Consider the following 195583-nt stretch of genomic DNA (forward strand, 5'->3'; position numbering starts at 1 on the left):
AACCGACGGGGCCGCCGCAGGGTCGGTGCCCGCGCCCAGGGTGACGGAGTCACCGCCGGCTCCGACGGTCACGCTGATCATCTGGGCCTTGTGCGCCTTGTTGCCCTCGTGGCCGACCCCCAGGACCCAGACCTCGTACGAGCCGGGGGTCGCTCCGCCGGGGACGCTCACCGTGAAGTCCATGCCCATGTTGTTCGCGGTGCCATCGAGATCACCCGCGGAGCCATCGTCCCAGGCCGAGTTCCGGTTGCCGGCGTCCCAGGAGGTATTGTCGAAGCTGAGGGTGTAGCCATCCGGCGCGTTCGCATACACGTTTGAGGTGGCGATGAGGGTCGCGTCCCAGGTCTCACCTCCGCTCACGTCCCAGACGCTGTTCCAGCCGGCGATCGCCGGGCTGTTCGCGGTGCCGACGCCGATGGTCCACCCGCTGGGCAGGGCCGCCAGCACGCCGACGACCCCGTTGCCCGCGATGTTGGTGAAGCGGTAGTCGATCTCGAAGGTCCCGCCGGGGGTGGTGGAGCCCGAGGTGCCAGCGGCGCCATCGACGGCGGTGGTGATCACGGCGTCCGCGTCCACGTTCACGTGGCAGCCACCCTGGCTGCAGGTGGCGTACTTGGCGGGCCACGCGTGTGCAGTCCGAGGGGCCACGAGGGCGGCGAGCGCGAGGAGTCCGGCGAAGGCGAGAGAACGAGAGGGAGCGTGACTTCTCATGGGAGGATCCCCTGGAGCATGGAGCGCGAGAACGGCGGCTCGGGGACCCGCTTCGGAGAGATCGATCCTCAATGCGGCCCGGAAGGTCGCTCGCTCATCCCCATGAGCGAGACATCCGGACTCGACGGACGAGGATCCGTCGTCGGCAAGGCCCCCAAGACAAAGTCTTGTATGTGTTCGGTCGAGCGACCCGCCGACCCCTCGGCGGATCACTGCTTAGTCTAGTCGAACGAACGAGCCTGGCCACCCGAAAATCGAAGAAAATTCCAGGCTTGGCGCAATTCTTACGCACCCGGCCAAGCCCCCGGATCGAGGCGTCAATCGGTGTCAATCACGGTGCGGGGACGGAAGGCCGGCGAGGGATCGGGAGGATCCAGGGATGGCTGCGGCCGTCGTTGAAGCGCAGCCACCCGCCGCCGGGCGAGACCTCCACGCCGTAGAGGTTGTGGAGGATGTCCCCGACCGGTTCGCTCAGCTTCTTCACCTCGAGGCTGCGCCCGTCCACCAGGAGGAAGTGGGCCCGGAAGGTGCGAGGGGGGTCTTCGGGCAGGAGGATCAGCAGGAAGCGGTCGTCCGGGAGCGCCCGGATGAGGGCGTTGGTGTTTACCGGAACGCTCCCCAGATGATGGTCGGTGCCGGTCGAGAGGTCCGCCAGGTGGACCTCCAGGGGCCGCCAGATGGGGAGCTGGCCGCGCAGGAAGAGGGCGCGGTCCCGGGAGGCGCCGAGGTAGGCCGTGATCGGCTGCCCCTGCGGCCGGCTGGCGCAGAGGGTCTGCCCCTTCTCCAGGTCGAGGACGAGGAGGGCCGCTCCGGCGCCGCTCCCGCCGCCCTTCAGGCTCGCCGCGACCCGCGGGGCCTCGCGGAAGGCGGCGGGGTAGTGCTGCGCCTCGAGGTCCGCGGGCGGCGCGAGGAGCCTCGGGCTCCCGGGCTTCCAGGCGAGGAAGGGGTGCGGCAGCGTGCTCACGCCGAAGCCCCGGCGAGGCACCCCCACCCGGTGGCCGCTGGCCATCCGGAAGACGTCGTGGCTGGCGTGGCCCAGGCCGCCGAGCTGCGCCGCGTCCCGCTCCCGGAGGGTGTAGGACCAGTCCAGGCCGTCGTCGGGCACGGCCTTCCACTCCGGCGGCCGCGCGACGAAGAAGCGCCGCTGCTCGGGATCGGCGTCCTGCTTCCGGCAGTGGAAGCGCACCCCGTCCTCGAAGCCCGTGCGCTCGAGGCCGCCGCAGAAGAGGCCGGGCGGGGAGAGGGGCAGCGGCTCGCCGCCGTCGACGTTGATCACCATGATCTCCGAGGGGGCGCCCACCTCCCGGAGGGCCAGCCACTCGTCCGCCACGAAGGCGAGCTCGGAGTAGTTGCGCGCCGGCAGGGCCCGGGGCCTCGTCCCCTCGGTGGCCAGCGGGGCGGCGAGCAGATCGAGGCCGTGCTCGACGAGCTTCACGTCCTCGCACGCTCGCGCGAGCGGGGTCCGCACCACCTTCGCCTTGCCCCGGGGCTTGCGGGCCAGGGCCGGGCCCGCGACGAGGAGCGCGGCGGCGAGCAGCGAGAGCCCGAGCGCAGCCCTCACCGCGCTGCTCCTGCCTCGACGAGGCGGCGCCAGACCGCGAGGGAGGGCCAGTCCTCCTCCGGGTCTCGCTCGGCCGGGAAGGCGCCGTAGCGCTCCTCGGCCATCCGGAGGGCGTCGGTGGGATCGGCGCCGCGCGCGAGGAGAAGGGCGGCGATCCGCTCGAAGGCCCGCAGGTCGTCGTCGAGGAGGTCGCAGTCCGAGATGCGGAAGATCACCAGGGTCAGCGGGGTCACCGGCTGCATCACCCCCGGCGGGCAGTCGGGAGGGTCCTCCCCCCGGTGGTCGGGATCGGCGCCGGCCTCGAGCAGGCGTTCGACCTCCGCCGCGTCGAAGAAGGTGACGGCCTTCAGGAGGGCCTCGCCGAGGGCTGCGGGATCCATCGCGCCTCCCAGCCTACCAGCAGGCGGGCGGAGTGGTAGCGTGCGGTCCGATGCGCCGCCGTCGCCTCCTCCTCGCCCTGCTGCTCCTGCTGCCCCTCGCCGATCTGATCGCGACGCTGCTCTACCTGCGCCACGTCGAGGCGGCGCAGGCCGCGGGGGCGCCGCCGGCGAGGGCCGACGCGGCGGTGGTCTTCTTCGGGGACTCGATCGACGAACACACCCTGAACGAGGACACCCGGCAGCGGGTCGACCACGCCGCCTCCCTCTACCGGGAGGGTCGGGTGGGGGAGGTGATCTGCGTCGGGGGAAACCTCCCCTGGCTGGACTTCGCCGGCTCCGAGTTGATGAAGGCGCGGCTGATCGAGCAGGGCGTGCCCGCCGAGAGGATCAGCCTGGAGCACGACTCCCGCGACACCCTCGGGAACCTGGAGGCCGCCGCCGCCCAGCTCCACGCCCGCGGCCGCCGCAGCGCCATCCTGGTGAGCACCCGCCTCCACCTCTACCGCATCGCCCGGTGGAACGAGCTCGAGGGGCTGCGCTTCTTCGCCTCGGCCTCGGATCCCGCCGACGCCGGGCTCCTCGAGCGCTGGTGGCCGGTCCACCACGAGTGGGCCGCCTTCACCTTGCGCACCCTCTTCAGCGAGGAGGGCTACCAGCGGGTCACGGAGCTGGCCCGGAGGCTCGATCTCTGATCAGCACCGAGAGCCCGAAGTAGTTCACGGTGAAGTGGGCGAGCACCGGCGGCAGGAGGCTGCCCGACTGCTGGTAGAGCACGCCGAAGAGCACGCCCATCACCGCGGCGTAGTAGGGCCAGAAGCGCATGCTGCGGTCGGGGCCGACGTGCACCAGGCCGAAGAGGAAGGCCTGGAACCACAGGCCGGTGATGGGCAGGAGCGCGCCGCGGAAGAGCAGCTCCTCGGCGAAGCCGCTGCTCGCCGCCGCCACCACCACCCAGGGGTGGCTCACCGGCCCGAGGAGCTCGGCCATCCGCTGGTGGAAGGACTGGGCCCACTCGAAGCGCCGCCGGGCCAGCTCGCCGAGGCCGTGGGCCACCAGCCCCAGGGCGATGCCGGCGCCCCAGGAGAGCGGCCCCTCGGGCAGCAGCTTCGCACCGCCCGGGAGGTGGAAGAGGGAGGGCACGTCGAAGAGCCAGCCCAGCAGGAGGGCCAACCCGATCATCAGGCCGTAGAAGACGATGATCAGGCGGGCCGTCAGCCTCGGGGGCAAGGGCTGCCCCGCCTCCACCCCGTGCTCGTGCTCGTCCACGTCCACGTGCTCGGCCTCTCCCTGGCTCTCTCCTTCACCCCCCTCGACCCGCTCGCCCCCCTCAGCCTCAGCATCCGCCTCAGCCTCAGCGGCCTTTCCCTCTTCCTCCCGAGGGTCAGTGGCGTCGGAACCACTCACTCGAGCGCTCCTCTGAAGCGTGCCGCCTTCAGCTCAAGCTCGGCCAGCTCCCGCTCCATCGAGGCGCCCGCGACGATCCCACCGCCGCTGGGGTACTCGACCTCCCAGCGCCCGTCCCCGGCCCGGGTGAGCGTCGCCGTCCGGATCGGCAGGGTGAGCGAGAGCGCCCCGGCCGGCCCCACCCGACCGAAGGCCCCGCAGTAGTAGCCCCGGGGCGCGACCTCCAGCGCCTCGATGGCGCGCATCGCCGCGATCTTCGGCGCGCCGGTCACCGAGCCCCCGGGCAGCAGGGCCTGCAGGAGCTCGAGGGTCGAGTGGTCGGGGGAGAGCAGGCCCTCCACGTGGGTGACGAGGTGCTGCACCGGACCGCTGACCAGCCGCTCGAAGAGCTGGCGCGGCCGCACGCTGCCCGGCCGGCAGACCCGGCCCAGATCGTTGCGGACCAGATCGACGATCATGATGTGCTCGGCCCGCTCCTTCGGGTCGCGGCGCAGGCGCTCGAAGCGGCGGCGGCGCTCGGCGTCGCTCCCCTCGTTGGCGCAGGTCCCCTTGATCGGCGCCGAGACCGCCACGCCGGTGGCCGGCTCGTACTCGACGAGCAGCTCGGGGCTGGCCGAGGCGATGACCCGATCCCCCGCGTCGAGGTAGCCGGCCCGGAGGGGCAGCTCGCCCGCGCCCACCAGCCGCTCGAAGAAGGCCAGGGGGTCGCCCTCCCAGCGGGCGCGGTGGGCGGTGGTGAGGTTGAGCTGGTAGTAGCGGCCGGCGGCCAGCGCCTCCTGGATCCGCGCGAAGCGCTCGGCGTAGGCGGCCTCGTCGAGATCGCGCCGGGCCGCCCCCTCGCTCTGCCCGGCGGGCACCGGCGGCGCCCCGCCGAGGAGGGAGAGGAGGGCCTCGCGGGCCTCTGGCTCGCCCCGGGGGCGGGGCGCGGCCTCACCCGGCCGCAGCTCCAGCCAGGCCCGGTAGCGGTGGGCCAGCAGGCGGGGGACCGACTCGCCCGGCGGCGCCTCTCCCCCGCCCGGCACGAGGGCGCGCCCGGCCTCGTAGGAGAGGGCCAGGCACCAGAGGTCCCCGGAGGAGCGATCCGCCAGGATCCCCTCGAGGGCCGGCAGCACGGCCTCGCCGGCCTCCACCCGCAGGGTCTCGGCGGGATCGCAGGAGAGGAGGGTGATCGGCCCTTCCTGGAGCAGCAGCGCGCCGGGGCGGCCCGCCAGCGCGCGCAGCGCTCCCCGGGGGCTCGGCTCCAGGGTGGAGCCTCCTTCGGACTGGGCGGGCGCGCTCACGGGCCGCGCATCATACACCTTCACCTCCGAGGTGACCTCCGGGGCGGTCCGGGCTAGGTTGCCGGGCGAATTTGACGGCTCTCGCGGTCCCGGAACGTCCCGGGGCGGCGCAGATCCGAAGGAGATCCCCGTGCTCGTCACCCGCATCGTCGCCCTGCTCTCCCTCGCCCTCCTCCTCACGGCCTGCCCCGATCCGAAGCGCAGCGCCGCCGGCCTCGAGAAGAAGGAGCCCCCCGCCGCCCGCGGCGCGCACTCGCCGGCGCTGCCCACCGCCGGTGAGGACCCTGCGAGCGTCGTCGCCAAGATCGGCGAGCGGAAGGTCACCCTCGGCGAGGTCGACGAGCTGGCGATGGCCGAGCTGGTCGGCGCCGAGCGCGAGTTCCAGCGCAAGAAGTTCGAGATCCGGGTGTCCGTGCTGGAGGAGCTGCTGGTGAAGGAGCTCCTCGACGCCGAGGCCAAGAAGCGCGGGCTGAAGGACATGGAGGCCCTCGTCGAGGCCGCCGTCGAGAAGGGGACGCCCCTGCCCGGCGACGAGGAGGTCGCCGCCTTCTGGGAGAAGGCCAAGAGCGACCCCCGGATGGGCGCCGCGAGCTTCGAGGACGTGAAGCCCCAGATCGTCGGCTTCCTCCACCAGCAGAAGAAGCAGGAGGCCTTCGGCAAGCTCGTCGAGTCGCTCCGCGACGGGGCCGACGTGCAGATGATGCTCCTGCCCCCGCGGATCCAGGTCGAGGCCAAGGGTCCTCAGACCGGGAAGGACGACGCGCCGATCACCATCGTCGAGTGGTCCGACTTCGAGTGCCCCTACTGCAGCCGCGCCGAGCCGGTCGTGCAGCAGGTGCGCACGATCTACGGCGAGAAGGTGCGCGTGCTCTTCCGCCACTTCCCGCTGCCCTTCCACGCCAACGCCGGCAAGGCGGCCGAGGCGGCGGCCTGCGCCGACGACCAGGGCAAGTTCTGGAAGATGCACGAGGTGCTCTTCGCCAACCAGAAGGCCCTCCAGGTGGAGCAGCTGAAGATCCACGCCCGCACCATCGAGGGGATGGACGCCGAGAAGTTCGACGCCTGCCTCGACAGTGGCGAGAAGGCGAAGCTGGTCGAAGAGGATCTGGCGGCCGGCAAGGCCGTGGGCGTGACCGGCACCCCGGCCTTCTTCGTCAACGGCATCGAGCTCTCCGGCGCCCAGCCGCTGGAGAAGTTCAAGGAAGTCATCGATCGCGAGCTGGCCGCGCTCGAGACCAAGTAGCCCTCGCGCCTCAACCAACGAACCCGAAGAGAGATCGCCCGAAATGCGCCTGACCCGCAGCTTCGTCCCCACCCTGAAGGAGGCACCCAGCGACGCCGTGGTGCCCAGCCACATCCTCCTGGTGCGCGCCGGCTTCATCCGCCAGCTCGCCGCCGGCATCTACTCGATGCTGCCGCTCGGCTGGCGGGTGATGCGCAAGATCGAGAAGATCGTGCGCGAGGAGATGGACGGCATCGGCGCGCAGGAGTTCCACCTGCCGGCGATCCACCCCCGGGAGATCTGGGACGACTCCGGCCGCTGGGACGTGATGGGGCCGAACATGTTCCGGCTGCAGGATCGCGGCGGCCGTGACCTCTGCCTCGGCATGACCCACGAGGAGGTCTTCACCGAGATCGCCCGCAAGGAGCTGCGCTCGTACCGGGACCTGCCGCAGGTCTGGTACCAGATCCAGACCAAGTTCCGGGACGAGCCGCGGCCCAAGGCCGGCCTCTTGCGGGTGCGCGAGTTCACCATGAAGGACGCCTACTCCTTCGACGTGGAGGCCGCCGGCCTCGACGTGGCCTACGACGCCCAGCGCGACGCCTACAAGCGGATCTTCGAGCGCTGCGGCCTGACCTACCACATGGTGCAGGCCTACTCCGGCGCCATGGGCGGCCGGGAGTCGGCCGAGTTCATGGTCGAGACCGACGCCGGTGAGGATCTGGTCGCCGCCTGCGATGCCTGCGACTACGCCGCCAACACCGAGAAGGCCGTGGGGCACCTGCCCGAGCCGGGGGATCCCGACGCCTGCCCCGAGCCGGAGAAGTTCGCGACCCCGGGTCTCGAGACCATCGACCAGCTGGCCGAGGCCTTCCCCGAGGTGGCCCCGCCCGACCGGCAGATCAAGACCCTGATCTACCGGGTCGAGGACGACCTGCGGATCTTCCTCCTGAGGGGCGATCACGAGCTCAACGAGGCCAAGCTCGCCGGCGCCACCGGCACCGAGGTCTTCCGGCCCGCCACCCGCGAGGAGATCGTCGAGGCCCTCGGCGCCGAGCCGGGCTCCCTCGGCGGGGTGAAGTTCGACAAGCTGCCCATCACCGCCGACACCTGCCTGAAGGGCCGCCGGGACATGGTCACCGGCGCCAACGAGACCGGCTTCCACCTCAAGCACGTGGACGTGGCCCGGGACATCCCGGTGAAGGCCTTCGCCGACCTGCGCACGGTGACCGCCGGCGAGGGCTGCCCCCAGTGCGAGGAGGGCAAGCTGCGGATCTTCAAGGCCCTGGAGATCGGCCACATCTTCAAGCTCGGCACCCGCTACAGCGAGTCGATGGGCGCCACCATCCTCGACCACGATGGCAAGGAGCTGCCCATCGTCATGGGCTCCTACGGCATCGGCGTCGGGCGGATCCTGGCCTCGGCGGTGGAGCTCCACCACGACGAGGACGGCATCCGCTGGCCGGCGGCGATCGCCCCGGCGCAGGTGCACATCGCGCCCCTGCAGATGAAGGACGACGCGGTGAGGGAGAAGGGCGAGGAGCTCTACCAGGCCTTCACCGCCGCGGGCCTCGAGGCCATCCTCGACGACCGGGAGGAGCGGGCCGGCGTGAAGTTCAAGGACGCCGACCTCCTCGGCGTGCCCTGGCGGATCGCCATCGGCAAGCGGGGCCTGGACGAGGGCGTGGTCGAGCTGAAGGCCCGCGCCGGCAGCGAGGTCGAGAAGGTCGACGCCTCCCCCGAGGCGCTGGTGGCCCTCCTGAAGGAGCGGCTCGCCTCGTGAGGCCCGAGGAGCGGACGATCGTCGCCCTCGACTTCGATCGGGGCGAGCCCGCGGTGGCCCTGGCCGGGAAGCTGGCGGGCAAGGTCGGCGGGGTGAAGGTGGGCCTCGAGCTCTACCTCTCCGAGGGCCAGCAGATCGTCCGCGAGCTCGGGGCCGCCGGGCACCGCATCTTCCTGGACCTCAAGCTGCACGACATCCCCAACACCGTGGCGGGCGCCGCCCGGGTCGCCGGCTCCCTCGGGGTCTGGCTGCTCACCGTGCACGCCTCGGGCGGCGAGGCCATGGTCCGCGCCGCCGTCGAGGCCGCGGCCGAGGGGGCCGCCGCGGTGGGCGAGGAGCCGCCGAGGATCATGGCGGTCACCGTGCTGACCTCCCTCTCGGACGACGACCTCGGCGCCCTGGGAGTGGAGGGCGGCGCCACCGAGACCGCCCTGCGCTGGGCGCGCCTCGCCCGGGGCGCGGGCGCCGCGGGCGTCATCTGCTCGCCGCGGGAGGCCGCCGCCATGCGGGAGGCGCTCGGGGCGGACGCGCTGATCGTCACCCCGGGCGTCCGGCCGCCGGGCAGCGCCGTCGGCGATCAGGCCCGGGTGGCCACCCCCGCCGAGGCCGTGGCCGCCGGGGCCGACCACCTCGTCGTGGGCCGGCCGATCCGCGCCGCCGAGGATCCGGTGGCGGCGGCCGAGGCCATCGCCGCGAGTCTCTGATAAAAAGAACCCCTCGACCCTCGAACCCTCGCCTGGGGGAGAACACCATGAAGAGAGCCCTGTTCGCCCTGCTCGTCCTCTCGCTCACCGCCGCCTGTCCCGGCGAGAAGAAGCCGGAGGCCGGTGACCTCGAGCCCCTCGCCTTCGACCCCTCGGCGACGCCGCCCCCGCCGCCGGCGCCGCCCAAGCCCGCGCCGGCGCCCGTCGTGGCCGCCGCCCCGGCGGCCGAGGTGAACACCTGCTGCGTCTTCTCCGACGGGAACCGCATGAAGGGGCTCACCGCCGAGGAGTGCAAGGAGAGCGCCGGCACCTTCGATCCGAAGTGTGACGCGAAGCTCGCCGAGCCCCCCGCCGCGGAGGCCGCCCCCGGTGAGGCGGGTGCCAGCGAGGAGCCCTGCTGCACCTTCCCCAATGGGATGATGCGCCGGGGCGTGCCGCAGGAGGCCTGCGACGCCGCGAAGGGCGTCTACAGCCTCGACTGCGACGACGATCAGGACAGCGAGTAGGGGCCGCTAGTCCACGATCGCGCCCAGCCAGTCCGGCTCGCCGGGCGCGGCCTCTTCTTCGGCGACGGCCGGGGCCGTCGCCGGGGCGGGCCGCAGCAGCGCCCGGGCGTAGGCCGAGTCGGGGTAGTCGCGCAGCAGCCGGTTGCGCGCCCCCGCGTCACCGCCCGCCCGTGCCCAGCGGTAGAGCACGAGGTCGGGGGCGTGGGGCTGGAGGAGGGTGGTCACGGCCTTGCCGAGGGTTGCGGGCGCCCGCCGCGGTGAGAGGGTGGAGCGCCAGCGCTCGATGGGGCCCGCCGGCTCCACCAGCCGAAGATCCACCGCCAGCACCTTGCCGAGGCGCTCGACCCGCAGGTCGAGGATGAGCCGGCCCCTCACCGCTGGCAGGCTCGCGCGCACGCAGCCCAGGTCGGCCCGGCAGGGCGCACCCAGGGGCTCGAGCTGATCACCGTCGATGAGCCGGAAGTGGCGCAGCCCGGCGATGGACTCTCGCAGCTCGCGCTCGAGCTGGGTCAGCTCGGCCGCGCTCACGCCCTCGCCGCCGTGGATGGGCAGCAGGACCAGCGGGGTGGGCTCGGGCGTGGCGAGGGCCGGCGCGGCGAGGAGGGAGGGGAGCGCGAGGAGGACGAGGAGGGATCGCATGGTCGCTCCTCCTAGAACTCGTAGGCGAGGCCGAGGGCGAGGCCCAGCCCGCCGAACTGCGCCCCGCGGGCCTGGTAGGAGAGCTGGGGCTGGAGCTCGACCGAGGTGCCCAGGGGGATCTCGGCCCGGTAGGCGAGGCGCACCGCCGAGAGCCCGTTGAGGGGCCAGCTGGTGACCTCCACCTGCGCGGCCATCGGCACCTGCGGCACCGTGGCCCAGTGCAGCTCGAGCCCGGTCTGGGTTCCGACCCGGGCGACGTGGCCGGCCCAGAGCCGCAGGTGGGTGCCGGGGTCGCGGCCGATGCGCAGCTCGCCCCGCGCGCCGCCGGTGAAGCGCTCGGCGTTGGCGCCGAGGACGAGGCGCCCGGTCAGCCCGAAGTACTCGTGGAGGGCGAAGGCCACCTCGCCGAAGCCGTAGTCGAAGCCGGCGTCGAGCCCGACCAGGGGGCCGCTGTCGAGGCCGCCCTGGACCCCCTTGGCCCGCAGCCGGACGCCGCCCACCCGGATGCTGTCGAGGGCGCCGACGAAGCGGTAGGTGAAGTCGAGCTGGATCTGGAAGTAGTTGTCCGGCAGCGGGTCGGCCGTGGGGACGGCCCGCCGGCCGAAGTCCACGTACTCGACCATCGCGTTGGCCCGGGAGCGGTTGCCCTGGAGGGCCTCGAGGCGACGCTCGTGGAGGCGCTCGTCCTGGCTCTGGCGGACCCGCACCCGGAAGGGCGCCTCGGCGCTGGCGAACTGCGGCCCCGCGTAGGGCCCCGACTCTCCCGCCAGGTAGTACTCGACGCCGGGCACCTTCACCGCCTCGGCCGGGATCCGGGCCAGGAAGTCACCCGCGGGCACCCGCCCGAAGGGCAGGGTCTGGTACTCCGCCTCACCGATCCGGCGCCAGTGGAGGCGCAGCTCGGTGACCGCGGCGGCGTCGGTGGCGCCGAGCTCGATCTCGATCGCCTGCTCGGGCTCCTGGTGGTGGGGCGGGACGTGGATCAGCCGCGCCGCGGGCGCCTCCTCGGCGCGGGCGAGCCCGGGCAGCGCCCCGAGGGCGAGGCCGGCGGCGAGGAGCAGGATGGTCTTCTTCGCTTGCATGAGCTTCATCGTCGTCTCCTTCACCAGTTGAAGACGGTGGACACGCCGGCCGAGAGGCCGCCGTGGTTGATGTTGCGCAGGCCGTAGCCCACCTGCCCGCCGAGCTCGAACCAGGGGGTGAACTCGTAGCGAGCCTCGTAGATCAGCCGCACCCCGATGTCGCTCTCGACCACCGGGTGGGTGGTCACCTCGACCCGGCCGCTCATCGGCATCCGGGGCACGGTGTCCCAGGAGAGCTGCAGCAGGTAGGTCTCGCCGAGGCCGCCGATGGAGAGCGCGCCCAGCTGGAGGTTCGTGCCCTCCTCCCGGCCGAGGCGAAGGCGGAACTGTCCGCCGCCCGCCATGCCGCCCCGGTCGATGCCGACCAGGCCGCGGGCGATCATGCCGACGTAGGGGGAGAAGTGGAACTCGAGCTCGGTGTAGCCGAAGTTGAAGCCGACGACCTCGGTGACGTCCTCGAAGTCGGTGGTGGGGTCGCCGTCGGCGGCCTCGATGGCCTGGGTGTCGCCGCCGCGGCCGTGGTAGCCGCCGTAGCCGGCGCGGATGGAGTGGAAGACCAGCGCGCCCTCCCCGCTGCCGGCCCGGGCGCGGATCCGGTAGAGGAAGTCGGCGGTGAAGTGCGAGTACCGGTCGGCGTTCTCGAAGCGGTAGAAGTCGACGTACTCGTAGGCGAGGCGCACCGAGGAGCGGCCCGAGCGGTCGGGCGCGATGGGCGCCTTGTGTACCGCCAGCCGGGTCGAGCCGCGCTCGCCCACCGCCGTGTCGACCTCGTCCCCCTCGAGCTGCAGGGAGACCTGCCAGTCCATCGAGGGCGTCCTGACCTCGCTGGCCGGGATCTCGGCGACGTAGGTCGAGGCGCCGATCGGGTGCATCCGGGCGAGCTTCAGCTCCTCCTCCCCGGTGGCGCGGTAGTGGAGGAGGGCGCCGCTGACCTTCTCCGGGCGATCCACCGTCAGGCTCACCGGGACCGGCTCCCCCTCGGTGGCGACGGGCGCGGCCCGGGCGAGGGTCTCACCGGCCGGCGCCTCGATGCGGTGGCGGACCTCCGAGAGCTGCCCGCGGAGCACCTTCAGGGACTCGAGCTCGCGCTGCGCGGGTCCGGCCAGATCCGAGTCGGGGTGCTCGCGCAGGAAGGCCTGCCAGGCCAGCTCGCGCCGCGTCAGATCGCCCTCGGCGGCAGCGGCGAAGGCGCGGCGGAAGGCCTGGCCGTCCGGTCCGAGGCTGGGCCGCTCCGGGGGCGGGGGCGGGCACTCCAGGCGAGGAGGCGCCTCGGTGACCGGGGCGCCGAGGGGCACGGCCGGCGTGGCGACCGCCACGAGCGGGAGCGCCTCGGCCGGGGCCGGCGCGGGCGCGGGGGGGCGGGGGCCGAGGGTGACCCGATCGCCCAGGGAGAGGAGGGTGGCCACGCTGGGCTCGACCTCGAGGCGGGCGAGCTGCTCCCCCGCCTCGGCGATGGTGCCGCTCGCGACGAAGAAGCGATCCTCGAGGGTGTCGCCGGTCTTCGGATCGGGGACGCGCAGGACGCGGAAGAGGGAGACCTCCCGACCCGGGACCCCACCGCGCCGCCGGCCGAGATCGACGTAGACCTCCGGACCCTCGATGCGGAGGATCTGCCCCTCCGCCACCGCGCCCTCGGCGTCCGCGGCGCCCGGCAGCGCCAGCAGTGAGAGGACGAGCAGGGCTCCCGCCCAACGACCACCCGCCCTCGAACACACCCCTACCGTCTTCCCGACCATGGGATCTCCTCCACCCTTGCTGGTTCACAGCCCGTCGCGTCACCCCGCGGTGACGCCGGCTCCAGCCAATGCAGTGGTCAGGCCAATCCCTCCGGTGGGTGGATCGGGCCGCCAGAGGCCGAATCCGGGCTTCTGGGTCGGTTCGGGGTGCCACCCGGCGCACGCACCCGGGTAGGGCGCGTGGCGGTCGGCGGCCCCCGGGGGGGGGCGCTCTAGAAGAGCGCCGAGGAGGACAGACAGGCCATCATGACCAGGGCGTAGACGTTGATCCGGCCGAAGGCCCGGCCGGCGTCGCCGCGCTGGAGGGGGGCGCTGCCCAGCAGGCGCAGGGAGCGCAGGGCGAGCCAGACCGAGGCCACGATCAGCACCACCTGCAGCACGGGGGCCAGCGGTGAGAAGGCGGCCACGGCCACCGCCACGCCGGCCACGGCCGTGGAGAGGCTCCACAGGGCCGTCAGGCGCGCCAGGCGCTCGCGGCCCAGCTTCGTGCTGAGGGAGGGGAGCCCGGCGTCGGTGTACTGCTCACCGAACATCAGCAGCAGCAGCCAGAAGTGGGGCACCTGCCAGAGGAAGAAGAACACCGCCACCAGGCCGATGTAGGGGTCGAGCAGGCTGCCACCGGCGGCGACGAAGCCGATGAGGGGTGGCAGGGCGCCGATCACGGCGCCGGGGATGACGGCGAAGGCGGTGACGCGCTTGAGGGGCGTGTAGACCGCGTTGTAGCAGAGCAGCGCCGCCACCCCGAGGAGGGCGGCGAGGTTGCCGTGTTGCGGGATGGAGGCCAGCAGGGCCAGGCCGCCGAGGGAGAGCAGGACCGCGAGGTAGAGCGCCCCGGCGCGGCTGATGCGCCCGCCGGGGATGGGGCGCTGCGCCGTGCGCTTCATGCGCGCGTCGACCCGGGCGTCCTGCACGTGGTTGAGGGCGGAGGCGCCCGCCGAGAGCACGAAGGTCCCCAGCAGCGCCCAGAGGAGGCTCTCCCCCCAGGCGGCGGCCGGCCCCAGCAGGAAGCCGGTGACCGTCGTCAGCGTCACCATGATCGTGATGCGGACCTTGGTGAGCTCGGCCAGGAGCGCCAGGGCCCTCCTCACCGGGCCGGGCCGGGTCGCGCTCTGCTCCGACCGGCTCACGGCTTCGACTCCGCGGCCACCAGCTCCATGGCGCGCTCCAGCGGGAGGGTCTTCTGCACCGGCGCCACCTGGTCCAGCGACAGCTCCTTGATGAGGGCCGCCCAGGCCTCCGACGTGTCCTCGGGCTTCTGCGGCGCGAAGCCCTGCACGTACTTGGCCAGGGCGATCTTCTGCCAGGAGCTCAGGTTGGGGTAGGCGGCCATGGGGGTCCCGGGGACGCCGGCATGCAGGGTGCGAAACACGTCCACCTCGGCCGGGCTGCGCTTCCAGCCCTCGGCCTGGGTGAAGTTGCGCGCCACGCCGGGCATGCCGCTGCCGTCGCCGGCGGGCCCGTGGCAGGAGACGCAGAAGGTCTTGTAGAGCGGCTCGGCCTTGGCCAGCAGGGCGGCCTCGCTGCGCCAGTCCTCCGCGTCGGCGACGGGCGGCACGACGTCCTCGAGCTGCACCGGGCGGTTCTGCTCGGCCTTTCGCTCCAGGATCCAGTCCTCGTAGGCCTGCTCGGAGACCACCCGCAGGCGGCTGATCATCTTCGAGTGATCCTTGCCGCAGAACTCCGCGCAGAAGATGTGCGACTCCCCCTCCTCCTCGGGCAGGAACCACATCCAGCTCTTCTTGCCGGGCACCACGTCCTCCTTCACCCGGAACTCGGGGAGGAAGAAGCTGTGCAGGACGTCACCGGCGGGGGCCTGCAGCTTCAGCTTCACGGCGCGTCCCACCGGCACCACCAGCTCGGTGGTGTCCACCTTCTCCTCGGCGTAGTGGAAGCTCCAGACCCAGCGCTGCCCGGTCACCTCCACGATGAGCGGGTTCTCCGGCTCCGCGCGCATGAGGGCGAAGCCGTCATAGGCGACGAAGAACATCCAGCCGACGATGATGGTGGGCACGACCGACCAGGTGATCTCCAGCCAGAGGTGGCCGTCGTTCTGCGAGGTGACCGTGCTCCTGGAGCGCCGGAAGCGCACCACGAAGAAGACCATGACGGCGGTGATGGCCAGCAGCAGCAGCAGCGAGGTGCCGCCGATGAGGAGCATGGCCCGGTCGACGGCGCGGGCGATTTCCGAGGTCTCAGAAGAGAACATGGCTCACCTGAAGGAGTAGTCGACGAAGATGAGGCCGAGGGAGATCCCCAGGAACCCCAGGGCGGCCACGATCATGAACACGTAGAGGGGCCGCTCGTAGCGCACGTGCATGAAGTAGAGGGTCACCAGCCCGGCCTTGACGGAGGCGATGATGACCGCCGCCAGGACGGTGATGTTTCCGAGGGCCAGGTAGGAGACCCCCACCGTGGCGGCCGTGAGGAAGAGGAGGGCGCCCCAGACCTTCACGTAGAGGTCGTTGCTGACCACCGCGCCGTGTTCTTGGCTGTCCACAGTCACTCCGAGCTCAGTGGATGAGATAGAAGAGGGGGAAGAGGTAGATCCACACCAGGTCCACCAGGTGCCAGTACAACCCCGCGTTCACGAGGAAGTCCGGGCGCGCGGCCGAGGTGGTGCCGCGCTGCACGCGGCGCATGGCCAGGAGGAGCACCCCCGCGCCGATGACCACGTGCAGGGCGTGCAGGCCGGTCATGGCGAAGTAGAGCCCGAAGTAGATCTGCTCGCCCACGGGCTTCAGGAGCATGGTCTCCGAGGACGGGTAGATGTCGTGGCCGATCTTGGCGCTCCACTCGAAGGCCTTGATGACGCAGAAGACGCCCGCCATCGCCAGGGTGGCCAGGAGGGCCTGCACCGCGCGCTTCTTGTCGCCGCGCTCCAGCGCGCCGATGCCGAGGGCCACCGCCAGGCTGCTGGTGAGCAGGACGATGGTGTTGACGGTCCCCATCACGCGGTTGAGCTCGGCGCCGGCGTGGGCGAACTCCACGGGGTAGGTCTCGCGGTAGACCGCGTAGACGATGAAGAGCGCCCCGAAGAGCAGGACCTCGGTGAAGAGGAAGAGCCACATGCCGATCCGGTTGGCGGCCGGATCGTAGTGGGCGTGGACGGCGGCTTCCGAGCTCATGCCGAGACCTCCACCGGGTATTCGTAGGCGCCGCGGCTCAGGTCCGGGGCGCCGTGGAAGTTGAGGACCGGGGGCGGCGTGGCGGTGCGCCACTCGAGGGTGGCGCCACCCCAGGGGTCGTCGGCGGCCCGCGTCTCGCGGCGCAGTGACCACACCAGGTTGCCGAAGGCGAGCAGGAGCGAGCCCGCCATGACCCAGGAGCCCACGGTGGAGAGCTGGTGGAGGCTCGCGAACTCCTCGACGTAGAAGGCGTAGCGCCGCGGCATGCCGAGGCCGCCCGCGATGAAGAGGGGGATGTAGGTGAGGTTGAAGCCGATGAAGAAGAGCACCGCGGCCACGGTGGCCGTGCGCGCGTTGTACATGCGGCCGAAGATCTTCGGCCACCAGTAGTGCAGGCCCGCGATGAAGATGACGCCGGTGCCGCCGAACATCGTGTAGTGGAAGTGCGCCACGACGTAGGAGGTGTCGTGCAGGTGCACGTCCAGGGAGAGGCTGGCCACGGTGAGGCCGGTGAGGCCGCCGATGGCGAAGAGGAAGATGAACATCAGGGCCCAGAGCATGGGCGGCGCCAGCTGCACCGAGCCGCGGTACATGGTGGCGAGCCAGTTGAAGACCTTGATGGCGCTGGGGACCGCCACCAGGAAGGTCAGGGCGCTGAAGACGATGCGCGCCACGTCGGCCATGCCTGCCGTGAACATGTGGTGCGCCCACACCAGGGAGCCGATGCCGGCGATGGCCATCGACGAGAAGACGATGAACTTGTAGCCGAAGATGGTCTTGCGGCTGAAGGTGGGGATGATCTCCGAGACCACGCCCATGGCCGGCAGGATCATGATGTAGACGGCCGGGTGGGAGTAGATCCAGAAGAGGTGCTGGTAGAGCACGGGATCGCCGCCGCGGGCCGGATCGAAGATGGGGATGCCCAGGTAGCGCTCCATGAGCACCATGATGAGGGTGATGCCCACGACCGGCGTGGCCAGGATCTGCACCCAGCCCGTGGCGTAGAGGCTCCAGGTGAAGAGGGGCATCTGGAACCAGCCCATCTCCTTGGCGCGGAGCCGGTGCACGGTGGTCACGAAGTTCAGGCCCGTGAGGATGGAGCTCCACCCCAGGACGAAGGCCGCCAGCATGGGGACGACGACGTTGGCGTCGGTGTTGACCGAGTAGGGGACGTAGAAGGTCCAGCCGGTGTCAACGCCGCCGCCGAGGACGGCGACGAGCGCCAGGATGCCGCCCGCGACGTAGAAGTACCAGGAAGCCAGGTTCAGCCGCGGGAAGGAGACGTCCTCGGCGCCGATGAGGATCGGCAGGAAGAAGTTGCCGAAGACCGCCGGGATGCCGGGGATGATGAAGAGGAAGATCATCACCACGCCGTGGAGGGTCAGGAGCCGGTTGTAGATCTCGCCCGGATCCTCGAGGCCCAGCAGCGCTCCCACCGGCGCCAGCACGCCGGCCTCGGGATCGAAGAGGTGCAGCCGGAAGGTGAGCGCCAGCAGGACGGCGAAGGTGAAGAAGAACATCATCCCCGCGAGGTAGAGCAGGGCGATGCGCTTGTGGTCGGTGGTGGTGAGCCAGGACCAGAGGCCGCGCTCGGCGTTGAGGTAGCTGGTGTCGGTGGTGGCGTCGGCGGACATCACTTCAGTCTCCATTCGCCAGGGGCGGGTGGGGCGCGGGGACGGCGAGCCGCGGGCCCGGGCGCGCGTCGCCGTCCTCGCGGCGCTCGCCGTCTCGGCGCTTGCGGGTGACCAGGTAGATGCCGAAGCCGAAGGCGAAGAGCATCGTCACCGCGAGGATGATGCGGTTGGTGCGCAGCACGTAGGCGCGACCGACCGGGTCGTAGGCGAAGCACAGCTGCTGGATCTTGCGCATGAGGGGCCGCGGCCGGCCCACGGCGGCGTCCTCCACCGCCATGCGGACGTCCAGGGGGTTGAACTGCTGGCCGTGGAGGTACCGGCAGATCTTGCCCTCGGGGGAGAGGAAGACCACCACCCCGGGGTGGTTGAAGCCCTGGCCGTCCTCGGTGCGCGTGTAGTTGAAGCCCACCGCCTGGGTGATGCGGTCGATGGACGCCTGATCGCCAGTGAGGAAGCGCCACTCCTCCGGCTCGGGCGCGGTCTTCTTCATGCGGCGGAGGGTGGCGTCGCGCTTGAGGCGCGCCAGCTCCGGCGTGTCACCGGGGTCGAAGCTCACGGTGACGAGGCGGTAGGCCTCACCCACGTCGAGGCCGGCGTTGTCGGCGGCCTTCGAGAGGTCCTGCAGGAGGGGCGAGCAGATGCCGGTGCAGCGGTAGAAGACCAGCGAGAGGGCCACCGGGCGATCCATGAGCTCGCCCAGGCGCACGGGCTGCCCCTCCTCGTCGACGAGCACGACGTCGGCGATGTCGGCGACCTCGCCCAGGCGCTCGTCGACGCCCACGGCCGGCGCGGCCAGGGCCGGCGCGGCCTGCGAGGCGAGGAGGATGAAGAGGGGCAGTGCGGAGCGCATGGTCGGCCTCTAGAGGTGGATGTAGCGCCTCGACGCCTCGAGGAGCGGGTCGCCCACGGGCATCGGGGGGTGCTTCTTCAGGAAGCGCGCGATCTGGTGCAGGACGAGGCCGCCCAGGAGGAGGACCGGCCCCAGCATCAGCAGCGGGCGCAGCGCGCCGCTCACCAGGAGGGCGTCGGGGACGTTGGCGTCCATCTGCGGCGCGATGAGCCAGTAGAGGTCGACGGCCTGCCCCACCAGCAGCATGAGCGACACGGGCACCAGGACCCGCGGGTTGGTCTTGGAGGGCCGCGGCAGCAGGAGCAGGAAGGGGAGCACGAAGCGCAGGAGGGCGAGCACCACCGAGAGGACGAGCCACCCGCCGGTCGTGCGCTGCTCGTAGTAGAAGGTCTCCTCCGAGAGGTTCCCGTACCAGATGAGCATGAACTGGCTGAAGGCGATGTAGGCCCAGAAGCAGACGAAGGCGAAGAGGAGCACGCCCAGGCTGTAGAGCTGATCGTCGCGGATCCACCCCTCGCCGAGGCGGCCGGAGCGCTTCATCCAGACGACGGCGAGGGTGATGGCCGCCAGGGACGAGCTGAACATCCCGGCGAAGACGTAGACGCCGAACATGGTCGAGAACCACTTCGGCGAGAGGCTCATCAGCCAGTCGATGCCGGCGAAGGTGATGGTGACCCCGAAGAGCGCCACCAGGGCCGAGGACCAGCGCCGCAGGCGCAGGGTGGCCTCGGCGCCCACTTTGCCCTGGTCCTGGGCCAGGGAGGTACCCACGAAGAGCCGCTCGAAGAAGAGCCAGAGGGCGAAGAAGAGCACCGCCCGGATCACGAAGAAGGGCAGGTTGAGGTAGGGCGACTTCTCGTGCAGCAGGTGGTCGCTCGCCATCAGCTCGGCGTCGGCCCAGGGGAAGAGGTGGAAGCGGTCGTGCAGCAGGGCGAAGGCCAGCACCGGCACGAAGAGGAGCGCCACCAGCCAGAGCGGCGAGGAGAGCATCTCGGGGACGCGCCGGAGGACCACGGACCAGCGAGCGTGGGTGAGGTGCTGCAGGCCCACGAAGAGCAGGCTGCCCACGACGATGCTCCACACCAGGGCGTAGCCCCAGAGGTAGCCGTAGCCCACGGCCACCAGGCCGCCGTCGGCCAGCAGCGCCAGCAGGGTCAAGGTCAGGCCCACGCCCGCCAGCGCGATGCCGCCGCGCCCGAGGCCCGGGCTGCCCTTGGCGGCCGGCAGGGGTTCGTTCTTCGTCGCCTTCATCAGGGCAGATCCTCGGGCTGGGGGGTCTCGGAACGCTGGAGGGCGTGCAGGAACTGGATCACCTGCCACCGCTCCTGCTCGTCGAGCTTGCTGGCGTAGGAGGGCATGTTCCCCTTGCCCCGCGTGAGGATGTGGAAGAGGGCCCCGTCGGCGTAGCCGCGGGCCTTGTCGGTGTGCAGCGAGGGCGGCGCCGGGAAGCGCTCGGGCCCGATGACGCTGCCGTCGCCGTGTCCGCGGTCGCCGTGGCAGACCTTGCAGTAGATGCCGTAGATCTTCTGGCCCTCGCGCATGTCCTCGACGCTGACGGGAAGGGGGCTCACCAGCAGCTCTCCGGCTTGCGCCGCCCCCTGCTCGTCGGCGGGGAGGTGCAGGAGGGAGTAGGGCCGCGGCTGCTCCCGCGCCACGGTGCCGGGGACGGGGTCCCGGGCCACCAGCTGGCCCACGCCGGCCGCGTCGAAGCGCCGGCCGTAGGTCATCTGGGCCTTGCCCTTGGGCTGGGCGGCCATGCCGTTGAAGAACTCGACGAAGGGCAGCGCCACCAGGCCCACCGGGATCACGAAGGCCAGGATCACCGGCACCAGCAGCGCCGCCTTGAAGAGGTTGGGCGACCAGCGGGGCTCGAGGCCCGCCAGGAGATCGTAGAAACGCTTCATAGCAGTGGCTCGTCGTCCTGACGCTCCACCAGCGGGCGGACGTCCTCGCAGCCGCTGCGCTCCAGCAGCTCGCGGGCCCGGGCCTCGTCGTAGCTCGGGTCGTCGGCGTGGAGCACCACGGCGAAGCGATCCGAGGAGACCAGGCGCGCCACGTCGCTGTCGTGCAGCGGCGAGTGCCAGCGCCCGAGGCGGCCCATCCAGAAGAGAGACCCCACGGCGGCGAGGGCCGAGAAGAGGACGAAGACCTCGAACATGATGGGCACCAGGGCCGGCCAGGGGATGAAGGGCTTGCCGCCGATGTTGGTGGGGTACTGGTAGGAGCCCACGCCCACCTGCAGGGCGATCGCGCAGAGGAAGCCGATGCCGCCGAAGGTGAGGGCGACCCTGGACAGCTTCGAGGGGCGCAGGGCCATCGCGCCGTCGAGGCCGTGCACCGGGTAGGGCGTGTGGCAGTCCCAGCGGCTGTAGCCCGCGTCGCGCACGGCGGCGGCGGCGCTCATCAGATCGTTCACGTCGTCGAAGAGGCCGACGGTGCCCACGACGCGCTCGCTGCTCTCTGTGTTCGGGGTGGTCATCTCGCGTCTCCTAGTGCTGCGGCTGCGAGCCCGGCAGCAGGGCCTTCATCTCGGTGCTGGCCACGGTGGGGAGCAGCCGGCAGAAGATGAGCATCAGCGTGAGGAAGATGCCGAAGCTGCCGACCATCAGGCCGGCGTCCACCAGGGTGGGCTTGAACATGCCCCAGCTGCTGGGCAGGTAGTCGCGGTGCAGGCTGGTGATGACGATGACGAAGCGCTCGAACCACATGCCCACGTTCACCAGCAGCACGATGGGGTACATCAGCCACACGTTGCGGCGGACCTTCTTGATCCACAGGAACTGCGGCACGACCACGTTGCAGATGACCATGGTCCAGTAGGCCCAGGCGTAGGGCCCCAGGGCGCGGTTGAGGAAGACGTAGCGCTCGGCGGCCACGCCCGAGTACCAGGCCGTGAAGAACTCCATCGCGTAGGCGTAGCCGACCATCAGCGAGGTCACGATGACGATCTTGTTCATCAGCTCCACGGCGTCCGTGGTGATGATGTGCTCCAGGTGGAAGAAGCGCCGCAGGAGGATGATCAGCGTGGCCACCATCGCGAAGCCGCTGAGGATGGCGCCGGCGACGAAGTAGGGCGGGAAGATCGTCGTATGCCAGCCCGGGATCACCGAGACGGCGAAGTCGAAGGAGACGACCGAGTGCACCGAGAGCACCAACGGCGTCGCCAGACCGGCCAGCAGCAGGTAGGCCTTCTCGTAGTGCTGCCAGGCGCGGTGGGAGCCGGTCCAGCCCAGGCTCAGCAGGCCGTAGACGAGCTTGCGCAGGGGGTGCTTGGCGCGGTCGCGGGCCGTGGCCAGGTCGGGGATCAGGCCGACGTACCAGAAGAGGGCCGAGACCAGGCCGTAGGTGCCGACGGCGAAGACGTCCCACTCCAGGGGCGAGGTGAAGTTCTGGTAGATGCTCTGGCCGTTCGGGTAGGGGATCAGCCAGAACATGGCCAGCCAGGGCCGCCCGGTGTGGAGGAGCGGGAACTGCAGCGCGCAGAAGACCGCGAAGAGGGTCATGGCCTCGGCGAAGCGTGCGATGCCCGTCCGCCAGCGCTGCCGCAGGAGGTAGAGGATGGCGGAGATGAGGGTGCCGGCGTGGCCGATGCCCACCCAGAAGACGAAGTTGATGATGCCGAAGCCCCAGCCCACCGGCTGGTTGTTGCCCCAGGTGCCGATGCCGAAGAGCACCGTCCACACCAGCGACACCGCGTAGATGCCGGCCATGGCGCCGGTGATGGAGATCGCCACCCACCACCGCCGGGTGGGGAAGGACTCCATCGGGCGGAAGATGTCGTCGTCCAGCTGGCGCAGGGAGAGCTCCCCCTGCACGAGGGGGACGGGCTCCAGGGCGGCGCGCGCGCGGGACGCGGGCGCTCCGCCATCGCTCGCGGGGCTCACTGCCGGGGAGAGGGTTTCGGCGACCAGTGACATGCTCTAGTGCTCTTCGCCGCCCTCGTCGCCCGGCACGCTGGGACTCGGGTTCCGCAGCTGGGCGAGGTAGGTGACGTTGGGGTTGACGTTGAGCTCCTCGAGGACGTGGTAGCCCCGCGGGCCGGACTTCTTCTGGGCCACCTCGCTCCCGGCGTCGTTGACGTCGCCGAAGTGGATGGCCTGCGCCGGGCAGGCCACCTGGCAGGCGGTCTGCACGTCGCCGTCCTGCAGGGGCCGGCCCTCGTTCTTGGCGGTGTACTTGGCACCCTGGATGCGCTGGACGCAGAAGGTGCACTTCTCCATCACGCCCACGCCGCGAACCGTGACCTGCGGGTTGTGCACCAGCTCCAGCAGGGGCGTGCTGGTGCGCTTCTCCTGGTAGCGGCGGTAGTTGAAGCGCCGCACCTTGTAGGGGCAGTTGTTGGAGCAGTACCGGGTGCCCACGCAGCGGTTGTAGGCCATCTCGTTGAGCCCCTCGGGGCTGTGGGTGGTGGCCTTCACCGGGCAGACGTTCTCGCAGGGGGCGTCGTCGCAGTGCTGGCAGAGCATCGGCTGCTGGTGCACGGTGACGTCGTCCGGGTCCTCGCCGACCTCCTCGTAGCGGTCCACGCGGATCCAGTGCATGTCGCGGCCCACCGAGCAGTCATCGCGGCCCACCACGGCGATGTTGTTCTCGGACTGGCAGGCCGCCATGCAGGCGTTGCAGCCCACGCAGGCGTTGAGGTCGATGCTCATGCCCCACTTGTTGCCCTGCGCGTAGTCCTTGGGCGGGTACTGGCGCACGGCCTCGGGGACGTGCCGGGCGTGATCGACGAAGCGCGGGTCCGTGCGGAACTGCTCCACGGTGCCGTCGATGGCGATGGGACGGTGGTGGAGATCGAAGGTCTCCTGGGTGCGGACGGGGCGCTCGCCCTCGCCGGTGCGCTTCAGCTGCAGGGCGCCGGCCCAGGAGGGCGCGAAGCCACGGAGGGAGGCCAGGAGGGGGGCCACGTTCGTGCCGCCAGCCTCCCGGGCCACCCCGCCGCCGCTCTGGCCGTGGCCCAGCGTCAGGGCCACCACGCCGTCGGCGTTGCCTGGCTGGACCAGCACCGGCAGGCGCACCGTGTGGTCTCCGAGCTTCAGCTCGACCTCGTCGCCCTCGGCGAGCTCGAGGCGCCGCGCCGTCGCGACGCCCACCGCGGCGACGCCGCCCCACACCACCTTGCTCACGGGGTCGGGCAGCTCCTGCAGCCAGGCGTTGTTCGCGCCCCGGCCGTCGTAGAGGCCGGAGTGGGGGAGGATGACCGCCTCCAGACCCGAGGACGCGGTGCTCGCGACCGTCGCCGGGAGGTCCCCGCTGCGCGGCGGCAGCGGCTGCAGGCCGGGCGCGAAGCGGCCGCCCAGCTTGAGGGTGTCGAACCATTGCGCCTGGCTCTCCGGGGTGGGGTCTCCCCCGTTGAAGCGGTGCGCCAGGTAGACGTGCCAGTCCTCGAAGCCCTTGACGGGGTGCCCCTCCGGCGCCACGGCCTGGGTCCAGCGCAGCAGGCTCTCGGCCTCCTGGCGGCTCTCGAAGAGCGGCGCGATGACCGGCTGGCAGAGGCTCTCTCCCGCCTGGCCCCAGCGGCGGTCGTTCCAGCTCTCCAGGTTGTGGCAGCTGGGCAGCCGCACGCTCGCCGCCATCGCGGTGGCCGTGGGGAGCGCCGCGTGGACCACGCTGCGCTTGCCGTCGATCTTCAGCCCGTCCTCGACGGGGTTGGTGCCCAGCACCAGGACCAGGTCCGCCTCGGCCGCCGCCGCCTCGATGGCCTCGGGCGGGGTCACCGGCAGGGTCGCGGGCTCCGGATCCCAGCGCAGCAGAGAGGTGTGCGCGCCGATCCGCTCGTTGAGCCGCGCCACCTGGGCGTGGACGGCCTCGGGGAAGCGGGGGCCCGCCACCACCAGGGCCTGACCGGGGTGGGCCAGGAGGTCGGCGTGCAGGGCCTCGAGCAGGCGGGGGTCGAGGCCGTGGGTCCCGGCGAGGCGTCGCAGGGCGTCGCCCCCGCCCTCGAGGGCCGCGAGCAGCGCCGGCACCGCCGAGGGGCGCAGGCGCAGGCGGTGATCCGCCTTGGACCCGGTGAGGGTCATCGTGGACTCGACCACGTAGAGGCGGCTGGGATCGCTGGCCGGCGCATTGGCGTCGTCCACGCGCTTGCCGGCCGCGAAGCCGCGGATGTTCGCCAGGACCGCCCCGTCGTGCGCCAGGAAGTCCGAGTCGAGGCTCAGGATGACCTTGGCCCGGGCCAGATCCGGCACCACCTCGCCGTCGCTGCCGTAGAGCTTCGCCCAGGCGCTACGTCGAGGGGCGTCGTGCACGAGCTCGTGCACCAGGTGCTGGAGGCCCGGCACGAGCTCCCGCAGGGTGCCGATGAGGGCGCGCTCCGAGGGGCCCAGCTGGGAGCGGGTGAGGAGCAAGACCTTGCGCGCCTCGCGCAGGGCGCGGGCCACGTGGGCGTCGGCCTCCTCCCAGCTCACCTCGCCGCCCTCGAGGGCCGGCTTCTGCAGGCGATCGGGATCGTAGAGGCCGAGGATCATCGCCTGCATGGCCGCGGTGGAGGCGCCCCGGGCGACGGGGTGCTCCGGGTTGCCGTCGATCTTCACCGGGCGCCCGTCCACCGTCTTCACGAGGATGCCGTAGGGCAGGGGCCCGTCGGTCCAGGTGGAGGCGTAGTGCAGGGCCTGACCCGGCTTCTGGAACTCGGGGGCGCTCACCCGGCTGACGATGGTGCGGCGGGGCTTGCGGTCGCAGCCGGTCGCGCCCAGGGCCAGGGCGGCCGAGGCGCCCATGAGCTGCAGGAAGCCGCGCCGGCTCACCTCCGCCGGGGGCGCGAGGCGCTCCGCGTGCGTCTGCAGGACGGGCAGCTCCGGGCGCGGCGTTCGGGGGTCCGGGTGGTTGCGGTCGCTCATGGCGCTACCTGTGGCAGGTGGTGCAGGTGGTGGGCGCGCGCGTTCCGCTCGCCGGCTGGGGGACGGTGTCGGCGGTGGGGGCCGCCGCGGGCGCCTCGGCCTCGGGCGCCTGGCTGTGGCAGTCGATGCAGAAGGCCATCTTCAGGGCGTGCTCCCGGCGCAGGTGGGTCATCTGCTCGACCGGGCCGTGGCACTCCTGGCAGCGGAGGCCGGAGTTCACGTGGCGCGAGTGCTCGAAGTAGACGAAGTCGGCCACGTCGTTGACCTTGGTCCAGAGCACCGGCTCGCCGCGCTCCCAGTGCTGGAGCAGCGTCGCCAGGCCCGGCTTGAGGTCACCGGCGGGCGTCTTGGTCTGCACCTTGCTGTGGCAGTTCATGCAGGTGGAGAGCGCGGGCACGGTGGCGTGCGCTCCCTTGGACGCGTTCGAGTGGCAGTACTGGCAGTCGATGGCCAGGGTGCCGGCGTGCAGCTCGTGGCTGAAGGGGATCGGCTGGGAGGGCGTGTAGCCGCTCTCGACCCGCGAGGGCCAAAGGGAGAACACCCCCAGGGCCAGGCCCAGGACGACCGAGCCAACCACGGTCGCCAGTGCGAGGTAGACCCTCTGATCGAAGCGCTTGCTGAACACGGCGGCTCCCTGCATCCCGCTGCTCCGAAAATGGAGCACCCTGGAGCGCTCCAGAGCAGCCGCCGTGCCAAGATCGCTACTTTTGGAAAATGATTCTCATTCCAGGCTGTTGCGCGATCTCGCCGATCCCGCCCCTCCGGGCGAACGCGAAATCTGGCGTTCGGTGTCGCGCGATTTCGTGATCCTGGTCGCCAGGTGGCGATATTTCGTGGTAGTTGGAGGCGATGGAGACCAAGCGAACCCTCGACTACCGGACGGACCTGGAGCGCGCCATGCGCCTGGCCGCCCGGCCGGAGCGCATCGAGGCCTTGCTCAGCGACGCCCTCGACGCCCTCGCCAGCGTCATCCCCTATGACCTGGCGACCGTCATGGAGTTCAGCGGGGTGGACGAGCTCAAGCCGCGCATGTACCGCGGGCCGCTGGCGCGGCCGGAGATCGCCGAGCTGCGGCTGAACCTGGAGAACGCCCCCGCCGTCAAGGAGCTCCTGCACCAGCGCAAGGCGCGGGCCTTCACCGAGGCGGACCACCGGGAGAGCGGCGACATCTACGACGACCTCCTGGCCCTGCCCCACGGCCACTCCTGCATGGTGGTGCCGCTCTACGCCGACGAGGAGGACCTGGGGATCCTCACCCTGGACCGCGTCCAGTGCGAGACCTACAGCGACGAGATCGTCCGGCTGGGCACGGTCTACGGGCACCTCATCGGCCTGGCCCTCAACTACGCGGAGCAGTCCTCGGTGCTGCTGCGGCTGCGCGCGCAGCTCCAGGAGCAGAACGCGCTGCTGCTCTCGGCGGACCCCGGGCGCAGCCGGGCCACCGACCTCGTCGAGGCCTGCGCCAGCCCGGGCATGCGCGAGGTGGTGCGCCTGGCCCGGCAGGTCGCGCTTAGCGACGCGCCGGTGCTCATCACCGGCGAGACGGGGACCGGCAAGGAGGTGCTGGCCAGCGCCATCCACGGCTGGAGCCGCCGCCACGACCGCCCCATGACGACCGTGAACTGCGCCGCGCTGCCGCCGAGCCTCATCGAGACCGAGCTCTTCGGCCACACCAAGGGCGCCTTCAGCGGCGCGGTGAGGGATCGGCTGGGCCGCTTCCAGGTGGCGAACGGCGGCACGCTGATGCTCGACGAGATCGGCGAGCTGCCCCTCGAGATGCAGGCCAAGCTGCTGCGCGTGCTGCAGGAGGGCGCCTTCCAGCCGGTGGGCAGCGACGACGAGGTGAGGGTGGACGTGCGCATCATCGCCGCCACCCACGTGAACCTGCAGGAGGCGGTGTCCGAGGGGCGCTTCCGCGAGGACCTCTATTACCGCCTCTGCGTCTTCCCGCTGGTGGTGCCGCCCCTGCGACAGCGCGTGGACGACCTGCCGGTGCTGGTGGAGGCCTGCCTGGACAAGCTGCAGCAGCAGACGGGCCGGGGTCCCTGGACGGTGTCGGGCCCGGACCTGACGCGCCTCCGGGCCCATGCCTGGCCGGGCAACGTGAGGGAGCTCTACAACGTGCTCGAGCGCGCCACCATCGTCTCGGGGCAGGCCGGGCCCCTGCACATCGGTGCCCTGCAGCCCGGCGCCGCCGAGGTGCCCACCCCGGCCGCCGCCCCCGGCGAGGAGCCCTTCCCGAGCCTCGCCGACATGGAGCGCGTGCACTTCGAGGCGGCCCTGCGCCGCGCCGGCGGCAAGCTCTACGGCAAGGGGGGCGCCGCGGAGCTCCTCGGCCTCAACCCCAGCACCGCCAAGAGCCGCATGCTCAAGCTCGGCCTGGGCGGAGCGCGCTCGTTCAAGAAGAGCCTGGAGGGCTGAGGGCGCACCCCGCGCCCGCGGACCACCCTCACGGCGGCGGGTGCCTTCAGAAGAGGTGGGTGCGCCAGCCGGCCTCGAAGAGGGCCGGCAGCTGGGGCGACATCAGGGTGTGCGGGGGGACCTCCAGGCGGGCGAGGTCCGGCGGGAAGACGAAGAGGGTGGGCAGGGTCTCCGTGGTGAGGAAGCGGCCCTCGCGGGGCAGCCGGATCCGCGCCGGATCGAGCTTCGCCTCCCGGCTCGCCGCGACGAAGCCCCACTCGCCGAAGCTCGGCACGTTCACCCGGTAGGGCAAGGTCGAGAGGCCGGCGGCGCGCAGCCCCGCCTCGATGCACCAGTAGGCCTTCCGGGCGAAGTAGGGCGAGCCGGCCTGGGTGACGGCGACCCCGCCCGGCGCCAGGCGCGCGGCGACCTGCCGGTAGAACTGCACCGAGTAGAGGCGGGCCAGCTCCGGGGTCGAGGGGTCGGGGAGGTCCACCAGGATCGCGTCGAAGCGACGCTCGCCCGCCTCCCGCAGGAAGAGGAGCGCGTCGGTGTTGACGATCTCGACCCGCTCGTCGGCGAGCACCCCCTCGTTCGCCTTCAGCAGGAGGGGGTGGCGGCGAGCGAGGTCGGTGACCATCGGATCGAGGTCGACCAGGGTGACCGCCTCGACCGCCTCGTGGCGCAGCACCTCGCGCAGGGCCAGCCCGTCGCCGCCGCCGAGGATGAGCACCCGCCGCGGGGCCTCGAGGAGCCCGAGGGGGACGTGCACCAGGGGCTCGTGGTAGCGCGCCTCGTCGCCGGTGAAGAACTGCAGGTGCCCGTTGAGGTAGAGCGAGGCCTCGCCGCTCTCGTGGGTCGTGAGGGCCAGCGCCTGGTAGGGGCTGCGCTCGGCGTAGACCAGCTCCTCGGGCCGGTAGAGGCGCTCGTCGATGAGGCTGGTGAGGGTCGTGGCGGCGCCGAGCCCGATCACCACCAGCGCGAAGGCCGCGCCCACCGCGGCGACGAGGCGGCGCGGCAGCCCGGCCTCGCGGCGGTAGGCCAGGAGGATCAGGATCGCGCCGAGGAGGTTGAAGAGGGAGGCGAAGAGGGCGGTGCGGGCGAGGCCGAGCTTCGGGTAGAGGAGGAAGGGGTAGAGGACGCTCGCCAGCAGGGCGCCGCCGTAGTCGATGGCCAGGACGCTGGAGAGCACGAGGCGGAGCTCGCCGTAGCGCCGCAAGGCCCGGGTCAGCAGCGGCACCTCGAGGCCGACCCCGCCGCCGACCACCAGGATGCAGGCGTAGAGCATCAGGCGGGCGAGGTGGGTGGCCCCGGCGAAGACGCCGAAGAGGGCCAGCACCGAGTAGCCTCCGACCAGGGCGACGATCACCTCGACGGCGATCAGCGAGCCGAGGATCCGGCTGCGGACGAAGCGGGAGGCCCAGGAGCCCACGCCCATCGAGGCCAGGAAGACCCCGAGGGTCAGCGACCACTCGGTGACCGAGTCGCCCAGGAGGAAGGAGGCGGTCGTACCCAGGAGCAGCTCGTAGAGGATGCCGCTGGTCGCGGCGACCCCCACAGCGGCCAGGAGGGCGCCGGCCTCCCGGCGCTCGACCCGCCCGAAGGGGGCGGGCGCCTCACTTGCCAAAGGAGTAGCCACCGCTGCTGTAGCCGCCGCGGTGGTAGCCACCGATGCCGCCGCACTCGTCCATGATCGTGAAGGCCACGATGACCGCCACGATGATCAGGTAGATCATCGCCTTCACCGGGGGGGTGACGCCGAGCTGATCGAGGACGTCCTCCCCGTCGTCGTCGGAGTCCCAGTCGTCGCCGTCCTCCTGGAGGTAGCAGCCGGCCTCCAGCTCGGCCCGGGTCATGCCGAAGAGCTGGACGATCCGGCCCTTGGAGACCGGGGCCACGTCGAAGATCTCGAGCTCGCGCTCGGTCCACTCCATGGCGACCTCGCGGGCGTCGAGCCAGCGCACGGTCTGACCCACCGCGGCCTTCCAGGTGAGCTCGCCTTCGATGCGCTGGATCGAGGCGGCGCCGAAGTCACGACAGAGGTGCTTCTTGCCGCCGAGCTCGAAGGTGCCGGTGCACTCGAGGGGATCGACCGGCTCGGTGAGGCGCCGCGGCGTGTAGAAGGAGAAGCGGCCGTCGTCGTACTGGATCCAGAAGGAGCGGCCGTCCTCGGCCTGCAGCAGCCACTCGTCCCAGTGGAAGCCGTCCTCCTCGAAGCGGATCTGCCCCAGGATGCGCCACTTCGTTCCGTCGTCGTCGGTGGCGATCTGACCCACCTGCAGCGGAGCGATCAGCGGGTCGCGCTGCACCACCCCGAGGAAGGCGTAGTCGGGGCTGGTCAGATCCAGCTGGGCGCCGCAGAACTGACAGACGCAGATCTTGGCCCGGGGGTTGTGAACCTCGAGCGGCGCACCACAGTTGGTGCAGGTGATGCTCCTGGCGGCCATCGAGCCTACGCGGCGTCCCTCAGGAGAGGATGGTCGCCGCGATGATGATCGAGATGCCCAGCGTCATCGCCGCCATCACCATGCCCACGGCGGTGTTGTGGTCCTCCTCCAGCTCCTTGCGGACCGAGAAGGGGGTCGTCCACTCGAAGACCTTCTGGCCGAGGACGGCGAGCAGGATGCCCAGGACGCCATAGACCACGGTGCCGATCACGCCGCGGAGCAGGCCGTCGAAGGTGCCGGGCTCGGGAGTCTGCGCGAAGGTGGGGGCCGCGACGAGCATGGAGACCACACCCACGAAGAGGGCGCGGTGAAGGGTGGAACGCATTTCGATCCTCCTGTTCGAGATCAGACCGTCAGGTCCTGGGCCTCGAGGGCCCGGCCGACGAAGAGCACCGTCATCCGGGCGGTGGCCATCACGATGGCCTGCTGGCCGTCCAGCACCCCATCGACGTAGTCGAAGTGTTCTCCCACCGAGAGGTAGGAGGTGATCTGGCCCTGGCCGCCGATCAGGGAGGCCTCGCCGAGCTCGCTGACGAAGACCGGGCGACCCTCCACCGAGACCGTGGCGCCGAGGCCCACGCTGCCGAGGTCCAGGCCCAGCTCGCCGGGCGGGCCGAGCTGCACCCGCTCCGAGAAGAAGGTCAGCTCACCTTCGTCGTCCTGCAGCCAGCCGAGGCTGCCGTCCTCGAAGAAGAGGCTCCACTCGTCCCAGGTGCCGTCCTCGTAGTCGTAGCGGACCCTCCCCAGGGCGGTGAAGGGGCGGCCCAGCAGCTGGCCGGTCCGACCCACCTCCAGGCGGGAGGGGAGCTCGGCCAGGGGGGCGACCTTTCCGGCCAGGGAGAGCTCGCCCTGGTAGACGAGGCTGTAGGCGTTGCAGTATTCGCAGACCACGACCTGCACTGCGCCGCTGGTCTCCAATTGCGCTCCGCACTGGGGGCAGGTCGTCGTCATCGGTAGCGAAGGCATAGGCGAAAGAACCACCATGAAGCAAGGCAAGCGGATCCTCCTCGCCCTGGCGCTCTCCCTGGTCTTCCTCCCCGGCTGTCCGCGGAAGCCGAGCGGCGATCCGCCGCCCCCCCGCTGCGGCGAGTGCGGCCCCTACCAGGTCTGCGGTCCCGCGGGCACCTGCATCCCGGCGGGCAACCCGGCGGCGGACTGCGCCGAGTACGAGCGCTGGGATCCCGCCGGCGAGTACTGCATCTACGATCTGCCCGCGGCCTGCACCGCCGGGGCGATGTATCTCCCCGGGGCGCAGGCCTTCCGCCTGGCCGAGTGGGGCCTCGAGGGCATGGGCGTCACCGGCCAGCGCCTCGGCGCGGTGGACCTCGATGACGACGGCCGCGCCGAGCTGGTCGTCCGCAAGATCGGGGATCACGAGGCGGCCCAGGCCTCGAACCCCGACGTCGAGCTGGTCTGGGTGCTGCACAACACCGGCGACGCCTCGGGGGTCTCCTTCGTCGACGTCACCGAGGCCACGGGCCTCTTCCGGCGCCGGGACGGGGACGCCACCCGCACCCGGCCCGCCGAGATCGTGATCTTCGCCGACGTGAACGGCGACGGTCACCTCGACGCCTACACCGCTGGCGGCGCCCCCAACGGCGGCGCGGAGACCGCCGAGCTGATGCTGGGCGACGGCGCCCTGGGCTTCACCCTCGGCGCCGAGGCCAACCCCGCCCGCCACGCCGGCGACGAGGGCAACCCGGTGGGGGCGACCTTCCTCGACGCCTCCCTCGACGGGCGCGTCGATCTCTTCGTGGGGACCCCCGAGCAGGATCGCTTCTACCTGGGGCTGGGCACCGACGAGCTCCCCGACACCACCGATCGGCAGGGGCTGCTCACCCTGCCCTGGATGGACGCCGCCACGGTGAACGCGGGGCTGGCCCACACCAACTCCTGGAGCACCCTGGCCTGCGATCTCGACGGCGACGGCTACAGCGAGCTGCTCTCCTCCTCCTACGGCCGGGCGCCCAACCACCTCTGGCTGAACCAGCCCGGGGAGGAGGGCAGCATCACCTTCGCCAACCACTCGGTTGCTTCCGGCTACGCCTTCGACGAGGACCTGGACTGGACCGACAACCAGAGCGCCCGCTGCCACTGTCAGCTCCACCCCTCGGACGAGGACTGCGCCGGGGTCCCCCGTCCGACCTTGATCAACTGCCGGACCGACGCCGACGCCTTCCGCTGGAACCACCCCACCGACCGCGAGCCCTTCCGCCTCGGCGGCAACTCGGGCACGACCGTCTGCGCCGACCTCAACGGTGACGGCCGGATGGATCTCTTCACCACCGAGATCGTCCACTGGGACGTCGGCGGCAGCTCCGACCGCAGCGAGATCCTGGTGAACTCCGGCGAGGCGCCGCTGCGCTTCGTGCGGCCGGGGCGGGGACCGACCGGTCTCTTCCGGCAGCACTCCGAGCCCGACTTCAACGAGGGCGACATGACCGCCGCCGCCTTCGACTTCGACAACGACGGGCGGATCGACCTCTACGTCGGCGACTCGGACTACCCGGGCACCCACGGGCTGCTCTACCAGCAGTACGCCTCCGGGGTCTTCGACGAGGTGCCGGTGGGCGAGGGGATCGATCAGCTGCGCAGCCATGGCATGGCGGTCGCGGACTTCGATCGCGACGGCGACCTCGACATCGTGGTGGGCCACTCCAGCGCCCGCTGCTACGGGGAGTGCTACTCCACCTTCGAGATCCGGGCCTTCGAGAACGTCATCGGCCAGGACGGCAACTGGCTGCAGATCGAGCTGCGCGATCCAACCCTGCCCAACACCCGGGCCATCGGCGCGCGCCTCGAGCTGCGCACGGCGAGCGGCGCCCAGGTCCGGCAGATCGACGGCGGTCACGGGCAGGGCGGCATCCAGCACGACCTGGTCCAGCACTTCGGCCTGGGCGTCGACTGCGAGGCCCGGCTGACGATTCACTGGCCCGAGGCGGGCAGCGAGCCACAGGTGGTCCACCTGCCGGCGGGCCACCGCTTCCGGATCACCCGGGGCGAGGGTGTCGAGCTCCTCGACTAGAAAGGAAGAGCGATGGGCGGGGGTAAGATCATCGGGATGGCCGTCTTCTTCACGCTGGCGGTCGCCGGGCTCGCCGGAGCCGCGCTGGCCATCATGTCCTTCATGGACGTGGGCGGCTCGGCGGGCGACGACAAGCGGCCGGTGTTGCGGATGGCGGGTGACAACCTGCGGCCCGGCAGCGACGGCCTCAACCTGCTGCGGGTCCTCGGCGGCGCCGACTGCAGCGCCAAGGAGGAGGAGGTCGAGCGCTGGGTCTTCCGCGTCCGGCCCGACGAGAAGCCCGCGAGCGCCGGGGGCGCCTGCGAGGCCGCGCCGGGCGACCTCGTGGTCTGGGTGAAGGACCGGAAGGTCGCCGCCTTCGAGCCGGTGCACGGCGAGAGCGAGGTCGTGAAGGACGAGGCGGGCTTCCAGCAGTACCAGCGCCGCTACGCCCGGGCGCCGGTCGAGGAGCCGGGGCTCCTCGAGCAGACCGTGCAGGTCGTCGGCGAGTAGGCGCCGCGGCCTGCCCCGCGGCCGCGCAGGGTCAGTCCTCGCCCTCGATCCCCACCAGGCCCATCTCCTTGAGGCGGACCTGGAGGGTCGAGCGGGCCATGCCCAGGACCTTCGCGGTCTTGCGGCGGTTGCCGCCCATGGCCTCGAGGACGACCCGGATGGCCTCGCGCTCGATCTCGGCGAGGGTCTTGTTCGTCACCGAGATGGCGTCCGGGGCGAGGGTGGGCGAGGAGGCGGCGGCGAAGGTGATGTCCCCGGGCTCGATGTCCACCCCCTCGCGCAGGAGCAGGGCGCGCTCGAGGGTGTTCTTCAGCTCGCGCACGTTGCCCGGCCAGGGGTGGCCATGCAGGAGGGCGAGGGCCCCGGCCGAGAGCTCGGGGGCCGGCGCGACGGGCGCGGCCTTGAGCAGGAAGTAGCGGGCGAGGAGCTCGATGTCCTCCGGACGCTGCCGCAGGGGAGGAAGGGTGAGGGGCACCACGAAGAGGCGATAGAAGAGGTCCTCGCGGAAGCGGCCGGCCTCGACCTCCTGCTGGAGGTTGCGGTTGGTCGCCGCGACGATGCGGACGTCCACCTCGATGGGCTTGCTGGAGCCCACCCGCCGGATCTCCTTCAGCTCCAGCGCCCGGAGCAGCTTCGCCTGGAGATCGAGGGGGAGCTCGCCGACCTCGTCGAGGAAGAGGGTGCCGCCGATGGCCTCCTCGAAGGCGCCGCGGCGGTGGTGGTGGGCGCCGGTGAAGGAGCCCTTCTCGTGGCCGAAGAGCTCGCTCTCGATCAGCTCCTTGGAGATCGCCGCGCAGTTCACCGGGATGTAGGGCCCCTCGCCGCGGGGGCTGGCCAGGTGCACGGCGCGGGCGATCAGCTCCTTGCCCGAGCCCGACTCCCCGAAGATGGTCACCGTGGCCTCGGAGGCAGCCACCCGCTCGACCTGATCGAGGACCTGCTCGAGGGCGGGGTGGCGGGTGAGGATGCCCCAGCGGCCCGCGAGGGCGCGGTCCTCGGGGCGCTCCAGGAAGAGCTCGGTCTCGCCGATGCGGACCACCGCCCCCGGCTCGAGGCCGATCCGCTCCACCGGCAGGCCGCCGACGGTGGTCCCGTTGGTCGAGTCGAGGTCCTCGAGCCACCAGCCCCCCTCCCGGCAGAGGAGGCGGGCGTGGAAGGCCGAGGCGAAGGGATCCGGGAGGACGAGGTCGTTGCCCTCGTCGCTGCCGAGGGTCAGCGGTCCCTCCCCCAGGGGGCGGCTGCCGCTCTCGTCCCCCCGGCGCCAGCGCAGCACGAGCTCGCCCGCCTGGCTGCGCGGCAGCGGGTCGGGGAGGGCCCGGGTCTTCCCGGAGCCGGCGCGGCGGCGGGTCTCGCCGGGGCTGGTGGCCTCGCCGAGGCGGAAGACCACGGTCCAGTCGGAGGCCAGCCCGATCACCGCACCGTCGGTGAGGGGCGCGCTCTCCTGGACGGTCCGGGCGTCGAGGCGGGTGCCCTCGGGGGTGAGGTTGTGGAGGCTCCAGCCCTCGTCACCGAAGCGAAGCTCGGCCTGCTGACGGGGCGCCGCCTCCCGGGGCAGGACCAGGTGGCAGTCGGAGCCCGAGCCCAGGAGGAGGCGGTCGCGATCGATGGGGAGGCGAAGGAGGGGGGTCTTGCCCCGGTGGATGAAGAGCTCGGCCATCTGGTCCTCGGTGGGGTTGGCAGGTTGTACGTCAGGCCCCGGTGGGCCGCGAACTGCCGTGGGACCCCAGCAGGGGGCGTGCCAGGCCCGTTTCCGGGCCGATTTCTCGCCAAAGGTCCGAGATCAGGTCCGGGTCTCCCCGGGCTGTGGTCCGAATTCCGGACCACTGACCTGAAAGCGGTCAGGTTCTTGGAGCGTCGGTCCCCGGCTCAGTTGCGCTTGCAGGTGTGGTGGGCCTGCGGGTTCGCGAGGAAGTCGGTGCTGTTGAGGTCGCTGCAGTGGGTCCGCAGGGCGGTCTTCAGGTCGGTGACCTGCTGCCAGTCGAGGCTCATCGGATCGAAGACGATCTCGATCTCGGCGCCGGTGCCGTTCACGATCTCGTCCATCCGCGCCTCGTAGAGGCCCCCGGCGCGGCCCTGGTTCCAGACCGTCTCGAAGTTCAGGACGTAGGCCTCGAGCAGCTCGGGGAAGCTGCGCACGTCGAAGAAGAGCATGTTCTCCATCGTGTTGTGCTCGGCGTTGTCCGAGAGGTTGTAGGAGCCGGTCACCAGGGTCTTGCCGTCGATCACCAGGTACTTGTGGTGCATCTGGATGGCGTAGCTGTAGTGCCAGCGGTAGGCGTAGGTCTTGAAGCGGGTGTCGATGCCCTCGGTGTGGATCTGGTAGCCGAAGAGGAAGCCGCTATCGAGGCAGTTGGCGGTCTGGGTCTCGGTGGTGGCGGCCGCCAGGCAGTCGTCGAGCTCGCGCACCTGGGTGTCGTGGTAGCTCTCCGAGATGTACTCCTGGTTGTCGAGCATCACCCGGATCTCGACGCCGGGATCGGCCCGGCGCTTGGCGATCAGGGCCTCGGAGACCGGCCGCGAGCGCAGGTGCCCGGAGGCGACGAGGATCTGGCGCTCGGCGCCCTCGATCAGCGCGACCAGGCGATCGGCGATCTCGTTCTCGCCCCGGTTCACGCTGAAGGTCGGACCGTTGCTGGCCGAGTCGTAGACCCGGAAGTTGGCGGAGGTGAAGGCGGCGTCCACCGCGGGGATGTCGACCTCGGCGATCGCCGCCGCGTCCACGTTCGAGGTGTACTCGGTCTCGAGCGCCGCGTTCCACACCACCTCCCGGGAGTTGTTCCAGAGGTGGTCGAACTCGGCCTGCAGACGCAGGGCCAGCTCGGCGTTGCCCTCCAGGAAGAGGGTGTTCTCGTCGTACTTGGTGCCCGCCGAGTAGGACCAGTTGGCGCTGCCGGAGATCAGGCGAGCGGTGGCGGCCTTCGCGGGGTCGTAGCGGGGGCCGTCGAGGATGGCGAACTTGTGGTGCATGATCTTGTTGATCCAGCGCACGTCGATGCCCGCGTCCTCCAGGCGGGCCGAGCGGGTGCCGGCCGGATCCTTGCGGTCCTCGGAGGCCCCCTCGTAGAGGAGCCGGATCGAGACGCCCCGGTGGCTCGCGTCCTCCAGGGCCTGCACGACGGTTCCGTCGGAGAGGCTGTACATCGCTAGGTCGAGGGTCTCCTGTGCGGCCTCGATCGCCTCGGTCACCCGGGCGAGGTGCGAGCTCTGCCAGGGCTGGGGGGAGAAGATCACCTCGGCCCGGCCGGGGAGGGAGACCAGGCAGGGGGCGCCGGCCTCGACGCCGCGCGCGACGATGAGGTCGAGGGTCGCCGGGCCGACGTAGGGGACGGCGTCGAGCTCGGCCAGATCGTCGAAGAGATCGTCGTCCTCGGTGCCGGGCAGGCCGTCCGGGCCGTCGCGGTGCGCCAGGAGGTTCTTGCGGGCGCGGCTGCGGACGCCGAGCCCGGCCAGGACCTCGTCGGTGGTGCCGGCGTCGTTGACGAAGGAGAGCGCCCGGGCCGTCTCGCAGCCGCCGACCCCGTCGGCCTTGCCGTAGACCGGGTGGTCGGCGGAGAGCCCGGCGGTGTCGGCGCCCTCACCGCAGGCGGAGCAGAGGAGGGCGAGGGTGAGGAGGCAGGCGCCGGGGGTGCGGAGCATCGCGGATCTCCCGTTTCGAGTCTTCGAAGCTCCCAAATCCTACCCCATCCTCTCGTGGCCTCACTCCCAGAAGGCGACCAGGCCGGTCATCACGCCGAGGCTCATGGGCTCCCCGCCGACCGGTGCGGCGATCGCGGTCTCCAGGATCAGCTCGAGCGTCTCCCCGAGCACGAGGTTGGCGCCCAGCCGCAGCGCGCCGGGCGTGCCGTAGGCCAGGAAGAGCTGGTGATCGCCGGGGAGGGTGTAGTAGCCGCCGGCGACCAGCTCGAGCTCGGCCCCGAGCTGGCGCGCGCCGGTCTGCCCGTCGACGACCCCGAAGATGGGCACCCCCCAGCGCAGGAAGCCGCCCCAGGCGGCCATGTCCGGCTCGGCGTCGAGGGTGAGCTCGAGGCGCGGGACGAAGGCGGGCGCGTCGAGGAGCGCGCCGCCGGTCCGCACCTCCAGGAAGAGGTCGAGGTCGAGGTGGTCGGTGTCGACGGGGGTGCCGAAGAGGGCGAAGTAGAGCCCGCTCTCCCCGGCGGCCAGGTGGTGATCGGCGCCGGTGTGGATGCCGAGGTAGACCGAGAGGCCCTCGACGAGACCGACGCCCAGGACCAGCTCCCCGCCGATCCACCGCTCGTCGGCCGGCGCGCCCAGGCCCTCGACGAAGCCGTAGAGCTCCAGATCGGTGAGGCCCTGGGAGTAGGTCTCGAAGGTGTCCACCGCGCGGGCCGGCGCGGGGAGGAACCACAGGAGGAGCAGCGCGAGGGCGAGCGCCCCTCGGCGGGGAGAGAGGAGAGGGAGCGTGGCGAGCATCGCTGGATCCTAATCCCAAGGCCGCGCTTCCCGAACCCTCGAAGCGACGGCGCACGAGCCCGTGCCCGCGGGCGTGCCCGGCGGTAGGGTGAGCCCATGAGCCTGCTCCCCACCGAGGTCACCGAGCTCCTCCCCGGCCTGCTCGCGGACGGCCCCCTCCTCTTCCTCACCGGCGCCGGGATCTCCGCCGAGAGCGGCATCCCCACCTTCCGGGGCAAGGAGGGCTACTGGACCGTGGGCTCGCAGAACTACCGGCCGGAGGAGCTGGCCACCCGCCGGGCCTTCGGCCAGATGCGGGAGGAGGTCTGGGCCTGGTACCTCTACCGCCGCAGCGTCTGCCGCGCCGCCGAGCCCAACGCCGCCCACCACGCGCTGGTGGAGCTCGAGCAGGTCCTGGGCGACGGCTTCCTCCTGGTCACCCAGAACGTGGACGGCCTCCACCTTCGCGCGGGCAACACCCTCGAGCGCACCTACCAGATCCACGGCAACATCGACTTCCACCGCTGCTGGCGCGAGTGCTCGCCGCCGGTGCTCCTCCCCGAGGCCCTCGGCGAGACCTGGGAGAGGGGCCAGTCCGTGGACGTGGCCACCGACGCCCTGCTGGTGTGCGAGGCCTGCGGCGGGCCGAGCCGGCCCCACGTGCTCTGGTTCGACGAGTGCTACGACGAGGAGAACTTCCGCTTCAACTCCTCGCTGATGGCGATCCGCGAGGCCAGCGGCCTCGTGATCGTGGGGACCTCGGGGGCCACCAACCTGCCCACGCAGCTGGCGGCGAACGCCTACGAGCGGGGGATCCCGGTGATCGCGATCGGGCCCGACGAGACCCCCTTCACGCGGATCGCGGAGGAGGGTCCCGGGGCCTTCCTGCGGGGGACGGCCACCGAGTGGGTGCCCGTCCTCGCCGACGCGCTGATCGAGGCCTCTACTTGAGGATCTTGATCAGGGTCACGTCGAAGACGAGCATGCCGGCCGGCGCCCCGGGCTTGCCCTGGTAGGCGAGCTCCTGGGGGATCCAGAGGCGGCGGGTCTCACCCTCGACCATCAGCTGCACGCCCTCGGTCCAGCCGGCGATGACGCCGTTGAGGGGGAAGGTGGCCGGGCGGCCGCGGGTCACGGACGAGTCGAACATCTTCCCGTCGGTGGTCCAGCCCGAGTAGTCCACCTGCACCACGCTCTCGGCGGTGGGGTGCACGGTGCCGGTGCCCGCGCTGATCACCTTCGAGGCGAGGCCCGAGTCGGTCTTCTGGGCGTCAGCCGGCGCGGCGGCGACGTCGGCGGGGGTCTTCGGGGTGATGATGGCGATCAGCTCCACGTCGAAGACCAGCATGCCGGCCGGCGGCCCCGGGCGGCCCTGGTAGGCCAGCTCCTGGGGGATCCAGAAGCGGCGCTTCTCGCCCTCGACCATCAGCTGCACGCCCTCGGTCCAGCCGGCGATGACCCGGTTGAGGGGGAAGCTGGTGGGCTGCCCGCGCTTCACCGAGGAGTCGAACATCTTTCCGTCGGTCTGCCAGCCGGTGTAGTGCACCTTCACGATGTCGGTGGCGGTGGGGTGCTCCTTGCCCGTCCCGGCGGTGAGGACCTTCGAGGCCAGGCCCGACTGCGTCTTCTCGGCGTCGGCCGGCGGGGCGGCCACGTCCGGGGGCGCCGGGAGGTCGCCGATGGGCGGCGCGGGCCGGGCGGCCGGCGGTGCCTCGGGCTTCTCGGCGGTGGGTTTCTCGGCAGCGGGAGCTTCAGCGGCGGCCTCGGCGGCCTTCTCGCCTCCCTGCTCCTCCCCCGAGACGGTGCTCTGCCCGGAGGGGCAGGCGCAGAGGAGGAAGGAGAGGCTTGCGGCGAGGGCGACGGGGACGTTGAGTCGGTTCATGGCGGGGGAGGGTGCCCCGGCCGTCCTCCTTTGGCAATGCCTGGTGCTCCCGCCTTCCTAAGGGCCGGGAAGCGTTCTAGGGTGCGCCGCCATGAGCTTCCAGGAGCGCCTCATCTTCCTCATCGGCTCCCCCCGCTCGGGGACCACCCTCCTGCAGCGGATGCTCGGATCCCACAGCCGGATCCACACCCTGCCCGAGCCCCACCTGATGACCCCGCTGGCGCACCTGGGCTACTACGCCACGGTCGACAAGGCGCCCTACGACCACATCAACGCCGCCGAGGCGAACCGGGAGCTGGTCACCCACCTCCCCCGCCAGGAAGAGGACTACCTCGACGCCTGCCGGGCCTACGCCGACACGATCTACGAGCGCCTCCTCGAGCCCACCGGCAAGGAGCGCTTCCTCGACAAGACCCCGGCCTACGGGCTCATCCTGGACTTCCTCCAGAAGGTCTACCCCGACGCCGGCTACGTGGTGCTCACCCGCCACCCGGTGGCCATCCTCCACTCCTTCGCCCACTCCTTCTTCGACGGCGACTATCGCAAGGCCTGGGAGTTCAACCCCATCCCGGCGCGCTACGTGCCGGCCATGGCCCGCTTCCTCCGCGAGAAGCCGGTCTCGATGGTTCACCTGCGCTACGAGGATCTGGTCGCGGAGCCGGAGGTGGGCCTCGGCCGGATCTGCGAGCACCTCGGCCTGCCCATGGAGGCGGCGGCGGTCGAGTACGGCAGCCACAGCCACGTGAAGGGCTCCTTCGGCGACCCCATCACCGTGAACGCCCACCAGCGCCCGGTGAAGGACAAGGCCCAGAGGTGGGCCAGCGATCTGGCCGCCGACGCCGAGGCGCGCGAGTTCGTGCAGCAGGTGATGGAGACCCTCGACCCGGCGGATCTGGAGCTCTGGGGCTATCCCAAGGACGAGCTCTTCGCCCCCCTCGCCGACGCGGGCGCGGCCCCGACGAAGCTCTCGCCCTTCAACGGCTACCGCCTGCGCCGCAAGCTGATGCTGGGCCTGAAGACCCCGGTGCAGCAGGACAGCCTCGGCCTCGGCCGGGCCGTGCGCCGGGTGCGCTACTACTGCGACGTGCTCCTGCGCGAGTGAGCGCGGCCGCCGGTCAGGGCAGGCAGGCCGTGCGCTTCGGGTCGGCCCGGCTCATCGGCCACCCGGCCGTGACCTGCGAGTCCACGATCACCGAGGAGAGGAAGCGCCCGTGGGGGACGACGAGGCTGCGGGTCTCCGGCTCGAGGAGCATCCCCGGCCGCTCGATCTCGGGGCTCCGGGGGAAGGAGTCGAGGCCGCCGAGGATCCCGGTCCAGCGCTGCAGCGCGGTGCCGGTGGCCAGGTTGACGAGCTCGAGGTTCGAGGCGGCGGGCTTGCGCAGCACCCACTGGGTGCCGTTCTGGGCCAGGACGATGTCGAGGATCGAGACGTCCCCGTAGTCGTTCCCCTGGGCGGCGTGGGGCGGGTAGAGCTCGACCGACATCAGGTCGATCCCCACCCCGGTGGAGGCCCCGGCGTAGACCCGCTCCCCGTCGTGCACCGGCCCGCCGGTGAGCGTCGGTCCGGTCAGGCGGTTGGCGACCCAGGCCGGGAGGAGGGCGCCGTCCACCGGATCCCAGGTGCCCCACTCGACGGCGTCGAGCCCGGCGGTGGGGTCGGCGTCGATGGAGGGGTAGAGGAAGCCCCCCGGGAAGGCCGCGATCGCCCCCCAGCGCGCCGGGGCGGGGGCGTCCAGGTTGGCCGCGCAGTTGCAGCCGGCGCAGGCGCCGTAGATCGCGTTGCCCAGCTGATCGGCGGCGTAGATCGCCGTGACGCTCCCGGTGCCGCTGGCGTCGCGGGCGGTGAAGCCGGCGGTGCCCGCGGACGCCATGGGGATCGCCACCCCGCCGGTCGCGCAGGCACCGGCGCCGGTGTAGTCCTCCCCGATCGCCTCGAGGGAGGTCAGGTAGGTGCCCAGGTTCTGGTTCACGCGCTCGACCACGGCGTAGGCGAAGTCGCCGTCCGCCGAGATCACCGGGAGGCTCCGGTAGCCCGACTGGAAGCCCGTCACGACGCCCGGCCGGTTGGAGCTCCAGTTGGTGGCGCCCAGCGGCGTCTGGGTGAGGATGGCGCCGTCGCTGGTCAGCAGGTGGAGCTCGGTGGTGCCGTCGCTGGTGTGCTGGATCACCGGGCCGGCCAGGACGGTGGTGTCGGCGTTCAGGGGGATGGTCCGGCCGCTCTGCACCTCACCGCTCAGGCGGTTCACCACGTGGAGGGTGGCGCTCCCGGGGCCGTCGTTGGAGACCACGTAGAGGTTGGCGTCGGTGCCCAGGGCCGGGGAGAGGAGGGGGTTGCCCAGGTCGACCGTCCAGCGCAGGCGGGTGGCCTCGAGATCGAGGACCTGGCGGGCGGTGTTGCCCCAGACGTCCTTCGCCTCGACCGTGAAGGGCAGGAGGCCCTCGTAGAGATCGAAGCCGTGGCCGGTGAGATCGAGGCTGACCTTCCAGAGGGGCAGCGCCGCGGGGCTGACCGAGATCGCCACCGCCGCGGTGTTGGGCAGCGAGGCGATCGGTGAGCCCTCGAGGCCGGTCTCGGCCTCGGCGACCTCGACGCTGCAGTCGACCCTGGCGTCGCGCAGGATCGTCCCCTGGCCGTCCACGGCATCACCCGTGCAGCCGTGGTCGGTGAGGACGGGGGGCTGGGCGTCGATGTTGAAGCGGCCCGAGGTCTCCGCGCTGTTGCCCGCCACGTCGGTGGCGGTGACGTAGACGACCTGCTCCCCCCGGGCCTCGGGCGAGGGGAAGTCGGCGGCCTTGAGCAGGAGGGTGCCCTGGCAGGTGTGGGTGCTCCCGGCGGGGATGCACTCCATCGCGGGGGCGAAGGCCGTCAGGCCCGCCTTCCGGGGCAGCTCGACCGAGAGCCCGCCCTCCGGGAGGTTCTGCTCCTCGACCGTGACCTCGATCTGCAGGGGGCCGTGGCCGTCGACCTCGGTGGGCCAGGTCTCGCTGCTCGCGTCGAGCTCGCCGGTGCCGGACTGGTAGAGGCGCAGGGTGACCCGCGGCCCGATGGTGTCCCGGATCACCTGCACCGAGTCGAGGGCGCTGCCCCCGCCGTGGTCGGTGGCCCGGACGGTGATCGTGACCGGCGCGATGCTGTCGAGGCCGGCGAGGGGGAGCTCACAGCCCCAGATCTGCCCCCGCTGGGTGAAGGCGGCGTCGACGGTCGGCAGCTCATTCGCCTGGCAGGTCACCGAGGCGATCTCGAAGCCCGCGGGGGTGACCTCGGCGCTCACCGGGATCCGGTCCGTGAAGCCCTCTCCCGCCAGGGGGGAGACGATCTTCACCCGGAGCCCCGGGTCCACGCAGCTGCCGGCCTCGCAGACCTGGCCGCCGCTGCAGGGAGGGTTGCAGTCCTGACCGCCGTCCCCCGCCGGCAGGGTGGAGACGCAGAGCTCGAGGGTGACGTCGCAGGAGTAGGCCTCGCCGTAGTGGGTCGCCAGGTCGCTGCAGTCGGCGTCCTCCCGGCAGCTCACCCGCAGCTCGTCGGCGGTGGGGGACGAGGGGCAGCCCGCCACCAGGGCGAGGGCCAGGACCGGGACCGGGATGAAGCGCAACGACCGCATGACCAACCTCTCCTCGCAGGACGACGGGCGCGCCGGGCCTGGGTGAATCCCCTCCGGATCACCCTGGGGGGCGTCGCCTGGATCGAGGCTAGTGCCCCGGAAGCGCGGTCGTCAAACCTTGCCCCCGACGAACTCCTCGGGGCTGCGGTTGTAGAAGCGCACCGCGCGGGGATCGATCCCCAGGACCGCCTCGGCGCCCTCCCGGGGCACCACCGCGAACTCGACGGCGTGGGGGAGGGGGTGCTCGATGATGGCCAGCTCTCCGGCCTCGATCTTCGCGCGCAGCTCGGCATCGACGAGGATCCGCTTCACCTTGCCCTTGCGGCTCTGGAAGAAGAAGGCGTCGGTGCCGGAGGTCTCCAGGCCCAGGGCGCCCGCCACCCGGCGGACGTCCTCGGCCAGCTGGCGCTCCCGCTGGGCCCGCTTGCGGTTCTCGGCCTTCTCCCGCTGCAGCTCGGCCTGCCGGGCGCGCTCGGCCTTCTTGGCCTCGGCGGCGGCGAGCTCCTCCGGGGTCAGCTGGAGGCTCTCGACGGCCTCGCCCCCCTCCGGCCGCCCCCGCCGGCCCTTGCCCCGGCGGTCGGGCCGGCCTCCCCCCTTGCGGGCGGCCTGGCGGCGAGCCTCCTTGGCGGCGGCCTCCTCGGCCTTCTTGGCGTCCTCCTCGCTGACCAGGCCAGCCTGGAGGAGCTGATCTCGGAGGTTTCCCAGACCCATGCATCGTTCTCCAAAGTGTCGGTCCAAGGTATGACAACGGCCTCATCGGAGGCCAGGAGAAACGGCCCCGACAGCCCACAGGAGAGAGCGACCATGCAGGACCCCATCACGATTCTCCAGCAGCACTACGCCACCCTCGCCGACAAGGTGGACCACGCCCGCAAGAAGCTGGGCCGGCCCCTGACGCTGGCCGAGAAGACCCTCGCCGCCCACCTCGACGACGCCGAGTCCCAGAGCTGGGAGCGCAAGAAGGCCACCGCCATCCTGCGCCCCGATCGTGTCGCCATGCAGGACGCCACCGCCCAGATGGCCCTGCTCCAGCTGGCGGCGACCGGCCGCAAGGAGGCCGCGGTGCCCTCGACGGTGCACTGTGACCACCTGATCCTCGCGCACAAGGGCGCCGAGCACGACCTCAACCACGCCAACGACATCAACGGCGAGGTCTACGCCTTCCTCAAGAGCGCCGCCGAGAAGTTCGGACTGGGCTTCTGGAAGCCGGGCGCCGGCATCATCCACCAGGTGGTGCTCGAGAACTACGCCTTCCCCGGCGGCATGATGATCGGCACCGACTCCCACACCCCCAACGCCGGTGGCCTCGGCATGCTGGCCGTGGGCGTCGGCGGCGCGGACGCCATGGAGGTCATGGCGGGGATGCCCTGGACCGTGAAGATGCCCGGCCTCATCGGCGTGAAGCTCACCGGTGAGCTCTCGGGCTGGTCCTCTCCCAAGGACGTCATCCTCAAGGTGCTCGACATCCTCACCGTGAAGGGCGGCACCGGCCACATCGTCGAGTACTTCGGCCCGGGCGCCCGCACCCTCTCGTGCACCGGCAAGGCCACCATCTGCAACATGGGCGCCGAGCACGGCGCGACGACCTCGACCTTCCCCTACGACCAGAAGATGGCGGCCTACCTCGCCTCCACCGGCCGTGAGGCCTGGGCCAAGCTCGCCGACGAGCAGGCGGCGCACCTGCAGGCCGATCCCGAGGTCGAGGAGAACCCCGAGAAGTTCTTCGACCGGGTCATCGAGATCGATCTCTCCACCCTCTCGCCGCACCTGGTCGGCCCCCACACCCCCGACCTGGCCCACCCCATCGATCGGATGGGTGAGGACGCGAAGAAGGAGGGCTGGCCCCTCGAGGTGAAGGCCGCGCTGATCGGCTCCTGCACCAACTCCTCCTACGAGGACATCACCCGCGCCGCTCACATCGCCCGCCAGGCCACCGCCGCCGGCAAGAAGGCCGTGATGCCCTTCTTCGTCTCACCGGGCTCCGACGGCGTGATGGCCACCATCAAGCGCGACGGCCTGATGGACGACCTCGAGGCCATCGGCGCCATCGTGCTCGCCAACGCCTGCGGCCCCTGCATCGGCCAGTGGCAGCGCGAGGGTCAGGAGCCGGGCGTACCGAACTCCATCGTCACCTCCTTCAACCGGAACTTCCGCAAGCGGGCCGACGGCAACCCCGACACCCTGGCCTTCATCGGCTCGCCCGAGCTGGTCACCGCCATCGCCCTCTCCGGCCGCCTGGACTTCGATCCGGCGAAGATGGACCTCGACGGCGTGAAGCTCGAGGCCCCGCAGGGCAAGGAGCTCCCCGAGGGCGGCCTCGAGATGGACGCGAGCGGCTACATCGCCCCGCCGGCCGACGGCTCCTCCGTCGAGCTCGACGTGAAGCCCACCTCCGATCGCCTGGCCCTCCTCGAGCCCTTCGCGCCCTGGGACGGCGAGGACTTCGTGGGCCTCACCCTGCTGCTCAAGGCCAAGGGCAAGTGCACGACCGACCACATCTCGCCCGCCGGCAAGTGGCTGCGCTTCCGCGGTCACCTCGACAACATCTCCGACAACATGTTCAACGGCGCCTTCTCCGCCTTCGGCGGGGAGTCCGGCCAGGTGAAGGACCTCATCGACGGTGAGGCGAAGGGCATCTCCGAGGTCGCCCGCCACTACAAGGCCGAGGGGCGCTCCTGGATGGTCGTCGGCGACGAGAACTACGGTGAGGGCAGCTCCCGCGAGCACGCCGCCATGTGCCCCCGGCACCTCGGCGCCAAGGCCGTGCTCGTGCGCAGCTTCGCCCGCATCCACGAGACCAACCTCAAGAAGCAGGGCGTGCTGCCGCTGACCTTCGTGGACCCGGCCGACTACGACAAGTTCCAGGAGGAGGACAGCATCTCCATCACGGGCTTGAAGGAGCTGGCCCCGGGCTCCCTCGTGAAGGTCACCCTGAAGCACGCCGACGGCAGCGAGGAGAGCTTCGAGGCGAAGCACTCGATGACCGCGATCGAGCTGGAGTGGTTCGGAGCCGGCTCGGTGCTCAACTGGCTGCGCAACCAGGCGTCCTGAGGGGCCTGACATGGGTGGGGGTGTGAACGGCGCCTTCGGGCGGGCCGAACTGCACGCGCTCTACGATCGCCTGGGCATCCCGGGCGTCGTGGACGCGCATTGCCACTTCATGCCCCAGCCCCTCCAGGAGAAGGTCTGGGAGTGGTTCGACGAGCAGGCGCCGGTGCCCTGGCCGATCACCTACCGGGGTGACGAGCAGCAGCGCCGGCGCTGGCTCGAGGAGCTGGGCGTCGTCCGCTACACCTCCCTGAACTACGCCCACAAGCCGGGGATGGCCGCCCAGCTCAACGCCTTCACCCTGGGCCTCCTCGACCGTGACCCCAAGGTCCTCGGCACCGGCACCTTCTACCCGGAGCCCAGCGCCGCCGAGGACGTCGCAGGGATGCTGCAGGACCCCCGGGTGAAGGGCTTCAAGCTCCACCTGCAGGTGAGCGGCTTCCACCCCGACGATCCGCTCCTGCATCCCTGCTACGAGCAGATCCAGGACGCCGGCAAGGTGCTGATCCTCCACGCCGGCTCGGCGCCCATGGCCGGCCGCCACACCAACACCGAGGCCGTGGGCGCGATGCTCGAGCGCTTCCCGCGCCTGAAGGTGATCATCGCCCACCTCGGCGCCCACGAGACCGAGCACTACCTCGAGCTCGCCTCGAAGCGGGTGGGGACCTACCTCGACACGGCGATGGTCTTCGTCGACTTCGGCGCCGTGCCGCCGATCTCCAGCGAGGCCAAGGCCAGGCTCGCGCGCCTGCAGGACCGCATCCTCTTCGGCAGCGACTACCCCTCGATCCCCTACCCCTACGAGCACCAGGTCGAGGGGCTCGTGCGCCTGCGGATGGGCGACGGCTGGATGAAGGCGGTGCTGCGGGAGAACGCCATGCGCCTCTTCGGCGGGCAGGGATGATCCTCCAGGTCGTCTGCGCCCCGGGGCTGGAGAAGGTCGTCGAGGCCGAGCTGCGAGCGCTGGGGCACCGGCCGAAGGCCGTGGGGCCGGGGCTGCTCTCCATCGAGGGCTCGCCCCTCGACGCGGCCCGGGCCTGCCTGATGCTGCGCAGCGCGACCACCCTGCGGGCGCTCCTGGTCCAGGCGGAGGTCCGGGGGCAGGGTGATCTCCGCAACGCCCTGGGCAGCGGCGAGCTGCCCCGCTGGCTGCCCCCGGGCAGCTCGATCTCCCTCAAGGTGGATCTGAAGCGCTCCTGGCTGCGCCACTCCGGCGTGTTGAAGGAGGCGCTGGTGGCGGCGCTGCCAGACCGGCCCCTCGACCCCGCGGGCCTCGGCCTGCTCGTGCGCCTCGAAGGGAGGAGCCTGACGGCGAGCCTGGACCTGGCCGGCGAGCCCCTCCACCGGCGGGGCTGGCGCCGGGAGGGCGGCCGGGCGCCCCTGCGGGAGACCCTGGCCTGCGGGCTGCTGGGCCTCGCGGGCTGGAAGCCCGAGGAGGCGCTCTACGATCCGATGTGCGGCTCCGGCACGATCCCCATCGAGGCGGCGCGCTGGTCCCTCGGGCTGGCCCCCGGCGCGGAGCGCGACTTCGCCCTGGAGCGGCTGGCGGTCTTCGAGCCCTTCGCCAGCGAGTACGACGCCCTGACCACGATCACCGCGCCGCCGAGGAAGGTGGCCCCGATCCTGGCCAGCGACGCTCACCGGGGCGCGGTCGGCTCGACCACCCGCAACGCCACGCGGGCCGGGGTCGCCGGGGTGGTCGAGGTGAGCCACGCGGCGCTCCCCGAGGTCGCGCGCCCCGACTGCGCGCCGGGCCTGGTGATCTGCAACGCTCCCTACGGCCGCCGGATCGGTGAGGATCGGGGCGAGGTGCGCGCGGCCCACGCCGCCCTCGGCGCGGCCCTGCGCGGCCCGCTGGAGGGCTGGCGCCTGGCCCTGCTCACCCGCGACGAGGGCCTGGCGAAGGCCACCGGGCTGACCCTGAAGAAGGCCGCTGATCTCGAGAACGGCGGCCTGCGGGTGGGGGTCTACCTCACGCGCTGAAGGGGTCAGCGGTCGTTCATGCCCTTGCCGGCGAGGATCGCCGGGGCCCACTTCTCGATGCGGGCGCTGCGGGTCTTCGACTGCTTGGCGTCCGAGAAGTGCAGGAGGTAGGCGCGGCGCCTCCCCGGGGTGAGGGCCTCGAAGGCGGCCTTCAGCTTGCGGTCCCTCTTCAGGCGGGCCGTGAGCTCCTCGGGGTAGGGGAGCTCCTCCCGCACGAACTCGACCTTCCTCCCCGCCTTCTCCAGCTCGATGGCCTCCTTCAGGTAGCGCCTCAGGGCGGCCTTCATCTTCCGGATCTGGGCCACGCTCTCGAACTCGATCTTCCGCATCGAGCGGGAGGCGTGTCCGGGGGCGATCAGGATGCCCTCGGGGTCGGAGAGCAGGACGCCCTTGAAGAAGCCTAGGGCGGCGCCGCTCTTGAGGCTCCAGACCCACGCCACGTTGGCGTCGCCGTGGGTGTAGCAGGGGCCCCGCCACTTGTAGTCCTCGACGAGGGCGGTCGAGCGCAGGACGGCGCGCAGCTCGGTGAGCTCGGCCTTCCAGCGCCGCTCCTTCGCGTAGAACGCCTCGATCTTCTCGTCCCTCTCGCTCATGGGGGACGAGTCTGCGCCTCGCGGGGCGGCCGTCAACGAACCGATCGAGCCCGCTCGGCCCCTCGATGGGGGAGGAGGAACTGGACCCCGGATCGGTGATATCCATGGGGGATGGGAAATCGAGGGACCACTTGGATCGCCGGGTTCGTCTGTCTTCTCTTCGTCGCCGCCTGTCCGGCCGAGAAGCTCGCCCCTCGCAAGGTGGGCAGCGCCGTCGGCCGCCTGAGCGTCCGGAACGCCGCGGTGATGACCTCGCTCATCAGCGGCAACGACGAGTGCGGCTTCAAGAGCCCCGGCGTCTTGAACAACTTCACCGTCGAGGGTGACATCGGCAGCGAGGGCTCGGTCACCTACACGGTCGGCAGCTGCCAGCTGAACCTCGGCACCCTCCACGAGCTGAAGTCGGACTGCAACGGCGACTCCACCAGCGCCGGCGGGACGGTGACGATCTCGGGCACCATGACCATCCGGGGCATCCTCACCGGCAACGTCGAGACGCCGGTCGTGCCCTCGAGCGCCGACGCCACGTCGATCCACCTCGAGGCTCGCTTCACGAACTTCGACGTGCAGGTCTCCTACTCGCCCAACAGCCTGCGGCAGATCTCGGGGGCGCTCTCCTGGGACGCCGAGCCCCACCTGGCGATCTCCGCCACCACCGGGCTCTGCTCCATCGCGACCTCGGACATCTCGCTGAACAACCTGAGCTACAGCGACGCCATCGTCCACGTGACCGCCGAGAAGCGCGACTTCGACGTGCACGTGCCCACCTCGGCCTTCTCGGCCCAGGTCGGACGCTGGGGCCCGCGGGAGAACTGGATCAGCGGCCAGATCACCGTGGCGGGCGGCAAGGTCGTCTCGCTGCCCAACGACAGCGACGACTCCCCGGTGCTCGACGTGGACTACGAGCGGGGCTACCACCTCGACTCCTTCGCCTGCGCCGAGGACCTGCAGGTCCCCATCTCCTACCAGTGCAAGTCCCTGGCGCCCGCCCTGGCCCACGGCCTCTCCCGGCTGACCGTGCCCACCCTGGCCAACCTCACCAAGCTCGTCGACGCCGACACCACCTGCGGCTTCTCCAGCGCCGGCGTGAAGAACGGCGTGCAGATCACGGGCAACCTGGGAGAGACCGGAGGCTCGGCGACCTGGCGGGTGCAGAACTGCCTGATCGACTTCCCCCAGCCGGTGATCGTCAGCGAGGACTGCAACGGCGCCCAGCGGATCGCCCAGGGGCGGGTGACCATCAACGCCACCAAGACCTTCACCGGCTTCCGCACCGGCGATCCCGAGAACCCCATCGCGCCGACCGCCTGGAACCCGGCGGTGATCACCCTCCAGGCGAGCTTCGACCAGCACGACATGCAGGACACCGGCAGCGGCAACACCCTCACGGTGCACTCCGGAACCCTCTCGGGCATCGTCCGCCCGCGGGTGGCGATCGACACGACCACCGGGATCTGCTCGAAGGTCGGCGGCTCGGGTTCCTTCGAGAACCTGACCTGGCAGAACGCCGACGTCACGATGCGGACCAGCAGCGGCACCTTCCGGATCGCGGTCACCGGCACCGACCTCGACGCTCAGGCCGGGCCCGGCGACAGCACCGAGAACAGCCTCACCGGCCAGGCCACCATCGACGGCCAGACCTACACCATCCCGGTGCCCGGTGAGGCACCCGACCTCGATCCCTCCTACGACGCCCAGGCCTTCGAGGACTCGTGGGCCTCCTGTGATCCCGAGCTGGCGGTGCCTCGCTCCTCCGACGAGTGCTCCCTCAACCGCGTCCTCGGCGCCAACGCCGCCCGGCTGATGACCAAGGTCATCGGCAACCTCGGCTCCCTGGTGAACGACAACACCGTCTGCGGCTTCGAGAGCGATCCCGTGCGCCTCGGCCCGATCGACATGCAGGGCGACCCCGACCTCGGCGAGATGGGCTACGTGAAGTGGACCGCGCCGAACTGCCTGGTCGCCGACGGCCCGGTCACCCTCAAGGAGGCCGACTGCCAGAACGTCGAGACCTACTACAGCGGCAGCGCCCGGGTCTGGGCCTTCCGCACCGTGCGGGGAGAGCGCGAGCAGCTCGCCGGCCTGATCGAGTCGGTGATCATGCGCGAGCGGAACGCCATCGACATGGAGATCGCCGACTCGGAGCTCACCGGCTTCTCGATCTGGGACGAGCTGAACGGCGAGCCCACGCTCCCGGTCAAGCTCATCATCGACTCGGGGAACATCTCGGGCATCGTCCACCCGATCCTTGGCGAGTCGGCCACCGAGGCGGGGGTCTACGACTACGTCTCACCGGTCTCCCAGTACGAGGGCGTGACGGCGACCAACCTCGCGGCGACCATGGAGGTCGGGGCGGCGACCTTCTACCTGGACATCGAGACGGCCACCATCGACGCCATGAACGGCGTCTGGCTCGGCGACGGCAACCGGATCGCGGGGACGATGACCATCAACGGGGAGGACATCACCATCGGTCCCGACCGGCTGGTGCCCAGCTTCGATCAGGCGGCGTTCAACGCCTCCTACAGCTGCGATCCGACGCTCCGTGCGCCGATCCCCCACCAGTGATCGGCCCGCCGGGGGCTACTCGTCCCGGCGGAGGTAGGTGCCCATCATGTCGACCAGCTCCGTGAAGTGGAGGGGCTTGGGGAGGTAGTCGGTGGCGCCCGACTCCTCGGCGACGACGTGGAGGGCCTCGGCCTCGAGGGCCGAGATGAAGATCACCAGGATGTCGGTGAGCTCGGCGTCGCCGCGGATGGCGCGGCAGATCTCGGTGCCGTCCATCTCGGGCATCAGGATGTCCATCAGCACCAGGGGCGGGTGGAGCTCGCGGATGAGGGCGAAGGCCTCCTCGCCGTCCGAGGCGGTGTGCACCTCGTAGCCATGCTTCTCGAGGGCCTGCTTGACCAGATCGAGCACCACGGGGTCGTCGTCGGCGACCAGGATCGGCTGGAGGTGCTTGCTCTTGCGATCGAGGCGCCCCTCGAGGGCGTGGACGATGGCCTCGTTGAGCTCGGCCCGCATCAGGGGCGAGGGGTCGATGAAGCGAAGCCCGGCGCTGCGGGCCTTCTTGCTCGCCCAGGCGACCTCGGCGGTCACCCGGGTCCACGACTCGGCCTCGGGGGAGGTCTTCAGGTCGACCACCACGCTCTGCCCGGTCTGGAGGGGCAGGGGGGTGGCGACGAAGATCCCCGTCTCCGAGACGTTGCGGGTCTCGGTCTCCTCCTCGGCCTCCGGATCCACGAAGCGGACGGGCAGCGCCAGGTGGGCGCGCACCGAGTGGCGCGCGGGCTGGTAGCTGCCCCGGGGGGCCCCCAGGCCCAGGAAGCGGCGCAGCTTGGTGAGCTCCCGCTCGTCGATGCGCACCCAGACTCCGTCCGGGAAGCGGCGGCTGCCGCGGCGGTGCCCGGAGACCAGGGCCCGGAAGACGACCGGCACGGCCACCTGATCCAGCGAGACGGTCACCGGGACCCGCTCGCCCAGGGGCGGCCGCTCGTCGGTCTGGATGAAGAGGCGGTCGTGGTAGCCGGCCACCAGGTCGTGCCAGAAGCGGTAGCGATCGCCGTACGAGAGACGCAGAGCCATGGAATTCCTCTTGCCGTCGCGTGAGTGCGTGACGTGGCCGGGCGTCCGGCCCCCCCTTTTTGCCCCCCAAGGGGGCCACAACTCCCGGCCTGAAGGCAAGGCCTAGGTAGCGACCTCCCGCAAGCCCGAGAGCCGGGCGATTCGGGCCAGGTAGGCCTCGTCCAGCGGCGCCGCCGGGCCCAGGCGGCGGTCGAGGAAGTGCTCGAGGACCGCCCCGTCGGTGCCGTCGGCCGCCATGGCGGCCGCCCAGAGGAGGAAGGAGAGGCGCTCACCCGCCCGGCGCATCTCCAGGGTGGCGAGGGCGTCGGGCGCCTCGAGGGTCTGGCGCAGGTGGGCCTCGGCGGCCTCCAGCGCCGCGAGGATCCGGCCGTGGCCCGAGGCCAGCTGCCGCAGGTGGGAGAGGAAGCCCTCGTGCACCTCGAGCCGGCGGCAGTCCCGCAGCACCTGGTTCAGCAGCACGTTGTGGGTGCCCTCCCAGTTCTCGTAGACCACGTTGTCGCGCAGCAGCCGCGGCAGCACCGAGAAGCTCTCGATGGCCCCGTTGCCTCCGAGGACCTCCACCCCCGAGAGCACCACCTCGTGGCCGGACTGGGCGCCCCGCATCTTGTTGAGGTTCACGGCCATCCGGTGGAAGTCGGCCAGCGCCGCGTCCCCCTCACCTCGCTCCAGCCGATCGGCCAGGTGCAGGAGGTAGAAGGTGCCCGAGACCATGGCGTCGGCCTCGACCCGCATGTCCGCCAGGGTCTCCTGCACCATCGGGTAGCGGCCGATGGCGGCGCCGAAGGCCCGGCGGTGCTCGGCGTAGCCCCGCGCCACCCAGTGGCTGCGGCGAGCGATCGCCGCGGTGCCCACGGCGTTCCAGAGCCGGGAGGTGTTGATGACGTGGGTCATCATGTTCTTGAAGCCGTCCTCGAGCGGGCCCAGGGGCCAGGCGCGCAGGCCCAGGAGGTCCAGCTCGGCGCTGGCCATGCTCCGGGTGCCGAGCTTGTCCTTCAGCCGCCGGATCGCGAAGTGGTTGAGGCTGCCGTCGGGGAGCCGCCGCGGGGCGAGGAAGAGGGAGAGCCCCCTCGTCCCGGCCGGGGCGCCCTCGGGGCGCGCGGTGAGGAGGATCAGGTCGGCGGTGACGTTCGAGCAGAACCACTTCTCGCCGGTCAGCTCCCAGGGCTCCCCTCTGGCGCCCGGGCGGGCCACCACCTCGTTGGCGCCGACGTCGGAGCCGCCCTGCACCTCGGTGAGGAACTGGGCCCCGTGGGCCAGCTCGTCGTAGTCGGTGGAGAGGAGGCGAGGCAGGTAGCGCGCCTTCAGCTCCTCCGAGCCCACCGCGCGCAGGGCCTTCACCAGCCCGGCGGTGCAGGCGGCGGGGCAGTTGTGGCCCGCCTCGCCGTTGAGCCCCGAGAGGTAGCCCAGAGTCTGCGAGCGCAGCACGCCGCCGTCCTCGCCGAGGGCGGCGATCACCCCCGAGCCATAGATGGCGCGCCCCGCGGCGTGGTAGCTCGGGTGGTGCTCCACCGCCTCGAGGCGCTCGCCGAAGGGCCCCCAGCGCTCGAGCCTCGGGTGGTTGCCCACCCGGTCGTTCAGGCGCACCAGGGGATCGATCTCGGTGGCCGAGATCGCGCCGAACTCGGAGAGCTCGGCCTCCCAGGCCTCGAGGGTCTCCTGGCCGGCCCAGGCAGCGACCACCCGCCGCAGGTGCGCGTCGGCCTCCCAGAAGTTCGTCGGCTGGTGGGCGTCGAAGGCCTCGAGGTCGGCCCGTCCGGCGGTGGTGTCGTAGGCGCTCATGACGCGAGCAGCGCCTGGTGGGCGTCCTTGAGCTGGGCCAGGGCCTCGCGGGCGCGGGGCTCGGCGGCCTCGAAGCGCTCGCCCTCCTCGAGGGGCACGACCACCTCGTAGTAGCTCTTGAGCTTGGGCTCGGTGCCCGAGGGCCGCAGGATCACGCGGCGGCCGCCCTCCAGGCGGTGGATGAGGACGTTCCCCGGCGGGATGCGCCCGTGTCCCTCGCGCAGATCGATGGTCTCCACCACGGCGAAGGGGCCGATGGTGGTGGGAGGGCTCTCCCGGAACTGCTTCATCAGCCCATCGATCTTCTCCTGCCCCTCCCGCCCGGGGAGCACCAGGCTCTTCTGCAGGGTGAGGTGCAGGCCGAACTCGGCGTAGATCTCGGTGAGGGCATCCCAGATGGTCTTGCCCTGCGCCCGGAGGCCGTCGACCAGGTCGCAGAAGACGACCGCGGCGCTCACGCCGTCCTTGTCCCTCACGAGCTCGCCGACGGTGTAGCCGAGGGCCTCCTCGTAGCCCATCACGAAGCGGGAGCCGGCCTCGGCGCTGTGGTCCATCGCCGCGTTGGCGATCCACTTGAAGCCGGTGAGGGTCTCCAGGAAGGCCACGCCCCGGGCGACGGCCATCTTCTCCAGCAGCTGCGAGGACACCAGCGAGCAGGAGATGGAGAGGTTCTCTGCGGTCTTCTCGCGGCCCATGAGGTAGTCGGCCAGGAGCACGCCCACCTGATCCCCGGTGAGCATCCGCCAGCCCGCATCGGTGGGCAGCGCGATGGCGAGGCGGTCGGCGTCCGGGTCGTTGGCGACCGCGACCTGCGCGCCCACCTCGTCGGCCAGGGCCAGCACCGCGTCCATCGCCCCCTCCTCCTCGGGGTTGGGGAAGCGCACGGTGGGGAAGTCGCCGTCCGGCTCCCGCTGGGAGGCGACGGTGTGGACCCGCTCGTAGCCGGCGCGGGCGAGGGCCTCCTCCGTCTCCCGGGCGCCGACCCCGTGCAGGGGGGTGTAGGCGATGGTGAGGTCGGAGTGCTCGCCCGCCTCCGCCTTGCGCAGGTTGGCCACCCCCTTCAGGTAGGTCTCGATCAGGTCGCTGCCCAGCTCGATCAGCCTCCCTTCCGCGCGGGTCGCCTCGAGATCGCCGAGGGGCAGCTCGTCCGAACGGCCCACCCGGGCGATCTGCGCGGCGATGCCCTCGTCGTCCGGCGGGACGATCTGGGCGCCGTTGGGCGCGTAGACCTTGTAGCCGTTGTACTCGGGGGGGTTGTGGCTGGCGGTGACCATCACGCCGGCGGCGGCGCCGTGGTGGAGGACGCCGAAGGCGGTGACCGGCGTGGGCAGCACGTCGCCGCCCAGGAAGACCTTGAAGCCCTCGCCCAGGAAGATCCGGGCGGCGTCCTCGCTGAAGATCCGCGAGTTCTTCCGGCCGTCGTAGCCGATCACCACGCCCCGCTCCTTCGCGCCCTCGACGGTGGCGGCGTAGTGGCGGGCGACGCCGGCGCTGACCTTCCGCACCAGCACCCGGTTCATCCGCAGGGGGCCGGCGCCGAGCACGCCCCGGATGCCGGCGGTGCCGAACTCCAGGACGCCATCGAAGCGCTCGACGAGCTGCGCTCCGGCGGCCTCTTCGGCCAGCAGCGCCTCGAGCTCGGCGCGGGTCACGGGATCGGGATCTTCGGCCAGCCAGGCCTCGGCGGCCTTCTTCGCGTCGGTGGGGTTCATGGCCGGGCAGCCTACCCAACCATCCCCCGCCTACGCTACTCGTGGGCTCGAAAACGAGGTAGACGATCCTATCCCTGGAGGGGGTCGATCCCGTGTCCCAAGCCGATCTCAAGCCGCTCGTCGAGCTCGCCCACGCGTTTCGCAGGGAGCAGTCCCTGGAGGAGATGCTCCAGGCCACCGTCGACACGGTGGCCCGGGTCCTCGAGACGCCGCGGGCCTCCATCCGCCTGCTCGACGCCGACGGCCGCCGGCTGCTCGCGATGTGCAGGGCCGGTGAGCCCCTCCACTCGAACCCCAGCACGGCCTTCCAGATCGGTGAGGGGATGATGGGCTGGATCGCCCAGCACCAGCAGCCGATCCTCGTGGACGACGCCGAGGCCGACGAGCGCTTCGTCTCGCGGCCGGGCAAGCAGAGCCACGCCGGTGCCTTCGTGGGGGTGCCCCTCATCTCCGAGGGCAACTGCATGGGCGTCATCAGCGCCGTCGAGCCCGAGGTGGGAAGCCTCGGTGAGTCCGACCTCGAGATCCTCGAGCTGATCGCCGGCATCTGCGAGCCTCACATCCACATCGCTCGCCTCAAGCGCCTGACCCAGGTGGACGCCCTCACCGGCGCCTTGAACCGCCGGGGCCTCGATCTGGCCATGCCCCAGACCTACTCGCCGAGCGTCGATGAGCGCGAGGGCAAGGTGGTCTCGGTGATGATGGCGGACATCGATCACTTCAAGCGGGTGAACGACACCTACGGCCACGCCGTCGGCGATCTGGTCCTCCACAAGGTCACCCTGGTCCTGGGCGAGACCCTGCGCTTCAACGACTCGGTGATCCGCTACGGCGGCGAGGAGTTCCTCCTGGTCCTGCCCGGGATGCGCCTCGGGGAGGCCGCCATGGTGGCCGAGCGAGCCCGCGCGGCGGTCGAGGAGACCGTGTTCGAGGTCGAGGGGAGGCCCGAGCCCATCCAGGTGACGATCTCCATCGGAGCGGCCCAGCGCCGGGAGGGCGAGCAGCGCGACTCGCTGATCGAGCGGGCCGACGCCGCCCTCTACGAGGCCAAGGAGGCGGGCCGCAACCGGGTGGTCACCTCCGACGAGTAGCGCCCCGGCTCCGAGGAGTTAGAATCGTCGGGCCTTGAGTAACTTCTTCGAGGACGACTGGAAGCCTCTGCGCGGCGCAGGGGCACCGAAGGTGGCGACCGGGTCGGATGACGAGCGCACGCGCTTGCTGGCGTGCCTCGACGGGGAGACCCCGGTTCGGATGTTGCCGGCCATCAGCGGGCTGGCCCGGGAGCGGGTGCTCATCCTCCTGGGCGAGCTCCTCAAGGAGGGCAGGCTGGTGGAGGCGCCCACCACTGCGCCCCGGAGCGAGGAGGAGCCGGAGGACGACGAGGGGACCTTCGACGAGGAAGACCTGGAGGAGGCCGAGGAGGACGAGGAGGACGAGGCCCCGCGGACCAACCTGCGGCTGCTCTACGAGGCCGAGCTGCGGGAGCTCGACGTCGACGGCCGGGTGGCGGTGGCCCGGATCGCGGAGGGTGAGCTGCTCCTGGCGTGCACCCTCGATCCGCACCCCCGGGTCGTCGCGGCGATCCTCGAGAACGAGCGGGTCGGGTTGCCCCACGCCCGCTCCCTGGCCCGCCACCACCGCACCGCCACCGGCCTGGGGATCCTGTGCCGGGTGGTCGGCTTCGCCCGGGACGCGGAGGTCCAGCGGCGCCTGCTGCGCAACCCCCAGCTCACCGAGGGGCTCTTCGGCCGCCTGATGAGGGGCAAGCAGCTCCTCGAGTGCCACAAGCTGGTGACCAGCCGGGACATCACCGACCGCGCGCGCTCGGCGGCCAAGCGCCTCCTGCGGGCCCGCTTCCCGAGGGCCGACTCCGACGAGAAGCTCGCGCTCATCATCAAGACCGACGCCCGCTGTCTGGCGCACCTCCAGGGCCTCTCCCTGGACGGCCGCACCCTCGCCAAGCTCTGTGGGCGCACCACCAGCTCGGCGCTCTACATCCAGAACTTCGCCCGCTGGTCCTCGACCCCGCCTCCCTTGCTGATCCACCTCTCCCGGCAGAAGGTGGTCGAGCGCCAGCGGCGGCTCTTCACCCTCCTGGCCCAGCACCCCAACGCCCCGAGTCAGCTCAAGAAGAAGGGGTTTGGAGAGATCCCATGAGCGACCGACCCGACCTGCTGGCCAAGGCCCTGCGCTGGATCTCCGATCAGCGCCTCCAGGGAGACACCCGCCCGGCCTACCAGCTCATCGACGAGGCGAGCCGGCACTTCGACCTGACGCCCTTCGAGGAGCAGGGCCTGCTCTCGATGCTAGCCGGGGGGAGCTCTGCTCCCCCCGGACCCCCCAGCTCGAGCGGGGACGACTAGGACCGCTGCCCTCCGCCGGCTGGGCGCCGCCTGCGGGCGCTTCTGCCCCTTCCCTAGGGCTGGCTGCGGATGATCTCCAGCTCCCAGGACTCGAGGGAGCCGGTGTCGCGGGCGGCGCCGTCGGAGGCGGTGAGGGTCCAGGGGCCGTCCACCGCCATGCCGGCGAAGTCGCCGACCGTGTAGGTCTGCAGCAGATCGTCGGCGCCGCCGCCGGTGCGGTCGTGGAGCACGACCTCCTTGCCGCCGTGGGAGAGGGTCACCTTCAGGTCGCCCTGGTAGGGGTGCGTGATCATGACCAGCGCCGAGACGCTCTGCACCGTACCGGTGTCGCTCACGGTGATGGTGTCGCTCACGCCGGTGGCGTCGTTGTCGGGGATGGCCACGGCCGGATCCGAGGAGAAGGAGAGGGTGTCGGTCACCGGCGGGGTCGAGCACTGGGTGGTGCTCGCGCAGGCGGCGTCGTCGCAGTCGGTCTGGCCGTTGCCGTCGTTGTCCTCGCCGTCGCCGCAGATCTCCACCGGCGGGGCGATGTCGGGCAGGCCGCTGACGTAGGCGGTGGCGTAGCCCTCGATGTACTCCATCGAGATCCAGCCGTAGCCGGCGCCGAACTCGTTCTCGATGCCGAAGGAGTTGGTGCCCCAGCTGTTCTTGAAGAGGAAGAAGCCCTTGTCGAGCTCGGGGTTGCCATCGGCGTCGGTGACCAGCTCACCTGCGCCGTCGCGCTTCGGCACCGTGAGGTCGTCGTCCCAGCCCAGCAGCAGGATGCCATGGCCGGCGGGCTTCTCCCGGGAGACCTCGATGTCCTTCGCGTTGGGGGTGGTGACGTAGCCGGCCTTCCAGTAGTCGCGGTTCGAGGGCAGGGAGCCCGCGCCGTGGTTCCAGGCCTGGTAGAAGAACTCGACGCCGACGACGACGGCCTCGTTCTTGCCCGTCATGTGGGCCTTGATGCTGTTGGTGTTCAGCCAGCGGCCACGGGGCAGGTTGTAGAGCTGCTCGGCGGTGGCGGAGGCCGGCGGCTCGCCGTTGGTGTAGCACTTGGTCGGCATCGAGTCGCCGGTGCACTCCGGGTCGTTCGAGCTGCCCCACTGGCTGCTCTCGTAGGGCCAGAAGCCCTCGGCGGGGATGCCGAAGCGGTTGATGGCCTCGAGGTTGGAGCGGGCGTTGCTGCCGGCGGTGTTCGGGAAGGAGCCCACCTGGGTCTTCACCGACCACTGGAGGTACTGCTCGGAGAAGTCGGTCTCCTCGGCGGGCTGCCCGGCGGCGATGTAGAGGTGCTCCATCAGGGCGGTGGTGGCGAAGATGGTGCAGGTGCCGCGGCGGCCCTGGCTCTTCACCGCCGACTGCTTGTCGGCCAGGTCGAACTTCTTCGGGTAGACCGCGTCCGCCTTGTTGTCGTCGGGCAGGCTCGCGTTGGGCGGGGCGCCGTCGAAGATCGCGGCGAGATCCGAGAGCTCGGACTCGGACTCCTCGGGCGGGACGAAGCCCTCCGGGTCGTTCGGGCCGCAGGCGGCGAGGGTCAGGGCGAAGAAGAGGGCGAGGGAGCCAGTCGTGAAGGCACGCATGGGGCCTCCCTATCACACCGAAACCAGGGCGCGAAGCAGCTGGATCGGCGTCTCCTTGCGGCCCACGGCGGTGTGGGCGTAGCGTGACGGGTGATGAGCAAGAAGGAAGGATCGGGCTCGGGGGAGGGCGGCGAGCAGGCCGCCGCGAAGACGACGACGGCCGGCAAGAAGGCGTCCACCTCGAGGAAGACCAGCCGGAAGGCGTCGAAGAAGGCGACGGAGCCGGCCGCCGGGGAGGCCGAGGGCTCGGAGACGGTCGTGGACGAGGCCGCCGTCGAGGCGACCCAAGAAGCCGCGCCGATCGAGCCCCCCGTGATGGAGCCGGAGCCCGCGTCCCGGCCAGCACCGGAGCCAGAACCGGAGCCCGAGCCCGAGCCGGAGGAGGCCCGGGAGCCGGCGCCCGCTCCCGCGCCCCTGCCGCCCCTGGCGGGGCCCGCCGACACCGGTGAGATCATCGAGATCGAAGGTGTCCGGGGCATCCTGGCCGCGATGGGCGGCTGGCTCTGGGATCCCCGGCGCCGCCCCTGGACCATCGCCGTGGGCGCCGCCCTCGCCCTGATCATCGGCCTGCAGTTCGGCGGCGAGGAGGCCGAGCCGGCCGGTGAGCCGGCCGCCGCCGAGGCCGCCGTGCCGGTGGGTGAGCAGAGCCTGGCCGAGGAGGCCCGGCTGCAGGTGGCCGCGGGCGACCCCCTCGGCGCGGCCCGCCGGCTCGAGCCCGAGGTCACCCGCACCGACCGCAAGGGCGGAGACGCCCACCTCCACGCCGCCCTGGCCCACGCCTACGCGCAGGCGGGCTGGGGCGCCGACGCCGTGCCGCACTTCGAGTGGACCGCCCGCAAGGATCCCACGACGCTGCGGGACGAGGATCTGCGGGATCTGGTGCGCCTCCTGGGGCTCCCCGGGGCCACCCCCGAGGGCGTCCAGGCCACCCTGATCAGCGCAGGCCGGCGCAGCGTGCCCTTCCTCGAGGCGGCCTGGGAGGACCGGGACGCCCCGGTGCTCGTGCGCCGCCGCGCCGGCGAGGTGCTGCAGCGCCTGGGCGAGGACATCTCCCTGGTCGAGACCTACCGGCGGCTGCTGGAGCGGGGGGCCTGCCCCGCCCGCAAGGAAGCGGTGGCGCGCCTGGCCGCCGCGACCGACGACAAGGCGGTGGACCTGCTGGAGCAGGTCGCCGAGAGCGGCCGCTGCGGCGCCGCCGAGGCCCGCCGGGCGCTGGGCGAGTAGGCCCGGCCCCCGGGCGGCGCCTACTCCTCGGGGATCTTCGGCGGCCGGACGGGACCGAGCCGGTGCTCGCGCAGCACCTGATCGCCGGGGCCGGTCCAGGTGTCGCCGTCCCGCAGGGGCTCGGGCTCCGAGAAGCGCTCCCGGGCCGGGGCGTAGCGGGCGATGATCTCCTGCACCCGGTCCAGCGGGAGCTCCGGGGCGAGGTGACCGTCGATGCCCTCCATCGTCTCCGCCATGCAGAGCGCGTTGAGGATCGCCTCCTCGGTGGCCTCGATGGTGGCGGCGTAGAGCGGATCCATCCGGGGATCGAGGAGCGCCCGCACCCGGTACTCCATCTTCCTGGTCTGGCGGGGGACGGTGTTGGCCGTGGAGAAGCCGATCACGATCTCCCCCGAGCCGTGCGCGGCGTAGGAGCCCACCCGCCCGATGCCGAGGGCCGCCCGCTTGCAGAGGCGGGCGATCTGATGCGGCAGGAGGGGGGCGTTGGTGGCGACCACCGTGATGATCGAGCCGTAGATCGTGCGGCGCTTCTCCTGCTTGACGTAGTCCGGCGCCAGGAGGGCGCCCACCGGGACGCCGTCCATCCGCAGGTCGACCATCCGGCCGAAGTTCGACATGACCAGCACGCCGACCTTGTAGCCGCCGTCCTCTCGGGGGAGGCGGCGCGAGCTGGTGCCGATCCCCCCCTTGAAGTCCGAGCAGACCATGCCGGTGCCGCCGCCGACGTTGCCCTCGGCGACCGGGCCGTCGGTCGCCGTCTGGATGGCCTCGTAGACGTTCGCCGAGCGGACGTGGCGGCCGGCGATGTCGTTGAGGAAGGAGTCGTCGCACTCGCCCACCACCGGGATGAGCACGTCGTGCTCCTTCCCGATGCCCGGGTAGTGCTCGACCATGTACTTCACGGTGCCCTCGCTGACCGCGCCCACCGAGAGGGTGTTGGTCAGGAGGATCGGGGTCTCGATGAGGCCCCACTCCATCACCTGGGTGAGCCCCGAGATCTCCCCGGCGCCGTTGAGGACGAAGCCCCCGCCGACGACCCGCTCGTAGAAGATGTTCCCGGCGTTCGGCAGGATGGCGGTCACGCCCGTGCGCACCGGCCCCTTGCCCGCCTTGTGGGCCCCGTGGCCCCGGATGATGGTGGAGTGGCCGACGCGCACCCCGGCCACGTCGGTGATGGCGTTGCACTTGCCCGGCTGGTAGCGGCCCGGCGCGATCCCGATCTCACGTGCGCGCTTCCTCATGCGCTGGTCTCCTGACCGGGGCTCGGCTCCTGGCCGGCGCTCCGCTCTCGCTCCAGGTTGCGGAAGCGGCGCATCGCCGGCGCGAGGATCTCGCCCACGAGAGAGCGGTAGCTCATCCCGGCTCCCTCGGCGATGAGGCAGAGGTCCGACCAGCCGGGGGTCAGGCCGGGCAGGGGGTTGCACTCGATGAAGGAGACCCTCCCCTCCGAGTCGAGGCGCAGGTCGATCCGGGCCACGTCCCGGCAGCCGAGGGCGACGAAGGCGTTCCGGGCGGCCTTCTCCAGCTCCTTCAAGAGCGGTGGATCGACCTTGGCGGGCACCTCGTAGCGGATCTTGTCCTTGATATCGAGCTTGTCGTCGAAGGTGTAGATGGGGTGCGGGTCGTCCTTCGAGAGGAAGACGATCTCCATCGGGGGCAGCACCTTGGGCCGGCGGTCGCCGAGCAGCCCCACGGTGAACTCGCGGCCGGTGAGGAACTCCTCGACCAGGGCCGGCTGCCGGTAGCGGCCGATCATCGCGGTCGCCGCCGCACGCAGCTCGGCCTCGCTGGTGGCCACGCTGCGCTCCGCCACGCCCTTCGAGCTGCCCTCGGCCACCGGCTTGACCATGACCGGGTAGGTCACCCACTTGGGCAGGCGCTCCTTGCCGGTGTGGAGCACGACGAAGCGAGGCGTGTGGACCCCGGCCTGGTGCACCACCCGCTTGGCCAGCCCCTTGTCCAGGGCCAGGGAGAGGGTGGCCGGATCGCTGCCGGTGTAGGGCACGTCGATCAGCTCCAGCAACGCGGGCACCTGTGATTCGCGGCTGCGCCCACGGATGCCCTCGGCGATGTTGAAGACCACGTCGACCCCGCTGGCCGGGAGGATGGCCGCCAGCTCGGGCGTGGCCTCCAGCTCGACCACCTCGTGGCCGTAGCTCTCGATCGCCTCCCGCACCGCGGCGATGGTCGTCGGCGCGTCGTACTCGGCCTCCTCGTCGTTGAGGCCGCCCACCTCGGGCTTGATCCGCTTGAGGTTGTAGGTGAGGCCGACCAGCGCCTTCTTCCGGCGGGTCCGCTTCATCTGCTTGATCCCCCAGCGCTCGGCCGCGCTGCCGATCACGGCGCCGAGCACCGACTCCATCGTCTCGAGGCCGGCGAGCGCCGCCGACTGGTAGATCCCCGCGCCGGGCTCCAGGGAGGGCAGGGCGTTGATCTCGATGAAGTAGGGCTCGCCCTCGGGCGTGACCCGGAAGTCGATCCGGCCCAGGTCCCGGATCCCCAGCGCCCGGTAGATGGTGCGCGAGAGCTCGGCGAGCCGCTCGGCGAGGTCGAGGTCGAGCTCGGCGGGGACCTGCACCGAGACGGCGTCGGAGAGGGTCTGCTTCAGGTCGTACTCGTAGATGAGGTACTTGCGGCCGGCGGTGACCTTCGGATCGAAGGTGTACTCCCCCGCCGCGAGCACGCCTCCGGTCTCCGGGGAGGCCTTGGCCAGGAAGGGGACCACCACGTCGCGCCCCTCGATGTACTCCTCGACCAGCACGCCCGTGGGGTAGCGCTTCAGCCAGTCCTTCAGCTTCGCCTGCAGCTCGGCGCGGCTCTCCACCACCGAGTCCTGCGAGATGCCCTTGGAGCTGCCCTCGTAGTTCGGCTTCACGATCACCGGGTAGCGCAGCTGGGGCACCGGCTGCCCCGCCCGCTCGATGAGCACGCCGCGAGGCGAGGGGACGCCGTGCTCCTCGAGGAGCACCTTCGTCAGCTGCTTGTCGAGCGTGACCGCGCAGACGTAGGCGTCCGAGCCCGTGTAGGGGAAGCCGAGCTCCTCGAAGAGGCCAGGGTAGAAGGCCTCCCGGAAGCGGCCGCGGTGGCCCTCCGCGGTGTTGAAGACCAGGTCCGGGCGCAGCGCCTCGAGGCGGGCCACGGTCCGGGAGGCGGGGCCCGAGACCTCGACCGGCTCGACCGTGTGCCCGAGCGCGACGAGGGCCCTGGTGATCGCCTCGACGGTCTTGGGGGTGTCGAACTCCGCCTCTTCCTCGGTGGAGTTCAGCTGCAGGTTGTGAGTGAACGCGATCTTCATGGGCGGGACGATGCCGCCGCCGCTGCGGAAAGAAAAGGAGGAATCGGCTGGCGCCGGTCGCCGGGCTTCTCTGTCTAGGCGAGGGGCTCGCCGTTGATGGAGACGTAGGCCGGCAGGGGCAGGCCCTTCTGGATGCAGTAGGCCTTGAGGATGTTCCGCAGGAGGAAGGCCACCGTCACCGGGCCCACCCCCCCGGGGACGGGGGTGACCGCCGCCAGCCGCTCGTGGACCGCCCGGTCCACGTCCCCGCAGAGGGAGCCGTCGTCGTCGCGGGCGATGCCGGCGTCCACGACGATGAGGTCGTCCCGGCCCACCGCGTCCACCAGCGCTCCGTCCACCAGGCGCTTCACCCCGGTGGCGGAGACGAGGACGTCGGCCCCGGCCACCTCGGCGTGCAGGTCCCGGGTGTGGATGTCGCACATCGTCACCGTCGCCCCCTCGTTCTGGAGCATGACCGAGAGGGGGCGCCCCACGATGTGGGACTGCCCGAGGACCACCACCTTCTTGCCTCGCAGGCCGGAGACGCCCTCTCGCTTGGGGAGGACCGTGTCGAGCATGTGGACGATCCCCCAGGGGGTGCAGGGGTGGAGGTAGGGGACGGAGCTGCGGACGGTGAGGCGGCCCACGTTCAGGGGGTGGAAGCCGTCCACGTCCTTCGCCGGATCCACCGCCTCGATGATCGCCTCGACGCTGATGTGCTCGGGGACCGGCAGCTGGATCAGCATCCCGTGGAAGTCCGGCGAGGCGTTGAAGCCCTGGATGAGGCCGATCAGGCTCTCCTGGGAGACCTTCGCGTCGAGATCGGCCGAGACCGTCTCGATCCCGGCGGCCCGGCAGGCCTTGAGCTTGGAGGCGACGTAGACCGACGAGGCCTCGTTCTCGCCGACCTGGATGACCGCGAAGCGCGGCTTCTCGTCCAGGGTCGCGATGTGCTCCTTCACCTGGCGGCGGATGTTCCTGGCGATGGCGAGTCCGTCGATCGTCTTCATGGCTTCCTGATGGGTCCGAGCTCGGGCTCGAGCTGGGCCTCGATGCGCACGCCCTCGGCGGGGTTCTGCACGGTGCGGCGCCAGGGGAGGTAGCCCTTCAGGCGCAGGGTGATCTCGGCCTGCCTGCCCTTCGCCTGCAGGGGCTGGGAGAGGGGGGTCTTGCCGATGAGCTTGCCGTCGACCCGCACCTCGGCGCCCGAGGGGAAGGAGTTCGCCAGGATCACCCCGGGGGTGACGATGCCGGCGCCCTGCGCCAGGTCGGCGGCGACCCCCTTGGCGATCTCCTTCTCCTTGCCCTTCAGGCCGGCGCTCTGCACCAGCCCCTGGCCGGCCCAGATCATCCCGACGATCGTGAGCAGGGCCAGGGCGCCCTGGAGCAGGCGGCCGAGGCCCGTGGCGGCGGGCTCGAAGACCCGGTCGCCCACCTCCCGCAGGGAGCGGCGCCGGCCCCCCAGGGGGCTGTCGGTGTCGACCCTCGCCCGCTTCTCGCGCTTCGGCTTCTTCGCCTTCTTCGGCTTGGGCTTGGGCTTGGGCTTGGGTGCCGGAGCCTCGCGGCGCGGCTCGGGAGGGGGCGGCGCGCCCTTCGGGACGGGCTCGAAGTGGGTGTCCTCCTCCTCGTACTCGTCCTCCCACTCGTCCTCGTCCTCGGGCTCCGGCTCGGGCTCGGGGAGGGGGCGGGCCTTCGGCTGGGAGACCGGCGCCAGGGGCGGGGGCTCGACGAGCTCGTCCTCGTCCTCGGCGTCCGGGGCCTCCTCGAGCATCGAGGGGGGCCGCACCCCGGGGTCGGTGTAGCGGCTCTTCGCCGGAGCGTTGGGGGGCTGGAAGCTGGGGCGGGAGGGCTGGGAGGTCTCGGGCGTGGGGCCGGTGGAGAGGGCGGCGCGCCGGCGCAGCGACTCCGAGCGCTCGGGCTGGGCGGCGGCGTCCGAGCTGCGCTGGCCCGGGCGCAGGGCGCGGGTCGCCTGCAGCACCCGCTCCGGCGCACCGGTGCCCAGCTCGCTCGAGGGGGTCATCCCCATGAAGCCGGAGAGCTCGTCGAGGACCTCCGAGGAGAAGTCGGCCTGGTCGCGCTGCTCGAGCAGCTTGCTCCAGGTGGCCAGCCGGTCGGGGAAGGTCGCCTTCATGAAGGCGCCGATCTCCACCGCACCCACCATCTGGCCGTTCTGGTGCAGCCAGCGCTCGAGGGCCTGGTGGAAGGCGTGGCAGCTCTCGTAGCGATCCTCGACCCGCTTGGCCATCGCCTTCGCCAGCAGCTCGTCCAGGCTCTCGGGGATGTCGTCCCGGATGCTCGACGCGGGCGGGTGGGCCTTCTTGATGATGGCGTCCATCACCAGGAAGTCGGTGGGCTGATCGTAGAGGCGCTTCCCGGTCAGGGTCTCCCAGAGGACGATCCCCAGGGAGAAGAGATCCGAGCGGCCGTCGATCTTCCGGGCCAGCACCTGCTCGGGGGACATGTAGGGGTACTTGCCCTTGATGACGCCGGTGCGGGTCTCGGTCAGCGAGTTGGCGGCCTTGGCGATCCCGAAGTCCACGACCTTCACCTGCCCCTCGTAGGAGACCAGCAGGTTCTGGGGGGAGATGTCGCGGTGGACCACCCCGAGGGGGGTGCCGTCCGGGGCGGTCTTGTGGTGGGCGTAGTGGAGGGCGGCGGCGGCCTCGGAGATCATCTTCACGGCCATGGGCACCGGTACGCCCGCGGCCTCCTCGGCCCGGCGGGTGATCATCCGCAGGTTCTCGCCGTGGATGAACTCCATGGCGATGTAGTAGGTGTCGCCGGTCCGCCCCAGGTCGTAGATCTGGACGATGTTCGGGTGACCCAGCTGGGCAGCCAGCCGGGCCTCGTCCAGGAACATCTTGATGAACTCCTCCCGGTCGGCGAGGCCCGGGAGGATGCGCTTGACCGCCACCAGCTTCTCGAAGCCGCCGGCCGCGCGCTGCTGCGCCAGCCAGATCTCGGCCATCCCGCCCCGGGCGAGGCATTTGACGAGCTGGTAGCGGCCGACATGAACCGACATGAAGGGCAGTCTCCCGCTTCGAGCCTACCACCGGGACCCGCTCCTGCCAGAATTCGCCAGATCGGATCGGGGGTGCTATACAGCGCCTCCCGCGCCGGTCGCCGTAGGAACCGGGCGGGCCGCTTTTCGGCTCTGTCCCTGGAGTCCTGGCGCAGCATCCCTCCTCGGACGAAGACCCCAGCATGCACGACTCGACCTTCTCCCTGGTCCCCGCCGGCCTCGGCGCCGCCCTCCAGAAGCGCGGCTTCACCTCTCTGACCCCCATCCAGGAGGCCGTCCTCGCCCCCGAGCTCGAGGGCCGGGACGTCCGGATGTCCTCCCAAACCGGCTCGGGCAAGACCGTGGCCCTGGGCTTCCTGGTCGCCGACCTCCTCGCCGGGCACCGGCCCCGCTCGGCGGGCAAGCGCTCGAAGAAGAAGGAGCCGGCCCGGCCGGTGGTGCTGATGATCGCCCCGACCCGGGAGCTGGCGATGCAGCTCTCCGACGAGCTCGGCTGGCTCTTCGCCTCGCTGAAGGTCGAGGTGGGGGTGGTCACCGGCGGCCGCCCGATCCCCGGAGATCTGCGCCTCCTCGAGCGCGATCCGGCGGTGCTGGTGGGGACGCCCGGCCGGCTCGTGGACCACCTGCAGCGCGGCCGCCTCGATCTGTCGGAGGTGGCCTGCGTGGCCATCGACGAGGCGGACGAGCTCCTCGACATGGGCTTCGCCGAGGAGCTCGACGCCCTGATGGAGTCGGTCCCCGAGGAGCGGCGCACCCACCTGATCTCGGCGACCTTCCCCCCCACGGTGAAGCGCCTCGCCGACCGCTACCAGCGCGACGCCGCCCGGATCGAGGGCACGCCCGCGGGCGCGGCGAACACCGACATCTCGCACCGGGCCTTCGTCCTGCGGCCGGCCCAGCGCCTCGACGCCCTGGTGAACCTCCTGCTCCTCGCCCCGGAGGAGAAGACCCTGATCTTCGTGCGCACCCGGGCCGACGCCGCCCGGGTCTCCGCGGAGCTGGCCGAGCTGGGCTTCCATGCCCGGGGCCTCTCGGGCGACCTGGGGCAGCGCGAGCGCACCGCCACCCTGGAGGGCTTCCGGGGCCGGGCGGTCTCCACCCTCGTGGCCACCGACGTCGCGGCGCGCGGGCTGGACGTGCCCGACGTGGCCCGGGTCGTCCACCACGACCTGCCGGAGAACGCCGACGTGCTCACCCACCGCAGCGGTCGTACCGGCCGGGCAGGCAAGCAGGGGGTCTCCCTGGCCTTCGTGGCCCCGAGCTCGCGCCGCAAGCTCGACCGCCTCTACCACGAGGCGGGGATCGCCTTCGAGTACGCCGACGTCCCCGGCGTCGAGGCGGTGAAGGAGGCGGCTCACGCCCGCCTGCGCGCCTCCCTGGGCGGCACCGAGGCCGAGGCCGCCACCGTGGCCCTCGCCGCCGAGCTCCTCGAGGGCGCCGAGCCCATCGCGCTGGTGGCGAGCCTGCTCGAGCGAATGGGGCCGGACGGGCCCTGCCACCCCCGCGCGATCCAGCAGGAGGAGTGGCGCCGTCCCGAGCGGAAGGGGCGGCACGAGCGGCAGGAGCGGCCGGAGCGCAAGCGGGGCCCCGGCCCGGGCCGGGCGGACAAGCACGAGGCCGACTACGTCCCCTTCCAGGTCTCCCTGGGCCGCCAGGGGGGCGCGGACGTCGCCCGCCTCCTGGCCATCGTCTGCCGCCGGGGGAAGGTCACCCGGGACGAGATCGGGGCCATCAAGCTCGGTCCCCGCTCCTCCCGGGTCGAGGTGATCGCCCACGCCGCCGCCGAGTTCGAGAAGGCGGCCGGCAAGATCGACCAGCGTGATCCCCGGGTGAAGATCCGCCGCTGGAAGGCCTGAGGGGCGGGCGGGGCCGTTACCGGCCCGTGACGGTAGATCCCCGGCGGATCCGGCACGTTGAAGGCAACGAGACCTTCAAGGAGCCCGCCGATGCGCCGATCCGCCCTCGCCCCCCTCGCCCTGACCCTCCTGACCCTCCTGCCCGCGGCCGCCCGGGCCGGTGAGGCCTCCGAGGAGGCGGCCGCCCGCCTCCTGAAGGACCGGATGGCCAACGAGCGCCCCCGGGACGCGGCCCTCCTCGCCGGAGTCGACGGCCGCGACGTGGTGGTGGTCGCCGGCAGCATGGATCGGGTTCAGCAGGTGCTGCGCCGCTCGAGCATCCCGCACACGGTCATCGCCCCGGCGCGGGTGCACGCCTTCGACTTCAACAACGATCAGATCGTGATGGTGAACTGCCCCGGCGAGATCGGGCCGAAGGGCCGGGAGAAGCTGGAGAAGTTCGTGCGGGCCGGCGGCACCCTCTACACCACCGACTGGTCGCTGCGAAACGTGGTGCAGAAGACCTTCCCCGGCACCATCCGCTGGAACGGCCGCGAGACCGACGATCACGTGGTCCCGGTCGAGGTGATGGAGAACGGCGACGAGCTGATGAACGGCATGCTCCTGCGCAAGGACGGCCAGCCCCAGTGGTGGCTGGAGGGGGGGAGCTACCCGGTGAAGATCCTCGATCCCGAGAAGGTGGAGGTGCTGGCGAGCTCCCGGCGGATGCAGCAGCGCTACGGCTCGGCGCCGGTGGTGGTGCGCTTTCGCTGGCACGACGGCCAGGTGATCCACGTGGTGAGCCACTTCTACCGCCAGCTCTCGACGCAGGGGCCCATGGTCGCCGCCGCCAGCGCGGTGGACGGCTACGGGGGCCTCACCGCGGCCCAGAAGAAGGCCTTCAAGGCGAGCGCCGGCGGCCGGGTGAAGGCCGGCGACGTGGAGTCCAGCTATGCCTTCCAGCAGATGACCACCAACCTGGTGGTCACCAAGCAGAAGCAGAACGAGGACCTCGACCGGCTCTACGACATGACCCCGAGGGCCGAGGTCGAGCTCGAGGGCCGCAAGGTGAAGAAGGGTGATCGGGTCCGCATCCTCTCCCGGAAGGGGGGGACGGTCCGCGTCCGCGACGACCGGGGCAACGAGGCCGAGCTGCCCGCGGCGGCCCTGGAGATGCGCTGAACCCATGCGGGCGCCTTGCGCTCTCACGGATCATGACGACCCTGTCGCCCATGACCCTTCCCAAGTGCGGCCTCTACAAGACCACCGCCGAGATCGAGGGCGTGCCCGCCGGTCGGCTGGTCTACTTCCACAACCACGGTGACCCCGGCCCGGGCATCTACCTGCCCGAGGGCTGGGAGTTCAACCGGGCGCGCTTCCAGCAGCAGGGGCGCACGCTCGCCGAGGACGAGCAGGCCGAAGACCTCGAGGCGGTGCTGCCCGAGGGGCTCTACCGGGTGCTCGAGACCTTCACCTGCTGCGAGAACGACTGCCGCACCTTCGAGGCCGGCCTGCTGGTTCAGGTCGGCTACAACGGCGAGGCCCAGCCCATCCTCTTCGTCCCCGAGTGGACCGAGCGGGGCCTGGCCTTCCCGATGCAGGGGCAGCCCCTGGATCCCGGGCGCCTCGCGAAGCTCGAGGAGCTGAAGGTCGCGCACCGCCACGTCCACGGCAGCGACGACACGCACTAGGTCCGGCGGAGCTGCTCGGCGACGAGCTGGAAGATCTCCCGCCCCGCCTTCTTGCCCTTCTCCTCCGAGGAGGGCCTTCGGGCGGTGCGCTGCAGCTGCCGCAGGCGCTGGACGTCGATGGCCGGGAAGGTCTCCACCAGCTCGGTGAGCGCGGCGTCGCCCTCGGCGCCCTCGGCCAGCAGCCGCTCGCGCCAGCGCTCGATGGCCTTCAGCTCCGCGCGCTCCCCCGGCGCCGGCCTCGAGAGCGCGGTGTAGGCCTCCTGGATGGCCTCGTGATCCGCCTCCCGCAGGAGGGCGGCGATCAGCTTCAGCTGGCGCTTGCGGGCGCCGCGCTGATGCAGGCGCCGCCCCTCGTCCACCTCTTCCCGCAGGTGGGCGTCCAGCGGGATGCGCTCGAGCGAGGCCACCGGGAGCTCCACCAGCTGGCGGGCCAGCTCGGCGACGGCCTCCAGATCCCGCTTGCGCTGGGAGCGGCTCGGCCCCCGCTCCTCCTCCGGGCGGTCCTGCTCATCCATCGGCCGGGGCCCCCAGGGAGGGCTGGCGGGCGTAGAAGACCGCCAGGAAGGTGAACGAGACCGCGCAGAGGATGTGCCAGAAGGCGTGCCCCTGGATCAGGTGATCGGTGGGGTTGCACCAGACCCGGGAGAGATCCAGGGCCGAGAGGGTCGCGGCCGCCCCCAGGAAGAGGCAGGCCCAGAGGAAGAGCCCCAGGTTCGTCGCGGTCGTGGTCCGCAGCCGGATCCAGATCTCCTGCCCGACCACGAAGAGGATGAGGCCGAGGACCAGCAGCTGGATCGGGAATCGGACGGCCACCCCCAGGGGCACCAGCGCCGAGAAGAGGAGGGAGCCGCCCAGGTAGAGCCAGCGGGCTCGACCGGGCGTGATCGCGTCCGTCCGGCGCAGGTTCAGCACCAGGGGCAGGAAGATGAAGAGGAACATCCCCACGAAGTCGAAGAACTGGAAGAAGAAGGTGTAGGAGCCGTGGAAGGCGAAGGAGGAGAGCCCCAGGAAGATCAGCATCGGCCCGAACCAGCGCATCAGCGGCTCGGGGTGCCTGCGGAAGAGGAAGATCATCCAGATCCCCACCGCCACCATCGGCAGGTTCGACCAGGTGTCCGCCGGGTTCACGATCCAGGCGCAGAGCTCCTCCTCGCACCAGTCGATGTTCGGGCGGGCCCAGTCGGCCCAGGGGCAGCCCTCCGGCAGAGCCGGGACGTCGTTCAGCGCAGCCATCGGAAGCACTCTCTAGCACAGGGACCCCCGAACCCAAGCCAGAAGCGGCCAAGGTCAATGGTCGGGGTCTGACCCCATCGCCGAAGCGGCCGAAGGCGGCGACCCGGGAACCCCCGGCAGAAGCGAGCGAAGGCGGCGCGAAGCCGGCGAAGCTCAGCGGTCCTGTGCAGGCCTGGAGCAAGTTGAGGGGTTTGGGGGGAGTGGAACTTCCCCCAAATAAAATGAGGCGGACCTACCGCGCTTGCAGGTCCGCCTCGGCGTCGACCCCACGCTTTCACGTGGGGGGAGTGATCGACGCTCTACTTCGCGTTTTCGGTTGCCGTCTCGTCCTTGGCCTCGGGCACCTCGGTCTTCATGGTCGCGCGGGCCAGGGCGTGGATGGTGCTGCCGAGCACCGCGCCCACCACCACGAAGACACCGGCGGTGGAGAGCAGGCCGGCGACCATGCCGAAGATGGTGATGCCGCGGGCCATCAGGCTGGCGTCCACCGGGTGGCCGAGCAGGCCCGCCGCGAGGGCCGCGCCGGCGAAGCCACCGTAGACGAGGGAGGGGAGCAGGCCGACGATCAGGAAGACGATGAGTCCGAGGATGCCGCCGCCGAAGGCGAAGGTCTTCTCACCCTGGTTGTCGGGATGGGTCTTGTTCTGGGTCGTCATGGCTACCTCCTTGGGTCGTTCCGAGAGAGCGTTCTTGCCTCCCTTCCATTCCAAGTATGGTGCCAGGTTCGAATCCCAGTGATTTCAAGCACTTGGGAAATGGGGTCTGTCGGGAAAAACAGACCGCTAGCGATGGATGACCAGAAACGCCAGTCATTCCATGGGTTTGAGTGCCCTGTCCGCTTCTCCCTACAGGGGGGTGGGGGAAGGGCGCGTTTCCGACGGGATCAGGCCTCGTCGGCGCCGATGTCCGGCCCGGCGCCCCGGGGCCGGCTCTGGCCGTCGAGGTCGTCGGAGGGGATCACCCCCAGCGGCGTGGTGGCGGCGCCGGCGTCGAGGCAGGGGTTGGCGAGGCCGGTCTCGAGGTGGAAGTCGGCCGTGGCGGCGTCGACGAAGGGGCAGGGGCCGGCGAGGTTGCCGGTCCAGGGGGTCCCCGAGTCGTTGCAGGCCGAGAGGTCCGTCGGATCGTTCTGGTCGAGATCGGCGATGTTCGCCGAGTTGCGGCAGCGCAGGAGGGCCGCGCCGTCGGAGGCCAGGGCGTTGGAGAAGAGCAGGCTCCCGCGGGAGGCCACGTTGGTCAGGACGATCCCGTAGTCCCCGCCGTCGAAGATCGTGTTGGCCACGTTCACCGGGACCTGGGTGACCAGCCCGCCGGCGGAGGTGGAGCTGGCGATGACCGTGCTGCTCTCGAGGGTCGCGGTGCCGCCGCGGATCTCGAGGGCGCTGTTGGTGGTCGCCTGGTGGTGGACCACCGAGTTGCGCAGGTAGAGGTCTCCGCCGGTGACCAGGATGGTGTCCGAGGTGTTGGTGGAGCCCGCCCCTCCGATGAGCCCGAGGTAGGTGCGCTCGATGACGGCCGTGCCCGTGGCGAGCTCGAGGGCCCGGCCCCCGGAGATGCCCTTGTTGGTGATCACGCTCGAGTCACGCAGGGTGAGGGTGCTGCCGCCGATCCAGAGGCCGTCGGCGTGCTGGCCGCCGTTGGTGAGGATGCTGACCCGGTCGAGGGTCAGGTTGCCGCCGGACTGCGCCACGAAGACGTAGGAGGAGAAGGGCTGGGCGTCGATGCCCGCGGCGCAGTCCTCGAAGGTGGCCACGCAGCCGGAGCAGAGGAAGAGGCGGGCGGTGTTGGTGCAGGGGAGGGTGTGGCGGGCGTGGATCTGGCTCCACTTCACGGCCAGGCCGGAGGGCAGGGTCACGCCCCAGGTGCTGTTGTTACAGGCCGGCGCCGTCTGCACGAAGGTCACCTCGGTGAGCTCCGCGGTGCGGACGAAGGTCACCGGATCGTAGCCGCCCTCGAGGTCGACCCCGGCCGGCCAGGCCCGCTCCTGGGGCGTGGTGTCGGTGAAGGCGCCGGTGGTGAGCAGGAGGGTCCGGCCGTCACCCTGGGCGCCGCCGCCGGTGATGAGCTCGAGGCCGCGGGCGAGGGTCTCGCAGGGCTGCTCCACCGTGCCGCAGCCTCCGTCATCGGAGGCGGTGGCGGCGCTGCTGACCACCACCGCGTCGTTCTCGGAGGGCCCGGCGAAGAGGGTGACGGTCTGGGGGTCCGACTCGAGGACCCCGTCCGAGGCCACCACCTCGTAGACGGCCGAGGTGGGATCGCCGGCGTCCACCAGATCGCGGTAGGAGGGCGCGAGGATCACGGGCCGCAGCCCGACCTGGGAGTCGGGGAAGAGGGGAGCGCCGCTGGTGCGGGTCCAGGTCACGAGGATCGGATCACCTTCGGGATCCACGCTGCCCGAGGCGTCGAGGGGGAAGGCCTTGCCCGCGCCGGCGACGAAGCTCGGGCCGTTGAGCGAGAGCAGGGGAGCCTGGTTGGCGTAGACCCGGACCCGGGCCGGGGCGCTCTCGGCGCCCTCGGGGTCGGTGACGACGAGCTCGACCTCGAAGTTGCCGCTGCCCACCACCTGCAGGGTGGCGGTCATCTGATCGGTGGCCCCGTCGAAGGAGGCGGTGCCGTGGGAGGGCACGCTGGCGATGCGCCAGCTCCAGCCGGCGATCGCGTCCCCGTCGGGGTCGCTGGAGGGCGAGCCCGTGAGCTGGAAGCGGAAGGGGTCGACGGCGGAGGCGGTCGCGGAGCCCCGCGCCACGGGGGCCTGGTTCTCGGCCAGGACCAGGGTCTCCACCGGCGCGGAGAGGGCCTGGCCGTCGCCGACGACCAGCTCGAGGAGGTAGTCGCCCTTCACCGAGGAGCGGAAGGTGGGCAGGCGGGTGTCGGCGTCGGTGAGGAGGCTGGAGAGCACGGCGCCGGTGGGGCCCGAGACGACCGTCCACTGCCAGCTGGCGATGGCGTCCCCGTCCGGGTCGATGGCGTTGCCCCGCAGGCGCAGGGGGGTGCCGTTGGGCGTGACCCAGCTCGTGCCGGCGTCAGCCACCGGCGGGCGGTTGAAGCGCACATCGACCAGCACCAGGTCCGGGGGGCTCTCGGAGAACTCGTCGAAGGCGCGCACCTCGAAGACCAGGGTGGTGTTCTCCTCGGGGCTGGCGAAGGTCACCTCGCGGGCGGTGGGCTCGGAGAGGGTGACGCCCGGACCCTGGGTCTGCCGCCAGTAGTAGGTGAGCTCGTCCTGGTCGGCGTCGGTGCCGGTGGCGGAGAGCGTCACCGTCTCACCGCCGTTCACCGACTGATCCTCGCCGGCGCTCACCAGGGGCCGGTTGTTCTCCATCGCCTTCTTGTCGAAGCTCGGGCAGCCGGAGAGCAGGAGGGAGAGGCCGAGGAGGCCGGCGAGGGGGAGCGAGGGCGACCTTTTCATGGGCGCAGCCTACCTGCTCGACCTGCTCTCGGGGAGGGTCGCGGGCGAACCAAAGACGAAGGGCGCGACCGGCCTCGCCGATCGCGCCCTCGTCCTTCAGGGGTCCCTCGAGGGGGCCGTGCTAGGCCGCCTTCAGGGCCTCCTTCAGCTCGGTGATCATGCCCTGGAGCATCCCCTTCGCGTCGCCGAACATCATCATGGCGTTCGGGGCCTCGAAGAGCGGGTTCTTGATCTGAGCGAAGCCCGGCGAGAGCGACCGCTTGATGACGAAGACGGTCTTGGCCTCGTGCACCGTCAGGATGGGCATCCCGGCGATGGGGCTGTTGGGGTCGGTGAGGGCCACCGGGTTCACGACGTCGTTGGCGCCGGCGACGATGACGACGTCCGTGTTCTTGAACTCGGGGTTGATCTCGTCCATCTCGACCAGCTCGTCGTAGGGCACGTCGGCCTCGGCGAGCAGGACGTTCATGTGACCGGGCATCCGGCCTGCCACCGGGTGGATGGCGTAGGTGACCTTGCAGCCGCGGCTCTTGAGCAGCTCACCGAGCTCCTTGCAGGCGTGCTGAGCCTGAGCGACGGCCAGGCCGTAGCCGGGCACGAAGATCACGGACTCGGCGGCCTCGAGGATCATCGCGGCGGACTCGGGGTCGGCGGAGCGCACGTTCTTGTAGTCACGGGCGTCCTTCTTGTCGGCCTCGCTCGCGGTGGCACCGAAGCCGGCGAAGAGCACGTTCGCCAGCGAGCGGTTCATCGCCACGCACATGATCTTGGTGAGGATCAGGCCCGAGGCGCCGACCAGCGCACCGGCGACGATGAGCAGGCTGTTGTTCAGCACGAAGCCCGTCGCGCAGGCCGCCAGGCCCGAGTAGGAGTTCATCAGCGAGATGACCACCGGCATGTCGGCGCCGCCGATCGGGATGACCGCCATGACGCCCAGGATCGAGGCGGCCACGGCCACGCCGATGAAGACCCAGAGGGTGGTCGTCGGATCCGAGACGCCGAAGGCGGCCCAGGCGCCGATGCCGATGCTGCCGAAGAGGAGCAGCAGGTTGATGAAGTTCCGACCCGGCAGGAGGATCGGCGCGTCGAACTTCCCGCGCAGCTTGAGGTACGCCACGATCGAGCCGGTCAGCGTCAGCATGCCGATGAGGATCGACAGGATGACCGTGAAGGCCGAGCTGCCGCCCACGCCCGGGACGTCCGCGAGGGTGAGCCCTGCGGCGGACTCGTTCTCCAGGAGCTCCCGGAAGACGTAGGAGCCGCCCACGAGCGCCGAGGCGACGCCGCCGGAGCCGTTGAAGAGGGCGACCATCTCCGGCATCTCGGTCATCTGCACCCGGATGGCAGCGATGCCGCCGATGAGGATGCCGACGATCGCGCCACCGGCGACCCAGGTCCAGCCGATCCCGACCTGACCCTCGAGGGTCAGGGTGTGGTTGGCCTCGAAGAGGGCCGCGACGATGGCGATCGCCATGCCGACGCCCGAGAGGGTGTTACCGCCGCGGGCCGAGCGCACCTTGCCGAGGCGCTTGAGGCCCAGGATGAAGAAGGCGGCCGAGATGAGGTAAGCCCCGTAGATGACGAGGCTCTGGGTGTCCATTTGAGAATTCATTGGTGGCCTCCTACTTCTTCTTTCCGAACATGCCGAGCATACGGTCCGTGACCATGTAGCCGCCGATGACGTTGATCATGGCGGTGCCGATGGCCAGCGCACCAAGGATGTTGGCGACCATCTCGTGACCGGTCGTGGCCGACATGAGCGCGCCCACGATGGTGATGCCCGAGATGGCGTTCGAGCCCGACATCAGCGGCGTGTGCAGCGTCGGCGGGACCTTGGAGATGAGCTCGAGACCGAGGAAGGACGCGAGCACGAGAACATAGATGCTGATCAGTAGTGCGCCGGTCATGCTGCGCTCCGGTTGATGGCGTCGTTGACGCGTTCGTTGCGGATCTTGCCTTCGTGAGTGGTGACGGCTCCGTCGACGATCTCGTCCTCGAAGTTGAACGAGAAGTTCCCCTCCTTGTCGTGCATGTGGAGGAGGAGCTCGAGGACGTTCCGGGCGAAGAGCACGGAGGCGTCCGCGGGCTGGGTCGCGGGGAGGTTCGAGTGCCCGATGATGAGCACGCCCTCCTTCACGACCTCCTTGTCGAGCTCGGAGAGCTCGCAGTTGCCGCCGGCGATGACGGCGAGGTCGACGATCACCGAGCCGGTCCGCATGCTCTTGACCATGTCGGCCGAGACCAGCTTCGGGGCCGGGCGGCCCGGCACCAGCGCGGTGGTGATCACCACGTTGGCCTGCGCGATGTGCTGGGCGACGATCTCCCGCTGCTTCGCGAGGAACTCGGGGGTGACCTCCTTGGCGTAGCCACCGCTCTCCTCGCCCTTCTGCAGGTCGGGCAGGGGGATGAACTTGCCGCCGAGGGACTTCACCTGCTCCTCGACCTCGGCGCGGATGTCCGAGACCTCGACGATGGCGCCGAGGCGCTTGGCCGTCGCGATGGCCTGGAGGCCGGCGACGCCGGCGCCCATGATCACCACGCGGGCCGGCTTGATGGTGCCGGCGGCGGTCATGAGGAGGGGGAAGTAGCGGTCCAGCTTGGTGGCGGCCATCAGCACGGCCTTGTAGCCGGCGATGGAGGCCTGCGAGGACAGGACGTCCATCGACTGGGCCAGCGTGGTCCGGGGGATCATCTCCATCGGGATGGAGCTGATCTTCTTCTCGGCCAGCTTCTTGATCAGGTCGTGGTTGCCCCAGGGGTTGAGCAGACCGATGAGGAGGGCGCCCTCCTTCATCTTGCCCACGTCCTCGAGGCTGGGCTCGCGGATGCAGGTGACCATGTCGGCATCCCACTGGGGAGCGCCCACGGTCGCGCCCGCGGCCTCGAACTCCTTGTCGGCGATGTGCGCGCCCTCGCCAGCGCCGCTCTCGACGTGAATCTCGAGCTTCAGCTTGGCGATGAGCTTCTTGACGGTTTCTGGAACGATAGCGACTCGGGTCTCTCCATCGAGTCGCTCCTTGGGAACGAAGAGCTTCATCCGTACGTCTCCGGGTTGCTGGATGGGGGGCTAGGCGTAGTAACGGAACACGAGCTCGGCGACCATCGCGGGCTTCTCACCGCCCTCGATCTCCATGGCACCCTGGTAGATGACCTGGAAGCCGCCCTTGATCTCCTCGACGTCGCCGACGGTCAGCCCGAGGCGGACCTTGCTGCCGGTGGGCACCGGGGAGGGGAAGCGGACCTTGTTGAGTCCATAGTTGATGGTCATCTTCGCGCCCTGCACGTCGATGACCTGATGGTAGAGATACGGCACCAGCGAGAGGGTGAGGTACCCGTGGGCGATCGTGCCGCCGAACTGGGTCTCCTTCGCCGCACGCTCGGCGTCGATGTGGATCCACTGGTGGTCGAGGGTGGCGTCGGCGAAGGCGGTGACCCGCGCCTGATCCACCTCGATCCATTCAGAGTTTCCGAGGGAGCGGCCCTTCAGGGCCAGGAGCTCGTTCAGGTCCTTGACGACCTCTGCGGACATCGAGTGGCCTCCTGTTGATCGGGGTGGCGCAAGGGAACGCGAATCCCCCGGTCTGTCAAGGCCGCTCGACGCCCGCGATCACCTCCTGAACGGCGGGAGGAAGAGCGAAGGCAGCGGCATGCACGGCGGCGGAATAGTAGGCACATCCCGACAGGGCGTCAGCCCGGTTAACGTCAACCTCGGCCGGGTCGTCCCCGGGGGTGGCGATGACCAGATTCCACAGTCCTCCCGGGTAGATGGCCGACCAGCACTGGTAGGCCCGGACCCGCTCGAAGACCTCGCCCAGACCTCGCAGGGCGAGCTGGAGGGCCCGCGGCAGGAAGAACCAGGAGCCCGCCTGAACGGCGACCGCGCCGCCGGGCTGGAGGAGACCCGCGAGGCCCTCGTAGAAGGCCCGGGTGAAGAGGGCCTCGCCCGGGCCCACCGGGTCGGTGCTGTCCACCACGATCAGGTCGTAGCGCTCCCCCGTGTCCTGGACGAACCTCGCCCCGTCCACCACCTGGAGGTGGAAGCGGGGATCGTCCTCCAGGGGGCCCTCCCCGACCGGCCGGCGCCAGATCGAGGGAAGGAGCTCCCGGGCCGCCCTCGGCACCTCGGGGTCGAGCTCGACCAGGTCGACCCGCACGACGTCGGGGTGGCGCAGGGCCTCCCGGGCCGCGCCCCCGTCGCCGCCGCCGATGACGAGCACCTTTCGCTCGCCGTCGCGGCTGCCCTTCCGGCAGAGCCCCGGGTGCACGATGAGCTCGTGGTAGGCCGCCTCGTCGGCCTCGGCCACCTGGACGGCGTGGTCGAGCACCATCAGGCGCCCGAGCCGGGCGGTCTGCAGCACCCGGAGGTGCTGGTAGGGGGTCTGGAGGTCCCGCAGGACCCCCTGCACCTCTACCGACCAGAGGAGGCCGTCACCCCAGCTGTCCGTGTACCAGCGCCCGTCGGGAGATAGGCCATCCCGGCGAACCTGGATGGGTGCAGTCAAGTGGCGGCCTCGGCCCGCGGCAGGAGCGCGTTCTCGTGCTGGGTGCTCTGGTTGGTCTTCATCCGCAGAGGGATCGTCCCCCTCACCTCCTCGCGGTACTCGAAGTGCGAGGCGCCGAAGCGCTCCTGGAGGATCTCCGCCAGGAGAGAGAGGGCCGTGGTGTCGTTGCAGGTGAAGAGGTCCACCGCGGCGAAGCCGTGCTCGGGCCAGGTGTGGACGGCCAGGTGGCTCTCGGCGATCACCACGACGCCGCTGACGCCGTAGGGCGAGAAGTTGTGGAAGACCTCCTCCACCACGGTGCACTCGAGCTCCACGGCCGTCTGTTTCAAGAGCTCCTGGAGGGTCGCGCCATCGTTGAGGATGGCGGGGTCACAGCCATAGAGATCCAGGAGCGCATGGCGGCCGAGGGTCTGCATCCTTTGGGGCCTCCCAGGTGTTGAGGGGCGGCTCGGAGTCGAACCACCCGGCGACGATCTGTGGATGAGCCCGACACTCCTATCAATAAGGAAGGCCGGAAGGCGGGCTTTTAAGGAAACGAGGCCCGGGGTGTCAAGAGAAGGTGGAAAATCGCGGGCTTCGGCGGCGCCGGAGAGGTGCAGTCGACCTCGCTTCGAGCTATTTTCGAGGGGCACCATGAGCCAGCACCCGCCACCGCCCCCCGCCGAGGCCGAAGGGGACACCTCCCCCCGTGCGCTCGCGGGCAGGCCCGTGCACGAGCTGCTGGAGCGGGCGACCCGCACCGGGGTCGGCCGGGCGCTGGGGCGGCGCTTCCTCGCGGCCCTGCGGGGCTCGGAGGATCCGGACGCGCAGGTCGGCGCGGTGCTGCTGCTCTTCCACCTGGCCCGCCGGGGCGACTCGGTCGCCCAGATCGAGTTCATGCTCCTGCGACCCTCCCTCGAGGAGACGATCCCCTACAAGCCACCCGACTTCCTCGGCCGGGACGTCGAGCTCAACCGGCTCTGGGACGACGTGCAGGAGGCCATGACCCGGGCCGATCCCCGGGATCGGGTCCCGGTCTTCCCCTTCAAGGTCGGGCCCTCCCCCGAGGTGGCCCTCTTCGAGGGGCTGCCCGAGCTGCGGAGCCTGGTGACCTCCACCCTGGGTCAGGATCTGCGCCAGCAGGCGGTGAGGCTGGGGGCGATGCTCGACCTCGAGAGCGCCGAGGACATCGAGCGCCTCGAGAGCTTCCTGCGCTCGGTCGGGGCCTGGGCCGCGCTCGAGCCGGAGGCCCGCGGCCTCGCCTGCCTCGGTCACCTCTACCTGGCCGTCCACCTCCGCCGCCACACCATGTTCTCCACCCTCAACGAGCGCCGCAGCGACGCTCTCCGGATCGGCCTCTCGGCCCTCGGGGCCAGCCTCGACTCCCTCCAGATCGCGGCGGCCTTCCTCGCGGCGGAGGGGGATCACGTCGAGGGCCACCAGAAGGTCCTCGAGCTGATCATCGACTACCTGGGCTGGTGTCACCGTCAGGGGCTCGACCCCCTGGCCCCCGAGGCCATCGAGGCCTACGCCGGGGAGGGCCGCCTGCCCGAGATGGTGCTCGCGGGTGGAAGGAGACGCCGCCGATGAGACATCCTCGCTCCCTGCTCCTGATCGTCCTGCTCGCCCTGACCCTCCTCCTCCCGGCGGCCGCCCGGGCCGACGACATCGACGTCGAGCTCGACGGGGTCGTCGGCAAGAAGAAGACGCCGGTCCTGACCCTGCGGGTGAACCGGAAGGTGAAGAGCCTGCAGCTGGAGCTCACCTCCGAGCAGGGCGGGCGGGCCAGCCTCCAGCGCCGGATCGTGCCCGCCGGGGGCAAGCTGCGAATCCCCCTGCAGGCGACCCGCGGCCTGCACCGCTGGAGCGGCACGCTCTCGGTCGCCTTCGCCGACGGTGGGGACGGCGAGATGCCGCTCTCCTTCACCACCTCCAACGCCGGCCCGCTGGAGCTGAAGGCCCGCGGCGAGCGGGAGAAGCTCCTGGCGGGCGAGCTCGAGTTCGGCGTCGATCGCCTGCCGGTGAAGGCCCGCGTCAGCGTGAGCGGGCTGGGGGGCACGGTGCTGGCCGAGCAGGAGCAGTCCTTCGGTGAGGGAGACGACGCGAGCGCGCTGAAGATCGTCTGGACCGTCCCCGAGGGCGCCGGAGAGATCGTCAAGATCGAGCTGAAGGTCGAGGACGAGGTCGGCTACCACAACGGCATCGCTTACTTCCCCTGGCAGGTGGTCATCCCCCACGAGGAGGTGATCTTCGCCTCCGGCAAGTCCGAGATCACCGCCGAAGAGGCGCCCAAGCTCGAGGCGGTGCTGGAGCAGATCCGGGAGATGGCCCGCAAGTACGGGTCCACCGGGGACGCCACCCTCTGGATCGCCGGCCACACCGACACCGTCGCGGCGCCGGACTTCAACCAGAAGCTCTCGGAGGCCCGGGCCCTGGCGATCGGCCGCTACTTCACCCGGAAGGGGATCACGCTGCCGATCCGCTACCGGGGCTTCGGCGAGAGCGCCCTGGCCGTCGCCACCCCCGACGAGACCGACGAGGCGGCGAACCGCCGCGCCGAGTACGTCATCGCCGCCGAGGATCCCTACGTGGGCCGGGCGGTGAGCGGGAGCTGGAAGAAGCTGCGCTGATCCCAGCGTGGGTTCAGGTCAGGTCGGAACCGTTCTAGAAGGGCGGGCCATGAGGAACCTGCTCGTGGCCCGCGTCCTTCCCTCCCTCCTCACGCTCCTGGCGCTCTGCGCCTGGCTCGCCCCGGCGGCCGCCCAGGAGGCCGCCCCGGCCGCGGCCCCGGAGGGTCCCTGCGCGACCCCCTACGCGGCGGTCGACGTGCTGCTCTCCTTCCAGCAGCCGGACAACCTGCGGCCCAAGAAGGCGGCAGCCTGCCTCGATCTCTCCGAGGAGCCCGACGCCTCGGTGGGGCCCGAGCGGGCCCGGCAGATCAAGGACATCCTCGACGCCCGCGGCCTCTGGGTGAAGATGGAGAGCCTGCCCAAGGACCCCGACCACGAGGACGAGGCCGGGAATCGCCGCTACGTCCTCTTCCCGAGCAAGCAGCCCGAGCTCTGGCTGGAGAAGGTGGGCGACCAGTGGCTCTGGAGCGCCTCGTCGGTCAGCCGCGCCCCCGCGCTCTACGCGGACACCTTCGCCGTCGATCTCCAGACCCTCTCCCGGCGCCTGCCGGAGTGGATGCAGGGCTCGGTCCTCGGCCTGGAGATCTGGAAGATCCTGGGCCTGCTGATCCTGATCCTCCTGGCCCTCTTCGTGCGGGTGCTGGTGGTGCTGGTGGTCACCTCCCAGCTGCGCCGGTGGATGGGCAAGCTCGGCGTGACCTGGGGGGAGGAGCTGCTCAACAAGGTCTCCAAGCCCCTGGGGGTCCTGGCGGCGGCCGCTACGGCGGCGCTGCTCCTGCCCGCGCTGCGCCTGCCGGTGAAGACCGCGGCCATGGCCGTGCTGGTGGTGAAGGTGCTGGCGGCCTTCAGCCTGGTCTGGGCGGCCTACCGCCTCATCGACCTCTTCGTCGGCTGGCTGGAGTCGAAGGCGGCGGCCACCGAGACCAAGATGGACGACCAGTTGGTGCCCCTGGTGGCCACGGCGCTGAAGGTCTTCACCGTGGCCCTCGGGGTGGTCTTCGTCCTGCAGAACCTCGACGTGGACGTGGGCAGCCTCCTGGCCGGCCTCGGCATCGGCGGCCTGGCCTTCGCCCTGGCGGCGCAGGACACCGTGAAGAACCTCTTCGGCGCCCTCACGATCTTCCTCGACCGCCCCTTCCACATCGGCGACTGGGTGGCGACCGCGGGCACCGAGGGCGTGGTCGAGTCGGTGGGCTTCCGTTCGGTGCGGATCCGCACCTTCTACAACTCGCTGATCTCGGTGCCGAACGCCCGGGTCGCCGACTCGACCGTCGACAACTACGGCGCCCGGCAGTACCGGCGAGTGAAGGCCACCCTCGGCCTGACCTACGACACCAGCCCCGACCAGATGCAGGCCTTCGTCGAGGGCATCCGCGCCATCCTCAAGGCCAACCCGGCCACCCGGAAGGACGTCTACGAGATCCACTTCCGGGACTTCGGCCAGAGCTCCCTGGAGGTGATGCTCTACTTCTTCCTGAAGGTCCCGGGCTGGAGCGAGGAGCTCAAGGCCCGCCACGACATCTTCCTGGAGATCCTGCGCCTGGCGAAGGAGCTGAACGTCGACTTCGCCTTCCCGACCCAGACCCTCCACGTGGAGAGCGTGGCGGAGGCCGGCAAGACCTTCGAACGGGAGACCCCCGAGGGCCTCGCCGAGGTCATCGCCGCCTTCGGGCCGGAGGGGTCGAAGTCGCGGCCCGAGGGGAGGATGATCACCGAGGGGTACTACGCCGAGAAGCCGTAGGCCTCCTGCGAAGCCGGCCGTACACGTACACGTACACGTGAACGTACACGGCCTTTCCTCGGTCAACGGGCGCGCCGACGGATGCCCGGGAGAACCCGTGTACGGGTACGTGTACGTGTACGTGTACGGAGGAGAGGCGGCGAACCCTTGACACCCCCCAGGGCACTCTTACCCTTCGATCGAACGCAGCGACCGAAACCGGAAACCCCGTGAGATCGGGGCATCGAATCGGCTGAAGCGGAAGTAGCCGCGGGCCCTTGCCCGCAACCAGGAGACGTGTGCCCGGGCGCCCCCCGGGCCTCGAGGAACCGGGCCGTCCGGCCCGCAACAGGAGACGTGTGCCCGGCCTGCGGCCGGGGACCGAGGAGACCAAGGAGGTACCGACATGTTGGTGCGATGGAACGATCAGATGTGGAGCGACGTGGGCCGCGCCCTCGGTGACTTCGACGAGATGCGCCGGCGGATGGCCGACTTCTTCGAGGGCCGCGACTTCTCCGGCCCGGATCTCGGGACGGCCCCGATCTCGGGCGCCTGGCCCCGGGTCCGCCTGGAGGACGATGGCGAGCAGTTCCGCCTCGAGGCCGTCGTGCCCGGCCTGGGGGAGAAGGACATCTCCCTGACCCTCAACCGGAACGTCCTGACGGTGACCGGCGAGCGCCAGCTCACCCTGCCCGAGGGCTACGGCCTGCAGCGGAGGGAGCGCGGCTCGGTGAGGTTCAGCCGCAGCATCGCCCTGCCGGGGCCGGTGGATCCGGACAAGGTCGACGCCAAGGTCCGGGACGGCCTGCTGACGGTGACGCTGCCGCGCGCCGAGGAGGCCAAGCCCAAGCAGATCACGGTGGAGAGCGCCTGAGGGCCGCGGCCACCGAAGGCAAACGAGAACACGAGAAGAAAGTGAGGCAAGTCATGACTCTGACCGAGCTCGAGAAGCGCGAGGACGAGAGCCTGTCCCGCTCCCCGGTGACGAGGGAGCCCACCCGCCCGACCGTCCGCCCCCTGGTGGACGTGTTCGAGAACGACGAGGAGATCCTCCTGGTGGCGGATCTGCCCGGCGTGCCGGCCGGCAACCTGAAGGTGCGGCTGGAGGACGGTGAGCTGACCCTCGAGGGCCGCTGGCACGACACCGAGGACCGCAAGACCCTGGCCACCGAGTACGTCCCGGTGGACTACCGCCGCACCTTCGTGGTGCCCGACGGCATCGACCCCGAGTCGGTGAAGGCCCGGGCGAAGGACGGCGTGGTCACCATCCACCTGCCCAAGGCCGAGGCCTTCCGCCCGCGGGAGATCCCGGTCCACGCGGGCTAGCAACGACTCTCCCCCCCTCCTCTCGCCCTCCCCCGGGCGAGAGGGGACCTCCCCCCAAGCAAGACGGCCCGTCACGCTCTCGCGTGGCGGGCCGTCGTTTCTTGCTTCGGAGCGACCCGGAGGCGGCGCGTAGCCGGCGCAGGGTCGCGGAGCTTCGTGCCCCTGGCCCGAGCTGGGGGGCTCGGGGGGAGCGGACGCTCCCCCCGCTACATGCAGATCCCGTTGTTGGGATCGCCGACGTTCGTGCAGGTCAGGCCGGTCGGGCAGGTCGGGGTCGCCAGCGGGCAGACGATGGCGCAGTAGGTCGGATCCGCCCCGGTGGCGGTCGTGATCACGCACTGCGAGGTCATGCTCTCGACCGTGGGGCAGTCGGTGGCCTCGGTGGCGGGCGTGCAGCCGGGCATGCAGATGCCGGGCTGGCCGGAACCGAAGCTCAGGCAGTCCAGGCCGGCCTGGCAGTTGCCCGCGGTGCCGCCGCACTCGGCGAAGGCGCCCTGGTCACCGGTGGCCGGGGTGTCGCAGACGCCGAGGTTGTAGCCGGGCTGCAGCTCGATGGCGTTGCCGTTCGAGTCGAGCACGCCCAGGCAGCGCTGATCGCCGGTGCAGGTGGTCTCGCAGGCGTTGGGCACGCAGGTCTGGAAGCAGGTGGCCGGGGTGGCCTGGTCGAAGGAGGCGCAGACGCCGGCGTTGTCGGCGCCGCAGAAGCCCTGGGTCTGGTTGCCGCACTCCGCGCCGATGTTCTGGCCGGTGGCCACCAGGGCGCAGACGTCGGTGCAGTCGGCGGGGCAGCCGGTGATGGTCTCGCCCGGATCGCAGGTGCCGTTGCCGCAGGTGATGGGGCAGTCGGCGGCGCAGTTGGTGTTGGTCTCGCCGGCGTCGCAGACGCCGTTGCCGCAGGTGGTGTTGCAGTCGGCGGCGCAGTTCGCCGGGGTCTCGCCCGCGTCACAGGTGCCGTTGTTGTTGCAGACGACCGGGCAGTCGGCGGCGCAGCTGGTGGAGGTCTCACCGGCGTCGCAGGTGCCGTTGTTGTTGCAGGTGACCGGGCAGTCGTTCGGGCAGTTGTCCGAGTTCTCGCCGGCGTTGCAGGTGCCGTTGTTGTTGCAGACCGGGCAGTCCGCCGAGCAGGTGGCCGAGGTCTCACCCGCGTCGCAGGTGCCGTTGCCGCAGCTCTCGGCGCAGTCGGCCGAGCAGGAGCTGGCGTCCTCGCCGGCCTCGCAGGTGCCGTTGCCGCAGACGGCGTCGTCGTCGTCCTTGCCACCGCAGGCCGTGAGGGAGAGAGCGAGCAGGAAGATGGGGAGCAGGCGGAACATCGACTTCATGGGGGTCTCCTCCTTTGGGAGGTCGCAATGGGGAGTGATTTTCAGGCCTCAAGTAGCGAACCTGGAGGGGTAGGGGAAGGCCCCGCGGCCCCTCCATGTCCCCCGTCGCCGCATAGTAAGGTGTGCGGCGTGAGACGCCTTCGCCCGCTCCAGCATTCACTCCGGTCTCTCTCCCTGCTCCTCCTCGCCGCGCTGCCCCTCGGGGTGGCCTGCCCGGCGCCGGTCGACGAACCGGACGGCGGCACCCCGGACGGGGGGGATCCGGCGGCCTGTCTCACCCTCTTCCGCTTCGACGACGGCCGGCCCCACCAGCAGGTGAACCTCGCGGGGACCCTCAACGGCTGGTCGGAGACGGCCGATCGCCTGGCGCCCGACCCGGCCTCCGGCGCCACGGCCTGGGTGCTGGAGAAGGAGCTCTCGGCGGGCGACTGGGCCTACCACTTCCTGGTCGACGGCCGGCCCACCCTCGATCCCCTCCACCTCGAGCGCACCTGGCAGACCGGCGATCTGCGCTCCCTCCGCCGTACCACCGACTGCTCGGAGCCCACCCTCGAGGTCGAGCGCTTCGGCATCGAGGCCGGGCCGGGCGGCGGTCACCTGCGCGCCACGATCCGCTTCACCCCCGGCATCCAGGGGGACGCCCTCGATCCCGCGACCGCCGTGGCCCGCCTCGACGGAGCGGCCCTCCCCGCCTCGGTCCTGGACGAGGCGGCCGGGCTCTTCGAGATCGACGTCCAGAACCTGCCGGCGGGCAAGCACCGCCTCTCGGTGGAGGCCGGCGACCTGGCCGGACGGGCGGCCCCGGCCCGCCTGCTCTCGGCCTGGGCCGAGGCCCGCCCCTTCACCTGGGAGGGGGCGACCCTCTACTTCCCGATGACCGATCGCTTCCGCAACGGCGATCCGGCCAACGACGCGCCGGCGGGGGTCGAGGCCATCTCCGACTACCGCGGCGGGGACTGGGCGGGCATCCAGGCCGCCCTGGAGGAGGGCTACTTCGACGACCTCGGCGTCACCGCGCTGTGGCTCTCGCCCCTGCAGGCGAACCCCGCGGGCGGCTTCTGGGGCACCGACGGGCACCAGCACACCGGCTACCACGGCTACTGGCCCTCGGCGGCGCGGGAGACGCAGGCGCGCTTCGGCACCCTGGCCGAGCTGCAGGCCCTGGTCGAGGCGGCCCACGCCCGCGGCATCCGGGTGCTCGCGGATCTGGTCTTCAACCACGTCCACGCCGAGCACGCCTACGCCGCGCAGGGCGGGTGGCTCAACGGCGACGGCTCCTGCGTCTGCGGCGGGCCGGGCTGCGACTGGAACACCTTCCCGAAGGTCTGCTGGTTCACCGACTACCTGCCGGACCTCGACTGGCGGGTGGACGCCGTCTCCGACGCGATGGTGGCCGACGCCCTCTGGTGGCTGGACGCCGCGGACCTGGACGGCTTCCGGGTCGACGCGGTGAAGCACTTCGAGAAGAGCGCGACCTCGAACCTGCGGGCGGCCCTGGCGGCCCGGGAGGCGGCCGGGAGCGCGCCGGTCTTCCTGGTGGGCGAGACCTTCGTCGGCGAGGGGCAGCACGGCCCGGTGGCCGAGTACGTGGGTGGTGGGCAGCTCGACGGGCAGTTCGATTTCCCCCTCTACTGGACCGCGGTGCGGGTCTTCGCCCGGGGTGAGGGCAGCTTCCTCGACCTCGAGGCCGCGATGGCCGCCGGCGAGGCGACCTGGCCCGAGGGCGCGGTGATGTCCCCCTTCCTGGGCAACCACGACATCCCCCGCTTCCTCTCCCACGCCGCCGGAGACATCGCCGACCTCTACGGCAACGGCTCCAAGGAGCAGGGCTGGAGCGCGCCTCCCCAGGCGCCGGACGCGGACCTCCCCTACGAGCGCGCCCGGCTGGCCTTCGCCTGGCTGCTGACCGGCCCGGGGCTGCCGCTGATCTACTACGGCGACGAGATCGGCCTGCCCGGCGCCGGGGATCCGGACAACCGCCGGATGATGCCCACCGACCCCGGGCCCCGCGGCGGGCAGCTCCTCGGCTCCGTGCAGCAGCTCGGGCAGCTGCGCCGCGAGACGCCGGCCCTGCGCCTCGGCGAGCGCCGCACCCTCTGGATCGACGGCGACTTCTGGGTGCAGGTGCGCGACGCCGGCGGCTCGAGCGTGGCGATCGTGGCCCTCAACCGCGGTGCCACGACCCGCACCGAGACCGTGACCCTCGACGGCGCGCTCGCCGGCATCCCCCGCCTGACCTTCCAGGCGCGGATCGGCGGCGGCGAGGTGGTGGCCACGAACGGTCAGCTGACGATCAGCGTGCCGCCGATGGGCCACGAGGTGCTGACGCCCTGAGGCCCCTTTCAGGGCGCGGGGGAGGCGCCGAGCTCGGCGATGAGCTCGCGGGCGCGCTCCGGCGTGTAGCGGCCCTCGGCGGAGAGCCGGCGGGCGACGATCTCGAGGAGCTCGGCGGGGGCCCGGGCCTCGAGGGCCACCGAGCGGGAGTGGAGGGCCATGTGGCCCCGCTGGATGCCGTCGGTGGCCAGCGCCCGCAGGGCGGCGAGGTTGCTCGCCAGCCCCACCGCGGCGGCCAGCCCGGCGAGGTCGGCGGCCGATCCCACGTCGGCCAGGCGGAGGGCGGCGCGGACCCCGGGGTGCGCCCGGGCGGCGCCGCCAACGACGCCCACGGCCAGGGGCAGGTGCGCCTCCCCCACCAGGGTGCCGTCGGAGAGCACCCGCCAGGTGGAGAGGGGGCGGTAGGTGCCCGAGCGGGCGGCCCAGGCGTGCGCGGCGGCCTCGGCCTGGCGCCAGTCCTGACCGGTGGCGAGGAGCACGGCGTCGAGCCCGTTCATGAAGCCCTTGTTGTGGGTGACGGCGCGGTAGGGATCCACCTCGGCGAAGCGGGAGGCCTCGGCGATCCGGGCGGCGACCTCCGCTCCGTCGGTCCAGCGGGCGTCGGTCAGGGCCTCGGGGGGGATCCGGCAGGTGACCCGCACCCGGCGCTGGTCGGCGTAGTTGGAGAGGATCCGCAGGCCGATCCGCCCGCCGGTGAGCTCGGCGATCGCGGGCGCGATCCCCTCGGCGATCGTGTTGAGCAGGTTCGCGCCCATGGCGTCCAGGCAGTCGACCATCACGTGGACCACCAGGGAGCCGCGCCGCTCCAGCTCGTGGGGCGGCAGCACGCGGGCCTCGACGGCGCGGGCCCCGCCTCCCCGGGCGACCATCCGGGGGATCAGCGTGTTCGCGGTGGCGACCAGCTCGGCCTCGGCGGCGCGGATCCGTCCGGCGGCGGCCTCGGGATCGTCGAGCTCGGTGACGTGGATCTGGCTCGCCATCAGCGCGGCGGTGGTCTCCACCTGGAAGCCGCCGCCGGCGCGAACCCGCAGGGCCGCGCCGGAGGCCGCGGCCACCACGCTGGGCTCCTCGACGACCATCGGGGCCACCCGCTCCTCGCCGTCGACGACGAGGTTCAGGCAGACGCCGAGCGGCAGCCCGTGGATGCCGATCACGTTCTCGCTCATCGCCTCGGCGACGCCGTGATCGAAGCCACCGGCGCAGGAGGCGCCCGAGAGGGTCTCGAGCTCGTCCTCGCTCAGCCAGCCGGCGTCGGCGAGGGCGGCCAGGCGCGCCTCCCGGTCGAGGCGGTAGAAGCCGGGGATGCGGCCCCGGGGGTGTCGGCGATCCATCTTCATGCGCTCTCCTCCACGCGGGTGGCCGTGCTCAGGGTGTCCAGGATCCAGGCCCGCAGGTCGTCCCCGCCGGGCGTGTGGGGGACGGCGTTGGCGGCGTCCCGCACCAGGCCGGTGAGCCGGGTGACCGCGCTGTCCACGCCGAGGCGGGCGACCGCGTTGGGCCGCCCGAGGGCGGCGTCGCGCCCGCCGAGCTTGCCGCTGCCGGCGGTGCTGCCGAGCAGATCCTGCAGGTCGTCGGCGACCTGGTAGGCCTCGCCGAGCAGCACCCCGATGCCCTCCCAGTCCCGCCGGCGCCCGCCGGCCGCGAGGGCGCCGCCCACCAGGGCGGCCTCGAAGAGGGCCCCGGTCTTCAGGCGGTGGTAGGTGCCCAGGTCGGCCTGCGGCTCGGACTCCCAGGCCTGACCGCTGGTGATGCCGTTGGGCGCGCCGACGCAGCCGGCCAGCAGGCGGACGATCCCCGGCAGGCGGCGGGGGTGGCGGGCCGAGGCCGCGGCGACCACCTCGAAGGCCTGCACGATCAGGGCATCCGCGACCAGGATGGCCAGGGGCTCGTCGAAGGCCCGGTGCACCGTGGCGCGGCCGCGGCGCAGGGGGGCGTCGTCGAAGGCCGGGAGGTCGTCCTGGACCAGCGAGGCGCAGTGCAGCAGCTCCACGGCCGCGGCGACGGCGTCCGCCAGCTCCGGATCGTCGTCCCCGCTGGCCTCGGCGGCCAGCAGGGCGAGGCGGGGCCGCAGGCGCTTGCCTCCCGGGAACATCGCGTACTGGATGGCCTGGGCGAGCCGCGGGGGACAGGGATGCTGGATGGCCTTGCTGACGGCGCGCTTCAGGGCGGTCTCGATCCGGAGGGTCTTGTCCATGGGGTGATTGTCTATGCTTCGTTTAATGTTTGTCAAGCTATAAACAAAGACTATACAATGTCCTCATGACGCGAAGCTCGAGACGGCTCCCGGCCCTGGTCGTCGGGGGAGGCATCGGCGGCCTCACCGCCGCCATCGCCCTGGCGAGGGAGGGGCACGCCGTGCAGCTCCTCGAGCGGGCAGCGGTGGTCGGCGGCAAGGCCCGCCGCCTCGAGGTGGGCGGCCGCGCGATCGACGCCGGGCCCACCGTCCTCACCATGGCCTGGGTCTTCGAGGAGCTCTTCGCCTCGGTGGGCGCCAGCCTCCGGGAGCGGATCGTCCTGAACCCCGCCGGCGTCCTGGCCCGCCACGCCTGGGCCGACGGCAGCCGCCTGGACCTCCACCACGAGCTCGAGGAGAGCGCGGCGGCCATCGCCGACTTCGCCGGGGCGAAGGAGGCCGAGGGCTACCGCCGCTTCATGGAGCGGGCCCGCACCATCTACCAGGCGGTGGACGAGATCTTCCTGCGCTCGCAGCGCCCCTCGATCCTCGGCAACTTCTTCCAGCTGGGCTTGATGGGGCTGCCCTTCCTGGCGCGGATCGACGCGATGCGGACGATGGCCGCCGCCCTGGAGACCCACTTCCAGGATCCGCGCCTGCGTCAGCTCTTCGGCCGCTACGCCACCTACAGCGGCGGCTCTCCCTACCAGACCCCGGCCACCTTCAACCTCATCGCCCACGTCGAGCAGGACGGGGTGTGGGTGCCTCGAGGTGGCATCTCGGCGCTGGCCCGGGCGCTGGCCGGGCTCGCCGGCGAGCTGGGGGTGGAGGTGCGCACCGGCGCCGAGGTGGTCGAGGTCCTCGTCGAGGGCGGCGAGGCCACCGGGGTGCTGCTCGCGAGCGGCGAGCGGCTGGACGCCTCCCTGATCGTGCTCAACGCCGACGCGGGCGCGCTGGCGGCCGGCCACCTCGGGGCGGCGGTGCAGGAGGTCGTACCCGCTCCGAGGGAGCGCTCCTACTCGGCCCTCACCCTGGTGGGCGTGGGCCGCCTCGAGGGCTTCCCCCTCGACTTCCACAACGTCTTCTTCTCCGGGGACTACGCCGCCGAGTTCGAGGCGCTGCGCGCGGGCCGCCTGCCGGCGCTCCCCACCACCTATCTGTGTGCTCAGGACCGGGCGCCGGGGCAGCCGCCCCGGGCGGCGGGCGCCGCGGAGCGCTTCCTGATGATCATCAACGCCCCCGCGCTCGGCGCGGGCGAGAACCCCTCCCCCGGGGAGGAGGAGCTGGAACGATGCGAGAGAGCAGCCTTCGAGCTGATGGAGAGTTGTGGACTCCGGGTGCCGCGGCAGGGCCTGGAACACCAGAGGGTGGGGCCGGCGGACTTCGCGCGCCTCTTCCCGGGCAGCCGGGGAGCCCTCTACGGGGCGGCGCCGCACGGGATGATGGCGGGGATGCGCCGGCCGGCGGCGCGGACGCGGCTGCCGGGGCTCTACCTCTGCGGGGGGAGCGCTCACCCGGGGGCGGGGGTGCCGATGGCGGCGCTCTCGGGGCTGCGCGCCGCGGAGGCCGCCACCCGGGACCGGCCTTCGACCTCGCCCCCGATCCGGGTGGCTACCTCTGGTGGTACCTCGACATCGTCTCGGACGACGGACGCCACGCCCTGACGGCCATCCTCTTCGTCGGCAACGTCTTCTCGCCCTGGTACGCGGCGGCGCGCCGCGCCGCGCCCGGGGGGCAGGCCGATCCCCGCGCCCACGCCGCGGTGAACCTCTGCCTCTATGGCCCCTACCGGCACCGCTGGGCCTACACCGAGGTCGGCGCCCGCCACCTCGAGCAGAGCCCGGAGCACCTGCGGATCCACCAGAGCCAGCTCTACTGGGAGGAGGGCCGCCTGGTGCTGGAGGTCGACGAGACCCAGGCGCCGCTGGGCGGACGCCTGAAGGGGCGGATCGTCCTCGACCCCGGGGCCCGCTTCTCGGAGCCAGAGGATCTGGCCGGCACCGGCCGCCACCTCTGGTGGCCGCTGGCCCCCTTCTCCCGGGCCGAGGTGGCGCTCGAGTCGCCCGGGCTCTCCTTCTCCGGCGCGGCCTACCACGACGCCAACATGGGCTCGGAGCCCATCGAGGACGGGCTGCGGCGCTGGTGGTGGATGCGGGCTCCCCTCTCGGAGGGCGCGGCGGTGCTCTACGACGCCATCGATCCGGCCGGAGAGGAGCGTCCCCTGGGCCTCTTCCTCGGGAGGGACGGCAGCCGCGAGCCGATCTCGGCCGCGGTCCCCGGCCGGCTGCGCCCGACCCGCTGGCTGATGCCGCGCCCGCTGCGCAGCGGCCACGGCCGCCCGCCCCGCCTCCTGAAGGCCTACGAGGACACCCCCTTCTACGCCCGCTCCCTGGTCGAGCTGGAGCTGCGGGGGGAGCGCACCCGCGGCGTCTACGAGGTGGTCGATCTCGATCGCTTCGCCAGCCGCTGGGTGCAGGCCCTGCTGCCCTACCGCATGAAGAGGATCCCATGAGCATCCTCGGCTTCCTGCTCTGGTTCTGGGCGATGATGGTGGCCGGCGCCGCCGGCACCGCCCTCTGGCGCTCGGTCCGCCTGGCGCGGCCGGGCAGGGCGCACTCGATCCCGCCCGCGCGGGTGCGGATCGTCCGGCCCGCCACGGGCGCGGCCGGCTGGCTCGCCGAGGGGCTGCGAAGCGGCACCCTCGAGGGGCGCGACGTGCGCTGGGTGTTGACCACCGCCAGCGCCCAGGATCCGGCCACCCGGATCGCCGAGGCGACGGTGCACCGCTTCCGCGAGGAGGGCCGCAGCAGCGACCTGCTCGTCGGGAGGATCCCCGGGCCCAACCGGAAGGTGGCCCAGCTGGCGATCGCCGAGAGCGATCACGGCCGGGGCGACGCGATGGTCGTCGCGGACGCCGACGTCGACCTCGATCGGGTGGACCTCGACGCGCTGCTCGCCGAGCTCGGCCGCCCCGGGGTGGGCGCGGTCTGGTCGCCGGTGGCCGAGGACAGCGAGGCCACCCTCGGGGATCGGGCCTCGGCGGCGGTCCTCTCCGGCTCCCTCCATGCCTTCCCCCTCCTCTGCGGCATCGACCAGCGCGGCCTGGTGGGCAAGCTCTTCGCCGTGCGCGCCGAGGCCCTCGAGGCCGCCGGCGGCTTCGCGGCGCTCGTGCAGTACCTCGGCGAGGACATGGAGCTCGCCCGCCGCCTCGACGAGGCGGGCTGGACGATCCGCGCCCTGCCCCAGGGCGCCCGCAGCCTCGCCCGCGATCGCAGCCTCCCGGAGGTGATCGCCCGCCACGCCCGCTGGGCGACGGTGATCCGCTCCCAGCGCCCGGCGCGGCTCCTGGCCTACCCCCTGCTCTTCGGCGCCACGACGCCCCTGCTCCTCGGCGCGGCCGCGCTCTCCCTGGCGCTGCCCCTGCCGGCGGCGCTGATCGCGGCCCTCACCCTGCTCACCCGCCTCTCGGTGGCGGCGGTCGCCCGCCGGCGAGCCGGCCTCTCGATCGGGCCGCGGCCGCTGCTCGAGGCCGTCGGCCTGGCGGAGCTGGTGCTCTGGGCGGCCTTCCTCCGGGCCCTGCAGGGGCCGGAGGTGACCTGGGCGGGGCGGCGGCTGCGCGTCGCCGCCGGCGGCATCCTCCAGGAGCGCTCCTAGAGCGGCGTCATCCAGGCGAGCATCCGCTCGGCGAGGGCGCCCAGGCGGTCGGGCCGCCGCTCCAGGGTGCGCCGGGTCTCCGGCGCCGGGGCCGGGCCCCCGTCCAGGTAGCGCTCGAGGGCCCCGAGGAGGGCCTCGACCTCTTCCTCCTGCCTTCGCCGGCCGGCGTCGACCTCCCGCTCGGGCGCGAGGGGCTCGCCCACCGCCAGCTGGATCTCCGGGTGCTCGGCCTCGCCGAAGACGTAGCGCAGGCCCACCGGCACGACCTGGCATCCCTTCGCCAGCCGGGCGATCGCCGCGGCGCCGGGCTGGAAGCCCAGGGGGCGCGCCGACTCGGGGCGCTCGCGCCCCTGGGGGAAGACCCAGACCAGCCGGCCGGGGCCGTCCAGCAGACCGGCGGCGTAGCGGATGGCCCGGGCGCCGTCCCGGGGGTCGTCGAGATCGACCCCGAAGGCCCCCACCTTCGCGAAGAAGGGCCGCTCCCGCAGGTTCTTCGCGTCCATCAGGGCGTGGCCGTCGGCGTGCAGGATCCGATCGACCAGCTGCAGGATCACCAGCGCGTCCCACCAGGCGCTGTGGTTGGAGACCACCACCACCGGCCCCTCGGCCAGGGCGGCCTCCAGCCGGGGCAGGCCGTGGATCTCCAGGGCGCCGAAGGTCCGGCGCAGGCGACCCTCGATCTGTCGGCCGAACCAGGCCCGGAAGAGGCGGCGCTTGCGGGCCGGGATCACGGGGTGCAGGCCTGGAGGAGGGGCCGGGCCACCTCGAGGGGCGCCCCCTGGAGGGGGCGGGCGCGCGAGAGGTAGGCGGGGAGGGAGCGCAGGAGCAGCCAGGCCTTGCGGGGGCGCGAGACCACCGCCCGGCCCGAGACGCTGTCGAAGCCCCGCCGGCGGATCTCCCGTCCGATGTCCGAGTAGATCAGGCGGGCCGCCCGGATGGCGACCCGGCCGTCGCGGGGCAGGTGGGGGATGCCCTGGTCGGCGCTACGGTAGAGGCGCTCGGCCTCCTCGAGGAGGGCCTCGACCACCTTGCCCACGCCGGGAGAGAAGCGCGGCTCGGCCCGCAGGGCGTCGGGGTCGACGCCCTCGGCGCGCAGCCAGGCCTCCGGCAGGTAGATCCGGCCCCGGCGGGCGTCCTCGCCCACGTCGCGGGCGATGTTGGTCAGCTGCATGGCCACGCCCAGGTCGCAGGCGCGGGCGAGGACCTCCGGCGCGCGGCGCCCCATCAGCAGGGTCATCATCACGCCCACGGTCCCCGCGACCCGCACCCCGTAGGCGCGCACCTCGTCGAGGGTCTCGTAGCGCCGTCCCTCCGCGTCCCAGACGAAGCCCTCGATGAGGGCGTCGAGGGCGGGGCGGGGGAGGCGGTGCTCGCCGACCACCCAGGCCAGCGCCCGCTCGGTCGGGCTGTCACCGGGCGCGCCGGCGTAGGCGCGGTCGAGCATCCCCTCGAGGATGCGGACGCCCTCGGCGGGGGAGGGGCCGTCGTCCACCAGATCGTCGGCGATCCGGCAGAAGGTGTAGAGGGCCGTGACGGGATCCTGCAGGCGGGCGGGCAGCGCCCGGGAGGCCGCGTGGAAGGTCTTCGAGCCCGCCGCGAGGGTCTGCCGGCAGACCTGGAGGTCCGCGGGCGAGAGGCGCAGCGCCAGGGCGGTCGACTCAGAGGTCATCGGGATCGGGCACCACCGAGTCCAGGACCCGCGCCGAGGAGAGCACGCCGGGCAGGCCCGCGCCGGGGTGGGTGCCGGCGCCGACGAGGTAGAGCCCCTCGACCTCCTCGCTCTTGTTGTGGGGCCGGAAGTAGGCGCTCTGGGTGAGCACCGGCTCGAGGCCGAAGGCCGCGCCCTTGTAGGAGGCCAGCCGCTCCTGGAAGCCCAGGGGGGTGAGGAGGCGGGAGCTGACCACCGCGTCCTTCAGGCCGGGCAGCATCGCCTTCTCCAGGTAGGCCTCCACCGCCTGGCGGTAGGGCTCGGCCTGCTCCATCCAGTCCACGCCGCTGTCGAGGTGGGGCACCGGCGAGAGCACGTAGAAGGCGTCGTGGCCCTCGGGGGCCAGCGAGGGATCGGTGGCGGTGGGCCGGTGCAGGTAGAGGCTGAAGTCGTCGGCCAGCACCTTGTTCTCGAAGATGTCGTCGAGGAGGCCGCGGTAGCGGGGCCCCAGGAGGATGGTGTGGTGGGCGACGTCCTCGTACTTGCGCTTGGTGCCGAAGTACCAGACGAAGAGGCTCATGCTGTAGCGGGCCTTCTCGATCTTGCGATCCGTCCAGCGCTTGCGGTGCTCGGGGGCGACGAGGTTGCGGTAGGTCCAGGCCGAGTCGGCGTTGGAGACCACGATGTCCGCCGCGATGGACTCGCCGCTGGCCAGGGTGACGCCGGTGGTCTTGCCCTCGACCACGTCGATGCTGCCCACCTCCGAGTTGCAGCGCACCTCGCCGCCGAGGCGCTCGATGAGCTCGACCAGGCCCTCGACCAGGGCACCGGTGCCGCCGATGGGGAAGCTGACCCCCCACTTGCGCTCCAGGAAGGCGATCAGGGCGTAGATCGAGGTCGTGTTGAAGGGGTTCCCGCCCACCAGGAGGGTGTGGAAGGAGAGCACCTGCCGCAGCCGCTCGTCCTTCACGTACTGCGCGACCAGGCTGTAGACGGTGCGGTAGCTCTTCAGGCGCATCATCTTGGGGACGATCTTCGCCATCGAGGTCCAGTCCCCGAACTCGACGTGGGCCAGCTCCTCGAAGCCGACCTCGAAGATCTTGCGGCTCATCTCGAGGAAGCGCTCGTAGCCCTGCACGTCGGCGGGGTTCAGCTCCCCGATCTGCCGCCGCATCTCCTCGGCGTCTCCCGAGTAGTCGAAGATCAGGCCGTCGTCGAAGCGGATCCGGTAGTAAGGGGTGACCGGGCGCAGATCGATGTGATCCTCGAAGCGCTCGCCCGCCAGCTCCCAGAGCTCCTCGAGGAGCTGGGGCGCCGTCACCACCGTCGGACCGGCGTCGAAGGTGAAGCCGTCCTGGCGGTGGACGTAGGCCCGCCCGCCGGGGGCGTCGAGGCGCTCCAGGACCGTCACGCGGTAGCCCCGCGCGCCGAGCCGCACCGCGGCCGCCAGGCCGCCGAACCCGCTCCCGATGACCACCGCGTGGGGCTGGCTGCGGAGCGCCACCCCGGGTCCCGTCGTCTGTGTCGTCTCGAGCATGAGGGGAGTATAGGGATTGTCGAACCATTTGACAAACCCTGAACAAAGGTTTTTGATCCAGGTCAGAAGATGAGCGGACGCTATCGCATCAACTCGGTCTCCGAGATGACCGGGGTCGCCCCGGCGACCCTGCGCGCCTGGGAGCGGCGCTACGGGGTGCCCCGCCCCGAACGCACCGACGCCGCCTACCGCATCTACTCCGAGGACGACGTGGCGCTCGTGCGGCGCCTGCAGCGCCTGGTGGACGAGGAGGGGCTGGCTCCCTCCCAGGCCGCCGCGCAGGTCCTCTCCGAGGCGGACGCGCCGGAGGCGTCGCCCGTCACCGGGCCCGACCCCTGGCAGATCGCCCGGGGCGCCCTGGTGGACGCCGCCGCCCAGCTGAACGGGCCCCTCCTGCGGGAGCGGCTCGCCCGCGCGCTGGTGATGGGGAGCGGCGCCGAGGTCGCCAACCGGATCCTCGCCCCGGCCCTGCGCGAGCTGGGCGAGCGCTGGCACCGCGGCGAGCTCTCGATCGCCGCCGAGCACCTGGGGAGCGAGGCCATCGGCAACGCCCTGCGGGAGCTGCTGCGGCTGGCCCAGCCCGGCGGCCGGGCGCCCCTTGCCCTGCTGGCCTGCTTCGAGCACGAGGATCACGTCCTGCCCCTCTACGTGGTCGGCCTGGAGCTCGCCCGCTGGGGCCGGCGGGTCGAGGTCCTCGGCGCCCGCCTCCCTGCCGGCGAGCTTCGGGAGGCCGTCCACCGCCTCGATCCGGAGCTGGTCGCCCTCACCCTCACCCGGCCCCCACCCGAGGGGCGGCTCGAGGCGATCCTGGCCGCCACCGCCGGGGCCGTCGGCGCTCGCCCCTGGCTCGTGGGCGGCCGCGCCACCACCACCCTGCGCGAGGTGCTGGAGGAGGCCGGCGCGATCGTGGTCCCCGACCTCGCCTCCCTGGAGTCGGTGCGCGCGCGCCTGACCAAGCTCGAGGAGATCGAACGATGAAGTGGCCCTCTCTCCCGGCGATCCTCGCCGCCCTCGCCCTCGGGGTCGGCGCCGCCCCATCCTTCCCGGCGGCGGCGGAGGCCTCGGGCGCCTACCTCGGCACGCAGCGGGTCCGGGGCATCCTGAAGCTGCCGGTCCTCGGCGAGGTCGACACCGAGGTGACCTTCACCGTGCTGGCGACGATCCAGTCCGGGGAGGAGGGCCTGAGCATCGAGCAGCGCCCCTGCAGCGTCGAGTTCAGCAACGTGCTGGGGATCGGCACCGCCATGGAGGAGGCCGGGGTGCGGCGGCTCCCGGTGGAGAAGATCGCCTTCGGGCCGGCCGAGGGAGACTGGCGCGCCGCCGAGCCCTGGCTCGTGGGCTGGGGCGCCGAGGACGTGGACGCCGACGGCAAGCCCGGCGCCACCGTCCAGGTGAAGGCACCGCTCTGCGGCGGCGAGGTCCACGTCTCCAGCCAGACCGTCTCCATCGCCCGCGGCCAGTGGACCGGCGAGACCTTCCGGGGCCGGGTGAAGGTGGTGGTCGCCCAGAAGATCCTGGGCGCCTCCAACGCCTGCCTCTCGATGACCGCCACCGACAAGCGCCAGAAGATGAGCGGGGAGTTCGAGTACCGGCCGGTGCCCGCGGGCACCCGCTGCGAGGATCTCGGGGCCCTCGCGCTGCTTGCGGGCGACGCCGAGAGGCCGTAGAGGGTTCGTTCAAGGTATGCCTCGAGACTCCCAGAACCCCCGCCACCGCATCCAGGCCGTCGTCGAGGCCACCGGGGTGCCCGCCCCGACCCTGCGGGCCTGGGAGAAGCGCTACGGCTTCCCGATCCCCCGCCGCAGCGCGGGCGGCTACCGGCTCTACACCGAGCAGGATCTGGAGGCGGTGCGCCGGATGAACGCCCTGACCTCCGAGGGCATCCCGGCCGCGGAGGCCGCCCGCCTGGTGCGGGAGAGGATGCTGGCGGAGGCCGAGCCGGAGTCCGGCGAGGAGCGGTCGGGCTTCGATCAAGCCCGGGACCGGATCCTCTCCGCGGTGCAGGTCTACGACAGCCTGGCCCTCGAGGAGGCGCTGGCCCTGGCCCTGGGGCTGGGCCGGGCGGCCGTGATCTACCGGCGGGTGCTCGAGCCGGCCCTGATCGAGGTGGGCGAGCGCTGGCACGCCGGCACCTTCTCGGTGGCTCAGGAGCACCTCTGCACCCAGGTCGTCGAGAAGCACCTGCGCCTGCTCTCCACCCTGGTCCAGCCCCCGCCGCCGGCGCCGGTGGTGCTGCTGGCCTGCATCGAGGAGGAGCAGCACCAGCTCGGCCTCTACGGGGTCAGCCTCGAGCTCGCCGCCCTCGGCGCCCGCGCGGTGATCCTCGGCGCGGCCACCCCGCCGGACGCCCTCGGCCACGCGGTGGCCGCCCTGGAGCCCGCCGCGGTCGGCCTCTCCGCCGCGGCCCGGCCCCCGAAGGCGGCTGCCCTGATGCGCGCCTACGGCCGGGCCTGCGGCGCCGTCCCCTGGATCCTCGGTGGCCTCGCCGCCTCCGAGCTCTCCAGCGCCGTGCAGGGCGCCGGCGGCCTCGTCGCTCCGGGCGACCGGCACGTCTCCGACGATCTGCGCGATCTACTCACCCGGGCCCGCTCCCCCCGCGAGAAACCGTCAAGAGGAGGACCGGCATGAGCCCGTCGATCTACGACTTCGAGGTGAAGACCAACAAGGGCGAGACCCAGACCCTCGAGCCCTACCGCGGCAAGGTGCTGCTCATCGTGAACACCGCCAGCAAGTGCGGCTTCACCCCCCAGTACGAGGGCCTCGAGGCCCTCCACGCAGAGCTCTCCGGCAGGGGCCTGGAGATCCTCGCCTTCCCCTGCAACCAGTTCGGCGGGCAGGAGCCGGGCAGCGACGAGGAGATCGCCAGCTTCTGCGAGCTGCGCTTCCACACGACCTTCCCCCTCTTCTCCAAGATCGACGTCAACGGCGACGACGCCCACCCCCTCTACGAGCACCTCAAGGCGGAGGCCCCCGGCCTGCTGGGCACCAGGGCCATCAAGTGGAACTTCACCAAGTTCCTGGTCGATCGCGAGGGCAGGGTGGTGAGCCGCTTCGCCCCCAAGGACACCCCGGAGTCCCTGCGCGGGGAGATCGAGGCGCTCCTCTAGCGCGTGAGGGAGGGGTACTCGCGCAGCCACCCCTGCCGGTGGACCGCCCACAGGCCCAGGCAGATCGCCTCGGCCGCGTCGTGGCGCAGGGAGGTCGGCCGCTTCGCGCCGGACCACTCGATGATCGCCCGGGCCAGGGTGTCCGCGTGCTTCTTGGCGTCGGGCCCGCTGCGCTGGTGCCGAGAGAGGAGCAGCTCGCGGCGCCAGGCCTCGGCGTGACACTGGATCAAGACCAGCCCCCGGCGCTGGACCTCGCCCTCCCAGGGCAGCGCGATCCCCCCTCCGCCCTCGAGGGCGACGACGCTTAGGGGGGCGGCCTCCTCGAGGATGCTGCGGGCGGCCTTCCGCAGCCGGGCGAGGGTTCCGAAGTTGCGGGAGCGGTACCAGAGCAGCCGCCCGTCCCGGCCGAAGACGGCCAGGCCCGTGCGCAGGCCGAGGTCCACGGCCAGCAGTCGTTCGGTCGGATCGGGCATTGCCCGGAGGATAGCCGACCTGAATCGGGTCCAGACGGCTGGCCCGGGGCGTCCGGAATCCCGACGATCGGGAAGGTAACGCCTCGTTACTCCTCGGGGGGTGGCGCCGCCCCCCAAGACGCTGAAAACACGGAATGAATCCGCATCAGCCGACCGTCGATCCGGCGCTGCCCGCCGGGGCACCTCCGTTGCACTGCAGGAGTCGAACGAGCTGCACCTCACCTCGACCCACCCCCAGCGCCCCCCTCGGAGATGCCATGCGCCCCAAGACGATTCTCTGGATCCTGTTGCCGCTCTTCCTCGCCGCCTGTGGGGAGGGCGAGTTCATCGTCGACGGGACCGGGGCCCAGGCCGAGAGGGCCGTCATCGGGGGCAGGGTTCGCCTCGGCATGAACCCCGCGCTGCAGCCCGACACGGACCTGCACGACTGGCCGGCGGCGGCTAGCCCCTCCTCCCTCTACATGGCGCGCATCTGGGACATGGGGCTGACCTGGGCGCACCTTGAGCCGAGCCCCCCGGTGAACGGCGTCCGCACCTACGACTGGTCGCGGCTGGACCGGCGCATGGAGCAGATCGTGGACGCGGACATGCGCCCGATGATGGTGCTCTACGGGACGCCGCCCTGGGCCTCACCCGGCTGCACCCCCAACTACACGGGCGCCTGCACGACCTATCCGCAGGATCCCGAGGACTGGTCCGCCTTCGTCGGCGCCGTCGCGGCGCGCTACGTGGACCTGCGGACCTCGAGGGGAGAGGCGCCCGTCTACGAGGTGTGGAACGAGCCCAACCTGGGCCAGACCGCCTCCATCCCCTACTGGACGGGGAGCCCCGAGCAGCTCCTGGACATCAACCGGCGCGCGTGGGCGGCGATCAAGCAGGTGGCGCCCGGCGAGACGGGGACGGTGGTGTGCTGCGGATGGAACCGCCTGGCCGCCAACAACGCCGCGAGTCAGGTGGACGCCTGGCTCGCCGCCGGCGGGGGCGACCACGTCGACGCGATCTCGTACCACCCCTATCCGAGGAACTGGGACCCCTCGACCGCCGCCGACATCACGCGACGGTTCCGCAGGGCGATGGCGCGAAACGGAGTCGTCAAGCCGCTCTGGGCCACGGAGGTCGGCTTCATCAACGGCCTCCACGGCAACGGACGTCGGCTGACTCACCGTCAGCAGGCCGCGCTCGTCTCGGAGACCATCCTGGCGCTGCGGCGCGAGGCGGTGCCGGTCGTGCTCTGGTACCTGTGGAACGAGAGCCACGTGGGGCACGCCGACAGCGACTTCGTCGGCTTGCATCGGGTCGTGGCCGAGGCCCTCGCCGCGGCGGGAAGCGCACCCGACCTCCCGCCCGCGAGCCCCCACGACGCGGCCACCCCGCCCGCGCCCGCGCCCGCGCCGGAGCCCCCGCCCGCGCCGGAGCCTTCACCCTCGTCCTCGCCCGGGCCCGTCTGCGATCCGGGGAAGCGGAAGGTCACCGACTCCTCGACGTCGGCCAGCTCCGGGATCAGCCGCGTCTGCAGCACCTCGAAGACCATGGCGAGGGGCAGGGCGTCGACCAGGGCGTCGGGCACGGTCGGCTGGCCCATCCGGGCGACCCCGTGCTCGAGGCGCCAGGCCTCCTCCAGCAGGTAGCCCCGCCCGTTGGTGTTCGCGACGGTCTTCGCGGTGTCGGTGAGCGCCCGTCTCCAGAGGGGGCGGCGCAGCTCCAGGGGCTCTCCGGAGTCCCGGAGCAGCGCGAGCAGGTGGAGCGCCCAGCGGGGATCCTCCCGCTCGAGGCTGCCCTCGATCTCGGTGACGATCGCCCCGGCGCCGCCCATCAGGGCCACCGTCCGGCGCGCCTCCTCGCGCCGCTCGAGGGGGTAGAGGGTCTCGACCCGCTCGTCGAACCAGCCGAGCCGGTTCGTGTAGAGCGCCCGCACCGACCAGTCGAGCTGTCCGTAGAGCTCGGTGAGGTAGCCGCTCCTCGCCAGGTGAGCCGGGAGGCGGATGGTGCGCACCAGCTCGTCCAGGCTCTGGCCCGCGTTCGCCCCCCGCACCACCGAGTCGCGGATCCACTGGATGCCGTCCCGGTAGTCGCGCAGGGTCCTCGCGATCTCCTCGGCGCCGGCGACGATCACCGGGCCGAGGTGGCCCTCTGGGAGGCCATGAACGCCCTCCACGGCAGGGTGCGCGTGGAGCACCTCGTCGAGCTCCATCGACTGCGGGAGGCCGCCCTCGATCGACTCGGCGCCGGGACGACCGACGAGCGGCGCCTCGACTCCCTCTGCTTCCTGGCCCAGGAGTACGCCCGCCGGAAGCTGCCCGACGAGACCCTGGCCGTGGTGGAGGAGCTCCTGGCCCTGACCCCCACCGAGCCCTGGACCCGCTGGCGGATCGACGCCATCCGCTCCCGCTCGGCCATCCGTCTCCTCCAGGGGCGCGTCGCCGAGGCGCGCGAGGACGGCGAGCTGGCGCTCGGCGCGCTCGAGACCCTGGACGACCGGCTGCGGCTGGCCCGGGTGCTCACCAGCATCGCCGGGATCGACTCCCGGACCGGGGACCCCATCGGCGCCGAGCGAAAGATCCGGCACGCCATGGCGCTCTTCGAGCTCGAGGGGGAGGACGGAAGTGACGAGTACACCAGCGCCGTCCGGGATCTGGCCGTGGCGCTCCTGCGCCAGCAGCGGCTCGACGAGGCCGAGGTCCTCTACCAGGAGGCCTTCGTCCTCCTCGATGGACTGGGGAACCCGGACGCCTTCGTCGCGCGGCTGAACCTCGCCCTCATCGAGGTGGATCGCGGACGCTACGCCGAGGGCGCCGAGGAGGCCTGGGCGTGCGTCGAGGCCTTCCGGGCCCAGGGGCGCCCTCCCTTCGCCGGCCTCGCGCTCGCGGTCATCCTCCCTCACGCGGCCACCGGCGAGCCCGAGGCCTTCAAGGCCCTCTGCGCCGAGGCTGGACGGATCTACCGCGACACCCAGTGGTGGGATCTCCACGCCGCCGACCTCCTGACGCTCGCGGCGAGCCTCGCCAGCGACCCGGAGGCCGTGGCCTGCGCCGAGCACCTGGCCGAGGAGATCCGGGCGGGCATCCGACGCGCCTGAGGCTCCGGATCGCACGCGGGGCAGCCACCCGACCTTCGATCCGCTAAGGTGAGGGGATCATGCAGCGCGTGCTCTCGACCCTCGCCCTGGCCGTCCTCCCGCTCCTGCTGACGGCCTGCCCCCCGAAGGACCACGTCCGCCTCTACCACACCGAGCCGATCGCGCCCTCGCTCTCCATCGAGCAGGTCGAGAGCCTCTCGGTGCTGGGCTCGACCCGCATCGACGACGGCGTGAACTTCTCGGTCTTCTCGGGCAACGCCACCCGGATGGACCTCCTCCTCTTCGACGACCCCGAGGCGACGGTGCCCACCCGGCAGTTCGAGATGGTCCGCCACGGCGACGCCTGGAACCTCTTCGTCGAGGGGATCGGCCTCGGGCAGCACTACGGCTTCCTCGCCTGGGGGCCGAACTGGGAGGTCCACCCCGACTGGGAGCTCGGCCGCATCGAGGGCTTCGTCGCCGACGTGGACAGCCTGGGCAACCGCTTCGATCCCAACAAGCTCCTCTTCGACCCCTACACTCGCGCCTTCCACCGGGATCACGACTGGAGCAAGGGCAGCACCGCCAGCGGCCCCGCGCGCACCCAGTCGACGGTCGCCGCCGCCTCCAAGTCGGTGATCGTCGAGAGCGAGTACGTCTGGAGCGAGAACGAGACCACCTGGCGCGAGTCCCGCAGGGACCGGGCGATGCCCGGGCACCGCTGGGAGGACATGATCCTCTACGAGGTGCACGCGAAGGGCTTCACGGCCGACCCCGCCTCGGGGGTCGATCACCCGGGCACCTACCGGGGCTTCGGCGAGAAGGCCGACTACCTGGCCGACCTCGGCATCACCGCCGTCGAGCTGATGCCGGTGATGGAGAAGCCCCTCGACGGAGGCTACTGGGGCTACAACACCCTCGGCTTCTTCGCGCCGGAGCTCTCCTACGCCTCCGACAAGCGGCCGGGGAAGGTGATGGACGAGTTCAAGTGGATGGTCGACGAGCTGCACCAGCGCGGCATCGAGGTCATCCTCGACGTGGTCTACAACCACACCGGCGAGGGCGGGCTCTGGCGGGAGAAGCTCGAGCTCGCCGACGCCCACGAGCTCGACGCCAGCACGGCCGCCGAGCTGGCCAACCTCGATCCCAAGGAGGTCGCGGGCCTCTACAGCTACCGGGGCCTCGACAACGCCTCCTACTACGCGCTCTCGGATCAGGACGCGGGCTTCTACAACAACAACACCGGGGTCGGTAACACGACCCGCTGCAACTACCGGCCGATGGAGCAGCTGATCCTCGACAGCTTGCGCTTCTGGGTCGAGGAGATGCACGTCGACGGCTTCCGCTTCGACCTGGCGGTGATCCTGGGCGAGAAGGATCGCGACTACACCCGCTGGGACACGGTCGAGAACACGATGCTGATGAAGATCCTCCAGGATCCCGTCATCGTGGAGAACAACGTCCGGATCATCTCCGAGCCCTGGGCGATCTCGGGCTTCTACCTGGGCCAGTTCCCGAAGGCGCCGAGCGGCGACCAGGCCTGGTACGAGTGGAACGGCCACTTCCGGGACGTCTGGCGCAGCTTCGTGAACAACGACGGCTGGGCGATGAACTCCCGGGAGGGCGCGGTCGACTTCGGCGGCACCATGACCGGCTCCTACGATCTCTTCGGCGACGACGGGCGGGGACCGCACCACTCGATCAACTTCGTGACGGTCCACGACGGCTTCACCCTCTACGACCTCTTCACCTACGACAACAAGCAGAACGGCTGCAGCCCGCTGAACCCCGACTGCTGCGACGCCCGCCTCTCGGCCTGGTGCGATCCGGCGAGCGGCGAGGACAACAACCGCTCTCGCGACTGGGGCTCGAACAACGAGCCCTTCAAGCGCCAGCAGATGCGCAACCTCTTCGCGGCGATGCTGCTCGCCCAGGGGACGCCCTTGATCCTCGGCGGCGACGAGTGGATGCGCACCCAGCTCGGCAACAACAACGCCTACTACACCCGGGCCGACAACCCGAACTCCTGGTACCAGTGGGGCACCTACCAGGCGCAGAACGAGCGGCGGCGGATGCACGACTTCGTCCGTCAGCTCATCGCCCTGCGCAAGGAGCACGCCTGGGCCTTCGCCCGCAGCGACTACGCCGCGCCCCCCACCTGGCTGGACGCCGGCGGCGGCACGAACCCCAACTGGGGCGGCCGCCACATCGCCCTGCGCTACAACCACCCCGCCGGCGGGCCCGGCCTGCTGGTGCTGGTGAACATGGAGCTCGGGCCGGTCGACTTCCAGCTGCCCGCGGGCAACTGGACGCGCCTGGTGGACACCCAGCTCTGGTTCGACGACCAGCCCTACTTCGAGCAGAGCGGGGCCGATCCGACCCGCTCGGCGAACGCGTTCCCGGAGCCGGTCGGCACCGCCACCTACGGGGTGCAGAGCCGCTCGATCGTGGTGCTGGTCTCTTCCTGACCCTTCGGACTAGGCTGGCCGCGCGATGCTCCCCAGACGCCTCTCGATCCTCCTTGTGCTCGCTCTCCTGGCGCCCGCGGCGGCGTCCGCGGAGGTCTCGCGGCCCCGGGCCGAGGTGGCCGGCTACTTCCGGATCATGACCCGCCCCGACCTCCAGGGCGGCGACGGCCGGCTGGGCTTCTGGAACCTCTACGGCCGGCTAATGAACGAGGGGCCCTGGGCCTCGCTCGAGCTGCGGGTGGATCTGCTCCAGGCGCAGGACGCGCGGGACCCCTGGGTGAGCGTCCACTACAAGATCGAGGGCGGCTCGGTGATGAACGCCGACGCCGGGCAGGGGGCCCTGGCCGCCTTCCGGATGAGCCAGCTCTACGCGCGGGCCGGCAACGTGCTGGGGCAGGGCGTCGAGTGGCAGCTGGGCACCCTCGACACCTGGATGGGCGATCTGGCCCTCTACGATCAGAAGCCGGCCCAGCTCTTCTTCGACACCCTGGGCCTCTCGGCCACCCTCAAGCGACGGCGCTTCGATCTCACCGTGGGCCTGGGTGACGCGGGCTTCGCGATCCGCGGCCGCGACTACAGCCCGGTGCTCACCGCCGGCCTGCTGGCCCGCCTGCGCCTCGGCGGCCACCTCGAGCTGGGCGGCGGCGGCCAGACCTTCTACGAGCCCGAGGTCGCCGGCAACCGCAACTCGCCCCACACCACGGCGAACCTCACCTACGAGAACTTCATCCGGCGGGAGGTGGTCTCCAGCTACCTCCAGCAGAACCCGGGCAGCGAGGATCTCTTCTACGACGACAACGTCGCCAGCAGCACCTACGCCAGCTCCTACAAGGTGGTGGGCTACCTGGGCTTCGGCGGCTTCGGGCCGCTCACCTGGAACAACCTCTTCGCCAACCTCTCCCGCCTGCACCCCGAGGTCTCCACCACCGAGACCGTCGTGGGCCGGGACTACACCCTCTACGTCAGCAGCCTCACCGACCAGCGCTTCCAGCTCACCATCGGCAACGAGGCGCAGCTGAAGATCCTGCCCGAGCGCCTCGACGCCATCTGGGCCCTGCTCTACGGGCGCCAGTGGAACGACGACAACGAGATCGCGGCCGGCGAGGACAACCGCACCTTCCTCTCCAGCGTGCTGCGCCTCCAGCTCTACCTGACGCCCTCGCTCCACCTCCTCCTCGAGAGCTCCCTGGCCCGCGAGCGGAGCCTGAACGGCAACCTCTGGCGGCAGGCCCACGACTCGATCTTCCAGAGCAGCGTGGGGCAGGCCGACGCCCGGGGGCTGGAGTTCGGCGACACCGACACCCGCGACACCTGGCAGGTGAAGTTCGGCCCCGTCCTGAACCCCAGGGGCTACGGCATCTTCTCCCGGCCCTCCCTGCGGCTCCTCTTCGGGCTGCAGCGCTCGAGCATCCACCAGGCCTTCGGCTCCACGGTGGTCGACTCCCTCTCCGACAACGAGATCCTCCAGCACGAGGCGACGAGCCGGTACCAGCACGCGGTGATCGCGCTCGAGGCGGAGGCGTGGTTCTGATGGCGAGGGGCTCTCAGCTCTCAGCTCTCAGCTCTCAGCTTTCAAACGCCACGCTCGTGCTCGCGCTCGCGCTCGGGGGGTGTGCCGGGGCCGCACCGAAGCCCGAGGAGCCCCTCGCGACCAGGCGGACCGGCCCGCCGGGCCCCGTCTACTTCGTCATGGTCGATCGCTTCGAGAATGGCGATCCCACCAACGACGGGGAGATCGATCCCGCCGATCCCACCGCCTGGCACGGCGGGGACGTCGCCGGCCTCTCGAGGCGCCTCGACTGGCTGGAGGCGCTCGGAGTGGAGACGGTCTGGACCTCTCCGCTGACCCTCGGCCGGCGGGAGCCCTTCATGGGGCACGGCGCCTACCACGGCTACTGGGTCCTCGAGCACGGCGAGCCCGACCCCCACCTGGGCACCTGGGAGGAGCTGCGCGCCCTCTCCGACGCGCTGCGGGCGCGGGGGATGCGCCTCTACCTCGACGCCGTCCTCAACCACGTCTCCTACGAGGCGCCGCTGACGACCCGCCAGCCCGGCTGGTTCCACGGCCGGGGCGCCATCGAGGACTGGGGCGACCCGGTGCAGCTGGTCGAGGGTGACGTCCACGGGCTGCCCGACCTGGCCGTCGAGCAGGAGGAGGTCTTCGCCTACCTCGCCGGCACCCTCGACACCTGGATCGAGAAGGTCCGCCCCGCGGGCCTGCGCCTCGACGCGGTGAAGCACCTGCCGGTGAGCTTCTGGCAGCGGCTGGCCGCGCACCTCCACCAGAAGCACGGCGACGACTTCGAGCTCCTCGGAGAGGATCTGGAGGGCGACCCCTTCCTGCTGGCCGGGCGCTGGAAGGCGGCGGGCTTCGACTCGGTCTTCGACTTCCCCCTGCGCTACGCGCTGGTCGACGTCGCCTGCAACGACCAGGGAGCGAGCCGCCTGGCCTCGCTCCTCTCCCTCGACCGGGTCTACGAGCACCCCGAGCGGCTCACCACCCTCCTCGACAACCACGACCTCGCCCGGATCGCCTCCGAGTGCGGCGAGCCGACGAACATCCGCCTGGCCCTCTCCCTCCTCTACCTGCTGCGGGGCACGCCCTCGCTCCTCTACGGCACCGAGGTCGGCCTGAAGGGCCGCACGGAGCTGGAGGTGCGCGCGGACATGCGCTTCGAGGCGGACCACCCCCTGCGGGCCCACGTGGCGGCCCTCGCCCGGCAGCGGGCCGCGCACCCGGCGCTCTCCCGCGGCGCGACCCTCATCCTGGAGCTCGAGGCGAGGACCCTGCTCCTCCTGCGGGTCCCGCGGGAGGGGGAGGGGAGCGCGGTGCTGGTGGGCGTGAACGTGAGCGGCGCGCCGCACACCTTCACCACCCGCGGCGCCCCCGTCGCCCTGCCGGAGGCGACCCTGGAGGTGGGGTCCTGGGACGCGGGGATGGTCGCCCTTCCGCTGGCGCCGGAGGCCCTCGCCGCCCTGCGCGAGGCGCTGCGGATGCGCGGCACCCTCGAGGCCCCGCGGCAGCGCGAGCTCACCTTCGAGGCGCGGGTGCCGGGGGTCGGCGAGGACGAGACCGTCCTGCTCTGCGGCTCCGATCCGGCGCTCGGGAGCTGGCGGCCCGAGCGGGCCTTCGAGCTCGAGCCCGTGGGGGAGGGGGTCTTCCGGGGCACGCTGAGCCTGCCCGAGCCCGCGGTGATCGAGTGGAAGCTCCTGCGGCGGCGGGGCAAGACCTTCACCTGGCAGGGCGGCGCCAACCGCTCCCTCCACCTCGACGGCGGCGGCGAGGATCGACGGCAGCTCGCCTGGTGAGCCGCCCCCAACGCGTGTAGAAGCATCCGGACGATGGCCACCCTGCAGCTCTCCAAGATCCAGAAGTCCTTCGGCCGCACCGAGGTCCTGCGCGACGTCGAGCTGCAGATCGCCGACGGGGAGTTCGTGGTGCTCGTCGGCCCCAGCGGCTGCGGCAAGTCCACCCTCCTGCGCTGCATCGCCGGCCTGGAGACGATCTCCTCCGGCGAGCTGCAGATCGGTGAGCGGGTGGTGAACGACGTCGCCCCCAAGGACCGGGACATCGCCATGGTCTTCCAGTCCTACGCCCTCTACCCCCACATGAAAGTGCGGGAGAACCTGGCCTTCGGCCTGAAGATGCGCGGGATGCCGGCGGGCGAGATCGCCGAGCGGGTCGGCGAGGCAGCCTCGGTGCTGGGCCTCGAGGCCCTGCTGGATCGCTTCCCCAAGCAGCTCTCGGGCGGGCAGCGGCAGCGCGTCGCGATGGGGCGGGCGCTGGTGCGCCACCCCTCGGTCTACCTCTTCGACGAGCCCCTCTCGAACCTCGACGCCGCCCTGCGGGTGCAGATGCGCGCCGAGCTGGCGCGCCTCCACCAGCGCACCCGCACCACGATGATCTACGTCACCCACGATCAGGTCGAGGCGATGACCCTCGCCGACCGTATCGTGGTGCTCGAGGGCGGGATCGTGCAGCAGGTGGGGCCGCCCCTCACGCTCTACGCCGAGCCCGTCAACAAGTTCGTCGCCGGCTTCATCGGCTCACCCGCCATGAACTTCCTCCCGGCCCAGATGCTGGGGGAGGACGAGGCGGAGGGCCGGGGCTGGGTCGAGGTCCTCGGGGCCAGGCTCCTCCTGCCGGCCGGCCGCAAGCTGGCCGCGGTGGGGCAGCGCCTGGAGCTGGGCATCCGCCCCGAGCACCTGGTGGTGCAGCCCGGCGAGGAGGGCGACCTCTCGGGCCGGGTGGAGGTGGTCGAGCCGATGGGCTTCGAGATGCACCTGCACTTGCGCCTCTTGCCCGGGGCGGGCGAGGAGGAGGGGCCGATCGTGGTGGTCCGGGCCGAGGCCGCGAAGGTCGGCGCCGTCGCGCCCGGCGATCTGCGGGGCCTGGACCTGCCCCCCGAGCACCTGCACCTCTTCGACGCCGGCTCGGGCGAGGCGATCCGCTAGACCTCCTTCTTCTGGATGCCGCCGGACTCGAGGTTCGAGAGCAGGTCGATCCGCGTCTCGAGCCGCACGTCGAGGGGGATCTCGATCGGCGGCAGGGCCACCCGGCACTTCTCGTCGAGATCGATGGGGACGCCCATGGCCTTGATCCGCAGCTTGCCGGCGATGGGGACGGAGAAGTCGAGGGGGACGGTCGCCCGGATGGGCACGCTGATGGGGACGGCGATGGGGCCGATGCCCAGGACCTTGGTCGAGATCGTCGTGTCCAGCTCCATCTCGGTGCGGATGGGGATGGTGGCCTCGATCTCCATGTCGCTGTCGATGTCCACGTGGGTCTTGAGGGCGACCGGCACGATCATCTCCTGATCGAAGACGACCGGCAGGCGCTCCTCGATGTCGACCTTCACCGGGATGAAGCGATCCTCCAGCAGGCCGCGGACCCGGTCCCGCAGCTGCTCGATCTCGATGCCGGCGGCCTTCAGGCGGCTCCAGAGGACGGCCACCCCGATGGGCGGGGCCCAGATCATCGTGGAGAGGACGACCAGCCACCACTTGAAGTCGAAGGCCTCGAGGCCGGCCACGAACTCGTCGAAGCGCCCCACGCCGATCATCAGCGGCGGCGCCAGCATCAGCGCCGCGATGATCAGGAAGCCGCCCACCAGGTGGACGAGAAAGGCGATGACGACGACCTTCTTCAGCTTCTCTCCCATGACCGTCCCAATAGCACGGGCGGGGGCCGGCCTCGCCGTTAGCCTTCTGGCGCCAGGGGGGGAGCGTCCAGGAGGCGGACAGCCCGGGCGGGACGGCGGCGAAAGAATAGGCCAATGAATTCGCTGCCTTGCGGGGCGCTAGTGGATGATCTCCCCCTGGCACGGCCTGTGCTGTGTAGCGCGCACCCGACACCACCGGTGTACCCCCCCGATTTTCCGAGGAAGCCCGAACGATGTGCAGACTCGCCTCTCTCCTCTCCCTCGCCGCCCTGGCGGCCCTCCTGGGCGCCACCCCGGCGCTGGCCGCCACCTTCGATCCCCTCACCGGCACGGTGAGCATGGCCCCCGAGAGCGAGGGCATCGGCTGGGACCTCGAGAACCTCGAGACCATGCCCGCCGAGCTACCGACCTACGTCTACACCGCCCGCTGGGATCCGGTGCAGGACAACTCCCTCGTCACTCGCTTCGTCTATGACGAGCGGGTCATCGAGGGGCAGGGCGCGCTGGCCCTGGGCGGCGGGCTCTACCGCACCCTCACCGTCCTCACGGCCCTGCGCGAGCGCTTCGCCGGTCGCCGGGTCGAGTTCGTCTTCTGGCAGAAGCCCGAGGGCACGCAGCTGGCCGGCGACGTGAGCTGGTACGGCGGTGACGTGGACACGGCCCTGGCCAACGGCACCTTCGACGGCCTGGTCCCCCTGGCCTCCCTCTCCTTCCAGCCCACCGGCAAGCTCACCGACGACGGCTGGCGCGAGATGAGCACCGGCCCCGTCGACTGGGAGCTGGGCGGCGCCATCGCGCCGGCGATGATCATGCTCTCGGACACCCACGCCAGCGGGATGTGGGGCAACCCCTCGATCAGCTTCGATCCCTCCCTGCGGGTCCTCTTCGACGCCTTCGACATCGTCGACGTCGGGCCGGCGGTGACCGCCAACGACGCCTGCACCCTGGGCACCGAGGCCAGCGTCTGCGCCGCCGGCTCGGTCTGCCGGATGGGCCGCTGCGTCGAGGCCGCCCCGATGGTGGGCCCGATGATCCTCGACCCGGGCGCCCGCCGCGACTACACCGAGCGGCGCCTGATGGAGTACAGCCGCTTCGACGGCAGCCGCGAGGCCATGAACCAGCTGCCGGCCATCACCCTGGCCTGGGCGACCCTGGCCACCGCCGCCACCCCCGAGAAGTACTGGCCGGAGATGGAGGGCCTGGTGGAGCAGCTCCGCGACGGCCACGCCTCCGCGCCGACCTGGGGCTACGGCGCCATGCTCTACGACGCGGGCGCCTGCATGACCCTCGGCGAGGCCGACCTCCTCTCCACCCCGGTCCAGGCGCCGGTCATCATCGACCGCGCCTTCCAGCACCCCATCGGCAGCCAGGTGCGGGTGGGCGACGTGCTGACCTCGGTCGACGGGATGCCCTTCGCCGAGTGGCGCGACCTGGCCGAGCCCATCCTCTCCTTCGGGGGTGATCCGGCCGCCCACGACGCGGTGGTCACCGGCCAGATCCTCTCCGCGGCGATGATGGTGGGCTCCACCCTCGAGTTCAGCCGCTGCCCGGCCCTCGACGCCGCGGGCACCGCCTGCGCCGACCCCATCGAGACCGTCACCGTCGATCTGGCGCCGGCCACCGCCGAGCTCTGGACCGGCGGCGTCCCCGCCTGGATGGGCGGCTACACCCAGTGCGACTTCCGCTTCCAGCGGATGCCGACCGTCACCGATCCGGCGGGCTTCACGACCGCCGCCTCCATCGAGGACGCGGGCGTGCGCCACCTCCTCTTCAACGGCTTCCCCTCCGAGTACCAGCGCGGCGGAACCGAGTGGGCCCAGGCCCTGGAGTCGGCGCTGGGCGACGCTCCCCCGCGGGTGGTGGTCGACCAGCGGCAGGGCTACGGCGGCACCGCCGACGCCATGAACTACGCGACCTCCTTCTTCCTCGGTGGCAACGAGTTCGACCGCCTCGAGCTCTACCCCAACACCGACCTCACCCTCGACGGCACCCTGCAGGGCGACCTGCGCAGCTGCCTGCCGACGGCCCAGAGCTTCCTCCCCTGCGGCTACCACGACAGCTGGCGGCTCACCGACTTCCCGAACCCCAGCGCCTCGGCGGTCTCCACCAGCCGGGTGGCCCTGCTGCTGACCTCGGATGTCTCGGGCAACGACTTCTTCACCAAGATGGTGGACTTCCGCAGCGCCCCGACCCGCATCTTCGGGCCGGCGCCCACCTGGGGGGCCTTCGGGCCGATCGTCGAGCTGCCCGGCCACCTCGGTGAGCTCTCCGCCGGCTCCTTCCAGATCCAGGACACCGTCTTCTTCACCGACGCCAGCTCCGATCCGGTAGCCTTCACCACCGGCTCCGGGGTTGCGCCCGACGAGGTCGTGCTGCAGAAGCAGTCCGACGCCATCGCCGGCGTGGACACCCTCCTCCAGGCCGCCATCGACTGGGTGAACCAGTGAGGTCTCTACCGATGAACCGACTCCTCGTCCCCTTCCTCTCGGCCACCCTCATCCTCGCCGCCGGCTGCCCCGACAAGGGCGGCCAGACCCCGACCGACGGCGGCAGCGACGGCGGCACCCAGGACAGCGGCCCGCCGCCGCCTCCCGCCCGGGAGCTCGTCGAGTACAAGCTCTTCGGCGAGATGCCCCTCGACAACGGCGTCCTCGATCCGCAGCTGACCGCCCAGGGCTACGGCTGGTTCTCCTTCACCGGCCAGGGTGACTACGCCGACGTCGTGCGGCGGGTGCACTCGAACACCCCCACCGGCCAGCCGGTGCTGCAGCTACCCAAGAACGGCGTGGGCGCCGGGCAGGTCTTCCTCGCCGGCATGGCCCGGGGTGGGCAGGGCCCGCGGGTGGCCTCGATCTGGGTGGGCCGCCCCGCGGGGCAGGTCGACTTCACCAACATCGACGTCACCCTCCTGGCCTTCGACGCCCAGGCGGGCGGCGACCGGGCCTTCGACCTGGCCGAGAACACCGACGCCGGCTCGATGTTCGAGCAGGACGGCGTGATGTGGCAGAACCGCATCGCCACCATCGACACCGATCTCTTCGGCTGGACGATGCTGACGGTCACCGACGCCTTCGACGCGCCCCTCTACGTCACCGGGCCCGTCGTCGCCGGCGCCGCCACCCGCACCGGCCTCTACCGTCCGCGGGCCCCCGCGAAGGTGCGCGCCGAGCTGAAGCCCGGTGAGCTCGAGGCCGTCCGCCTCGCCCGCCTCGCCCTCAAGGAGCGCCTGCAGGGCGACTCGATGGAGGCCGCTCGCGAGAAGATGATGGAGCGGGCCAAGCGGGCGATGCAGGCCGTGCAGCAGGCCAAGGCCGCGAAGGGCCTCGAGGCCGCCGGTCAGTAGCGATCAGTCGACCGGCGCGGCGTTGAAGAAGCTCAGCTCGCTGGTGCTCAGGGGCGTGCAGCCCTCGTAGCCCAGGCCGTTGCTGGACTCGGCGCGGATCTGGGCCTCGACATCGGCGCACTCGGTCGCGTCGCCGATCAGCTCGAGGTCGATCCACAGGGAGTAGGCGGCCATCGGGCCCTGATCCTCGACGGTGCTGGCCAGGTGGTACTGGACCTGGCAGGTCGTCCCGTTCAGGTCGAAGACCTGGACGGGACGATCGTGGGTGAGGACGTGACCGTCGATCGTCCAGGAGAAGTCGGCCGGGTTCACGTAGCAGGTCGTCGAGTCGTGGGTGTCGCAATCGTAGTCGACGGCCTCGGTGCCCTCCGCGTTGACCCTGTAGGCGACGAACCACCCGAGGGTCAGCGGTTCCAGCTCGATGAGGTCCTGCCAGCCCGGGGCGTCGGTGCACCCCTGGTAGGAGACCGAGGAGGTCTCCACGCGCCACTGGGTCACCCAGCCCCGCTCGTGCTCGTGGGGGCCGGGCTTGCGGGCCCCGCAGGCGACCGTCGAGAGCAGGAAGAGGAGGGCGAGAGCGGCCGGGAGCAGGCTTCGCATGAGGCTAGTCTAGCCCTGCTCCGGGACTCGACGGAAACGCCCGGGGAGCCTATCTACGAACTCTCCGATGCGCCGCTCGCTCGTCCTCGCCGGCCTCTGGGCCCTGCTCCTCGCTCCCACCCCGGCGAGCGCTGGCGAGATCACGCTCTGGCACGCCTATCGGGCCGCCGAGAAGGAGGCCCTCGAGCAGCTCATCGCCGACTTCGAGGCCCGCTACCCCGGCAGCCGGGTGCGGGCCCTCTCGGTGCCCAACGACGCCTTCGCCTCCAAGCTCTCGGCGGCGATCCCCCGGGGCAACGGCCCGGATCTCTTCATCTTCGCCCACGAGCGGATCGGGGGCTGGAGCCGGGACGGCGTCATCGCCCCGGTGGACCTCGGGGCGCTGCCCATGGAGGAGGCCGGCTTCCTCGGGCCCACCGTCGAGGCGGTGACCTTCGAGGGGAAGACCTGGGGCGTGCCGCTGGCCTACAAGTCCCTCGCGCTCTTCTACAACCGGCAGCTGGTGGCGAAGCCGCCGGTCGATACGGACGAGATGCTGGTGGAGGCGCTGCGGCTCTCCGAGGGCGACCGCTTCGGCCTGGTCTGGCCCACCGACGAGTTCTACTTCCACGCTCCCTGGCTCTTCGGCCACCGGGCGAGGCTCTTCGACGAGGCGGGGCGCCCGCGCCTCGAGTCGCCGGAGATGGCGGCCTCGCTCCACTTCGTGCGGGACCTGGTCCTCGAGAAGAAGGTGATCCCCGCCGAGGCCAACACCGCGCTCGCCACCCGCCTCTTCAACGAGGGGCAGGTCGGCATGGTCGTGAACGGCCCCTGGTTCGTCGGCGACATCGCGGAGGGGATCGACTACGGGATCGCCGTGCTACCGGTCGTCTCCTCCACCGGCGAGGCGGCCCGGCCCTTCCTCACCGTCGAGGCCCTCTTCTTCTCGGGGCCGCCGGGCGGGGGAGGGGATCCCGAGACGGCGAAGCTCTTCGCCGCCGAGCTGGCCTCGGGGGCCGGCGCCCGCCTGCGAGCGGTGACCGGAAGGCAGACCGTGGCCTGGGAGCCCACCTACGCTGACCCCGAGGTCGCCGGCGATCCGGTGCTGAAGGTCTTCCGGGCCCAGCTCCCCTTCACGGTCCCGATGGACAGCCGCCCGGCGATGCAGGCCATCTGGGAGCCGGCCAAGGGCGCCCTGATGTCGGCCCTGCGCGGGGACGACGTGGACGAGCTGCTCCACCGCGCCCAGCGCCGCATCGACGCGGCCACCCGCCCGCGCCCCGCCCGGGCCGAGCCCCTGCCCTTCGTGATCGGCACCGGGGTCATCCTCTTGCTGATCGTCGGCGCCTGGGTCTTCTGGGTGCGGCGGAACGCCCCCGACTCCGAGGAGAGCCTGGGCGTGCGGGTCTGGCGGGCCCGCGGGGCCTACTCGTACCTCGCCCCGGCCTTCCTCGGCCTCCTGATGCTGGTGCTGATGCCCTTCGCGGTGGGCCTGGCCCTGGGCTTCACCAACTACGACGCGGGGGTGCAGGGCAGCCTCCTGGACAAGCTCACCTTCGTGGGCTGGGCGAACTTCCAGGACATCCTCTTCGGCAGCACCTACGGCCCGACCGACCCGCTCTCCTTCTACTTCACCCTGGTCGTCACCGTGCTCTGGACCGTGGCGAACGTGGCGCTCCACGTCACCCTCGGCCTGGCCCTGGCGCTCCTGCTGGCCCGGCCCTGGCTGAAGCTCAAGGGCGTCTACCGGGCGCTGCTGATCGTGCCCTGGGCGGTGCCCAACTACATCACCGCCCTGATCTGGAAGGGCATGTTCCACAAGCAGTTCGGCGCCATCAACGGCATCCTGGAGTGGTTCGGGATGGAGCCGGTGGGCTGGTTCTCCTCCTTCTGGACCGCCTTCACCGCCAACGTGGTGACCAACACCTGGCTGGGCTTCCCCTTCATGATGGTCATCGCGCTGGGCGCCCTGCAGTCGATCCCCTCGGACCTCTACGAGGCGGCGCAGGTCGACGGCGCGAGCGCGTGGCAGCGCTTCCGCAACGTGACCCTGCCCCTGCTCAAGCCCGCCATGTTGCCGGCCGTCATCCTCGGGATGATCTGGACCTTCAACATGTTCAACATCGTCTACCTGGTCAGCGGCGGTGAGCCCGACGGCGCCACCGACATCCTGATCTCCGAGGCCTACCGCTGGGCCTTCCAGCGCCAGGCCCAGTACGGCTACGCGGCCGCCTACGCCACGCTCATCTTCATCATCCTGGTGGTCTACACCCTGGGCACCCGCAAGCTCTCCGGCGGGGAGGAGGTCGGATGACCGGGATCCCTTCGCGGCCGCTGCGGCTCCTCACCCACGCCGGCCTCTGGGTGGGCATCGCGCTCTCGCTCTACCCGGTGCTCTGGGTCGTGAAGATGGCCTTCAGCGAGAGCCAGGCCTTCGGCCTCTCGGTCTCGCTGATCCCCGACTCGGTCACCCTCCAGAACTTCCGCGACGTGATGGGCACCACCGACGTCGACGGAGGCTGGCTCTTCGGGCGGCAGCTGCTCAACTCCACCCTGGTGGCGGCGGCGACGACCCTCCTCGGGCTCTTCCTGGCGACCACCGCCGCCTACGCCTTCTCGCGCTTCCGCTTCCCCGGCCGCCGACCGGGGCTGATGCTCTTCCTGGTCACCCAGATGTTCCCCGGGGTGATGATGGCCATCCCGGTCTACATCCTGATGGATCGCCTCGGCCTCCTCGGCTCTCTCTGGAGCCTGATCCTGGTCTACGGCATCACGTCGATCCCCTTCTGCGTCTTCATGCTCAAGGGCTACTTCGACACGATCCCCCGGGAGATCGAGGAGGCGGCCCTCATCGACGGTGCCTCGCAGCTGCGGATCTTCTGGACCATCGTGCTGCCCCTGGCGAAGCCCGCCCTGGCGGTGACCGCCCTCTTCTCCTTCATGACGGCCTGGAACGAGTTCATCCTGGCCTTCACCTTCATGAACGACGAGCGCCTCTACACCCTGCCGGTGGCCCTGCAGCAGTACGTCGGGGCCTTCCAGACCGAGTGGGGCCGCTTCGCCGCCGGGGCGCTGATCGTCTCGGCGCCGGTGGTGGCGCTCTTCTTCGCGCTGCAGAAGTACCTCGTAGGCGGCCTGACGGCCGGAGGCGTAAAGGGATGAAGACGCTCACGACGATCCTCTCGCTCACGCTGCTCTCCCTGGTGGTGGCCTGTGGTCCGGGCACCCGCACCGACGACGGTGGCACGCCGGATGGATCGACCGACGATGGCGGCACGGATGGCGGCGGCACGGACGGCGGTGGCACCGACGGTGGCGGCACGGATGGCGGCGGCACCGACGGCGGCGGCGGCACCCGCACCCTGACCAGCCTGCTGCCCACGAGCGGTTCCACCACCGGTGGTACGGCGGTCGAGCTCCACGGCGAGGGCTTCGTCTCGGGCATGGTCTTCACCTTCGGCGCCGACGCCTGCACCGGCCTGTTGGTGGTCGACGCGACCCTGGCCTCCTGCCTGACCCCGGCCGGCGCGGCGGGCACGGTGGACGTCACCGCGACCTGGCCGGACACCTTCTTCGCGACGCTCGCCGGCGGCTTCACCTATCAGGACGGCACGCCCGAGGTGGACTGGCTGCAGCTCACCCTGCCCGACGGCGACCGGAGCGTCGCCCCCGGCGCCACCGTGCCGGTGGAGGGGCTGGTCTTCGTCGCCGGCGTCACCGAGGGCGCCGGGGAGGGCAGCGGGATCAGGGTCGAGGCGGGCTTCGGGCCGGCGGCCGCCGATCCCTCCACCGCGCCGGGCTCCTTCACCTGGGTGGCGCTCGCCTACACCGGCGACCGCGACGGACTGAACGCCGGTGACCTGGCCAACGACGTCTATGCCGCCGATCTCACGGCGCCGATGGCGCCGGGGGGTCACCGCCTGGCCCTGCGGGCCGACGCCGGTGGCCCCTGGCGCTACGCCGACCTCACCGGCAGCGACGACGGCTTCCTCGCCGCCGACCTGCCCACGATCACGGTGACCTCGCCGGCCAGCGTGACGGTGGATGGAACCATCGACGTGGCCGAGTGGGCGGGCGCCACCACCGCCACCGCGGTCGACGCCACGGACTGGGCCGGCAACACGCTCGACCGCCTGCTCCTGAAGATCGCCGACGGCAACCTCTACCTCGGGGTGGAGGGCGTCCTCGAGGGCGGCAACGTCTGGGTGGTCTACCTCGACGCCCAGCGGGGCGACACCGCCGGCCTCACCGATCCGACCCTGATCTCCGATGGCGCCGGCGTCCTCGACGACGCGCTCTCCTCGGCCCTCACGACGCCCGGCGACGTGAACGTCGATCTGGCCTGGGGCACCGTCGATCTCTCCCGGGCGGCCGACGCCTTCGACGATCGGATGGGCTGGCGCGATCTCTCGACCCCCGCGGATCTGGGCTGGATCGACGGAAGCGGCGCCCCCACGGTCTGCGGGGCGGCGGCCTGCGAGGCCTCCGTGCCGCTCTCGACCCTCGGGAGTATCGTGGGGGTACCGGTTGCTGTCTTCGCGAGGATCGTCAACGGCTCCGGACAGCAGGCGGCGAATCAGACCCTGCCCCCCGACTCGCCCACGACCCCCCTCGTGGTGACGACCCTGCTGGAGATCACCCCATGAGCGTAGCGACCAACAACGGCCTCCCCAAGGAGCTCCTGGCCGCCTACCAGGAGGCCTGCCACGTCCAGGGCCAACCCCTCGAGGCCTTCTTCGAGGACGCGCGCGAGAAGTGGGACTCCGAGTCCCTCCTCTCGCTCCTCGACAAGGTCGAGGAGGACATCCAGGAGAACATCGCCCTGGTGCTGCAGGCCAACCCCGACATCGAAGAGCTGGCCCTCGCCCGCTCCGAAGATCAGCGCGAGCGCATCGCCACCCTGCGCGAAGCAGTGCAGTAGCGCGATTGCTTCCATCGCGGCGCTCGCGGGCCGATGGGAGCGTCCCCCGGGGAGCCCCCCTCACCCGGCCCGGCGGCGCCGCGAGGGAAGCACTGTGCTCAATAGAGCGCCGAGCCCTTGTCGAGCTCGGCGCGGGCCTTGCGGAGCTTGGCGAGGTGCTCGCGCTTGGCGCGATGGTGGCTGAGGAGCACCCAGCCGAGGATGACGATACCGCCGAGGCCGATCCAGACGAGGCGGGTGATGAGCTTGCTGCGCAGCTCCGCGAGGCCGAAGCGCTTCTCGGCGTTCACCGGCATCGCGCCGAAGAGCCCGCCGCTCTCTCGCTTCCCCAGCGAGCTGCGGCGCGAGACCATCACCTGCTGGCGGGCGAGCTCCTCGGGGAAGTCCTGGCGCCGCTCCTGGAAGCGCCAGCGGATGGTCTCCAGCCGGTCGTGGGCGGGCTTGAAGTCGGGGTCGATGCCCAGGGCGTTCAGGTAGATCTGCGCCGCCTCGGCCAGCTGATCGAGCTCCCGGTCGCGCCCCTGGTCCGGCCCCACCAGCTGTGACGCCTCGATCATCAGCTGGTTGATCTTGTAGGCGTCGGAGCTGATGTGCATCGTCCAGACGGTCGAGATGCAGGCGACGAGGTAGATGACCAGGATCCCCAGGCCGATCCAGGGCAGGCCCGGCCGCTCGGGATCCAGGGCGACCAGCTGCCGGGTGGCCGCCGAGGGGGGGCGATAGAGCTCCTGGTCGAAGGCCGTGCCGGGATCGGTGTCGGGATCGTTCAGATCGGGAGGGATCGGGTCGCTCATGCGGGGGCGTCCTGCGGGGCGGGGAGGGGGAAGGCCGGCCCGGCGAAGGTGAGGGTCGCGGTGGTCGTGTCGAGGCGAGCGGTGACGCCGAGGGGGATCGCCCGGTTCCACTTCCCGTGGCCGACCGGGGCGCCGGCCATCGCCGGGAGGCCCCAGCGCGAGAGGCGCTCGGTGATGACCTCGAGGGCGGTGAGCCCCCCGCCGGGCTCCTCGCAGCCCGCGTGCTCGCCGACGATCACCCCGGCGAGCTGCCCGGGCACGCCGGCCAGCTCGAGGTGGGTCAGCATCCGATCGAGGCGGTAGGGCCGCTCCCCGACGTCCTCGAGCAGGAGGAGCGCGCCGGAGAGCGAGGGCAGGTAGGGCGTGCCGACGAGGCGGGTGAGGACCGAGAGGTTGCCCCCGAGCACCCTCCCGGCGGCCTGGCCGGGGACGATCACCGGGCCCTCCAGGGCCAGGGGGGGCGGGGTCTCGCCGGCGAGGATGGCGAGGAGGGCCGCGCGATCCTCGGGCTGCTGCTCGGCGACGCCGGCGAGGACGCAGCTGTGGAGGCTCACGAGGCCCCGGGCCCCGAGCGCGGCGTGGAGGGCCGTGATGTCCGAGAAGCCGGCGACGATCTTGGGCGCGGCGAGGAGCCGCTCGAGGGAGAGCTCGGGGAGCAGGCGCATCGTCCCGTAGCCGCCGCGGGCGGCCCAGACGACGTCCACCTCGGGATCGTCGAGGGCGTCCTGCAGCTCGGCGAGGCGGCGCGCGTCGTCGCCGGCGAGGTAGTCGGTCGCGCTGTAGATCCCCTCGGTGGCGAGGACGCGGTAGCCGGCCGCCTCGAGGAAGGAGATGCTCGCCTCCACCCGGCGGCGCTCCACCGGGCCGGCCGGGGAGACGACGCGGAGGACCGGGCCGCCGGGGCCCTTTGCCGCGGGGGCGGCGGGAGGGTGGATCCACTCGCTCATCGTGTGAAGAGAACCGTAGCTGCCCCGGGTGGTCTGCTCAAGAAAGACTTGGTGTAGGCTCACCCATCGTGAGGCAGGTGGACCAGGCCACGCGGCGGCTCGAAGAGGCGCTCGCCGAAGGAGTCGCCACGGCGATGGCCTGCGTGGCCATCGTGGACGGCCGCAAGAAGCACTGGAGCTATCACGGCCGGATCGAGGTCGACGGCCTCGACGAGCCGGTGGGCCCCGACACCCTCTTCGACCTCGCCTCCCTCACCAAGGTGATGGCCACCACGACCATGATCTCGTCGATCCACGGGACCGGCGGGCTGGACCTCGACGCCCCGGTGCACCGCCTGCTCCCCGAGCTCAGCGAGGACGGCCGCCGGGTCCTCACGGTGCGTGACCTCCTGGCCCACCGCTCGGGGCTGCCGGCCCACGCCGAGTGGTGGCGGGCGGCGAGCGTCGATCCGCGCTCGACCCACCTCTTCCGGCTGCCCGAGCGGCAGCCCACCGGAGACGGGCGAAGGCTGCCGGTGGCCTCGGCCCGGGAGGCGACCCGGGAGGCGGTCCTCTCCACGCCGCTGGAGCGCAAGCCCCGCACGAAGGCCGTCTACAGCGACGCCGGCTTCATCCTGCTGGGGATCCTCCTCGAGCGCCTCACTCGCCGTCCTCTCCACACCCTCTTCGGGGTGGAGATCGCCCGGCCTCTGGGGCTGGCCTCCACCCGCTTCGTGGACGAGGCGGCGCCCCTCGCCCGGGCCATCGAGGTGGCCCCCACCCGTCGGGCGCCCAGCCGGGGTGGCGGCCTCCTCGTGGGACAGGTCGACGACGACAACGCCTACGCCCTCGGCGGCGTCGCCGGTCACGCCGGCCTCTTCGGCACCGCCGAGGACGTGGCCTCCTTCGGGCAGGCCACCCTCGAGGCCTGGGAGGGACAGCGCCGGGGACCCCTCCAGCCCGAGTGCGCCCGGGTCTTCCTGCGCCGGGACCCCACCCCGGGCAGCACCCGCGCCCTGGGCTGGGACACGCCCTCCTCCCGGGGCTCCGCGGCCGGGAAGATCATGAGCAAGAACCAGGCGGTGGGTCACCTCGGCTACACCGGCTGCTCGCTCTGGATCGATCGCTCCCGCCGGATGGTGATCGCCCTCCTGACCAACCGCATCCACTGCAGCGCGGACCCCGCGCCCATCCGTCGCCTCCGGTCCGAGGTCCACGACCTCCTGGCCTGAACGAGCTCTGAGCCAAGCCATGACCGAGCACAAGCCCTCCTCCCCCGACTCGCCCCCCATCGACCTGGCGGCGGTGAAGACCATCCACCTCATGGCCATCGCCGGCACCGGCATGGGGGCCTTCGCGCGCCTCCTGCAGCAGGCGGGCTACGAGGTGCGCGGCTCCGACGAGAAGGTCTGGCCGCCGATGTCCGATCTGCTCCGCGAGGCAGGCATCGAGTGGATGGAGGGCTTCAAGGGCGAGAACCTCGAGCCCGCCCCGGACCTCGTGGTCGTGGGCAACGTCATCCGCCGGACGAACGCCGAGGCCGAGGCGATGCGGGAGAAGAAGCTGCCTCACCTCTCCTTCCCCGAGGCGGTCGGGGAGCTCTTCCTGCGCGAGCGCCGCTCGCTGGTGGTGGCCGGCACCCACGGCAAGACCACCACGACCTCACTGCTGGCCTGGATGCTGCGTGAGGCGGGGCAGGATCCCTCCTTCCTGGTCGGCGGCGTGGCGAAGAACCTCGGTGACAGCGCCGCCCTGGGGAAGGGGGAGTGCTTCGTCATCGAGGGGGACGAGTACGACACGGCCTATTTCGACAAGGGGCCGAAGTTCCTCCACTACCGCCCCGAGGCGGTGATCTTCACCTCGCTGGAGTTCGACCACGCCGACATCTTCCGGGACCTCGCGCACTACCGCTCGGCCTTCGCCGACCTGATGGACCTCGTCCCCCCCACCGGCGTCGTCGCCGCCTGGGCCGGAGACGAGGCCCTGATCGAGCTGGCCCTGCGCGCTCCCGGGCGCGTCGCCACCTACGCCGCGCGCGAGGGGGTCGACGCGCTCTGGCGGGCCGAGCAGGTCCGCCCCTTCGAGGGGGGGAGCCGCTTCGAGGTCCGCCGGGCGGGCAAGTTCCTCGGTGAGGTCGGCCTGAAGATCCCCGGCCTGCACAACGTCGAGAACGCCCTCGCGGCGATCGTCGTCGGGGATCACCTCGGCCTCTCCCTCGACGAGATGCGGCCCGGCCTCGAGAGCTTCGAGGGCGTGCGGCGGCGTCAGGAGGTGCGGGGCGAGCCCGGCGGCGTCACGGTGGTGGACGACTTCGCGCACCACCCGACCGCGGTGCGGGAGACCGTCGCCGCCCTGCGCGCGCGCCACCCCGAGCGCCGCCTCTGGGCCGTCTTCGAGCCGCGCTCGAACACCGCCCGGCGCAACATCTACCAGGCGGCCTACGCCGGGGCCTTCGGTGGCGCGGACGAGATCATCGTGGCCTCGCCGCCGCCGCACCCGGATCCGATCCCGCCGGAGGAGGCCTTCGATCCCCCGGCGCTGGTGGAGGCGCTGGAGGCCGGCGGGCAGCGCGCGCGGCACCTCCCGGACGCCGAGGCCATCCTCGCGCACCTGAAGGACGAGTGCCGGGAGGGGGACGTGGTGCTGATCATGTCCAACGGCGCCTTCGGCGGCCTCCCCGCCCGGCTGGTGGAGGCCCTCGAGCGTTGAGGCCCCGGCTCGCCTTCGGGGTCCTGCTCCTGCTCCTGCTGGCGCAGGGCGGCTGTCCCCGGCGCATCGCCGCCCACATGCGCCTCGGTTCGCCCCTGGCCCTGGAGGTGCTCGACGCCGAGGGGGGCTTGAGGGAGCTGGGGGGCCAGGGGCCCGCCCGGCTCCTGGTGATCTGGGCCAGCTGGTGCGCCCGCTGCCCCACGGCGCTGGACGAGGGCGCGCGGGTCGCCGCCGAGTACGGGCTGCTCTACGCGGCGGTCTCGGTGGACGCCGACGAGCGGCTGGCCCGGGAGGCCAACCGGCAGCTCGCGGTCCAGGGGCCCGCCCTCTGGGACGAGGCGGCGCGGGCCTCCTCGCTCACCGGCGTTCGCCGGGTGCCCACCTTCCTGCTGGTCGACGAAGAGGGGAGGCTGGCCGGCATCTTCGAGGGCGTCGAGCTGGGCACCCTGAGCGCCCTGCGGCGCGCCACCGCCTCGATGAAGGAGCGGCAGGCGAAGAAGGCGGAGGCGGCGCCGTGAGCGTGCCCGAGCCGGTGGAGGAGCTCCTCGCCTCGGCCCTGGCCGCGGCGGCGGCGGCGAGCGCGGTGCTCCTCGAGCGCGCGCGCGGGTCGCTCGAGGTGGGCACCAAGATCTCGCACCGGGACCTGGTCACCGACGCCGACCGCGCGGCGGAGGCGGCGATCGACGCCGTCCTGCGCGAGCGTCACCCCGGCCACCGCCTCCTGGCGGAGGAGGGCACCACCCGCGAGGCGGCGGGGAGCGCCGCGGTGCGCTGGATCGTCGACCCCCTGGACGGGACGGTGAACTTCGCCCGGGGCATGAGCCACTACTGCGTGAGCATCGCCGCCGAGGACGAGCAGGGGCTGGCCGTGGCGGTGGTGCAGGATCCCGTGCGGGGTGAGGTCTTCCGGGCCGCCCGGGGGCAGGGCGCCTGGCTGGGAGAGCGCCGCCTGCAGGTGAGCGCGGCCCCGGGCCTCGCCGACGCGATCCTCGCCACCGGCTTCTCCTACGAGACGGCGATGCGGGAGGAGAACGCCCGCCACGCCGCGGCGCTGATCCCCCGCCTGCGGGGCTTTCGCCGGATGGGCTCGGCGGCCCTCGACCTGGCCTGGGTGGCCGCGGGCCGCCTCGACGGCTTCTGGGAGCTGGGCCTGAAGCCCTGGGACGTGGCGGCCGGGCTGCTGCTGGTCACCGAGGCCGGCGGCGTGGTCAGCGGGATGCCGGGCCAGGCCGAGCCGCTCGTGAGCGGCACGGTCGTCGCGGGCGGCCCGGCGGTCCACGAGGCACTCAGCGCGGCGCTCGCCGGCTAGCGCTTCTTGATCCGCTCTTCGGCCTGCGCCGCGAACTTCTCGTTCTGCTCCAGGCCGCACCAGGGGCACCAGGCGAAGAGCTCTCCGATCACGGTCCAGCCGCAGCCCTTGCAGTGCTTCTCCATGCCGGGCACCTCCCAGCGGTGCTCCTTCTGGCACCAGGGGCAGCAGGAGGAGAAGGGCATCAGCGGCTTGTGGCAGCCGTCGCAGTGGTCGGTGTAGCGCCGATCTCCGTGGCGCTGGCCGTCGCCGCTGCCCTGGTGGAAGGTCTCGTGACACCAGGGGCAGTAGCGCCAGTTCTCGTGGATGCCGTGCTCGCAGCGGGCGCAGTAGCGGGGGAAGGTCGCCTCGCTGCGGAAGCGCAGCAGGTCGCCGCACCAGGGGCACATGAGCATCGCCTCGCTCACCGGTCCCTGGCAGCGCACGCAGACCCACTTCACGCCGAAGGGGCTGAGGGCGGCGTGGTGCTTGTGCTCGAACTCCTCCCAGCGGCGCTCGAGGTCGGCCCGATCCCGCTCGAGGTTCGCGCGCTCGACCAGCCGCCGCAGCCGCTGGCGGGTCGAGGGCTTCACCAGCAGGGCGAAGCGGCGGGAGATGACCTCCATGTCGGAGAGGCGCCAGTCGGCGACCGGCGTGAGCAGGCGGCTGACGAGCTGGTGCGCCCGGGCGCCGCCGCGCTTGCGCAGCAGGGGGCTGACCGAGGCGTTGCGCGCCCGCAGCGTGCGGGAGGGGGGCAGCTTGCCGGTGACCGCGAGGTGGAAGAAGGCGCCGAGGGCGTAGGCGTCGGTGGCCTCGGCGAACTCGCCGTAGGCGGTCTCGGGCGGGGCGTAGCCCGGGGTGAAGATCACGGTGGCGTTGCCGCCGCCGCTCCCCCGGGAGGCGCCGAAGTCGCCGAGCTTCGCCCGGGCGCCCTCGAGGTAGACGTTGTCCGGCTTCACGTCCCGGTGCACCAGCCCGTGGCGGTGCATGTGGGCGAGGCCCTTGGCGATCTGCCGGCAGACCTCGGCGGCGATGTCCGGCGCGACGTGCCCGTGCTCGTCGATGATCTTCACCATGTCCGGGCCGTCGACGTACTCGAGCACGAGGTAGAGCCCGAAGCGGGGGCAGAGGCCCGTCTCCAGCACCGAGACCAGGTTGGGGTGCCGCATCCTTCGGGCGTTGACGAACTCGTGCATCAACGAGCCCTGGTGGGTGATCGAGAGCGCGCTCACGCCCTTCACCGCGACCAGGCGCCCGTGGCGCCGCTCGTCGGCGCAGAGCATCACGGTGGCGAAGGCTCCGGAGCCCAGCGGCCGCAGCACGCGGTAGCGATCGTCGACGTGGACGGCGTGCGAGCGCGCCTCCTCGATCAGGGAGGGGAAGGAGAGCTCGCTGGAGCGGAAGGCCGGCATGGGAGGAGGGGAGCCTACCTGAGGAGCTGGGCGGTGACGACAGTCGCGTAGGCCCCTCGGGGGAGGGTGAAGGCGAGCTGGAGATCGTCCCCCTCGACGCCGAGCTCGAGCTCGGAGAGGCCGATCCGGGCCGCCCGGCGGGTCCCCTGGGTGAGGCGCCCGCCGGCCTCCAGGTCGGCCATCGTCAGGCCGGAGGCCTCGAGGATCCGGGCCTCCCGTGCGGCGGCCTCTCCCCCGGGCTGGCGCATCCGGGGCCCGAAGATCGGCCCGGTGGGGTCGATCTCGCCGGCGGCCAGGCGGGCGCCGTCCTCGGCGGGCTCCTCCGAGAGGAAGACCCCCCGGCCGTCCCGCCGCTGGAGGAGATCCCCGGGCACGAGGACGTCGAGGAGCCCGTCGTCGATGCGGGCGTCCAGCCAGGCGTTGAAGAGGCTCGACTGCAGGGCCGAGAGGTAGAGCTTGCGCAGGTGCCGCTTGGGCTGCAGCTCTCCCCGCAGCACCTGCCGTCCCAGCTCGGGGTTCCGGCCGTCCCGGCCGAAGCGCTGCTCCCCGTAGTAGTTGGGGACGCCCCGGCGCTCGAGGTCCCGCAAGATCGCCTCGGCCGCCTCCCGGTCCGGCGCCGCGCCGCGCAGCCGCAGCCAGAAGCGGTTGCCCCGCAGGTGCCCCGTCTTCAGCTTGTTGCGGTGCAGCCGGCGCTCGAGGATCGTCACCGCCTCGTCCTCGGGGCTCGCCTCGAGGGCGCCCTCGGCGCGGGGGCGGGGCAGGGAGAACCACTGGCGGGTCACGGCCTGCCGGTCCTTCTGGCCGGCGTGCCCCACCTCGCGCTCGCGCACCCCGAAGGTAGTGGCGAGGAGGGCGGCGACCTCCTGGGTGGTCCGCCCGCGCTTCTGCACCCAGAGGTAGAGGTGATCCCCCTCCCCCGAGGGGAGGTAGGCCGGGAGCTCCTCGACGACGAAGTCCTCGGGCTCGATCTTCAGGGCGCCCCTCACCGGGGGTGCGTCGGGGAGGAGGTAGCGCACGACGCGTCCGACGCTCAGCTGTCGAGCATCTCGTAGATGACCCGCACGCGCCGGGAGAGATCCTCGTCCCGATCCGCGGGCAGGAGCTCGCCGGCCTGGAAGAGCTCGAAGAACATCAGCTCGTTCAGAGCGTCGCTCAGGAAGCTGCTCGGGTCCTTGCCCGCGGGCAGCTCCACGCCGGCGAGGCGGGCGAGGAGGGTGGGCTCGTCGAGGGTTCCGTCCTCGTGCAGCTGGATCCCCGAGAGCAGGTGGGTGAACTCGTGCTGGTTCGAGGAGAGGAAGGACTCGACGCCGAGGCGGAAGCCGGCGGTGGGGGCGATGGCCCCGACCTCCTCGCAGACCTCCCGGAAGATCGTGTTGAAGACCCGCAGCACGTCGGTCAGCTGAGCGCCCACCTGCAAGGTCGCCGCGCCGAGGTCCACCTCGGGCTTCTCCTCGCTGATGTCGACGTAGCCGGCCTTGGCCAGGCCGTAGACCATCTTGGTGGCGTCGAACTCGGAGAGGTGCTGCTCGGCGGCCAAATCGGCGAGGGTGAGGCGCCCCCGGCCGGTGGTGGCCGCGTCGAAGAGGGCCTGCTCCTCCTCGTTGAGGGCCTCGGCCGAGCGCTCGCGCGCCCGCACGTAGACGTGCATCCCCGGGACCACGTCCCGGAAGTGGGACATCTCGTCGAAGCGCCGCATGCCCTCCATGAGCATGCCGGTGAGCTCCAGGTTGATCTTCGCCGCGAAGCGCCCCTCCACGGGATCGTTGAAGAGGAAGTAGAGCCCCTCCTCGAGGACCAGCACCGAGAAGAAGATCTCCTGCACCTGGTGCTTGAGGGCCTGGTAGAGGTCGGCCGCCGAGACCATCTTGTTGGCGAGCAGCAGGCCGCCCAGCCGGGCCCCCGCGTCGGGCTGGGAGCGCATGACCCGATCGATGGCGCCGGGATCGACCAGCCCCAGCCGGCCGAGGACGACGCCGAGGCGATCGTTCGGCGCGGTGGAGGAGGCCCAGCGGATCGCCCCCTGGCGAAGGAAGATGCTCTTCTCGACCTGACCGGTGGCGACGGTGATCACGCCGGTCCAGCGCGACTGGGCCAGGTAGGCCAGCATCTCGCCGAGGGGAAGGCCCTGGATGTCGCCGGCGAGCACTGCCCGCACCCCAGCCTCCACGGGCCGGACGTCGTCCTGGCGCAGGACGAGGAGGTCCGGGTGGGCGGGGACGATGCGCCACTCACCGGCGCGCCCGCCGAGGTAGGCCTCGGCGGTGCGCCCCACGGGGAAGACCTTCCCGCTTCGATCGATCTTGACGTACTCGGGCATGGAGCCTTTCGCTGCGCTGCGGCGAAGAGACGGCGCTACTTGCGCTTCTTCTTCTTGGTGCTGTCGTCCTTCACCTCGAGGATGCCGCCCTCGACGCTGGCCTCGGGATCGGCGGGGCCACCGAAGTTCGAGTCGGCCCAGTGCCGCTCGCGCTCGGCCTTGTCGTACATGACGACGGCCTCCATCGCCCGGCTGTAGATCTCGGTCCAGGCCTTGGCGACGGCGCGCTCCTGCTTGCTGCGGCCGCCCTCGAAGGGGTCCTTCAGGCCCTTGTTGCCGTAGCCCTCCCAGACGGAGAGGATCTTCTCGACCTTCGCCTTCGCGGCCTTGTCGTCGGTGTTCGCGCGGATCTTCCAGACGAGCCCGCCGTTGTCCATCGAGATGCCGAAGAGGAAGGTGCCCTTCACGCCGGGCACCGAGCCCTTCACGAAGGAGACGTAGCCGACCTTCGCGCGCCGATCGATCTTGGAGAGGGCCAGCGGATCGTCGGGGATCAGCCGGGCGCCGTCCGGGCCCTGGGTGCCCTTGTAGACGCCGAGCACCGTGTACTCGTTGTCGGCCTTCTTGATCTTCACGCCGGTCAGGGCCTCGTGCCGCTCCAGGCCCCACTCGTCGATGGTGTAGGTGTCACCGAAGAAGCTCTCGGCGTCCGGGTAGAAGTCGGGCAGGCCCAGGTGCCGGTCGCGCAGGTAGGCGACGATGTCCCAGATCTCCAGGTCGTCCAGGGAGTCGGCGAAGGCGGGCATCACCGGCGAGCGGCCGCTCTTCTCCCCGCCGGTCTTGATGTAGGAGAAGACCTGCTTGTCGGAGAGCAGCGTCATCCGGGAGGGGTCGTTGAGCGCCGGCGAGGCGGGCTCGGACTGAATGACGCCCTTGCCGTTGCCACCGTCGCCGTGACAGCTGCGGCAGTTGAGGTCGAAGAGCCGGGCGCCCTGGCGCAGGTCGCCGATGTGGACCTTCTCGTCCTCGGCCGCCCGGGCGAGGCCCGGCGCGGTGAGGAGGGCGGAGAGGAGGATTGCGTGGGTGAGTCGATGGATCGTCATGGCGTCCTCCTAGCGCTTCCAGGTCTGGTAGCTGATCTTCGGCCAGGTCGAGAGGTCGGGGGTGATCGCCCACCAGAACTTCACGTGGCAGCTGGCGCAGGTGGAGTCGCGCACCTGATCCCAGCCGGCCCGCAGGTCCTTGGGGGTGCTCTTGGCCTTGAGGGCCTCGAGCTCGCTCACCAGCCGCTCGGCGAGCTGGTCGTACTCGGCGCTGGCCGAGCGGTAGGCGTCGGGGACGGTCCCCTTCAGGGTCCGCGCCTGCTCGAGCAGGGCGTCGAGGGCGGGGGTGGTCTCCGAGATCAGGGGCTTGGGCTTCCCGAGGGCCTCGCCGAGGAGCCCGGCGGGCTGCACCATGGCCTGCATCGCCTTCTTGGAGGAGGCGCCGCCGGTCATCGGAGTGATCGGGCCGCGGGAGGTGCCCCGGGCCGGCCGCCGGCCGCCGGCGAGGACCTGGCGCAGGCCCATGGCCTCCTGGGGCGCCTCGGTGTCGGCGGGGGTGTCGACGCCGACCCCGAGGACGAACTCGAACTCGGGCAGCTCGACGCCCCGCTGGGCGAAGGTGACCTGGTAGAGCCCCGTGGTCGCCGGGGTGAAGTGGAAGCCGTAGACGCCGGCGCCCATCAGCGGGTGGAGGCCGTAGCGCATGGGCGAGCCGCCCTCCTTCGGCTTCACCGTGGCGATGAGCGAGGCGCCCCGCACGGGCACCCGGTCACCGAAGGTCGGGTCGGGCACCATCGGGGTCTGGGCCAGGTCGAGCGTCACCGTGACCCGCCGGCCGGCCGCGCGCTCCTTGGGCGTGGCGGTCAGGACGAAGTCGTAGTTCTGCCCGCTCTTGTTGATGATCGTCACCTCGCTGGCCGAGGCCGCGGCGGGGATCGCCAGGGCGAGGATCGTTGCGCCGAGGGCGGCGAGGAAGAGTTCGTGGCCCCTCATGGGCACCTCCTTGGAGCTTGCTGCCTTTTTCACCGGGATGACGGGCCGTCCGCCAGTGGGATTCATCACTTCTGAGCCGAGCCGGGCTTCGACCACTGCTCACCGCCGGCCTGCCAGTCCAGCTCGTCCTGGATCGCGCGCAGGATCATCGCGGCGTCGAGGAGCAGGGTGTAGGACCGGCCGTTGATGAAGAGCGAGGGCGTCCCCTCGATGCCGGCGGCCTGCCCCTGCTTTCGCTCGGCCTCGACCACCGCGTCGTACTTGCCCTCCTCGAGGGCCTTGGAGACGGCGGCGCGATCGAGGCCGAGGGTATCAGCGTGATCGAGGAGCGACTTGCGGTCGAGCTGGGTCTGGTTGGCGAAGAGGAGATCGGCGGCCTGCTCGAACTTGCCCTGCTCCCGGGCCATGACGGTCAGCTGCGCCGCCTCGCGGGCGTTCTCGTGCTGGGAGAGGGGGAAGTTCAGGAAGCAGAGGCGGGCCTTGCCCTTCAGCGAGTCGACGATGTCGCCGAAGAGCGGCCAGGTGATGCCGCAGTAGGGGCACTCGAAGTCGGCGAACTCGACGAGCTGGATCGGGGCGTCCTTCGGGCCCTTGCACGCGGCCTCGGCGACCTCGAAGGTCTTGCGGCGGGCGGGCTTGAAGCCCTCGAAGTACTCCTCGGTGAAGCTCACGGCCTCGCCGGGCTTGGCGCCGGCCTTGAGGAGCAGCACCGAGAGGTCGGCCATGCGGCGGCCGAGCTCGCAGGGGTTCGGATCCCGCAGGCAGCCGCCGAGGGTGGAGGGGCGGCCGCAGTCGCAGACCGCGTCCTCGGCAACCTTCAGGAGCGAGGCGCGCGCCTTCTCGTCGAGCCCCTCGACCTTCACCCCGGGCAGGGTCCGCGCGAGGGCCTCGTCACCGAGCTCGGCGCCCGCGACGCCGCTGCCGCCTCCGGCGGCCGCCTCGGCCTCGGCCTCGGGCTCGGCGGCAGGCGTCGCGGCCGGCGCCTCGGGCGCCTTCGCGTCGGGCTTCGGCGCCTCGGTCTTGCAGGAGCCGCCGAGGGAGATCAGACCTGCACAGAGGGTGAGCGCGACCGGGAGCGTGGCGAGGTGGTGGAAGGACTTGCGCATGGCGGTTTCGATCCTCGTGAATGGTGCCCCCGGATGGCCATCCGGCCCGACCGCCCGGAAGGTGAAAAGGCCAGGGAATCCGGGGCAGTCGAAGGCCGCGAATCCTACTACAGGGCCCAGCGGATTGGCCACCGGCGGGCGAGCACTCCGGCGAGCACGTAGGCGCCCGCGCCGCAGGCGAAGACCACCGCCAGACCGGCGCCGGTGGCCACCACCACGGAGAGGCTCGCGCCGACCACCGAGGCGAAGCCATTGATCGCCCAGGCCCGCCCCCGCTCCCCGGCGCTCGCGCCCGAGAGGCGGGTGAGGCCGAAGGGGAAGGGGAGCCCGAGGGCCAGGCCGGCCGGGGCCAGCGCAAGCAGCGCCCCCAGGGTGCGCAGGGGCAGGCTGGCGCCCAGCAGCAGGCCCTCCAGGCCGCCCAGCAGGACCCCGGTGAGGCCCACCCCGAGGGCGACCCCCAGCAGGAGACGCAGGGGGGAGAGGCGGGCGGCCACCCGGGAGAGGGCGTGGGAGCCGAGCCCCGAGAAGAGGAGCAGCCCCGCCACCGAGACCGCGAAGGTGAGGCCCGGCTTGCCCAGGAGCAGCCCCAGGCGGTGGACCAGGCCCAGCTCGACCGCGGCGAAGCCCAGGCCCAGGAGGGCGAAGTAGGCCTGGACGACCCAGGCCCCGGCTGGCCGGTCGGCCTCCTCCTGGCGGCGGCGCCGGCCCAGGAGGGCCGTGACCCCGAAGGCCACCAGCAGGGTCTGGAGCAGCAGCAGCGCCAGGGAGAGCTCGGCCACGGGCCGGTCCTCCAGGGCGAGGCGCGAGCGCTCCCCCTCGTCGAAGAGAGCCGTGAAGTCCGAGAGCCGCAGGCTCGACCAGGAGCGGCGGCGGTTGAAGAAGGGCCGGTCGTCGGTGGCGGGCTCCAGGAGCGCCGGATCCCGGCCCGGGGCGGGGCGGCGCTCCAGGGCGGCGCGCAGGGCCTCGGCCGTCGGCCCTCCGTGGCCCGGATAGCGGTGGGGCGCGTAGAGGAAGGCCATCCCCACCTGCCGGGCGGCCTCGTCCAGGGCCTCCAGCTGGTCCCGGCGAAAGGGGGTGGGGCTCGCCAGCACCCCGGCGGTGAAGGCGCCGCCGGGGTCGTCGGTCCCCGGCGCCGGCGCCGGCCCGAGGCGCAGGACCGCGAGGTGGCGGAAGGGATCCTTCCCGGCGTCCTTCAGGACCCGGGAGAGGGTGGCCACCAGCTTGGGCATTTGGGCCTCGGGGCGGGTGACGTAGAGCAGCCCGTCCTCCTCCAGGTGCTCCAGGTACTCGCCGATCGCCTCCAGGGTGAGGGTGTGGCTCTCGGCCAGGGCCAGGGCGCCGCTCTGGGCGGCGGCGTTGGAGATGGTGTGGATGGAGAGGATCTGATCCCAGCGCTCGTCGCTGCGGTGGACGAAGCTGCGCGCCTCGCCGTCGACCCAGCGCACCCGCGGATCGTCGATCAGCCCGCGGGTCCAGCCGTGGAGGGGGCCCCGGAGCCACCCCGAGAGGGTCGCGGCCAGCTCGACCCCGGTGACCTCCTCGGCGCCGTGGGTCAGCGCCGAGGCCACCTCCCAGCCCGCGCCCGAGCCCAGCACCAGCACCTTTCGGGGCGGGCGGGCGAAGAAGGAGAGGGCGGTGGCGTCCCGCAGCGGCGGCAGCTCCTCGAGGGGCCGCGTGAGGTGGGGGACCCGCACCACCGCCGCGCCGGCGTCCAGGAGGATCGTCCGGTGTCGCTCACCGCGCACCAGGTCGAGGCGGGCCGCCTCGTCCCAGGCGCTGGCCTCCACCCGCTCGGGGTCGGCGAGGATGGCCCCGACCGGCTCCTCTCCGAGGCGCTTGTCGGCGGCCACCCGCAGGCCGGTGAGGGGCTCGGCGACCGCGCCGAGGAGGAGGAGCCCGGCGGCGGCGAGGAGGGCGGGCAGCGCCCGGCGCCGGGGGGTCTGCATCAGCGCCCCGGCGGCCAGCGCCGCGGCGGCCCCGGCGCCGATCACCGCGTGGGGACCCATCAGGCCGACCCCGAAGAGGGCGAGGACCGCGCCGGCGCCGGCGCCCAGCAGGTCGAGCGCGTAGAGGCGGCCTGCCTCCCGGGCGTGGTCGATGAGGATCCGGCCGACCGCCAGGCCCGAGAAGAAGAAGGGGGCGATCAGGCCGAGCTGGATCGCCAGCGCCCAGAGCAGCTGGGAGGGCTCGGCGGCGATGCGCAGGGGCTCGAAGGGCAGGAGGCGCAGCAGCGCCACGGCGAGGAGGGTGGTGGCGGCCTGACCGGCGCCCACCCGCAGGAGGAAGGCCGCGAGGGGCCGCTCGCGGGCCGCCGGGCGCAGGGCCAGCCAGGCGCCCGAGAGGCCGTAGCCCAGCAGGGCGGTGGAGACGATCAGGAAGGCGAAGTGGTACCAGAGGGTCACGGCCAGCAGGCGCCCGAGGGCCACCTGCAGGGAGAGCGCCGCCGCGGAGAAGAGGGCGATCGCGAGGCGCTCGCTGGCGGCCTCCCTCACCGACCCTCCCGCAGGAGGGGCAGCCAGTCGGGCCGCTCGCGCAGGGCGGCCAGGTCCTCGTCCTCCTCGGCCACCGCCCGCAGCCGGTCGGGAGAGAGCTCGAAGGCCCGGGCGAGCAGGCGCATCGCCTCGTCGTGCGCGCCGAGGAGGGCCTCGGCGCAGGCCAGATCGTAGGCGGCCTCGGCGAAGTCGGGGTCGAGCTCCCCGGCGTGCCGGAAGTGCTCCCGCGACTCCTGGTAGCGGCCCGCGGCGTGGTGCTCCAGCCCCCGATCCAGGGCCAGGGCGGCCCGGCCCCGCCGAAGATCGAGGATCTCCACCCCCTCCACCACCGCGCCGGCCGCCTGCGAGCGCCAGCTCAGGGCCGCCAGGGCCGGGCTGCGCCCGGGCCCCACCTCGAGGGAGACGAGCTCGAGCCCCGGCACCTCGACCAGGCTGGCCAGGACCGTGGCGTGCGCCTCGCCCTGGCGGGCGAAGGTGAAGCGGAGGTGCTCGCCGACCCTCTCCTGGCGCAGCTCGTGGCGGCCGATCTCGAGGGGGAAGGTGGGCGCGGGGGCGGGCTGCCGGGCCGGCGGAGCGCCGGCGGGCTCCGGGGTCGTGGCGGTCTGGAGGATCCCACGCCGATCGAGGACGAGCTCGCGCAGCTGCCAGCCCCGGCCGTCGGCCCGGATCCACTCCCGGAGGATCACGCGCTCCTCCTCGAGGGCCTGCAGGCGCAGGTGGTGGCGGGGCGGGAGGTCCCCGGGATCGGCCACCGGAAAGCCGGGGCGGGGGGCCGTGCCCGGGGGCTGGGCCAGGGCGACGCAGCCGGTCGAGAGGAGGGCCAGGAGCAGCCCCAGCCCGCCCGGGCCGCCGGGCGCTGGAAGCGACCCGCCGTCGGCGCTAGAATCACGGTCGATCAACGAGGCCACGATGCCCCCCGACGAAGACGACGACGACAGAACCAGCATTCGGCCGCTGCACGAGCTCCTGGCTGAAGAACCCGCGTTAGGGTCGCAGAACCCGTACCTGATGGTTCTCGCGGGGAAGGCCGTGGGTCGCATGTTCAAGGTCGTGACCGGCGAGATGCTCATCGGTCGAGCGCCGGAGTGCGACATCATGCTGGACGACGATGGCGTCTCTCGCAAGCACGCGCGGCTGATCTGCCGGCCGGACGGCTCGGTCTCGATCCTCGACCTGGGCTCGACCAACGGCACCTGGGTGAAGTCCCAGCGGGTGGACCTGCGCAGCCTCCAGGACGGCGACCGGATCCAGATCGGCTCCACCAGCATCCTGAAGTACGGCTACCAGGACAGCGTCGAGGAGCAGTTCCACGCCCAGCTCTACGAGTCGGCCACCCAGGACGGGCTCACGGGGGTCTACAACAAGCGCTTCTTCCTCGATCGCCTCGATCAGGAGTTCGCCTGGCACCGGCGGCATCAGGCCCCCCTGACCCTGATGCTCTTCGACATCGACCACTTCAAGAAGACGAACGACACCTTCGGCCACGCCGCCGGGGACTTCGTCCTCAAGCAGCTGGCGCTGGTGGTGCTCGCCCAGGTCCGCACCGAGGACATCTTCGCCCGCTACGGCGGCGAGGAGTTCGCCTGCATCCTGCGCCAGACCCGCTCCCAGGAGGGCTTCGTCCTGGCCGAGCGCATCCGGCGAGCCGTCGAGGATCACCGCTTCCTCTTCCGATCCCAGATCCAGGAGGTGGAGATCCCCACCACGATCTCGGTGGGGGTCTGCGAGCTGAAGCCCACGGTGAAGGACATCGCGGCCTTCATCGAGGCGACCGACCGGTATCTCTACCGGGCCAAGGCGGCCGGCCGGAACCGCGTCGAGTCCTCCGCCTTCGATGACTAGGCGACGCTGAAGGTCCGGGGTAGAAACTCCGGCATGTTCAGCAAGATCCTCATCGCGAATCGTGGCGAGATCGCCCTGCGCATCATGCGCGCCTGCCGGGAGCTCGGCGTGAAGACGGTCGCCGTCTACTCCGAGGCCGACGAGGGGGCCCTCCACGTCAAGGCGGCCGACGAGGCCGTGGCCATCGGACCCGCCCGGGCCCAGGACAGCTACCTCCAGATCCCGAAGATCCTCGCGGCAGCCCAGGAGACCGGGGCGGAGGCGATCCACCCGGGCTACGGCTTCCTGGCCGAGAACGCCGGCTTCGCCCAGGCGGTGGTCGACGCCGGCCTCACCTTCATCGGGCCTCGCCCCGAGGTCATCTCCCGGATGGGGGACAAGGTGGAGGCCCGGAAGATCGCGGCCGCGGCGGGGGTGCCGGTGGTGCCCGGCTCCGAGGAGCCCGTCGACCTCGAGGGGGCCCGGGCCATCGCCGAGGAGATCGGCTACCCGGTGCTGCTCAAGGCCGTCGCCGGCGGCGGCGGCATCGGCATGACCATCGCGAAGGACGACAAGGGCCTGCAGAAGGCCTTCGAGGCCAGCGCCCGCCGGGCCCAGTCCGCCTTCGGAGACGGCTCCCTCTACATCGAGCGGCTCTTCGAGCGCCCCCGGCACGTCGAGATCCAGGTGGTCTCCGACAGCCAGGGCAACCACCTGCACTTCTTCGAGCGCGAGTGCTCGATCCAGCGCCGGCACCAGAAGGTGACCGAGGAGGCGCCCAGCCCCCTCTTCCTCGACGGTCAGAACCCGGAGCTCGCCCAGGCCATGCGCGACGCCGCCGTGGCCCTGGCGAAGCAGGTCGACTACCTGGGCCTGGGCACGGTCGAGTGCCTGGTCGCCGACGGCGCCTTCCACTTCATCGAGATGAACACTCGCCTGCAGGTCGAGCACCCCTGCACCGAGCTGACCTGCGACGTCGACCTCGTCCAGCTGCAGCTGAAGATCGCCGCCGGCGAGCCCATCGGCTTCGGCCAGGAGGCGGTGAAGCGCTCGGGGCACGCCTTCGAGCTGCGGATCTACGCCGAGGATCCCGACAAGAACTTCTTCCCCTCGCCGGGGAAGATCACCCGCCTCGTCCTGCCGGAGGGGGAGGGCGTGCGGGTGGACGCCGGCTACGCCGAGGGCGACACCGTCACCCCCTACTACGATCCCCTGATCGCCAAGCTGATCGTCCACGGTGAGGATCGGGCGCAGGCCATCGAGCGGGCGCTGCGCGCCGCCGAGGACTTCGTGGTAGAGGGTATCAAGACCAACCTCCCCACCCACCGCGCGGTGCTGAAGACCGAGGCCTTCGCGCGCGGGGACCTCTCGACCCATTTCTTCGAAGACCACCTCTAGGAGAAGACCCAATGGCCACCAACGTGGAAGCGCACATCACCGGGACCGTCTGGAAGATCGAGAAGCAGGCGGGGGACGAGGTCGAGGAGGGCGACATCATCCTCATCCTCGAGTCCATGAAGATGGAGATGCCCGTCGAGTCCCCGGACGACGGCGTCGTCGCGGAGATCAAGGTCGCCGAGGGCGAGGCGGTCGACGAGGGCCAGGTCGTCGCCGTCCTCGAGTAGCGCGCCCTAAAAGTCGCCGAACAAGGTCGTCAGCTTGACCCGCAGGGCTCTGGCGATCTTGTGGAGCGACGAGACCGAGGCCGAGGACTCGGCCCGCTCGATCTGCGAGAGCAGGCTGACCGAGAGCGCCGTCCGGCGGGAGAGCTGCTTCAGGGTCAGGTTGCGCTCCTTGCGCAGGTTCCGGATCGTCGTGCCGATGGAGCGGTGCAGGGCACCCTCGGGGTCGAGGACCAGGCCCTTGGACTCCAGCGCCCGCTGCACGGCGTCCCGGAACTCCTCCACCCGGAAGGGCTTCTTCAGGTAGTCCGAGGCCTGGTGCTGCAGGCTGGTGATGGCCGTGTCCATCGAGGGGTAGCCGGTGAAGATGATCACCGCCACGTCGTCGTCGATGCGGCGGATCTCCTTGAGGACCTCGGTGCCGTCCATGCCCGGCATCATCAGGTCGAGGATGACCAGGTGGAACTCGCCTTTGCGCAGGACCCCCGCGGCGTCCCTCGGGTTGGTCAGCGCGGTGGCCTCGTAGCCCTCCCGCTCGAGGAGCATGACGAGGTAGTCACAGACGTCCTGGTCATCGTCGATGACCAGGACCCGGACCTCGAAGCCCTTCTGTGAGGTGGGCTGCTCGGTTTTCGAGGCTGCTGGGCTGGCCATGCTCGGTTGCTCTCCTGCTGATCGTCGGGCTAGCCGCTCTTGCTGGCGTCGTACTTCTCCAGGATCTGGCGGACCTTGGCTGCGTCGGAGGCGCTGGGGTTCTTCTGAACGTAGAGACGGTAGTGCTTGGCGGCCAGATCCTTGTTGCCCAGCCGCGCGTAGCAGATGCCCAGCATCTTGTGGGTCATCCCCTGGCCCTTGGGGTCGAGCTTGAGGGCCCGCTCGAACTGCTTGGCGGCCAGCTCGAACTTGCCCTTCTGGAGGAACTGCACGCCCTTGGTCTGGGCGTCCTTGGCCTCCTGGACCTTGGTGTCGGCCTGCGGCTTCGGGGGCGGGGGATCCTTCTTGACGATCGGCTTGGGCTTGGGCGGGGGCGGGGCTCGCTCCGCCTTGCGCTGCGCGGTCTCGGCCCGCTCGAGGATCTTCTGGGCCTCGCGGCTCTCGGGTTCGAACTCGAGCCAGTTCTCGGCGACGGTGATCGCGCCCTCGTAGTCCTTGATGCCCAGGGCCGCCTTGGCGTCCGAGCGCAGCCGGTCGGCGGCGCGTCGGCGCGCGAAGGTGCTCTGGGAGCGCGCGTCGTTCTCGAGGAGCGAGCCGGCGGGGACCATCGCGAAGGCCTGCGCGGCCTCGACGAAGCGCTCCTCCGCCAGGAGGTCCTTGGCCTCCCGGAAGCGGCGGTGGGCCTCGTCCTCGAGGGCCGCCTGCTTGAGGCCCGCCTGGGCCGCGGCGTTGCTCTCGTCGAGCTCGAGGGCCTTCTCGTAGGCGTCCTTCGCGGCGGGCCAGTCCTGGCGCTCCACCGCCTCGCTGGCGGTCTGGATGGCCTGGCGCAGCGCCTCGGCGTTGTCGGCCACCGCCGTGCCCGGATCGGGATCGGGGGTCGGGGTGGGGTCCGGGGTCGGGGTGACGTTGGCCCGGGGGTCGGGGATGGGCAGGGTCTCGCCGCCGGGATCGGGCTTCGGATCCTCGCCGCCGCTGCCGGTGGCCATCCAGATGCCGCCGACCGCCAGGACGAGGACGACCGCGGCGCCGCCGATGACCCAGGGGAGGGGGACGCCCCGGGAGGGCATCGCCTCGTCGTCGACCGCGGCGCGGGCGGGCGCGGCCGCCGCCGCCGCCGCGAAGGCCGGCTCTCCGTCCTCCTCGCCGGTGTAGACGTAGTCCTCACCGGGGGCGCAGAAGCGGATCTTCAGATGACCCAGCTCGATGACGTCGCCGGGTCGGACGTCGATGAGCCCGTACTCCTCGCCGTTCACCCGCACGCCGTTCGCCGAGCCCAGGTCGGCGACCTTCCAGACCCCCTCCTCGTCGAGGAAGATCCGGCAGTGCCGTCGGGACATCGAGCGGTGGTCGATCTGGATGTCGTTCTCGTCGGTGCGCCCGATGGAGACCACCGTGCGGTCGAGGACGTAGGTCTGGCCGGCGTACTCGGTGCTGATGACGACCAGCGAGGGCTGCTCGCCCTGCTCGAGCTGCCGCTCCTGGGCCTTCTTCCCGAGGGCGTCGAAGTCGACCTTGATGATCGCCGTCGACTCGTGCTTCGGGCGCTCGGGCTGCTCGTACTCGGTGTGGGCCGCGGGCAGATCGAAGGGGGCCGGCACCGCGGCGCGGGCGGTGGGGATCGTGGGCTCGGGCTGCACCGGAGCCGGCGGCGGCGGAGCCGCGGAGGGGCTCGGGGGCGGGGTGAGCTCCTGCGAGGGCGGCTCGGCCACCGGGGCCGAGGGGGTGGTGGGGATCTGGGTCCCCGGAGAGGTGATCTCCCGCGCCTCGCTCGCGGTGGCCGCCGCGCCGAGCACCTCACCGGCCTCGGCCTGCACCGCGAGGTTGTAGTCTCCGATCTCGATGAGGTCGCCTTCCTGCACCTCGGCCCGGCCCTGGACCTGATCACCGTTCACCCGGACTCCGTTGTAGGAGCCGAGGTCCTCGATGAAGACGTGGCCGTTGCCCTTCAAGAAGCGGGCGTGTCGGCGCGAGACGTTCCGTTCGGTCAGACGAATGGTGTTGCCTTCGTTGCGACCGATGGAGATCTCGTCTCGAACGAAGGGGACGACTGTCTTGCGTCCCTCGTCATCCTCGATGATGAGCTTCACGAATGCACCGTTGGGAACCTTGGGGAGAATCGGGGGCTAACCCCAATTTTGTACCACGGGCCCCGAAAACGGGGCCACCCCGGGCTGGAGGGGGGTCCGCCCCCGGGGGCGGGGATTCGCTATACTCTCCCGATTCCAGGCATGATCCGGATCCGCACCCAGACGGGGGAAGAGACCCTCGATCTGGGGGAGTTCGAGTCCCGGGTGGTCCGGGGTGAGATCCCCCCCGACACCCCCGTCTGCTTCCCGGTGGTCTCCGGCGAGGACTTCGTGCCCGCCCGGGAGCTGGAGATCTTCCGGGGCCTCTACAGCCCGAGCCGGATCTACTTCAAGCGCTACTTCAACCTGGCGAGCTTCCCGGCGCTGACCACCGTCATCCTGGTGGCCAACGTCGCCGTCTTCGTCGCCGGGCAGGTCCTCCTGGCCGAGGGCTCCGGCAACCTGACGGCCGAGTTGGTCCGGCTGGGGGCGAAGGCCGGGCCGCTGATCACCGACCTGGGGGAGAGCTGGCGCCTGCTCACGGCGAACTTCGTCCACCGCGATCTGCTGCACCTGGGCTTCAACCTCTTCTTCCTCTTCAACCTCGGCGGCGCCCTCGAGAACACCTACCGCAAGCACGACTACCTGCTGATCGTCCTGGCCTCGGCCCTGGGGACCACCATCCTCTCCTTCCTGGGCTCCTCGCAGATCTCGGCCGGCGCCAGCGGGATCGTCTTCGGCTGCTTCGGGGGGGTGGTGGTCTTCGGCCTGAAGTACCGGGACATCATCCCGCGCCGCTACCGCCGCTTCTTCGGGGGGGCGGTGGTGCCCTACGTCCTCATCTTCCTCTGGCTGGGCTGGATGAGCGCCGGCATCGACAACTGGGGGCACCTCGGCGGGCTCCTCGGCGGCTCCCTCTGCACCTTCCTCATGCGGCCCCGCCTCCTCGACGCCGGCACGAACCTGGGGCGGCGGCGGGTGCTGCGCTACGGCCTGACCGTGGCCGTCATCGGCCTCACTTTCGCCGTGGGGCCGGCCTGGACCCGCCTCGGCGCCAGCCTGGTGGTCGAGCGGGACGACGACCTGGGCCTGGAGGTCGCCCACCCCCTGGGCTGGCGGCGGGCCATCACCGACCTGGGGCAGATCGGCTTCTCCAACGGCCTTCCCGTGCCCACCTACCTGCAGGCGGACGCCCGGGAGCAGGCCGCGCCGATCGACCTGGAGGCCGTCGCGGACCAGTGGTTCTCCAACGTGCTGGAGATGCGGGAGCACCAGGGCCTCTACCGGGGGGTGCGCCGGGAGCCGCCCCGGCCGGCCGTCGTCGCCGGCCGCGAGGCCCTGCTCTACCGGGCGGCCTTCGAGGCCTCACCGCGCAACGGGCCGACGGTCTCCTACCTCTTGACCCTCTACGTCTTCGCCCGGGGAGAGATCGCCTGCGCGGTGGCGATGTACGCCCCCACCGATCGCTTCCAGCGCTACCAGCCCATCTTCGATCAGATGAAGGACTCGATCCGGCTGACCGAGCCCCGCTCCCTGCGCCTGGCCCGGGCGGCGACGCTCCTCGATCCGGGCGATCTCGAGGCGCACCTGCGCCTGGCCGAGGCCTGGCAGCGCACCGGTGAGCGGCAGAGGGCGGTGGCCACCTACGAGGACGTGCTCGCGCGGAACGCCTCCCAGCGGCCGGCGCGCCTGGCGCTGGCCCGGCTCTGGGTCGACGAGGTCGACGCGCTCGAGGAGGGGGTCCGGCTCCTCGACGGCCTGCTGCCCGAGACCACCGATCCCGAGGAGCGCGTCGAGCTCCTCCTCCTCGGCGTGCGCTACGACCTGCAGCAGGATCACCTGTCCCGCGCCCACGAGCGGCTGGAAGAGCTCCTCGCGCTGGCGCCGGAGGATCCGCGGGTGCGCCAGCTGGCTCACCACCTGCCGGCGCTCCCGGAGCCGCTGGCCCCCTGAGGCGGGTGACGGGGGCGCGCGCTTCGTGCCAGATTTTCCCTCATGAAGAAGCTGGTCCAGCCGATCGCCCTCGCCCTCCTCCTCCTTCCCGCCGCGGCGCGCGGCGAGGCCGAGACCTGCGCCTCCATCCTGGAGCGCTCCGAGGACAAGCTGGGGATGGGGGTGCAGAGCGGGAAGGCCGTCCTCGAGCTGGAGACCCACCCCCGCACCGGGAAGCCGCGGCAGCGCTCGCTGGAGATCCAGAGCATGCAGGAGGAGGGGCTGCTGCGGACCCGGGTGCAGATCCTCGCCCCCGCCGACGTGGCCGGCACCGCCTTCCTCACCCTGGAGCGCGAGGGGAAGGACGACGAGCAGCACATGTTCCTGCCGGCGCTGGGCAAGGTCCGGCGGATCAGCGGCTCGGCGAAGAAGGGCTCCTTCATGGGCACCGACTTCTCCTACGCCGACCTCGAGACCCGGGACGCCGAGGACAACCACTGCGAGCTCGTCGGTGAGGAGACCCTGGAGGGCAAGAAGGTCTGGCACCTCTCGACCCGCCCGAAGACCCCGGACAAGGACGACGCCTACAGCCGGGCCGAGCTCTGGGTGCAGCAGGAGACCCTGGTGCCCGTGAAGATCGAGCTCTTCGATCGCAAGGAGAAGCTGCTGAAGGTCCTCGAGGTCCAGAAGGTGGAGAAGCGGGGCGAGCGCTTCGTGGCCACCGAGTCGACGATGCGGAACGTGCAGAAGGAGACCTGGACCAAGATGTCCCTCGGCGAGGTCGACTTCTCCGCCGAGTTCCCCCCCGAGACCTTCACCTCGAGGTCACTGCAGCGCCTCGCCCGCTGACCGGTTTCGGAGCGGACGCTCCCCCGAACCGGCAGGGGTTCGCCTCGGCTTCTCTCTTCGGAGCGGCCCGGAGGCGGCGCCCAGCCGCCGCAGGGCCAGCGGAGCCGTTCACCCCAGGCGCGAGCTGGGGGTCGTTAGGGGGAGCGGACGCTCCCCCTAACCTCCAAAGAAACAGAACTGCTCGCGCCGGAAGTTGAGGCAGACGTACTCCGGCCGGCAGTCCGCGTCGCTCTGGCAGGTGGCCATGCAGGCGGCGAAGTCCTGGTCCCGCACGCAGGCGCTGCCCTCCGGGCAGGCGTCGCAGTCCCCGTGGACGCAGTAGCCGCCGGGCCAGTCGGCGATGCAGAAGGAGGGGACGCCGGCGCAGTCGGCGGCGGTGCCGCACTCGCCACCCACCGGGCTCTCTCCGCCGCCCTGGGAGGGGACGCAGGCGAGGGCCCCGAAGGGATCGGCGCACTGGTAGCCCTCGCGGCAGTCGGCGTCGCTCTCGCAGCCGTCGATGCAGATCGGCTCCCCGTTCTCGGTCAGCACACAGACCCCGCCCTCGGGGCAGCTGCGGCAGCCCGGGATCGCGCAGTAGCCCTCGGGGAGGTCCTGGATGCAGACCGCCCCGGGATCGACGCAGTCGGTGGCGAGTTGGCAGGCGCCGCCCAGCTCTCCGAAGCCCGGCGCCGTGCCGCCGCCGTCGGGCTTGCCGGCGTCGGGGATCGTGCCGTCGGGCACGCCGCCGTCCGGGTCGCCACCGTCGGGGAGCGCGTCGGGGTAGACGCAGGCCCCCTGCACGCAGATCCGATCACCCTTGCAGGCGTCGTCGCTCTGGCAGCCCCCGGCGTCGGGGGGGAACTCCAGGGGGGCGAGGGTCTGGCAGCCGCTCGCGAGCAGGAAGAGAGCCAGGGGGGCGAGGTGGATCGGCGTGGGCTTCAAGGTCGGCTCCTCATCAGATGGCTCGCTGATACGACCTCACCTCGAGCGTGTCCAGGAAGCCGAGGCGGTGGTAGAGCGCCTGGGGGTCGGAGTCCAGGTCGGTGAGCAGGGAGAGGGTGGCGTGGCCGCGGCTGCGGGCGAGCCACCGCACCTTGGCGATCAGCGCCTGGCCGATGCCCTGGCGGCGCAGGTGGCTGACGGTGGCGAGGCTCTGGAGCGAGGCCCCGTCCTCGGTCTCGAGCAGCCCCACCGCCCCGACGGGCTCGTCCTCCAGGTAGGCGACCAGCCACTGCAGGCCGAGGGTGCGGGCCTGCACGTCCTCCCAGCGGTCCAGCGCCCGGCAGACCTCGGGGCCGAACCAGGGAGCGTCCCGCCGGCAGCCCTCGCGGGCGAAGGCCAGGTCTCGCCGGTCCGCGGAGTCACGCACCGGCTCGATCCGCAGGCCCGCGGGGGGCGGGCGGCGGGGGGGCAGCGCCTCGGTGGGGGCGCTCATGATCACCATCCGCCGCTCGGAGAAGCCGCGCTCGACGAGCCGCCGTCCGAAGGTCGGGAAGGCGTCGGCCTGCCGGACCCAGAGCTTGTGGTGCCCGCAGCCCGCCAGGGAGAAACCATGGGCGGCGGCCTCGAGGAGGCGGTCCACGTCCAGGGGGAAGCGGAGGTTGGCCACGAAGGAGGCGTCCCAGACCTCGGGCACCTCCGGGTGGAGGTAGAGCTCGCCGCCGGGCAGGGCGTGGGGCCGGGCGCCGGCCACGAAGGCCGCTCTCTCCAGTCGCCAGAGGGCGTCGGCCCGCCCTCGCCGGTCGGCACTCGCTCGCATCTCCACCCCCCATCCTAGCCGATGTGCGACCGGCCGCAGCTTCGTTCCGGTTTGACCCCCATCCGGCCTCACGGCAGAATCCCGCGCCACCGTGGGGAAGAAGAAGCCGAGCGCGGACACCGAGGTCCAGGAGAGCGGGTCGATGCCCGGGATGATCGACGCCCTCGTTCCCGCCTTCCTGCGGGAGAGCGCGCCAGCGCGGCTGCTCGGGCGCCTCTCCGCCGAGCGGCGCGGCCTGCTCCTGGTGGTGGCCTTCGCGGGCCTGATCTTCCTTCCCTTCCTCGGCTCGGTGGGGCTCTGGGATCCCTGGGAGACGCACTACAGCGAGGTCGCGCGCTCGATGATCGAGCGCAACGACTACGTCCACCCCTACTGGGAGCGGGCCTACTTCTTCTCCAAGCCGGTGCTCACCTTCTGGTTGATGGCCCTCGGGATGAAGATCGTCGGCCTCGCCGGTCCCGGCGGTGCCCTCTCCATCTACCTGGAGTGGGCGGTGCGGCTGCCCATCGCCCTGCTGGCGATCCTCGGGGTGGCGATGGTCTACCTGGCCGGCGCCCGGATCTGGTCGCGGCGGGTGGGGGCGCTGGCGGCCGTCGCGCTGGCCACCATGCCGATGTACGGGCTCATCGCTCGCCAGGCGATGACCGACATGCCCTTCGTCTCCCTGGTGACCGCCGCGATCTGCGCCCTGATGATCGCCCTCTTCGGCAAGGCGCCGGCCGAGGCCGAGGCCGCGGTGGAGGACGAGGAGGCGACCGACGACCCCGACCCCTTCTGGCTCTACGTCTTCTATGCCTTCGTCGGCTTCGCCACCCTGGCCAAGGGCCTCCTGGGGGTGGCGTTGCCGGGGGCGGTGGCGCTCCTCTTCCTGGTGCTCACCGGGCGCTGGGGCCTCGTCTCCCGCCTGCGCATCCCCACCGGCGCGCTCCTGACCGCCGTCATCGGCGCGCCCTGGTTCGTGGTGATGTCCCTCTTCAACGGCAAGGACGACGAGTTCAAGAACTTCGCCTACCGCTTCTTCGTGCACGACCACTTCAAGCGGATCGGGATGGGCGTGCACACCACGACCCCCGGCGGGACCTTCACCTACTTCATCGAGCAGGTCGGCTTCGGCACCTTCCCCTGGGTGGTCCTCTTCCCGGCGAGCCTCACCATCGCGGCCCGGGACCTGGCGGCGGGCCTGAAGGGCCGGCGCGCCCAGGCCCTCTTCTTCGCCTTCCTCTGGATCCTGGTCGGCTACGGGACCTTCTCCCTCTCGGCCACCAAGTTCCACCACTACGGCTTCCCGATGCTGCCGCCCCTGGCCCTCGTCTCGGGCTACGCCCTGCACCGCATCTGGGAGGAGGGGATCCGCCCGCACCAGGTGGCCCTGCTCCTCGGGGTGATCCTCTTCGTCGTCATCGCCCAGAACCTCGCGATGACGCCCAAGCACCTGGCCGACCTCTACGTCTACAACTACGGGCGGCCCTACCCCAGCCGCGAGGTCGATCCCCGGCGCCTCTTCGCCGTCTTCTTCGTGCTCGGGGGCCTCTTACTGGTCTGGAGCTACTTCTGGCAGCGGCGCCGCTCCCTCGTCGCCGGTCTGCTGGCGATCGCCTTCCTCTTCTCGGCCTACCTCGGCTGGGTGCACTGGGTGCAGCTCTCGCCCCACTGGAGCCAGCGCGACCTCTTCTGGACCTACTACCAGACCCGGGAGGGTGACGAGCCGATCGCCGCCTACTACATGAACTGGCGAGGCGAGACCCTCTACAGCCAGAACTCGGTGGTCCAGATCAAGGACGCCGGCAAGCTACGGAAGTTCGTGGCCGAGCCCGGCGCCGAGTACGTGCTCGTCGAGCAGGGACGCTACAAGGGGCTCAGGTCGGTCCTCTCCCGGCACCGCGCTCAGATCGTCGATCGCACCAACAACAAGTACTATCTGGTGCGGGTCGAGGATCCGCTCTAGGCGCAAAATTACGCCCCTCTGGCGGAGGCAATTGCTTGCTGCGCTGCCTTCACCATGTCATGGTCTTTGACCGTGGGGAGGGCCCGTGAGGGTGCCCTCCAGAAGCGAGCGAGAAGGTCGGTACGGTGACTCAGTCCGATTCCAGCAAGAAGACCTTCCGGGTCCTGGTCGTCGAGGACAACCCTCACGTCTCGGAGATCTTCCGCTACGCCTTCAAGCGCATCGTGGCCGAGAAGCTCGGTGACGAGGTCGAGGTCGAGGTCGCGGGCGCCACCGACGGGCACCAGGCCTGGAGCAAGCTGGAGGAGACCCTCACCACGGCGCAGCCCTTCGATCTGGTGATCCTCGACCTGATGCTGCCGGTGCTCGACGGCACCGAGGTGCTCGCCCGGGTGCGGGCCAACGAGACCCTCGCGCCCCTGCCGGTGATCGTCATCACCGCCGGCGACGAGGACGCCTGCCGCGAGGCTCGCAGCGCGGGCGCGACCGAGGTCCTGCGCAAGCCGGTGCAGTTCGCGCAGATCCGTGAGGTCGTGGGCGTGCTCCTCTAGAGCTCGCTCCGCTCCCTCGGCTATCAGCTATCAGCTGTCAGCTGTCAGTTCGTTCGCCGGAAGCTCGGACCCCGATGCTGGCGTCGAGCCGGTTGTCCCAAACAGCAACGGGCGGCGCCGAGGCACCGCCCGAGCTGATAGCTGACAGCTGATAGCTGATAGCTGATGACCGGAGGTCAGCCGGTCTTGGTCCCGCAGCCCGCACAGAAGCGGGCTCCCGGCGCGAGCTTCTCGCCGCAGCCGGTGCAGAAGCCGCCCGAGGCGCTGGCCTGGGTGAGCTCGGCGCCGCAGCCCGAGCAGAACTTGCCCGGGGGGACCTGGGCGTTGCAGCCGGTGCAGGTGACGAGCGCCGGGGCCGCGGCCGGCGCCGGGGCCGCAGCAGGCGGGGGCGCCTGCTGCTGCTGCTGCTGCTGGGTCATGAACATCTGGGCCATGCCGAAGCCCACGCCGAGGCCCGCGCCGCCGAGGGCCGGGTTGCCCCCACCGCCGCCGCCGCCGCCGCCCTGGGCCATGCCCTCGCCCGCGCCGAGCATCGCGGCGCCCGCGGCGTAGCTCTGGAAGCCGCCGGCCATGCGGGAGTAGGCCATGTCCTTGGAGAACTTCTTCAGGGTGGCCTCGTCCTCGGGCTTGATCGCGATGGTGAAGTTGCCGAGCCGCACCACGGTCAGGCCGTAGCCGTCGATGTGCTTCTTCGCGCCCTCGATGACCTCCTCCTCGATCTCCTCGGTGTAGGCACCGGAGGTCACGTCGAGGAGCGGCCACTTCTTCTTCACCAGCAGCTCGGCGACCCGGTCGCGGATCGTCTTGAGCAGCAGGTTCTTGAACCAGCCGACGAAGGCGTCGTTGGAGTTGCGGCCGAGGCCCACCAGCCCGATGACCAGCTGCTCGGGATCGCTCACCCGCAGGGAGAAGTCGCCGTGCACCATGGTGCCGATGGCGAGGCCCGTCTCGGGGTCGCGCACGTCACCGATCGGGCCGCCGAACTTCACCTGCGAGATCTCGCGGGTGCTGACGAAGAAGATCTCGGTGACGAAGAGGTTCCCGCCGGTGACGGCGTCGACCAGCATCGACAGGAAGGGGAAGTTGTTGGCCTCGAGGGTGTGGCGGCCCGGGCCGATGGTGCCCACCGACTTGCCGTCGCGGAAGAAGAGCGCCACCTCGTCCGCCTCCACCGTCAGCTGGGTGCCCCAGCGGATGTTGGAGTCGGGGTGCTTGTAGATGATGTCCTGCTTCGCCTCGTCCGGCCGGACGACGAAGTGCCTTCTGGCCTCACCCTTCACCTTGTCGAAGAGTCCCATGCGCGTTCTTCCTTTCCTCGAGGGGCAAAACAGCGTCGCGGTCGTTCGCGACTATTCCTTCAGGCTCCCGTGAGTGTCAAACGGCGAACCCGAGCCCGGACGCGCCGGCGCCTCGGGTCTGACGGCGAGCCCGGCCGGGAGGTCGTGGGCCCGGGCGGTCGCCAGGACCCGGGCGGCCAGCGCCGGCAGGTGCGCCTCGGCCCAGGCCCGCTCCCAGGCCAGGGCCGGCTCCGGGGCGGGGGAGAGGCCCAGCGCGCGCTGCATCAGGTTTCCGTGGTGGGCCAGGGCGGCCCCCTCCGGCGCGGTGAGGACCGAGAGGAGGAGCGCCGCCTCCCGCCGGGCGCCGGCCCGGAGGCGGGCGGCCTCCCGCCGGGCCAGGGTCCGGGCCTGGGCCTCGGGCAGGCCCGGCAGGGAGCGCTCCCCGGACTCGAGGGCCGCGAGGGCCCGGTGCAGGGCCTGGTGGGCGCGCGCGGAGGCCTCGAGCTGGGCGGGGAGGGGGTCGGCGGCCCCTCCGGGCGCCTGCGGGACGGCCGCGAGCTCGGCGCAGATCACCGCCTCGCGCAGGCTGTCCAGGCGCGCCCGGAGGCCTGCCTGAGGAGAGAGGGCCAGCCGGAGATCCGCCGGCGGCGCGACCGGCAGGCAAAGGGGGAGGGGAGCCTGCCGGCCGTCCTCCCCGGCGGCGAGGGTCGAGGCGGCGGCGGCGAGGCTGCCGCCCTCGGGGAGGAGCAGCTCCAGGTCGTCGAGGAGCCGGCTGGCCGGCAGGAGCGCCTCCTCGCCGGGCTCGGGAGCGAAGAGGCGCCCCAGATCGCTCTCGGGGAGCTCGGCCAGGGCCGCCCCCGTCCGCCCCCGGGCCAGCTCCCCCAGCGCCTCGAGGCGCTGCTCCTCGTCCTGATCGAGGAGGGCCCGGGCCAGGGCGACGAGCTCCCCGGCCGGGGCGGGGAGGAGCAGGTCGCGCAGCTCGAGGGGCGAGAGGCCGAGAGCCGCCGCCGCCTGCTCGGCCTGGCCCCGGCGCTCCTCCAGGAGCAGGAGGTGGCGGGCCTGGACGGCCGCGGCGCTCTGGCGCAGCTGCTCCCGGCGGCGGGCGTCCGACTCCCGGGCCAGCCTCGGCCCCAGCTCGCGCCAGGGCAGGGGAGCGCCGTCCAGCTCGAGGGTCGCGGTGGCCTGGAGGTGGGCGATGCGGCCGTCCACCTCCGCGGTCGTCCGGGCCAGGAGGTTGCCGGCGACCGAGCGCTGCAGGGCCCGGGTGCTCTCCTCCCGGCCGGGGAGGAGGGGCCGGAGGGCGGCGAGGCGCTCGAAGGTCGCCCGGGAGGAGAGGGCGGGGTAGCGCTCGTAGCTCTCGCTCACCCCGCCGGGCTCCCCGCGCACCCAGAGGCCCCAGAGCTGCTCGCCCTGCTCCCGGCGCAGGGCCCGGTCCGTGGCGAGGAGGGCCTCGAGCTCGCTCTCCGGGGAGACCCGCACCGGCGGGGGTGCCGGCGGCACGGGCACCCGCTTCGGGCAGGCCCCCAGGAGGAGGGCGGCGGCCAGGAAGGGGAGGGTTCTCAGGGCGGCGGAGGCGGGCATATCGGGCTTCAGGCTATCCCGGTCGGCGGGGGGCCGAAACCCCCGGTATTCGGGCTCTCCGTGCCGCCTGCCGTACCTTGACACTGAGGTGGGGCACCGCTATTCGAGCCTCCTCACCGTCCCTCGCAGCAGGAGGGGTTCGTGCGCGACGAGGGACGGACGGTCACCCCAATCAAGCTCAAGGAGCTCGTGATGAATCGACTCGCCAAGCTCGGCGCGGCCTGCATGGTCGGCCTCCTCGCCCTCGGCAGCATCGGCTGTCCCAAGGATGAACCGGCCCAGAACCCGGAGATCGTCTCCTTCTCCGCCACGCCCGCGGGGATCGTCGACGGTGACAGCAGCACCCTGGCCTGGGAGACCCTCCACGCGGTCTCCCTGAGCCTCGTCGATGACGCGGGCAACACGATCGACATCTCCTCGGCCGGCGTCGCCAACGGCGACGTCGCGGTGAGCCCGAGCGCCACCACCGAGTACACCCTGACCGCCACCGGCGGTGAGGACACCACCCCGGCGACCGCGCGCCTGACCATCACCGTGGCCCCCGCCGACGTCTGCGGCGACGGCTCGGTGACCGGCCCCGAGGCCTGCGACGACGGCAACACCGCCGCCGGCGACTACTGCGCCGCCGACTGCTCCGCCGTGACCGGCCTGTGCGGCGACGGCACCGCCCAGACCAACGAGGCCTGCGACGACGGCAACACCGCCGGCGGCGACTACTGCTCGGCCGACTGCCAGACCATCGACGGCTTCTGCGGCGACGGCACCGCCCAGGCCAACGAGGCCTGCGACGACGGCAACACCACCGACGGCGACTACTGCTCGGCCGACTGCCAGACCGTCGACGGCTCCTGCGGCGACGGCACCACCCAGAGCAACGAGGCCTGCGACGACGGCAACACCGCCGACGGGGACTACTGCTCGGCCGACTGCCAGACCATCGACGGCTCCTGCGGCGACGGCACCCCCCAGGCCAACGAGGCCTGCGACGACGGCAACACCGCCGACGGGGACTACTGCTCGGCCGACTGCCAGACCTCCAACGGCGCCTGCGGTGACGGCACCGTCGAGACCTTCGAGGCCTGCGACGACGGCAACACCGTGGACGGCGACTACTGCGCCGCCGACTGCATGGGCGTGACCGGCTCCTGCGGCGATGGCACCACCCAGACCAACGAGGCCTGCGACGACTCCGGCGAGTCCGCCACCTGCAACGCCGACTGCACCGCCCACGCCTGCGGCGACGGCGTCTACAACGTCACCGCCGGCGAGGTCTGCGACGACGGCAACACCGTGGACGGCGACTACTGCGCCGCCGACTGCCTCTCCGTGATCGGCGCCTGCGGCGACGGCACCCAGCAGACCAACGAGGCCTGCGACGACGGCAACGTCGATGCCGGCGACTACTGCGCCGCCGACTGCATGAGCGTGACCGGCTCCTGCGGCGACGGCACCCAGCAGACCAACGAGGAGTGCGACGACGGCAACACCGATCCGCTGGACGGCTGCGCCGCCGACTGCACCATCGAGATCCCCGGCTCCGAGTGCGCCTTGGCCTACGACCTGAACACCAACGGCGCCGTCGGCGACGGCTCCTTCACCTGGTCGGCCGACACCACCAACTTCACCGCCAGCAACAACGCCAGCTGCACGGTCTCCGGCAACAACCCCGAGGCCTTCGCCTACTTCATGGCCCCGGCCGATGGTGACTACCTCGTCGCGGTCCCCTCCACGGCGACCTTCAACGTCGTGCTGTGGGTCTGGGACGGCGTCTGCGATTCCACCTCCACCGTCCTCAGCTGCGTGAACGGCACGACCGCCGACGGCAACGAGTCCCTCATCATCAGCCTGGTCCAGGGCCAGGAGATCTTCATCGTGGTCGATGGCTACGGGAACTTCACCGACAACTGGGGCACCTTCGACCTCACCGTCGAGCCCGACATCTGCGGCGACGGCTACGTCTCGGCCAACGAGGACTGCGACGACATGGGCGAGTCCGCCACCTGCAACGCCGACTGCACCGCCCACGTCTGCGGCGACGGCGTGCAGAACGTGACCGCGGGTGAGGCCTGCGACGACGGCAACACCACCGCCGGCGACTACTGCGCCGCCGACTGCCTCTCCGTCACCGGCTCCTGCGGCGACGGCACCACCCAGACCAACGAGGACTGCGACACCTCCGGCGAGTCGGCCACCTGCGACGCCGACTGCACCTTCGTGGTCTGCGGCGACTCGGTCACCAACGCCGCCGCCTCCGAGGCCTGTGACGACGGCAACACCGCCGCCGGCGACTACTGTGCCGCCGACTGCCTGAGCATCACCGGCTTCTGCGGCGACGGCGCCGTCCAGACCAACGAGGTCTGCGACGACACCAACACCACCGCGGGCGACGGCTGCTCCGACGACTGCATGGTCGTCGAGGCGGGCTACGTCTGCCCCACCCCGGGCTCGGCCTGCCGGGCCATCACCTGCGGCGACGGCTTCATCGACTGGGGTGAGTCCTGCGAGGACGGCAACACCGCCGACGGCGACGGCTGCTCCGCCACCTGCGCCCTCGAGATCGCGGCGCCGGGCGCCTCGATCGTCGCCACCGAGTCCATCGACGCCACCGACATGCAGTGGGCCCGCCCGGGCTCGACCTGCGGCGCCACCTCGCCGGCGGATCACTACTTCGACGCCGTCTGGATCGAGAACAACACCGGCTACCCGCAGCTGCTGACCGCCACCGCGGCCTGGAGCGGCGACGGCTTCCTGCACGTCTTCTACGATCCCTTCGATCCGGCCGACCTCGCCAACTGCATCAAGGGTGACGACGACTTCAACGGCACCAGCGGCAGCCAGATCGTCGAGATCTACATCATGCCCGGCGAGAGCCTGGTCCTGGTGGCCTCGACCTGGGGCGGCGGCGCCGTGACCGGCGCCTACTCCCTCGACATCGCCACCGACGCCGTGGTCTGCGGCGACGGCTGGCTCACCGGCATGGAGGCGTGCGACGACTCGAACATCGCCGCGGCTGACGGCTGCAACGACACCTGCAGCCTGGTCGAGGACGGCTACGTCTGCGACGTGCCGGGCAACGCCTGCGTCTCGGTCCCGGGCGCCCTGGTCATCAACGAGCTCGACTACGACCAGACCGGCTCCGACACCACCGAGTTCGTCGAGATCTTCAACGGCACCGCCGCCGACGTGGATCTGACCAACCTCGCGGTGGTCTTCGTCAACGGCAACAACAACGCGGAGTACGGCCGCTACGACCTCTCGGCCGCCGGCGCCACGCTGCCGGCCGGTGGCTACCTCGTCATCCGGAACCCCGGGCTGACGGTGGACGCCGCGGCGATGACCATCGACACCTCCGGCACCAGCGTGATGCAGAACGGCGCGCCGGACGGCGTCGCGCTGATCGACTCCGTCGCCAACACCCTGATCGACGCCCTGAGCTACGAGGGCGAGATCACCGCCGCGGTCATCACCGGCTTCGCCGCCCCCGTGAGCCTCGTCGAGGGCAGCGCGGCCACGGCCGTGGATGCCTTCCCGAACTACGACGGCAGCATGTGTCGCCGGGCCTCGAACGGCCGCGACACCGACAACGCCAGCCTGGACTGGTCCTACTGCCCGACGCCCACCCCGGGCGCCGCCAACCCCTAAGGGGTAGGGCAGAGGCCGGTCTCGGCCATCCGAAATAGCAGACATGGACACCCCGGCCGGGCTTGAATCGGCCGGGGTGTCGTGTATTCAGGGGTCCACACTCCCCACAAGGATGCTCGAAGATGAAGCGCCTCGCGAAGCTCGGTCCTGCCCTGCTGGTGGCTCTCCTCACGGCCGGGGGCCTCGGCTGTCCCGGGGGCGATCCGGCCCTGGAGCCGGTGGTGATGTCCTTCACCGCCACCCCCTCCTCGATCTCCGCGGGGGAGAGCAGCACCCTGGCCTGGGTGACCCAGAACACCGTCTCCCTGCGCCTCGTGGACGACGCCGGCAACACCATCGACGTCTCGGCCGCCGGGGTGGAGAGCGGCAGCGTCGAGGTGAGCCCGGGCGCCACGACCGAGTACGCCCTGACCGCCACCGGCGGGGAGGACACCACGCCGGTGACGGCGCGCCTCACGATCACCGTGGCTCCGGCCGACGTCTGCGGCAACGGGACGGTGAGCGGCTCGGAGGCCTGCGACGACGGGAACACAGCGGACGGCGACTACTGCTCGGCGGCCTGCGACGCCGTGACCGGCCGCTGCGGTGACGGGTCCCAGCAGACCAACGAGGCCTGCGACGACGGGAACACCGTGGACGGCGACTACTGCTCGGCCGACTGCGCCGCCGCCACCGGCGCCTGCGGCGACGGGACCCTCCAGACCAACGAGGCCTGCGACGACGGCAACACCGCCGACGGCGACTACTGCTCGGCCGACTGCCTCACCGCCAACGGCGCCTGCGGCGACGGCACCCTCGAGACCTTCGAGGCCTGCGACGACGGCAACACCGCGGACGGCGACTACTGCTCGGCCGACTGCATGACGGTCGACGGCGCCTGCGGTGACGGCGCCCAGCAGGCGAACGAGGTCTGCGACGACGGGAACACCGCCGCCGGCGACTACTGCTCGGCCGACTGCCAGAGCGTGGACGGCGCCTGCGGGGACGGCACCACCCAGATCAACGAGACCTGCGACGACGGCAACACCGCCGACGGCGACTACTGCGCCGCCGACTGTCAGAGCGTCACCGGCGCCTGCGGCGACGGCACCCAGCAGACCAACGAGGCCTGCGACGACGGCAACACCCTGGCGGGCGACTACTGCGACTACGACTGCCAGACCGTCACCGGCTCCTGTGGCGACACCTTCGTCCAGGGGAACGAGGTCTGCGACGACGGCAACACCACCGACGGCGACGGCTGCCGGGCCGACTGCCTCGGGCGGGAGGAGTGCGGCGACACCCTGCTCGATCTCGGAGAGGCCTGTGACGACGGCAACACCACCGAGGGCGACGGCTGCCGGGCCGACTGCCTGGGTCTCGAGCAGTGCGGGGACGGCCTCCTCGACCTGGACGAGGAGTGCGACGACGGCAACAACACCGACGCCGATGGCTGCTCTGCCCTCTGCACCCACGAGGGCGGCTCCTGCGCCCTGGCCTATCCCCTCGCCACCTCGGGCGCGACGGGCAACGGCACCTTCCGCTGGAGCGCCAGCACCGCGGGCTTCACGGCCTCGCTCGACGCCCCCTGCGCCACCACCGGCCAGAACCCCGAGGCCTTCGCCGAGTTCACCGCCCCGGCGGCCGGTGACTACTACATCCTCGCCTACACCCCGGGCTGGGATGCGGTGATGTGGATCTGGGACGCGGTCTGCGACGCCGCCTCCACCTCCCTCGCCTGCGTCGACACCGTCTTCGGCGCCGGGGGCGAGGACACCACCCTCACCCTGGCGAGCGGCCAGACGATCTTCATCGTGCTCGACGGCTGGGGCGACGGCACCACCAACGAGGGGGCCTTCGACCTCTTCGTGGCGCCGCAGATCTGCGGCGACGGCCTGGTGATCAACACCGAGGCCTGCGACGACGGCAACGCCACGGCGGGCGACGGCTGCTCCGACACCTGCGCCCTCGAGCCCGGCTACACCTGCCCGGCCGCGGGCCAGGCCTGCCGGCTGATCCAGTGCGGTGACAGCTTCATCGACGGCAGCGAGACCTGCGACGACGGCAACGCCACGGCGGGCGACGGCTGCTCGGACCTCTGTGTCCGGGAGGCGGGCTACGCCTGCCCGGCCGCGGGCTCGGCCTGCCGCCAGATCGTCTGCGGCGACGGCTTCGCCGACCCGCCCGAGGCCTGCGACGACGGCAACACCGCCGCCGGCGACGGCTGCGGCGCCAGCTGCATGTGGGAGGGCGGGAGCTGCGCCGATCCCTACGACCTCACCGCCCTCGGCGCCCGGGCCGACGGCTCCTTCACCTGGTCGAAGGACACCTCCCTCTTCGCTGCCGACTACAACGCCTCCTGCACCAACTCCGGCGCCAACGGCGACGCGGTGGCCCGCTTCGTGGCGCCGGCGGCCGGGGACTACCTGATCCGGGTCGTGGCCACCGAGTTCGACCCCGTGCTCTGGGTCTGGGATGCCGTCTGCGATCCGGCCACCGCCGACGAGGTCTTCTGCCGGGACCAGGGCGCGGGTGACGAGCTCTCGGTCGAGGCGCTGGCCGCCAACCAGACCCTCTACATCGTGGTCGACGGCTACGGGAACTCGACCTCCAACGAGGGGCAGTTCACCCTGACGGTGGCCCCGGTCGTCTGCGGCGACTCGGTCATCACCGCCGGCGCCGAGCGGTGCGACGACGGCAACGCCACCGCGGGCGACGGCTGCTCGGACAGCTGCGAGGTGGAGAGCGGCTGGGACTGCCCGGCGGTGGGGAGCGCCTGCACCTTCGTCTGCGGCAACGGCACCATCGACGCCTCCGAGGTCTGCGATGACGGCAACTTCGCCGGGGGCGACGGCTGCGCCGCCGACTGCGGCGCCGTGGCCCAGGGCTGGGACTGCCCCGTCGTCGGCGCGGACTGCGTCTTCACCTGCGGGAGCGGCACCCTCGAGGGGAACGAGACCTGCGACGACGGCAACAACACCAGCCTCGACGGCTGCACCGACCTCTGCCTCCTCGAGGGTGGCTTCGACTGCTCCGGGACGCCGACCACCTGCACCTCCTGGTCGCTCCCCACCGCGGCCGGAGATCTGGTCATCACCGAGGTCATGCGCGATCCCCTCCTGGTGATCGACCGGCTGGGGGAGTGGTTCGAGCTCCACAACCCGACCGGCACCGATCTCCAGCTCCTCGGGGTCAAGGTGGGCGACGAGACCAACGCCTGGGAGAGCTACACCTTCACCGAGCCCTTCGGCCTGCCGGCCGGCGGCTACCTGGTCTTCGGCAGCGAGCCGGACCTGAACGCGAACGGCGGGGTCGCGGTGGACGTGGTCTACGAGCCCTACGACTTCAACGCGCAGAAGGGCATCGATCTGGGCAACGGGACCGACGGCCTGCGGGTGACCGACGCCGGAGGCGCCCTCCTCGACGTCGTGATCTGGGATGGCGGCACCTCCTTCCCCAACCAGACCGGGGCCTCCATGGCGCTGCTGCGAGGGATGGACGCGACCCAGAACGACGCCGGCGGGGTCTGGTGTGCCGGCAGCACGCCCTACGGCGATGGTGACCTCGGCTCGCCCGGGGTGGCCAACCCGCTCTCGGACTGCACCCTGACCACGCTCCTCTCCGAGAGCTTCGATACCTGGCCGCTCACCGGCTGGACCCTCCAGGACGGCAGCGCCGACGGCCACACCTGGGGCCAGTGCTCCGGGCGGGTCCTGAACAACAGCACCAACGCCTTCGCCTGCGTCGACAGCGATCTGGCCGGCGGCGGCGTCACCCTCTCCGAGGGGCTCGTCTCCCCGGCCTTCGACGCCAGCAGCCACGCCTTCGTCGCCCTGACCTTCGTCCAGTACTACAACGACTACAATGCGGCCGACTCCGGCCACGTCGAGGTCTCGGTGAACGGGGGGGCGAGCTGGACCACCGTCGAGACCTACAGCAGCGTCGACAGCATCAACGGAGAGACGGCGACGATCGATCTCTCCTCGATCGCCGCCGGCCAGCCCTCGGTGCAGGTCCGCTTCCGCTACGAGGACGGCGGCACCTGGTGCTGGTACTGGCTGATCGACACGGTGACGGTCGTCGCGCTCTAGGCTGCGTCTATCCGGCTGATTTCTAAAGGAAATCGAGGTCCTCCGGGGCGGTGTTCCGCTTGACGGAGTGGGGGTGGGTCGCTACCTTTCGCCCACTTCGCGGCGGCTCCACGGCCCTCTGACGGCCACCGCACGCGGGCGCCCTTCGCCACCGGTTCATCCCGGGAGGACCCATGCCGTCGTCTCCTCGTTTCACCTCGCTCCTCGGCCTGCTGGCCCTCCTCCTCGTCGCCACCGGCTGCCCCAAGCCGCCCTCGGTCACCGATCCGAGCATCGACCGCTTCGAGGCGAGCGCGACGACGATCACCGCCGGCGGCACGGTCACCCTCTCCTGGGAGACCTCCAACGCCCTCGCGGTCACGATGGTGGACGGCGCGGATCAGCCCGTGGACCTGGCCGGCGCCCCGGCCGCCGCCGGCTCGGTGGACCTCACCCTCGATGCGGTGGGCAGCCACACCTTCACCCTGACCGCCACCGGCGAGGAGGAGAGCAGCCCGGCCACCGCCAGCGTGACCCTCACCGTCGAGGCGAGCCCGGCCCCGGTGATCACCTCCCTCACCGCCACGCCCGCGAGCGTCGCGCTCGGTGATCCCGCGAGCCTGAGCTGGACCACCACCGGCGCCGACACGGTGAGCATGGTGGACGACGCCGGCAACACCCTCGATCTCGCGGGTCAGGGCGCCGCCTCCGGTACCGTGAGTGTCACCCCGGCCGTCGACACCACCTACACCCTGACAGCCTCCGGTCCGGGGGGCAGCACCACCGCCACCGTCACCGTGACGGTCTTCGTCCTGCCGACGATCCTCACCTTCGAGTCCGACGCCGCCGGCGCGGTGGTCGCCGGCTCCCCGGTGGTCCTCTCCTGGACCACCACCGACACCGACTCGATCGCCCTGGTCGACGACGCGGGCAACGCCATCGACGTCAGCGCCCTCAGCCCCACCTCCGACTCGGTGACGGTGACCCCGCTGGAGAGCAGCACCTTCACCCTCACCGCGACGAACGCGAACGGCTCGACGGACGCCACCGTCACCGTCGAGGTGCTCACCCACATCATCGCCTTCACCCTGAGCCCGGAGGTCGCCCGGGCGGGCGACACCCTCACCCTCGCCTGGCAGATCGGCGGCGCGACCGCCGCGGACCTCAGCGGGCCCGGCGGCTTCAGCTACGCGATCCCGGCCGGCGAGCTGCTGGCGGGCAGCACCACCCTGAGCGCGGCCACCGCGGGAGACTTCGTCCTCTCCGCCACGGGCCCGCAGAACAGCGACAGCGCGACCCGCACCCTGGCCATCACCACCGCCCCGCGGATCCGGACCTTCACCGCCACGCCCGACGCGCTCACCGAGGGTGAGGCCACCACCCTGGCGTGGACCGTCGACGGGGCGGACGCCCTGGACCTGACCGACTCCCTCGGGAACACCGTCGACATCTCCGCGCTCTCGGTGACCTCCGACAGCGTCACCCAGACCCTGGTGGTGCCGGGGACCGTGACCTACACCCTCACCGCGACCAACGCGGACGGCAACCACGTCCTCACGGCCGACGTGCTGGTGGCGGCCCACCCGAGCATCGACACCTTCGTCGCCGTGCCGAGCCGGCTGCCCGCCGGCGACGTCACCCTCCTCTCCTGGACCACCTCCGCGGCGGACTCGGTGAGGCTCGAGGAGAGCACGGTCGACCTGGGCATCCCCGCGACCGATCTCGACGGCAGCCACCAGACCGGGGCGCTGGCCGCGGACACGACCTACGTCCTCTACGCCTCGAACGCCGCCGGCCACGAGGCGAGCGCCAGCCTGACGGTCACCATCGGCGCTCCCGTCAACACGAGCTTCACCGCCACGCCGGGCGCCGGGGCGCCGGGCGCCACCCTCCAGCTGGGCTGGACGAACGAGGGCGGCACGACGCTGACCATCAGCGACGGCACCACCGACGTCTGCACGGTGAGCACCGCCGCCGACGTGGCGGCGGGGACCTGCGACATCACGGCGCCGGCCGCCGTCGGCACCCACACCTTCACCCTCACCGTCACCGACAGCCAGGGGGGCAGCGACACCGCCACCCTCGATCTGCGCGTCTCGGACGGCCCGATCATCCAGTCCTTCGAGGGCAACGCCGCGCTGATCTCCGAGGGCGACACCCTGACCCTCTCCTGGCTCGTCGACGACGATCCGGCCGGGAACACCCCGTCCCTCAACCTGACCGACGATCAGGGCAACACCTACGACCTCAGCGGCCTGGATCCGAACGCGGGCAGCGGCGACCTCGTGGGGCTCGCGGCCGGCACCTACGTCTTCACCCTCGCGGCCACCACCGGGGTGGGCACCGACGCGAGCGCCAGCTTCACCGTGACCGTGGTGGCGATGCCCGTCATCCTCACCTTCGGGGCGAACCCGGACGCGCTCGACACCCTCGGCGGCACGGTGGTGCCCACCACCGACCTCGGCTGGACCACCCTCGACGGCGTCAGCGCCGAGCTCTGGGAGCTCGACGCCACCGGCGCCCCCATCCTGCCGGCCCTCCACGTGGCCGCGAGCCAGGGGGAGGTCGACGCCCACACCCTCCTGGGCCACCCGCTCACCTTCTCCACGACCTTCCGGCTCCACGTCGAGAACGCCGCCGGGGGCGCGGCCGAGGCCGACCTCACGGTCATGGTCGACGGCCCGCAGATCCTCGCCTTCGAGGCCACCCTCGGGGGGACGCCGGTGAGCGAGGTCGTGGCCGGCGAGCTCATCGACCTGACCTGGACCACCAACCGGGCCGACGCGGTCACCCTCGATCCCCCGCCGGTGCGGCTGACCAGCGGGCAGTACCAGGACATCAGCGCCACGGGCACGATGATCACCTTCAGCGACCCCGACATGGGCGAGGCGCTGATCACCTTCCCGGCGGGCTTCACCTTCCCCTACTACGGCAGCGCCCGCACCCAGGTGGTCGCCACCTCCGACGGCTTCCTCTCCTTCGATCCCGCCGTCTCCAGCACCGGCGCCAACGATCCCTTCCCGCACCCCAGCAGCCCCCACGGCGGGGTGATCGCCGCCTTCTGGGACGACCTCGACCTGCCGGTCACCGGCCACGGCTACACCCTCCACCAGGTGAACGCCGGCGGACCCGACGCCTTCATCATCTCCTGGCAGGGCACCCAGCTCTGGAACGAGCCCACGACCGATCTGAACTTCCAGATCGTCCTCTGGGACGACGGCAGCTTCGCGGTGAACTACGGCACGATGAGCGGGCCGGGCGCCGACGGCGACGTGGCCGCGGCGGGCTTCGAGGACGACACCGGGACGCGCGGGGTGCAGTTCTTCCGCAACGAGGCCTGGCCCGGCGGCCTCACCGGCCTCGGCTGGCAGGTCGACGCGGCGGTGCCCGTGAGCGGCAGCGTGCAGGTGACCCCCACCGGTGACACCACCTACACCCTCACCGCCACCAGCGCGGCCGGGACGAGCTCCTCCGGGCTCGGCCTGATCGTGCACCCGCCGGCGCAGGTCCTCTCGACCGGCGTCAGCACGGTCTTCCCGGAGGAGACCTTCCCCTTCGACCTGACCTGGACCACCCGGGACGCCACCCGGGTGGTGGTGACCGACGCCGGCGGCAACGTGCGCTGCACGGTGACCGACCCGGGCCAGGTCCTGGCGGGCACCTGCGCCCTGAGCGAGACCACCGCCGGCACCTACACCTACACCGTGACCGCCACCGGCGCGCTGCCGCGGGACACCACCGCGACCGTCCAGACCGTGACGATCTGGCCGCTGCTCGAGATCAACTCCTTCACGATCAGCGACGGCTCGGTCACCGACCCCGTGCAGGTCTTCGTGAGCGCGGGCACCGGCGTCACCCTCTCCTGGGACGTCAGCGGCGCCGTCGGCTTCTCCCTCGTCAGCAGCGTCAGCGGTGACCTCACCCCGGCGAGCTGGACCGCCACCGGGACCCTCTCGGAGACGCCCACCCAGACGACGACCTACACCCTCTCCATCTCGGACCACGTCGCCTTCGCCGCGGGCAGCCGGGTGGAGAGCCACCAGGTGACCGTCTACGTCGACGCGGCGCGGATCGACTCCTACGGGGCCAGCGCCACGCAGGTCGCGCCGGGCACCTCGGTCGACCTCTCCTGGACCACCTCGGGCATCGTGGACAACACGACCCTCTCCCCCCTCGAGGTGCAGAGCACCATCGGCAACAGCTTCGCCAGCATCGTCGGCGCGGCCGGGGCGATCCAGGTGGTGCCGGTCGACGGCGGCGGCTCCCCCGACTACGACGGCGGCAACGCGCTCGTCACCCTGCCGGGCTTCCCCTTCCCCTTCGACGGGCAGGTCTTCACCGAGTTCGCGATGAACGCCAACGGGATCCTCTTCCTCGATCCCTCCGTGGGCACCGGCTTCCACACCAGCCACCCGATCCCGGACGTGCGCGCCCCCAACGGCGGCCTGATCGCGCCCTACTGGGACGACCTCGACGGCACCGCCGGGGTCTCCGGCCTCTGGTACCAGCTGACCGGGGTCCCCGGCAGCCAGACCCTCATCCTGGAGTGGGCCTCCTTCACCCACTACTGGAACGGCGGGACCCTCACCTTCCAGCTCGTGCTCCAGGAGTCGGGCGCCTTCGAGGTCCGCTACCTGGCCATCACCGAGAACGGCTCGAGCGGGGTCGTGGGCTTCGAGTCGATCTCGGGCGAGAGCGGCTACGCCCTGGTGAGCAAGACGGCGGCCCCCGGGAAGATCGCCGCGGGCGCCGGGCACCTCTTCCGCCTCGACGTGCTGCCCGCCAGCGGCACGACCACCGTCACGCCCACCCGGACCACGACCTACGAGCTCTGCGCCACCGGCGGCGGCTACACCGACTGCCAGACGGTGACGATCGTCGTGATCCAGCCGGGTGACCTGCTCATCAACGAGCTGATGCTCCAGCCCCAGGCCGCGACCGGGAACGGAGAGTGGTTCGAGCTGCTCAACCAGACCGCAGAGCCCATCGACATCGAGGGCTGGACGCTGCGGGACGGCGGCGGCCAGAGCACCCTCATCGCCAACGGGGGACCCCTCCTGGTCCCGGCGGGCGGCGTGCTGCTCCTGGCGGCCGAGGCGAGCCCGGCCCTCAACGGTGGGGTCACCCCGGCCTACGCCTACGGATCGGGGCTCTCCCTCGACCTGCCCACCGACGACCTGGTGATCGAGTTCGGCGGGACGATCATCGACACCGTCACCTGGGACGGCACCTGGCCCTTCACCCCGGGCGCCTCCCTGGCCTTCGTCTCCGCGGGCGGCGGCGATCAGAGCGTGAACGACCTGCCGGCGGCCTGGATGGCCTCCCTGCTGCCCTATGGCGCCGGCGACCTGGGCTCTCCGGGCACCGCGAACTTCCGCGTGCTCCTCGCCGAGGACTTCGAGGTCTGGCCGCTGACCGGCTGGACCATCGAGGACGGCAGCGCCGGCGGCGGCCCCGACGGCTTCACCTGGGGCGAGTGCACCTCCGGCCGGACCCTCGTCGGCAGCAGCGGCGCCTTCGCCTGCGCCGACAGCGACGCCGCCGGCAACCTGGTGGTGATGGACGAGGGCCTGGTCTCACCCAGCCTCGACGCCAGCGGCGCCAGCAACGTCACCCTGCTCTTCACCCACTTCTACAACTGGTACCTCTCCGACGAGGGCAGGGTGGAGGTCTCCACCGACGGCGGCCAGAGCTACACCGTGGTCGCCACCTACACGGCCGACTCCACCAACGGCGAGCGGGTGCAGCTCGACCTCTCGACCCTGGCCGCCGGGCAGGCCGACGTGCGGGTGCGCTTCCACTACAGCGCCGACTACGACTGGTACTGGCTGATCGACGACGTGCGGGTCCTCGCCTACTGAAAAGCGATGTGATTACAGCCGTTTGAGTCGCGCCCCGATCCCGGGGCGCGTCTTGACGGGTCGTCGCCGGACCTCTACTTTGCCCCCGCTCCTTGAGCGGAGCGGAGGGGTCTGCAGCACCAGGAGTCCGTCGAAACACACGGGCTCCACTCGAGGGTGCACGAGCGCCTGCTTCGCCCGCTCGTCGCGGCCGGTGGAATGCGGCCGCGGGTCGAGATCCCAAACGAAAAGCACTCATCCCCACTCGTGAGAGGTCCCATGTACTCGCTCCGTCTCTCCTCGATCGTCGGGCTCTTGGCCCTGCTCCTCGTCGGCACCACCGGCTGTCCCAAGGACGAGCCCATCACCCAGCCCGACATCGTGAGCTTCACCTCCGACCTGACCACGATCACCGGCGCGGGCAGCGCGACCCTCTCCTGGCAGACCACCGGCGCCAGCGCCGTCTCGATGGTCGACGGCGCGGGTCAGGCCGTGGACCTGGCCGGCGCGGCCGCCGCCGCCGGCTCGGTCGACGTCCTCCTCGACACGGCGGGCGCCCACACCTTCACCCTCACCGCTACCGGCGAGGAGGGGAGCACCCCGGCCACCGCGAGCCTGACCATCATGGTCGAGGCGAACGCCGCGCCGCAGATCACCGCCTTCGCGGCCGCCCCGGCCTCGATCAACAGCGGTGGGACCTCGACCCTCTCCTGGGCCACCACCGGCGCCGACTCCCTCAGCCTGGTGGACGACGCGGGCAACACCATCGACCTGAGCGGCCAGGCCGTCGCCGCGGGCAGCGTGGCCGTCACGCCGGCGGCCGACATCACCTACACCCTGACCGCCACCGGCCCCGGCGGCACCGCGACCGCGACCACCACGGTGACCGTGCTCGTCGTCCCGACCATCCTCACCTTCACCTCCGACGCCACCGGTCCGATCGTCGGCGGCGCCCCCGTGATCCTCTCCTGGACGACCAGCGGCGCCGACTCCCTGACCCTGGCCGACGACGCCGGCAACACCATCGACGTGAGCGGGCTGGCCGTCGCCGGTGACTCCGTGAGCGTGAGCCCCACCGTGAGCGCCACCTACACCCTCACCGCGACCAACACCAACGGCAACGCGACGGCCACCACGAGCGTGGACGTGCTGACCGCCATCATCAGCTTCACCCTGACCCCGAGCACCGCCCGGGCGGGCGACACCGTCACCCTCGACTGGCAGATCGGTGGCGCCTCCTCCGGTGACATCACCGGCCCCGACGGCTTCTCCCACACCCTCACCGCCGGCGAGCTGGCCATGGGCACCACCACGGTGACCGCGGGCAGCCCCGGTGACTTCGTCCTCTCGGCCACCGGCCCGCTGAACAACGACAGCTGGACCGAGGCCCTGGCCATCACCACCGCGCCGCGGATCCGCACCTTCACCGCCACCCCGACCGACGTCACGGTCGGCGAGAGCACGACCCTGGCCTGGACCGTGGACGGCGCGACCACCCTGGCGCTCACCGACTCCCTCGGGAACACCATCGACGTCTCGGCCCTCTCGGTGACCGCCGACAGCGCCAGCCAGACCCTGACCACCTCGGGCACCGTCACCTTCACCCTCACCGCCACCAACGTGGACGGCAACCACGTGATGACCGCCGACGTGATCGTCGACGGCATGCCGACCATCGACACCTTCGCGGCCCTGCCCAGCCGGGTCTCCGCCGGGGCCGACACCACTCTCTCCTGGACCACCTCCAACGTCACCTCGGTGCGCCTCGAGGAGAACTCCGTCGATCTCGGCATCCCCGCCACCGACCTGAGCGGCACCCACCTCGCCACCAGCCTGGCCGCGGACACCACCTACGTCCTCTACGCCTCCAACAGCGCGGGCTTCGAGGTGAGCTCGAACCTGACCGTCACCGTGGGCGCTCCCCTGAACGTGAGCTTCACCGCCAGCCCCGCGGCCGCCGCGCCGAGCGACGCCATCACCCTCCAGTGGGTGAACGAGGGCGGCACCACCGTCACCGTGAACGACGGCACCACCGACGTCTGCCTGGTGAACGTGCCGGCCGACGTGGCCGCGGGTAGCTGCAGCGTCACCGCCCCGGCGGCCCTCGGGACCTACACCTACACCCTGACCGTCGCCGACGGCGCCGGCGGCAGCGACACCGCCACCGCCGACCTCTTCGTCTCCGATGGGCCGATCATCCGCGACTTCAGCGCCTCGGCCACCGGCATCTCCGAGGGTGACACCCTGACCCTCTCCTGGATCGTCGACAACGATCCGGCCGGCACCACGCCGACCCTCAGCCTCACCGACGACCAGGGCAACACCTACGACGTCTCCGGCCTCGACCCGAACCTGGCCAGCGGCGACCTCGTCGGCCTGACGGCGGGCACCTACGTCTTCACCCTCGGCGCCACCACGGGCGCCGGCACCGACGCCGTGGCCACCGTGACGGTCACCGTGGTCGCCCTGCCGACCATCGTCACCTTCGACGCCAACCCGCGCTCCCTGGACACCCAGGGTGGCACGGTGGTGCCGACCACCGACCTCAGCTGGACCACCACCGACGGCGTCTCCGCCGAGCTGCGCGAGCTCGACGCCATCGGCCAGCCCCTGCCCACGCCGGTCCACGTGGCCGCCAACCAGGGCGAGGTCGACGCCTACACCCTGGCCGGCCACAGCCTGACGGGGACCACCGTCTTCCAGCTCCACGTCGAGAACTCGGTCGGCGGCTTCGTCGAGTCCATCGTCACCGTCGTCGTGGACGGCCCGGTCGTCACCTCCTTCGTGGCGACCCTCGGCGGCAACCCCGTCACCGAGATCGTCGCCGGCGAGACCGTCGATCTCACCTGGACCACCGACCGGGCGGACACCGCCGCCCTGGAGCCGGCCGCGATCCAGATGACCACCGGCCAGTACGTCGACATCTCCGCCACCGGCACCGCCCTGACCTTCTCGAGCGGTGACGACACCACCACCGACCTGGTCTTCCCGGCCGGCTTCGCCTTCCCCTTCTACGGCACCGACCGGACGCAGGTGCGGGTCTCGACGAACGGCTTCATCACCTTCGACATGGCCGCCTCCAGCAACGCCGGCAACGACCCCATCCCGGACACCACCTCGCCCAACGGCGGCGTGATCGCGGCCTTCTGGGACGACCTGCACCACTACACCACCGGCGTCGTCTACTGGGAGCTGGTCCCGGACGCCGCGGGCCCCGACGCCCTGATCATCCAGGCCCACAACGTGCACGCCTACAGCGGTGAGACCACCACCGACTTCAACTTCCAGTACGTGCTCTGGGACAACGGCGATCTGGCGGTGAACTACGCCACCATGAGCTCGACCGCCGACCAGGCCGACGCGGACGGCTCCGGCGCCACCATCGGCTTCGAGGACGACACCGGCACCCGCGGTGTGCAGATCTCCTACAACTCGCCGGTGGCCGGCGGCCTCACCAACACCGGCTGGCTGATGCAGCTCGAGGTCCCGATCAACGGCTCGACCCCGGCCTCTCCGATGGCCGACACGACCTACACCCTGACCGCCAGCAGCGCCTCGGGCTCCGACTCGGCGGCGGTGACCCTCGTCGTGCACCCGGCGGCCCAGATCTCGGCCTCGGGCTTCACCCCGGCCCAGCCCCAGGAGGGGCAGGTCTTCGACATCACCTGGACCACCGTGGACGCCACCCAGGTCGTGGTCACCGACGCGGTTGGCAACGTGCTCTGCACGGTCACCGCTGCGGCGGACGTCGCCAGCGGCACCTGCGCCGTGACCGAGGCCACCGCGGCCACCTACGACTACACGGTCACCGCCACCGGCGCCCTGCCCCGGGACACCACCTCGGCGACGGTGAGCGCCCAGGTCTATCCGGCCCTGGTGATCAACGGCTGGACCGCCACCGACGGCACCAACACCGAGCCGGACGAGCTCTTCGTCGCCGGCGGCACCTCGGTCGACCTGGCCTGGGACACCGCGGGGGCCGCGGGCCTCGCGATCGTCGCCAGCCCGGGCGGCAACATCACCCCGGCCGGCTGGGGGGCCACCGGCACCCTGACGGTGAACCCGGCCGTGACCACCCTCTACACCCTCTCGATCTCGGACGACGCGGCCTTCGGGGCCGGCAGCCGGATCGTCACCGACACGGTCCGGGTCTACGTCGACGCGGCGCAGGTCACCAGCTTCGGGGCCAGCACCACCCAGACGGCGGCGGGCGCCAGCGTGGATCTCTCCTGGACCACCACCGGCACCGTCGACGCCCTGACGGTCACGCCCTCGGGGGTCACGACCACGACCGGCAACACCTTCACCAGCATCGTGGGGCTCGCCGGCGCCGTCGACATCTCTCCGACCAACCTCAACGGCGGCTACACCAACGTCGCCCTGCCCACCTTCGCCTTCCCCTTCGATGGGCAGAGCTTCACCAACTTCCGGGTCTCCTCCACCGGCTTCGTCAGCTTCAATACGGCCGACACCGCGTCGCACTGGGCCAACGACCCCATCCCCTCGAGTGACGCGCCCAACGGCGGCGTCATCGCCGCCTTCTGGGACGACATCACGGGGACGACCGGCACGACGACGGTCACCTACCTGACCGCGGGGATCCCGGGCAGCCAGACGCTGACCTTCCAGTGGACCGGCTTCAAGCACTACAACGCCGGGGGCAACATGACCTTCCAGCTCGTGCTGCACGAGAGCGGGTCGGTCGAGGTGAACTACCTGGACATGACCGCCACGGACCCGGCGGACGACGACCTCTTCGACGGCAGCTCGGCCACGGTGGGCTGGGAGAACATCGCCGGCAACGACGGGGTGGCCTTCGTCTACAACACGGCCTCTCCGGCGCTGATCGCCAACGGCGTGAAGCACGTCTTCGATCTGTCGCCGCTGCCCGCCAACGGGACCACGACCGTCACCCCGGCCGAGACCACGACCTACGAGATCTGCGCCACCGGCGGCGGCCACACCGACTGCCAGACGGTGACCGTCTACATCGTGGTGCCCGGCGACCTCATGATCAGCGAGCTGATGGTCGATCCTGCCGTGGCGGGCGGCGAGTGGTTCGAGGTCTACAACAACCTCGGCGGCGACATCGACATCGAGGGCTGGGTCCTGAAGGACGACGGCGGCCAGACCCACACCATCGCCAGCGGCGGCCCGCTCCTCGTGCCGGCCAACGGCTTCCTGGTCCTGGCGGCCAACGCCGACTCCGGCACCAACGGCGGCCTGACCCCGGCCTACGCCTATGGTGCGGGCCTGACCCTGGACTCGCCGGCCGATCAGCTCGTCCTCGAGTTCGACGGGGTCGAGATCGACCGGGTGAGCTGGGACGCCGCCTGGACCCTCACCAGCGGGGCCAGCCTCTCCTTCGACCTCTCCCAGGCCGGCGATCCGGCGGCCAACGACACGCCCCTCGCCTGGTGCACCGAGGGCACCTCCTACGGCGCGGGCGGGGCCGGCAGCCCCGGGGCCGCCGGCGGGTGCTTCTCCTTCGTGACCTACTCCAGCACCCCTGGCCTGGCGGTCCCGGACAACGGCGCCACCGGCAGCCCCTGCGACAGCGTGGGCAGCGCCGTGGACAGCTTCGTCGTCAGCGAGACCGGGCTGGTCCTCGACGTGAACGTGCTGGTCGACGTCACCCACACCTGGGACTCCGACCTCATGTTCTGGCTCGGCTTCGACAACGGCGGGACGCCCATCTGCGTGGAGCTCTCCACGGGCAACGGCAGCTGGGACGCCAACTACACCCAGACGCTCTTCGACGACGAGGCCACGACCCCGATCACCTCGGGGAGCGCCCCCTTCACCGGCGCCTACCAGCCGGAGGGCCTGCTCTCCGACTTCGACGGGGTGTCCATGAACGGGACCTGGACCCTCTACGTCGCCGACGACGCCAGCGGCGACACCGGCACCCTCAACGAGTGGCGCCTCACCCTGAGCTACTAGGCACCAGCTAGCCCAGAACCCCGTCTCATCCGTGGGCCCCGGCTGCTTCGCGCCCGCCGGGGCCCGCTCTTTCACCGTCCCTGGATTGGGGGTTACCCCCCCGGGGGGGACCCCCGATCGGACCGCTTGACAGATGGCGAGCGCCGCTCCTACCTTGCATTCACCCAAGCGGCAGAGCGGAGGTTTCCAGCACCGCCAATCCAGCAGAAATATGCTGTATCAGCCGGGGCGCCAGAGGCGCCTCTTCGGCTGCGCGAAGTCGGTCCACCCACATCAGGACACCCGCGCAGGCCACCCAACCGCCTTCACCCCCAATTCTCGAATGGGAGGTCCCATGTACTCGCTTCGCCTTTCCTCGATCTTCGGGCTCGTCGCCCTGCTCCTGGTCGGCAGCACCGGCTGCCCCAAGGATCCACCGGTCACCCAGCCGGACATCGTGAGCTTCGCCTCCGACGTCACCACCATCACCGGCGCGGGCACCGCCACCCTCTCCTGGCAGACCACCGGCGCCGAGTCCGTCTCGATGGTCGACGGCGCGGATCAGGCCGTGGATCTGGCCGGCGCCCCCGCGGCGGCCGGCTCGGTCGACGTCACCCTCGACACCGTGGGCAGCCACACCTTCACCCTCACCGCCACCGGTGAGGAGGGGAGCACCCCGGCCACCGCCAGCGTGACCCTCACCGTCGAGGCCTACCCGGCGCCGCAGGTCACCGCCTTCGCGGCCGCCCCGGCCTCGATCCTGGCCGGCGCGACCTCGACCCTCTCCTGGACCACCACGGACGCCGATGCCGTCAGCATGGTGGACGACGCCGGCAACACCATCGACCTGACCGGCCAGGCCGCCGCCGCGGGCACCGTCGACGTGACCCCGGCCGCCGACACCACCTACACCCTGACCGCGACCGGCCCCGGCGGCACCGCGACCTCCACCGCCACCGTGACCGTGCTCATCGTCCCGAGCATCCTCACCTTCACCTCCGACGCCACCGGCCCGATCGTCGCCGGCGCGCCCGTGGTCCTCTCCTGGACCACCACCGACACCGACTCCCTGGCCCTGGCCGACGACGCCGGCAACACCGTCGACGTTAGCGGCCTCGCCGTGGCCGGCGACTCGGTGACCGTGAACCCCGGCGTGAGCGCCACCTACACCCTCACCGCGACCAACACCAACGGCGACACCACGGCCACCGTCAGCATCGACGTGCTCACCGCGATCGCCAGCTTCACCCTGACCCCGAGCACCGCCCGGGCCGGCGACACCGTCACCCTCGACTGGCAGATGGGCGGCGCCACCGGCGCGGACATCACCGGCCCCGACGGCTTCACCTACACCGTCCCCGCCGGCGACCTGGCGATGGGCAGCACCACCGCCACCGCGGGCAGCCCCGGCGACTTCGTGCTCTCCGCCACCGGCCCGCTGAACAACGACAGCTGGACCGAGACCCTGGCCATCACCACCGCGCCGCGGATCCGCACCTTCACCGCCACCCCGGCCGCCATCACCGAGGGTGAGAGCGCCACCCTGGCCTGGACCGTGGACGGCGCGACCACCCTGGACCTCACCGACTCCCTCGGGAACACGATCGACATCTCGGCCCTCTCCGTGAGCGCGGACAGCATCGCCCAGCTCCTGGTGGCGCCGGGCACCGTGACCTACACCCTCACCGCCACCAACGTGGACGGCAACCACGTGATGACCGCCGACGTGGTGGTCGAGGCCATCCCGACCATCGACGCCTTCGCCGCCCTGCCCACCCGCGTGGCCTCCGGCGCCGACAGCACCCTCTCCTGGATGACCACCGACGCCGCCAGCGTTCGCCTCGAGGAGAACACCGTCGACCTGGGCATCCCCGCCAACGACCTCACCGCCTCCTACACCGCCATGGGCCTCACCGCCGACAGCACCTACGTGCTCTACGCGGCCAACAGCCTGGGCTACGAGGTCATGTCGGCGCCGCTGACCGTCACGGTCGGCGCCCCGGTGAACGTCAGCTTCGTGGCCAACCCGCCGGCCGGCGCGCCGAGCGACACCATCGCCCTCCAGTGGGTCAACGACGGCGGCACCACCGTGACCGTGAACGACGGCACCACCGACGTCTGTGTGGTGAACGTGCTGGCCGACGTGGCCGCGGGTAGCTGCAACATCACCGCGCCGGCGGCCATCGGCACCTACACCTACACCCTCACCGTCGCCGACGGCGCCGGTGGCAGCGACACCGCCACCACCGACCTCTTCGTCTCCGACGGCCCGATCATCCGCGACTTCAGCGGCTCGGCCGGCACCATCTCCGAGGGTGACGCCCTGACCCTCTCCTGGACCGTCGACAACGATCCGGCCGGCACCACGCCGACCCTCACCCTCACCGACGACCAGGGCAACACCTACGACATCTCGGCCCTGAACCAGAACCTGGACAGCGGCGACGTCGTCGGCCTCACCGCGGGCACCTACGTCTTCACGCTCAGCGCCACCACCGGCGCCGGCACCGACGCCGTGGCCACGGTCACCGTGACGGTGATCCCCCTGCCCACCATCGTCACCTTCGACGCCAACCCGCGCTCCCTGGACACCCAGGGCGGCACGGTGGTGCCGACCACCGACATCAGCTGGACCACGACCGGCGGCGTCTCCGCGGAGCTCTGGGCCCTCGACGCCACCGGCGCGCCCATCGCCCCGGCGGTCTACACCGCCGCCAACCAGGGCGAGGTGGACGCCTACACCCTGACTGGCCACAGCCTGACGACGACCACCGTCTTCCAGCTCCACGTCGAGAACTCGGTGGGCGGCTTCGTCGAGTCCGTCATCACCGTGGTCGTCGACGGCCCGGTCATCGACTCCTTCGTGGCCACCCTCAACAGCAACCCGGTGACCGAGATCGTCGCCGGCGAGACCGTCGACCTGACCTGGACCACCCAGCGGGCGGACGCGGCGCAGCTCGACCCGACCCCGATCGTCTTCAGCACCGGGGGCTTCACCGACATCTCCACGACTGGCACCCTGCTGGCCTTCAACGACGACGACTTCGGTGAGGCCGGCCTCACCTTCCCGGCGGGCTTCACCTTCCCCTACTACGGCACGGATCGCACCGAGTGCGTCGTCACCACCGACGGCTTCATCTCCTTCGACATTGCCGCCACCAGCACCGGCGTCGACGATCCCTTCCCGAGCACCACCACCCCGAACGGCGGCGTGATCGCGGCCTTCTGGGACGATCTCGATCTCAACGCTCGGGGCGCGGGCTGGTACGAGCTGATCCCCGACGCCGTCGGTCCCGACCGCCTGATCATCCAGTGGAAGAACGAGTTCTGGAGCAGCAGCGCTCTCCCGGCGGACCTCAACTTCCAGATCGTGCTCTGGGACAACGGTGACTTCGCCGTCCACTACGGCACGATGACCTCGTCGGATCAGCCCCGCGCCGACGGTGACCTCGGCTCGATCGGCTTCGAGGACGACACCGGCACCCGCGGCGTCCAGATCAACCGCAACACCGCCTGGCCCGGCGGCCTCTCCAACGTGAGCTGGTCGGTGCCGGCCACCGTGCCCACCAGCGGCACCGTGCAGGTCTCTCCGATGACCGACTCGACCTACACCCTGACCGCCACCAGCACCCTGGGCTCCGCCTCCGACGCCGTCACCCTGATCGTGCACCCGGCCGCGCAGATCACCGGGAGCGGCTTCACCCCGGCGCTGCCCCAGGAGGGTGAGACCTTCGACGTGACCTGGACGACCAGCGACGCGACCCAGGTGGTGGTCACCGACGCCGGCGGCAACGTGCGCTGCACCGTCACCACTCCGGCTGACGTCGCCAGCGGCGCCTGTGCGCTCTCCGAGGCCACCCCGGCCACCTATGACTACACCGTGACCGCCACCGGCGCGCTGCCGCGGGACACGACCTCCGTGACCGTGAGCGTCCAGGTCTGGCCGACCCTGACGATCAGCAGCTGGACCGCCACCGACGGCACCAACACCGATCCGGACGAGCTCTTCGTCACCGGCGGCACCTCGGTCGATCTGGTCTGGGACACCACCGGCGCGGTGGGCTTCGCGATCGTGGCCACCCCGGGCGGCAACATCACCCCGGCCGGCTGGGGCGCCACCGGCACCCTGACCCTGACCCCGGCCGTGACCACTACCTACACCCTCTCGATCTCGGATGACGCCGCCTTCTCGGCGGGGAGCCGACAGCTCGCCGAGACGGTGACCGTCTACGTGGACGCCGCGCAGGTCACCTCCTTCGGGGCCAGCGCCACCCAGAGCGCCGCGGGCGCCAACGTGGATCTCTCCTGGACCACGAGCGGGACCATCGACGAGCTGGCGATCAACCCGGAGAGCGTCATCACGACCTTCGGCAACACCTTCACCTCGATCGTGGGGCTGCCGAGCGCCGTCGACATCACGCCCACCAGCTTCACCACGGGCTACACCACCATCAACCTGCCGACCTTCAGCTTCCCCTTCGATGGGTCAACCTTCAGCAGCTTCCGGATCGACTCCAACGGCGTGATCCTCTTCGACACGTCCACGACCTCGTCCTTCACGACGAACGATCCGATCCCGAGCACCACGACGCCCGCGGGCGGCCTGATCGCCCCCTTCTGGGACTACACGACCGGGACGGCCGGGACGACCACCCTGAGGTACCTGCTCTCCGGGATCCCGGGCTCGCAGCAGCTGATCATCGAGTGGAACCAGTTCGCGCTCTCCAGCTACGCCGGGACGCTGACCTTCCAGGCCATCCTCTACGAGAACGGCAACTTCGAGTTCAACTACATCGACATGACCGCCAGCAGCGCGACGAACCAGCCGCGCTACAACGGCCTGTGGGCCACCACCGGCTTCGAGAACATCGCCGAGGACGGCGGGTACGAACTGAACTACAACACCGAGTCGCCGAACCTCATCGGCAACGGGATCCGCCACTTCTTCAACATGGCGCCCCTGGCCGCGAACGGGACGACCACCGTGGCTCCGCAGCAGACCACCACCTACGAGATCTGCGCCACCGGCGGCGGCTACACCGACTGCAAGACCGTCACCGTGGTCGTGGTCGAGCCGGGTCATCTGCTGATCACCGAGCTGATGGTGAACCCGGACCTCGTCGCCGACGTGGACGGTGAGTGGTTCGAGATCGTCAACACCTCGGTCAACGACATCGATCTGCAGGGCTTCGTCCTCACCGACGGCGAGGACACCTTCACGATCCCGACCGGCACGCCGATCATGATCGCCGCCGGCGGCACCTTCGTCTTCGGGCGTAGCGCGGACACCGGCGTGAACGGTGGGTTCACGGTGGACCTGGCCTATGGCGCCGGCGCCCCCAACCTCCTGCTGGACGACGTGGCCGACGATCTCACCATCCTGAGCAACGGCGTCATCATCGACACCGTCGCCTACGACACGGCCGCGGGCTGGATGATCGCCGCCGACACCAGCATCACCCTGGACTCCAGCTATCAGCTGGCCGGCGACGGCACCCAGAACGACGTCTATGACAACGCCGGCACCCCGGTCTGGTGTCAGTCCATGGGGACCTACGGCTCGCTGGGCCTTTTGGGCTCCCCCGGGACCGTCGGCACCGGCTGCCGCTACCCCTGGGACATGCTGGTCAACAACCCGACGGCGCCGGGCTGGATCGACATCTCGGCCACCGGCACCCCGATCCCGGTCCTCGCCGACAGCGCGGACTACCAGTACACCCCCGGGATCGGCTTCGACTTCCCCTTCTTCGGCACCACGGTCACCGAGCTGTGGATCACCTCGAACGGGATCATCAACTTCGCGGATCCGCTGAACTCCCAGACCACCAACGACAACATGCCCTCCACGACCAGCCCGCAGGGCGGCACCGTGGCGGCGGTCTGGGACGACCTCGAGCACCAGGGTGACGGCACCTCGGGCTGCTGGGTGGAGACCCGGGGCACGGTCGGCAACCAGGTGACCATCGTCACCTGGCACCGCTTCCGCTACTGGACCGGGGTGGACGGCATCCTCACCTTCCAGGTCCAGCTCTACGAGGCGACCGGCGACATCGTCGTCATCGTCCAGGAGGCCACCGCGGTGACCGACCCGAACGGGTACCACACCGGCTCTTCGGCCACGATCGCCGGCGTGGAGAACGACGCGGGCACCGAGGGCCTGCAGTACTCCTACAACACGGCGGGCAGCCTCTACAGCGGCCTGAACGTGTGGTTCCGGGCTCACTAGGCCCCGGCACCTAGCCTGACGCGAGCGGCCCCGGTAGGCGATGCCTGCCGGGGCTGTCTCGCTTCTGCGTCATGAAGATCACACTGGAGAAGAGGGCCCGGGCCCTCGCCGCCTGCCGGGCGGCGCTGGAGGCGCGGGGCTTCCTGGAGGTGGACCCGCCGGCCCTGGTGCCGGCGCCGGGGATGGAGCCCCACATCGACGCCTTCGAACTCCGCAGCGTCGAGGGGCGGAGGCTCTACCTCCACACCAGCCCCGAGTACGCCATGAAGCGCCTGCTCGCGGCGGGGCTGCCGAGGATCTACTCCCTGGGGCACGTCTACCGGGACGAGCCGGCGTCGGTGACCCACAGCCCCGAGTTCACCATGCTGGAGATGTACTGCCCCGGCGGTGAGCGGGAGATCATGGCCGAGCTCGAGGGGGTGATCGCCGCGGTGGCCGAGGTCCTCGGCCGGCCGCTGGAGCTGCCCTTCGAGCGCCGCTCCGTGCGGGAGGTCTTCCGGGAGTACACCGGCGTCGACATCGCCGGCTTCCTCCCGGCGAGCGAGCATCGGGACGCCTTCGCGGCCGCCCTCGAGGCGGCCGGCGCTCTCCGGGCCGCGGGTCCAGAGGACGGCTGGGACGAGCTCTTCTTCCGGGCCTTCCTCGACCACGTCGAACCCAAGCTCGGGCAGGGGAGGGCGCTCTACCTCACCGACTACCCGGCCCACATGGCCGCCCTCTCCAAGCTCCGGACGGACGACCCGGCCTTCGCCCGCCGCTTCGAGCTCTACCTGGACGGGGTCGAGCTCGCCAACGGCTTCGCCGAGCTCGACGACGAGGCCGAGCAGCGCGCCCGCCTCGTCGCCGAGCAGGAGGAGCGCCGCGCGGCCGGCCGGCCGGTCTACCCCCTCGACGAGCCCTTCCTCGAGGCCGTGGGGCGGCTGCCCGAGACCGGCGGGGTGGCCCTGGGCTTCGACCGCCTGCTGATGCTCCTCACCGGCGCGGAGTCCATCGCCGAGGTGCTGCCCCTCCCCTTCGCGGACTACGCGTTCCCCGGGGAGGACTGACAGCCCGGGCAGGCGAAGGTGACCCGGCCGCCGAGCATGAAGCGCACGAGCGTGGTCTTGCAGCGGGGGCAGGGCTCTCCCTCCCGGCCGTAGACCAGGAAGGGGTTCTCGGTCTCGCCGGCGTCGGCGAGGTAGCGGGCCTCGGTGGGGTCGAGGTGCTCGAGGGTGTGGGTCAGGCTCCGGTGGATGGCCCTCACCAGGCGTGCGTGCTCCCCGCGGTCGAGCGCGCCGGCGGGCTTGCGGGGATCGATCCGGGAGCGGAAGAGGGCCTCGCCGGCCTGGATGTTGCCCAGGCCCGCGATCACCCGCTGGTCCATCAGGCGCACCTTCACCGGCTGGCGGCTCTCGCCGAGCGCCTCGCGCAAGGTGGCCGCCGAGAGGCCGTCCGAGAGGGGGTCGGGGCCGAGGTCATGCCAGCCCGTCCGGGCCTGCACCTCCCGGGGGGAGCCGAGGAGGAGCTGGCCGAAGAGGCGGCGGCTGATGAAGTGGAGGCGGCTCCCTCCCTCCAGCTCGAGGAAGGCCCGGCTGTAGGGTGGGGCGCTCGCGCCCCGGGGCCGGCCGAGGATCTTCCCGGTCATCCCCAGGTGCACCCCGAGGGCCTGATCCTCCTCGAGGATGAGGAGGAGCTGCTTGCCTCGCCGGAGGGCGCCGAGGACCTTGCGGCCCTCGAGGCCCCGGGCGAAGGCGGCCGGGGAGAGCTCCCGCAGGAGGCGGGAGGCCTCCGCCTTCGCGCGGACGATCCGGTTGCCGACGGAGAACGACTCGAGGGTGCGGCGGGCGGTCTCGACCTCGGGCAGCTCGGGCATCAGAGGGCTGTGAGCTTCGAGCTACGAGCTACGAGCAAGCCGGTACTCTGGCCCGCACCGAGTTCCCCGGGGTTCTTCTTCACCGAGTGGCTCCCTTGTTGCTCACAGCTCACAGCTCACAGCTCGCAGCCTCAAGAGACCCGCCTGAACACCAAGGTCTTCAGGTACTGCGTCTCGGGCACGCCCAGCAGCACGGGGTGGTCGCGGCCGGCGCCCCGCTTCTCCAGCAGCTGCACCCGCCGCCCGGTGTCGAGCGACGCCGAGAGGATCAGGTCGAGCAGCGCCTGCTCGCTCAAGTGATAGGAGCAGGAGCAGGAGACCAGGATCCCCCCGGGGCGCAGGAGCTGGAGGGCGCGGAGGTTGATCTCCTTGTAGCCCCGGATGGCGCCCTCGAGCTTGTCCTTCTTCTTGGCGAAGGCCGGGGGGTCGAGCACGATCAGGTCGAAGGCCTCACCCTCCAGCGAGCGCTCCTTGAGCCAGTCGAAGCAGTTGGCCTCGACCCACTCGGCGGTGATCGCGTTGCGGGTCGCGGCCTCGCGGGCCTCCTTCAGGGCCGGCTCGGAGATGTCCACGCCGATCACCCGGCCGCCGGCCCGGGCCATCTGCAGGGCGAAGCCGCCGGTGTAGGTGAAGCAGTCGAGGCAGTCCATGCCCGGCTTCACGTAGGCGGCCACCGCGGCGTGGTTCTCGCGCTGGTCGAGGAAGGCGCCGGTCTTCTGGCCATCGAGGGGATCGGCCAGCATCCCCACGGTGCCCACCCGGTAGGGGACCGGCCCCGCGATCTGCCCCTTGACCACCTTGCGCTCGAGGACGAGGCCCTCGTGGGAGCGCACCTTGGCGTCGTTGCGCAGCACGATGGCCCGGGGCTGGACCCGCTCGGTGAGGAGCTCGAGGAAGAGCTCCTTCTGCCGCTCGGCGCCCTGGGAGAGGGTCTGCACGACCAGCACGTCGGCGTAGCGGTCGGCGACCAGGCCCGGGAGGTAGTCCCCCTCGGAGTGGATCAGGCGCAGGGCCTCCACCCCGCCGGGGTAGAGCTCGCGGCGCAGCTGGAGCGCCGCCTCGATGCGCCGGGCGAAGAAGTCCCGGTCCACCGGCTCGTCCTCGCGGGTGAGCATCCGCAGGGTGATCTGCGAGACCTGGGAGTAGAAGGCCCGGCCCACGAACCAGCCGCGGCCGTCCACGACCTTCACCACCTCGCCGCCGGAGACGCTCTCCAGCCGCTCGATGTCGGACTTGTAGATCCAGAGGTGGCCCTGGCCGAGGCGGTCCACGGCCCGCCGGGAGATCTGGACGATGCCCTCGCTCATGCGCTTCCGAGCTCCATGCGCTCGCGGATCTGGACCTTCCCCTCGACCTCCTCCACCGTGCAGGCACAGAGGCGGGGGTCGTGGGCGAAGAGGAGGACGGCGCTCTCCTCGAGGGCCTCGGCGAGGAGCTGCTTCTTCTCCTCGATGAGGGTCAGGGGGTAGAGGTCGTAGGCGAGGCCCCAGGCCGAGCGCAGGTGCGCCGCGGTGGGGATGGCGTCGCCGCAGTAGAGGAGGGTCTCGCTCTCGCCGGCGATCCGCACGAGCTGCTGGCCGACGGTGTGCCCCTCGCTGGGGATGAGGTGGATGCCCTCGAGGAGCTCGGTCTGGCCCTCGATGAAGTGGAGGCGCCCCGAGGCCTCGAGGAGCTCGAGGGTGCTGGCGCGGTAGGCCCGGCGATCGTACTCGCTGGGGTTGTGGGCCCACTTCCAGTTGCGGCGCTGCACGTGGTGGGTCGCCTTCGGGAAGGTGAGGGTGGCGTCGCCCTCGCTGCCCTGCACCAGCCCCCCGCAGTGATCCCAGTGCAGGTGGGAGATCACCACGTCGGTGATGGTCTCGGGATCGATGCCGGCCCCCACGAGGCAGGTGCGCAGGTCGGGCCCCTCCTCGATGCGGTACATCTGGCGGGGCTTGGGGTCCCAGGCCTGGCCGGTGCCGGCGTCGATGAGGACCCGGCGATCGCCGTGGTCGACGACGAAGACCCGGCTGACGAGCTGGATCCTCCCCATCTCGTCGGGCTCGATCTCCTGGCCCCAGAGGGCCCGGGGGACGACGCCGAAGGCGACGCCGCCGTCGAGGCCGAAGTGGCCGGCGATCACCGAGTGGACGGTGAAGGGGTCGAAGGTGTGCGCCATGACCTCATGGGTATACCCCGCGAGGGATGCTTCGTAGAAGCGCCCGGAAGCTGTGGCATAATCGCCCGCGAACATGGCCTACGAGCTCAATCTCCGCACCGGTGAGTCGGGCCTGGAGCCCGGCGCGATCCTCCCCAGGGTGGCCGAGCTCCTCGCTCTGCCCGCCCTCGAGGAGGGGGCCGCCGAGCTCTCCTTCCTGGAGGGGGAGACCCGGCTCACCCTGCGCGAGGCCCGGGGGGAGGACGAGCAGGGGCTGGGCGCCGATCTGGTCCTCCCCTACGGGGCGGTGATCACCGAGATCGAGGACTGCCTGAAGAAGTCCCTGGACGCCGCCGGCAAGGCCCGGCTGGTGGTCTTCGATCCCCAGCTCGGCAGCGCCGTCGCCCGGGGCGACCTCGGCCGGATCCTCGACCGCTACCGCGAGGACAGCGCCTACCACGTCCACCTCTCCGGCACCGCCGAGGACCTGCGCCAGGGGATCTCCTCGGCCCGGGAGGCCAGCCCCTACCAGCAGCCGCGGGCGTCGGTGCAGGTGAAGATCATCCTCGGCCTGATCGCCCTCTTCTTCCTGCTCTGGCTGCTCTTCCGCTTCTTCGTCATCTCCCCGATGATCCGCCAGCTCGAGGGCGACGAGGCCGCCCGCATCCCGCAGACCGGCCCGCCCCCCGGCTGGGTGGCCCGCCACCCGCCCCGGGTCGATCCCCCCGCGACCGACCCCGACGAGCCCCCACCCGCGGACTGACCCGCGGTGCTCCCATCGCGGTGCTGCTGGGCCACAGGGAGGGGGCCTCCCAGGGGACGCTCACCTCCCGCCGGGCCCGTGCCGACTCGCCACACCGCCGCTAGGCCCGGCTCCGGCTCGCTCGGCAGCGACGCCGCCCGGATCGGTGCTGGCTCGCGCAACCGGGCGGCGTCGCCGACGCCCCCGGGAGGCCCCCTCCCTGTGACCCGCGAAGGCCGCGGAGGGAGCGACCGCGCGCGCCTAGATGGCGGCGAGGGCCTGGTCGAGGTCCTCGCGCAGGTCCTCGAGGTCCTCGATGCCCACCGAGAGGCGGATGAAGCCGTCGGAGATGCCCAGCTCGGCGCGCTTCTCGGCCGGCACGGAGGCGTGGGTCATGATCGCCGGGTGCTCGATGAGGCTCTCGACCCCGCCGAGGGACTCGGCCAGCGCGAAGACCTTGCAGCTCGAGAGCATCCGGCGGGCGCCCCCGAGATCGGTCTTCAGGTGGGCCGAGATCATCCCGCCGAAGCCCGACATCTGCTCCTTCGCCAGCCCGTGCTGGGGGTGGCTCTCGAGACCCGGGTAGATGACCCGCTCGACCTTCGGGTGCGCCTCGAGGTGGCGGGCGATCTCCATGGCGCTCTCGGCGTGCTGCTTCATCCGGACGTGCAGGGTCTTGAGGCCGCGCAGGACCAGGAAGCTGTCCATCGGGCCGGCCACGCCGCCCACCGAGTTCTGGACGAAGGCCAGGCGCTCGAAGAGGGCGTCGTCGTTCACCACCAGGGCGCCGCCCACCACGTCGGAGTGGCCGTTGAGGTACTTGGTGGTCGAGTGGACCACGATGTCGGCGCCCAGGTGCAGCGGCCGCTGGAAGTAGGGCGTCATGAAGGTGTTGTCGACCACCATCAGCGCGCCGGCGGCGTGGGCCAGCCCGGCGAGGGCCTTCAGGTCGGCCAGCTTGAGCATGGGGTTGGTCGGGCTCTCGACCCAGACCAGCTTGGTCCCCGGGGCGATCGCCTTCTTCGCGATCTCGAGATCGGAGAGGTCCTGGAAGTCGAAGTCGACGCCGTGGTGGGACCAGACCTTGTCGAAGAGGCGGAAGGTGCCGCCGTAGACGTCGTCCATGCAGACGACCCGGTCGCCGGCCTTCAGGAGGTGCATGACCGCGTCGGTGGTCGCGCAGCCCGAGCCGAAGATCAGGCCGTGCTTCCCGTCCTCGAGGGCGGCGATGCAGCCGGCGAGGGCGGCGCGGGTGGGGTTCTTCGTCCGCGAGTACTCGTAGCCCAGGTGCTCGCCCGGCGAGGTCTGCACGTAGGTGGAGGTGAGGTAGACGGGCGTCATGATGGCGCCGGTGGACGGGTCCGGCTGCTGGCCGGCGTGGATGGCTCGAGTACCGAATCGCATGGTGGGTCTTCGCGTTGGGGTGGGTAAAAGAAACGAGCCGGGCCACACGAGGTGACCCGGCCCGAAGACTTCTAGATCAAGACAGCGTGATCAGGCGGTGCAGACGTCGGCGCAAGCGGCCGGCGCGGCGGTGCTGGAGTCGTTGAACTCCGCACAGGTCTGATCGTCGTAGCCGTTCATGCAGTCCTTGGCGGCGCCCGCGTCGTAGTTCGGGGTGGCCTCGGGGCAGGCGTTGTCCTTGGTCACGTCGGCGCAGTTGGCGCCGTCGATGGTGATGGTGGTGCCGCCGAAGTCGACGGTGTAGCCGTCGTCCAGCATGGTCTCGCAGTCGCTGGCGCTGGCGCCGAACATCTCTTCGAAGTCCGGGGTGCCGTCAGCGTCGGCGTCCGTGGTCTTGTCCTCGGTGCACTCGTGGATCTTCTCGCACTGGATCTTGAGGCTGTCGGAGCAAGTGGCAGACGGAGAAGCCGAGCAGCCGGCGACGAGGAGACCGAGAACGGCCACGAGGCTGGTGGTGAGATACTTCATCGCTATCCTCCCTGTATCGGGTGTGGTGTTGGGTTGCGGATGGTTTGTATCCGGAGGCCTAGAGACGGGCTCCCAGATACTCGATGAGGTCGATCTTGGTGATGATTCCCACCACCCGCTCGCCCTCTTTCGCCACAGCCACATTGTCCTGGGCGAAAATTTCCTCGAGCGCCGAGAGAGGCGACTCGAGGCCGATGACGCCGTCGAGCGGCGCCACGATGGATTCGATGGGCTCCTCGAGGCGGTGCTGGCCGTCGAGGAGGAAGCGCAGGAGATCCACCTCGTGGATCATCCCGATGACGTGGTCGTCGCCCTCGACGACCGGCATCTGAGAGATGCCCTGGGTCTTCATCCGGCCCACGACGTCGGCCGCGGTCTCGCTGGTGCGGGCCACGGAGAGGGTCTGCTCGCGCGCGGCGAGGAGGTCCTTCACCCGGCCGAGACCCGGCTTCTCGTCCTCGAGGAAGCCCAGGTCCCGCATCCACTCGTCCGAGTAGAACTTGGAGATGTAGGCGCGCCCGCTGTCGGGGAGGATGGCGACGATGGTCTTGCCCGGGCCGACCTCGCGGGCGAGCTCGACGGCGACGTGCACCGCGGAGCCCGAGGAGCCGCCGGCGAAGATGCCCTCCTCGCGGCAGAGGCGCCGGGCGGCGGTGAAGGACTGCTGGTCGTTGACCTGCCGGACGTCGTCCAGGACCGAGAGGTCGAGGGCGCCGCAGGTCATGTCCTCGCCGATCCCCTCGACCTTGTAGACGTGGGGGGTGGTCAGCTTCCCGGTGTGGAAGAGGCCGTGGTAGACGCTGCCGATGGGATCGACGCCGATGTTCTTCAGGCCGGGCTTCTGCTCCTTGAGGAACTTGCCCGCGCCGCTCATGGTGCCGCCCGTGCCCAGGCCCGCCACGAGGTAGTCGATCTCACCGCCGGTCTGGTCCCAGATCTCGGGGCCGGTGGAGCGGTAGTGCGCCTCGATGTTGTCCGGGTTGTGGTACTGGTTCGGGTAGAAGGCGTTCATCTCCCCGGCCAGCCGCTTGGCGGTCTCGTAGTAGCTCTGGGGCGACTCTGCCGGGACGTTGGTCGGGCAGATGTGCACCTCGGCGCCGAAGGCCTTGAGCGTGTTGATCTTCTCGGCGCTCATCTTGTCGGGGATCGTGAAGATGCACCGGTAGCCCTTGAGGGCCGCGGCCATCGCCAGGCCGACGCCCGTGTTGCCGCTGGTGTTCTCGACGATCGTGCCGCCGGGCTTGAGCCGCCCGTCCGCTTCGGCCTTCTCGATCATGTGGATCGCCATCCGGTCCTTGATGGCGCCACCGGGGTTCAGGTACTCGCACTTCACGAGCACCGTCGCGCAGTTCTCGTCCGTGAGCTTGGAGAGCTTGATCAGCGGCGTCCGCCCCACGGCCGCTAGAACGTTTTCGAACACTTGCACTGCGCGTGCCCCTCCTGCCGGTTGTTCCCCGGAGTCTCGCGGTTCTAGCCCGGGGTCCAGGGGGGGTCAAGAAGGCAGATCAACGATTTCGGTCCTGCAAGGCGTTGAAACCTCTCGGTTTTTTTTCACGATCCGGAGGCGCCGCGGCCCTTTCGTGATAGGAAGCCTGGCTCGATATGGATGCCACGATCGAGCAGGTGATTCGCAGCCGGGTCGGCGCGCTCCTCGAGCAGCCCCCGGCCTCTCTTCGGGTCGAGCCCCTCGCGGGCCACGCCTCGGCGCGCCTCTACGTGCGGGTCCGGAGCAGCAGCCTGCGCTCGGTGATGGTGATGGTGCTGCCCCCGGACGCCCGGGCCTCGGAGGAGGCCAGCAAGGGCGAGGTCCCCGAGGAGCTGCCCTTCCTCACCGTGCAGCGCCTGCTGGAGGATCTGGGGGTGAGGGTTCCGGCCATCCACGAGGTGGCCCTCGAGGACGGGCTCCTGATCCTGGAGGATCTCGGCGACGTCACCCTGGAGTCCGTGGTCTCCGGCGCCAGCGCCGAGGCGCGTCAAAAGCACTACGGCGCCGCGATCGACACCCTGGCCTTCCTGCGCCGGGAGGCCGAGCTGCGCCCTGCCCCCGAGACCCTGCCCTGGCAGCGCAGCTTCGACTTCGAGCTGCTGCGCTGGGAGCTCGACCACTTCCGGGAGTGGCTCCTCGAGGCCCACGCCGGCGCGAAGCTCGAGGCCGACGAGCAATTGCTGGTCGAGGAGAGCTTCGACGCCATCGCCCGGCGGCTGGCCGAGCTGCCCCGGGGGCTGACCCACCGCGACTACCAGAGCCGCAACCTCCTGCTGGTGCAGGGGGAGATCGCCGTGATCGACTTCCAGGACGCCCTGCAGGGGCCGCTGGTCTACGACCTCGTGGCGCTCCTGCGCGACTCCTACGTCGAGCTGACGCGCCCGGAGGTCGAGGGCCTCATCGACCGCTACCTCGACGCCTACCGCAGCCTGGGCGGCACGCCGCCCGATCGGGACGAGCTCGACGAGCTCTTCGACCTGCAGACCGTGCAGCGCAAGCTGAAGGACGCCGGCCGCTTCGTCTTCATCGATCGGGTGAAGCAGAACGACTCCTTTCTGCCCTCGATCCCCGCCTCCCTGAAGTACGCCCGGGAGGCCCTGGGCCGCCTGCCCGGGTACGCCCCCCTCCACGCGGTGCTGGGCAAGTACGTCCCCGAGCTGGCTCCATGAGCACCGGCGGCCGCCCGCGCCGGGCGATGGTGCTCGCGGCGGGGCTGGGGACCCGCCTTCGCCCTCTGACCGATCGCTACCCCAAGCCGGCGGTGCCGGTGGCCGGCGTGCCGCCGATCTGCTGGACCCTCGCCTCGCTGGCGGCCGGCGGCATCGAGGAGGTGGTGGTCAACACCCACTGGCTGCCCCACGAGGTGGAGGCGGCCCTGGCGGGGCTCGAGCGGCCGGCGGTGAGCTTCAGCCACGAGCCCGAGATCCTCGGCACCGGCGGCGGCCTGATGAAGGTGGCCGGGCGCTTCCGGGACGAGCCCTTCGTGCTGGCCAACGGCAAGCTGGTCTTCGATCTGGATCTGGCCGGGGCGGTGGCTGCGCACCGGGCGAGCGGCGCGACGGCGACCATGGTCCTGCGACCCCACCCGCCGGACAGCCCCTACGCCTCCATCGAGATCGACGCAGGAGGACGCATCCGCCGCTTCGCGGGGCGCTGGGAGGACGCGCCGGAGCACCTGGGGGGGCTCACGGGTCACGTCTTCACCGGGGTCCACGTCCTCGAGCCCGAGATCCTCGAGCACCTGCCGCCCACCGGCGTCTCCTGCATCAACGGCGACGGCTACCAGAGCCTCCTCTCCTCGGGGGGGCACGCCCACGGGGTGCTGCAGGCCGACGCCTACTGGGCCGAGCCCTCGACGCCGGGGCGCTATCTTCGCTGCGTCGCCGACGTGCTGGGGGGTCGGGTGGACCTCACGCGCTTCACGGCCGGGGGCCTCGTCCCCTTCGCCGGGGCCGAGGAGGTCGAGCCGGGGATCTGGATCCATCCGGAGGCGACGGTGGATCCCGGGGCCGAGCTGCAGGGACCGGTCTTCGTGGGCCCGGGGGCCGAGGTGGAGCGGGGCGCAAAGATCGGACCCGAGGTGGCGATCGAGGCGCGGGCGCGGATCCGGTCGGGGGCGAAGGTGCGGCGCTCGGTCGTGTGGCAGGAGGTCACGATCGCCGGCGACGAGGTCCTCGACCACGTGATCGCGGTCGAGGGGGATCTGCGAATCGACGCCCGCTAGGCGTGGTAGCGAGCGAGGACGACGGTCACGTTGTCGTGGCCGCCGTTGGCGTTCGCGGCCTCGATGAGGCGGTCGGCGCAGGTGTCGAGATCGTCGAGGTTGGCGGCCAGGATCCGGGCCATCTCCTCGTCCTTGATCATGCCGGAGAGGCCGTCGGAGCACAGGACGTAGACGTCACCCTCGCGGGAGGGATCGGCCACCACGTCGACCTCGACCTGATCCTTCATGCCCAGCGCCCGGCTGATCACGTTCTTGTGAGGGAAGTTCTCGATCTCCTCGGGCGTGAGCTTCTTGGCCTTGATGTACTGATTGAGGAGGGAGTGATCCTCGGTGATCTGGGTGAGCTCACCGGCGCGGAAGCGGTAGACCCGGGAGTCGCCCACGTGGCCGACGTAGGTGGCCTCGGGCTTGAAGAAGGTGGTGACGATGGTGGTCCCCATGTCCTTCTGCCGGGCGTCGGCCGAGGCGGCCTCCCGGATCCGGGTGTTGGAGAGCATGATCGCCGTCGCCAGCCGGTTCTCGTCGTAGTTCCGGGCGCGGTCCATCTTGTTCGGCCAGGTCGCCTCTTCGTCCCGCTCGGTCATGCGGAAGAACTCGGCGACCTCCTCGACGGCGATGCCGCTGGCGACCTCGCCGGCCGCGTGGCCGCCCATGCCGTCGGCGACGATGAAGAGGTTGACCTCGGGGACGAGCTGGAAGTTGTCCTCGTTGTGGTCCCGCTTCATCCCCACATGGGTTCTTCCGACCGAGTCGATGCGCATGGTGTGTCCTGACGGGCTTCCGAAAGCCCGTGGGCAGGCAAAAAAGCTAACCTCTGCGCCAGCGGCGGGTCAATCGGATTCGGAGCAGATGATCCGATCGCCCTCGTAGGTCTCGCAGCGCTCGAGGGTGCCGGCGGGCAGCTCGATGACGCTGCGCGCCTTGCCGTAGATGCGTGTGAGGCGCCAGGGCGGGATGGCGGCGAAGGCCCGCACCACCACGCCCTCGCGATCGACGAAGAGCACGTCGATGGGAAAGCGCATGAAGAAGGTGTGGATCGAGTTGCAGGGCTCGATCTGGATGCCCTCGCCCTCCTCGAGCCCCTCCCGGCCGAGGAGCCCCTTCATCCGCTCGAGGGCGCGGGTCGCGCGCCAGCCGCGGGTGGCGAGCACGGTGTTTCTCGTGGCGTTCAGGATCTGCACCGCGCTAGAAGGTAGCACTGAAATGCCCGGCCTCGAACCAGTCCTGCCTCCCCTGGAGGTCGTCCTCCACCGCCCGGAGATCCCCCCGAACACCGGGAACATCGCCCGGCTCTGCGCCTGCACCGGCAGCCGCCTGCGGCTGGTCGCGCCCCTGGGCTTCTCCCTGGACGAGAGCCGGCTGAAGCGGGCGGGGCTCGACTACTGGGACAAGGTCCACGTGGCGACCCATCAGAGCTTCGAGGAGGTGCTGGAGGAGGAGCCCGGCCGGCCCCTCCACCTCTTCGCCTCCAAGGGCGGCCGCCCCCTCTGGGAGACCCGCTTCGAGCCCGGCGCCCGCCTGGTCTTCGGCTCGGAGTCCGTGGGTCTGCCCGAGGAGCTCCTCTCCGCCCACGCCGGGAGGGTCGTCACGGTCCCGATGGTCGACGGCCCCCGCAGCCTGAACCTGGCCTCCACCGTGGCCATCGCCCTCTACGAGGCCCTGCGTCAGCTGCGTGGCCACGCCGCGCGGCGGTGCTAGACTTCCGGGGCATGACGGAGGGGCAGGAGACCTGGACGGCGTTCGAGGGCCCGGCGCTGGCGCGCCTCGTGGGCCGCCTCGCCAAGCAGCGCGCCTCGGGCATCCTCACCGTCCGGCAGGGCGAGGCCACCTCCCGGGCCTTCTTCCGGGGCGGCGTGCTCGCCGGGGCGATGGTCTACGGCCGCTTCAAGCCCCTGGGGATCTCGCTGCTCGAGGCCGGCATCATCGACATCGAGGCCCTCAACGCCTCGCTGACCATCATGGCGGCGAACAAGGTCCCGCAGGGGCAGGTGATGGTCGAGCTCGGCGCGATCACCGAGGAGCAGCTCGAGGCGGGCCTCCACGGGCAGCAGCTGGGCAACGCCGCGGCCTTCGTCCGCCTCGGCGCCGGGAGCTGGAGCTTCGACGGTGGCAGCGAGCCGCCCCCCTGGACCCGGGACATCAGCCTCGAGCCCGAGGAGGTGGTGCTCACGGCCTGCCGCTCCTCCGAGGGCGAGGCGCTGGTCAAGGGCCTCCTCCACGACCTGGGCTCCCGCCGGATCGGGCTGCGCCTCGAGTCGGCGCTCATCGTCGAGCGCTTCAGGCTGCCCGGAGGCATGGCCCGGGCCCTGCGGGATCTGAAGGGCCGGCAGGACCTCGAGGAGCTGGCCGTGGCGGGTGGGCTGGAGATGTCCGATGTCTTCTCCCTGGTCGCGGCGCTCCACGCCTTCGAGCTGGTCGACCCCGATGGCAACCCCACGGGGATGGGCGAGCTCCTCGAGGAGGAGGCGCCGTCCGAGGCGGTGACCCCCACTCAGGACACCGTGATCGAGCCGATGCCCGTCACCTCGCCCGAGCCGGAGCCCGCACCGGAGCCGATGGTGCGCCCCAGGCCCACCGCGCGGCCGGCCTCGTCCGGCCGGTCCCGGGAGAGCGTCGAGGAGGAGCGCAAGCGCCGCTCACGCCTCCTGCGCAAGGCGATCCAGAACATCCCCGGCGCCGAGCGCATCACCGCGGCCAAGGAGGCGCTCGAGGCCGAGACGAAGGCGGAGGCCCAGAAGTCGAAGAGCGCCCCCGCCGAGGTGAGCCCCGAGGAGGAGGCCCGCCGCGCCCGGATGGCCAGCCGCCGCCTCTCGGACGAGGCCCGGACCTTCGCGGCCGAGATCCGCAAGTGGTACGAGGAGGTGAAGGGCCAGGACTTCTACCGGCGCCTGCGGATCAAGAAGGGGGCGAGCAGCGGCGAGGTGAAGGCGGGCTACCTGACCCTGGCCAAGCGCTTCCACCCGGACCGGGCCAGCGCCCTCGAGCTCGACGGCGAGTCCGCCGGGCGCCTCGCCGTGGTCTTCGACGCGATCCGGGAGGCCTACGACACCCTCAAGGATCCCGAGGAGCGCAAGCGCTACGACGGTCAGCTGGCCGCCGGGATCACCAACGCCGGGCAGGACCGGACGCGCCTGATCGCCGCGGCGCAGATGCAGTTCCGCAAGGGCCTGGTGGCCTTCAAGAAGAAGGACTTCGACACGGCGCGCCCGCTGCTCAAGCAGGCCTACCGGGCCGATCCCCGCAACGGGGAGTGGGCGGTCTACTACGCCTGGGCCCTCTTCTCGGTCGGGCCGGCGGAGGAGGTGAAGGAGGAGGTCCTGCGGATCCTCAAGCGGGCGGCGGCCATCGACGAGGCCAGCGCGCGGGCCTTCTACTACCTGGGCCTGATCGCGCGGATGGACGGCAACCTCGACAAGGCCGAGCTCTACCTGACCAAGGCGCTCAAGCGGAACGAGAAGATGACCGAGGCGACCACCGAGCTGCGGCTGGTGAAGCGGCGGATGGAGCGCGAGACGAGCACCTCGACCAAGCGCTTCATGCGCAAGCTCCTCGGCGAGGAGTGAGGCAGCCCCGAGGGCGGGCTACTCGGCCTCTTCGAAGTCGGCCAGCGCGGCCGCGAGCTCTTGCTGCTCCTCGTCGCCGAGGTCCAGGAACTCGATGCCCATCCCGGCGCCCTTGCCCTCCTCGTCGCCCCGGCTCGCCCAGGCCACCTTGCCCCGGGTGTGAACCACCCGCGCCGAGGCGGGGAGGGTGAAGGAGAGGGAGAGGACCTCGCCCTCCTCGAAGAGGAGGTCGGCCACCAGGAAGGCGCCCCCGACGGAGAGGTCGCGGGTGTCCAGCCGGATCTCGCCCAGGCCCGCGGACTCGCCCAGCCGGAACTCGGTCTTGATGGCGTGGCGGCGGTCGGTGCGCAGGGTCCGGCCGGGGCCACCCTCGGGGGGAACGTTCATGGCAGCGACGAGTATCCGGCGGCCCTCCGGGGCGGTCAACACCGGGTTCTTCCGGGGGTCTCGACCTTTCTTGACGCCCGGTCGAGCCCGGGTGATCATCCAAGGCTCGTAACCCTTCGGTTTTCCGCAGATTCGGGGCGTGCCGGGTGGCCAAGCAACACCTTCTTCTGGTCGATAGCGATGCGAAGTCGCTCCGCGTGATGGAGGTCAGCCTGAAGAAGGCTGGCTTCTCCGTGACGACGGCGGTGAATGGCGTCGATGCGTGGGAGAAGGTCGAGATCTCTCCGCCCGATCTGATCATCTCCGACACCCGCATGCCGGAGATGGACGGCTTCGAGCTCTGCCGCAAGCTGAAGGACGATCCCCGCACCCAGGAGATCCCCTTCATCTTCCTCACCTCGCAGAAGGCGATCGAGGCGAAGGTGAAGGGCCTCGAGCTGGGCGTGGACGACTACCTGACCAAGCCGATCTACATCAAGGAGATCGTGACCCGGGTGAAGATCCTGCTGCAGAAGCGGGATCGCGAGCAGCTGGAGAAGAAGGACCAGCGCGGCGGCTTCTCCGGGAACCTCACCGACATGGGTGTGGTGGACCTGGTGCAGACGGTCGAGCTCGGCCGCAAGACCGGCACCATCACCTTCACCATGGTCGATGATCGCCAGGCGAGGATCTGGTTCCGCGACGGCAAGGTCACCGACGCCGAGATCGGAAACCTGTCCGGCGAGGGGGCCTTCTACCGGCTGCTGAACTACGCCGAGGGCTACTTCCAGATCGAGTTCGCTCCCGTCGAGCGCGCCGACCGCATCGAGGTCTCGACCCAGGGCCTGCTGATGGAGGGGATGCGGCGGATCGACGAGTGGAGCCGGATGCTCGAGCAGATCCCGCCCATCGACACGATCTTCGAGGTGGACTACCGCGAGCTGGCCGAGCGCCTGCCGGAGATCCCGGACGAGGTGAACGGCATCCTGCGCCTCCTGGACGGACGGCGCTCCCTCGAGACGGTGGTCTTCGACTCGCCCTTCGACGATCTCGAGGCCCTGGGGATCATCTCCAAGCTCTACTTCGAGGGCCTGATCATCGAGAGCAGCTCCCCGGCCCCGGTCGGTCAGGCCGAGGGCGAGGCGGCCTCCTGGCTGGCCCACCCGGAGGACGAGCCCGGTCCGGCCGCGGCGCCGCCCGCGCCCGCCTCCGCGCCCGCCTCCGCGCCCGATCCCTTCCCCGAGCCGCCTCCTGCCGCACCGCCGGAGCCGGCGCCCCTCGCTGCTCCGCCACCCCCGCCGCCCGAGCCCGCTCCGGTCGCGGCGCCGCCTCCGCCGCCCCCGCCGGAGCCTGCACCGCTGGCGCCGGCCGCGGCCGCGGCCGCGATGAGCCCGGTGACCGCCGAGGAGCCCGACGCGGTGGACTGGTTCGCCGGCCCCTCTCCCGCCGCCGAGGAGGCCGGCCCGGTGCCGCCTCCGAACGGCAAGCCGCCGGTCGCCCGCCCGGAGCCCCCGCCCCCCGCCCCGCCCCTCGCCGCGCCCCCCGCCCCGCCCCTCGCCGCGCCCCTCGCCGCGCCGCAGGGCGCGCTGGCGGATCTGCCTCCGGTGGAGATCACTCGCTTCCCGGGCCGCCGCGGGGAGTACCTCGAGAAGCTCGAGGCCGCCCGCCAGGCCGCCGCCGTGGCGGCGCCGCCGGCGCCGGAGCCCAGGCGCACCACGACCAAGGAGATGCCGATCTCGGCCTGGCTCTCCGGGGCCGACGTGGCCGCGCCGCCCGCGGCGCCTGCCGCGCCCGCCGAGGATCCGGCAGACGAGGGCTGGGAGACCCGCCCGGCGGATGACGCCATGCCGGTGGGTTCGCCTCCTCTCGACGACTCGACCATCGCCGCGGCGATCGGGGGTCCCGCACCGGCCTCCCCCCCCGCGCAGCCTGCGGCCCCCGAGGCTCCGGCGCCGGAGGTCCCGGCACCTGCGGCGGAGGCCCCGGCACCGGCGCCCGCGCCTGCGCCCGCCCCGGTCCTCGAGGCCCCCACCGAGCCCGACCGGCCCGCCGCCGTCGATCCCCGGGAGGCCCCGACCGAGGACCTGCCCGCCGCGCCGGTGGCCGCCATCAAGCTGCAGAAGAAGAGCCTGGCCGAGGTGGCCGAGGAGCTCGAGGAGACGGCCCGGGAGGTCGCCTCCGCGGATGCGGCCGCCCCCGCGACCCCCGGGGACGACGAGCCCGACGCGCGGATCACCACCGATCCGGCGATGGAGGCCTTCTTCGAGTCCTCGTCCGCGGATTCCTCGAGGCCGGTCTCCTCCCTGCAGCGGGGCATCACCGGCGCGAGCCGGGACGACTTCGAGCACCTCGAGCAGCGCGGTGGCTTCGGCAAGATCCTGGGGATCGTGGCCCTGGTCGCGATGGTGGGGGGAGGGGGCTGGTACCTCTTCCTCGGCCCGGGCAAGGGGCTGCTCGGCGGCGAGGCCGTCGGGACCGGTGAGACCGGGGAGACCGGTGAGACCGGTGAGACCGGGGAGACCGGGGAGACCGGGGAGACCGGGGAGACCGGGGAGACCGGGGAGACCGGGGAGACCGGGGAGACCGGGG

The 195583-nt window shown here is 71.5% G+C and carries 152 protein-coding genes; 68 read left to right on the forward strand and 84 right to left on the reverse strand.

Features of this window, described 5'->3' with window-relative positions:
• The 3 genes from P1V51_13425 to P1V51_13435 form a co-directional block, all read right to left on the reverse strand.
• Window positions 1-711: hypothetical protein (locus tag P1V51_13425; protein ID MDF1564043.1), on the reverse strand; the 711-nt coding region annotated here is incomplete at its 3' end.
• A gap of 331 nt (window positions 712-1042) precedes the next feature.
• Complete coding sequence (locus P1V51_13430; protein MDF1564044.1) at window positions 1043-2272, reverse strand: hypothetical protein; 1230 nt, start codon at window positions 2270-2272, stop codon at window positions 1043-1045.
• The gene (locus tag P1V51_13435) at window positions 2269-2652 is read right to left on the reverse strand and encodes a hypothetical protein (GenBank protein MDF1564045.1); all 384 of its coding nucleotides are present in this window, start codon (window positions 2650-2652) and stop codon (window positions 2269-2271) included. The genes P1V51_13430 and P1V51_13435 overlap by 4 nt, the downstream gene beginning before the upstream one ends.
• A gap of 50 nt (window positions 2653-2702) precedes the next feature.
• Here P1V51_13435 and P1V51_13440 point away from each other — a divergent pair, with 50 nt between their 5' ends.
• Window positions 2703-3344, forward strand: a complete 642-nt coding sequence (locus P1V51_13440) for a YdcF family protein (protein MDF1564046.1) — start codon at window positions 2703-2705, stop codon at window positions 3342-3344.
• On the opposite strand, the gene P1V51_13445 is transcribed toward P1V51_13440, so the two are convergent.
• Together P1V51_13445 and P1V51_13450 are read right to left on the reverse strand one after the other, a co-directional pair.
• A complete protein-coding gene (locus tag P1V51_13445) occupies window positions 3313-3918 on the reverse strand; it encodes a type II CAAX endopeptidase family protein (protein ID MDF1564047.1) in 606 nt (201 codons plus the stop codon). The two genes, P1V51_13440 and P1V51_13445, sit on opposite strands and share 32 nt — an antisense overlap.
• Window positions 3919-4052: 134 nt before the next feature.
• Window positions 4053-5336 (reverse strand): anthranilate synthase component I family protein, encoded by a 1284-nt coding sequence (locus tag P1V51_13450; GenBank protein MDF1564048.1) that lies wholly within the window; start codon window positions 5334-5336, stop codon window positions 4053-4055.
• A gap of 130 nt (window positions 5337-5466) precedes the next feature.
• Between P1V51_13450 and P1V51_13455 the strand changes: the two genes are divergently transcribed.
• Genes P1V51_13455 through P1V51_13470 form a run of 4 tightly spaced genes read left to right on the forward strand, consistent with a single transcriptional unit; the run spans window position 5467 to window position 9551 of the window.
• Window positions 5467-6579 carry a DsbA family protein gene (locus P1V51_13455; GenBank protein ID MDF1564049.1) on the forward strand — a complete coding sequence of 371 codons (1113 nt, stop codon included), beginning with the start codon at window positions 5467-5469 and terminating at the stop codon, window positions 6577-6579.
• A 43-nt stretch (window positions 6580-6622) separates the two neighbouring features.
• Window positions 6623-8341, forward strand: coding sequence for a proline--tRNA ligase (locus P1V51_13460; GenBank protein ID MDF1564050.1), 1719 nt, complete (start codon window positions 6623-6625; stop codon window positions 8339-8341).
• Window positions 8342-8358: 17 nt separating this feature from the next.
• Window positions 8359-9045, forward strand: a complete 687-nt coding sequence (gene pyrF, locus P1V51_13465; GenBank protein MDF1564051.1) for an orotidine-5'-phosphate decarboxylase — start codon at window positions 8359-8361, stop codon at window positions 9043-9045.
• Window positions 9046-9092: 47 nt separating this feature from the next.
• Window positions 9093-9551, forward strand: coding sequence for a hypothetical protein (locus P1V51_13470; GenBank protein ID MDF1564052.1), 459 nt, complete (start codon window positions 9093-9095; stop codon window positions 9549-9551).
• 6 nt (window positions 9552-9557) lie between these two features.
• Here P1V51_13470 and P1V51_13475 read toward each other — a convergent pair whose 3' ends face one another.
• The 15 genes from P1V51_13475 to P1V51_13545 form a co-directional block, all read right to left on the reverse strand.
• Window positions 9558-10190, reverse strand: coding sequence for a hypothetical protein (locus tag P1V51_13475; protein ID MDF1564053.1), 633 nt, complete (start codon window positions 10188-10190; stop codon window positions 9558-9560).
• Between the two features lie 11 nt (window positions 10191-10201).
• On the reverse strand, window positions 10202-11281 hold the full coding sequence (locus tag P1V51_13480; GenBank protein ID MDF1564054.1) for a hypothetical protein: 1080 nt from the start codon (window positions 11279-11281) through the stop codon (window positions 10202-10204).
• Window positions 11282-11292: 11 nt separating this feature from the next.
• The gene (locus P1V51_13485) at window positions 11293-12987 is read right to left on the reverse strand and encodes a hypothetical protein (protein MDF1564055.1); all 1695 of its coding nucleotides are present in this window, start codon (window positions 12985-12987) and stop codon (window positions 11293-11295) included.
• A gap of 233 nt (window positions 12988-13220) precedes the next feature.
• Window positions 13221-14135: a UbiA family prenyltransferase gene (locus P1V51_13490; GenBank protein ID MDF1564056.1), complete on the reverse strand. Its 915-nt coding sequence runs from the start codon at window positions 14133-14135 to the stop codon at window positions 13221-13223.
• On the reverse strand, window positions 14132-15214 hold the full coding sequence (gene coxB, locus P1V51_13495; GenBank protein ID MDF1564057.1) for a cytochrome c oxidase subunit II: 1083 nt from the start codon (window positions 15212-15214) through the stop codon (window positions 14132-14134). Before coxB ends, P1V51_13490 begins: the two co-directional genes overlap by 4 nt.
• A 3-nt stretch (window positions 15215-15217) precedes the next feature.
• Window positions 15218-15481, reverse strand: a complete 264-nt coding sequence (locus tag P1V51_13500; protein ID MDF1564058.1) for a cytochrome C oxidase subunit IV family protein — start codon at window positions 15479-15481, stop codon at window positions 15218-15220.
• A 37-nt stretch (window positions 15482-15518) separates the two neighbouring features.
• Entirely contained in the window at window positions 15519-16133 is a 615-nt protein-coding gene (locus tag P1V51_13505; GenBank protein MDF1564059.1) for a cytochrome c oxidase subunit 3 family protein, read from the reverse strand.
• Window positions 16130-17767 carry a cbb3-type cytochrome c oxidase subunit I gene (locus P1V51_13510; GenBank protein MDF1564060.1) on the reverse strand — a complete coding sequence of 546 codons (1638 nt, stop codon included), beginning with the start codon at window positions 17765-17767 and terminating at the stop codon, window positions 16130-16132. Before P1V51_13510 ends, P1V51_13505 begins: the two co-directional genes overlap by 4 nt.
• Window positions 17768-17771: 4 nt before the next feature.
• On the reverse strand, window positions 17772-18617 hold the full coding sequence (locus P1V51_13515) for an SCO family protein (GenBank protein ID MDF1564061.1): 846 nt from the start codon (window positions 18615-18617) through the stop codon (window positions 17772-17774).
• Between the two features lie 9 nt (window positions 18618-18626).
• Window positions 18627-19868 (reverse strand): quinol:cytochrome C oxidoreductase, encoded by a 1242-nt coding sequence (locus P1V51_13520; GenBank protein ID MDF1564062.1) that lies wholly within the window; start codon window positions 19866-19868, stop codon window positions 18627-18629.
• Complete coding sequence (locus P1V51_13525; GenBank protein ID MDF1564063.1) at window positions 19868-20521, reverse strand: cytochrome c; 654 nt, start codon at window positions 20519-20521, stop codon at window positions 19868-19870. Before P1V51_13525 ends, P1V51_13520 begins: the two co-directional genes overlap by 1 nt.
• The gene (locus tag P1V51_13530) at window positions 20518-21096 is read right to left on the reverse strand and encodes a DUF3341 domain-containing protein (GenBank protein MDF1564064.1); all 579 of its coding nucleotides are present in this window, start codon (window positions 21094-21096) and stop codon (window positions 20518-20520) included. The genes P1V51_13525 and P1V51_13530 overlap by 4 nt, the downstream gene beginning before the upstream one ends.
• A 10-nt stretch (window positions 21097-21106) precedes the next feature.
• Window positions 21107-22534 carry a polysulfide reductase NrfD gene (nrfD, locus tag P1V51_13535; GenBank protein ID MDF1564065.1) on the reverse strand — a complete coding sequence of 476 codons (1428 nt, stop codon included), beginning with the start codon at window positions 22532-22534 and terminating at the stop codon, window positions 21107-21109.
• A 3-nt stretch (window positions 22535-22537) separates the two neighbouring features.
• Window positions 22538-25456, reverse strand: coding sequence for a 4Fe-4S dicluster domain-containing protein (locus tag P1V51_13540; GenBank protein ID MDF1564066.1), 2919 nt, complete (start codon window positions 25454-25456; stop codon window positions 22538-22540).
• Window positions 25457-25460: 4 nt separating this feature from the next.
• A complete protein-coding gene (locus tag P1V51_13545) occupies window positions 25461-26081 on the reverse strand; it encodes a cytochrome c3 family protein (GenBank protein ID MDF1564067.1) in 621 nt (206 codons plus the stop codon).
• Window positions 26082-26305: 224 nt separating this feature from the next.
• Between P1V51_13545 and P1V51_13550 the strand changes: the two genes are divergently transcribed.
• The gene (locus tag P1V51_13550; protein MDF1564068.1) at window positions 26306-27877 is read left to right on the forward strand and encodes a sigma 54-interacting transcriptional regulator; all 1572 of its coding nucleotides are present in this window, start codon (window positions 26306-26308) and stop codon (window positions 27875-27877) included.
• 46 nt (window positions 27878-27923) lie between these two features.
• On the opposite strand, the gene P1V51_13555 is transcribed toward P1V51_13550, so the two are convergent.
• The 4 genes from P1V51_13555 to P1V51_13570 are packed head-to-tail and all read right to left on the reverse strand — an operon-like array spanning window position 27924 to window position 31254.
• Window positions 27924-29483 (reverse strand): polyamine aminopropyltransferase, encoded by a 1560-nt coding sequence (locus tag P1V51_13555; protein ID MDF1564069.1) that lies wholly within the window; start codon window positions 29481-29483, stop codon window positions 27924-27926.
• Window positions 29473-30303 carry a DUF4178 domain-containing protein gene (locus P1V51_13560; protein MDF1564070.1) on the reverse strand — a complete coding sequence of 277 codons (831 nt, stop codon included), beginning with the start codon at window positions 30301-30303 and terminating at the stop codon, window positions 29473-29475. The genes P1V51_13555 and P1V51_13560 overlap by 11 nt, the downstream gene beginning before the upstream one ends.
• Window positions 30304-30322: 19 nt before the next feature.
• Window positions 30323-30628: a DUF350 domain-containing protein gene (locus P1V51_13565; protein ID MDF1564071.1), complete on the reverse strand. Its 306-nt coding sequence runs from the start codon at window positions 30626-30628 to the stop codon at window positions 30323-30325.
• A gap of 20 nt (window positions 30629-30648) precedes the next feature.
• Window positions 30649-31254 carry a DUF4178 domain-containing protein gene (locus P1V51_13570; protein ID MDF1564072.1) on the reverse strand — a complete coding sequence of 202 codons (606 nt, stop codon included), beginning with the start codon at window positions 31252-31254 and terminating at the stop codon, window positions 30649-30651.
• A 31-nt stretch (window positions 31255-31285) separates the two neighbouring features.
• Here P1V51_13570 and P1V51_13575 point away from each other — a divergent pair, with 31 nt between their 5' ends.
• Together P1V51_13575 and P1V51_13580 are read left to right on the forward strand one after the other, a co-directional pair.
• Window positions 31286-33328, forward strand: coding sequence for a VCBS repeat-containing protein (locus tag P1V51_13575; protein MDF1564073.1), 2043 nt, complete (start codon window positions 31286-31288; stop codon window positions 33326-33328).
• Window positions 33329-33340: 12 nt separating this feature from the next.
• The gene (locus tag P1V51_13580; GenBank protein ID MDF1564074.1) at window positions 33341-33820 is read left to right on the forward strand and encodes a hypothetical protein; all 480 of its coding nucleotides are present in this window, start codon (window positions 33341-33343) and stop codon (window positions 33818-33820) included.
• A gap of 31 nt (window positions 33821-33851) precedes the next feature.
• Here P1V51_13580 and P1V51_13585 read toward each other — a convergent pair whose 3' ends face one another.
• The 3 genes from P1V51_13585 to P1V51_13595 all read right to left on the reverse strand — a co-directional run bounded on the left by P1V51_13585 (window position 33852) and on the right by P1V51_13595 (window position 38251).
• Entirely contained in the window at window positions 33852-35477 is a 1626-nt protein-coding gene (locus tag P1V51_13585) for a sigma 54-interacting transcriptional regulator (protein ID MDF1564075.1), read from the reverse strand.
• A gap of 209 nt (window positions 35478-35686) precedes the next feature.
• Window positions 35687-37456, reverse strand: coding sequence for a phospholipase D-like domain-containing protein (locus tag P1V51_13590; GenBank protein ID MDF1564076.1), 1770 nt, complete (start codon window positions 37454-37456; stop codon window positions 35687-35689).
• 60 nt (window positions 37457-37516) lie between these two features.
• A complete protein-coding gene (locus tag P1V51_13595) occupies window positions 37517-38251 on the reverse strand; it encodes a hypothetical protein (protein MDF1564077.1) in 735 nt (244 codons plus the stop codon).
• Window positions 38252-38347: 96 nt separating this feature from the next.
• Between P1V51_13595 and P1V51_13600 the strand changes: the two genes are divergently transcribed.
• Complete coding sequence (locus tag P1V51_13600; GenBank protein ID MDF1564078.1) at window positions 38348-39181, forward strand: RNA polymerase subunit sigma; 834 nt, start codon at window positions 38348-38350, stop codon at window positions 39179-39181.
• Here the strand turns inward: P1V51_13600 and P1V51_13605 are convergent.
• Window positions 39174-40112, reverse strand: a complete 939-nt coding sequence (locus P1V51_13605) for an FKBP-type peptidyl-prolyl cis-trans isomerase (protein ID MDF1564079.1) — start codon at window positions 40110-40112, stop codon at window positions 39174-39176. The two genes, P1V51_13600 and P1V51_13605, sit on opposite strands and share 8 nt — an antisense overlap.
• 91 nt (window positions 40113-40203) lie before the next feature.
• On the opposite strand from P1V51_13605, the gene P1V51_13610 reads away from it, so the two are divergent.
• Window positions 40204-41214, forward strand: coding sequence for a sulfotransferase (locus tag P1V51_13610; GenBank protein ID MDF1564080.1), 1011 nt, complete (start codon window positions 40204-40206; stop codon window positions 41212-41214).
• A 13-nt stretch (window positions 41215-41227) separates the two neighbouring features.
• On the opposite strand, the gene P1V51_13615 is transcribed toward P1V51_13610, so the two are convergent.
• On the reverse strand, window positions 41228-43714 hold the full coding sequence (locus tag P1V51_13615; protein ID MDF1564081.1) for a hypothetical protein: 2487 nt from the start codon (window positions 43712-43714) through the stop codon (window positions 41228-41230).
• Window positions 43715-43825: 111 nt separating this feature from the next.
• Window positions 43826-44425 carry a DUF2058 family protein gene (locus P1V51_13620; protein MDF1564082.1) on the reverse strand — a complete coding sequence of 200 codons (600 nt, stop codon included), beginning with the start codon at window positions 44423-44425 and terminating at the stop codon, window positions 43826-43828.
• Between the two features lie 93 nt (window positions 44426-44518).
• Here P1V51_13620 and P1V51_13625 point away from each other — a divergent pair, with 93 nt between their 5' ends.
• Genes P1V51_13625 through P1V51_13635 form a run of 3 tightly spaced genes read left to right on the forward strand, consistent with a single transcriptional unit; the run spans window position 44519 to window position 48745 of the window.
• Window positions 44519-46765, forward strand: a complete 2247-nt coding sequence (locus P1V51_13625) for an aconitate hydratase (GenBank protein MDF1564083.1) — start codon at window positions 44519-44521, stop codon at window positions 46763-46765.
• A gap of 10 nt (window positions 46766-46775) precedes the next feature.
• Window positions 46776-47666 carry an amidohydrolase family protein gene (locus P1V51_13630; protein ID MDF1564084.1) on the forward strand — a complete coding sequence of 297 codons (891 nt, stop codon included), beginning with the start codon at window positions 46776-46778 and terminating at the stop codon, window positions 47664-47666.
• Window positions 47663-48745, forward strand: coding sequence for an RNA methyltransferase (locus P1V51_13635; protein ID MDF1564085.1), 1083 nt, complete (start codon window positions 47663-47665; stop codon window positions 48743-48745). Before P1V51_13630 ends, P1V51_13635 begins: the two co-directional genes overlap by 4 nt.
• 5 nt (window positions 48746-48750) lie before the next feature.
• On the opposite strand, the gene P1V51_13640 is transcribed toward P1V51_13635, so the two are convergent.
• Window positions 48751-49338, reverse strand: coding sequence for a YdeI/OmpD-associated family protein (locus tag P1V51_13640; protein ID MDF1564086.1), 588 nt, complete (start codon window positions 49336-49338; stop codon window positions 48751-48753).
• 111 nt (window positions 49339-49449) lie between these two features.
• Between P1V51_13640 and P1V51_13645 the strand changes: the two genes are divergently transcribed.
• On the forward strand, window positions 49450-51906 hold the full coding sequence (locus tag P1V51_13645; protein MDF1564087.1) for a hypothetical protein: 2457 nt from the start codon (window positions 49450-49452) through the stop codon (window positions 51904-51906).
• A gap of 15 nt (window positions 51907-51921) precedes the next feature.
• On the opposite strand, the gene P1V51_13650 is transcribed toward P1V51_13645, so the two are convergent.
• From P1V51_13650 to P1V51_13660, 3 genes are all read right to left on the reverse strand, one after another.
• Window positions 51922-52923: a response regulator gene (locus P1V51_13650; GenBank protein ID MDF1564088.1), complete on the reverse strand. Its 1002-nt coding sequence runs from the start codon at window positions 52921-52923 to the stop codon at window positions 51922-51924.
• Window positions 52924-53025: 102 nt separating this feature from the next.
• Window positions 53026-54702, reverse strand: coding sequence for an acyl-CoA dehydrogenase family protein (locus P1V51_13655; protein MDF1564089.1), 1677 nt, complete (start codon window positions 54700-54702; stop codon window positions 53026-53028).
• Window positions 54699-56414, reverse strand: coding sequence for a phospho-sugar mutase (locus P1V51_13660; protein MDF1564090.1), 1716 nt, complete (start codon window positions 56412-56414; stop codon window positions 54699-54701). Before P1V51_13660 ends, P1V51_13655 begins: the two co-directional genes overlap by 4 nt.
• Before the next feature lie 92 nt (window positions 56415-56506).
• On the opposite strand from P1V51_13660, the gene P1V51_13665 reads away from it, so the two are divergent.
• From P1V51_13665 to P1V51_13675, 3 genes are read left to right on the forward strand one after another with little or no spacing between them, the layout of a single operon-like run.
• Window positions 56507-57505: a sensor domain-containing diguanylate cyclase gene (locus P1V51_13665; protein ID MDF1564091.1), complete on the forward strand. Its 999-nt coding sequence runs from the start codon at window positions 56507-56509 to the stop codon at window positions 57503-57505.
• Between the two features lie 34 nt (window positions 57506-57539).
• Complete coding sequence (locus tag P1V51_13670; protein ID MDF1564092.1) at window positions 57540-58571, forward strand: hypothetical protein; 1032 nt, start codon at window positions 57540-57542, stop codon at window positions 58569-58571.
• A complete protein-coding gene (locus P1V51_13675) occupies window positions 58568-58777 on the forward strand; it encodes a hypothetical protein (GenBank protein MDF1564093.1) in 210 nt (69 codons plus the stop codon). The genes P1V51_13670 and P1V51_13675 overlap by 4 nt, the downstream gene beginning before the upstream one ends.
• Window positions 58778-58830: 53 nt before the next feature.
• On the opposite strand, the gene P1V51_13680 is transcribed toward P1V51_13675, so the two are convergent.
• Window positions 58831-60339 (reverse strand): proprotein convertase P-domain-containing protein, encoded by a 1509-nt coding sequence (locus P1V51_13680; GenBank protein ID MDF1564094.1) that lies wholly within the window; start codon window positions 60337-60339, stop codon window positions 58831-58833.
• Window positions 60340-60432: 93 nt separating this feature from the next.
• On the opposite strand from P1V51_13680, the gene P1V51_13685 reads away from it, so the two are divergent.
• Entirely contained in the window at window positions 60433-61563 is a 1131-nt protein-coding gene (locus P1V51_13685; GenBank protein MDF1564095.1) for a hypothetical protein, read from the forward strand.
• A 20-nt stretch (window positions 61564-61583) separates the two neighbouring features.
• On the opposite strand, the gene P1V51_13690 is transcribed toward P1V51_13685, so the two are convergent.
• From P1V51_13690 to P1V51_13705, 4 genes are all read right to left on the reverse strand, one after another.
• A complete protein-coding gene (locus P1V51_13690; protein MDF1564096.1) occupies window positions 61584-62804 on the reverse strand; it encodes a P1 family peptidase in 1221 nt (406 codons plus the stop codon).
• Window positions 62801-64858, reverse strand: a complete 2058-nt coding sequence (locus P1V51_13695; protein MDF1564097.1) for an ATP-grasp domain-containing protein — start codon at window positions 64856-64858, stop codon at window positions 62801-62803. Before P1V51_13695 ends, P1V51_13690 begins: the two co-directional genes overlap by 4 nt.
• Before the next feature lie 74 nt (window positions 64859-64932).
• The gene (locus P1V51_13700) at window positions 64933-65847 is read right to left on the reverse strand and encodes a bifunctional 5,10-methylenetetrahydrofolate dehydrogenase/5,10-methenyltetrahydrofolate cyclohydrolase (GenBank protein MDF1564098.1); all 915 of its coding nucleotides are present in this window, start codon (window positions 65845-65847) and stop codon (window positions 64933-64935) included.
• The gene (locus P1V51_13705; protein ID MDF1564099.1) at window positions 65844-67859 is read right to left on the reverse strand and encodes a protein kinase; all 2016 of its coding nucleotides are present in this window, start codon (window positions 67857-67859) and stop codon (window positions 65844-65846) included. Before P1V51_13705 ends, P1V51_13700 begins: the two co-directional genes overlap by 4 nt.
• Window positions 67860-68041: 182 nt before the next feature.
• Between P1V51_13705 and P1V51_13710 the strand changes: the two genes are divergently transcribed.
• The 3 genes from P1V51_13710 (at window position 68042) to P1V51_13720 (ending at window position 71385) form a co-directional block, all read left to right on the forward strand.
• Window positions 68042-69715 carry a DEAD/DEAH box helicase gene (locus P1V51_13710; protein ID MDF1564100.1) on the forward strand — a complete coding sequence of 558 codons (1674 nt, stop codon included), beginning with the start codon at window positions 68042-68044 and terminating at the stop codon, window positions 69713-69715.
• A gap of 90 nt (window positions 69716-69805) precedes the next feature.
• Window positions 69806-70876 carry a hypothetical protein gene (locus P1V51_13715; protein ID MDF1564101.1) on the forward strand — a complete coding sequence of 357 codons (1071 nt, stop codon included), beginning with the start codon at window positions 69806-69808 and terminating at the stop codon, window positions 70874-70876.
• 50 nt (window positions 70877-70926) lie between these two features.
• On the forward strand, window positions 70927-71385 hold the full coding sequence (locus P1V51_13720) for a hypothetical protein (GenBank protein ID MDF1564102.1): 459 nt from the start codon (window positions 70927-70929) through the stop codon (window positions 71383-71385).
• On the opposite strand, the gene yjgA is transcribed toward P1V51_13720, so the two are convergent.
• The 10 genes from yjgA to speD all read right to left on the reverse strand — a co-directional run bounded on the left by yjgA (window position 71382) and on the right by speD (window position 80942).
• Complete coding sequence (gene yjgA, locus P1V51_13725; protein MDF1564103.1) at window positions 71382-71900, reverse strand: ribosome biogenesis factor YjgA; 519 nt, start codon at window positions 71898-71900, stop codon at window positions 71382-71384. The genes P1V51_13720 and yjgA overlap by 4 nt on opposite strands.
• Complete coding sequence (locus tag P1V51_13730; GenBank protein MDF1564104.1) at window positions 71893-72618, reverse strand: ceramidase domain-containing protein; 726 nt, start codon at window positions 72616-72618, stop codon at window positions 71893-71895. Before P1V51_13730 ends, yjgA begins: the two co-directional genes overlap by 8 nt.
• A 299-nt stretch (window positions 72619-72917) precedes the next feature.
• On the reverse strand, window positions 72918-73274 hold the full coding sequence (locus tag P1V51_13735; GenBank protein ID MDF1564105.1) for a hypothetical protein: 357 nt from the start codon (window positions 73272-73274) through the stop codon (window positions 72918-72920).
• 227 nt (window positions 73275-73501) lie between these two features.
• Complete coding sequence (locus P1V51_13740; protein ID MDF1564106.1) at window positions 73502-76024, reverse strand: Ig-like domain-containing protein; 2523 nt, start codon at window positions 76022-76024, stop codon at window positions 73502-73504.
• Window positions 76025-76145: 121 nt separating this feature from the next.
• Entirely contained in the window at window positions 76146-77624 is a 1479-nt protein-coding gene (locus P1V51_13745) for an NAD(P)(+) transhydrogenase (Re/Si-specific) subunit beta (protein ID MDF1564107.1), read from the reverse strand.
• 22 nt (window positions 77625-77646) lie between these two features.
• A complete protein-coding gene (locus P1V51_13750; GenBank protein MDF1564108.1) occupies window positions 77647-77931 on the reverse strand; it encodes an NAD(P) transhydrogenase subunit alpha in 285 nt (94 codons plus the stop codon).
• Entirely contained in the window at window positions 77928-79061 is a 1134-nt protein-coding gene (locus tag P1V51_13755) for a Re/Si-specific NAD(P)(+) transhydrogenase subunit alpha (GenBank protein MDF1564109.1), read from the reverse strand. Before P1V51_13755 ends, P1V51_13750 begins: the two co-directional genes overlap by 4 nt.
• A 30-nt stretch (window positions 79062-79091) precedes the next feature.
• On the reverse strand, window positions 79092-79553 hold the full coding sequence (locus P1V51_13760; protein MDF1564110.1) for a MaoC family dehydratase: 462 nt from the start codon (window positions 79551-79553) through the stop codon (window positions 79092-79094).
• Window positions 79554-79608: 55 nt separating this feature from the next.
• Window positions 79609-80526, reverse strand: coding sequence for a polyamine aminopropyltransferase (speE, locus tag P1V51_13765; protein ID MDF1564111.1), 918 nt, complete (start codon window positions 80524-80526; stop codon window positions 79609-79611).
• Window positions 80523-80942, reverse strand: coding sequence for an adenosylmethionine decarboxylase (gene speD, locus P1V51_13770; protein MDF1564112.1), 420 nt, complete (start codon window positions 80940-80942; stop codon window positions 80523-80525). Before speD ends, speE begins: the two co-directional genes overlap by 4 nt.
• 217 nt (window positions 80943-81159) lie before the next feature.
• On the opposite strand from speD, the gene P1V51_13775 reads away from it, so the two are divergent.
• From P1V51_13775 to P1V51_13795, 5 genes are all read left to right on the forward strand, one after another.
• Window positions 81160-82095 (forward strand): hypothetical protein, encoded by a 936-nt coding sequence (locus P1V51_13775; protein MDF1564113.1) that lies wholly within the window; start codon window positions 81160-81162, stop codon window positions 82093-82095.
• Window positions 82092-83135 (forward strand): OmpA family protein, encoded by a 1044-nt coding sequence (locus P1V51_13780; protein MDF1564114.1) that lies wholly within the window; start codon window positions 82092-82094, stop codon window positions 83133-83135. The genes P1V51_13775 and P1V51_13780 overlap by 4 nt, the downstream gene beginning before the upstream one ends.
• Window positions 83136-83184: 49 nt before the next feature.
• Window positions 83185-84876: a mechanosensitive ion channel family protein gene (locus tag P1V51_13785; protein ID MDF1564115.1), complete on the forward strand. Its 1692-nt coding sequence runs from the start codon at window positions 83185-83187 to the stop codon at window positions 84874-84876.
• Between the two features lie 385 nt (window positions 84877-85261).
• Window positions 85262-85729 (forward strand): Hsp20/alpha crystallin family protein, encoded by a 468-nt coding sequence (locus P1V51_13790; protein ID MDF1564116.1) that lies wholly within the window; start codon window positions 85262-85264, stop codon window positions 85727-85729.
• Between the two features lie 53 nt (window positions 85730-85782).
• Window positions 85783-86181 carry an Hsp20/alpha crystallin family protein gene (locus P1V51_13795; protein MDF1564117.1) on the forward strand — a complete coding sequence of 133 codons (399 nt, stop codon included), beginning with the start codon at window positions 85783-85785 and terminating at the stop codon, window positions 86179-86181.
• Window positions 86182-86387: 206 nt separating this feature from the next.
• Here P1V51_13795 and P1V51_13800 read toward each other — a convergent pair whose 3' ends face one another.
• The gene (locus tag P1V51_13800; protein ID MDF1564118.1) at window positions 86388-87500 is read right to left on the reverse strand and encodes a hypothetical protein; all 1113 of its coding nucleotides are present in this window, start codon (window positions 87498-87500) and stop codon (window positions 86388-86390) included.
• Between the two features lie 129 nt (window positions 87501-87629).
• On the opposite strand from P1V51_13800, the gene P1V51_13805 reads away from it, so the two are divergent.
• The gene (locus tag P1V51_13805; GenBank protein ID MDF1564119.1) at window positions 87630-89834 is read left to right on the forward strand and encodes an alpha-amylase family glycosyl hydrolase; all 2205 of its coding nucleotides are present in this window, start codon (window positions 87630-87632) and stop codon (window positions 89832-89834) included.
• 8 nt (window positions 89835-89842) lie between these two features.
• Here P1V51_13805 and P1V51_13810 read toward each other — a convergent pair whose 3' ends face one another.
• Window positions 89843-91171 carry a hydroxymethylglutaryl-CoA reductase, degradative gene (locus P1V51_13810; protein MDF1564120.1) on the reverse strand — a complete coding sequence of 443 codons (1329 nt, stop codon included), beginning with the start codon at window positions 91169-91171 and terminating at the stop codon, window positions 89843-89845.
• Window positions 91168-92028 carry a polyprenyl synthetase family protein gene (locus tag P1V51_13815; protein MDF1564121.1) on the reverse strand — a complete coding sequence of 287 codons (861 nt, stop codon included), beginning with the start codon at window positions 92026-92028 and terminating at the stop codon, window positions 91168-91170. Before P1V51_13815 ends, P1V51_13810 begins: the two co-directional genes overlap by 4 nt.
• Before the next feature lie 65 nt (window positions 92029-92093).
• Between P1V51_13815 and crtI the strand changes: the two genes are divergently transcribed.
• The 3 genes from crtI (at window position 92094) to P1V51_13830 (ending at window position 95661) form a co-directional block, all read left to right on the forward strand.
• Entirely contained in the window at window positions 92094-93671 is a 1578-nt protein-coding gene (gene crtI, locus P1V51_13820) for a phytoene desaturase family protein (protein ID MDF1564122.1), read from the forward strand.
• A 98-nt stretch (window positions 93672-93769) separates the two neighbouring features.
• On the forward strand, window positions 93770-94519 hold the full coding sequence (locus tag P1V51_13825; GenBank protein ID MDF1564123.1) for a carotenoid 1,2-hydratase: 750 nt from the start codon (window positions 93770-93772) through the stop codon (window positions 94517-94519).
• Complete coding sequence (locus tag P1V51_13830; GenBank protein MDF1564124.1) at window positions 94516-95661, forward strand: glycosyltransferase; 1146 nt, start codon at window positions 94516-94518, stop codon at window positions 95659-95661. The genes P1V51_13825 and P1V51_13830 overlap by 4 nt, the downstream gene beginning before the upstream one ends.
• On the opposite strand, the gene P1V51_13835 is transcribed toward P1V51_13830, so the two are convergent.
• The 3 genes from P1V51_13835 to P1V51_13845 are packed head-to-tail and all read right to left on the reverse strand — an operon-like array spanning window position 95658 to window position 98846.
• A complete protein-coding gene (locus tag P1V51_13835; GenBank protein ID MDF1564125.1) occupies window positions 95658-96392 on the reverse strand; it encodes a lysophospholipid acyltransferase family protein in 735 nt (244 codons plus the stop codon). The two genes, P1V51_13830 and P1V51_13835, sit on opposite strands and share 4 nt — an antisense overlap.
• On the reverse strand, window positions 96389-97330 hold the full coding sequence (locus P1V51_13840; protein MDF1564126.1) for a phytoene/squalene synthase family protein: 942 nt from the start codon (window positions 97328-97330) through the stop codon (window positions 96389-96391). Before P1V51_13840 ends, P1V51_13835 begins: the two co-directional genes overlap by 4 nt.
• Window positions 97320-98846 (reverse strand): phytoene desaturase, encoded by a 1527-nt coding sequence (locus P1V51_13845; protein MDF1564127.1) that lies wholly within the window; start codon window positions 98844-98846, stop codon window positions 97320-97322. Before P1V51_13845 ends, P1V51_13840 begins: the two co-directional genes overlap by 11 nt.
• A 69-nt stretch (window positions 98847-98915) precedes the next feature.
• Here P1V51_13845 and P1V51_13850 point away from each other — a divergent pair, with 69 nt between their 5' ends.
• Genes P1V51_13850 through P1V51_13865 form a run of 4 tightly spaced genes read left to right on the forward strand, consistent with a single transcriptional unit; the run spans window position 98916 to window position 101953 of the window.
• A complete protein-coding gene (locus tag P1V51_13850; protein MDF1564128.1) occupies window positions 98916-99824 on the forward strand; it encodes a MerR family transcriptional regulator in 909 nt (302 codons plus the stop codon).
• Window positions 99821-100513, forward strand: a complete 693-nt coding sequence (locus P1V51_13855; protein MDF1564129.1) for a hypothetical protein — start codon at window positions 99821-99823, stop codon at window positions 100511-100513. Before P1V51_13850 ends, P1V51_13855 begins: the two co-directional genes overlap by 4 nt.
• A 16-nt stretch (window positions 100514-100529) precedes the next feature.
• A complete protein-coding gene (locus P1V51_13860) occupies window positions 100530-101474 on the forward strand; it encodes a MerR family transcriptional regulator (GenBank protein MDF1564130.1) in 945 nt (314 codons plus the stop codon).
• Window positions 101471-101953, forward strand: coding sequence for a glutathione peroxidase (locus P1V51_13865; GenBank protein ID MDF1564131.1), 483 nt, complete (start codon window positions 101471-101473; stop codon window positions 101951-101953). The genes P1V51_13860 and P1V51_13865 overlap by 4 nt, the downstream gene beginning before the upstream one ends.
• Here P1V51_13865 and P1V51_13870 read toward each other — a convergent pair.
• Both P1V51_13870 and P1V51_13875 read right to left on the reverse strand, forming a co-directional pair.
• On the reverse strand, window positions 101950-102426 hold the full coding sequence (locus P1V51_13870) for a hypothetical protein (protein MDF1564132.1): 477 nt from the start codon (window positions 102424-102426) through the stop codon (window positions 101950-101952). The genes P1V51_13865 and P1V51_13870 overlap by 4 nt on opposite strands.
• A gap of 1165 nt (window positions 102427-103591) precedes the next feature.
• Window positions 103592-104539, reverse strand: a complete 948-nt coding sequence (locus P1V51_13875) for an alkyl sulfatase dimerization domain-containing protein (protein ID MDF1564133.1) — start codon at window positions 104537-104539, stop codon at window positions 103592-103594.
• A gap of 9 nt (window positions 104540-104548) precedes the next feature.
• Here P1V51_13875 and P1V51_13880 point away from each other — a divergent pair, with 9 nt between their 5' ends.
• The 5 genes from P1V51_13880 (at window position 104549) to ugpC (ending at window position 112404) form a co-directional block, all read left to right on the forward strand.
• Window positions 104549-105502 carry a hypothetical protein gene (locus P1V51_13880; protein ID MDF1564134.1) on the forward strand — a complete coding sequence of 318 codons (954 nt, stop codon included), beginning with the start codon at window positions 104549-104551 and terminating at the stop codon, window positions 105500-105502.
• Window positions 105503-105561: 59 nt separating this feature from the next.
• The gene (locus P1V51_13885; protein MDF1564135.1) at window positions 105562-107949 is read left to right on the forward strand and encodes an alpha-amylase family glycosyl hydrolase; all 2388 of its coding nucleotides are present in this window, start codon (window positions 105562-105564) and stop codon (window positions 107947-107949) included.
• Between the two features lie 25 nt (window positions 107950-107974).
• Window positions 107975-109480 carry a hypothetical protein gene (locus P1V51_13890; protein MDF1564136.1) on the forward strand — a complete coding sequence of 502 codons (1506 nt, stop codon included), beginning with the start codon at window positions 107975-107977 and terminating at the stop codon, window positions 109478-109480.
• Between the two features lie 158 nt (window positions 109481-109638).
• Window positions 109639-111258 carry an alpha-amylase family glycosyl hydrolase gene (locus tag P1V51_13895; protein MDF1564137.1) on the forward strand — a complete coding sequence of 540 codons (1620 nt, stop codon included), beginning with the start codon at window positions 109639-109641 and terminating at the stop codon, window positions 111256-111258.
• A 33-nt stretch (window positions 111259-111291) separates the two neighbouring features.
• Window positions 111292-112404 carry a sn-glycerol-3-phosphate ABC transporter ATP-binding protein UgpC gene (gene ugpC, locus P1V51_13900; GenBank protein MDF1564138.1) on the forward strand — a complete coding sequence of 371 codons (1113 nt, stop codon included), beginning with the start codon at window positions 111292-111294 and terminating at the stop codon, window positions 112402-112404.
• On the opposite strand, the gene P1V51_13905 is transcribed toward ugpC, so the two are convergent.
• Entirely contained in the window at window positions 112401-113111 is a 711-nt protein-coding gene (locus P1V51_13905; GenBank protein MDF1564139.1) for a hypothetical protein, read from the reverse strand. The genes ugpC and P1V51_13905 overlap by 4 nt on opposite strands.
• 233 nt (window positions 113112-113344) lie before the next feature.
• On the opposite strand from P1V51_13905, the gene P1V51_13910 reads away from it, so the two are divergent.
• Both P1V51_13910 and P1V51_13915 read left to right on the forward strand, forming a co-directional pair.
• Window positions 113345-115558 (forward strand): hypothetical protein, encoded by a 2214-nt coding sequence (locus P1V51_13910; protein MDF1564140.1) that lies wholly within the window; start codon window positions 113345-113347, stop codon window positions 115556-115558.
• Window positions 115559-115569: 11 nt separating this feature from the next.
• Window positions 115570-116454: a hypothetical protein gene (locus P1V51_13915; GenBank protein ID MDF1564141.1), complete on the forward strand. Its 885-nt coding sequence runs from the start codon at window positions 115570-115572 to the stop codon at window positions 116452-116454.
• 3 nt (window positions 116455-116457) lie between these two features.
• On the opposite strand, the gene P1V51_13920 is transcribed toward P1V51_13915, so the two are convergent.
• Window positions 116458-117054 (reverse strand): hypothetical protein, encoded by a 597-nt coding sequence (locus P1V51_13920; GenBank protein ID MDF1564142.1) that lies wholly within the window; start codon window positions 117052-117054, stop codon window positions 116458-116460.
• A 67-nt stretch (window positions 117055-117121) separates the two neighbouring features.
• On the opposite strand from P1V51_13920, the gene P1V51_13925 reads away from it, so the two are divergent.
• The 4 genes from P1V51_13925 to P1V51_13940 are packed head-to-tail and all read left to right on the forward strand — an operon-like array spanning window position 117122 to window position 121954.
• Window positions 117122-119347 carry an extracellular solute-binding protein gene (locus P1V51_13925; protein MDF1564143.1) on the forward strand — a complete coding sequence of 742 codons (2226 nt, stop codon included), beginning with the start codon at window positions 117122-117124 and terminating at the stop codon, window positions 119345-119347.
• Complete coding sequence (locus P1V51_13930) at window positions 119344-120195, forward strand: sugar ABC transporter permease (protein MDF1564144.1); 852 nt, start codon at window positions 119344-119346, stop codon at window positions 120193-120195. The genes P1V51_13925 and P1V51_13930 overlap by 4 nt, the downstream gene beginning before the upstream one ends.
• Window positions 120192-121679 (forward strand): IPT/TIG domain-containing protein, encoded by a 1488-nt coding sequence (locus P1V51_13935; GenBank protein ID MDF1564145.1) that lies wholly within the window; start codon window positions 120192-120194, stop codon window positions 121677-121679. Before P1V51_13930 ends, P1V51_13935 begins: the two co-directional genes overlap by 4 nt.
• Window positions 121676-121954 carry a hypothetical protein gene (locus tag P1V51_13940; protein ID MDF1564146.1) on the forward strand — a complete coding sequence of 93 codons (279 nt, stop codon included), beginning with the start codon at window positions 121676-121678 and terminating at the stop codon, window positions 121952-121954. The genes P1V51_13935 and P1V51_13940 overlap by 4 nt, the downstream gene beginning before the upstream one ends.
• Before the next feature lie 98 nt (window positions 121955-122052).
• Here the strand turns inward: P1V51_13940 and P1V51_13945 are convergent, their stop codons facing one another.
• The gene (locus P1V51_13945; GenBank protein ID MDF1564147.1) at window positions 122053-122748 is read right to left on the reverse strand and encodes a hypothetical protein; all 696 of its coding nucleotides are present in this window, start codon (window positions 122746-122748) and stop codon (window positions 122053-122055) included.
• On the reverse strand, window positions 122745-123695 hold the full coding sequence (locus tag P1V51_13950) for an LD-carboxypeptidase (protein ID MDF1564148.1): 951 nt from the start codon (window positions 123693-123695) through the stop codon (window positions 122745-122747). The genes P1V51_13945 and P1V51_13950 overlap by 4 nt, the downstream gene beginning before the upstream one ends.
• 68 nt (window positions 123696-123763) lie before the next feature.
• Here P1V51_13950 and P1V51_13955 point away from each other — a divergent pair, with 68 nt between their 5' ends.
• The 4 genes from P1V51_13955 to P1V51_13970 are packed head-to-tail and all read left to right on the forward strand — an operon-like array spanning window position 123764 to window position 127692.
• Window positions 123764-124906 carry a serine hydrolase gene (locus P1V51_13955; GenBank protein ID MDF1564149.1) on the forward strand — a complete coding sequence of 381 codons (1143 nt, stop codon included), beginning with the start codon at window positions 123764-123766 and terminating at the stop codon, window positions 124904-124906.
• Window positions 124907-124925: 19 nt separating this feature from the next.
• Complete coding sequence (mpl, locus tag P1V51_13960) at window positions 124926-126383, forward strand: UDP-N-acetylmuramate:L-alanyl-gamma-D-glutamyl-meso-diaminopimelate ligase (protein MDF1564150.1); 1458 nt, start codon at window positions 124926-124928, stop codon at window positions 126381-126383.
• Window positions 126380-126901: a TlpA disulfide reductase family protein gene (locus P1V51_13965; GenBank protein MDF1564151.1), complete on the forward strand. Its 522-nt coding sequence runs from the start codon at window positions 126380-126382 to the stop codon at window positions 126899-126901. Before mpl ends, P1V51_13965 begins: the two co-directional genes overlap by 4 nt.
• The gene (locus tag P1V51_13970) at window positions 126898-127692 is read left to right on the forward strand and encodes an inositol monophosphatase family protein (protein ID MDF1564152.1); all 795 of its coding nucleotides are present in this window, start codon (window positions 126898-126900) and stop codon (window positions 127690-127692) included. Before P1V51_13965 ends, P1V51_13970 begins: the two co-directional genes overlap by 4 nt.
• On the opposite strand, the gene P1V51_13975 is transcribed toward P1V51_13970, so the two are convergent.
• The 8 genes from P1V51_13975 to P1V51_14010 form a co-directional block, all read right to left on the reverse strand.
• Window positions 127689-129083 (reverse strand): serine/threonine-protein kinase, encoded by a 1395-nt coding sequence (locus P1V51_13975; protein ID MDF1564153.1) that lies wholly within the window; start codon window positions 129081-129083, stop codon window positions 127689-127691. The two genes, P1V51_13970 and P1V51_13975, sit on opposite strands and share 4 nt — an antisense overlap.
• Window positions 129084-129097: 14 nt before the next feature.
• Window positions 129098-130099 carry a tRNA pseudouridine(13) synthase TruD gene (locus tag P1V51_13980; protein MDF1564154.1) on the reverse strand — a complete coding sequence of 334 codons (1002 nt, stop codon included), beginning with the start codon at window positions 130097-130099 and terminating at the stop codon, window positions 129098-129100.
• A 14-nt stretch (window positions 130100-130113) separates the two neighbouring features.
• The gene (locus P1V51_13985; protein MDF1564155.1) at window positions 130114-131400 is read right to left on the reverse strand and encodes a DUF4388 domain-containing protein; all 1287 of its coding nucleotides are present in this window, start codon (window positions 131398-131400) and stop codon (window positions 130114-130116) included.
• A 35-nt stretch (window positions 131401-131435) separates the two neighbouring features.
• Window positions 131436-132443, reverse strand: coding sequence for a cytochrome c (locus P1V51_13990; GenBank protein MDF1564156.1), 1008 nt, complete (start codon window positions 132441-132443; stop codon window positions 131436-131438).
• Window positions 132444-132452: 9 nt separating this feature from the next.
• Window positions 132453-133376, reverse strand: coding sequence for a hypothetical protein (locus P1V51_13995; protein ID MDF1564157.1), 924 nt, complete (start codon window positions 133374-133376; stop codon window positions 132453-132455).
• 65 nt (window positions 133377-133441) lie between these two features.
• Window positions 133442-134482, reverse strand: a complete 1041-nt coding sequence (locus P1V51_14000; GenBank protein MDF1564158.1) for a thioredoxin domain-containing protein — start codon at window positions 134480-134482, stop codon at window positions 133442-133444.
• Window positions 134483-134589: 107 nt separating this feature from the next.
• Window positions 134590-136974, reverse strand: coding sequence for a hypothetical protein (locus tag P1V51_14005; protein ID MDF1564159.1), 2385 nt, complete (start codon window positions 136972-136974; stop codon window positions 134590-134592).
• Complete coding sequence (locus P1V51_14010) at window positions 136971-137882, reverse strand: tetratricopeptide repeat protein (GenBank protein ID MDF1564160.1); 912 nt, start codon at window positions 137880-137882, stop codon at window positions 136971-136973. Before P1V51_14010 ends, P1V51_14005 begins: the two co-directional genes overlap by 4 nt.
• 100 nt (window positions 137883-137982) lie before the next feature.
• Here P1V51_14010 and P1V51_14015 point away from each other — a divergent pair, with 100 nt between their 5' ends.
• Genes P1V51_14015 through P1V51_14025 form a run of 3 tightly spaced genes read left to right on the forward strand, consistent with a single transcriptional unit; the run spans window position 137983 to window position 140420 of the window.
• On the forward strand, window positions 137983-138816 hold the full coding sequence (locus P1V51_14015) for a GGDEF domain-containing protein (protein MDF1564161.1): 834 nt from the start codon (window positions 137983-137985) through the stop codon (window positions 138814-138816).
• Between the two features lie 33 nt (window positions 138817-138849).
• Entirely contained in the window at window positions 138850-140193 is a 1344-nt protein-coding gene (locus P1V51_14020; GenBank protein ID MDF1564162.1) for an acetyl-CoA carboxylase biotin carboxylase subunit, read from the forward strand.
• Window positions 140194-140204: 11 nt separating this feature from the next.
• Window positions 140205-140420 (forward strand): biotin/lipoyl-binding carrier protein, encoded by a 216-nt coding sequence (locus P1V51_14025; protein ID MDF1564163.1) that lies wholly within the window; start codon window positions 140205-140207, stop codon window positions 140418-140420.
• 6 nt (window positions 140421-140426) lie between these two features.
• Here the strand turns inward: P1V51_14025 and P1V51_14030 are convergent, their stop codons facing one another.
• Window positions 140427-141071 carry a response regulator gene (locus P1V51_14030; GenBank protein ID MDF1564164.1) on the reverse strand — a complete coding sequence of 215 codons (645 nt, stop codon included), beginning with the start codon at window positions 141069-141071 and terminating at the stop codon, window positions 140427-140429.
• Between the two features lie 29 nt (window positions 141072-141100).
• Entirely contained in the window at window positions 141101-143158 is a 2058-nt protein-coding gene (locus tag P1V51_14035) for an FHA domain-containing protein (GenBank protein MDF1564165.1), read from the reverse strand.
• Between the two features lie 141 nt (window positions 143159-143299).
• Between P1V51_14035 and P1V51_14040 the strand changes: the two genes are divergently transcribed.
• Both P1V51_14040 and P1V51_14045 read left to right on the forward strand, forming a co-directional pair.
• Window positions 143300-145090, forward strand: coding sequence for a rhomboid family intramembrane serine protease (locus P1V51_14040; protein MDF1564166.1), 1791 nt, complete (start codon window positions 143300-143302; stop codon window positions 145088-145090).
• Between the two features lie 42 nt (window positions 145091-145132).
• A complete protein-coding gene (locus tag P1V51_14045; GenBank protein ID MDF1564167.1) occupies window positions 145133-145918 on the forward strand; it encodes an outer membrane lipoprotein-sorting protein in 786 nt (261 codons plus the stop codon).
• 156 nt (window positions 145919-146074) lie between these two features.
• Here P1V51_14045 and P1V51_14050 read toward each other — a convergent pair whose 3' ends face one another.
• Entirely contained in the window at window positions 146075-146842 is a 768-nt protein-coding gene (locus tag P1V51_14050) for a hypothetical protein (protein ID MDF1564168.1), read from the reverse strand.
• 13 nt (window positions 146843-146855) lie between these two features.
• On the reverse strand, window positions 146856-147659 hold the full coding sequence (locus tag P1V51_14055; GenBank protein ID MDF1564169.1) for a GNAT family N-acetyltransferase: 804 nt from the start codon (window positions 147657-147659) through the stop codon (window positions 146856-146858).
• Window positions 147660-147750: 91 nt separating this feature from the next.
• Here P1V51_14055 and P1V51_14060 point away from each other — a divergent pair, with 91 nt between their 5' ends.
• Both P1V51_14060 and P1V51_14065 read left to right on the forward strand, forming a co-directional pair.
• Window positions 147751-149604, forward strand: a complete 1854-nt coding sequence (locus tag P1V51_14060; GenBank protein ID MDF1564170.1) for a glycosyltransferase family 39 protein — start codon at window positions 147751-147753, stop codon at window positions 149602-149604.
• A 125-nt stretch (window positions 149605-149729) separates the two neighbouring features.
• Entirely contained in the window at window positions 149730-150155 is a 426-nt protein-coding gene (locus P1V51_14065) for a response regulator (GenBank protein ID MDF1564171.1), read from the forward strand.
• 176 nt (window positions 150156-150331) lie between these two features.
• On the opposite strand, the gene P1V51_14070 is transcribed toward P1V51_14065, so the two are convergent.
• Window positions 150332-151453, reverse strand: a complete 1122-nt coding sequence (locus P1V51_14070) for an SPFH domain-containing protein (GenBank protein ID MDF1564172.1) — start codon at window positions 151451-151453, stop codon at window positions 150332-150334.
• 51 nt (window positions 151454-151504) lie between these two features.
• Entirely contained in the window at window positions 151505-153013 is a 1509-nt protein-coding gene (locus P1V51_14075) for a hypothetical protein (protein MDF1564173.1), read from the reverse strand.
• A gap of 192 nt (window positions 153014-153205) precedes the next feature.
• On the opposite strand from P1V51_14075, the gene P1V51_14080 reads away from it, so the two are divergent.
• From P1V51_14080 to epmA, 6 genes are all read left to right on the forward strand, one after another.
• Window positions 153206-156655 carry a DUF4215 domain-containing protein gene (locus P1V51_14080; GenBank protein ID MDF1564174.1) on the forward strand — a complete coding sequence of 1150 codons (3450 nt, stop codon included), beginning with the start codon at window positions 153206-153208 and terminating at the stop codon, window positions 156653-156655.
• Between the two features lie 122 nt (window positions 156656-156777).
• A complete protein-coding gene (locus P1V51_14085; protein MDF1564175.1) occupies window positions 156778-160725 on the forward strand; it encodes a DUF4215 domain-containing protein in 3948 nt (1315 codons plus the stop codon).
• 173 nt (window positions 160726-160898) lie between these two features.
• Window positions 160899-166565, forward strand: coding sequence for a lamin tail domain-containing protein (locus tag P1V51_14090; protein ID MDF1564176.1), 5667 nt, complete (start codon window positions 160899-160901; stop codon window positions 166563-166565).
• A 258-nt stretch (window positions 166566-166823) separates the two neighbouring features.
• Window positions 166824-172487, forward strand: a complete 5664-nt coding sequence (locus tag P1V51_14095) for a lamin tail domain-containing protein (protein ID MDF1564177.1) — start codon at window positions 166824-166826, stop codon at window positions 172485-172487.
• A 334-nt stretch (window positions 172488-172821) separates the two neighbouring features.
• On the forward strand, window positions 172822-178692 hold the full coding sequence (locus P1V51_14100; protein MDF1564178.1) for a lamin tail domain-containing protein: 5871 nt from the start codon (window positions 172822-172824) through the stop codon (window positions 178690-178692).
• A gap of 71 nt (window positions 178693-178763) precedes the next feature.
• A complete protein-coding gene (gene epmA, locus P1V51_14105) occupies window positions 178764-179738 on the forward strand; it encodes an EF-P lysine aminoacylase EpmA (protein ID MDF1564179.1) in 975 nt (324 codons plus the stop codon).
• Here epmA and mutM read toward each other — a convergent pair.
• The 3 genes from mutM to P1V51_14120 form a co-directional block, all read right to left on the reverse strand.
• Window positions 179714-180544, reverse strand: coding sequence for a bifunctional DNA-formamidopyrimidine glycosylase/DNA-(apurinic or apyrimidinic site) lyase (gene mutM, locus P1V51_14110; GenBank protein ID MDF1564180.1), 831 nt, complete (start codon window positions 180542-180544; stop codon window positions 179714-179716). The genes epmA and mutM overlap by 25 nt on opposite strands.
• A 131-nt stretch (window positions 180545-180675) precedes the next feature.
• Window positions 180676-181851: a class I SAM-dependent rRNA methyltransferase gene (locus tag P1V51_14115; protein MDF1564181.1), complete on the reverse strand. Its 1176-nt coding sequence runs from the start codon at window positions 181849-181851 to the stop codon at window positions 180676-180678.
• A complete protein-coding gene (locus P1V51_14120; GenBank protein MDF1564182.1) occupies window positions 181848-182702 on the reverse strand; it encodes an MBL fold metallo-hydrolase in 855 nt (284 codons plus the stop codon). The genes P1V51_14115 and P1V51_14120 overlap by 4 nt, the downstream gene beginning before the upstream one ends.
• Before the next feature lie 73 nt (window positions 182703-182775).
• Between P1V51_14120 and P1V51_14125 the strand changes: the two genes are divergently transcribed.
• Window positions 182776-183444: a hypothetical protein gene (locus tag P1V51_14125; GenBank protein MDF1564183.1), complete on the forward strand. Its 669-nt coding sequence runs from the start codon at window positions 182776-182778 to the stop codon at window positions 183442-183444.
• Between the two features lie 240 nt (window positions 183445-183684).
• On the opposite strand, the gene P1V51_14130 is transcribed toward P1V51_14125, so the two are convergent.
• The 3 genes from P1V51_14130 to P1V51_14140 form a co-directional block, all read right to left on the reverse strand.
• The gene (locus P1V51_14130; protein MDF1564184.1) at window positions 183685-184827 is read right to left on the reverse strand and encodes a cystathionine gamma-synthase; all 1143 of its coding nucleotides are present in this window, start codon (window positions 184825-184827) and stop codon (window positions 183685-183687) included.
• 90 nt (window positions 184828-184917) lie between these two features.
• The gene (locus P1V51_14135) at window positions 184918-185355 is read right to left on the reverse strand and encodes a hypothetical protein (GenBank protein ID MDF1564185.1); all 438 of its coding nucleotides are present in this window, start codon (window positions 185353-185355) and stop codon (window positions 184918-184920) included.
• 58 nt (window positions 185356-185413) lie between these two features.
• A complete protein-coding gene (locus P1V51_14140) occupies window positions 185414-186781 on the reverse strand; it encodes a pyridoxal-phosphate dependent enzyme (protein MDF1564186.1) in 1368 nt (455 codons plus the stop codon).
• A 176-nt stretch (window positions 186782-186957) separates the two neighbouring features.
• Between P1V51_14140 and P1V51_14145 the strand changes: the two genes are divergently transcribed.
• Window positions 186958-188010, forward strand: a complete 1053-nt coding sequence (locus P1V51_14145) for a phosphotransferase (protein ID MDF1564187.1) — start codon at window positions 186958-186960, stop codon at window positions 188008-188010.
• Window positions 188007-189065 carry an NDP-sugar synthase gene (locus tag P1V51_14150; GenBank protein ID MDF1564188.1) on the forward strand — a complete coding sequence of 353 codons (1059 nt, stop codon included), beginning with the start codon at window positions 188007-188009 and terminating at the stop codon, window positions 189063-189065. The genes P1V51_14145 and P1V51_14150 overlap by 4 nt, the downstream gene beginning before the upstream one ends.
• Here P1V51_14150 and P1V51_14155 read toward each other — a convergent pair.
• Window positions 189062-189826, reverse strand: a complete 765-nt coding sequence (locus P1V51_14155; GenBank protein MDF1564189.1) for a Stp1/IreP family PP2C-type Ser/Thr phosphatase — start codon at window positions 189824-189826, stop codon at window positions 189062-189064. The genes P1V51_14150 and P1V51_14155 overlap by 4 nt on opposite strands.
• Before the next feature lie 69 nt (window positions 189827-189895).
• Entirely contained in the window at window positions 189896-190216 is a 321-nt protein-coding gene (locus P1V51_14160) for a DUF192 domain-containing protein (protein ID MDF1564190.1), read from the reverse strand.
• A gap of 52 nt (window positions 190217-190268) precedes the next feature.
• Here P1V51_14160 and P1V51_14165 point away from each other — a divergent pair, with 52 nt between their 5' ends.
• Window positions 190269-190763: a tRNA (cytidine(34)-2'-O)-methyltransferase gene (locus tag P1V51_14165; GenBank protein ID MDF1564191.1), complete on the forward strand. Its 495-nt coding sequence runs from the start codon at window positions 190269-190271 to the stop codon at window positions 190761-190763.
• 11 nt (window positions 190764-190774) lie between these two features.
• Window positions 190775-192628, forward strand: coding sequence for a DnaJ domain-containing protein (locus tag P1V51_14170; protein MDF1564192.1), 1854 nt, complete (start codon window positions 190775-190777; stop codon window positions 192626-192628).
• Window positions 192629-192646: 18 nt separating this feature from the next.
• On the opposite strand, the gene P1V51_14175 is transcribed toward P1V51_14170, so the two are convergent.
• On the reverse strand, window positions 192647-193015 hold the full coding sequence (locus P1V51_14175) for a PilZ domain-containing protein (protein MDF1564193.1): 369 nt from the start codon (window positions 193013-193015) through the stop codon (window positions 192647-192649).
• 200 nt (window positions 193016-193215) lie between these two features.
• Here P1V51_14175 and P1V51_14180 point away from each other — a divergent pair.
• A partial coding sequence (locus tag P1V51_14180) for a response regulator (protein MDF1564194.1) occupies window positions 193216-195583 on the forward strand: 2368 nt, incomplete at its 3' end.

The sequence above is a fragment of the Deltaproteobacteria bacterium genome, assembly GCA_029210625.1.
GTDB lineage: Bacteria > Myxococcota > Myxococcia > SLRQ01 > SLRQ01 > JARGFU01.

Excerpts from the sequence above, each read along its gene's own strand:
- P1V51_13515 (MDF1564061.1), bottom strand. The coding sequence starts at position 18,617 with ATGCGCTCCGCACTGCCCCTCTTCATCCTCCTCGCCTCGCAGGCCGCG.
- P1V51_14175 (MDF1564193.1), bottom strand. The coding sequence starts at position 193,015 with ATGAACGTTCCCCCCGAGGGTGGCCCCGGCCGGACCCTGCGCACCGAC.
- P1V51_13660 (MDF1564090.1), bottom strand. The coding sequence starts at position 56,414 with ATGAACCCCACCGACGCGAAGAAGGCCGCCGAGGCCTGGCTGGCCGAA.
- P1V51_14090 (MDF1564176.1), top strand. The coding sequence starts at position 160,899 with ATGCCGTCGTCTCCTCGTTTCACCTCGCTCCTCGGCCTGCTGGCCCTC.
- P1V51_13895 (MDF1564137.1), top strand. The coding sequence starts at position 109,639 with ATGGTCGATCGCTTCGAGAATGGCGATCCCACCAACGACGGGGAGATC.
- P1V51_13935 (MDF1564145.1), top strand. The coding sequence starts at position 120,192 with ATGAAGACGCTCACGACGATCCTCTCGCTCACGCTGCTCTCCCTGGTG.
- P1V51_13525 (MDF1564063.1), bottom strand. The coding sequence starts at position 20,521 with ATGAAGCGTTTCTACGATCTCCTGGCGGGCCTCGAGCCCCGCTGGTCG.
- P1V51_13720 (MDF1564102.1), top strand. The coding sequence starts at position 70,927 with ATGACCCTTCCCAAGTGCGGCCTCTACAAGACCACCGCCGAGATCGAG.
- P1V51_13520 (MDF1564062.1), bottom strand. The coding sequence starts at position 19,868 with ATGAAGGCGACGAAGAACGAACCCCTGCCGGCCGCCAAGGGCAGCCCG.
- P1V51_13755 (MDF1564109.1), bottom strand. The coding sequence starts at position 79,061 with ATGAAGCTCTTCGTTCCCAAGGAGCGACTCGATGGAGAGACCCGAGTC.
- P1V51_13690 (MDF1564096.1), bottom strand. The coding sequence starts at position 62,804 with ATGAGGAAGCGCGCACGTGAGATCGGGATCGCGCCGGGCCGCTACCAG.
- P1V51_13585 (MDF1564075.1), bottom strand. The coding sequence starts at position 35,477 with ATGGCCGAGCTCTTCATCCACCGGGGCAAGACCCCCCTCCTTCGCCTC.
- P1V51_13745 (MDF1564107.1), bottom strand. The coding sequence starts at position 77,624 with ATGGACACCCAGAGCCTCGTCATCTACGGGGCTTACCTCATCTCGGCC.
- P1V51_13990 (MDF1564156.1), bottom strand. The coding sequence starts at position 132,443 with ATGACGATCCATCGACTCACCCACGCAATCCTCCTCTCCGCCCTCCTC.
- P1V51_13440 (MDF1564046.1), top strand. The coding sequence starts at position 2,703 with ATGCGCCGCCGTCGCCTCCTCCTCGCCCTGCTGCTCCTGCTGCCCCTC.
- P1V51_13560 (MDF1564070.1), bottom strand. The coding sequence starts at position 30,303 with ATGGCCGCCAGGAGCATCACCTGCACCAACTGTGGTGCGCCGCTCGAG.
- mutM (MDF1564180.1), bottom strand. The coding sequence starts at position 180,544 with ATGCCCGAGCTGCCCGAGGTCGAGACCGCCCGCCGCACCCTCGAGTCG.
- P1V51_13655 (MDF1564089.1), bottom strand. The coding sequence starts at position 54,702 with ATGAGCGCCTACGACACCACCGCCGGACGGGCCGACCTCGAGGCCTTC.
- P1V51_13470 (MDF1564052.1), top strand. The coding sequence starts at position 9,093 with ATGAAGAGAGCCCTGTTCGCCCTGCTCGTCCTCTCGCTCACCGCCGCC.
- P1V51_13505 (MDF1564059.1), bottom strand. The coding sequence starts at position 16,133 with ATGAGCTCGGAAGCCGCCGTCCACGCCCACTACGATCCGGCCGCCAAC.
- P1V51_13460 (MDF1564050.1), top strand. The coding sequence starts at position 6,623 with ATGCGCCTGACCCGCAGCTTCGTCCCCACCCTGAAGGAGGCACCCAGC.
- P1V51_13995 (MDF1564157.1), bottom strand. The coding sequence starts at position 133,376 with ATGAGGGGCCACGAACTCTTCCTCGCCGCCCTCGGCGCAACGATCCTC.
- P1V51_13985 (MDF1564155.1), bottom strand. The coding sequence starts at position 131,400 with ATGCCCGAGTACGTCAAGATCGATCGAAGCGGGAAGGTCTTCCCCGTG.
- P1V51_13595 (MDF1564077.1), bottom strand. The coding sequence starts at position 38,251 with ATGCTCGCCACGCTCCCTCTCCTCTCTCCCCGCCGAGGGGCGCTCGCC.
- P1V51_13815 (MDF1564121.1), bottom strand. The coding sequence starts at position 92,028 with ATGGACAAGACCCTCCGGATCGAGACCGCCCTGAAGCGCGCCGTCAGC.
- P1V51_13855 (MDF1564129.1), top strand. The coding sequence starts at position 99,821 with ATGAAGTGGCCCTCTCTCCCGGCGATCCTCGCCGCCCTCGCCCTCGGG.
- P1V51_14125 (MDF1564183.1), top strand. The coding sequence starts at position 182,776 with ATGGCCTACGAGCTCAATCTCCGCACCGGTGAGTCGGGCCTGGAGCCC.
- P1V51_13795 (MDF1564117.1), top strand. The coding sequence starts at position 85,783 with ATGACTCTGACCGAGCTCGAGAAGCGCGAGGACGAGAGCCTGTCCCGC.
- P1V51_13685 (MDF1564095.1), top strand. The coding sequence starts at position 60,433 with ATGAGCAAGAAGGAAGGATCGGGCTCGGGGGAGGGCGGCGAGCAGGCC.
- epmA (MDF1564179.1), top strand. The coding sequence starts at position 178,764 with ATGAAGATCACACTGGAGAAGAGGGCCCGGGCCCTCGCCGCCTGCCGG.
- P1V51_13740 (MDF1564106.1), bottom strand. The coding sequence starts at position 76,024 with ATGAAAAGGTCGCCCTCGCTCCCCCTCGCCGGCCTCCTCGGCCTCTCC.
- P1V51_13620 (MDF1564082.1), bottom strand. The coding sequence starts at position 44,425 with ATGGGTCTGGGAAACCTCCGAGATCAGCTCCTCCAGGCTGGCCTGGTC.
- P1V51_13850 (MDF1564128.1), top strand. The coding sequence starts at position 98,916 with ATGAGCGGACGCTATCGCATCAACTCGGTCTCCGAGATGACCGGGGTC.
- P1V51_13930 (MDF1564144.1), top strand. The coding sequence starts at position 119,344 with ATGACCGGGATCCCTTCGCGGCCGCTGCGGCTCCTCACCCACGCCGGC.
- P1V51_13635 (MDF1564085.1), top strand. The coding sequence starts at position 47,663 with ATGATCCTCCAGGTCGTCTGCGCCCCGGGGCTGGAGAAGGTCGTCGAG.
- P1V51_13915 (MDF1564141.1), top strand. The coding sequence starts at position 115,570 with ATGAACCGACTCCTCGTCCCCTTCCTCTCGGCCACCCTCATCCTCGCC.
- speD (MDF1564112.1), bottom strand. The coding sequence starts at position 80,942 with ATGCAGACCCTCGGCCGCCATGCGCTCCTGGATCTCTATGGCTGTGAC.
- P1V51_13530 (MDF1564064.1), bottom strand. The coding sequence starts at position 21,096 with ATGACCACCCCGAACACAGAGAGCAGCGAGCGCGTCGTGGGCACCGTC.
- P1V51_13975 (MDF1564153.1), bottom strand. The coding sequence starts at position 129,083 with ATGCCGGCCTTCCGCTCCAGCGAGCTCTCCTTCCCCTCCCTGATCGAG.
- P1V51_13475 (MDF1564053.1), bottom strand. The coding sequence starts at position 10,190 with ATGCGATCCCTCCTCGTCCTCCTCGCGCTCCCCTCCCTCCTCGCCGCG.
- P1V51_13830 (MDF1564124.1), top strand. The coding sequence starts at position 94,516 with ATGAGCATCCTCGGCTTCCTGCTCTGGTTCTGGGCGATGATGGTGGCC.
- P1V51_13570 (MDF1564072.1), bottom strand. The coding sequence starts at position 31,254 with ATGACGACGACCTGCCCCCAGTGCGGAGCGCAATTGGAGACCAGCGGC.
- P1V51_13885 (MDF1564135.1), top strand. The coding sequence starts at position 105,562 with ATGCAGCGCGTGCTCTCGACCCTCGCCCTGGCCGTCCTCCCGCTCCTG.
- P1V51_13575 (MDF1564073.1), top strand. The coding sequence starts at position 31,286 with ATGAAGCAAGGCAAGCGGATCCTCCTCGCCCTGGCGCTCTCCCTGGTC.
- P1V51_13950 (MDF1564148.1), bottom strand. The coding sequence starts at position 123,695 with ATGAGCGAGTGGATCCACCCTCCCGCCGCCCCCGCGGCAAAGGGCCCC.
- P1V51_14055 (MDF1564169.1), bottom strand. The coding sequence starts at position 147,659 with ATGCGAGCGAGTGCCGACCGGCGAGGGCGGGCCGACGCCCTCTGGCGA.
- P1V51_13910 (MDF1564140.1), top strand. The coding sequence starts at position 113,345 with ATGTGCAGACTCGCCTCTCTCCTCTCCCTCGCCGCCCTGGCGGCCCTC.
- P1V51_13590 (MDF1564076.1), bottom strand. The coding sequence starts at position 37,456 with ATGCTCCGCACCCCCGGCGCCTGCCTCCTCACCCTCGCCCTCCTCTGC.
- P1V51_14070 (MDF1564172.1), bottom strand. The coding sequence starts at position 151,453 with ATGGGACTCTTCGACAAGGTGAAGGGTGAGGCCAGAAGGCACTTCGTC.
- P1V51_14115 (MDF1564181.1), bottom strand. The coding sequence starts at position 181,851 with ATGAGCGAGGGCATCGTCCAGATCTCCCGGCGGGCCGTGGACCGCCTC.
- nrfD (MDF1564065.1), bottom strand. The coding sequence starts at position 22,534 with ATGTCACTGGTCGCCGAAACCCTCTCCCCGGCAGTGAGCCCCGCGAGC.
- P1V51_13785 (MDF1564115.1), top strand. The coding sequence starts at position 83,185 with ATGAGGAACCTGCTCGTGGCCCGCGTCCTTCCCTCCCTCCTCACGCTC.
- P1V51_13905 (MDF1564139.1), bottom strand. The coding sequence starts at position 113,111 with ATGGGAGAGAAGCTGAAGAAGGTCGTCGTCATCGCCTTTCTCGTCCAC.
- yjgA (MDF1564103.1), bottom strand. The coding sequence starts at position 71,900 with ATGGATGAGCAGGACCGCCCGGAGGAGGAGCGGGGGCCGAGCCGCTCC.
- P1V51_13550 (MDF1564068.1), top strand. The coding sequence starts at position 26,306 with ATGGAGACCAAGCGAACCCTCGACTACCGGACGGACCTGGAGCGCGCC.
- P1V51_13710 (MDF1564100.1), top strand. The coding sequence starts at position 68,042 with ATGCACGACTCGACCTTCTCCCTGGTCCCCGCCGGCCTCGGCGCCGCC.
- P1V51_14135 (MDF1564185.1), bottom strand. The coding sequence starts at position 185,355 with ATGAAGTATCTCACCACCAGCCTCGTGGCCGTTCTCGGTCTCCTCGTC.
- P1V51_13925 (MDF1564143.1), top strand. The coding sequence starts at position 117,122 with ATGCGCCGCTCGCTCGTCCTCGCCGGCCTCTGGGCCCTGCTCCTCGCT.
- P1V51_13630 (MDF1564084.1), top strand. The coding sequence starts at position 46,776 with ATGGGTGGGGGTGTGAACGGCGCCTTCGGGCGGGCCGAACTGCACGCG.
- P1V51_13845 (MDF1564127.1), bottom strand. The coding sequence starts at position 98,846 with ATGCTCGAGACGACACAGACGACGGGACCCGGGGTGGCGCTCCGCAGC.
- P1V51_13860 (MDF1564130.1), top strand. The coding sequence starts at position 100,530 with ATGCCTCGAGACTCCCAGAACCCCCGCCACCGCATCCAGGCCGTCGTC.
- P1V51_14075 (MDF1564173.1), bottom strand. The coding sequence starts at position 153,013 with ATGCCCGCCTCCGCCGCCCTGAGAACCCTCCCCTTCCTGGCCGCCGCC.
- P1V51_13650 (MDF1564088.1), bottom strand. The coding sequence starts at position 52,923 with ATGGCTCTGCGTCTCTCGTACGGCGATCGCTACCGCTTCTGGCACGAC.
- P1V51_14170 (MDF1564192.1), top strand. The coding sequence starts at position 190,775 with ATGACGGAGGGGCAGGAGACCTGGACGGCGTTCGAGGGCCCGGCGCTG.
- ugpC (MDF1564138.1), top strand. The coding sequence starts at position 111,292 with ATGGCCACCCTGCAGCTCTCCAAGATCCAGAAGTCCTTCGGCCGCACC.
- P1V51_13945 (MDF1564147.1), bottom strand. The coding sequence starts at position 122,748 with ATGAGCGACCCGATCCCTCCCGATCTGAACGATCCCGACACCGATCCC.
- coxB (MDF1564057.1), bottom strand. The coding sequence starts at position 15,214 with ATGTTCTCTTCTGAGACCTCGGAAATCGCCCGCGCCGTCGACCGGGCC.
- P1V51_13600 (MDF1564078.1), top strand. The coding sequence starts at position 38,348 with ATGAGCCTGCTCCCCACCGAGGTCACCGAGCTCCTCCCCGGCCTGCTC.
- P1V51_14155 (MDF1564189.1), bottom strand. The coding sequence starts at position 189,826 with ATGCGCATCGACTCGGTCGGAAGAACCCATGTGGGGATGAAGCGGGAC.
- P1V51_13700 (MDF1564098.1), bottom strand. The coding sequence starts at position 65,847 with ATGAAGACGATCGACGGACTCGCCATCGCCAGGAACATCCGCCGCCAG.
- crtI (MDF1564122.1), top strand. The coding sequence starts at position 92,094 with ATGACGCGAAGCTCGAGACGGCTCCCGGCCCTGGTCGTCGGGGGAGGC.
- P1V51_13735 (MDF1564105.1), bottom strand. The coding sequence starts at position 73,274 with ATGACGACCCAGAACAAGACCCATCCCGACAACCAGGGTGAGAAGACC.
- P1V51_13865 (MDF1564131.1), top strand. The coding sequence starts at position 101,471 with ATGAGCCCGTCGATCTACGACTTCGAGGTGAAGACCAACAAGGGCGAG.
- P1V51_13435 (MDF1564045.1), bottom strand. The coding sequence starts at position 2,652 with ATGGATCCCGCAGCCCTCGGCGAGGCCCTCCTGAAGGCCGTCACCTTC.
- P1V51_13890 (MDF1564136.1), top strand. The coding sequence starts at position 107,975 with ATGCTCCCCAGACGCCTCTCGATCCTCCTTGTGCTCGCTCTCCTGGCG.
- P1V51_14095 (MDF1564177.1), top strand. The coding sequence starts at position 166,824 with ATGTACTCGCTCCGTCTCTCCTCGATCGTCGGGCTCTTGGCCCTGCTC.
- P1V51_13800 (MDF1564118.1), bottom strand. The coding sequence starts at position 87,500 with ATGAAGTCGATGTTCCGCCTGCTCCCCATCTTCCTGCTCGCTCTCTCC.
- P1V51_14000 (MDF1564158.1), bottom strand. The coding sequence starts at position 134,482 with ATGCGCAAGTCCTTCCACCACCTCGCCACGCTCCCGGTCGCGCTCACC.
- P1V51_13705 (MDF1564099.1), bottom strand. The coding sequence starts at position 67,859 with ATGTCGGTTCATGTCGGCCGCTACCAGCTCGTCAAATGCCTCGCCCGG.
- P1V51_13610 (MDF1564080.1), top strand. The coding sequence starts at position 40,204 with ATGAGCTTCCAGGAGCGCCTCATCTTCCTCATCGGCTCCCCCCGCTCG.
- P1V51_13790 (MDF1564116.1), top strand. The coding sequence starts at position 85,262 with ATGTTGGTGCGATGGAACGATCAGATGTGGAGCGACGTGGGCCGCGCC.
- P1V51_14015 (MDF1564161.1), top strand. The coding sequence starts at position 137,983 with ATGGTTCTCGCGGGGAAGGCCGTGGGTCGCATGTTCAAGGTCGTGACC.
- P1V51_13625 (MDF1564083.1), top strand. The coding sequence starts at position 44,519 with ATGCAGGACCCCATCACGATTCTCCAGCAGCACTACGCCACCCTCGCC.
- P1V51_13580 (MDF1564074.1), top strand. The coding sequence starts at position 33,341 with ATGGGCGGGGGTAAGATCATCGGGATGGCCGTCTTCTTCACGCTGGCG.
- P1V51_13780 (MDF1564114.1), top strand. The coding sequence starts at position 82,092 with ATGAGACATCCTCGCTCCCTGCTCCTGATCGTCCTGCTCGCCCTGACC.
- P1V51_13750 (MDF1564108.1), bottom strand. The coding sequence starts at position 77,931 with ATGACCGGCGCACTACTGATCAGCATCTATGTTCTCGTGCTCGCGTCC.
- P1V51_13645 (MDF1564087.1), top strand. The coding sequence starts at position 49,450 with ATGGGAAATCGAGGGACCACTTGGATCGCCGGGTTCGTCTGTCTTCTC.
- P1V51_13760 (MDF1564110.1), bottom strand. The coding sequence starts at position 79,553 with ATGTCCGCAGAGGTCGTCAAGGACCTGAACGAGCTCCTGGCCCTGAAG.
- P1V51_14100 (MDF1564178.1), top strand. The coding sequence starts at position 172,822 with ATGTACTCGCTTCGCCTTTCCTCGATCTTCGGGCTCGTCGCCCTGCTC.
- P1V51_13870 (MDF1564132.1), bottom strand. The coding sequence starts at position 102,426 with ATGCCCGATCCGACCGAACGACTGCTGGCCGTGGACCTCGGCCTGCGC.
- P1V51_14040 (MDF1564166.1), top strand. The coding sequence starts at position 143,300 with ATGATCCGGATCCGCACCCAGACGGGGGAAGAGACCCTCGATCTGGGG.
- P1V51_14020 (MDF1564162.1), top strand. The coding sequence starts at position 138,850 with ATGTTCAGCAAGATCCTCATCGCGAATCGTGGCGAGATCGCCCTGCGC.
- P1V51_13605 (MDF1564079.1), bottom strand. The coding sequence starts at position 40,112 with ATGAACCGACTCAACGTCCCCGTCGCCCTCGCCGCAAGCCTCTCCTTC.
- P1V51_13810 (MDF1564120.1), bottom strand. The coding sequence starts at position 91,171 with ATGAAGATGGATCGCCGACACCCCCGGGGCCGCATCCCCGGCTTCTAC.
- P1V51_14150 (MDF1564188.1), top strand. The coding sequence starts at position 188,007 with ATGAGCACCGGCGGCCGCCCGCGCCGGGCGATGGTGCTCGCGGCGGGG.
- P1V51_13695 (MDF1564097.1), bottom strand. The coding sequence starts at position 64,858 with ATGAAGATCGCGTTCACTCACAACCTGCAGCTGAACTCCACCGAGGAA.
- P1V51_14030 (MDF1564164.1), bottom strand. The coding sequence starts at position 141,071 with ATGGCCAGCCCAGCAGCCTCGAAAACCGAGCAGCCCACCTCACAGAAG.
- P1V51_13510 (MDF1564060.1), bottom strand. The coding sequence starts at position 17,767 with ATGTCCGCCGACGCCACCACCGACACCAGCTACCTCAACGCCGAGCGC.
- P1V51_13920 (MDF1564142.1), bottom strand. The coding sequence starts at position 117,054 with ATGCGAAGCCTGCTCCCGGCCGCTCTCGCCCTCCTCTTCCTGCTCTCG.
- P1V51_14085 (MDF1564175.1), top strand. The coding sequence starts at position 156,778 with ATGAAGCGCCTCGCGAAGCTCGGTCCTGCCCTGCTGGTGGCTCTCCTC.
- P1V51_14045 (MDF1564167.1), top strand. The coding sequence starts at position 145,133 with ATGAAGAAGCTGGTCCAGCCGATCGCCCTCGCCCTCCTCCTCCTTCCC.
- P1V51_14165 (MDF1564191.1), top strand. The coding sequence starts at position 190,269 with ATGCCCGGCCTCGAACCAGTCCTGCCTCCCCTGGAGGTCGTCCTCCAC.
- P1V51_13640 (MDF1564086.1), bottom strand. The coding sequence starts at position 49,338 with ATGAGCGAGAGGGACGAGAAGATCGAGGCGTTCTACGCGAAGGAGCGG.
- mpl (MDF1564150.1), top strand. The coding sequence starts at position 124,926 with ATGACCGAGCACAAGCCCTCCTCCCCCGACTCGCCCCCCATCGACCTG.
- P1V51_13715 (MDF1564101.1), top strand. The coding sequence starts at position 69,806 with ATGCGCCGATCCGCCCTCGCCCCCCTCGCCCTGACCCTCCTGACCCTC.
- P1V51_13775 (MDF1564113.1), top strand. The coding sequence starts at position 81,160 with ATGAGCCAGCACCCGCCACCGCCCCCCGCCGAGGCCGAAGGGGACACC.
- P1V51_13565 (MDF1564071.1), bottom strand. The coding sequence starts at position 30,628 with ATGCGTTCCACCCTTCACCGCGCCCTCTTCGTGGGTGTGGTCTCCATG.
- P1V51_13730 (MDF1564104.1), bottom strand. The coding sequence starts at position 72,618 with ATGGCTGCGCTGAACGACGTCCCGGCTCTGCCGGAGGGCTGCCCCTGG.
- P1V51_13615 (MDF1564081.1), bottom strand. The coding sequence starts at position 43,714 with ATGCGGTCGTTGCGCTTCATCCCGGTCCCGGTCCTGGCCCTCGCCCTG.
- P1V51_13680 (MDF1564094.1), bottom strand. The coding sequence starts at position 60,339 with ATGCGTGCCTTCACGACTGGCTCCCTCGCCCTCTTCTTCGCCCTGACC.
- P1V51_13540 (MDF1564066.1), bottom strand. The coding sequence starts at position 25,456 with ATGAGCGACCGCAACCACCCGGACCCCCGAACGCCGCGCCCGGAGCTG.
- P1V51_13675 (MDF1564093.1), top strand. The coding sequence starts at position 58,568 with ATGAGCGACCGACCCGACCTGCTGGCCAAGGCCCTGCGCTGGATCTCC.
- P1V51_14120 (MDF1564182.1), bottom strand. The coding sequence starts at position 182,702 with ATGGCGCACACCTTCGACCCCTTCACCGTCCACTCGGTGATCGCCGGC.
- P1V51_13480 (MDF1564054.1), bottom strand. The coding sequence starts at position 11,281 with ATGAAGCTCATGCAAGCGAAGAAGACCATCCTGCTCCTCGCCGCCGGC.
- P1V51_14080 (MDF1564174.1), top strand. The coding sequence starts at position 153,206 with ATGAATCGACTCGCCAAGCTCGGCGCGGCCTGCATGGTCGGCCTCCTC.
- P1V51_14145 (MDF1564187.1), top strand. The coding sequence starts at position 186,958 with ATGGATGCCACGATCGAGCAGGTGATTCGCAGCCGGGTCGGCGCGCTC.
- P1V51_13940 (MDF1564146.1), top strand. The coding sequence starts at position 121,676 with ATGAGCGTAGCGACCAACAACGGCCTCCCCAAGGAGCTCCTGGCCGCC.
- P1V51_13840 (MDF1564126.1), bottom strand. The coding sequence starts at position 97,330 with ATGACCTCTGAGTCGACCGCCCTGGCGCTGCGCCTCTCGCCCGCGGAC.
- P1V51_14130 (MDF1564184.1), bottom strand. The coding sequence starts at position 184,827 with ATGCGATTCGGTACTCGAGCCATCCACGCCGGCCAGCAGCCGGACCCG.
- P1V51_14025 (MDF1564163.1), top strand. The coding sequence starts at position 140,205 with ATGGCCACCAACGTGGAAGCGCACATCACCGGGACCGTCTGGAAGATC.